Here is a 230,686-nt window from a genome sequence, read left to right as displayed (position 1 = left end):
GCACCAACGGCGCCGCCAGCGCGATGAAAAGGCCGGAAAGCCGTGAGGCGGGCAGGTTGATCAGGTCGTCGAACCGGGCGGCGGCCCAACCGAAATCCAGATAGACCTCGTTCTTGTGTCCGATCATGCTGTCGGCCGTGTTGACGGCCTTGCAGGCGATAAGGCCGGGCAGCCCGAGAATGGCGAACCAGAACACGGGGGCAACGACACCGTCGGAAAAATTCTCCGCGCACGATTCAATCGCCGCACGCGAAACCCCGGCCTCGTCCAACTGCTTCGGGTCGCGCCCGACAATCATCGAGACAGCCTTGCGTCCCTCTTCCAGACCGCCATTCCGCAGGCCGTCGCGCACGGCGGCGACATGGCGGTAAAGGCTGTTCTGGGCGATGAAGACGGCCGCAACGACGACCACGAGGATATCGCCGAACGGCAGAAGGGCCGCCGCCGCGTGGATCAAGCCGCCGATCAGCAGAGCGCCGGCAAGCAGCGCAGACAGGGTCAGCACGCCGCCCAGCTTCCGCACGAAAGGGGAATGACTGGTTCTGTTGAACCATCTGTCGAAAAGGGAAATAACCTTGCCGATCCAAACGACCGGATGGGGCAGGTGGCGCCACAGCCAGTCCGGATCACCAATGAGGGCATCGAGCAGAAGCGCGGCGAGCAGAAGCCACAACGCATGGTCGAAAATCAGCATGGTGACGGGTTAGAGCTCTTTTTGTGCGTCGGCAAGGGCATCGGACAGGCGACGAAGATTATCAGGCCCGCCGGGTAGGCCGACACGGATCCAGGTTGGGGCATAATCGAAAATCCGTGTCCATATCCGCCGGCGCGCCAGGGCCTCATGCAATGCCTTGGCGTTTCTCGTTCCCGCCAGTGCGTAGAGAGGCGTTCCGCCGAACACGCTCAGGCCCTGCTCGGAAAGTGCGATCGTCAGGTCAGCCATTTCCTCGATCAGCTGACGGAGCATCAGGTTCTGCCAATCGGCATCCTTCAGCGCCCTTGTGCCGACCTCCAGCGCAGGCCCGCTAAGGCACCAGCTCTCAAGGACAGCCGCCACCTTGCGCGTGACATGTTTCGATCCGGCAAGAAACCCGATGCGAAGACCCGCAAGACCGAAGAACTTCCCAAACGACCTGAGCACCAGAATATTTTCACCGGTAATATGCGGCAGAATGCTCGCCCCGGGCAGAACTTCAGCAAAAGCTTCGTCCACGACGAGAAATCCGCCCCGGTCCGTCAGCGTCCGGCCGATCTCCAGCAGGCTCTTCACGTCGGCCAGCCGGCCATCCGGATTGTTCGGATTGACCACAAGAACGACTTTCGCATCGGAAGGCAGCGCATAAATGCTGGAAAACTCGACAGGTTCCCTGTTCTCGCGGGTCCACACGGTTCTGTGGCTTGAATATGTCGGTGAAGCCAGCGCGACCGGTCCGTCGGGCAGGGCCGTGGGCAGCAGCGACAGCAGGATCTGCGTGCCGGGACCGGCGACGAGATTCAGGTGATCGGGCACGCGGTAGGCTTGCCGGGCCGCGGCAAGCAGACGCTCCCCGGCGGCTTTGCCCGGCAGGTCGGTCCAGGCGCTCAAAGGAAGATCGTCCGGAACGGGATAGGCGTGAGGATTGATGCCGGTCGACAGATCCAGCCAGTCTTCCCGGGTTCCCCCGAAGCGTTCGATCGCCTGTGTAAGATCCCCGCCATGTTCCATCGACTTGATCCTTTCGCAACCGGTGCGATTGCCAAAAAACACTATTGTTCGGAAAGACCTACACGATTTGCCTAAGACGGTCACTGCTGGATACGACATGGACTTGTCAGAACCGTCGTCCGCCCAAAGGCCGCTAGGCGCGGATGGAGCGCGATAGAAGGCCCGCCGCCCATGTCACAGTTTTCATTTTTTTAAGACAAAACCAGGCGAGGATCGGAAGTGAAAACCACGCTCCGAATTTCAATTAAAGGTGAAAATTTAAGGATTTAGGAAATGGAGGCCCCGACCGGAATCGAACCGGTGTGGACGGATTTGCAATCCGCTGCGTAACCACTCCGCCACAGGGCCCCAACGTGGTATGCCGCGCCTTATCAAACAGTTGCGCGATTTGGTCAAGTCCTGAATCCGGGGCATTGCAGATTTCCACGGCTGTACGGACGAAAAACGCAACCCCGGCGGGCCGGCTCTGGAAAATCCGGCGGGAAACCGTGAACGGCATGGGGTGCGATGATCCTGATACTTGTCAGGCAGCCTTCGCATCGCTAATGAACGTTGCTCAGAAGCGCCGGACCACCGGCTAGTCAAAGTGAGGGCCCTCAATGACGGACTTCAGCCAGTCCCGCCGCAATATGGTCGAGAACCAGCTGCGTACAAGTGATATCACCGATCACCGGATCCTGGATGCCATGGGCGCCATTCCCCGGGAACGTTTCGTGCCCGCGTCGAAGAAGGCCGTGGCCTATATCGACGCGAATCTGCCGATCGGCTCCGAGGACACCGGCAGGGCTCTGATGAAACCGCATGTTCTCGGCAAACTGATTCAGCTTGCCGACATCCGCGGCGAAGACGTCGTGCTGGTGATCGGCGCGGGCACCGGTTACAGCGCCGCTGTGGTTTCCAATCTTGCGGCATCCGTCGTGGCGCTGGAGGAAAACGAGGATCTCGCAAAGGCCGCCACCGACGTTCTGGTCGAGCTTGGCATCGAAAATGCCGTGGTGGTGGAAGGGCCCCTTGCCAAGGGGTATGCCGCCGAAGGTCCCTACGATGTGATCCTGATCGACGGGGCGGTCGAGGTTCTGCCCGAGACGCTGACGGAACAATTGAAGCCCGGCGGACGTCTGACGGTTGTCGAAGGGCGGGGCGGTGCAGGTTCCGCAAAGCTTTACCAGAAGTCCGCGAACGCGGTCAGCAGCCGTTTCGGTTTCAATGCATCGGTAAATGTCCTGCCGGGCTTCGAAAAGGCTGCTGCGTTTGAATTCTAGTAGCTGCGAGACCGGCGGGTGGCGAAAATTCCGCGGAAAACGGCGGTAGTTTGTCGCAACGCTGTCAGAAGTCTGCCGGGGGCAAATGGGCTGTTGCCTTTTGGTCGCACTCGTGGAAATTCCGGATTTTTCATCCTCAAGTGGTTGAAGGATAACACCCGTCAGTTTACTCACATTCAGGGGAAGCTGATCCTAGAAGGAGTGTGGAGTGTCTGGTCGATCAACGCTGAAAGCAGTGGCCGTCGCATTGGGTCTTTTGGCGGGCGTGTCCGCCACAGCACTCACCGGAGCGGCCTATTCGACCGCTCAGGCTGAAACGATCAAGGATTCGCTTGCACTGGCCTATGACAACAATCCGACGCTGAACGCGGCGCGCGCCGAGCTGCGCGGCGTTGACGAAAACGTTCCGCAGGCGCTGTCGGGTTGGCGCCCGACCGTTTCCGGTTCCGCGTCCGGAGGGCGCATCTGGTCGAGCACGGATGGCGCCAGCGACTACAGGAACAATGCGTCCATCTCCCTTTCGATCAGCCAGACGCTTTTCCGCGGCTTCAGAACCGTCAACTCCACTCGCCAGGCCGAAGCCATCGTCCGCGCTCAGCGCGAAAACCTGATGTCCACCGAGCAGGACACGCTCCTGGATGCGGCGACCGCCTATGTGGATGTGATCCGCGACACCGCGCTCGTTTCCCTTCAGCGCAGCGACCTGGCCTTCCTGCAGGAACAAGTGCGTGCGGCGAGAGACCGGTTCGATGTGGGCGAAGGCACCCGCACGGATGTCAGCCAGGCCGAGGCTCGTGCCGCAGAGGCCCGCGCAAGCCTGAACACGGCGCTGGCCAATCTGAACAGCAGCCGCGCCGTTTACAGGCAGGTCGTTGGGATCGAGGCCCGTAACCTTTCCGCGGACACGTCGATAACCAGGTACGTGCCGAAAAACCTGGAGGAAGCGCTGCAGACCAGTGAAGTCCAGCAGCCGCTGATCCGTCAGGCGCAGCACCTGGTCGACGCCGCGATCTTCAACATCAAGACAATCGAAGGTGAACTGCTGCCGACGGTCACTCTGGACGGCAGCGTTTCGCGCAGCTGGAACCCGTCCTCGAACGTGGATGAAAGCAACAGCGCGCAGATCTTCGGCAACGTCAACATTCCGCTCTATCAGGGCGGCAGCGTGTCTTCGCGTGTGAGACAGGCCAAGGAAGAACTCGGTCAGACGCGTCTTCAGCTGGACATCGCCCGCAATCAGGTGCGCGCCAACGTGATTTCCGCCTGGGGAAACTACCAGGCCGCCGAAGCGTCGATCATTGCGGCGCAAGCCGCTGTCGAGGCCCAGCAGCTCGCCCTGGAAGGGGTGATCGAGGAACAGCGCGTGGGGCAGCGGACAACACTGGACGTGCTCGATGCTCAGCGCGAACTCGTGAACCAGCAGTCAAACCTGGTAACCGCACAGCGGAACCGGATCATCGGCGGCTATCAGCTCGTCGCTGCCACTGGCCGTCTCGACGCCGAGTCGCTCGGATTGAACGTGGCACGATACGATCCGACACAGCATTACGAGGCGGTTCGAGACAAGTGGTTCGGTCTGCGCACGCCCGACGGCCGGTAAGCGTCCGGTAACTTCTGTTCTTCACCATGACCGTTGCGGAATGAATGACTGCGGCCCGGTTCTACGTTTGTCGGACTCTGAGCTGATGAATTCAGCGACGAAGATGTCAGGCGTAGCGCCGATGTCTGCCCGGTGCCGATAAATTCCGACTAAAAAGGGGAAAAGGCGAACGTTTGGAGCGCGCTCGCTTTGCGCTCATCCAGTTGACCCTCATAATTTCGGTTAACGAATCATTTTGAGTTGAGTGTTGCGTCGCGTAGCCGATTAGCACGGGGGAATTCATGGCACAGGCGAAAAAGGCTGACGAGCCGTCGATGGAGGAGATCCTCGCATCGATCCGCCGAATTATTTCCGATGAGGACTCCCAGGGTGCCGGCGCCGAAGAGTCCGGTGCTCGTGAGGAAAATGAAACGCCAGTAGCAGAAGAGGCGACTGACGATATGGGTGATGCTTCCGAAATGTCCCAGGACGATCTCGACAAGCTGTTCGATATGGACAGTGATGTCGATGATATTGCCGAAGACGACGAAGCCGACGACATGGCTGCGGCCATGGAAGCCGATGCGGAAGCGGATGATAGCGATGACGACGTCCTGGAACTGACGGAAGAACTCGCGATCCCCGACGACGAAGATTCCATGGAGGCCGCCATGGAGATAGTCGAGGGCCTGGCGGAAGACTTCGACACGCCGGGCGGCGACGTTTCCTTCGCCGAGACCTCGGATTTCGACGAGGAGCCCGAGCCGTCATATATGGCAAGGCCCGTCCCCGAGGATCTGCCGTCCATGGCAGACGACGGACCGCTGACTTCGGACAATACGGGGGAAGCCGTTCACGCCGCCTTCGATAACCTTGCCAATCTGTTCGTGGGCTCGCAGGCCCAGACGGTGGAAGAGCTCGTCAAGGAAATGCTGCGGCCGATGCTGAAGGCCTGGCTTGATCAGAACCTGCCGGGAATGGTCGAACAGATGGTTCAAAAGGAAATTCAGCGCGTCACCCGCCGCCGCTGAGGCAGACCAAGCCGAATGATCTAGTCAGGGGTTGCCAACCGGCAGCCCCTGAATGCGTTTCGTGCAATGCCTGAACAAAGATCCTGCCACTCGCATCCCGCGCAGCCGGACCGGATCGCACCTGTTGCGAAGGCCGTTCGCAGTGCGGCGACCTGTCGGGCGCTGAGCGAGATTCGTTCACCCGGCTCCAGGCCGCGGCCCAGGACCTTTCCGATTTCCGCCGCCGCGAGCCTGTCTCGCTCCCTGACGCTGTCGTTGTGGCAATGACAGTCCGGTTCGCACAGCAGCGGCTGGCAGATGTCGTCGGGCCCGTCGACGAGTTCAATCGGTTCGCGCGCGTTCAACCGCTCGATGATCTTGTCATAGCCGCTGACGAATTCGGCGGTGTAGCCCTTTCCGAGATAGGTCAGCATGCAAAGAAGATGATGCGCTCGCAGGGAAAAAGTCATGCGGCCTTATGACAGGATTTGCACGAACGCCCAAGCCCCGGCTTGCCGCGGGCCGGCTTTCCGGCATGGTTCTTGCGCAGTTTCACCCTTGTAGCGGTTGACTTGGCCGGGCGCTTCCGATTTACACGGTGCTCACGAATTTCGAAAGACATCTTCCCATTGAGTGACCCTGATGCTGGAAAAGACCTACGATGCGGCCAGCGTTGAGCCGCGGATTTACGAAACCTGGGAAAAGGCGGAGGCCTTCAAGGCCGGTGCCGGCGCCAAAGAAGGTGCACCTGCCTATTCCATCGTAATTCCGCCGCCCAACGTGACCGGTTCGCTGCACATGGGCCACGCTCTGAACAACACGCTCCAGGACATTCTGGTCCGCTTTGAGCGCATGCGCGGCAAGGATGTGCTCTGGCAGCCGGGCATGGACCATGCCGGCATCGCCACGCAGATGGTCGTCGAACGGCAGCTCATGGAGCGCCAGGAACCGGGGCGCCGGGATCTGGGCCGTGAGGCCTTTGTGGAGCGCATCTGGGCCTGGAAAGACGAATCCGGCGGCATGATCCTGAACCAGCTGAAACGTCTTGGCGCATCCTGCGACTGGAGCCGCGAACGGTTCACTATGGATGAGGGCCTGTCAAAGGCCGTCCTGAAGGTCTTTATTCAGCTCTACAAGGAAGGGCTGATCTACAAGGACAAGCGCCTGGTCAACTGGGATCCTAAATTGCTGACCGCGATCTCCGATCTGGAAGTTGAGCAGAGGGAGCTGAACGGCAATCTGTGGCATTTCCGTTATCCGCTCGAAGGCGATGCGGCCTATGAAGCGCCGGTCGAATGGGACGACGAAGGCAGGCCCACCGCCTTTGAGCCACGGAAACACATCGTCGTAGCCACGACGCGCCCCGAAACCATGCTCGGCGATACCGCCGTCGCGGTGAACCCGGAAGACCCGAAATACAAGGATCTCATCGGCAAGCATGTCATCCTGCCGCTCGTTGGCCGCCGGATTCCGATCGTCGCGGACGACTATGCTGATCCGGAGGCCGGTTCAGGTGCCGTCAAGATCACCCCGGCTCACGATTTCAACGATTTCGAAGTCGGCAAGCGCCACAACCTGCCGATGATCAGCGTTCTCGACCGTGAGGCCAACGTCAGGCTGAAGGACAATGCGGAGTTCCTGGAGGGCGTTCCGGCTTCCGACATGCTGACGAGAACCATCGAGGCTTTCGAAGGCCAGGAGCGGTTCACCGCACGCAAGCGCCTGGTCGAAATGATGGAAGAAGGCGGCCATCTCGACAAGATCGAGGACCACAAGCACATGGTCCCGCATGGCGACCGCGGCGGCGTTCCGATCGAGCCGCTGCTGACCGACCAATGGTATGTCGACGCCAAGACGCTGGCCAAACCCGCGATTGCCTCCGTTCGCGAAGGCCGCACGAGGTTCGTTCCCGCAAACTGGGAAAAGACCTATTACGAATGGATGGAAAACATCCAGCCGTGGTGCATCTCGCGCCAGCTGTGGTGGGGACACCAGATCCCGGCGTGGTACGGACCGAGAATTGACAGCGAGCGGGATGGCATTCAGTCGGTTGCAGTTTCCTTCAAGCCTGACGTTGTAGACTACGAAAAGACGGAGAATCTAAAGGTTTTCGTTGCGGAAACAGAGGAAGAGGCACTTAATGCGGCGCGCGAATACTACGGTTCTGACGTCCGCATAGCCCAGGATGCACGCGACTGGGCGTCTCGAAGCGATGGTCATGTCAGAATTTGGCGAGACCCAGACGTTCTCGACACCTGGTTCTCTTCGGCTCTGTGGCCGTTCTCTACGATGGGCTGGCCGGACGAAACGCCGGAACTCGGAAAATACTTCCCGACATCCGTCCTGATCACCGGCTTTGACATCATCTTCTTCTGGGTTTCCCGCATGATGATGGCGTCGATGCACTTCATGAAGGAAGAGCCTTTCAAGGATATCTATATCCATGCCCTTGTCCGCGACGAAAAGGGGCAGAAGATGTCCAAGTCAAAGGGCAATGTCATCGATCCGCTTGCGCTGATCGAAGAATTCGGCGCGGATGCGCTGCGCTTCACGCTTGCGGCCATGGCGGCCCAGGGCCGTGACATCAAGCTCGCGACCAGCCGGGTTGCCGGTTACCGCAACTTTGCCACCAAGCTCTGGAACGCGGCTCGCTTCGCGGAAATGAATGGCTGCGTGCGCGTGGAGGGCTTCGACCCGGCATCGGCGAAGCATACGCTCAACCGCTGGATTGCCACGGAGATGGGCCGCTGCATCGCCAACGTGACGTCGGCCATTGAAGGCTACCGGTTCAACGACGCGGCAGGCGCCATTTACCGCTTTGCATGGAACTCGTTCTGCGACTGGTACCTGGAACTCGCCAAACCGGTCTTCAACGGCGACGATGAAGCGGCGAAGGCGGAAACGCGCGCGACCGCGGCCTGGGCGCTCGACGAGATCCTGAAAGTCCTTCATCCCTTCATGCCGTTCCTGACCGAAGAGCTCTGGGAGCGCCTCGGAGACAATGGTGTGAAGGCGGAAAAACTCCTGATGCAGACCGCGTGGCCGGAAGCCAGGGTCTCCGATGAGGCCGCTGCCGGTGAAATCAACTGGCTGGTGTCGCTGATTTCCGAGATCCGGTCTGTTCGCGCGGAAATGAACGTTCCCGCCGGCGCGAAGGTGTCCGTCGTCATCAGCGGCGCCAATGATGTGACCCGAAGCCGGCTCAAGACACACGAGTCCGCGATCCTGCGTCTGGCACGTGCGGAAAACGTCGAGCTTGCCGATGTTGCGCCATCCGGCTCCGCCCAGATTATCGTGGGAGAGGCGACCGTCTGTCTGCCGCTTGCCGGGGTGATCGACCTCAGCGCGGAAAAGACGCGCCTTGAAAAGGAAGCCGGAAAGCTGGACGACGAGATCTCCAGGATCGAGAAGAAGCTCGGCAATCCGAAATTCGTCGAGAAGGCGCCGGAGGACGTCGTCGAAGGCGAACGGGAGAAGGTCTCCGAGGCAAGGGAAAAACTGGAGAAGGTCCGAACGGCCCTCGCAAGGCTGGCGGAAATCGGCTAATCCAGACAAGTCGGTCCGGAAAGAGAATGCGTCTTTTCCGGGCCGCAATTCGGTGCTAGAGCCTCCGTCGGATGACTGCAGCTTGTGCTCCAACACCTTACGATTGATACCTTTTTGCTTTCATGCATCGTTTCGCAGAAAGCAGGTGGACGGTGCGCCCGTTGGGATATCGGGTATGCTGGCATGATGGAATCTGTTCAAAGCTGATGGCCGATTTGATTGACACGATGAAAACAGCAAGAAGCATCCTCAAAGGGCTGGGCCTTACGGCTTTGGCCGTGGTGGCCCTGAACGCGCCCGCCCATGCGGAAAAGATCGAGAATCCCGTCGCTGTCTTTTCCGGTCTCGACAAGATTACCGGCCGCATCATCTCCTTTGACGTCTATATCGGCGAGACGGTGCAGTTCGGGGCCCTGCAGGTAACGCCAAGGGTCTGCCACACCCGTCCGCAAACGGAAACTCCGCTGACCACGGGCTTCGTCCAGGTTGATGAAATCACGCTCAGCAACGAAGTCCGGCGGATTTTTTCCGGCTGGATGTATGCGGCAAGCCCCGGTCTCCACGCGGTCGAGCATCCGGTCTATGACATCTGGCTGACCGACTGCAAACTGGCCTCGAGTGTTCCCCCGCCGGAAGATTACACCGGCCCGCCCATCAAGGGACAGGTGGCGGAGGGAGAGGACCCGCTGGCGGGACCGGATGACGGCGTCGACAGCGGTCCCGGTATTCCGCGGAAAAAGCCGTCCGAGGGCTGATCCGGCACGATGCGGATCCTAGCCGGGCACGGATCCCTTCGCAGGATACTCCTCTGCCCGGATCTCGAATCCGACCTTCGTCCGGGCGAATCCGATCCGCTCATAGAACCGGTGGGCATCTGTGTTTCCCGCGCCTGACATCAGCATGATCTTGTAGCATCCCTCGGCCCGGGCCTGCTCCAGAGCCGCGGAGACGACCTGCCGGCCTATACCCGTGCCGCGCCGGTCGCCGAGGGTCACGACGTTTTCGATAAGCGCATAGGGAGCTCCGCCGCGGGTAAGATTGGGCACGACGATTAGCGTGCAGGTCGATACCGCTCTGCCGCACTTGCAGCCGAGGAGCACGGTAAGGCCGGGATGCTTCAGCATCCTGTCGAACGTCTGCTTGCGAAGAGCCTCCGGTGCCTCAGTATCATCCGGATTCAGATGCCGATAGAGTTCCGCCAGGGCCGCGACGTCGCCGCTGTCTGCGGGGCGTATCTCAAGCTCGTCCGTGAAAGCGCTCATCAAAAATCGTCCGCGCATGGGTAGGTGAATGGTCCGCCGGCTTCGCCGTTACGGCTCGCGCTGCGCCTGACGGAGACGGCGATGCAAGCAAGGCAGGTCTCAAACAAAAAACCCGCCGGATGGGCGGGCTCCTTGTTTCGTGCGATCAGTCGACGTCGAGATAGTCGGCCGGCGTGAGCCCAAGTCTCCCGTCGACGTAGTTGCCGCAACGCTCGATCAGGTCGTCCAGATCGTTCTCGAAGAAATGGTTCGCCCCGGGAATGGTTTCGTGGTCGATCACGATTCCTTTCTGGGTCTTCAGCTTGTCGACCAGCGCCTGGACATCCTTTTGCGGGACCACCTTGTCGTTGTCGCCGTGGACGATCAGCCCGGAAGACGGGCAGGGGGCCAGGAAAGAGAAGTCATGCAGGTTCGCAGGCGGTGCAACCGAGATGAAGCCCTCCACTTCCGGACGGCGCATGAGCAGCTGCATGCCGATCCAGGCACCAAACGAGAAGCCGGCGATCCAGCAGGCGCGGGCATCGGTATGTACCGTCTGCACCCAGTCGAGCGCCGCCGCGGCGTCGGAAAGCTCGCCCTGACCGTGATCGAAAGTGCCTTGGGACCGGCCGACGCCGCGGAAATTGAAGCGAAGCACGGCAAATCCGCGCCGGGCAAACATGTAATACATCTGATAAACAATCTGATTGTTCATCGTGCCGCCGAACTGGGGATGCAGATGCAGAACCAGGGCGATGGGTGCGTTGCGTTTTCTGGCGGGATGGAACCGGCCTTCGAGCCGGCCCGCGGGACCGTTGAAGATCACCTCAGGCATGAAGCGCTATGTCCTTGTCATTTTGTCGCGCCGGGCGTTTTGGCGCGTATTTTTGGGTCTGGCTACGTGGTTTCCCGTAAGTCTAAACTTGACTCTTAGTCTCCAAGTTTTTAGAACCCTGTTTAGAATTATTCGAAAGTTCGCATCGCCGCCCAACGGCTGACAACACTCGGTTCGACCGGTTGGGGGTGTTATCGTCATCGCAGAGAAAAATTTCAAGTTTTTCGAACATGTGGTTGGCAATTCTGCGGATTTTCGACTCGGAACATGTCGCATTTGGCTAATGAGGTGTCATGGCACGCCGCTTCGACCCGATCTATCTCGATTACAACGCAGGAGCACCGCTACGTCCCTGCGCGCGTGATCGCATGATCGAGGTCCTTGGCGACCCCGGCAACGCTTCGTCCGTTCACGCCCATGGTCGCAAGGCCCGGGGCAGGGTCGAAGACGCAAGGGAACAGGTTGCCCGGCTGTGCGGCGCCCGAACGAGGGCGGTGACCTTCGTGTCCGGCGGTACGGAAGCCAATATGACGGCACTGTCGCCCTCCTGGCAGGATCAGGGGGCACCGGTCTATCTCGACAAACTGTTCAGGAGTGCGGTGGAGCATCCCTCCGTTGTCACCGGCGGCCGCTTTGCCGTTGCAGATCAGGTGGTGATCCCGGTCGACCCCCATGGCCGCGTGCAACTGAAGGCGCTGGAAGCAGCAGTCAAGGACACGGAGCCCGGGCTGATCTCGGTCATGGCGGCCAATAACGAGACCGGTGTCGTTCAGCCGGTTGCGGACATTGGCGCGATTGCCGAAGCCCATGGTCACTTCTTCCATGTGGACGCGGTTCAGGCCGCCGGACGGATGGAGATCGACGTGGACGCCTGGCGGGCGGACGTCATCACGCTGTCGGCGCACAAATTCGGCGGTCCGCAAGGGATAGGTGCCGTCGTGGTGCGGTCCACGGCGCGGACTCCATCTCCGCTAATGATAGGCGGCGGGCAGGAAAACTGGCGCCGCGGCGGTACGGAAAACGTTGCCGCGATTGCAGGATTTGGCGCCGCCGCCACGGCAGCCCTTGAAGAAACGGGTTCGAAGCGCCAAATCGAAGCTATGAAGGCCCGGCTCGAAGCCGGCCTGCGGTCCGTGTGTCCTTCCACCGTGATTTTCGGCGAAACGGTGGACCGCCTGGCAAACACGTGTTGCTTTGCTGTTCCAGGCATAGCTGCGGAAACCGCGTTGATCGCATTCGATCTTGAAAACGTTTCCGTGTCGTCGGGTTCAGCCTGTTCTTCCGGCAAGATATCGGTGTCGCATGTTCTGGCGGCCATGGGCGTCGAGGAAGACCTCGCCCGGTGCGCGCTCAGGGTCAGCATGGGATGGAACACGAGCGACGCGGACATCGGCCGTTTCCTGGAGCTTTGGCCGAAGATCGTCGACCGGCTTAATCCGGCGGCTCGTCATCAGGCGGCTTGAACGGGAATTATGGCGGCCAGTCCGCCGGAAACGTGGCAGGAAGGGGCATCCCACCTGCGGAATTGTGAGTAGCGGGCAAGAGGCCCGCCGAATGGAGGCAAAGTATGCCAGCTGTACAGGAAACCATCGATAAGGTGAAAGCCATCGATGTCGACCAGTATAAATACGGCTTTGTGACCGATATCGAATCGGAGCGAGGCGCAAAAGGCCTGTCTGAGGAGACCGTCCGGTTTATTTCCGCCAAGAAGAACGAACCGGAATGGATGACCGAGTGGCGGCTCGAAGCGCTGCGCCGTTTCCAGCAGATGGAGGAGCCGTCCTGGGCGCGCGTTTCCTATCCGAAGATCGATTTCGATGAACTCTACTATTGGGCTTCGCCGAAATCGGTGAGTGGTCCGAAGAGCCTGGACGAGGTCGATCCGGAGCTCCTGGCCACCTACGCGAAACTCGGCATTCCGCTCGCCGAACAGGAAATTCTGGCTGGGGTCGAGCCGAAGAACCGGGTCGCGGTCGACGCCGTATTCGATTCCGTTTCCGTCGTCACCACCTTCAAGGATGAGCTGAAAAAGGCTGGCGTCATCTTCTGCTCGATTTCAGAAGCGGTGCGTGAATATCCGGATCTGGTGAAGAAGTATCTCGGCTCCGTCGTTCCGGTCTCCGACAATTTCTATGCGACCCTGAATTCGGCCGTCTTTTCCGACGGCTCGTTCGTCTATGTGCCGGAAGGCGTCCGCTGCCCGATGGAGCTGTCGACCTATTTCCGCATCAACGAACAGAACACCGGTCAGTTCGAGCGTACGCTGATCATTGCCGAAAAAGGAGCCTACGTCTCCTATCTGGAAGGCTGCACCGCGCCGCAGCGCGACGAAAACCAGCTGCACGCGGCCGTGGTCGAGCTCGTGGCCCTGGAGGACGCGGAGATCAAATACTCCACGGTCCAGAACTGGTTCCCGGGCGACAAGGAAGGCAAGGGCGGCATTTACAATTTTGTCACCAAGCGCGGTGACTGCCGCGGCAGGAATTCCAAGATCTCCTGGACCCAGGTCGAGACCGGATCGGCGATCACCTGGAAATATCCGTCATGCATCCTGCGCGGAGACAACTCACGCGGTGAGTTCTATTCCATCGCCGTTTCCAACGGCCGTCAGCAGATCGACAGCGGCACCAAGATGATCCACCTGGGCAAGAACACGTCCAGCCGGGTCATTTCCAAGGGTATTTCCGCCGGCAAGTCCCAGAATACCTATCGCGGCCTGATATCGGCGCACCGCAAGGCGTCCAACGCACGCAACTTCACCCAGTGTGACTCGCTCCTGATCGGTCAGGACTGCGGTGCGCATACGGTGCCCTACATCGAGAGCAAGAACGCCTCGGCCCAGTTCGAACACGAGGCGACCACTTCGAAGATCTCGGACGACCAGATGTTCTACTGCCTGCAGCGCGGACTGACGGAAGAAGAAGCGGTGGCGCTCATCGTCAACGGCTTCGTGAAGGACGTCATCCAGCAGCTGCCGATGGAATTCGCCGTGGAGGCGCAGAAGCTGATCTCGATCAGCCTGGAAGGATCCGTGGGCTGAGCGGATGGTAGAAACCGTGACTCTTTATCGCCCTGTTGTCCTGGAGGAACTGAAGCTGATTGAGGAAAGCGGTTGGCGACGCTTTCCTCCGCGCTTGCCTGAGCAGCCGATCTTCTATCCTGTGACCAACGAGGGATATGCCGTGCAAATCGCTCGCGACTGGAACACCAAGACCGGATCCAGGCATGGATATGTCACCAAGTTCGAGATTGATGCAGCTTATGCAGCTGGGTTCGATCGGAGAATTGTTGGCGGGCGCGAGCATGAGGAGTTGTGGGTACCTGCAGACGAACTTGAAGAATTCAATCTGAAAATTGTTGGACCAATTACGGTCACACAGCAGTTTACCCCTGCAGAGACCTGAGACACCACCTAGCTTAAGCAGCATGAATTGCTGTCAATGTGAACCGACGAGTAGAAATATGCTTGAGATCAAGAACCTGCATGCCCGCATCGCGGAAGACGAAACCGAAATCCTGCGCGGCATCGACCTGACCGTCAAGCCGGGCGAAATGCACGCCATCATGGGTCCGAACGGCTCCGGCAAGTCGACCTTGTCCTACATTCTGGCAGGCAAGGATGACTACGAGGTCACCGAAGGGGAGATCCTCTTCAACGGCGAGAACATGCTGGAAATGGAACCGGACGAGCGCGCCGCGGCGGGCATGTTCCTGGCGTTCCAGTACCCGATCGAAATTCCGGGTGTCGCCACCATGGAGTTCCTGAAAACGGCGATGAACGCGCAGCGCAAGGCGCGCGGCGAAGCTGCGCTGTCGATTCCCGATTTCATGAAGCGCGTGAAGGAGGCCGCCGGCCATCTGAACGTTTCCATGGATATGCTGAAGCGTCCGCTGAATGTCGGCTTTTCCGGCGGCGAGAAGAAGCGCGCCGAAATCCTGCAGATGTCCCTGCTTGAGCCGAAGCTCTGCGTGCTGGATGAAACGGATTCCGGGCTCGACATCGATGCGCTGCGGATCGTGGCCGACGGCGTCAACAAGCTGCGGTCTCCGGATCGGGCCATGGTGGTGATCACCCACTATCAGCGCCTTCTCGACTATATCGTGCCGGACGTGGTGCACGTTCTGTCCCGGGGCCGGATCGTGAAGACCGGCGGCAAGGAACTGGCGGTCGAACTGGAGAAGAACGGCTACGCTGACTACATCGACACGGCTGCATAAGAGAGCAACGCGATATGAACGCTAACGCACCCATCAAACATACCCAGGCGGAAAGCGATCTGCTCGATCGCTTTGAACGCGCCCGGGATGGCTTGTCCGGTTCCGTGGCGGTTGCAGCTCTTCGGGAAGCTGCCATCGGCCAGATCCGCGACAAGGGCCTGCCGCACCGTCGTGTGGAGGAATACAAATACACCGATCTGCGCGCCTTCATGAAATCCGCCGCCGCGCTGGCAGCTCCCGCGGATGCGGCGGCTGCAAAGACGGTTCTGGATAGCCAGGACGGTTTCGCCGACCTCGACCGTTACAGGATCGTGCTGGCGAACGGCGCTTATGTGCCGGAACTGTCTGACGCGGATGCGCTTGCCGGCGAAGGGGTGACCCTTTCCAGCATGGCGGATGCGCTTGTCGGTGCAAACGGTGCTCAGTTGGTCGGCTCTCCGAAAACCGCACCGAACGACGGTATCCTGGCACTCAACACCGCCTTCGTGCAGGGTGGTGTCATCGTCGAAATCAGGGAAGGCGCCGAGATCTCCAAGCCTGTCGAGCTGGTTCAGGTGGCCGCATCGGCCGGCGCCCAGGTCAACCGCAACAGGATTGTCCTCGGAAAAGGCGCAAAGCTGCGCCTCCTGGAGACGTTCGCGGGCGACACGGAAGAGGGCGAGATCAACACGGTCTTCGACTACGATGTGGCGGATACCGCGTCCCTGGCGACCACGCGTCTGATCATCGGCAAGGCGAAAGCTGCCCGGTTGTTCACCAGCGTCGCAACGCTTGGCGCGAACGCCGAGTTCAAGTCTTTCGGCTTCATTGCCGGTCCGCGCTTCGTGCGCAACCAGCAGTTCGTCAACTTCACCGGCGAGAACTCCAACGCCAAGATCTACGGCGTGAGCATGGCCGGTGGCGAGGACCTGGCGGACCAGACGCTGATCGCCGACCACGCTGTGCCTCACTGCAACAGCCGCGAGTTCTTCAAGACCGTCCTCGATGGTCGTGCGAAAGGCGTTTACCAGGGCCGCATCAACGTCGCGCCCCATGCCCAGAAGACCGACGGCGAGATGATGACCCAGGCTCTGCTTCTGTCCGAGGAAGCGGAAATGGCCAACAAGCCGGAGCTGGAAATTTTCGCGGACGACGTGGTTTGTGCCCATGGCGCGACCAGCGGCCAGATCGACGAGGACTTGTTGTTCTATCTGCGGGCGAGGGGTATTCCGGAAGATGAGGCCAAGACGCTTCTCGTGCTGGCCTTCCTCGCAGAGGCGATTGAAGAATACGGCGAAGACGATGTGACCGAAGGCCTGGAAGAGCGCGTACGAGACTGGCTCGCCGGGCACTGAAGCGTACCCGTCTCATGGATACAAGGAGCAGCGCCGCATGACGGTCGCACCTGCAGAAAAGACGGCACAGGCCCCGGGCTATGATGTCGAGGCGATCCGGAAGGATTTTCCGATCCTTTCGCGAGAGGTCTATGGCAAACCTCTGGTCTATCTGGACAACGGCGCCTCTGCCCAGAAGCCCCAGGCGGTGATCGATGCGGTGACCAGGGCCTATTCCCATGAATATGCCAACGTCCATCGCGGCCTGCACTACCTGTCGAATACGGCAACGGACAATTACGAGGCGGCACGCGAAAAAGTGCGACGCTTCCTGAACGCCAAATCCGTTGACGAGGTGGTCTTCACAAAATCGACGACGGAAGCGATCAACCTCGTCTCCTATGGTCTTGGCCCGGATTATTTCGGCGAAGGCGATGAGATCGTGCTTTCCATCATGGAGCACCATTCCAACATCGTCCCCTGGCATTTCCATCGTGAACGCCAGGGTGCGAAGCTGAAGTGGGTCTATGTCCGCGAAGACGGCTCGTTCGACCTCGACGCCTTTGCGGACACCTTGAGCGATCGTACCAAGCTGGTCGCGATCACGCATATGTCCAACGTCCTGGGCACGGTGGTTCCGGTCAAGGAAGTCTGCCGGATCGCTCACGAGCGCGGCATTCCGGTTCTGGTCGACGGCAGCCAGGCGGCAGTCCATATGCCCGTCGATGTGCAGGATATCGACTGCGACTACTATGTCTTCACCGGTCACAAGGTCTATGGACCTTCGGGGATTGGCGTGCTTTGGGGCAAGCCGGAGAGACTGGAGGCGCTGCGGCCGTTTAACGGCGGCGGTGAGATGATTCTGGATGTCACCGAGGACCTGGTCACCTATAATCATCCTCCACACCGGTTCGAAGCGGGTACGCCGCCCATCGTACAGGCGATCGGCCTGGGGGCGGCACTGGATTACATGGATGGGCTCGGCCGGGAAAACATCGCACGGCACGAGGCGGACCTGAAGGACTACGCCCATCAGAAGCTGAGGGAAATCAACTCGCTGAGGATCTTCGGGGATGCACCGGACAAGGGGGCGATCATCGCCTTTGAAATCGAGGGCGCCCATGCCCATGATGTGGCAACGATTATCGACCGGGCTGGGGTTGCGGTCCGAGCAGGAACGCACTGCGCACAGCCGCTCTTGGCAAGATACGGCGTGACCTCTACATGTCGGGCAAGCTTCGGACTGTATAATACGCGTGCTGAGATCGACGCGCTTCATGAGGCCTTGTTGAAAGCACAGAGCTTTTTCGGGTAAGGACGGACCCAATGGAAAACCCTACCACACTTGACACAAATGCGGCCGGCGAAGAACTGCGGGCCCAGGTGACCGCTGAAAGCGCCATCCCGGCCGATGAACTCGAGCGGCTGACATCTGACATCGTCGGTGCCCTCAAGTCGGTTTACGACCCGGAGATTCCCTGCGATATCTACGAGTTGGGCCTGATCTACAAGGTCGATATCGAGGATGACCGGTCGGTCAATATCGATATGACGCTGACGGCGCCCGGTTGTCCGGTGGCAGGCGAAATGCCCGGCTGGGTGGAAAACGCCGTTTCGGCGGTGGCCGGTGTCGGGCCGGTGAATGTCGACATGGTCTTCGATCCGCCCTGGACGCCGGACCGCATGTCCGACGAAGCCAAGGTGGCTCTCAACTGGTATTGAGGCGACGGCCTTTTATCCGATAGGCTGAATCCCCATATCCGGTATGAAACCACCGGAACCGAATGAGGAATAAATGGCATCTGCCGGAAAATTCCAGGTCATGACCCTGACGGACGCCGCCGCCGAACGCGTGCGCGAACTTGTCGAGAGCTCCGACAAGAACGCCACCGGCTTGCGTGTTGGAATCAAGAAAGGCGGGTGTGCCGGCATGGAATACACCATGGATCTCGTCGACGAGGCGAGGACCGGTGACGACGTCATTGAGGACAAGGGCGCCCGCCTGTATGTGGATCCCTCCGCCGTCCTATTCCTGCTCGGCACGGAGATGGATTTCGAGGTTACGAAATTCCGCTCCGGCTTTGTTTTCAAGAACCCGAACGAAGTGTCGGCCTGCGGTTGCGGCGAATCCGTTTCGCTGAAGGAAGCCGATCTGAGCACATTCGCGCGATAAACGCTCTGCGAGATCTGCGGCCTGATCCTGAGAGATTTTCATGAAGTTTTTTGAACGGCTCAAGGCCGATGCGGCACCGCAATGGGCTGGCTATACGCGCCACGCCTTTGTGAAACAGCTTGGTGACGGGACGTTGCCGCTCGAGTGTTTCAAGCACTATCTCGTACAGGACTATCTGTTTCTGATCCAGTTTGCCCGCGCTTACGCGCTCGCGGTCTACAAGAGCCCCAGCCTCGTCGACATGCGCCGGTCGCTTGAGGGCGTCAAGGCGATCCTGGACGTGGAACTGGACCTGCATGTCGAGCTTTGCTCGCAGTGGGACATGCAACGCTCCGACCTTGAGAACGCGCCCGAGGACACGCCCACGATGGCCTATACGCGGTTCGTGCTGGACGCTGGCATGTCCGGGGACCTGTTGGACCTTCAGGCAGCCCTGGCTCCGTGCATTCTCGGTTATGCGGAAATTGGTGCAAGGCTGAAAGGCGAGGGCGCCAACCGGGGCGACAATCCGTACGGGCGCTGGATTGAGGAATATTCCGGAGAGCAATATCAGGACGTCGCCCAGGGCTTTGCAGACTGGTTCGACGACACGGCGAACCAGGTATTGACCGGCCACCGCTATCCGCGCGTGCTTTCACTGTTTGAAAAGGCCTGCAGGCTGGAAAGCGACTTCTGGCAGATGGGGCTCAACGCAAAAGGCTGACGTGAATCGCTGCCCCGGTTTCGAGCACGAACCTGTCGAAACGCTCTGAGTCAGGCGACGTTTTCGCGGTCAGCGTTTGCGGAGACGTCTCTCTCCGTCTTCACCAGGTTGCGTCCGGCGTTTTTTGCGGCATAGAGCGCTTCGTCGGCACGCGCAACGATGGAATGAGCTGTGTCGGACTTCTTGTAATCGGCAATTCCGACGGATATGGAAACCCGGCCGAGATTCTCGCCGGTCGATCTCTTGATCAGTTCCTTCGACATCACGGCCGTGCGGATGCGCTCACCGATTTCCGCGGCGTTATCAAGGCTTTCGTGCGGAAGAATGATGGCGAATTCCTCGCCGCCGTAGCGACAGGCAATATCCTGAGCCTTGATGTTCTGTTTCACGGCCAGCGCGACGAGGCGCAGAACCTGATCGCCGGTCTGATGGCCGTAAGTGTCGTTGAACTTCTTGAAGTGATCGATGTCGGTCATCAGCAGCGCAAATCCGCGGCCGCTTTCCTTGGAGTGTTCGATGATCCGTTCGATGGAATTTTCGAAATGCTTGCGGTTGTTCAGTGTCGTCAGCTCATCCGTCAGGGATTCATATCGGATTGCTTCCAGCGACGATTGAAGCGTCTCGATGTGCTTCTTTGATTCCAACAGCTGGATTTCCAGCTTGCGATTGGAGGCTACGGCGTTCTGGGTCGATTTCACCAGATGCGCAACGTAGTTGTGAAGTTTTTCAGGATCGCTGACCGCCTTGATCTTCTCGCCGGCCTGCTCCAGAGCCAGGCCGTAGTCTGAGGTGGCGTCGGCGCTCAGCTTGAGCGAGTCCACCAGTTCTTCCACCTCTTTGGATACCTTGCTGCCGACTTCATCCAGCCGGTCTCCCAGACGTGTTGGCGACAGGAAGCGGCCATAGAGCGTCAGCATCTCATCCGTGCTGATCCGGCCATTCGCCTTGATGGTATCGTTGATGGCGCGGTTCAGACCCTGATTGTAGCCCGCAGAATACGTGTACCAGAGCTCATAGGAACGCGGATAAGCCGGTAGCACATTCTTCCTGATATACCCAATCGCGGACTCACCGTACTTGATGGTCCGCTTATGGTCGTTTGAATCCGACATCGAGTTTCTCTCGTCATAGCCTTGATATGCCGCCCCACACGGCTGCAAGATCTATGCTTAGACTCGGACGGAAGTTTTAAGTTCGCGTTAATCCTGTGGAGAATCCTCAAACGAACGCAACGTCATGAGGCCTTTTTCGGTCGGGGTTCACGCAGCAGGAACGCCGGGATGTGGACACCCTGGCTGAATGCGGGTTCCTCTTCCCTGTCGTTCCGTGCCTTCTTGCCACCGGAGCCCTGCGAAATCTCGGAAACGGGAGCAGGGGTGGTGACGGCTTCCGTCTTCTCCTCAACCACGTTGGCCTTGGGCGCGGTATCACGGGGCTTTGATTGAGAACGGCGCCGCGTTGACGGCTTCGCCTGGTCCGCATCGTTATCGTTGCTGGACTTGGCGTTCTTCGCGGCCGGTTTCCCGGTCTTCCGCCGCTCCTTGCGTTCCTTTGTCGCAGCTTCGAAATCTATCGGATCACCGATCCATTCGAGCTTCTTGTTGATCAGCGCCTCGATCGCTTGCAGATATTTCTGGTCTTCGCTGGTTACCAGGGTGTAAGCGACACCCGACCGTCCCGCCCGGCCGGTGCGGCCGATCCGGTGGACGTAGTCTTCGGCATTGATCGGAACGTCATAGTTGAAAACGTGACTGACTTCCGGGATATCCAGGCCACGGGCAGCGACATCGCTGGCGACCAGCAGCTTGATATTACCCTTGCGGAAGTTATCAAGCATCATCATGCGCGTGCGCTGGTCCATGTCTCCGTGCAACGTACCGACGTTGAACTCGTGGCGCTCGAGCGAGCGGAACAGAGTGGTCACGTCCCGCTTGCGGTTGCAGAAGACGATGGCGTTTTGCAGATCTTCCGCATTTTCGAGCAGCTCGCGAAGGACCGCGCGCTTTTCAAAGTCCTTGGAGGGAGTGCCTTTCAGCAGCAGGGTGACATTCTCTGCAGTCGAAGACGTCGGTGCGACCTCGATCCGTGCGGGATTTTGCAGAAATGCTTCGGTCAGCCTCTGGATTTCCGGCGGCATGGTGGCCGAGAAGAACAACGTCTGACGCGTGAACGGGATCAGCTTGCAGATCCGCTCGATATCGGGAATGAAACCCATGTCCAGCATGCGGTCGGCTTCGTCGATGACCAGGATCTCGACGCCCTGCAACAAAAGCTTGCCGCGCTCGAAATGGTCCAGAAGCCGTCCGGGCGTCGCGATCAGGACGTCGGTGCCGCGGTCAAGCTTCTTGTCCTGTTCCGAAAAGGAAACGCCGCCGATCAGCAGGGCAATGTTGAGCTTGTGGTTTATGCCGTAGCGCGCGAAGTTTTCCTCCACCTGCGCCGCAAGCTCGCGGGTCGGTTCGAGGATAAGCGTCCGCGGCATGCGGGCCCGCGCGCGTCCTTTTTCCAGAAGCGTCAGCATCGGCAGGGTGAAACTTGCCGTCTTGCCCGTTCCCGTCTGCGCGATGCCCAGAATATCCCGCCGTTCCAGAACTTGCGGGATCGCGCCCGTCTGGATTGCCGTGGGTTCTTTATAACCTGCTGCTTCAACTGCAGCGAGGACCTTCTCGCTAAGACCGAGAGTATCAAATGTCATGGAGCGTTTTGCCCAAATGTTATGCCAGATGTTGTGATTGCCGTTTGACGGCACCGCGGAGACCGCTGGCGCCAACGTGCGCACACCCTACATTCATGTGCTCAAGTGTCAATGCGTTCATGAGGTAGAATGCAAAGAAAGTCGAGTATTTCTTCGTAACTTTTGCCAGATCAGTTAATAGAGCAACTTCAACACTATGAAGTCAGTTGCGAAAATCAGTGTACGATACTGAGATCCTGCCTCTATTTGACGCATCCGGTTTTTTCAAGAACAGGAAGGGTCAAGCCTGAATTCCCGGCTCGCGAACGTTCATGATTACGAAGGAACAACTGCCTGCCAGTGAATGGTTCACCAACAGCCTTGCGGCGCCCTGCAAAGGAAAGCGGATGCACGTTTGATAGATGTGGGCGCCGAGCGCAAATTCAAGGCAGACGCGGCCGAAAACCCGTCCGGAGCCAATCCGGACCGCTTCGGAGCAGCTCCAAACCGGCGCCATTCGTCCACCTGACAGCTGGCAACAGGATCAACTCGCCGGTCAGAGCGTCAGATATCCAGATCTATGGCGAATTCCGCATTTTCCTGAATGAACCGGAAACGCGCCTCCGGCTTGTTGCCCATGAGGCGTTCGACGGCATCATTCGTTTCCGCGATCGCCGCTTCGGCAACATCGACCTTGAGAAGAGACCTCCGGGTCGGGTCCATGGTGGTCTCTTTCAACTGAGCGGGAAGCATTTCGCCGAGGCCTTTGAACCGGCCGATTTCGACCTTGCCTCTACCCTTGAATTCCGTCTCCATGAGCTCATCCTTGTGGGCGTCATCCCGGGCGTAAAGCGTCTTCCCTCCCTGGCTGAGCCGGTAGAGTGGCGGGACGGCAAGATAGAGGTGCCCCAGGCGGATGAGTTCGGGCATTTCGCGATAAAAGAACGTAATCAGCAGCGATGCGATATGAGCTCCGTCAACGTCGGCATCCGTCATGATGATGATCTTTTCGTATCGCAGATCCGCATCCTTGTAGTGCGAGCGAGTACCGCAGCCGAGGGCCTGAACGAGATCGGACAGTTGCTGGTTCGCGACCAGTTTGTCCCGGCCGGCATTGGCGACGTTGAGGATCTTTCCGCGCAGTGGAAGAACGGCCTGTTTGGCGCGGTTGCGCGCCTGTTTGGCGGAGCCTCCTGCAGAATCGCCCTCGACGATGAAGAGTTCGGTCCCTTCCGACTGGTTTGCGGAACAGTCGGCGAGTTTACCCGGCAGGCGCAGCTTGCGCACGGCCGTCTTGCGGGCGACGTCCTTTTCCTGCCGGCGCCGCAGGCGTTCCTCGGCGCGGTCCAGAACCCACTCCAGAAGCCGGTTGGCCTGGTTGGGCGAGGCTGTCAGCCAGTGGTCGAAGGCATCGCGGACAGCGGTTTCCGTGATCCGGGTCGCCTCGTTGGTGGCAAGCCTGTCCTTGGTCTGACCGACAAACTCCGGTTCCCGAATGAAAACGGACAGCATGCCACCGGCGGATGTCATCACGTCGTCGCCGGTGATGATGGCCGCCTTCTTGTTGTTGGTCAGTTCGCCATAGGCCTTCAGGCCGCGGAGCAGGGCATAGCGGAACCCGGCTTCGTGGGTGCCGCCCTCCGGCGTCGGGACCGTGTTGCAGTAGGAATTGACGAAACCATCGCCGGCAAACCAGCTGACAGCCCATTCCACCGAGCCGTGTTTGCCGGTCTTGTCGGTGCGCCCCGCAAAAACCTCTTCAACGACGCGGCGCTCCTTGGTCAGTTTTTCTGCCAGAAAGTCCCGCAGGCCTCCCGGGAAATGGAAAACGGCTTCCGCCGGTGTCTCGTCCTTTTCCGACAGCATCGCGGGGTCGCAGCGCCAGCGGATTTCCACGCCGCCGAACAGATAGGCCTTTGAGCGCGCCATTTTCAGCAGGCGGGCGGGCTGGAACTTCGCGCCTTTGCCGAAAATCTGCTCATCGGGCTTGAAGCGAACCAGTGTGCCCCGGCGGTTTTGCGTGTCGCCGATCAGTTCCAGAGCGCCCTGCGGCTGACCGCGGCGGAAGGTCTGACGGTAGAGCTTCCTGCTTCGCGCGATTTCGACGACGAGTTCTTCGGAAAGGGCATTGACCACCGAAATGCCCACGCCGTGCAGGCCGCCGGATGTCTCATACACCTTGCTGTCGAATTTGCCGCCCGCATGCAGCGTCGTCATGATGACTTCGAGGGCGGACTTGTCCTTGAACTTGGGGTGCGGGTCGACCGGAATGCCCCGGCCGTTGTCGGTGACGGAAAGAAATCCGTCCGCCGACAGCGCGACATCTATCCAGGTCGCGTGACCGGCCACCGCCTCGTCCATGGAGTTGTCGATGACTTCGGCGAAAAGGTGATGCAGGGCCTTCTCATCGGTGCCGCCGATATACATGCCCGGCCGGCGCCGAACGGGCTCCAGCCCCTCGAGCACTTCGATATCCGCCGCCGAGTAGTCGTCCGGGACGGAAACAGGCGTCACTGAACGCTGCTTTTGCGGGACGGGCGCGGGATTGTCCTGTGTGAGGGGTCTCGCCGCGTTGCCTGCAAATAGATCGTCTTTTGCGCTCATTCCATATCGCCTGAAAGGTGTTGGACTGTCATTTTTCGGATTTCAGCGCTGTTACCTACACCGAATCACGCCTCAGTTTGAAGTACAAACATAGAACGGGAAAGGGGTTTGGTCCAAAGCCCCCGTTTTCAACAAGCGGAGGCGGAAAATGGGCATCCGGAAACACATCATCAACCCGTCTGTGATCAAATGTCGGGCAGTCCGCTCGGAGAAAGGGAGGAAAAATGTGCCAATTCCGCAACAGTTCCCGAAAGAGTCATTCGACGGGCCTGTGATTGAAGCTCGTGCCCATGTTCGGCCATGTTTGCCCGCCACCCGTTACACTAATATCCGGAAAGCCGCCGGATGCGGGCTTGGGGCCCGATCGCAGGATCTGCGTTAAGGATCCTGGAAAAAGGTCTGATTTGGGCGCGGAATGGCCCAACTTAGGCCGAATTGATTGGCCACAGTGATACTTACGGACCCAGCGAGCGTGGTCTCGCGGGTCGAAGAGATACCAAAATGCGCAAGGCGCCAACAGACAACGAGATCGAACAGATCGACCGTCGGAGCGATAGCATGTGGCCGGCGGATAATAGTGCAACTGGGATGGAAACGAAGAACGTTATGCGTCAAGGTCTTGGCAAGGCTGCAACGGTGCTTGGTGTTTTGCTGATGGTTACCGCAGCGGCCCCATCAGCGGCGTTCGACGGCAAGCCGGTTTCAGGCAACCCGATCGGGCTGCCGAACCTTTCCCCGACCGAGGCCCTCAGAGCCGGAGCACGTCAGTATTACGCGGGCGACAAGACAGCAGCGATCAGTTCTCTGAGATACGCTGCCGAAAACGGTCAATCGATGGCCGCCTGGAAACTTGGCGAGATGTATTCCAAGGGCGACGGCGTCAAGGAAGACGATCTCAAGGCGTTCGAGTATTACAGCCAGATCGTGCGCGAACACGGCGAAGACCGGCCGGATGCACCGGATGCGCCGTTTGTCGCCAGCGCATTTGTTGCGCTTGGCTCCTACTACCTTACCGGTATCGAAGGGGCGGTTGACAAGGACGAAGGACGGGCGCGCCAGATCTTTACGCACGCAGCCTCTTATTTCGGCGACGCGGACGCCCAGTACGAACTTGGCCGGATGTATCAGGGCAGCAATACGAGAATGGCTGTCCGCTGGTTCAATCTTGCCTCGCTGAAGGGGCATGTGGGCGCGCAGGCACGGTTGGGCGAGACCCTTTACACGCTTGGAACGTCTGACAAGAAGAAGGCCCGTGGCCTGATGTGGATGACAGTGGCGCAGGATCAGGCGGTTGGCTCGGATGCCGGCTGGATCCGCGACTTGCACGAACAGTATTTCGCGCTGTCGTCCGAACCGATCAGGCAGACGGCCCGTTCGCTGGCCGACGCCTGGCTCCAGAAAAACCGGCCGGACATGCAGACCGCACAACAGTTGACGACCTCCCAGTAGGACCTCGCTTTTCGCTGAACGCCGAACGGGCTGGATCAGGCAACTTCCCGGGGTCTGCGGTTTATTGCGCCGGTCTCAAGAGAGCTGTGTCTCTCCCGGCGGCTGCGCCGGGCGTCACAAGATGCGCGTTGTCGGGATCGGGTCTGTCCTGCGGCTCCGGACTCGTGACTGGGCAGGGCGCATTGCTGAATTGCCAGGACGTGTTGTTCAGGATCATCGAACAGGTGGCCATTCGCAATCCATCCGGACTTCTCAGGCAAATGGAATCCCCGAGACCGTAATCCTCGCCCTTGTATCTGCAGGTGCAGGGCACCGTCTGGCCCATAGCGGCCGCGGCCACGGCCAGCGTTGCTGAAAAAACCAGCAGTCCGGCGCAGTACTTGTGCGTGAGGGTCGACAGTACCTGTCCGGCGAATTGGCTGGTTGCCGGCGTCTCAGGTCCGCATGTCGCCTTGGCGGACATCTTGCGGCGCTCCGTTATCCCATTTCGCTGAAGACTATCACGCAACCCGTGCTGCGCAAATCCTGTATAGCGCGCAGAGCAGTCGGCCCTTGCGTGGTGTAAGCTTTTAGGCCGTCGCTTATGCCGCCAGCTTCACCCAGACCGGAACGTGATCGGAAGGTTTCTCCCAACTGCGGACATGCTTGTCGATGCCGCAACCGGCCAACCGGTCGGTCGCCTGGGGTGACATCAGGATATGGTCGATGCGGATGCCGTTGTTCTTCTGCCAGGCGCCGGCCTGGTAGTCCCAGAACGTGTACATATCTCCAGCCTCCGTGCAGGCGCGCACGGCTTCTGTCAGGCCAAGGTGGGTGAGGGCGCGGAACCTCTCGCGGCTTTCCGACTGGTAGAGCGCATCGTCCAGCCAGTTTTCCGGATTTTTCGCATCGATGGGGTCGGGAATGACATTGTAGTCGCCTAGCAGCACAAACGGCGTTTCCTCACAGAGCCGCCTTTCCGCATGGGCGATCAGCCGCTCCATCCACTTCAGCTTGTAGGAAAACTTTTCCGTCCCGAGCGGATTGCCGTTCGGAAGATAGAGGCAGCCGACGCGGACCGGCCCGGCCGCGGTCGAAACGCCCGCTTCGATGTAGCGGGCCTGATCGTCGCCTTCATTTTCCGGGAGACCACGCTCTACATCCTCCAGCGGCAGCCTGGACAGGAGAGCGACACCGTTGAACCCTTTCTGGCCATGGGTTTCAACATTGTAGCCAAGGTCCTCGAACGGCTGCCGCGGGAAATTCTCGTCGATCGACTTGATTTCCTGAAGGCAGGCTATGTCCGGAGAAGCCTCCTTCAGCCATTCCAGGGCCGTGTCGATCCGGGCCTTGACGCCATTGATGTTCCAGGTAGCGATTTTCATCGAAGAGGTTGCCTCGACTGCTGGGAAGCCGGGGCAGCCGGCTGAGAAGGGAAAATCCCGGTTGTCGGATCAGATGGTGAAGCTGGTTCCGCAGCCACAGCCTGCCACTGCGTTCGGGTTGACGATCTGGAAGGACTGGCCGATCAGATCATCAACGAAATCGATTTCCGCCCCGCCCATATATTGCAGGGAAATGGAATCGATCAGCACCGTTGCGCCCGGCGCTTCGATCACCAGATCGTCGTCTTCGCGGTCGCCGACCACGTCATATTTATATTGCAGCCCCGAGCACCCGCCGCCTTCGACGCTGACCCGCAGCATGCTGCCGGCGGGTTCCCTGGACAATATTGCCGCGATCCGCTTGGCAGCGCGGTCGCTGACTGTTACTCGGTTTTCAAGTGTTTCGGTCATGTCTTGCCGACTCGCATTGCTCTGGCTCAGGTCAAGAGCGCTAAATCTGATTTATTCAGATAAGTATGTTTGCAAGCCGCCCGCGTCAATGCGCGTCGTTCGGCGGCATTATATCAGGCAACGGGGAAGTGCTGTGAGCGAAGGCTGGAATCAGATGAGGCCGGATATCGGGTTTGGAGCCCAATCGCGTGCCGTTTATGCCGAAAACCCCCTTGAATCCCGGGGGCGCCTTTTTCCCGAACCGGAAAGTCCGACGCGAACGCCTTTCCAGAGGGATCGGGACCGGATCATCCACTCCTCGGCATTCCGCCGGCTGAAGCACAAGACCCAGGTCTTCGTCTATCACGAGGGCGATCATTTCCGCACCCGGTTGACCCACACGATCGAGGTTTCCCAGATTGCGCGCTCGCTTGCGCGCGCGCTGCGCCTTGACGAGGATCTCGCCGAATGCCTGGCGCTATCCCACGATCTCGGGCACACGCCGTTCGGACATGAAGGCGAGGATGTGCTGCACGAATGCATGGCTCCTTTCGATGGCTTCGACCACAACGCCCAGTCGCTGCGCGTCGTCACCCATCTCGAACAGCGCTATGCGGAATTCGACGGCCTCAATCTTGCCTGGGAAACGCTTGAGGGACTGGTGAAGCACAATGGACCGCTGGTCGGGCCGGACGGCGCACCTCTCGGTAAATTCAAGGGCAGCCGGTTGCCGTTTGCCATCAGGGAATATGCGCAACGGCAGGATTTGCTGCTGGATACGTGGCCAAGCGCGGAAGCCCAGGCCGCAGCCATTGCAGATGACATTGCCTACGACGCGCACGATCTGGATGACGGTCTCAGGGCCGGGCTGTTCGCGATCGACGATATGCGCGACGTACCGTTCCTGGCCGACATTCTGGCAGACGTCGATAACCGCTATCCCGGGCTGGAAGAAAGCCGGCGCATCCATGAGATCGTCCGCCGGTCGATCACGCACATGGTGGAAGACGTGATTCGCCAGGCGGTCCGCAACCTCACCGACACAAACCCGCAAAGCGCGCAGGATGTGCGGATGGCAGGACGATGCCTGGTGGAGTTCTCGTCGGCGATGGCGGCGGCGGAAAAGGAAGTGAAGCGATTCCTGTTCGCCCGGGTCTATCGGCACGAGGATGTGCTGGCGGTGCGCCGGGTGGTCGCGCGCGTCGTCAGGGAGCTGTTTGAAAAGCTCCGCGCAGAGCCCGGCATGATGCCGGACCCCTGGAACGCCGGACTTGAGACCTTGAGCGACAATGACGTCGCAAGACGTGTCTGCGATTATATCGCGGGAATGACGGACCGGTATGCGATTGAAGAGCATCGCAGATTGTTTGACGACACTCCGGATTTGGGGTAGGCGCTTGATCGACTTTACAAGCCCTGTGGCGCCGAAGATCTGGCCTTCGCTGCGCGCGGGGGCATTCGTGTTTGAAAGACCAGACCTGATCGGTGCTCCATGAATATTTTTGCGGACTTCACGCAACGCGTCAAAAACGCTCTATACAGTCTTGATCTCAAAGACCAAAGTGGAGCTGCTCCGGACCTGTCCCGCGTTGTGGTCGAGATCTCCGCGCGACCCGGCACACGGGGATTTGGCTACCAACGCCGCGATGGTGCTTGCCAAACCGTTGGGATCGAAGCCGCGGGACCTGGCCGAGAAATTGGCCGCAAAGCTGAACGAAGACCCGGACATCATCGAGACCTCGATTGCCGGCCCCGGTTTCATCAATCTGAGGGTCGCACCGGTCGTCTGGCAGCGGGTGCTGGCGGATGTGTTGAAACAGCGGCAGGCGTTCGGCGCAATCGTTCAGACGCCGTCGCCCCGCGTGAACGTCGAATACGTCTCCGCCAATCCGACAGGCCCGATGCATGTGGGGCATATCCGCGGGGCCGTGGTCGGGGATGCTCTGGCAAATCTGCTGGCCTTTGCCGGCAACGAGGTGGTCAAGGAATACTACATCAACGATGCGGGCTCGCAGATCGAGACGCTCGCCCGCAGTGCCTTTCTCCGTTACCGGGAAGCGCTCGGCGAGGACATTGGTGAAATTCCCGCAGGGCTTTATCCGGGCGACTACCTGAAACCGGTTGGCGCTCAGCTCAAAGAGGAATTCGGCGACAGCCTGAAAGCAATGGACGAGAGCGACTGGCTGCCGATCGTGAAGGAACGGGCCATTGCCGCCATGCTGGATCTGATCCGGGAAGATCTGGCCGCGCTTGGCGTCCGGCACGATGTGTTCTTCTCCGAACAGTCCCTTCATGAGCGCAAGGGCGAAAGCGGATCAAAGATAGATCGCATGCTGGAAGGTCTGCGGGAAAAGGGTCTTGTCTATCAGGGCACGCTGCCACCCCCAAAAGGGCAGGTCGCGGAGGACTGGGAAGACCGGGAGCAGACACTCTTCCGCGCAAGCGATTTTGGCGATGATACGGACCGGGCCTTGAAAAAGTCGGATGGCTCCTACACCTATTTTGCGGCGGATGTGGCCTATTTCCAGGACAAATTCGAACGCGGCTTTCAGGAAGCCATCTATGTACTCGGCGCGGACCATGGCGGCTATGCCAAGCGTCTGGAGGCTGTCGGCAAGGCGATTTCGGGTGGGGAAACGGAAGTCATCGTCCGGTTCTGCCAGCTTGTGAAGCTGATGCGGGGCGGCGAGCCGGTGAAGATGTCCAAGCGTTCCGGCGATTTCATCACCCTGCGCGAGGTGGTGGATGAGGTCGGGTCAGACCCGGTCCGGTTCATGATGCTGTTCCGCAAGAACGATGCGCAGCTGGATTTCGACTTCAAGAAGGTGACGGAGCAGTCAAAGGACAATCCGGTCTTCTACGTCCAATACGGTCACGCGCGCTGCTGCTCGGTCCTGCGCCAGGCCGCACTGGAACCTGGTGATGCAAAGCTTGATGACGACGAGCTTGAAAAAGCCGATCTTTCGTTGCTCGCCGACAGCGGCGAGCTGGAACTGATCGCCAAGATGGCGGAATGGCCCAAAGTGGTGGAGGCGGCGGCGGATACACATGAACCGCACAGAATTGCCTTTTATCTCCATGAACTGGCAAGTTCTCTGCACGGCCACTGGAATAGAGGCAAGGAAATGCCGCATTTACGTTTTATTGACGCCGGTAACGCCAAATTAACCCTAGCACGTCTTGCATTGGTTCGTGCAATATCTTTGGTGCTTGCTTCAGGTCTATCGATTCTCGGCGTAAATGCTCCTGAAGAAATGCGCTAAGAGATTATCAATGCCGCGAGGCCGCAATTGGCTTGGGGACGCGGCTCAACGGGACCGGTTTTCGTAAAACTCATGTCGGAAGACTACGAAACAAAGCGAGCTGATTTGCATGCGTCTCGAGAAGATCGGGGCCGTGAGCGGCCAACCGTTGAGGATCCACTGGTTGAACTGGCGCGTATTGTCCACAAGAACAAGCAATCGGGGGCGCATGTGAGCAGGGGACGAGTCGGCAGTACCGATTATTTTGCTGGACTGGACGATGTTGCCGCGCAACCGCGCACGTCGTCAGAACCTTCCCCGAGGCGTACCGAGCCGACCTTCTCAGAGCCGAGATCGGCCCCGGAAAGTCCGGAACAGGAACGATCAGTCCTGGAAACACCAGCACCGGAAGACACGCTTTCCCGCGGAACCTATGGTGAGGCAGCACCGGCCCGAGACGAGCCGTCGCATCCGGCTCCGAGGCCGCAGGCAGGCATCCCGGCTTCCGGCGGCTTTGCCGCGACCAGCGGTGCGAACGTCTCCTCGCTTTGGCCGAGGCAGACGGAAGTCATGCGCTATCAGACACCGGAGGCACAGTCCCGCGAGCGGTCTGTTGAACCGGAAGCTGAAGCGCCTGCCGCAACGCCGTCGGATGACGGTGTCACGAGGCTGGAGCCGTCAGTCGCGATGGATCTGGAGCAAAATCTGACTGCGGAGCTCGAGGATGAGCTTATCGGAGCCATGCGCCAGTCCGTGCACGAGACGGCCGACGACGCCGGATACGCGGAAGAGAACCAGGAAGTCAGCGTCCCCGCAGAACACGGCGATGTTTTCAGCAGCTATCCGCAAACCGGCCATGACGAGCACGGTTATGGATATGACGCTGCAACTCACCGGGCGCAGGACGGCGAACCGGCTGGCGAGGCAACTTCAATCGATACGGCTCCGTCCAGGTCCGAATATCCCGCTCCTCCGGTTGAGCATGGCGTTTGGCGCGCCAGTGTCGGCGCTGTTCCTCAGCAGCCGCGAGCCGATCAAACCGCTGCTCCCACATCGGCCCCGGGACGTCCACGTCCGACCATCGATGAAAACGATTTTCTCGCTGCACTGAATCCCGGCGAGCCTGACACAGGAGCGGACGACGCAGCTGACATTGAGGATGGCAATCTGGACGGAATTGATTCGCTTTTTGCCGACCTTGATTTTCCGGATCCGGCAAATCGCAAGCCTGCACAGGCATCCGCGCAGCCAGCGGTTCGGAATGAGCGCGTTTCGACGCCCGAAATCGATGACATGACCTGGCCCGCCGCCGCGCGATCCGTCCCCCAGACGGAAGAGGACGAAACGCCTCCGCCACCGGAAGGCTACGACCTTGATGCGGTTGCACGGGCAATGCAGGAAAGCGATCCGAGCCTCAGCGGCGCAGGCGTCCTTCCGCCGCATCCGGCCGCGGAAAGAGCCGCGATTCCGCACGCAGGCCAAAGATCCCGGCGTGGCGTATTCGTGGCTGCGGGCGTTCTCGGCGTTGCCGTCCTGGGCGCGGGTGCGTTCCTGCTGCTGGATGGCGGCTCGGTTGAGGTCCCAAGCGGTCCTCCGCCGGTGATCAGCGGATTGGAAGATCCATTGAAGGTCTATCCTGAAAAGACTGCGGCCGCGAACACCGACAGCCAGACGGCAAAACTGATCTACGACCGCGTCGACGGCTCCACTGGTCCCGAACGTCTGGTCGTTCCCGAGTCGCCAGAACCTGCGGAACTGCCGCCGGCGCCGGTTGAGGCGAACGGCGATGCGGGTCTCGTTCCGGGCTCGCCCAGACAGGTGAGGACGCTGGTCGTCCGGCCGGATGGAACGATCATTTCCGGAGGCGAGCAGCCGGTTCCCGCGACAGATACATCGACGGCGGCACCGCTGACTTCGCCCGGTCCTTCAACAACAGAGGAAGCACCTCGCGTTGTTCCCACGACCCCGGTCGTCACGGAAAATGCGCCGGAAGAGCCGATCTTGCCAGAGTCAGAAGCTACCCCGGCAACGTCTGCCGAAGCGCCTCTGGAGGCTCCCGAGCCCACCGTGACGTCGACCCCTGCGATCGTGACACAACAAACGGCAGAGGATGCGGCAGCCGCATCGGAGCCTCAGGTGAGCGAGCCGGCGGCGCCGGTTCCATCCATTCTACCGCGAAAGAAGCCGGAAGCTCCGGTCCAGATCGCGCGCGCGCCTGAGCAGACGGCCACGCCGGCAGCATCGGCCCAGGAAAACGCGCCCCTCAACCTGACCCAACCAGCCAATGCCCCCGCCGAGACGGCCCCTGCCGGCCAGGCAAGTTCCACGGGCAGCATTCCGTCCGGCACGAATATTGTTCAGGTTACCTCCCAACGGACCGCGCAAGCCGCAAGCGACGCCTATTCCGGTCTTCAGCGCCGGTTCCCGGGCATCCTCGGAAACCGCGAGGCCGTGATCGTCTCCGCCGACTTGGGCGACCGGGGCACGTTCTACCGTGCGCGCATCCCGACGGGATCACGTGATGAAGCGATCTCTCTGTGCGAAAGCCTGAAAGGGGCGGGCGGCGACTGTTTTGTCCGCAGGCAGCCCTGATCACCAGCACTAGCCGAATTCGTTGCGGATTTTGAGGAATGGCCGGAAATTCCGGCCATTTTCATTCTGCGGCAATGACGTTGCCCGGACGCTCGCGGCCGTTCAAGAGGCGTGACATATCCCTGTAGACGCCAGCGATCGCTTCAATTGCCCTGCGCACAGCCGGCTCCCGCCGCAGGTCTCTGTGGACGATGATATGTTCCGGATTGGTGAGTTCCGGCAACGGCCCCGTGATGCCGACGAGATCCGGATGCATATCCGCCATGAAGCACGGAAGCAACGCGAGTCCTGCACCGGCAGCGGTCATGTTCATCAGCGTTGTCATGGTGTTGGTGCGCATCCTGGGCCGGGCGATGTTCCTGTCTTCCATCCATTGGACGTGCGACGGATACCAGAGATCGTCGGGCGCGAAACCCAGCCAGTCATGGGCTTGGAATGTATCCTGCGTCAGTATTTCAGGGCGGCTTCTCAGATAGTCCTTCGATGCATAGACGCCATACGCAAGATCTCCGACCTTGCGGGCAATCAGCGTGTCGGTTTCCGGCAGGCAGTTGCGGATCTGCAGCTCGATGCCGCGGGTCTGGTGATTTGCGTGCAGATGGCTGGAAATGATCTCCAGCTCAACGCCCCGCAGCTTGGCCGTCAGATCGGCAAACCGGTCCGTGAGCACTCTGGCGCGCACTTCATCGACGGCAACCCGCACGACCTTCAGCGAAGCTCCGGCAAGATCGGGAAGAACCCTGGCGGCTGCGTCGGCCTTCTGGCGCATTTCCGCCGCCAGGGGGATAAGCCTGGCGCCGGCTTCCGTTGGTTTCAGGCCGGTCGGTGTCCGGTCGAAGAGCCGCGCACCGATGCGCTCCTCAAAGCCTTTCAGGCGCCGGCTCAATTGCGGCTGGCTGAGGTTCAGCGCCTTGGCCGCGCCGGACAAGGATCTGTGGCGCGCCGCTGCATCGATGAGTTTGAGATCATCCCAGTTCATGCGGACGGTTATACCAATGTGCAAAGATCGGGGCAACGGCATGCGAAAACACATACCCGGCATTGGATTTTGCCGTCTGAACAGAGCGCCCGGTTGCTGCTAATGAAAAGCTGCAGCTCTTCCCTGGAGAAAACGCGAATGCCCCCCATCAACGAGCACATGCGTTCGGAAAACACTCTTTTGGCGCTAGGCCTTGCCGTGGCCGGCATGATGGCATTCACGCCGATATTTGCGGCCGGAAAGATTGCCGATGGCCTGTTGCCGGTCGCCGTTCTGGTCTGGCTGCGGTTTCTGGGAGGCGCGGTAACGATCGTCTCGGTTGCGGCGGTCAGACGGGTGTCGCTCCACAGCCGTGTCAGTTCCTTGTGGAAACTGCATTTGCTGCGGGCGTTCTGCGGGGTCGGCGGCCTGGGAAGCTCAATCTATGCCGCGAGCGTCCTGCCGCTTGCGGATGCGACCGCAATCGGTCTCACCAAGGGGATCATAGCAATCGCGCTGGCGGGGCTGATTCTCAAGGAGGTAATCACCGGCCGACATTGGACAGCGGGCGCGCTCTGCGCTTGCGGCGCCTATCTGGTCGTGCAGTCGGCAGATGCCGGCGGCACCTATGGCGACCACGTTGTCGGCGGGATTGCCGCCGCGCTCATGGCGGCTGCTTTCATGGCCTGCGAGGCTCTCATCATACGCTACCTTGCGCAGCGCGAGAGCACTGTCACCATACTTGCCTATGTGAATGTCTTTGCCGCGGTTCTGTTGACGGGTCCGGTTGTGTGGCTGATCGCGGCACAGGGCATTTCCTTGCAATCGCTGATCGCTTTCGCCTGGCTGGGTCCGCTGGCAATCATCGGTCAGGCGCTCAATATCTCGGCCTACCGGCGGGCAGGGGCCGCAACCCTGGCGCCGGTCTATTACGGTTCGGTGATCCTGTCGGCGGTCTTCGGGTTCGTCTTCTGGGGTGAAGTGCCGGCACCCGCCGCGGCCGTTGGCGCACTCCTGATCATTGCCGGCGGCGCCGTATTGACGCTGCCCAAACCCTTCCGAAGGGCCCGGCCGGCCTGATGAGCCGGACTATTCCGCCAGCTTCCCGACCAGGAACGGCAGGCTTTCGTCCAGGCGATAGTCGATCGAGGAGTGGTTGTCGTTGAATTCCTGATAGACATGTCTGACGCCTGCCGCCTTGAGCTTCCGGTGCAGCCGGCGGGCGCCGTAGACAAGATTGTACTGGTCCACGTCACCGCATTCGATCCATAGCCCCTTCATGGTTTTCAGCGCATCCAGGTAGCGATCGACAATGTGGACCGGATCCCATTCCAGCCACGCATTCCAGCGTTCTTCAATGATCTCGCAGGTTTCCGGGTCGGCCGGCAGGCGAATGCCGCAAAAGACGTCCGGATCGGGATCAGGGTCATAGGTCGCCGCCATGGCCAGGGTCATGAGGTCATGGAGCGAATTGCCGGGATATTTCGGACCCTTTTCGAAATCCTTGACAAAGGCTTCGATCGATCCGGCCTTGGTGATTGCCCTGAGAGCGCTCGGCATTTCCGGCAGATAGCAGAGCTCGAAAGCCATATCGCCGGAATGGCAGGCCGCTGCCGACCAGACGTCGGGATATTTCATCGCATGGATGATGGCGCCGTAACCGCCGGAGGACTTGCCGAAAATGCCGCGCTTGCCTTTCCCGCCACACCGGAACCGGCCCTCGACGACTTCGAGCATTTCCGTCGTCAGCCATGTCCCCCAGGGCCCCATGGCGAGGCTGTCGATATACTGGTTGCCGCCGAGGCGTGTGAAACAATCCGGAAAGGCGACGACGACCGGCGGCAATTCGCCGTCGTGGATGAGGCGGTCGAGGCGTTCCGGAACGTTTTCACCAAAGTTCTTCCAGTTGACATGCGAAGGTCCGCCGGCGGTAAAGCCGACGATATCCACCAATAACGGCAGGTCGCTGCCATCATGCCCGTGCGGCGTATAGACGACGATCTCGCGCGTTTCGCTGTCCCCGAGCCGGTTGCGCCCAAGGATCTCTGATCTATGGGAAATCCGGTGCAGCGTACCGGCCGGAATATCGAGACGTGCGCGCATTGATCTCTCCAATCGTGTCAGCGGCTTGGGCGACTAGATTGCAACATTGACGGATGGGCGCAAGGGCCGCGACCGGCGTTTCTTGACGGGTCCCCCGGCTGCGGCTAAGCCGGAAGGATGACGAAAGCCTTTGTTTCCGGATGCTCCGGCCCGACACTCACTTCCGATGAAATCGCGTTTTTTCGGAATGAATCCCCCTGGGGATTGATCCTGTTCGCAAGGAACATCGAGGCGCCGGAACAGGTGAGGGAACTGACGGCTGCGTTCCGAAGGGCTGTAGGCCGTGAAAATGCACCGGTCCTGGTGGATCAGGAAGGCGGCCGCGTCCAGCGGCTCAAGCCGCCGCACTGGCCCGTTTATCCGGCGCCGAAGCTCTATGGTGACCTTTTTGACCAGGACGCGGACAAGGCGTTGCGGGCGGCGTGGCTCGGTGCCCGTCTGATCGCAAGCGATCTGCGGGAGGTCGGCATAACAGTAGATTGTCTGCCGTGCCTCGACATCCGTTTTCCCGACACCGTTGATGCCATCGGCGACCGGGCGTTTTCCTCTGATCCGGAGGTGGTCGCCAAGCTGGGTCAGGCCATGGTCGATGGGGCGGTCGCGGGCGGCGTGCTGCCGGTGATAAAACACATTCCCGGCCACGGCAGGGCCCGTGTCGACAGCCATTTGGAGCTCCCAAGGGTGGACGCGGACAAATCTTCTTTGGAAAGCGTGGATTTCCGGCCGTTCAAGGCCCTTTCCCACGTGTCATTGGGTATGACGGCCCATATTGTATACGCTGACATCGATGCAGAAACTGCGGGAACGCAGAGCAATAGGGTGATAGAGAACATCATCCGAGGCGAGATCGGATTTGACGGGTGCCTGATGAGCGACGATATCTCGATGAAAGCGCTTGGCGGCAGTTTCGAGGAACGCTCGCGGAAGATCATCGAGGCCGGCTGCGATATCGTCCTGCACTGTAACGGCGATATCGGTGAAATGCGCGACGTTGCAAAGGCTGTGCCGGAGCTTCAGGGTGACGCAAGGCGGCGCTGCGAAAACGCCATGAGTGGACTGCAAACTCCGGCGCCGGGGTTTGGACGCAAAGACGCCCGGGACGAGTTTCAAGCCTTGATCGGCTGGCAGGGCGTTTAACCGGAGCAGGAATGACGGAGTTGGAGAACAACAGGCGGGTAGCGGAAGACGGGTCGTTCGATCTTCTGAGCTCCGTCCCATCAAGTGAAGAGCGGGCCACCTCGGATCCGCAGCTTGTGGTGGACGTGGAGGGCTTCGAAGGACCGCTGGATCTGCTGCTGGGTCTTGCGCGGACGCAGAAGGTCGATCTGACCCGGATCTCCATCCTCGAACTCGTCGAGCAATATCTCCGGTTCGTTGCCGAAGCCCGGCGCATGCGTCTTGAGCTGGCGGCGGACTATCTGGTGATGGCTGCCTGGCTTGCGTATCTGAAATCCAAGCTGCTGTTGCCCGAGCAAAAAGGCGAGGACGAGCCGACCGGTGAAGAACTCGCCGCGGCACTTGCATTCCGGCTGCGCCGCCTGGAAGCCATGCGCGAAGCCTCGGAAAAGCTGATGAACCTGAGCCGGCAGGGCATGCATGTGTTCCACCGCGGTGCGCCGGAGACCATGTCGGTCCAGCACCGCAGCATCTGGGACGCGTCCATCTACGATCTTCTGTCCGCCTATGCCACGCAGCGCCAGCGCCAGTCCGTAACGTCGGTACGCGTGCTGCGTCGCACCGTCTGGTCGCTGCAGGAAGCGCGGGAACTGCTGATCAGGCTGGTCGGCCGCATCAGCGAATGGGCGCCTCTCAATTCCTATCTGCGCGACTACCTCTATGACGACAAGGACTGGACGACGGTCGTCGCCAGCACCTTTTCCGCGAGCCTGGAAATGGTTCGCGAAGGTCATGTTGAGATAAAGCAGGGCGAACCGTTTTCCCCGGTCTATATCCGCTCGATTATCAGGGAAGAGGATCATGGCGTCTGAATCCGGGTTCGCTGAACTGGAGCATCGGGAAGAGAGGGCGTCGAAGCCGGCCGGTTCCGACCCTTCCGGCATGCGCATGATCGAAGCGCTGCTATTTGCCTCGTCCGAGCCGCTCTCGCTTGAAGAGCTGACACAGCGCCTGCCGGAAGGCACGGATGTGCTCGGTCTCCTGGAGGAACTTGAAAAAATCTATGCCCCGCGCGGGGTGAACCTCGTCCGCGTGGCGGGGAAATGGTGCTTCCGCACGGCCGAAGACCTTGCCTATCTGATGCACCGGAATGTGGAAGAGCAGCGCAAGCTCTCGCGTGCCGCGCTCGAAACGCTCGCGATCATCGCCTATCACCAGCCGGTGACCCGCGCGGAGATCGAGGAAATCCGCGGCGTCTCCACGTCCCGGGGCACGCTGGACGTTCTCCTGGAAACCAGCTGGATCCGGATGCGCGGGCGGCGGCGGACGCCGGGCCGTCCCGTCACATACGGCACGACGGAGCAGTTTCTGATCCATTTCGGCATGGAAAGCGTCAAGGACCTTCCCGGACTGGAAGAGCTGAAAGGGGCCGGACTTCTGGACAGCGCGGTTCCCGCTTCCTTCATGGTGCCGACACCAAACGACGAGCTGGCGTTGACGGAGGACGAAGATCCTCTAGAAGACGGTTCACTGTTTGATGAAGACGCAGACGAAACCGCCGAAGAGTGATGTCAAAACAACACAAGACGCCTTTTTCCAATGGCAATGGCCATCAGCTGAGCTGGGGCGCACCGGGAACTGCCGGTGCGACCATCGCTGCCGGCCTGGTGTTCGAAAACGTGTCGCACGACTATGACGGCGTCTCCTCCGTGCAGGACATGAGTCTCGCCATCGCGCCCGGGGAAATTCTGTGCCTTCTCGGCCAGTCCGGATGCGGCAAGACCACCCTGATGCGCATCGCCGCGGGCGTCGAACGTCAGAGCCGGGGCAGGGTTCTGATCAACGGGCGTGAAGTTGCCGGCGATGGCGTTTTCCTGCCGCCGGAAAAGCGCGGCGTCGGACTGATGTTTCAGGACTATGCGCTGTTTCCGCATATGAGCATCCTGGACAATGTCATGTTCGGCCTGACCAACATGCCGAAAAAGGCAGCCCAGATGGCGGCCCTCGGCGCGCTGAGACGGGTGGGGCTTGCCGACTATGCAGCGGACTATCCCCATTCGCTTTCGGGCGGCGAACAGCAGCGCGTCGCACTTGCAAGGGCGCTTGTTCCCCGTCCGGGCATTCTCCTGATGGACGAACCGTTTTCGGGCCTCGACAAGCGACTGCGCGACAGCGTGCGGGACGAGACCCTGGCCGTAATCCGTGAGACGCGGGCGACCTGCATTATCGTCACTCACGACCCGGAAGAGGCGATGCGCATGGGCGACAAGATCGCGCTGATGAGGCACGGCCGTCTGGTGCAGCATGGAACCGCCGCGGAACTCTACAGGGAACCGGTCGACCTGTTCGCGGCCCGGTTCTTTTCCGAACTCAATCAGCTGGAAGGCGTCGTGAGCGATGCGGGAATCGAGACGCCCTTGGGCATACTCTCCGGCGAAGGGCTCAGGAAAGGCGGCAAGGTTGACGTCTGCGTGCGCCCGCAAGGCCTGCTGCTGCACAAGGACGGCCTGTGCGGCGTCTCGGGGCGTATCCGCTCAAGGCGATTTGTCGGCGAGGTCGATTTGCTGACGATTGTCGTCGACGGACTGGACTATCCGTTGCAGGCGCGGGTTCGAGCAGGCAGCCTCTGGGAAAACGGAATGGACGTTTGCGTAACGACGGACCCGAAGGACGTGCTTGTATTTGAGCGCGGCGCGCCCCAAATCTAGGGGGTACAGGGGCGGCTAATCATTCTGTCTAAGAACGGCAATTGGTAAGACCGCGCATATTGCAGGGGCAGACTCCATTCTGTACAAGAGCCGTAGGGCTTTAAAGCCAATTATCAGGAGTTTGGCGTATGGGCATTAGTATTTGGCAGATCTTGATCATCGCGGTGGTGGTGGTTCTGCTGTTCGGACGAGGCAAGATTTCCGAACTTATGGGCGATGTCGCCAAGGGAATCAAAAGCTTCAAAAAAGGCATGGCCGAAGACGAAACGGCCGATTCCGGCAAGACGATCGAGCATCAGTCCAGCGAACCGGCGCCGTCTGCAAAAGCTGAAGACCACTCCAAGGCGGGCTGATCTTCATCTGCATCGCGTCTCCTTAACGGACGAAACATCTCATGTTCGATATCGGCTGGACCGAACTCTTGGTGATCGCCTGCGTGGCGATCATCGTTGTGGGGCCAAAGACCTGCCGCGCATGCTGCGCACGCTTGGGCAGACGATGGGAAAGATGCGGCGCATGTCGCGGGAGTTCCAGTCGACGTTCAACGATGCGCTGCGTGAGGCGGAGCAGGCGGCCGATATCGCCGACATGAAGAAGCAGGTCGAGAGCGTCGGCAACTTCAATCCTCTGGGCGATATCAAGAAGTCGATCGAAGAGGATGCGTCCAAGAGGGCGGACAAGCCGAAGACGAGCAAGGCAGAGCCCGCCCCCAATCCGAACAGACGACAGACACAACAGATACTGCGCCTGCAGAAAAACCGGCCGAAGCGAAGCCTGAGCCGGAACCGGTGGCTGAGACCGCAGCTGAACCAAAAGAGAAGCCGGTGACGGAAGACGTAAAGGCATGAGCCAGGACGATATCGAAGCCTCGAAGGCGCCCCTGATCGAGCATCTGATCGAATTGCGGCAGCGGCTGATGTGGTCGATAGCGGCCGTTCTGGTGATGTTCATCATCTGCTTCTATTTCGCCAACGACATTTTCAACATTCTGGTTCTGCCGTATGAGCGTGCCGCCGGCGCGACCCGGGACATCGAGCTGATCTACACCGCTCCGCAGGAATATTTCTTCACGCAGTTGAAGCTGGCCCTGTTCGGGGCCTTGTTTCTGGCTTTTCCGGTCATTGCCAGCCAGGTCTACATGTTCGTTGCGCCGGGGCTCTACAAGCATGAGCGCGGCGCCTTTCTGCCGTTCCTGATGGCTACCCCCATCCTGTTTCTGATCGGTGCCTGCCTGGTTTATTTCCTGGTCATGCCTATGGCGATGGGGTTCTTCCTGTCGATGGAACAGGCGCCCGAGGCCGGCAAAGCCGCCATTTCGCTGCTGCCGAAGGTGAGCGAATATCTCGGCCTTATCATGCTCCTGATCTTCGCGTTCGGGCTCGTGTTCCAGCTTCCCGTCGTACTGACGCTTCTGGGCCGGGCAGGGCTGGTATCGTCCGACACGCTCAAGCAGAAGCGCAAATATGCCGTCGTCGGTGCATTTGCCGCTGCTGCAATTCTGACTCCTCCCGACCCGATCTCGCAGATCGGTCTTGCGCTGCCTACATTGCTTCTCTACGAAGTCTCCATTCTGTCTGTCAGACTGGTGGAGCGCCGGCGCGCCGAGCGTGACGCGAAACGCGAAGCGGAAGACGCTACGGCCTAGCCGTTATCACACTTCACCGTTTGCCTGACGGAGCCCTGGATCCATCTGCTTTCGTGCGAAAAGCACATGAGAGCAGACTGGAACCGGCCAGATTCCGGATGTTCAACCGAGCGCGTTTGAACATCTGCTGATCTTGTCCAATGCACGCCGTTCGGGAAGTTGAGATGTTTGATATCAGGTGGATTCGTGAAAACGCAGACGCATTCGACAGGGCACTGGCAAAGCGGGGCTATGAAGCCTCGGCGGCCAGGCTGATCGCGCTCGACGATTCCCGCCGCTCCCATATCACCAAATTACAGGAAGCGCAGGAACGGCGGAATGCCGCCTCCAAGGAAATCGGCAAGGCCAAAGGCTCGGGCGATGACGCGCGGGCGCAGGAACTGATCGACGAAGTTGCCAAGATCAAGGCCTTCATTCAGGCGGGCGAAGAGGAAGAACGCAAGCTTGTTGCCGATCTGGAAGCGGCGATGGCGGTCATCCCGAACCTGCCCCTGGACGACGTGCCCGTGGGCGAGGACGAGGATGACAACGTCCGCCTGAAAACCCATGGCGAAAAGCCGGTCTTCCAGTTCAATGAAGCTCCTCGGGAACATTACGAGCTCGGAGAGAAGCTCGGCGGAATGGATTTCGCCACGGCCGCAAGGCAGTCCGGTTCGCGATTTGTCATCCTGAAGGGCCAGATCGCGCGACTGGAGCGCGCGCTCGGCCAGTTCATGATCGACCTGCACACCCAGGAGCACGGCTATACGGAGGTGTCGCCGCCGCTGTTGGTGCACGGTGATCCGCTCTACGGAACCGGGCAGCTGCCGAAATTCGGAGAAGACCTCTTCAAGACGACGACGGATCACTATCTGATCCCGACCGCCGAAGTGCCACTGACCAACCTGGTCAGCGGTGAGATCCTCGCCGAAGATCAGCTTCCACTGCGCGTCACGGCGCTGACCTATTGCTTCCGTTCCGAAGCCGGGTCCGCCGGCCGCGACACGCGCGGCATGCTGCGCCAGCACCAGTTCCAGAAATGCGAACTGGTGTCGATCACCAGACCGGAAGAGTCGCTCGACGAACTTGAGCGGATGCTGGGCTGCGCGGAAAAGGTTTTGCAGAAGCTGGGCCTCCACTACCGGGTGATGACCCTGTGCACCGGCGACATGGGCTTTGGTGCCCGCAAGACCTATGACATAGAGGTCTGGCTGCCCGGGCAGGACGCTTACCGGGAAATTTCGTCCTGCTCGGTCTGCGGCGACTTCCAGGCGCGCCGGATGAACGCGCGCTACCGGCCCGCTGATTCGAAGCAGACCGTTCACGTTCATACCCTGAACGGATCGGGCATAGCGGTCGGACGGGCGCTGATTGCCGTGGTGGAGAACTACCAGAACGGCGACGGCACGATCACCGTACCGGAAGTTCTGCGGCCCTATATGGGCGGATTGGAAAAGATCGGCTAAGAAACGGTCAAGCGGGTTCCGCCGCCATAAAATGGATGGTGAGCGGCTTTTGAGCAGGGGGCAGCTGCAGAATCCTGCCTCCCGCACGCGCACCGCAGCGCCCCGGTCCTTCGGGCGGTCGGATAGATACCAGTACGAATTCAGTGGAGCACGTTTCAGATGCGTATTTTGATCACCAATGACGACGGTATTCAGTCGCCGGGTCTTTGGGCGCTGGAACGCATTGCCCGAACCGTATCGGACGACGTCTGGGTGGTCGCACCGGAAACGGACCAGAGCGGTGTCGCCCATTCCCTGACTTTGAGCGATCCGCTGCGGTTGCGCCAGCTGAACGAGCGCCATTTCGCCTTGAAGGGAACGCCAACGGATTGCGTCATCATGGGAGTGCGAAAGGTTCTGCCGGGCATGCCCGATCTGGTTCTGTCGGGCATTAACCGCGGGCAGAATCTTGCCGAGGACGTGACCTATTCCGGAACCGTGGCCGGCGCGATGGAAGCGGCCATTCTCGGGATCCGGTCCATCGCTGTCTCCCAGGCATGTGACTGGGACGTGTCCCTGGAACCGGATTTTGCCACGGCGGAAGCGCATGCACCTGCGCTGTTCCGCAAACTTCTTGGTTTCAATCTGCAGCCCTATACGTTGCTCAACATCAATTTTCCCGCATGCGCCGCCGATGACGTGAAGGGCATAAAGGTTACCGTCCAGGGGCATCACGAACAAAGCGGACTTTCCATCGACGAGCGGAAAGACGGTCGCGGCTATCCCTATTTCTGGCTGCGTTTCCACGACCGGGGCAAATCCGTTCTTGAAAATTCAGATCTTCAGGCGATCGCTGATGGATATGTTTCCATTTCGCCGTTACGCATAGATTTGACAGCTCATGACCTGGTGAGTCGCCTGGCAGGGGCGCTTCAGTAAATCCCGGAAGGGGGCGGCAGATGGCCGGCCAGAAGCCCGGCGCGGAAGAGACACAGCAACATTCGGCCTTACCGGACGAGGCAGAGGCGCGCGCAGCGCTTGTCCTCGGCTTGCGCCGGCGCGGTGTCAGCGCGCGCAATGTCCTGTCCGCGATAGAACATGTTCCCAGGCGGCTGTTTCTGTCGGCCCGCCATCATGGCCTGGCCTATGAGGACGCCGCATTGCCGATTGAATGCGGACAAATCGTCTCCGCACCGTCCCTGATCGCCTTCACGGTCCAGGCGCTGGCGATCGAAGCCGAGCATACGGTTCTCGAAATTGGGACGGGGTCCGGCTACCAGGCTGCGGTCATGGCGCACCTGTCACACCGGGTTGAGACGCTTGACCGATTCGCCACGCTGGTCGACCTGGCCGGCCGCAGGTTCTCTGCCCTCAAACTGCTGAATGTGACGGCCCGGCAGGTCGACGGCATGTACGGCTTCAAACAAAAGGCCCCCTATGACCGGATCGTGGTGACGGCAGCCGTCGAATCGGTTCCCGATGCGTGGGTGGAACAACTCAAACCCGGGGGCGTGCTGATTGCCCCGGTGGGACTACCCAAACAGCCGCAGTCTCTGATCCGGTTTCAGAAAACGGACAATGTCATGACCGCCGAAACCCTGATGAGCGTCCGGACAGTCATGCTGCAACCGGGCCTTGCGAAAAAACTGTAAATTGCAGGAAATATCGCAGATTGCAGGGGCTGTTCCGTGACCTGGATCCCGCCGGAATTTACCTTGATCGTCTCTGTGCAGATCTGCACGGCTGCACGCAATTCAGGCGAACTGGGGCTTCTTCCCGAAAACTCTCCCCGGTCTTTAGCCTTTATAAACCTTACTGGCGTCTACTCTTAACCATAACAGCCATTGTTAGCGGTTAGAGTTGAAGACGATGATGAAGCGGATGCGTACCCTCCGCAGGGATCTGTTGGGCAAAGTGGCGACTGTCTCACTGGTTGCTGTGACTGTCACCGGATGTTCCAGCGCGGTCGAGCGGTTTGGCAGTTCTCCCTACTATACGGGAAGCACTGAGAATCAGCGCGAAATCCTCAGCGGCACGCCAAGGCAGCCGACCTATCAGGATATCGCCCGCGGACCGGGGGGACCGAGGCCGGATTGCCTCAATCTTCCTCTCAGCCGTTGACGACCGGGTCAATCCCCAATCGAAACTCGACGATCGAGTCGGCGCCATTACCTGCGCCAAGCGGTTCATTCGGCAATTCACAGCCAGCGCCGGCAACTTCAACGGTTGCGACCTTGCCGGCACCAGAAGTGAGCCAGGCTCAGGATGTTGCGAGCGCGAAAAGCTGGAAGGGCTGGACGTCTGCCGGCGGGACGAGGGTACAGGTTCGCCAGGGTGACGATCTGAATTCCATCGCACGCCGCTACGGCGTACCGGTACAGGCGCTCACGACTGTCAACGGTATCGACGATCCGAAAGCCGTTCGGCCGGGCCAGAGCATCATCGTCCCTACCTATAGCTATGCAGACAACAGTGGCGCAACGAGGAATGCGGCAGGCAACAGCCAGCCGATTGTCACCGCATCCGTTGGCCGTCCGGGGCGCAAGCCCGGCGAGCAGCCGAGTTTCAACGATGTCGATCGTGGAGCGGTCGCCGAGTCGGATGCCAATCTCGTTCAGGTCAGCGCGTTGCCGAAACGCAAACCGGGCGATGTCGACGGAACCTTCACGACTGCATCGGTCTCTCGGACGGATCCGGCGCCGACCCGCCAGCCTGCCAATCAGTCGACTGGCAACACGCAGTCGGGCACGGTCGACAAGGATTCGCTGCCCGCCCCCGCCCTGACGCAGGAAGCAGCTCCGTCCGAGCCGATCAAGACGCCGGTCGTTGCAAGCATCAAAGAAGACACCGACGTCTCCACCGGGCAGTTCCGCTGGCCCGTCCAGGGGCGCATCATTTCGGAGTTCGGCGCAAAGCCGGGCGGCGGAAAGAACGAGGGTGTCAACCTGGCTGTGCCCGAAGGCACGCCGGTCAAGGCCGCGGATGACGGTACAGTGATCTATTCCGGCAACGAGCTGAAAGGGTACGGCAACCTGATTCTGCTCCGCCACAGCCAGGGCTGGGTGTCCGCTTACGCTCACAACAGCGAACTGAAGGTCAAACGTGGTGACACGGTGCGCCGGGGTGATGTCGTCGGGCTTGCCGGGGCAACCGGGTCGGTGAATCAGCCGCAGCTGCACTTCGAGCTTCGGCAGGGCAACAAACCGGTCGATCCACTCAAATACATGCCCCGGCGCTGAGAGACGGGTCAAACCGCTTACGACTGCAAAACCCGGTTTCCTGCCGGGTTTTCGTATTTCAGACCCACATGTGGTCCTGCTGGCGCATCTGGACCCCGGACGCACCAAGCACTATGAAAGACTTTTCCCGAGCCGCCCCGCCAGATCCTGAATGAACTGGAACGCCACACGTCCGGACCGGCTGCCGCGGGTGGTGGCCCATTCCAATGCCTTTGCCCGCATCTCGTCTTCCGCGATCTCCAGGCCGTAATGGGCCGCATAGCCGCGCACCATCTCCAGGTAATCGTCCTGGCTGCATTTGTGGAACCCGAGCCAGAGACCGAAGCGATCGGAGAGGGAAACCTTTTCTTCGACGGCCTCGGCCGGATTGATCGCGGTCGAGCGCTCGTTTTCAATCATGTCGCGGGGAAGAAGATGCCGGCGGTTCGAGGTCGCATAGAAGATGACGTTGTCCGGACGGCCTTCGATCCCGCCCTCCAGTACGGCCTTGAGCGATTTGTAGGAGGTATCGTCGTTGTCGAAACTGAGATCGTCGCAGAAGACGATGAATCGGTAGGGTGCGGACCGGATCGCGGACATGAGTTTGGGCAGGGATTCGATGTCCTCGCGGTGAATCTCGATGAGTTTCAATCCGGCAGAGCCCGTTTCCTGATTGACGGCCGCGTGCGCCGCCTTGACCAGTGACGATTTCCCCATGCCGCGCGCGCCCCACAGGAGCGCATTATTGGCGGGAAGGCCTTTGGCAAACCTGCGGGTGTTGTCGAGCAGGAGATCCCGCACGTGGGAAACCGCGCAAAGCAGCGTTATGTCGACGCGGTTCACCTTTTCGACGGGATGCAGTTCACCAGGCACCGGCACCCAGACAAAGGCATCCGCAGCGATCCAGTCGGGTTCTTGCGCCGCCGCCGGAACCGCACGGCTGATCAACTCGATCAGGGAATCGAGCTTGGCGTTCAACGCGGCGAGGTCTTTTTGCGCGCTCATTATTCTTGCAACCCCTGTCGAAAAAGCCCATTTGAGGCCCTGATGAAAGCTTCCGGAGGAGTAACACGGCGAATAAATCTCGAAAACGTCTGTTATTCCGATACCGGTACGCCGGAAACCGCTTGCAAAGCTTGAAATGAGATGCGCCGCAGTTATAGTCCGCGCGACCAGAATTAGAGCGTTGATGCAACAGGCTTGAAGCCTAACCCGCAAAGACGCCCCTTAGGAGAATTGAATGTTTATCACCCCAGCATACGCACAGACCGGCGGAATCGCAGGTCCGGATTTCCTGATGTCACTGCTTCCTTTTGTGGCCATCTTCGCGATCATGTATTTCCTGATCATCCGGCCGCAGCGCCAGCGGATGAAGCAACATCAGGAGATGGTTGCCAACGTGCGCCGGGGGGACACGATCGTGACGACGGGTGGTCTGATCGGAAAGGTATCCAAGGTCGTGGATGATGGCGAGCTTCAGGTTGAACTCGCTGAAGGGGTCAAGGTCCGCCTGGTGCGTTCCATGGTGCAGGACGTGCGCTCCAAGTCCGAGCCTGCAAAAGACAACGCGTGAACCTGCCGACGCCGTTTGATGATTCCGCCGGGCCGGTTCCTTCCGGCCTGGCAGCTTTTAAGGCTTGACCATGCTCTATTTCGCTCGCTGGAAAATCGCTCTGATCGTGCTTGTGGTTGCCGCCGGCATCATCACGACGTTGCCGAATTTCTTCTCCGCCAAACAAGTCGAAAGCTGGCCGGACTTTCTGCCCACGAACCAACTGGTTCTGGGGCTTGATCTCCAGGGCGGCGCCTATCTGCTCTATGAAATCGACAAGCAGGATTACATTCAAAAGCGCATGAAGGCGCTGGTGAGCGACATCAGGACGAGATCTTCGCGAAGACCCGCGCATCGGCTATACCGGCCTTGGCGTACAGGGCGATGCGGCACAAGTGCGTATCCGGGATCTCACCCGGCTGGCGGACGCCGAAGAGCGGCTTCAGCCGCTGGTCAATCCCCTGGCGTCCAGTCTCTTTGGCGGGCAGCCGGTCGACGAGTTCGAAATGACGGCGACCGATGACGGGCTTATCCGCTTCACCTATACCGAGCAGGGCCTGGACGATCGCATGGCGTCCATCGTGCAGCAATCGATCGAGGTTATCCGCCGCCGCGTCGACGAACTCGGCACGACGGAACCGAACATTCAGCGCCAGGGCACGGAGCGCATTCTCGTGGAAGCGCCGGGTGAAGATGATCCCGAGCGCCTGAAGGACCTCATCGGCCAGACGGCGCAGCTCACGTTCCACATGGTCGACACATCCATGTCTGCCCAGCAGGCGATGGAAAATCGCCCGCCGGTCGGAACGGTCGTGATGATGTCGCTGGATGAGCCGCCGATCCCGTATCTTCTCGAGGAAACGCCGCTGCTTTCAGGCGAGGATCTCGTCGATGCACAGGTCAGCTTTGACCAGCGCTCCAACGAACCGGTCGTGAATTTCCGCTTCAACCAATCGGGTGCACGCAGGTTTGCCCAGATCACGCAGGAAAACGTCAATCGCGCATTCGCGATCGTGCTCGACGAAGAGGTGATTTCAGCTCCGGTCATCCGCGAGCCGATTACCGGCGGTTCCGGTCAGATTTCCGGCAGCTTCACCGTGAAAGGCGCCAACGACCTGGCCGTGCTTCTGCGCGCGGGTGCCTTGCCGGCCAAGCTTACAGTTATCGAGGAACGCTCCATCGGCCCGGGTCTCGGCGCCGACTCCATCGAGGCGGGCAAACTGGCGTCCCTCATCGGCAGTGCCGCCGTGATCATCTTCATGGTCCTGGCCTACGGCCGCTTCGGGGTCATTGCGGACGTGGCCCTCGCGGCAAACCTCGTGCTGATCTTCGGAGCCCTGACGACCCTTCAGGCGACGCTGACCCTGCCTGGTATTGCCGGTATCGTGCTCACTGTCGGCATGGCCGTTGACGCCAACGTGCTGATCTTCGAAAGGATACGGGAGGAGGCAAGAGCCGGACGATCGCCGATCTCGGCGATCGATGCGGGTTTCAGTCGTGCGCTTGGTACGATCCTGGACGCCAACATCACAACTCTGATTGCTGCGGTCATCCTGTTCCAGCTCGGTTCTGGCCCCGTTCGCGGGTTTGCCGTGACACTGGCGATCGGGATTCTCACGACCGTTTTCTCTGCCTTTACGTTCAGCAGACTGCTGGTGGCTCTTTGGATCCGTCGCCGCCGTCCGTCCACGTTGCCGATCTGATCCGGGAGAATAACCAATGTTGCTGAGACTCGTTCCGGACAACACGAATGTCCAGTTCATGTGGCTGCGCAAGGCGAGCTTTCCGCTGTCCGTCCTGCTGATCATCGCCTCGCTGGCGGGCTTCTTCATGGTTGGGCTGAACTATGGCATCGACTTCAAGGGCGGCACGATCATCGAGATCAAGACCGATGGCCCGGCCGATGTCGGCACTATCCGCTCCGAACTGTCATCACTCAATCTCGGCGATATTCAGGTTCAGGAATTCGGCGAGCCCGATACCATCCTGATCCGCGTGGAAGAACAACCCGGCGGGGAACTGGCACAACAAACCGTCGTCGCCAACGTCAGGACCATATTCGAAGATCAGGATGTGGATTTCCGCAGGGTGGAGGTTGTCGGGCCCCGCGTTTCGGGCGAACTGGCAAGGGCAGGGGCAACGGCCGTTGCGGCAACGCTGATTGCGATCCTGTTCTATATCTGGTTCCGCTTCGAATGGCAGTTTGCCGTCGGCGCAATTCTGACCACGGCAAACGACGTCGTTATAACCGTCGGTCTGTTTGTCCTGCTGCAGCTGGATTTCTCTCTGTCAAGCATCGCCGCGGTTCTGACCATCATCGGCTATTCGCTCAACGACACAGTCGTGGTTTATGATCGCATCCGCGAGAATCTGCGCAAATACAAGAAGCGGCCATTGACCGAGGTATTGGACCTGTCGATCAACCAGACACTGGCACGCACGACAATGACCTCGGTGACCACGCTTCTGGCGCTGATTGCGCTCTACGTTTTCGGCGGCGAGGTCATTCAGTCCTTCACCCTGGCGATGATCTTCGGCATCGTGATCGGTACTTTCTCGTCGATCTTCCTGGCGGCACCGTTCCTGATCCTGTTCAACCTTCGTGCGGAATCCATGTCGAAGGATGGCGACGGCGAAAAGGGCGGTGACGCCAAGGCAACGGTCTGAAGCGTCATGCGTTGACCTGCCAACGGGCGCTTTGGCAGCAAGGAAGTCCTCATGGAAATCAGGGATGCACATTTCCCGGGCCGGGCGCCGGTTGATGCCTATGGCGATGGCGGCTTCCGGTTCGCTCAAATGTCTCACAGAGGCTCGCTTCTGTGCGTTCCGAGCGGGATCTACGGCTGGAATCTCGCCGATCCATCTGAATTCTCCCTGGACGCCTTTGCCACGGTGTTCGAGGAACAGGCGGACATCGAGGTGCTGCTCATCGGCACCGGCACGGACCTGCGGCCGATACCGGCGGAACTGAAAGAAAGATTTCGCGAGGCCGGAATCCTGGCGGATCCGATGGCCACGGGAGCGGCAGTGCGCACGTTCAATGTTCTTCTTTCGGAGAACAGGGCGGTTGCTGCGGCATTGCTGGCTGTAGACTAAGAGCCTGACGCGGGCCATATGGGCGCTTATGACCACCGACTTTGACCATGCCGCCGATGTGGTGCGCCAGTTCGACAGGGACCGCTATCTGAGCGCGCTTCTGTTGCCGGAGAGCCTCCGGCCGGGAGTAATGGCACTCTATGCGTTCAGTGCGGAAATTGCCCGTATCCGGGAGCTCGTGTCCGAACCTCTTCCGGGGGAAGTGCGCCTGCAATGGTGGCGGGACCTCCTGGAGGGCACCGAGCATGGCGCCGCAGCGGCCAATCCGGTTGCCAACGCGCTTCTGCAAACCATCGAGACCTACAGGCTGCCAAGGCAAGGCCTGGTTTCGATGATCGACGCCAGGGTCTTCGATCTCTACAACGACCCGATGCCGAGCCTCAACGATCTGGAGGGCTATGCCGGTGAAACGGCCTCCAGCCTCTTTCAGCTCGTGTGCCTCGTGCTCAACGATGGCAAGGAAGCTGACACAGCGACTGCCGCGGGCCACGCCGGTGTCGCTTATTCTCTGACAGGGCTGATGCGAGCCCTGCCATGGCATGCTTCCCGGCAGCAGATATATGTGCCCGCGGATATCCAGGGCCGCCACAATCTCGATCCGGAAACCGTGTTCCGGGGCCTAACGACGCCGGAACTGAAAGCCGCCCTGGCCGAAATGTGCGGACACGTCCGCCATCACCTAACCCGTGTCAAGAAGGCAGCCACGGACGTGCCGCACAACTGCCAGCCGGCTTTTCTGCCCCTGGTGCTGGTGCGGCCATTCCTGGAAAAGCTGGAAGCCCCCGATTTCGACCCACTGCAGCAGACGGCGGAAATCTCGCAGCTGCGCCGCCAATGGATCCTGTGGCGGGCATCCGGCAGGGTTTTTGACAGGCTCTGAAAAGGACCAGCAGTGGCGAATGCTGCCCAGCCGCCGGCTGGTGGCCCGTTATTCGGCAGCGGCCTTCTGAAGTCCCTGACCTGACAGCCACTTTGAAAAATCGTCCTTGGCCCGGTTGGTCATTGCGAGTTTCTTCGCCCTGGCCTTGTCCTTTCCCTTCAGCCGCTTGCCGTTCTCGTCCTTGTTCGGTGCTTCGACGGGCGGAAACAGGCCGAAATTGACGTTCATCGGCTGGAAGGAGCCGGGCTTGCCCGCACCGTCTTCCCGGGTGATATGCCCGCCGGTAATGTGACCCAGAAGAGCGCCGATCGCGGTAGTCTGGGGAGGCGAGACAATCTCCTGTCCGCGGGCTTCCATCACGGCGAAAAGTCCGGCCATGCAGCCGACACTGGCCGACTCCACATAGCCCTCACAGCCGGTGATCTGACCGGCAAAGCGCAGGCGCGGATCCGCCTTGAGCCGCAAAGTGTCATCGAGGACCTTGGGAGAGTTCAGGAACGTATTGCGGTGCAGGCCGCCAAGCCGCGCGAACTGGGCGTTTTCCAGGCCCGGAATCATACGAAAGATGTCCGCCTGCGCGCCGTATTTCAGTTTCGTCTGAAAACCGACCATGTTGTAGAGCGTTCCGAGCGCATTGTCCTGGCGAAGCTGAACCACCGCATAGGCTTTGACGTCAGGATTGTGAGCGTTGGTCAGGCCCATCGGCTTCATGGGACCATGGCGCAAGGTTTCCCTTCCACGCGCCGCCATCACTTCTATGGGCAGGCAACCGTCGAAATAGGGCGTGTCGGCTTCCCATTCCTTGAAGTCCGCTGTCTCCCCACCAAGCAAAGCATCGATGAATGCCTCATATTGCTCCCTGTCCATGGGGCAATTGAGATAGTCCTTGCCTGTGCCTCCTGGGCCGACCTTGTCATAGCGTGACTGGAACCACGCCTTGGAGAGATCGATCGACTCGAAATGCACGATCGGAGCGATCGCGTCGAAAAAGGCGAGGGCATCCTCTCCGCTCTTTTCCAGAATGGAGTTCGAAAGTGAAGGAGACGTCAGAGGCCCGGTTGCGATAATGACCTTTTCCCAGTCCGCCGGAGGGAAGCCGGCGATTTCCTCGCGTTCAATGCGGATCCGGGGATGGTTTTCCAATGCACGTGTGACAGCCTGGGAAAACCCTTCGCGGTCTACTGCCAGGGCACTGCCCGCGGGCACCTGGTTGGCATCCGCGCTGGACATGATCAAAGAGCCAAGCTGGCGCAATTCGTAATGGATGAGGCCGACCGCGTTCTGTTCGGAATCGTCGGACCGGAACGAGTTGGAGCACACGAGTTCAGCCAGGCCATCGCTCTGGTGGGCATCGGTCTTACGCACGGGGCGCATTTCGTGCAACACAACGTCCAGACCGGCCTGTGCGATTTGCCATGCGGCTTCGGACCCTGCCAGGCCGCCGCCGATTACATGGATGGGGGTCATTTTGCGTCCTTGGAAGCTGTCCGGCGTCTCAAGCGGCGTGCGCGCCGCAAGACCTGACCGGATACTGCGTTTGCCCCTGATTACATCCGATCAGGCGACATCGCAATGTTTTCCCGGATCGGTGCCGTTCGCGCGCCCGGGTCAGGAGGCCGCCTGGACGGGAGGAAGCCCAGCTTACGATTACACAAAAGAAAAACGCCTGCCGGTGGGAGGAGGTACCGGCAAGCGTTTTTGAGGTTCTGCGCTTTTGCGCAGAGATCGCAACCCGAAGGATGGGAGGAGGAGGCCTTCAGGCTGCGAAACCTGTTATTTTGCGGACATACGGGCGTAGCGTGCAATGTCTGCACGGGCAATGCCCAGGTCGTCCAGTTCACGGTTCGTCAGGCCGGACAGTTCGTCATAGGTCTGACGGAAGCGTTTCCAGTTGTTGAATTTGCGAACTACTGTGTCGATCATGGTTGAGGCCTTTCGCTATCTTGTGGCCAAGGCACCGCGGATCGGCGTCTGGCCCGTTCATCTCTTACGATCTGTAGATAGAGGTTTTGTGCAGTGCACGGTAGGGGCAATTTCGCGAAGCTGGTATGCATGAAATGCAGGTCATAGAATGAGTTAAGGCTGCATTAGCCATGCAGATGCGCGCGGTCTGTCGCGCACGTTGATGGCGCCTCTTCGCACATGCACCATTTTCGCTGACAACGGGACTGATCCGCGAAGCGGTACCCCAACAGCGTGCCTTCGAGCATCTCAGACGGTTGCGAGGGGGCGGACACGCCACTGCTCAAAAGCAGCAGGAAGGCCGATTGCCTTGGGATGTTCGTACGGCGCTTGGGGTTTTATTTTCGGGAATGGCGTACGCCGGACAAACGAACGCCCGCCAGTGGGAGGAGGTACTGGCGGGCGTCGTTTCGACGTGACAGGGCTGGGAGGAGGATGCCCTGCGTGTCACACGTCCGTCGGCTGGGAGGAGGATGCCTCGGGACGCGATCTCTGAATTCTGTTAGCCGTTTACGGAACGGCGGGCGACAAACCGGATGTCGCTGCGGCAGATGCCGAGGTCGGACAGTTCGCGGGTGGACAGGCGGGACAATTCGTCAACCGCACGCCGGTAGCTCACCCAGCTGCTGTACTTTTGGCGTACTGTGTCAAACATTTTACTGTTCCTTATTACGAGAAGCGCTCACCGCTCCGCTCTGTTGTTGAACCCAGATATATTTCGCCAACCGAATTAAAAGAAGAGCTATCTCTGCATGCCTGATATGCGTTTGGTGCATTGCAGCAAAAAATGTCGCACCTCAGCTCGAGTGATTCGGAAAATGTATGAGGAATCAGCAAAATAAACTCCAGTGTGCAGCGCACACTGGAGTGGCGGTCTGATCAGGTGAGTCTATTCGGCCGCATGGGAGGCGCGTTGAGGCCGCCGCTGCAGGAGTTCCTGGAGAAACTGGCCGGTGTAGCTCTCCTTCACGTCGGCAACGTCCTCCGGCCGGCCTGTCGCCACGACCATGCCGCCGCCGTCGCCGCCCTCCGGTCCGAGATCGATGATCCAGTCCGCCGTCTTGATGACTTCCAGATTGTGTTCGATCACCAGAACCGTGTTGCCCTGGTCGGCCAGCTCGTGCAGCACGTCGAGCAACTTGGCAACATCGTGGAAATGCAGTCCGGTCGTCGGCTCGTCGAGAATGTACAGCGTGCGTCCGGTCGAGCGCTTGGAAAGCTCCTTGGCAAGCTTCACACGCTGTGCCTCGCCACCGGAAAGCGTGGTTGCCTGCTGGCCGACCTTGATATAGCCAAGACCGACGCGCGCAAGCGTGTCCATCTTGTCGCGAACGGCCGGCACGGCTGAAAAGAATTCCGCGGCTTCTTCAACCGTCATGTCGAGCACATCGGCAATGGACTTGCCCTTGAACTCCACTTCCAGCGTTTCCCGGTTGTAGCGTTTGCCCTTGCAGACGTCGCAGGTGACATAGACATCCGGCAGGAAGTGCATCTCGATCTTGATGACCCCGTCGCCCTGGCAGGCCTCGCAGCGTCCGCCCTTCACGTTGAAGGAGAAGCGCCCGGGCTGATACCCGCGGGCCTTCGCTTCCGGCATGCCGGCGAACCATTCCCGGATCGGCGTGAAGGCGCCGGTATAGGTCGCCGGGTTCGAACGCGGCGTCCGGCCGATCGGCGACTGGTCGATATCGATCACCTTGTCGAGAACTTCCAGGCCTTCGATACGGTCGTGTGGCGCGGGATTGTCGCGCGATCCGTTGAGACGGCGCGCGGCAGCCTTGTAGAGCGTGTCGATCAGGAACGTTGACTTGCCGCCGCCAGAGACGCCGGTGACGCAAGTGAAAGTGCCAAGCGGCACGTCCACATCGATATCCTTCAGATTGTTGCCGCGCGCGCCGCGCACGGAGATCTGACGCTTCTTGTTGATCTTGCGCGGACCTTCGGTCCGGCAAATCATCTTGGCGCCCGAAAGATACTGTCCCGTCAGGGAATTCGGGCTGGCCATGATTTCCGCCGGTGTGCCCTTGGCGATGATCTCGCCGCCATGAATCCCGGCGCCCGGTCCGACATCCACCACATAGTCCGCCGTCATGACCGCATCCTCGTCATGCTCGACGACGATGACCGTGTTGCCGAGATCGCGAAGATGTTTCAGCGTTTCAAGAAGACGGGCGTTGTCGCGCTGGTGCAGGCCGATCGAAGGCTCGTCCAGGACATAGAGCACGCCGGTGAGGCCGGATCCGATCTGCGAGGCCAGGCGAATACGCTGGCTTTCGCCGCCCGAAAGTGTTCCCGATGCACGCGACAGCGTCAGATATTCCAGGCCGACATCATTGAGAAACTTCAGCCTTTCCCGGATTTCCTTCAGGATGCGCCCGGCAATCTCGGTCTGCTTCGTATTCAGCGCCTCGGGAAGCTGCTCGAACCAGTCGCTTGCCTGCCGGATGGAATATTGGGTGATCTCACCGATATGCATGCCGGCGATCTTGACGGCGAGCGCCTCCGGTTTCAGGCGGAAGCCGTTGCAGGCCGGGCAGGCGTGGTCGGACTGGAAGCGCGACAGTTCCTCGCGCACCCAGCTGGATTCGGTTTCCCGCCACCGCCGCTCGACATTGCCGATCACCCCCTCGAATGTCTTTTCGGTACGGTAGCTCCTGACGCCGTCGTCATAGATGAACTCGATTTTCGTGTTGCCGGTCCCGTGGAGAATGGCATCCTGCACGTCCTCTGGCAGATCCTTCCACGGCGTTGCCATGGAAATCCGGAAATGGTTGCTGAGTGCTTCCAGGGTTTGCGTGTAATAGGGCGAGGTCGACCCGGTCTTCGCCCACGGCAGCACGGCGCCTTCGCGAAGGGACAGGGAGTGATCCGGCACGACGAGATCCTCCTCGAACGCGAGCGTGGTTCCCAGGCCGTCACAGGTCGGGCAGGCACCGAAGGGATTGTTGAACGAGAACAGCCGGGGTTCGATTTCCGAAATCGTGAACCCGGAAACCGGACAGGCAAATTTCTCGGAAAAGATCATCCGCTTCGGATCGCCGTTCTCATCGGTCTGATCGGCAAACTCGGCAACTGCGATCCCGTCGGCCAGCTTAAGCGCGGTTTCGAGGGAATCGGCCAGCCGGCCCGCGATATCATCGCGCACGACAATCCGGTCCACGACAACATCGATGTCATGCTTGAACTTCTTGTCGAGGGCAGGGGCGTCGGCGATTTCGTGAAAGGTGCCGTCGATCTTGACGCGCTGGAAGCCCTTCTTCATCAGCTCCGCCAGTTCCTTGCGGTACTCGCCTTTCCGGCCGCGCACCATAGGCGCCAGAAGATATAGGCGCGCACCTTCTTCCAGCTCCAGCACCCTGTCCACCATCTGGCTGATCGTCTGGCTTTCGATCGGCAGGCCTGTTGCCGGCGAATAGGGAATTCCGACCCGCGCGAACAGGAGGCGCATATAGTCGTAGATCTCGGTGACGGTGCCCACCGTGGAGCGTGGATTGCGCGAGGTGGTTTTCTGTTCGATGGAAATGGCCGGCGAAAGACCGTCGATCTGGTCGACATCCGGCTTCTGCATCATCTCCAGGAACTGGCGCGCATAGGCGGACAGGCTTTCCACGTAGCGGCGCTGGCCCTCCGCATAAATCGTATCGAAGGCGAGCGAAGATTTTCCCGATCCCGACAGGCCGGTCATCACGATCAGCTTGTCCCGCGGCAGATCGATATCCACGCCTTTCAGGTTATGTTCCCGGGCGCCGCGGATACTGATCATCTTTGTCGGATCCTTTTTCCAGGCGTCCGTCTGAGAGACCTTGGATGTCGTCATTCTCACTCTTCCTGAGCTCATGCACGGGTGGAAATGCGCGCCGGGTGCATGGTGTTGGATATATCAGCCGCCGCCGCAGGCCGGTTCGGCATACCCCCGATATAGCAGTTTGGAGCTTCGCTTCCAGTGATGCATTTGCCACTATGCCGGGATGCTATCGGATGCGATGTCTGATTGAATTGCTTTTACAGAAATGGTAAGAACAAAACAAGTACATCTTGCCAGTTGATGTCAGGAGAATTGAACTGCTGACGGACGCCGGCTCCGGCCACCGCGAATAATCCGGGCAATAGCATTTGGCAGGGCAGGCCATATGTGGGGTAAACTGCATGGCGATACAACTGTGACCGGGACCGTCGGCGCCGAAAATCGAACCGCGGTTTTCGAAATCGCCAGGGGCCAAGCTCCTGCGCTGTGGAAAATCGGTGCCTGAAGGCGAAAAAGCAGGCGGAGCCGTTGGCGGGCCGTTAGGCTTCTGCTTTCTTGCAGCAACGCTTGCAATGCGGATTGACTGGCCCGCCACGTGCCGCAGAAGCACGGGAAATGCCGGACGAACCGTTAAGAGAACAAACAGGAGTGCAGAATGGCGGGCAGCGTCAATAAAGTCATTTTGGTCGGCAACTTGGGAGCCGATCCGGAAATTCGCCGGACGCAGGACGGTCGTCCGATCGCCAATCTGCGGATCGCAACGTCCGAGAGCTGGCGGGACCGCAACACCGGCGAACGCCGTGAAAAGACCGAATGGCACCGGGTGGTGATCTTCAACGAAGGGCTTTGCAAGGTCTGTGAAAATTACCTGCGCAAGGGCGCCAAGGTCTACATCGAAGGCCAGTTGCAGACCCGCAAGTGGCAGGACCAATCCGGCCAGGAGCGTTATTCGACGGAGGTCGTTCTGCAGGGCTTCAACTCGACCTTGACCATGCTGGATGGCCGGGGCGAGGGCGGTGGCCAGCAGAGCAGTCCTCCAGACTATGGCAACGAACCACAGGGCGGCAGCTTCGGCGGTGGCTCTGGTGGCGGCAGCGGATATGGCGGCGGCGGCGGCTTCGGTGGCCCGTCCGGCGGTGGCGGCGGTGCCGGTCCGATGGACGACGAGATTCCGTTCTAGAACAACCTGCTTTCGGCTTGAACAGGCGAATGCGGCACAGCGGGCCGCGTTCAGAAACCTGTGTCACTTAAAGGGCGGCCCTGCTCACGCAGGGCGGCTTGGCTCCTTTTAGCCTCCGACACTCGGGTCGTAGGGCGTGCTCGGGTCATCTTCGCCGCCGTAGTATTCGTCGCTGGTGCCGAGGCCGCAGTGATAAACGGCCTCTTCAGCGCTCGTGTCGCCGCCGGTTATCGGTGCGCCGTTATGGTGGGCGAATTCGTGAATGATGGTCGCCAGGACCATCCAGCGCCCCATCTTGAAAGCCCGGTCGCCGACGGCAATTTCACCGCTTGCGGCGTGGATCTCGCCGTAAAGGGGGAAATCGTCGGACCGTAATTCACCCAGATGCGGCTGTCTCCGATCATGTCGGACAGGCTGCGCCTGTTGGGCAGCTTCCGGAAATAGGCGTTGCAGCTCGGATTGTTCTTGACCATCCTGAAAAGCTTGCTCCGCGCCCATTTGAGGGTGGCGTATTGAGTGGAATTGAAACGGGTGTACTTTGAAACCGACGAGGTATGATCCCCGACATTGAATTGAAAAGTCGACATTTCCTGTGCTCCGATCGTTTTCACCTATTCGTGAGATCGATATAGGCTGCCTCCCGACCCCCGAGCGTGACAAAGGTCACGTTACGGAGCTTTGCCCGTTTGGCCGGAGATTTCTGCAGTGTCTGCTGGTTCAATGTAGCTGTCCTGAGAGCGCTCGCTCTGCCTGGCTCCTGAAAAGCGGCATATTCGTCACACCGATTTGAATTTAAATCCTCTGAACTGCGGCGTGCCTTAACCACTGAAAAAGCCTGATATAGTATCACCTAACTCTGGGCCCGTGCCCTGAATCGGTCAAGCGCGATTGTCGGCGGTTTTCGCAAAGAGAAGCGGCTGGCGACAGGATTGTGCGGCAATAATGACGGTACGAGCAGCTTATTCTTTGGCAGGGAACGAAACCGTCCGGGTGGACAGGGCGTTGTACCGGATGAAAATGAATTCACGGATTTACAGGTTGAAATAATGCGAGCAGATAAATTGGGGCACGGCGAGCTAACCGACGAGGGTAGCGCAATTGCGTTGAAGAGATGTTCCCGCAATGCCCTGGGAAACTCTATCAAGGCCGGTCTGATGGCGACGGTACTTGCCACGGGGCTGAACGCCGCGGCAATTGAAACGACCTCCGCCCAAGGTTTCTTCCAGCGCCTGTTCAATCCGGAAGCTCACCGCATGCAGCAGCAGCGTGAGCTCCAGGCGGAGCGCCGCGAGCGCATCCCCAACGTGACAGTATCCTCGCCCCGCTATCTCAATTATTCGCCGGATAGCTGGAAGACGGTCTCCCTGGCACCGCTTTCCGAGAAGAAAACGGCAGAAGTCCAACCGGATCCTCAGGGACCGGAAACCGAGGCAGACGCAGGGATCCAGACCGAGGTCGACACCGTCCGGCCGGAACCCGTCATTCTGACGGCCTTTGATGAGGTGCGCCCGGTGCTGAAAGACATGTCGCTGACGGTTCTTCCGGAAGTCGGAGAGGCGCTGCTCGCATATTACCGCGATCACCCGAACTTCGTCTGGGTAAAAGACGGCAAACCGACGGAAAAGTCGGCACAGGCACGCCGCGCCCTTGCCGAGGCAGGCAGATATGCCCTCAACCCGGCAGACTACGTCGTGCAGACGCCGGCGGAAGCTGGCCTTGAGGACGCTGAACGCGATGCCGCGATGATGCGCTTCGAAATGGAAATGAGTGCGGCGGTGCTTACCTATGTGCTGGATGCAAAACGGGGCCGGGTCGATCCGAACCGCATTTCCCAGTACCACGATCTGCCGCGGCACGATGTCGATCTGGTTGCCTCGCTGGAAAAGGTTTCTGCGGCAGACAGTCCCGCCGTGGCGCTGGAAAAGGCTCAGCCGCAAAACGATCATTTCAGAAAACTCACCGCCGAACTGGCGCGCCTGAAAGCCGAAGACGAAGAAACCGATCAGATCGTTATCGCTCCGGGAACATTCCTGAAGGCCGGAGACTCCAGCCCGGAAATGAAAAACATCGTTGCGGCGATCAGGAAGAACGGCTCGCAGGACCTGAAGACCGCCCACGCCGAAACCCTCGAAGCCTATGACGGTTCGGACCTCTATACGCCCGAACTCGTCGAGCTGGTCCGCGCCTTTCAGAAAGAGGCCAAGCTGACGGCGGACGGAATTGTCGGCAAGAACACCATCACCGCGATGGTGGGGGAGACCAATGCGGCCAAGATTGCCAAGGTGGAGCTGGCGATGGAACGCAGTCGCTGGATTCCCGAAGATCTCGGCGAACGCAAGGTGTTCATCAACCAGGCCTCCTTCACCGCGACCTATACATCCCCCGGTGACGTCCCGCTGTCGATGCGCGTGGTCGTTGGGACAAAATCCAATCAGACCAACTTCTTCTACGACAAGATCGAGGTTGTCGAATACAACCCGTATTGGGGCGTTCCATACTCGATCATCGTCAACGAAATGCTGCCGAAGCTTGCGAAGGATCCCAGCTATCTGGATCGCGCCGGCTATGAAGTCACCACGCCCGGCGGGCGTCAGATTTCGTCAGCTGCCGTGGACTGGTATGCGGTCGCAACCAAGCAGCAATCGGTCAATGTTCGCCAGTATCCGGGCAGCTCCAATGCGCTTGGCGAGGTGAAGATCCTCTTTCCGAACAAGCATCACATCTACATGCACGACACGCCGGCCAAGAATCTCTTCGCAAAGGATATGCGCGCCTACAGCCATGGCTGTATCCGTTTGCAGGACCCGAAGGCGATGGCTGCCGCAGTGCTTGGAAAATCGAAGGAATACGTCACATCCCGCATCGGGAACGGACAGAACGAGCAGGAGCAGGTGACCGGCGATATCCCGGTCTATGTCTCCTACTTCACCGCCTGGCCCGAGCTTGACGGCTCAATCGCCTACTACACCGACGTCTACGACCGCGACCGCTACCTTCTGCAGGCGATCGAGAAAACGGAAGAGGCCCGGGCAAAGGCCCGGACCTCCTGACAGATCATGAGCTGAAAAGAAACCGCCGGACACGTTCCGGCGGTTTTTTGATTCAGGACTGGCCGTTGAGGCAGGCGGCAAGCGATCCGGACAGGTTTTCAAGGAGTTGCGGATATAGATCCGGACCGTTGGCAAGGTCGGTGCCGAGAGGGTCGAGCGTTCCCTTGCGGGCATTGCTGCCCTCCAGAACCACGTCCACCAGTTTGGCATCGAATTGCGGTTCCTGGAAAACGCAGACCACGCCCAGTTCCTTGATCCGGTCCTGAATCGCCGCAACCCTGTCGGCGCTCGACAGTGCTTCAGGCGAGACGGTGACCGACCCGCTCGCTTCAATTTCGAAATGATGTTCGAAGTGGTGATAAGCGTCGTGGAAAACAACGAACTTCTTGTCTGAAAGCGGTTCCAGCTCTGCTCTTATCTCCTGCTCCAGAGTTTCGATACGGCTAGTGAACTTAGCGGCATTTTCCCGGTAGGTCGCCGCATTGCCGGGATCGAGTTCCGCGAGCGTCTCGGCCATCACACCGGCGATCGCGATGCCGTTTTCCGGATTCAGCCAGAGATGCGGATCATGCGCCTCGACGTGCTCGTGTCCGGCCTCGTGCGCATCATCCTCGTGATACTCATGGGCGGCATGTTCCTCATGAGTTTCCTCGCCCTCGTGCTCGCCGTGGGCCTCCTCATGCTCATCGCCATGATCGTGATCGTGGCTGTCGAAGCTTGTCCCTTCGCGGATATCGAGATGATGAATTCCGGCCGACTCCATGAACTCCACGACGACGGCATCGTCGGCCATCGATTCGATCGGCTTTGCAAGGGCCGGTGCAAGTTCCGGACCCACCCAGAAAACGGCACTCGCCTCTTGCAACAGGGCGGCCTGGGACGGTTTCAACGCAAAGCCGTGGGGGAAGACGCGCCGTCGATCAGGATATGCGGCGTTCCGACGCCCTCCATGACGGCGGTGGCAATAGAGTGCAGCGGTTTGATCGTGGTCACGACCGAAGGGGTTTCGGCGTTCGCCGTGGCTGTCGCGAGGGTCAGGCACGCCGCAGCCGCCGGGGCAAGGCCGTGGCGGAGGGTTCGGACGGAGGAATTGAGCAAGGAGCGGGAATGCATGTGTTTGACTTCCAATCATGTAACTTTATTACACGTAATTGTATAACGTCTGTTGTTGCCCGGTGCAAGACGTCTTCCAATGCTCGCGCATCGCCTTCGGCCCAGGACCGGAACCCGTAACGCTTGGTTTGTCTCGCGCTCGGAGATAAGGTCGCAAAAAACACCGATGGATCAGATGCTTCATGCAAACCTGTGTCGAACTCCTGGCGAATGACGTTCTAAAGCCCTTTCCCCCAAAGGCCGCCCAGCTGATCGTCACCATCTATGGTGACATCGTCGAGCCGCGTGGAGGCGTGCTCTGGATGGGGGATCTCATCCGCCTGTGCGCCGGATTCGGCGTGAACGAATCCCTGGTTCGCACGGCGGTCTCCCGCCTCGTGTCCAAGGGCCAATTGGCAGGCCAGCGGGACGGGCGTCGCAGCTTCTACGCCCTGACGCCCGATGCCCGCAACGAATACCATATTGCGGCCGAGCTCTTTTACGGACCGGAGGACGGCGAGTGCGACTGGATCATTACGCATTGTCCGGATCCGCAGGACCAGAGCATTCTCATGAGCCATGGTTTTGCATGCCTTGGGGCAGATATTCATGCCAGTGCCGATCGCCCCGGGCGCCCAGTGCTCGGAACCGCCTTCCGGGCCACCGCCCTTCGGCCGGAAGCGCAAGACCTGAAGGCGCTTGTGAGCTCCGCCTTCGATCTTCAGGCACTCTCCGCCGACTATGCAGTGTTCATAAACGGATTTCGCACGATGAAGAGCGTCGTGGCCGAAAACGCGGCGGGTGAGACCGCGTTGCTTCTCAGACTGGCGCTGGTTCATGCCTACCGGGCGATCCGGCTGAGGGACCCCCGCTTGCCCCCGTCCGTTCTCCCGGATGATTGGCCGGGCTTTGGAGCCCACCGCCTTTTCGCTGAACTCTATGTAGGATTGTCGGTTGCCGCCGATGTGCATATCGGCCGGCATCTTCTCGATCAGAACGGCTATTTGCCGGAAAAGCCGCCTGCAGTCGAGGCGAGACTGATCTCGCTGGCCGCCAGACTCTAAAGCCGGAGGGGCCCGGATACGGGCCGCTCCAGAGCCGCCGGGCAGGTTCCATCTGACCCGGCAACAAAACATCACAAAAAAGTTGCAAAACAAACTTTTTCTGTGACGTATTCTGCGTTATCCTGTCGCAAGTTGAATGTGGCGAAAGGAGGCGTCATGTATGCGCAGATGGTGAAAACCGATGCGTCCGGTCTTCGCGACATATCCGAAATGTCTGAAGAAGAGCGCGCGTTTCAGGAGCGGATCGATCGGGGCGACAAAATCGAGCCGAACGACTGGATGCCGGACGGCTATCGAAAGACCTTGATCCGCCAGATCGGTCAGCACGCTCATTCCGAAATCGTCGGACAGCTGCCGGAGGGCAACTGGATCACCCGCGCGCCAACGCTGGAGCGCAAGGCCATCTTGCTGGCTAAGGTTCAGGACGAGGCGGGCCACGGGCTCTATCTGTATTGCGCGGCCGAGACACTTGGGGTGAGCCGGGACGAGCTGATCGAGCTCCTGCATGCGGGCAAGATGAAATATTCGTCCATATTCAATTATCCGACGCTGAACTGGGCCGATATCGGCGCCATCGGCTGGCTGGTGGACGGTGCCGCGATCATGAACCAGGTGCCGCTGCAGCGAACGTCCTTCGGGCCTTACGCCCGCGCCATGGTCCGCATCTGCAAGGAAGAAAGCTTCCACCAGCGTCAGGGCTTCGACATCATGATGAAGATGGCGCGCGGCACGCAGGACCTGCGGCGGATGGCGCAGGATGCGCTTGACCGGTACTGGTATCCGTCGCTGATGATGTTCGGTCCGTCGGACAAGGAGTCGGTCCATTCCGCCCAGTCGATGGCATGGAAAATCAAGATCAACACCAATGACGAGCTGCGTCAGAAATTCGTCGACCAGACGGCGCCGCAGGCAGACTATCTGGGTCTGAAGATCCCCGACGAGAAGCTGAGATGGAACGAGGAGAAGGGCGGCTACGATTTCTCCGAGCCTGACTGGAACGAATTCTTTGAAGTGCTGAAGGGGAACGGTCCGTGCAACAGGGAACGGTTGGGTGCACGGATAAGGGCCTGGGACGACGGGGCATGGGTGCGCGAAGGATTGATGGCACATGCTGAAAAACAGGCCATCCGGCCGGCAGCGGAGTAGGACGCGATGCGTGACCATCACATAGCAGAACTGAATGTTGCCCGTCTGAAGCACGACATCAACGATCCGCGGATAGCCGACTTCGTCAACAATCTGAACCGGGTCAACGCCGCTGCCGAACGCACGCCAGGATTCGTGTGGCGGCTGAAGGATGACACCGGCAATTCCGTCGCCATGGCCGTCGCGAACGATCCGATGGTGATCCCCAATCTTTCGGTCTGGCAAAGCGTCGAAGCGCTTGAAAGTTTCGTTTTTAGAACCGTTCACAAGCGGTTCTACGATCGGCGCTCGGAATGGTTTGAGGTCATGGACCGGATGCACTTCGTCATGTGGCCGGTCCCCGCGGGACATCAGCCGACTCTGGAAGAGGCGTGGCAGCGGCTGGACTATCTCAACACCAACGGGTCGTCAGACCATGCCTTTGGCTGGGACCATGTGGCAACGGCCAGCCTGTGGCGGTCGGCACGTTGCAGCGGTTCGGCGGCGTGAGCATGGAAGGCGGAGAAAAGAGATGAAAAAGGAATGGCCGCTTTGGGAAGTGTTCATCCGGGGGCAGCACGGTCTCAATCACCGGCACGTCGGCTCGCTGCACGCGCCGGATGCTGAGATGGCGATCAAGAATGCCCGGGATGTTTACACACGGCGCAAGGAAGGCGTCTCCATCTGGGTCGTACCCTCCGCTCAGATCACGGCATCTGACCCGGCTGCAAAGGATGCCCTGTTCGAGCCCTCCATGGACAAGATCTACCGGCACCCGAGTTTCTATGACATTCCGGATGACGTCGGGAAAATGTGATGACTGAAGCGAGCGATTTGATCGCAAACGATATTCTGTTCGATTGGCTGCTGCGCCGCGGCGACACGGCGCTCGTTCTCGGGCACCGCGTATCGGAATGGTGCGGCCATGCGCCCGCGCTCGAGGAGGATATCGCGCTCGCCAATGTCGCGCTCGACCTGATCGGACAGGCACGCCTTTGGCTCAGCTACGCAGGGGAGGTGGAAGGCAAGGGGCGCGGAGAGAACGAACTGGCTTTTCTGCGCGATGCCTGGGACTTCCGCAATCTCCTGCTGGCCGAACAGCCCAATGGCGATTTCGGCCAGACCCTGATGCGGCAATTCCTCATCGAGGCCTATGATCTGCCGCTGCTGAGGGCCCTGGAGCGTTCGGCCGATGAAAGGATCGCCGCAATAGCCGCCAAAGCCGGCAAGGAGACCGCATACCACCTCGACCGGTCATCGGATCTTGTGATCAGGCTCGGAGATGGCACGTCGGAAAGCCATGCGCGTATGCAATCGGCCCTCGATACGCTCTGGCCCTTTTCCGGCGAGATGTTTTGCGGCGACGGGGTGGATGATGCGATGTCGGACGCCGGCCTGGCTCCGAAACCCGAAAGCCTCAAGCCGGCCTGGACTGAAACGGTGGAGGCGGTGTTGGCCGAGGCAACGCTGACCCGCCCGCAGTCGGATTTTGCCCATTCGGGCGGCTTGAGCGGCCGGCACACGGAGCATCTGGGCCATCTTCTGGCGCAAATGCAGTTTCTGCAGCGCGCCTATCCGGGCGCTACGTGGTGACTTGATGCAAGTGGCAACCGAGACCGTCTGGCAGTGGCTCTCCGAGGTTTCCGACCCGGAAATCCCGGTTCTGTCGCTGACCGACCTGGGCGTGATCCGCGATGTCAGGTGGGAGGCGGACACTCTCGTGGTCACGGTGACGCCGACCTATACCGGCTGTCCGGCGACCGCGGTGATCAATCTCGATATCGAAACGAAACTGCGGGCCTGCGGCATTGATGAGCTGCGCCTGGAGCAGAAACTCAGCCCGCCCTGGACCACCGACTGGCTGAGTGAGGAGGGGCGGGAAAAACTGCGCCAATACGGCATTGCGCCTCCCGTCGAACGCAAGAGCGGCGATAAAGCCGAGGCCGGAAGGATCTCCAGGCTCACGGGACGTGCCGGTCTCGTGATTGCGTGTCCCCGCTGCGGTTCAGAGAATACGGAAAAAATCAGCCAGTTCGGTTCCACGCCCTGCAAGGCTGCCTACCGCTGCAGGTCCTGCCTGGAACCCTTCGACTATTTCAAGTGTCATTAGCAGACGAATTCGGGAGGAAGGACATGTCGCGGTTTCACGCCCTGACGGTCACGGAAGTGACGGCGGACACGCGCGATGCCGTCGTCGTGACCTTGCGGCCCGGGCCGGGGGACGAGGAGCTTTTCCGCTTCACGCAAGGCCAGTACCTCACCTTCCGGCGGCATTTCGACGACCATGAAGTGCGGCGGTGCTATTCGATCTGCGCGGGCGCCGACGACGGGGCCTTGAAGGTCGGTATCAAACGTGTCGACGGCGGCGCTTTCTCCTGCTGGGCCAATGAGGACCTCAAGGCCGGAGACACGGTGGAAGCCATGCCGCCGCTCGGGAGCTTCTTCGCGCCGCTTGAACCGGAAAAGGCCAAATTCTACGCCGGTTTCGCCGGCGGCTCCGGGATAACGCCCATCTTGTCCATCCTGAAAACGGTGCTGGCGCGTGAGCCGGACGCGCAGTTCACGCTGGTTTATGCCAATCGCCAGGTGTCTTCGATCATGTTCCGTGAAGAACTGGAGGACTTGAAAAACCGATATCTCGGCCGGCTGCAGATCATTCACATCCTGAAAAGCGATGCGCAGGATACGGAACTGTTTTCCGGCCGCATCGATGAGCTCAAGCTGGAAGAGCTGTTCCAGGCGCTTATCGACCCTCAGGACATCGATCAGGCGTTTTTGTGCGGCCCGCACGGCATGATGGAAACCGTGCGCCGCAGCCTGGAAATACACGGGCTGGCGGCAGACCGGATCAAGCAGGAACTCTTCAAATCCGACCAGCCTGGCCGCTTGCCGCAGAGGGAACGATCACCGGCCGCCGACCCGAGGGCCAAGGAAGCCGATCTCAAACTGACCCACGACGGCACGACCCGCGAAATTCACATGGAAGCGGGCGAGACCATCCTGGAGGCCGCCCACAGGCACGATATCGATGCGCCCTATTCCTGCTGCGCGGGCGTTTGTTCCACATGCCGGGGCAGACTGCTGGAGGGCGAGGTGGAAATGGCGGCGAACCATGCGCTGGAAGATGATGAAATCCGCAACGGGTTCATCCTCACATGTCAATCGCGACCGCTGACCAAGCGTCTTGTCGTCACCTACGATGCCTGAACGCCGACCCTTTGCTCTGAACAGGATCTGATCTCATGACTGCGGTACCACAAATGCGGGTTCTCGAAAGCTATCTGGCCGGCGCCTGGAGGGTGGGAAAAGGTGACGGCCAGGAACTTCTGGATGCCTCCACCGGTGCGCCGGTCGCCCGTATCGATGCTTCGGATCTCGATCTCGCAGAAGCCCTGGACCATGGCCGCAGGATCGGCGGCAAGGCCCTGCGCAAGATGAGCTATCACGAGCGCGCGCTGATGCTGAAGGCGCTGGCGCAGGCATTGATGGACAAGAAGGAACTCTTCTACGAGGAAAGTTTCGCCACCGGCGCCACGCGCAAGGACAGCTGGATCGACATTGAGGGCGGCATCGGCACGCTCTTTGCCATGTCGTCGAAGGCGCGTCGTGAAATGCCGAACACCCGTGTCTTCGTCGAAGGCGCAGCGGAGCCGCTTTCCCGGGACGACACGTTTTCAGGGCAGCACGTCCTGACGCCTCTCCAGGGTATCGCCGTCCATATCAACGCATTCAACTTTCCCTGCTGGGGCATGCTGGAAAAGATCGCGCCCGCTCTTATCGCAGGCGTGCCATGCCTGGTGAAGCCTGCCAGCCAGACCGCGTATCTCACCGAACTGATGGTGCGGCAGATCCTTCAAACCGGCATCCTGCCGGAAGGCTCCTTGCAGCTCTTGTGCGGATCCGCCGGCGACCTGGTCGACCACGTCACCGGGCAGGACATCGTGACCTTCACCGGCTCTGCCGCGACCGGTCAGATGCTGCGCCGCCATCCGGCAATCGTTCAGAACTCTGTCCGGTTCACGATGGAGGCCGACAGTCTCAACGCGGCCGTTCTCGGCCCGGATGCGGCTCCCGGAGAGCCGGAATTCGAGCTTTTCGTGAAAGAGGTCGTCCGGGAGATGACCGCAAAGGCCGGTCAGAAATGCACCGCCATCCGGCGCATCATCGTTCCAAGGAAGATGGCGCCAACCGTAGCGGACGCCCTGAACGAGCGGCTTTCACGGCTGGTCATCGGCAACCCGCGCGATGAAAACGTGACGATGGGACCGCTCGCTTCCTTGAACCAGCGGCAAGAGGTTCTCGCCCGGATCGACGAGCTCAGGTCCGATGCTGCAGTGGTGTCCGGGCCGGTCGGAGATCTTCCCGAAAGCGGCGCATTCGGATCGCCGGTCCTGCTCCACTGTGACAGGCCACTGGCCTGCGAAGCGGTGCATACCATCGAGGCCTTCGGTCCCGTTGCGACCCTCATGCCTTACGACGATGTGGACGAAGCAGTCGAGCTGACCCACAAGGGCAAGGGCTCGCTGGTCGCGTCGGTCTTCACCAACGATCCGGGCGTTGCAGAAGAAATGGTTCTCGGCATGGCGCCTTTCCATGGGCGGATCATGATCGGCAATCGCCAGAGCGCCAGGTCCTCGACCGGCCACGGCTCACCGTTGCCCATGCTTGTCCATGGTGGTCCCGGCCGGGCGGGCGGAGGCGAGGAACTCGGCGGCATCCGGGCGATCAAGCATTACATGCAGCGCACGGCGGTGCAGGGTGCACCGGCGCTCCTCGGCGCCGTTACCGGCCGATGGGTCCAGGGAGCGCCCGGCAAGGCAGACAGCCGCCATCCGTTCCGGAAATCGCTGGCCGAGCTCAGGATCGGAGACCAGCTCACGACCCGATCGAGAAATGTTTCCCTGGAGGATATCGAGCATTTTGCACAGTTCACCGGCGACACGTTCTATGCCCATATGGACGAAGACGCGGCCGGTCGGAACCCGTTCTTTGATGGCAGGGTCGCGCATGGCTATCTGATCGTCTCCTTCGCCGCGGGCCTGTTCGTCGATCCCGAGGAAGGGCCGGTTCTTGCCAATTACGGTGTCGACAATCTGCGTTTCATGACGCCGGTCAACGCGGGAGACGCGCTGAAGGTACAACTGACTGCAAAGGAGATTTCGCCGCGCATTTCGGCAGATTACGGCGAAGTCCGATGGGACTGCCTGGTCACCAATCAAAAGGACGAGCCGGTCGCCCGGTATGACGTCCTGACCCTGGTGGCCAAAGAGTGGTCGCAAACCGCGCCCTGACGTCCGTCAGCTGTCGTTGGGGCGATTGTCCACTACGCGCTTTGCCTTGCCGGCGGACCGCTCAACCCCGCCCGGTTCCCTGACGTCGATGATCGCCGATATGCCGACTATGCTCTTGATGTGGTGAGCGAGTTCCTTTGCGGAGGCGCCGCGGTGTTCGCCCGAGGCGGCTTCGGGCAGGGCTTCAACATGAACGGTGATGACATCCAGCCGATTGGCCTTGGTGAGTTCGATCTGGAAATGCGGAGACAGGCCGCCGCATTTGAGGATCTGCTCTTCGATCTGCGTCGGGAACACGTTGACACCGCGCAGGATGATCATGTCGTCGGACCTGCCGGTGACTTTCTCCATTCTCCTCATTGTCCTCGCCGTGCCCGGCAGCAGGCGGGTCAGGTCCCGCGTGCGATAGCGGATCATCGGCAGGCCTTCCTTGGTGAGGGTGGTCAGTACAAGCTCGCCGATGTCTCCGTCCGGAAGAACTTCGCCCGTCTCGGGATCGATGACCTCAGGATAGAAGTGATCCTCCCAGATATGCAGGCCATCCTTCGTTTCGACGCACTCGTTGGCCACGCCGGGACCGAGGATCTCGGAAAGGCCGTAGATGTCGACCGCATGCATGTCGAAGGCGTCTTCGATTTCCCGGCGCATGGCGTTGGTCCACGGCTCGGCGCCAAAGATCCCTGCTGCGAGGGAACTCTCCCGCGGGTCGATGCCCTGACGGTGGAACTCGTCCAGAATCGACAGGAGATAGGACGGCGTCACCATGATGATGCGCGGCTTGAAATCCTGGATGAGGGTCACCTGGCGCTCCGTCATGCCTCCCGAGACAGGCACGACCGTACAGCCCATCCTTTCAGCACCATAATGGGCGCCGAGACCTCCGGTGAAGAGGCCGTATCCATAGGCAACGTGAATGATGTCGCCGCGTCGTCCGCCCGACGCCCGGATGGACCGGGCCACGAGATCCGCCCACATCTCGATGTCATTGGCCGTATATCCGACGACGGTCGGTTTCCCCGTCGTTCCCGAAGACGCATGAATGCGCACGATTTTCTCGCGCGGGACCGCGAAAAGGCCGAAAGGGTAATTTTCCCTAAGATCCGCCTTGGTCGTAAAGGGAAATCTGGAAAGATCCGAAAGCGATCTGAGCTCGGACGGATGACCCCCCATGTCATCGAACCTGGTCCTGAACATAGGCACATTCTCGTAGGCATGGGTGAGGGACCACTTCAACCGCTCCAACTGCAATGCCGAGAGCTCGTCCCGGCTCGCCGTCTCTATAGGTTCCAGGTCACCGGGACGCGGAGCCAGATCTTCCATTAAACCCTCCTTGAAGCGGCTCTATGCGGGCGCTTCGCTTAGTCCGGCAATATCGTGCCTTTTGTCGTCCTTGAATTGCCGCGGAATTCGGCGATCGTGTCGCCGTTCTGGTTGCGGATCGTCACGTCATAAAGCCCCGACCGGCCCTTGCGGGACAGTTCACGGGCTGTTGCCGTCAGCCGGTCTCCGAGATGTGCCGGTGCCAGATAAGTCACCGAACAGTGCTGGGCGACGGTCACCTGGTTATAGGTGTTGCAGGCGAAGGCAAAGGCGCTGTCGGCGAGGGTGAAAATATACCCTCCGTGGCAGATGCCGTGGCCGTTGGTCATGCCGTTCAGGACGGTCATCGAGATAGTCGATCGGCCGGGCTCGATATGGTCGAGATGCATGCCCAACTCGCGCGTGGCGGTATCTTCCGACCACATGCGCCGGGCACAGGCGTTTGCAAGTTCTTCAGGTGTCATGGACAGCTCCGGCAGGGGTTAGGATCCGGAGAACCGGGTAGGGCGCTTTTCCAGAAACGCGGCGACACCTTCGCGGTAATCCGCCGTGCGGCCCGCCTGCCGCTGTGCATCCCGCTCAGCATCCAGATGGGCGTCGAGCGACTGATCTGCAGCATCCTGGATAAGCTGCTTTGTCAGCCCCAGGCCCGTCGTCGCACCCGCAGCAAGTCGCGCGGCAAGCGCGCTCGCGTCACTCATCAGGTCCGCGTCCGGAACCGCCTTCCAGATGAGCCCCCAGTCCGCGGCCGTCTGGGCAGGCAAGGGTTCGCCGGTAAGGGTGAGTGCTTTCGCACGGGCCTCGCCGATGAGACGCGGCAAAAGCCAGCTGCCACCGGAATCGGGCACCAGACCAATCCTGGAAAACGCCTGAATGAATTTGGCCGAGTGCCCGGCCAGAACGATGTCGCAGGCAAAAGCGATATTCGCACCGGCGCCGGCCGCCACTCCGTTGACGGCGCAGACCACGGGTTTCGCCAGGGAACGGATCTGGCGGATAAGCGGGTTGTAGAGCGTTTCGATCGTATGGCCGAGATCCGGAGCCTCGCCTCCGTCCCGCATGTCCCGGTCGGAAAGATCCTGGCCCGCGCAAAAGCCGCGTCCCGCACCCGTCAGCAAGACCGCGCGTATGTCTCGATCTGTTCGTGCATCCGCCAGGAGCTCACGCAAATCGTGATGCATCGCCTCGTTGAAGGCGTTGAGCCGGTCCGGGCGGTTGAGTGTGATTCGCAGAAATCCGTCCTGCCTGTTTGCAAGCACCGTCTCCGTGTCAGCCATTCGCCCCTCCCGAAGCGTCACACATTTTCATGAAAGCACCGGCTTTCTGTGACATTAATGCACGGAGTGGTTTGATGGTCAAAGCCCGAATGCAGCTTCTGACAATCGATTTCAATGGATCGCTGAACCTCCGCTCCGGGCAGCATCGCAAAAGCAAAAGATCCACGCGACGCACCGGCTCTGCTGCAAACGCCTGATTCAGCGGATATTTACCTTGATCGTCGATTGTTGGCGTCAAAGGCTGCAATCAGCGTCGAGGCGTCATGTTCTCTAGAAAAAACTCTGCGGAAGATTACCCGCTGGACATTCCTCTCGAGCTTGAAGAGGGACCGCCGGCGGTGGCCTATCGTCGGATTCTGCAGACCCTTTCCGTCGGCGCCGCCGCCTTTCTAGTCTGGGCGGCCATTGGCCAGGTGCGTGAAGTGGCCAAGGCGACGGGCGAAATCGTCCCGGCGGGAAAAGTCCGCACGGTCGGTCATCTGGAAGGCGGCATCGTCGCGGAGGTGCTGGTCAGGGAAGGCGAACTCGTCGAAGAAGGTGCGCCTCTCATCCGGCTTCAGGAAACCGCTGCTTCAAGCGACCTGGAAAAGGTCCGGACCAGACTGGAATATCTTTCGGGCGAAGAACAACGCTTTCAGGCAGCTACATCTGATTCCAATGGTCTGCGCCTGGGTGTGAGAACCGGTTTCAGCGAGGCGCAACAGGCGGCACTGGACGCTCAGCAAGAGGCTCTCGCTCAGGAACTGGAAGCCATGAGAGCCCGGATCAGCGAGAAACAGGCGGAGCTCGAAAGTATCGTGGAGAGGGTCGCGTTTCAGAAAACGCAGATCGAGATCGAGCGCGAAAAGTTTGAAATTCAGGAGTCTCTCTTCAAACAGGGCTACACCTCCAAACGCCGGCATTTGGAGGCCAGATCGGCGCTGCAGGAAGCGCAAAGCCAGCTGAGCGAATTGAGCGGCATGAAGGGACGCCTCGAGGCGCAGCTGACTGAGGCCAAGGCAGGCCTTGCAAGGTCGATCGCAGTTGCGGAGGAGAAACTTGCCGAAGAGCGGAGCAGGGTCATTCAGGAACGCAACGAGCTCACCTTTGAAGCGACAAAGCAGCGGGACCGCTTCGATCGCCTCTTCGTTAGGGCGCCGGCCAGCGGGCATATCAAGGCGCTTTATCTGAAAGGCGCCGGCAGTGTTCTTGCGCCCGGTGACATCGTCGCCGAAATTGTTCCAAGCGGCAGCGAGCTCGTCGCGGAAGTGCGGATACTGCCACGTGACATTGGGCATGTGGAAGTTGGCGATCCGGCCGAAATCTCCATCACCACATTCGACCCCAATATCCAGGGAACCGTCGAGGGGGAGGTCTCGGTGATTTCGGCGTCAAGTTTCCGGGATGAATACGGAAACTACTTCTTCAAGGCCACAATCCCACTGCCCTCCAACCGGATCGGTCACGGAGATCGGGTGGAGACAATTTCGCCTGGCATGGTTGTCGATGCGAAGATCGTGACGGGCTCGAAATCGGTTCTGCAATATCTGCTGAAACCGGTGACAAGGGCGATCGGCGATCCGCTCAGCGAGCGGTAGTTTCAAAACGCCGCCAGGAATACCGGGATCAGGGCGTTCAATCGCGTCCGGCGCTGAGATCGGCTACCAGCGGATTTCCTCCACGTCGCTGAACGTCATGCGGCTCCCATCCGAAAAGTCGATATAGCCGTCTGCATCCTGGGAGAGTTCCATCACATTGGTGGCGGTGTCGGTGTTCATGATGGAACCATCGGTGATGGTAACGGTCCAATCCGAACCGTAGTCTCCGGCAGAGGCTGTGCCCGAGCTACCCCCCAGGTCGATTGCATCCGTCCAGGCAGTGCCTTCGCCGCCATGGATCATGTCGCTGCCGTCTCCCAGTCCATACATGAACAGATCGGATCCATCCTCACCGTAGAGGGTGTCATTACCCGTACCGCCGATGAGCGTGTCGTCACCCTGGCCCCCGTAAATCCAGTCGGCCGTGGCACCGCCATCGATCGTGTCGTTGCCATCCTCGCCATTGAGCGTGTCATAGCCGTCGCCGCCGACTATGTAGTCGTCGCCGCCGCCGGCGTAAATCCGGTCGTTGCCGGCGCCGCCGTCGATATAGTTGGCCTGCGTGCTGATCTGGGTTCCCGCCTGATCGTCAATGATGTCATCTCCGGCACCACCGTAAACAGTGTCCGCACCTTCACCAAAGAAGATAAGATCGTTCCCCGCGCCGCCATGGATCGTGTCGTCGCCAGCTCCGCTGTAAATCGTGCTGCCGGCGTCATGTGCGGTAATCGTTTCTGCACCGCTGGTTCCGGTGATCGAGCTTTCCGCTACGCCGGTATCTGTGAACGCCCTCTGCCCATCGGACATCTGGTAGGCCTCAGCAACGTCCGAAACGGAAATGGCAAATGCTTCCTGTGCCGTTGAACCGTCACTGGAGGTGGCCGTCACCGTCAGGTCAATCGTCGGCTCGGTTTCGTAGTCAAACGTCGCCCCGGAGGCAACCGTGACGACACCGTCGGCATCGACCGTGAAGCGGTTGTCGGAGACCGTGTAGGACACCGTATCGGCAACATTCGGATCATCCGCGGTGGCGGTAATGCCGACCTGCATGCCAGCCGCTGCATTCTCTGCAACGCTGTTTGCAGCGATGTTTGAGTCGGTGACGGAGGAAACCTCCGCCTGCTCCTGGGAGACACCGACGGTAAAGGTCTGCGACGACGTCGAACCATCCGAGGACGTTGCCGTCACGGCGATATCGATGGAGCCTTCTGTCGCCGCATCGAAGCTTGCACCTGAAGCAACGGTGACCACGCCGTTTGCGTTGACCGTGAAGCGGCTGTCGGAAACCGAATAGGTAACTGAATCAGTCACATCGGCATCCGTGGCCTGGGCGGTGATGCCGACCTGAGTTCCGGCTGCTGCATTCTCGGCAATCGTGTTTGCCGAACTATCGGTATCGCTGACGGCCGAGACGTCATATTCGTCCACGTCGGAGACGGCGATGGTGAAGGTCTCGGACGAAGCCGACCCATCCGTCGAGGTCGCGGTCACCGTGATGTCAATCGACCCTTCGGTCTCTGCATCAAAGCTCGCCCCGGAGGATGAGACGGAAACCACACCATTCGCGTCGACCGTAAACCGGCTATCCGAGACGGAATAGGTAACCGTGTCGGATACGTTGCCGTCCTCGGCAAGGGCGGTAATACCAACGGTGGTCCCGGGTGCGGCGTTTTCTGCGATTGTATTGTCTGCACTGTCCGTATCCGAGACGGCGCTGACATCCTCGGCAATCAGGTCGCCCGCCAGAACGATGCCGTCGGCAAACGCGAACCGTTCCACGTTGGTCACCGTGTCGATGCCTTCCGGAGATCCTGGCCGGTTGTCAACGACGGTATAGACGCCGCCGTTTTCAGTGATCGTGTAATCGGAGCGGTTTGCGTCATAGTAGACGTAGTCACTTCCGTCACCGCCATCGATCGTGTCGTCACCTTCCAATCCGATCAGGAAATCATCTCCCTGGCCGCCGTCCAGCACGTCGTTTCCTGCGCCGCCAACCAGAACATCGTCGTCGGCACCGCCGGACAGGACGTCGTCTCCATCGCCGGACATGAGAAAGTCTTCGCCATCTCCGCCATAAATGGTGTTGTTGCCGCTGCCCCCATAGACTTCATCGTTACCGGCACCGGCATCGATTGAGAGTTCCGTGACGCCCGTATCCTCGAAATAGTCGTCACCGCTCGTCAAAACGATGTTTTCGGCAACATCCGAGACATCGAGCGAGAAGGTCTCCGAAGACGTTGACCCGTCGGAGGAAATGGCCGTCACTGTTAGGGAAATCGTCGGCTCATTCTCGTAGTCAAATGCTGCGCCGGAAGCGACCGTCACAACGCCGTCTGCATCGACCGTAAACCGGCTGTCGGACACCGAATAGGTAACCGTATCGGAGGCATTGCCGTCTTCCGCAAACGCAGTGATGCCGACAGCGGTGCCGGCAGCCGCATTCTCAGCGATGGTGTTCGCCGTGGTGTCCGTATCAGAGACGGCGCTGACATCTTCGGCAATCAGGTCGCCTGCCAGAACGGTCCCGTCAGCAAAGACAAAACTCTCGACATTCGTGACGGTGTCGGTCCCGTCGGGCGATCCGTCGCGGTTGTCGATGATCGTGAAGACGCCGCTGCTTTCAGTGATCGTGTAGTCGGACCAGTTGCCGGTGTAGACCGCATGATCTTGCCCGCTGCCCCCATCGAGACGATCATTGCCCGCACCGCCGATGAGCGTGTCGTCACCGCGATCACCGTAGATCCGGTCGTCGCCCGCGCCGCCGTCTATCAGGTCATTGTCGCCTTCGCCATAAAGAGCGTCATTGCCGTCACCCCCGGCTATGGTGTCATCGCCGCCGCCGCCATAGATCGTATCGTTACCAGCGCCGCCATCGAGGTAGTTCGCATGGTTGCTGATTTGCGCTCCCCGTGCATCATCGATGAAGTCGTTGCCAGCGCCGCCATAAACCGTGTCGGCACCTTCGCCGTAAATGATGGTGTCGTTGCCGTCGCCGCCATGGATCGTATCGTCACCGGACCCGCTGTAGATCGTGCCGCCGTCGTCATGCGCGGTAATGATCTCCGCGCCGCTCGTTCCGCGGATCGTATGTTCGGCAACGCCGTCATCGGTGAACGAACCCTGTCCGTCGGCCATCTGATAGGCTTCGGCAACGTCCGAAACGGAAACCGCAAATGCTTCCTGGGAGGTGGAACCGTCACTGGAGGTGGCCGTCACCGTCAGGGTGATCGTCGGTTCGCTCTCGTAATCGAATGCGGCTCCGGAGGAGACCGTCACCACGCCATCGCCATCCACGGCAAACCGGCTGTCGGAGACGGAGTAGGAGACTAAGTCCGTTACGTCTGCATCCGCCGCCAGGGCGATGATGCCGACCTGTGTTCCGGCCGCCGCGTTTTCAGCGATAATGTTTGCGGACGTGTCCGCATCGGTCACCTCGGAAACGTCATGTTCATTGACGTCGGCCACCGATAGACCGAAAGTCTGTGAAGATTGTGATCCGTCGGTCGATGTCGCGGTGACCGTGAATGAAACGGTTCCCTCGCTCTCCGCGTCAAACTCCGCTCCATCGGCGACGGTCACGATCCCGTTTTCATCAATCTGGAAACGGGCATCGTCAACGGAATAGGTGACACTGTCCGATACGTCCCGATCCTCTGCCGAAACGGCGACCCCCACGGCGCTTCCGCCAGCGATATCCTCCGAAATACCGTCGCCAGTTTCGCCAATCACTTTCAGTGAGCTGACGTCATATTCATCGATATCCCGGATCGATATGGTAAAGCTCTCGGTCTGTGTGGCTCCGTCGGAAGCGGTGGCCAGAACGACGATCTCGTGGCTGCCCGCCGTTTCTGCGTCCAGGTCACCGGCCACGGACACAATCCCTGTTTCCGGATCAATGGAAAAGAGACCGCCTGCATCACCGATCAGGCTATAGGTGACGGTCGCACCTTCGGCCACATCCGCATGGGCCGTTATCCCGGTTTTCGTCCCGAGCGCGGCGTTCTCATCGACCTCATCCTCAGATGTATCGCTGTCGGCAATCGACGTGAGTTCGGAGGCGATAGGCCCGTCATCGACGGAGGCAACGTCCTCCGACAGGAATCCGGAAGCAACGTTAGTTGCGACCGTCCCGGCGCCCGGTTCCCGAGATTCAAGGCCTGACAAGGTCGGATTTTGAACCGTTTCGACCGTTGATTGTTCAGCCGGGGCTGAAGATGAGCTGCCGACCGGTTCCGCGCCGGAATTCGAACCGGGCCTGTCGTCTTCCGGGACTGCGGGGAGAGAGACGGTGCGTTCCAGTCCGTCGTCAGAGACAGAGGCGTCACCGGACTCGTTCTCGGCAAAAGCCAGATCCGTACTCTCGGGGGCAAAACTTCCGGTAGCCGTTTGTTCCAGCAAGTCGTGATCCGGAGTGGCTTGCTCACCGCCGAGATGCAGGTTCGCGTTGACCTGTTCCATGGACTCGCCCATGTCCTGGTCGAGATGGTAATCATGCGCCTTGGCGAGATGCTGATCCTTGGCGTCGAGAAGTCCGGGATGAAGGATATTGTCTGAAGACAGAGTTGTTCTGCTTTCAGAGACTACTTCATCTTTTCCGGTGCTGCCGTTTTCGCTATCGTTTGCCATCGCCCGCTATCCGCATGGTTCCTGTCAGGACAATGAACGACGGCGTCCTTAACAAAGCGAAAAATTGAACGTAGAATCTGAAGGTTAGTTCTAATAAAATTCAGAAAATACACCGTAGGGTAAACGGTTTTTAAACCCGATCGGCACAGTTTAATGCAGCACGCATTAGACTCTGGCACATACATGCTGAACTCGGTTCATTCGTCATTCTTTCTCCCCCGGCTGAGGATCCGTCACTCGCCGTCCGGGACGCGGATTTCCTCCCCGGGTCTGCCGCGTGACGTTATCATAGCCTCCATCTTCGCAAATCTGCTCAGCCTGGCGATGCCGCTGGCGATTCTGCAGGTCTATGACCGGGTTGTGCCCAACACTGCTACGGATACTCTGCTGGTCCTGATGCTTGGCGTTGTGGGCGTTCTGATCGCCGATGCCTTCATCAAGGTTGCAAGAGCCGTCGTCGTCGGCCGCCTTGGTGCAAGTTTCAATCACCAGGCCCATGCCGAACTTTTCCGGCGCGTGCTCGATGCCGATCCCTCCCTGTTCGCCAAGACGCCTGTTTCCGTACAGGTGCATCAGCTCCGCTCCCTTCAGTCGATCGCCGACCATTATGGCGATCAGGCAAGGCTGCTTGCGATTGATTTGCCCGCCGGCGGTATCTTTCTCGCCGTTCTCGCGTTCATTGCCGGGCCTCTGGCGCTCGTCCCGGTCTGCCTGCTCGGCGCATTCATGTTCTTCGCGCTGCGCCGGAACAGGGTTCTTCAGCAGGTCGTTGCAGACCGGGCGGATCAGGACGACCGGAAATCCGACTTCATACTTGAGGTCCTGTCCGGGGCAAAAACCGTAAAGTCCCAGGCGATGGAAGCGCTGATCATGCGTCGCTTCGAGCGCCTTCAGAAGGCAGCCGCCAAACTGAGCGCGAGATATATGCGCCTGTCCGGCCAGGCACGGGACGCGTCGGCGCTGTTCGGTACCCTGACAACGGTCTTTGTGGTGCTGTTCGGGGCGATGATGGTGATCAACGGCGGTTTCAGTATCGGCGGGGTCGCCGCCAGCACACTTTTGTCCGGCCAGTTCGTTCAGCCCTTCCTGCGGGCCATCAACCAGCTCACGGACATGCAGCGTCTGAGGCACGACTATCAGCAGGTCAATGACCTTTTCCAGTTGCCACCGGTCAGGCACCAGGAAGCGCTTCCGTTTGAGACGGATGGTTCGCTCAACCTCGTAAATGTTTCGGTGGAACTTGGGGAAGGGCGCCGGAAAGTGTTTTCGGACGTGAACCTTACCGTAGCATCCGGACGTTTCGTGGGGTTCCGCGGCGCCGATGGCAGCGGCAAGTCCACACTGATGAAACTCCTGACGGGGGAACTGTTACCGACAACCGGCAAGGTCATGATCGGTGGCCAGGATTATGACGGCCCTTACGAGCACGCCTTGCGCAAGACCGTGGCCTACGTGGACAACCAGCCCGCTATATTCAATGGATCGATCCTCGAGAACATCACCATGTTCGGGGCCGTGTCAGATATCGCTCACGCGCGTATGGCGGCGAAACTCATCGGCCTTGAAAAGGAGATTCACCTGTTGCCGAAAGGGTATGAGACCCAGCTCGGGTCCGATCTCGGCGGCAAGGTTCCCTCGGCAACGCTGCAGCGGATCTGCATCGCCCGCGCGCTGGCCGGCGAACCCAGGATACTGATCCTAGATGAGGCAAACGCTCAACTGGACCAGCAGGCCGAGAAGGCACTCACCGACGCGCTGCAGCGTCTGAAGGGTTTTCTGACGGTCGTCATCATCAGTCACCGGCCTTCGATGCTCGCGGTGGCCGACCAGCAGTACGAAATCCGGGACGGAAGAATTCACGCCCTTGCCGGCATGAAGGCTCCGGACAGGTCCGCGAAAGCGGGGGCAACGGCGTGAGCAGAACCCTCTATAACCTCGAAGAACCCGCTGGACAGGACAATGTGGTTCACAGGCAGTGGGAAGAGCTTTCGGCGGAACTGATTGGCAATTCCATGCCGGAAAAAGGCGGCGCCCGACCGGACCGGTCCGCGGCACCTGCCGAAGCCTGCCTGGTGCCGCTGCTTCGGGAGATGCGCTGGCAGGGCAATGACCGTCTTCTCTTTGAAGCTTTGCCCCATTTCGATCACGTGGAAACGTTCCAGGATCTCAGGACCGTCCTGAACCGGCTGAATGTCGCGACGTCGGTCTTCAGGGGCACCGCGAGTGAACTGGCGCCGAACCAGTTTCCCTGCCTGCGCCTCGTCGGCGGCGACGTGCAGGTTCTGGCCAGCCGCACCGAGACCGGTGACATTCGGGCCTATTCGGGAAGGGAAGGTGAGGCGGTCATTCTCTCCTCGGGCGAGATCCTGAAAAACGAGATCTACCTGGTTCGTGAGGAAGAGCAGGACGACAGCCGGGTTCAAAACAACCGAAGCTGGTTTTCCTCGGTCGCCAAGCGCTTCCGCGGCAGCATCGTCGCGATTCTGGCTCTGGGCTTCGTTCTCAACATCATGGCGCTTGGTCCCCCTCTTTTCATAATGGCCATTTACGACAAGGCCATGGGCGCAAAGTCGCTTGACGTGCTCATGACCATGGCTGTCGGAATTGCCATCATTCTCGTTTGTGAACTGGCCCTCAGACGAACGAAGAACCTGCTTCAATCCTATCTTGGCGGCCGGATCGACGCGATTGTCGGTACAAAGACCTTTGAACGCATTCTCCACCTGCCGTATCCGATGTTGTCCGATGCGCCGATCGGAACGCAGGTGATGCGCTTGCGCTATTTCGACAGCGTCCGGGATATCTTTCAGAGCGCGGTTTTCAACGCCATCATCGACGTACCGTTCTCGGTGATTTTCATTCTCGCCATCTTCCTGATCGGTGGTCCCGTCGCGCTTCCGCCGCTTGCACTTCTGATGATCTATGCGTTGCTGGCAGTCTATGTGCTGCCCAAGGTGCAGCGGGAAGTCGCCATGGTCGGCGAGCAGAAGTCGAAGCTGAACAGCTTCATGATCGAGACCTTCCGCAACCAGCGGGCCCTTCGCAACCTTTCGGTGGACGACATTTGGCTGGAGCGGTTTACGGCACTTTCCGCACGTTTCAACAAGCTCAACATCCACGCACGCAGTCTGACCCATATCCTGCAGACCGTCTCCCAGACACTCATGACCATTTGCGGCGTCCTGGTATTGGGGATCGGGGCGATGATGGTGATGGAAGAGGAAATGAGCCTCGGCGCGCTGATCGCGACCATGGCCCTCTCCTGGCGGGTGCTGAACCCGATGAACCAGGCCTTCTTGAGCATCACCCAACTTGCGCAAAGCCGCACGGTCATCGAACAGATCAACAATCTTATGAAGGTGCCGCTGGAGCGGGAGCCCGGACACCTTCCCAAGATCAAGCGCGACATTCACGGCGACCTGAAGATCTCCTCGCTAGTCCTGAGATATCCGGGAGCGACGGAAGCAGCGCTGAAAGGCCTAGAGCTGACCGTCAGGGAGGGCGAACTGGTCGCCATTACAGGTCCGAGCGGGTCAGGGAAAACCGCTCTTTTCCAAGCGATCACCGGGCTGTTTCAGCCTCAGGTCGGCTCCATCCTGTTTGACGGGCTGGATGTCAGGCAGCTGGATGCGGCCGAGTGGAGATCATCGATCGGTTATGCACCGGACGACCTCGATTTCTTCTACGGTACCGTGAAGCAGAACCTGCTTCTGGCAGATCCGGGCGCAAGCGACGAACGGTTGACGGAAGTAACCGACAAACTCGGCCTCTTGCCCTATCTCGTGGAGAATTTTGACGGCCTCGAAACGCGCCTCAACGGCGAACTTCTCAAGCAGGTGCCGGACAACATGAAACAGCGCATCGTGCTGGCCCGGACGCTGGTCAAATCCGTCTCGTTTTACCTGTTCGACAATCCGGGCACGCATCTTGATTTCGAAGGCGACCGGAAATTTATGGAAATGATCCGTGCATTGCACGGCAAGGCAACCATCCTGATCAACACGCAGCGACCCAGTCACATGAAAATGGCGGACCGCGTGGTCGTTTTGAAATCGGGCCAGATCGCCATGATGGGCACGCCTGACCAGGTAGTGCCCGTGCTGATGGGGGAAACGGCGAAGGCCGGCCATCGGTGACGGCCGGCCTTGAAGACTAAAGGACCGAACGCACCGCCTTGCCTGTGGCGGTGACGACCTTGTCGATCTCGCTCCGGGTGATGCAGAGCGGCGGCGCGAAGCCGAGAATGTCGCCCTGCGGCATGGCCCGTCCGATGACGCCTTCCTTCAGAAGGGCTCCCGCGACCTGGGGACCGGTTTTCCGGGCCGGATCGAAGAAGGTTCTGCTGTCCTTGTCTTCGACGAACTCAATGGCGCACAGCAGGCCTTCGCCGCGGATGTCGCCCACATTCGCATGACTGCCAAGTTCCGCCTTCAGGGCTTCCTTGAAATAGGCGCCCGTGGTTCCGGCGTTTTCGATCAGGTTGAGCTTGTCGATCAGCTCGAGATTGGCGACGCCTGCGGCAGCACCGATGGGATGGGCAGAATAGGTCCAGCCATGGCCGATCGGGCCGAATTCATCGGTTCCGTCTTCCAGCACCTTCCAGACCTTCTTCGACACGATCGAGCCGGAGAGCGGTGCATAGGCTGAGGTCAAGCCCTTGGCTATGGTGATGAAATCCGGTTCCATCTGATAATGATCCGAGCCGAACATGCTGCCGAGCCGTCCGAAACCCGATACGACTTCATCGGCAATCAGCAGAATATCGTATTTCTTCAGTACCTTCTGGATCGCTTCCCAATAGCCTGCCGGGGGAGGCACGATGCCGCCGGTTCCAAGGGCCGGTTCGCCGATGAAGGCCGCAATCGTATCGGCGCCTTCACGCTCGATCAGCGCTTCCAGTTCCGCCGCACAATAAGCAACGAAATCGGCTTCCGACATCGAGAGATCCTCACGGCGGAAGTAGTCCGGCGCAACCGTGTGCAGGACCGTGTCGAGCGGCAGGTCGAATTTCTTGTGAAAGAGCTCGAGCCCCGTCAGCGAGCCGGTCATCAGGCCGGAGCCGTGATAGCCGCGCCAGCGCGAGATGATCTTCTTCTTTTCCGGACGGCCGAGAATATTGTTGTAGTACCAGATCAGCTTGATGTTCGTCTCGTTCGCATCGGATCCGCCAAGGCCGAAATAGACCTTGGACATGTGATCCGGCGCCCGGTCCAGGACCATCTTGGCAAGGGTGATGGCGGCCTCGGTGCCGTGGCCGACATAGGCATGGTAATAGGCCAGTTCCTTTGCCTGTTCGGCAATGGCCTCGGCAATTTCGGTGCGGCCGTAGCCGACATTGACGCAGTATAGCCCCGCAAAGGCATCCAGCAGCTTCGTGCCGTCCCTGTCTTCGATGAAGACGCCGCTGCCGCCGGTGACGATGCGGTTGGGGCTTTCTCCGCGCGCATGCTGAGCCAGATGTGTCGACGGGTGAAAGAAGTTTTCCCGGTCCCAGGCGTCCAATTGATCGTTTCTAAGCATGATTTTTCCTCTCTGATTGGGCCGGAATGGCTCAGCTCCAATCGCGGCAGACATATTTGATTTCGGTGAAGGCCTCGAGCCCGTAGCGGGCCCCTTCGCGGCCAAGACCCGACTGCTTCACGCCGCCGAACGGGATCGGATAGCCCGTGACCTTCGTCCGGTTCACGCCAACCATGCCGTATTGCAGGGCGCGGCTGGCGCGGTAGATCCGCCGGGGATCCTGCGTGTGCAGATAGGCAATCAGGCCGTATTCTGTGTCATTGGCCCGGGAAATAGCTTCCTCTTCCGTATCGAACGGCGCGAGCGCCGCGACAGGGCCGAAGGTTTCCTCCCGGAAGATCGCCGCATCGCCGGGAACGTCGGCAAGAACTGTCGGCTGATAGAACAGCGGCCCCGCCGCGTGCCGCTTTCCGCCGGCGAGCAGCTTTGCTCCCCGCTCGAGTGCGTCCCGCACATGGGCTTCCTGCTTTGCCACGGCACGTTCGTGCATCAGCGGCCCGATATCCGGATCATCGATGCCGGCGCCCACCGTGAGCGCCGACGTGCGTTCCGCGAAGGCCTTGCAAAAGGCGTCATAGACCGGGCGCTCGACGAGAAACCGGTTCGCTCCGAGGCAGTCCTGGCCAGACGTCGCAAACTTGGCGGCAATAGCATGCTCCACCGCATGGTCCAGATCCGCATCGGCAAAGACGATGAAGGGCGCGTGACCGCCGAGTTCCAGCACCAGCCGTTTGACCGTCTCCGCGCTCTGCCGGTAGAGCAAGCGGCCGATTTCCGTCGAACCGGTGAAGGACACGGCCCGAACACGCGGATCCTCCATCCAGGGGGCGACGATCTCCGGTGCATTGCCGGGAAGCACGTTGAAAACGCCCGCGGGCAATCCGGCCTTGTCCGCCAGTTCCGCCAGCGCCAGCGCGGAGAAGGGCGTTTCCTCAGAGGGGTGAACCAGGACGGTACAGCCTGCCGCAAGCGCGCCGGCGGCTTTGCGGGTGATCATCGCGGAGGGAAAGTTCCAGGGTGTGATCAGGGCCGCAACACCCACAGGTTCACGCCAAATTTCCATCTCGGCGTCGGAAAGGTGGGAGGTAATGCTCTCGATGTTGGGGCGTTTTGCTTCTTCGGCATAAAATTCGATGAACGAGGCGGCGTAGTCGATTTCCCCCCGCGCTTCCGAAATCGGCTTGCCCTGTTCGCGGGTCATGATCAGCGCCAGATCTTCCTTGTTTTCAAGGATCAGCGCATGCCAGGCCTGCAGGTGGCCGGCCCGCTCCTGCGGCAACAAGGCCGCCCAGGCCTTGAAAGCCGAATCCGCGCGGCTGATAGCATCTTCGGCCTGCTTGCCTGATAGTTTCGAAACGTCGCCCAGCCAGCTGCCGTCCGCGGGATCGGTCACCGTGAAAACGTCGCCGTTTTCCGCATCCAGCCAGCGGCCGTCCACGTAACCGAAACTGCGGAGAAGATGGCGGTTCTTGATCTGGCCGAACAATGATGTCGTCAGTGGCGCGTCGGAACGTGTCAGGTTTTTCATGGCTGAGCCTCATATCAATGACAGGCTCAGCCTAAATCCCGATGGCGGAACGAAACGACCAAAGTTCAGGAAAAATAGGGGCGTTTCGTTCTCATTCGCTGCGGTCGGCGTCGGATTCGGTTCCCAGCAGTCCTGCGTACAGGTCATCGAGCGGAAGCCCGGCGTTCTGCTTCACCGGTTTGGTGACCACGTAGGTGAAGTAGCGTACCACGCTCAGTTCGCGGTCCAGCAGGGCATCCATGAACCGCTGATAGGCATCGATGTCGCGGGCAACGATCTGCATCAGGTAATCGAGACCGCCGCCAATGGCCCAGCAGGCCGTTACCGCCTCATATTCGCGGATCGCCCGTTCGAATTTCTGGAAGTATTCCGCGCGGTGGTGTTCCAGTTCAACTGTCACGAACACGGTGACATGGGGACCGAGGTTCTTGAGCGAGATGTTGGCGGAATAGCCCTCGATGATCCCTGCGCTTTCCAGCCGTTCCAGCCTTTTCCAGCAGGGGCTCGGGCTCAGGTTGATGCGCTTGGCAAGATCGGCTTTCGAAATGCGGCCCTCCCGCGACAGCACCTTGAGGATGTCCAGATCTCTATTGTCCAGTTTGATCATGAAAGCTTTCAGGCGGTTATCGTGGTTCCAGCTTGAGCTTTCGCGACTTTTCCCAGCGTGAATGTGGCGATCGCCGTGTCCTGTACGCCGGTTCCGGTCAGATCGCACACGGTGATCTGGTCTTCGCTGCTCCGTCCGGGCGCGTGTCCCGCGATCACTTCGCCGAGTTCGCGGATACCGGCAGTGGACTCAAGACGGCCGGTTTCCAATGCGGTCCTCAATTCGCCCATCTTTTCACACTGGCTGATCCGGTCACAGACCAGAACGTCCGCGCACGCCAGGAGATCCGGAGACAGTTCGTTCTTGTTTTCCTGGTCGGACCCCATCGCCGTGATGTGCAGACCCGGATGCAGGCAGTCCGCGTCCAGCAGAAACTTCTTTGCCGGCGTGGTGGTGACGACGAGTTGGCTTCTTGCAACGAGCTCATGTCGGTCCGCAACAGCCTTCACATCGACGCCCAGCACCGTTGTCATTTCCGCTGCGAGCCGCTCGGCCTTGTCGCTGTCGCGCCCCCAGATCAGCACGTTCTTGACTGAGCGGACCTTTGCGGCGGCAATCATCTGTAGCCGAGCCTGAACGCCCGTGCCGAGAATGCCGGCGGTGGTCACCTTGTCCGGGGCAAGATGACGTGCGGCAACGGCGCCGGCCGCGGCCGTACGGATGTCGGTCAGGTAGCCGTTGTCGAGAAACACGGCCTGCACCAGTCCCGTTTTGGCGGAGAAGAGGATCATCAGGCCGTTCAGGCTGGGCAGACCGATAGAGGGATTGTTGAAGAATCCCGGGGAGACCTTGATCGCAAAGCCGTCGAGACCCGGCACATAGGCGGTTTTCACGTCCACTTCCGCATTCTCATCGGGAAGCGCCATCGACAGCACGGGCGGCATGACGACCTTTTCGGTGGCGAGTTTGGCAAAGGCGTTTTCAATGTAATTGATGACTTCAAGATCCAGATGAACGGACCTGCGCAGCTCCGTCTCTGTCACAAGCTTTATCTCATGGGGCATAGGCAGCTCCCTTCAGCAGGTAGTCACCGAGCAGGATGTCCTGACCGGAGACGATACTTGTAAACTGATTCATATCGACGTTGCGGCCGGTGATGATGGTGGCTACCGGTCCTTCCAGGTCCGGCAGCTTGCCGGCAAGGCATGCAGCGATGCCGACGGCACAGGCGCCCTCGGCAACATGGCTGTCTTCATAATAGAGCGCCTGCATGCCACGGTAGATTTCCTCTTCACTGACCAGGACGATATCGTCAAGAAGATCCCGGCACATCCTGAAGGAAAGCCGGTTCTCCAGCCCGATGCCGCCCCCGAGAGAATCGGCCAGGCTCGCAACTTCGGGCACTTCCACGGGATGTCCGGCCGCGATCGAGGCATGCATCGCCGCGCCGCGGTCCATGGTGAGACCGATGACCCGGATACCGGGATTTATCGTTTTTGCCGCAAGCGCCACTCCCGCCGCCAGCCCCCTCCGGAGAGGGGAATGAGGAGCGTCCTGAGGTCGGGAAGGTCTTCAAGGACTTCTGCGCCGATGGTGCCTTGGCCGGCGATCACATGCGGATCGTCAAAGGGGGAGATATCCGCCACGCCCGGTTCATTGCCAATCCGCCGGCATTCGGCGAGTGCATCGTCCTGACTGGTGCCGATGATCCTGACCTCTGCGCCCAGGGCCCTGACCCCATCGATCTTGGTTTTCGGGACGAGGGACGACATGCAGATCACCGCCTTCAGCCCCAGCTCTCTTGCCGCATAGGCAACGCTCCGGCCGTGATTGCCGGTCGAGCAGCAGGTAAGGGTGTTCGTGCCCGGATCGACATTCTGCGCGGCGTTGGTCGCCCCGCGCAGCTTGAAAGCCCCGGTCGGCTGCATGGTTTCCATCTTCAGGTGAAATGGAACGCCCGCCGTTTCCGAAAGAAAACGGGAGGGCAGGAGCGGCGTTCGGACAACCTTGCCCGAAATCGCCTTTTGAGCGGCGAGGATATCTACAAATGTCAAATCCATGACGCCCCCTTGACCCGAGAGTATAGCCGAAAAGCCCGCCTTAGGCGGAAATTGCGCTATTTGTGTACAATTAATCAAAAAGCCGCAAGAGGAAGATCTGTAAACGGCAAATTTTCTTGCATTTGAATTCTGTCTTATGGTTATTTGTGTACAAATGCTTTGTCGAGGATGAACACAATGCCTGGTCAGGATCTCCCTTTCAGCCAATCGGAATATCAACGGCGCCTTCAACTGATCCGCAACGACATGAATATGCGCGGCATCGACGTCCTGTTTCTCGAGGATCCGTCGAATATGTCCTGGACCACCGGCTATGACGGCTGGTCCTTCTACGTCCACCAGGGCGTCCTCGTCTTCCTTGACGAAGATCCCATCTGGTGGGGGCGTCGTCAGGACGCCAATGGCGCGCGGCGCACGGTCTGGATGGATGATGAGCGCGTAAGCGCCTATGCGGATCGCTACATCCAGTCCTCCCATTGCCATCCCATGCAGGACCTTTCGAGCCTGTTGAAGTCCAAGGGCTACGAAAACAAGCGCATCGGAGTGGAACTGGAGAATTACTATTTCTCCGCAAAGGCCTACCTGACCATGCGGGAGGACTTGCCGAACGCTGAGTTCGTGGACGCCACGGGCATGGTCAACTGGCTCCGTGCCGTCAAGTCGGATGAAGAGCTGGTGTTCATGCGCAAGGCCGCCAGGATTTCCGAGAAGATCATGGACGGGGTCTTCGAGCGTGTGAAACCCGGCATGCGCAAGGCGGATCTGGTCGCGGAAATCTATGCGGACGCGATCCGAGGCCTTGACGATGCCTGGGGAGACTACCCGGCAATCGTGCCGCTTCTTCCCAGTGGCGCCGATGCATCCGCGCCGCACCTGACGTGGGACGGCCGGTTCATGCAAAAGGGCGAAGCGACCTTCTTCGAACTGTCAGGCTGCTTCCGCCGTTATCATGCACCGCTCTGCCGCACCGTCTTTCTGGGAGATCCGCCGCAATATCTCCTGGATGCGGAACAGGCCCTGATCGAAGGGCTGGAAGCCGGCCTTGAAACCGCACGGGCCGGCAACACGGCCGGTGATGTCGCCCGCGCGCTCGCAAAACCGCTTGAAGCGGCCGGAATCGAACGCTCGGACCGGGCCGGTTATCCGATCGGGCTGTCCTATCCGCCGGATTGGGGCGAGCGCACGATTTCCATCCGCCATGAGGACAATACTGTCCTCAAACCCGGCATGACGTTCCACTTCATGCCGGGACTGTGGATGGACGGCTGGGGTCTTGAGATCACCGAGAGCATCCTCATCAAGGAAGAGGGGCATGCCGAATGCCTTTGCAACCGGCCGCGCAGACTGTTTGTGAAGAACTGAGGTCGGAATGTCCTTAGCTCATCTCACACGCACGATTTCCATCCTCGACCGGCTGATCGGTTTTCCGACTGTTTCGGCGGACAGTAATCTCGGCTTGATCGAGTACGCGGCCGGTCTGCTGGAAGACTGCGGTGCGCGCGTGAAGGTCTATTGGGACAGCACGGGCAGGAAGGCAAATGTCTTTGCAACGTTCGGTCCCGATACGTCCGGCGGTATCGTGCTGTCGGGACACACGGACGTGGTTCCGGTCGATGCTGCGGAATGGACAAGCGACCCGTTCCAGATGCGCCAGGCGGAGGGGCTTCTCTATGGCCGTGGCACCTGCGACATGAAGGGCTTCATCGCCGCGGTTCTTGCAAAAGCGCCCGACTACGCCGCCCTGGACCTGAAGCGTCCCTTGCACATAGCGCTCACCTACGACGAGGAGGTTGGCTGTTTCGGAGCCCGGCATCTGGTCGAGGAACTCCAGGCAGCGGACATCCGGCCCTCCGTCGCCATCATCGGCGAACCGACAGAAATGCGCGTCATCGAGGGCCACAAGGGCTGTTACGAATATACGACCGCCTTTCATGGCACGGATGGACACGGCTCCGAACCGGATAAAGGGGTCAACGCCATCCATGTGGCTGCCGCCTTCATCGGCAAGATGATGGAGGTCGCCGAGAAGATGAAAGATAAGGCCGGACCTGACAGCCAGCGTTACTCGCCTCCGTGGACGACGCTGCAGACGGGCCGGATCGAAGGCGGTTCCGCGCGCAACGTGATCGCCCGCCACTGTGCGGTAGAGTGGGAAATGCGCCCGGTGCGGAACGAAGATGCACGGGAAGTGAAGGCGGTCCTTGAAGCCTATTGCCGAAACGTCCTGCTGCCACAAATGCAGCAGGTCTATCCCGATGCCGATATCGTGACAGAAGTGATCGGCGAAGTCGCGGGCCTGGCGGTTGCAAACGAAAACGAGGCGAGGGACATCGTCACGGCCCTGACGGGGGCAAATCTCTGCGATGTCGTCTCCTTCGGCACGGAAGCGGGACTGTTCCAGGCGCTCGGCATGTCGGTGGTCGTCTGCGGTCCGGGCTCGATCGCCCAGGCCCACCAGCCGGACGAATTCATTTCGCTCGACCAGCTTGAGAAATGCCTCTCCATGCTGTCGGGACTTGAAAAGACCCTGTTGCAACCGGCATGAGCCCGTTCCACGAACTCGAAACGATAGATGTCGCGGCCTGGCTGGAAAGGGCAGCGAACGCTCAGGAGCGGTTCCAGATCATGTATTCGGTCTTGCGGGACCGGATCTGCATGCTTGTCTATCCGCCCGGAACCCAGCTCACCGAGGAAGGCCTGGCCGCCGAATTCGGCGTCAGCCGATCCCCGCTCCGCAAGGCCTTGCAGATCCTCGAAGCTGACGGCCTGCTCCAGTCGCAACAGGGCGTTGGAACAATCGTGAGCGAAGTCGACCTGGAAGAACTCATTCAGGTCTATCAGTTGCGCATGGAACTCAACGAACTGGCGGGAAAGCTGTCGCCAAGCCCCGCTACGGACACGTTGAAGGGCCTTTTTGAAGACATGCGGAAGAAGGCGGCCAGGCTTCGCGAGACGCCGACCTGGGAAGAGTTTGCCCGGCTGAACATCGACTTCTTCCACGCCTTCCAGCAGTTGTCCGACAACGAACCTTTGCGGGATGTCTCGGAGAAGCTTTTTACCAGACCTGCCGGATCTGGCTGACTTACCTGCCCCACATGGCGCTGACGAAGGAAGTCGAGATTTTCAGCCGCGAAATTGAGGAGATAGCCGGTGCCGTCGCCTTGGGCGACATCCACGCGGCCGCATTGACCCGGCGAGCCCATCTGTCCATGGGTCTCATCCGCCTGCGCTCACTTGCACACAAGGGTCTCCTCGATTGACGGCCGGGCTCGTCGGAGGTTTCCGGATCAAGCTGGTTTAGAGCATCGACCGGGTGTGCCGTGGGCGCCGGGATCACCGGCGCCTCCGTCTTTGCACTCACCACGCGGATCACACCGCTCGCTATAGAAACGCCACTTTCCCGGTGGCTATGTCATATATTCCGGCGGAGGATTTGATCTTTCCCGAGGCATGGAAGTCGGACAGGATCGGATCCGCAACGGCCGCCTTTTCCGCGTTGAGCTTGGCGTTCTGCGCGGTTGCAGCGGCCAGAAGATCGGCCGGATTATCGGCCATGGCGTCATAGACCGCGGGACGGATCGCATTGACAAGGCTCGGCAGATGGCCGGGGGGCAGGATCTTGTCCTGGATGGACTCGATCGTGGCACGGACCGCGCCGCAGGATGTATGCCCGAGAACGACAATCGTCTTGATGCCCAGAACGGCAGCGCCGAATTCCAGACTTGCCAGCCCGTCCTCATTGATGAAATTGCCCGCGACGCGGACGACAAAAAGATCGCCCGGTCCCTGATCGAAAATCAGCTCCGGCACGACGCGGGAGTCCGAACAGGTTACGACGGCCGCAAAAGGTTGTTGTCCCGTGGACCGGGCGGACCGGCCGACAGAATGATCCGTGTTGATCGGCGAATTCGCCACATAACGGGCGTTGCCGTCGATCAAACGCTTCAGCGCTTCATCGGGCGTGGCCGGCGGTGCTTCGCTCGATTGCGCGAACGCCATGGAGCCTGACGAGGCCGCCAGGGTCAGTGCCAGGCCGCCTGCAAACAGCCCCCGGCGGCTGATGGTTCCTTTAGTACAATCCTGACACATGCTATTTCCTCCTGAATGGTCTGCCGCGGATCTGACAGATTGCGAGACCGGTCCGACCCCACCCGTCATCTAGCGGGTGTAGGTCGCGTAAAGATGCTGCAAGACGGCGCCCGCCGCCGTATTGGCTGCGGCTCCGGGAAAATTGGTCGTCACGACGATGGCGAGGTCCTGCTCCGGGTCGATGACAATCCGGGCAAGGTTCATTGAATTCGAGCCGTTGTGGGTCAACAGGGGCCTGTCCGCCCAGTCAAAGCTCACGGTACCCCAGCCAAGACCGTAGCCGCCCGTGGCCGGCGTTCCTGGCGGCGGGTTGTCCCGAACGGGCGTTTGGACCTTGACGGACTGGAGGTGGTGCAACGTCTCCGGCGACACGAGCACCGGCCCGCGCCCACCCTTACCGGCATTCCAGCCTGCCCATTTGGCGTAGTCGGAAATCGACATATGTGCATTGCCGGCCGGAGCGATGACCTGCGGCACATCTGCTGCAGGTCCCCAAAGCATTGGTGTCACGCTGCCGTCCGGCTCAATCCGGTGTCCGACCGGCGCGTCGACCCGCCCATAGGTCGCCTGGGGCCCGAGTCCCGCCGTGCGCATCTCCAGGGGCGTGAAAATCCGCTGGCGCATCAGCTGCTCCCAGGGCGTCCCCGTGACCTCCTCAATCATCATCCCGGCAATGACATAGCCCAGGTTGGAGTATTGGAACGGCGACCCATCAGGCACGGAAATCTCGTTGTTCTTCCAAGCGTTCAGCAGGCGAAGGCGCAGATCGGTCAGGTTGTGATCAAAGACATCGGCGCTGAAATAGAGGTCAAGGATCGTCTCGTTGTCGCTGGGAATGCCGCTTGAGTGGGAAAGCAGCTGCTCGAGCGTAGCGTTGGCCAGGCTTGCACTCATTCCCTTCACATCGTCGCCGAGTATCTCACCGACCCGGGAATCCCACCGCAGTTTCCCCTCTTCCACAAGCATTCCGGCCAAGGTCGCGGTCATGGCCTTGGTATTCGAACCGATATGGAAACGGTCATCGATCGTCACAGGAATGTCTTCCCCAAGAATGCGCGTGCCGACGGCGGCGGCCGAGACGATCTCGCCGTTCTTTACCACGGCGGCCGCAATCGCGGGCAAACCGTATTTGATCCGGATACCGGTCAGATAGATATCGAGATCAACGGCCTGGGCAGACACGGGGAAAAGCAGGGACATCGCGACCAGCAAGCCGGCGACAAGGCATCCAGGCATTGGGCGGTTTGTGGGCGTGGCACGTTGGGTCATGACCTCAGGTATCCGAAGCTGTCTCGCAGGTGGGCCGACGGATTGCATTTTCATCCGCATCGCCAGGGGGCGAGCGAAGCAAGCCGATGCAATTCGTCAACAGGATAGCGCGCTTGGTTGGAGAGTGACTATCCGATTTCCGCAATGGTTAAGGGAGCGGACGAACTTGTCGGTCGGCGGGGGTCGACGAATGGCTCAGCAGGCAAGCGTGGCGGACGGTGCTTCGTCAAAAACGCGCTTATAGTCATGGGAAAAACGGCCGAGATGGAAAAACCCGAACCGCATGGCCGCCGCGGTCACGGTCGTCTCCCGGTGAGTCGACCTCAGGAGCATTGTCCTGACGCGGTTGAGCCGCAACAGGCGAAGGTAGGCCATCGGGGACATTCCGGCGTAGGCACCGAAGGCATATTGAAGCGTACGCTCGCTGACACCGACCGCCCTGCAGATGTCGACCATTGTGGGCGGCTCGTCGGTCTCAATGCGGTCTTCGGCAAAGGCACGCGCCTCGCGGCAAATGCGGAACGCACGGAGCCGCGCAGCGGGCGGCACTGCTTCCGCGGGGGCTTGTGTCGTTGACGTCGCGATCTGCAGCACCGTCTGAAACAGAAGGCGGCGCATGATGTCCGCCACCGGCGCACCGCGCTGTCTGGCAGCCATGCCGGCGGCCCTGAACCACACCTCGACCGCATCCTGGAACAGGGCCTTTTGCCTTGAATAGAGCAGCTTGATCCCCTGTGGGGCGATTTCCCATTCGGCAGGGTTCAGCACGCGTGCAGCGTCCAGGAATTCAACCTGGTCGAGACTGACATAAGTGGTCTGCGCTCCGGCCGGAACATGAAGGTCGAACTCGGTCTTCTCCGGCAAAAAGAAGATCGCGTCCGCGTCGCCCGCTCCGTGCTCTGAAAACCGGAAGGCCGGGTCCAGGGTGCAATAGGAGATTGTGCAGAGATTGTCCGGTGTGGCGCCCAGTTTCTGAACCGCAGTTTCCTGACACTCACGAACGAGGCGCTGATTTCCCAGTTCGAGGCTGTGCAACGCTCCCAGACACTTGCCCTGGCCGAGCTGAATGCACTCCATTTCAATCCATGGCTGCATCGCCGCCTGAGCAGCGGCATGGTCGATCAGGCTCGAGCGCAGGCTCACACCATCTACTGCAGCGGTCTGTCTCCGACTGGATTCATGCAACCGGAAGCCCCCCTGCAAACACTCCATGTCTTTCAGGGCTAGAGCAAACTGATCCTTTTGCAAAGGACTATTGCGGCGGCAGGTAGCTCCTGCGTTCTGGTCCGCCAGTGATTGGGGCTTTTCACGCGAAATGGCTGCTTCCGGTCAATGTCTGACGTGGAATTTGAGAGCATTAGGCGAGGGCACCGGTTCCGGGGACCAGTTTTGGGCATCAGTTGGACGCTTCGACTGAAAACACGGAAATCGTGGTCCGCTTTTCTGAAACGTATCAATAACTTACGGAAGAGTTGGCTGGGGAACCTGGATTCGAACCAGGACTAACGGAGTCAGAGTCCGTGGGTCTACCGTTAACCTATTCCCCAACGAGGCCCAAGATATGGACATCTGGCTGCGAACGGATGTGGTTTAAACCGTCCGCTGCGATTTCTTTGCCGGATATACCGTCATCGTATTCCGGATTGCAAGAGCCGTTTTGGAATTTTTTGTGAAATTACGTTCGTTGCCCGGCTCTCGCTGAGGAGCCCCGCTGTCAGACTTAAAGAGAGCTTTTCCATCGGCAGGCAACCTGTTACAGTTTTGACAACGAAAGATACGGCTTCCAGCTGTGCCCCGTGAATGTGGCAGGTGCGCGGGAGGCCTGAAAGGCATAAACGTGACTCAGTCAGGTCAGGAACCGCCCTCGGACGGGCGTCGTACCGCTGATGTGTCCGGAAACAGCGGGGCCCGCTCAGGGTCCAGGGGATCGGCCAAACGGCGCCGCAAGCGCCGCTCCGGCCAGGGTCCGAAAGGCAATGGGTTTGCGCAGGGCAATGCCGCTGCAGCAGCAACAACGCCTCAAGACCCGGGACCAGTCCAGGCCCGAACTGTATCCGGATCCGTCGATCAGATTACCAATCCGCAGGCCCGGCCCGCGGACGCCGAAGGATCTGCACCGGGCTCAGGAAAACGGCGAAAGAAACGCAGGCGCGGACATGGTTCGCCGCCGGCCGGGAGCGAAGGCGCCAACGGCCGTGTCGCGGGTATAGCTGAAGGGCACGGCAATCCGCACAACGCCGAGGCGCCAACCAGCTTCAAGAGCAAGAAGGCCGCGCGCAGACGTGGCCGTCGTCGTCGGCAGGCCGAAAATGGCCCTGCCAACGGACAGCCTGTTCACAACGGCTCTCCGGCAGCCACGCCGTCGCCGGACCTCCGCTCCGATGGCCAGGTCCTGGGGCAAACGCCGCCCGAACGCGCCGCGAAGCAAGCAGACATCCGCGTGCCGAAGGACGGCAGTGAACAGTTTCGCCGCCACCGCCCCGGTTATCAGAACGGCTATGCCAGAAACGCTCAGAACGGCGCGCCGCTCTATGCCGCCCTGGACCTTGGAACCAACAATTGCCGCCTCCTGATTGCCCGCCCCGAGGAACGGGGGTTCCGGGTTGTGGATGCCTATTCCCGCATCGTGCGCCTGGGCGAGGGGGTCGGATCCAACAGGCGGCTGAGCGACGCCGCCATGGACCGCGCCATAGATGCGCTGGCCAATTGTCATCGTAAACTGGCTGACAGAGGCGTTTCGCGTTCGCGTCTGATTGCCACGGAAGCCTGCCGCGCGGCGGAAAACGGTGCCGAATTCATCGACCGCGTCAAATCCGAAACTGGCCTTGCCCTGGAAGTCGTCAACCGCGAGACGGAGGCGCGCCTGGCCGTTGCCGGATGCGCTTCGCTCGTCGATCACGATGCGGACGGCGTTATCCTGTTCGATATCGGCGGCGGATCGTCGGAGATCGTCTGGCTCGACCTGCGCAATCGATGCGGCGCTCGCGGATACGCCCTGACGCGCTTTATCCGGTCCTGGATCTCGCTGCCGGTCGGTGTCGTCAATCTGGCTGAACGCCATGGCGGTGTTCATGTCACGCCCGAGGTCTTCGAGGCAATGATCGAAGACGCGGCCGGACACCTGGCGTCTTTCAGCCTGGCGAGCAGCCTCACCGAGGCCATTTCCTCGGGCAAGGTGCACATGCTCGGCACGTCGGGAACCGTTACCACCCTTGCGGGCGTGCATCTGGGCCTGAAAAGGTACGACCGGCGCCGGGTGGACGGCACATGGCTGGAAGACGGCGATGTCGCCAGGATGATTGATCAACTGCGCGATATGCCCTATGAGGCTCGCGTCGAGAACCCTTGCATCGGCGCGGACCGCGCCGATCTCGTTCTGGCCGGATGCGCCATTCTCGAGGCGATCCGCCGGCGCTGGAGCTGTTCAAGGCTGCGGGTTGCGGACCGTGGCCTGCGCGAGGGCATTTTAACCGAATTGATGGCAGCTGACGGTGTCTGGGCACACAGGAAGTCCGGTAACCGGCACGAACGTGGCCGCCAAAGGAACAGAGCATGAGCGGTGCAAAAAGAAGGGAACGGGCGACCGGGGCCTCCACGTCAAGGTGAAGACGGCCGCGGGGCGCCGCGAATCTTCAACCCGCTGGCTGGCACGGCAGCTCAATGACCCCTATGTGCGCCGGGCGAAGATGGACGGCTACCGGTCTCGAGCCGCCTACAAGCTCATTGAAATCGACGACAAGCACAAATTGCTGAAGCCGGGTTACCGGGTCGTCGACCTGGGCTGTGCACCGGGCGGCTGGATGCAGGTCGCGGTGGAGAGGGTGAAGTCCAGCGCCGAGGCGCCGAAGGTGGTCGGCATCGACTATCTCGACGTGGACCACGTTCCCGGCGCCGTTTTTCTCAAGAAGGATTTTCTCGATGACGACGCGCCGGCAGCCCTGCTGGAGGCGCTCGGCGGTCACAAGCCGGATGTCATCCTGTCGGATATGGCCGCGCCGACCACCGGCCACAAACAGACGGACCACCTGCGGACGACTCACCTGTTTGAAATTGCGATCGATTTCGCCCGCCGGAATCTCGTTCCCGGCGGTTCGTTTCTTGCAAAGGTTTTCCGGGGCGGCACCGAAAACGCCCTGTTGCAGGACCTGAAACGCGAATTCAAGACGGTTTCTCACCTGAAACCGCCCGCAAGCCGCAAGGAAAGTCCGGAGCTGTATGTCATTGCCAAGGGCTTTCGCGGCAGCGATCTCGATCCGGATTGACCGGGCGGACAGGTGCCGCAGCGCACAGGCCGCGGAATGCCGCGGATAGGCTCATAGGCATGGAAAGAAAGGCGATGCCCCTTTTCTTTCTGTCACCTGCATGTTATTGACCCGCGCCAACTTCTCCGGCACAGCCGAAGCGACTCGAAAGATGCAGGCCTTAGCTGGCGTGCGTCTTAATTATCTTTTCAAAAGGGGAATTGGCAATGGCTTCCTTCTTTGTCCCGTCTACCGGTCAACTGGCCCTGACCTTTGACGACGTCCTGCTGATCCCCGGACATTCGGAGGTCATGCCGGGGCAGGTGGACCTGCGGACCAAGGTCACGCGAGAGCTGGAACTCAATATTCCTATCCTGTCGTCGGCGATGGATACGGTTACCGAAGGGCGCCTGGCAATCGCCATGGCGCAGGCGGGTGGCATCGGCGTCATTCATCGCAACCTGTCGCTCGACCGGCAGGCCGAAGAAGTCCGCATGGTCAAGAAATTCGAATCCGGCATGGTGGTCAATCCTCTTGTCATCGGCCCGGATGCCACGCTTCAGGATGCTCTGGACCTGATGAAGCACTTTGGCATCTCCGGCGTGCCGGTGGTCGAAAACGGCGGTACGGGCGGCCAGACGACCGGCAAGCTCGTGGGCATCCTGACCAACCGTGATGTGCGCTTCGCCTCCAATCCGAACCAGAAGATCCACGAACTGATGACCAAGGACAAGCTGGTCACGGTGAGCGACAACGTCAGCCAGCAAGACGCCAAGCGCCTTCTGCACCAGAACCGGATCGAAAAGCTCCTCGTCGTCGATGAGAACCGGAACTGCATCGGCCTCATCACCGTCAAGGACATGGAAAAGGCACAGCTCAATCCGAATTCCTCGAAAGACAGCCAGGGACGCCTGCGCGTCGCCGCGGCCACGAGTGTCGGAGAGGAAGGGTTCGCCCGCGCGGAACGGCTGATCGATGCCGGCGTCGACATGCTGGTCGTCGACACCGCCCACGGCCATTCCCAGAAGGTCCTGGACATGGTGAAACAGGTGAAGACCCTGTCCAATTCCGTCCAGGTGCTGGCGGGCAACGTCGCCACGGCGGATGGTACCAAAGCCCTGATCGATGCGGGGGCCGATGCCGTGAAAGTCGGTATCGGACCGGGCTCCATCTGCACCACGCGGATTGTCGCCGGCGTCGGCGTGCCTCAACTGACCGCGATTCTTGAATCGGTCAATGAAGCCGACAAGCAAGGCGTTCCGGTCGTCGCCGATGGCGGCATCAAGTTCTCCGGCGACCTGGCCAAGGCCATTGCCGCAGGCGCAAGTTCCGTCATGGTCGGTTCGCTGCTGGCGGGCACCGAAGAAAGCCCGGGCGAGGTCTATCTGCACCAGGGTCGGTCCTACAAATCCTATCGCGGCATGGGGTCGGTCGGCGCCATGGCGCGGGGCTCCGCAGACCGGTACTTCCAGGCGGAAGTGCGCGACAGCCTGAAACTGGTACCTGAAGGGATCGAGGGCCAGGTGCCCTACAAGGGCTCTCTCAGCAGCGTTCTTCATCAGCTGGCAGGCGGACTGCGTGCCGCCATGGGTTACGTCGGCGGCAAGAACATCAAGGACTTCCAGGAAAAGGCGCGTTTTGTCCAGATTTCCGGCGCGGGCCTGCGGGAAAGTCATGCACACGACGTGACAATCACCCGGGAAAGCCCGAACTATCCTTCCAACATTTGATAAATAACACGCGGTGCAGGGGAATTAGACCCCGCACCAAAGGATCAGCATGAAAGATGGCGGACGCCTCGCGGCGGCAATTGAAGTTCTGACAGAAGTGGAAACCCGCCACCGACCGGTCCAGATCGCACTGAGGGACTGGGGCGCGGCACACCGCTTCGCCGGCTCCGGCGACCGGACGGTTATCGGCAATCTGGTTTTCGACGCGCTGCGCAACAAGGCCTCCCTTGCCGCGCTGATGCAGGACGAGACGCCGCGCGCGCTCATTCTGGCAACCTATTCATGCACCTGGCAAAAAGGCGTCGAAGCCTTGGCCGAAACGCTTTCGGGGGACCGGCATGCTCCCGAGCCCTTGAGCGAGGCGGAAGCGCGGACGCTGTCCGTTGGGCAGGCGCCGGATCCAGCCCCAGCATCGCAGGCGGATGTCCCCGAATGGCTGTGGCCGTCGTTTCAGGCCGTTTTCGGAGAAAACGCGGTTGAAGAGGGCAGGGCGCTTGCCAGGCGCGCGCCGGTTGATCTGCGGGCCAACACGCTGAAAGCCGACCGGGAAAAACTGCTCAAACGCCTGGCGCACACCGGCGCCGGACCGACTTCCCTGTCTCCGCTGTGTCTCCGGATCGAAGCCAAACCCGGCCTCGGGCGCATGCCCCATATCCAGGCTGAGGAAGGATACCGCAAGGGCTGGTTCGAGCTTCAGGACGAAGGCAGTCAGTTGGCGGCCCTTCTGGCACAGGCAAAACCCGGCGAGCAGGTTCTCGACTATTGCGCCGGCGGGGGTGGCAAGACGCTCGCCCTGGCGGCTGCAATGGAGAACAAGGGGCAGCTTTATGCCTATGATGCGGACCGCCTGCGCCTTGCGCCGATCCATGAGCGGTTGCAGCGGGCGGGTGTCCGCAACATTCAGGTCCGCGATCCGGCCAGCTCGACGCTGGAAGATCTCACCGGGCAGATGGACCTGGTGTTCATCGACGCCCCTTGCACGGGTACAGGCGTGTGGCGTCGCCGGCCGGATTCAAAATGGCGGCTGGCTGAAAAGGCGCTCGCCGACCGTATCGAGGATCAGCGCCATGTCCTTGAAAACGCAGGCCGGTATGTGAAGCCCGGCGGCCGTTTGGCCTATGTCACCTGCTCGGTATTGCCGGAAGAGAACCAGAATCAGGCAGCGTGGTTCCTCGAGAACCACCCCGATTTCAAATCGAGCTCTGCATTGGAAGCCTGGAAAAAGGCGCTGCCTGGCGCAAGTGAGCCGAAATATGTCTCCGAACACGGAGACCTTTTGCTGACACCCGCCTCAACCGGAACCGACGGCTTTTTCGTCGCATTGTTCGAGCGTCAGGCTTGAGTCGGGGCCAGCCAGGTCGAAGCTCATGAGATCAGGACTTGTCCTGACGCTGCAGGCCGAGAACGTTTGGTATCTGGCCCTGTGCGTCTGACGAGGCTTCGGGATCCGGTTGGGGCTTTTTGTCTGCGGATCCGGTTTCCTGCGTGGCCGCCTCGGACCGGTCCTTTTCAGGTTTCTCGACCGGAGCCTTCTCCTGCGGACGCTCTTCGTCGGCGGCTGGTTTCACTTCGGCGGAGACCGGCTCCGTCCTGGGTTTTCCAGCTTCCGCCGAAATCAGGTTTTCCACGAAACGCCTGATCTCCGGATCGAGGCTCTTGCCTGCCGAGAGCGCCGTCAGGACCGAGCGGGCCTGGTTGGCGTGTTTCTGGGCCGCCAGCGCTGCTCCCAGGGCATTCAGCGGTCCCTGTGCCTTGTTGTCCAGGTCATAGCCGGTAAGCGCGAACTTCAGCCCCGCGGCAGGCCTGCCGAGTTTGCGCGCCAGAACGCTGAGCCTTACCAGCACCGGCACCGAACGCGGGTTGCGCTTGAGAGCTTCTTCCGCCGCCTCGTAGGCATCCTCCAGCGCTCCCTTTCCGGAGAGGGCATCCGACATCAGTTCAAGCGGAAGGGGATCTGCCGGAGTAAGCTGGCTTGCTCTCAAGGTGAGTTCGATGATTTCGTCGAAACGCTTGCGGCGTATCAGAATTTCCGACAGGCCGAGAAGAGCGGGAACATAATCCGGCGCAGCCTTGAGCGCTTTCCGGTAGGCGGCAATTGCGGCGGTGCTCTGATCGGACTTCGCCTGGATTTCAGCGAAAAGCGATAGAACCGCAGGCGACTCCGGCAACAGACCCATAAGACGCCTTACCGGCACTTCCGCGTCGGCCGTCATGTCCTCCTTGAGAAGAACACTCGCAAATCCGTAAAGCGCGTTGCGGTTGTCAGGTGTCTGCTCGAGGACTTCCGCGAAATTCTGCTTGGCATTGGCAAGATCGCCGAGGAGGAGCTGGCAATTGCCGAGGCTCGCGCGGGCACTGAGGTGATCGGGTTCTGCGAAGACGATCCGGCGAAGCTGCGACTGCGCTTCTTCCAGGTAGCCCGCCTGCAACAGCGCGCAAGCGGTCCGGTAGGCGATCTCCGTATCCTGGGGCGCAAGTTCCTGCGCCTTGAGATAGGAGACAAGGGCCTTGTCCAGGTCGCCTGATTTTTCCAGGGATACGGCTTCTTCAAAAGCTTTACGGGCAGCTGCGGTCATTTGGTCAAAAGTATCCTCAAGCCCCTGCCTGCAGCCTCAGTTCCTGCCGTCCCGAGACGCGACGGCTTTGGTTAACCTAAGTAGGCCGGGGCTGCGGGTCAAAAGCGAATTTGCTCCGTGCACAGATTGTCCGCTGTTTTATTTGCCTGCCAGGCATATAACGGCTCTCACACAGCCCCGCCGGACCGGCAAAAAATGCTGTGCGGGACCGGTTCAAGTGCGAATTTCATATTCATTTTAACGGAAAGACCGGTTAGAAGCTGCCCATGACCCAGCACGACCGTCTCCTCATCATCGACTTCGGCTCTCAGGTGACCCAGCTCATCGCGCGGCGCCTGCGTGAGCTGAACGTCTATTGCGAAATTCATCCGTTCCAGAACGTCACGGACGCCTTCCTGGCGGACTTCACGCCGAAGGCAGTGATCTTCTCGGGCGGGCCGTCGTCGGTGTTTGCCGAGGGCGCCCCGATGCCGCCCCACAAGGTCTTCGAACTGGGTGTTCCGATCCTCGGCATTTGCTATGGCCAGCAGGTGATGATGCATTGCCTCGGCGGCAAGGTTGAAAGGGGCGATGGCACGGCAGAGTTCGGCCGCGCCTATGTGACACCGACGGAAAAAAGCTGCCGCTGCTCGAGGGCTGGTTCGAGGCCGACCGCGAGCAGGTCTGGATGAGCCACGGCGATCACGTCAGCGAGATTGCCCCGGGCTTTGATGTCTACGGCACGTCGCCGAATGCGCCATTCGCCATCACCGCCGACCCGGTCCGGAATTTCTTTGCCGTTCAGTTCCACCCGGAAGTGCATCACACCCCCAATGGCAAGAAGCTCTACGAGAACTTCGTCCGTCTCGCCGGCTTCACGGGTGACTGGACGATGGGCGCCTACCGGGAAGACGCGATCGCCAAGATCCGCGCGCAGGTGGGCGACAGAAAGGTCATTTGCGGCCTGTCCGGCGGCGTCGACAGCTCGGTCGCCGCTGTCCTGATCCACGAGGCGATCGGCGAACAGCTGACCTGCGTTTTCGTGGATCACGGCCTGCTTCGCTTGAACGAGGCCGACCAGGTTGTCACCATGTTCCGGGATCACTACAACATCCCGCTGATCCACGCGGACGAGGCTGACCTGTTCCTCGGGGAGCTTGAGGGCATTTCCGATCCGGAGCAGAAACGCAAGACGATCGGCAGGCTGTTCATCGACGTCTTTCAGAAGCACGCCAATGACATCGAGGGGGCGGAGTTCCTGGCCCAGGGCACCCTCTATCCGGATGTGATCGAAAGCGTCAGCTTCTCGGGCGGACCATCCGTGACTATCAAATCCCACCACAACGTGGGCGGACTGCCGGAAAAGATGGGCATGAAGCTTGTCGAGCCGCTCAGGGAGCTTTTCAAGGACGAGGTGAGGGAGCTTGGCCGCGAGCTCGGTCTGCCCGAAAGCTTCATCGGGCGCCATCCCTTCCCCGGACCCGGCCTCGCCATCCGCTGCCCGGGAGAAATCACCCGCGAAAAGCTGGATATTCTGCGCAAGGCCGATGCCGTCTATATCGACCAGATCCGCAAGCACGGCCTCTATGACGAAATCTGGCAGGCCTTCGTCGCGATCCTGCCCGTGCGCACGGTCGGCGTGATGGGCGACTACCGCACCTACGACTACGCCTGCGCCCTGCGCGCCGTCACGTCCGTCGACGGCATGACCGCGGACTACTACCCGTTCAGCCACGAGTTCCTCGGCGAAACCGCAACCCGTATCATCAACGAGGTGCAGGGGATCAACCGGGTGACCTACGACATCACCTCCAAACCGCCGGGAACGATCGAGTGGGAGTGAGGGGAATGTAGCGCCCCAAGCTTTTTCGGTGAAAAAAGGTAGTTCCTGAGCTACAACCAAGTTGTTTTTGTTCTCGAAATTTTTTCCAGGCCCTGAATTCTATCCAATGCATTCTTCAAAAAGTTCGACAGGTCAAATCGGTTATCGCGCGGACATTGATGGCCTGCGCGGAATTGCCGTTTCTGCCGTCATCCTCTTCCACGCCAACTTCACCCTGTTTCGCGGTGGCTTCGTCGGCGTCGACATATTCTTCGTGATCAGTGGTTTTCTGATTACCGCGATCAGTCTGCGAGAATGGGAACTTGGCCGGTTCGGAATCCTGAGGTTTTTTGAAAAGCGAGCACGCCGGATTCTGCCGGCGCTGTTTCTCGTCACCGCCGTCAGTGTCCCATTTGCGCTGACGATTCCAAATCCGCTGCAGACAAAGCAGTTTCTCGAAAGCGTGCTCTATGTGCTTTCGTTTTCATCGAACTTCCATTTCTGGGCTCAAACCGGTTATTTCGATACGTCTGCCGAACTGAAACCGTTGCTCCACACGTGGAGCCTTGCGGTCGAAGAGCAATATTACATTCTTTTCCCGTTCCTGCTTCTGGTCCTCGTCCGGCTCAGGGCGTCGCTTGCGACCCTGTTTCTGGTGGTGGCGTTTATCCTCAGTATCGGTCTGGCGCAAATCCTGATTGACCAAGGGCAGAAGCTGACCGCCTTCTATCTGTTGCCAAGCCGTGTCTGGGAAATTCTGGCGGGTGTTCTCTGTGCGCTCGCTTCTCGCAAAGGTCTCGCCGACAGGATCGTCGGGAAGGTGGCGGAGATACTGGCAGGGATTGGACTGGTTCTCGTCATGGTCTCGATTCCAGTGTTCAACGACAACACGGTCACGCCGGGCCCGCATGCACTCATTCCCGTTGTCGGGACTGCCTTGATCCTGATGTTTTCCCGCAGCGGCGGGCGCGTCTATCGAATACTCTCCAACAAACCGCTGGTCTTTATCGGTCTGATCAGTTTCAGCGCCTACCTCTGGCACCAGCCGCTCTTTGCATTTGCTCGCCTTAGTGTGGACGAGCCGCTTTCGCCGGCGATTATGGGCGCGCTGTGCCTGATTGTTGTGCCTCTTTCGTACCTGTCGTGGCGGTTTGTCGAGGTCCCGTTCAGAAACCGCGCGACGGTAACGTTGCCCGGCTTCATTGGCACAGGGCTGCCACTGACTGCTGCGCTTGTATTGGTTTCCGTCGTCGGAATCCGGAATTACGGATATATCTACTACCGGTATCCGGAAGACGTCGCGTCGACCTACGAGACTGTTCTTCGATCAGTAAATTACGACTTCGATGCAGCTATGTATGACAACGGCGACTGTGTGTTTTCAAGTCGCAGCATCAAGGGCAAAACGGAAGAACGGTTTGCCGATTGCGTGCAACGCTACGGACCGGCGACAATCGTCATTGGCGACAGCCATGGCATGAACATCTCCAACATACTGGCAAAAACCGAAGCGTATGACTTCCTGCTGGGCCTGGCCGCTCACGGACACCAGGCTCACAAGTCACATACGTCGAACTGGTACCACCGGCATGTCTTGCCCTTTGTGGAGCAAAACCGACAAAACATTGAAAAGGTCATTTATCACCAGACGGAATCGACATTCTGGCACCCGGCAACCGAACCGGCCACCAGCCCTTCGGAGAGTAATCTGAACCGTGCCGATGTTGAAAAGGTGATGAAACTCATGTCTGATCTTTCAGCTTACGCCCAGACGGTCTGGCTTGGTCCGTTTCCAAACTACGGCGCAGATCCGGTCAGGGCGGTATTCGACCTTTCAATGCGGACCATGGCGAAGAACCAGCAGGAAAGATTGTTTGTTCTCGATAACCATGTCCTCGAAGTGTCAAAACGCCGCAACTTTTTCTACGCCAGGTTCGCTGATCTTTACCCAGTGCCTGAAAGTCCGTTTTTCGACGATTGCACCATGTACAAGGACGCAGATCATTTCAGTTCCTGCGGTGAGGGGATGGTTGCTGCCTGGATTGCGAAAAACGGGACACTGAAGGCATTGGACTCGAATAGGAGCAGGACTTCAGTTCAACTGGATGCTGGTTTGCCCGTCCAGTGACGGGTTGCAGTTCGAAAAGTCCGTAATGTTACCTGCAACCTGTCGGCCGCTCGGATTTCAGTGAGCGAACAGCGCTTGACCGACAGCACCCGCCTGCCAGCGCGGCTCGTTGACACGCTGTTTCGCGCTTCCACTTCAGCCACAAAATCCTAAGCAGCCTTGGCGAGCTTTCCGGCGATCTCCGCAACGTGCCGCCCTTGGAAGCGGGCGCCATCGAGTTCGTTGTTGGTGGGTTGGCGGTCGCCTTCGCCTGCCAGGGTGGATGAGCCGTAGGGCGAACAGCCGGTGATCTCATCCATTCTCATCATGCCCTTGAAGCTGTAGGGCAGGCCCACGATGACCATGCCGAGATGCAAGAGCACGATTTGCGTCGACACGATGGTCGTCTCCTGGCCGCCGTGCTGGGTCGCGGTCGAGGTGAAGACGCTTGCGACCTTGCCGACCAGTTTGTCGTTGGCCCACAGAGAGCCGGTCTGATCGAGGAAGTTCTTCATTTGCGAGGCCATGTTGCCGTAGCGGGTCGGCGTGCCGAAGATGATGGCGTCATATTCCGTCAACTCGTCCGGTTTTGCCACAGGTGCAGGCTGGTCGGTCTTGTAGCCCGATTTCTCGGCGACCTCGTCGGGCACCAGTTCCGGCACCCGCTTGAGGACCACATCGGCACCCGTTTCCCGCGCGCCTTCGGCGACGGCACCTGCCATGGTTTCAGTGTGGCCGTAGCTGGAATAGTAGAGTACGAGAATTTTGGTCATACCGCTGCCTGCTTTTGATTTCAGAGTTCAACTCTGGAACGCAGCGACAAAGCGATAGTTCCCCGCGGTGGTTTCCGGATTTCCAGGAGCATCCGGGCCGCCATGCAATGACAGGGTGAGCCGACAGCCGTCGGCTCTCGCGCAGAACGCACGAGAAACAGTCGAGCCAATCCAATGACCCGTGAAAGACCTGCAGGACACGAGTTGCAGCTGGTGCGCCTTCTGGATGCGCCGATCGCAAATGTGTGGCGTTGCTGGACAGAGCCGAGGCTGCTGGAGCAATGGTTCGGGCCGCAGTCCTGGACGACGGAGGTCAAGAACCTCGAGCCGCGCGCTGGTGGGGCAACCCACATTGTCATGCGCGGTCCGAATGGCGATGTGTCGGATGGTGCCGGCATGTTCCTGGACGCGATTCCCGAACGGCGGTTGGTGTTTACCAACGCCTATACTGCCGGCTGGATACCGGCCGAGGTTCCGGCGGTCGTTCCGTTCATGACCACGATCATCGAAATGTCCTGTGACGGTGACCGGACCCGCCATGTCGTCCGTGCCCGGCACTGGACCGAAGAGGCGCGCAGGCAGCACGAGGAAATGGGTTTCCATGACGGCTGGATTGAATCGACCACGCGACTGGAAACGCTGGCCCGGACGTTCTGACCTGCTTGCGGTCGGAGAAGAAACACATCGGGTGGGAAAATACGGATTTGCAGCCGCAGCGGAGCACCCGCAAATCGACAGCCATGGTACGCTAGCATATGAAACGAGAGAATCTTGAAGCCGACTGTTCGAACTGTGCGGCATTGTGCTGTGTGGTCTTTGCCTTCGACCAGTCCGAATCCTTCGCCATTGACAAGGCGGCCGGCGAAGTCTGCCCGAACCTCGATGATTGCGGCCAGTGTACCGTATTCGCGGACCGGACGACGCTTGGGTTCAAGGGTTGCATCGCCTACGATTGTTACGGGGCAGGCCAGCGTGTCACCCAGGAAGTGTTCCAGGGCAGAAGCTGGCGGCAGGATCCAAGGCTGATGGTGCCCATGGGCGCGGCTCTATCGGTTCTGCGCCGCATTCACGAGCAGCTCATGCTGCTCAGGACGGCGGCCGATCTGCCCCTGGATGCCGCCGAGCATAGCCAAGCAAAGGACCTCACACGGACGTTGACTCCCAGACCGGCTGGACGGAAGCCAGCCTGCAGGTGTTTCCGATAGATGCTGTTGCCAAGGAAGTAACTCACTTCCTGCGCAGTCTGCGCCGCCACATCAAACTCTCTAACGAGCACACTTGATGCACAGAGCCGCTGCAGGATCGACCTGGAGCCGTCGTTCCGCGATTTCCTCGCCGCATTCGGCGCAATATCCGTAATCGCCTTTGTCCAGGCGTTTGAGGGCAGCCTCGATGCGGTGCAAATGCGCCCGCCGCTGACGTTCGGAGGCCTGTGCCATGGCCTGGCCCTGAAGCGCATCCATGCGCGACAGTCTGCCGACGGATTGCTGATCGAGCGCAACCGTTGCCCGGGCCTCCTCGGAGTTTTCACTCAAGGATTCCAGCTCGGCCTTGAGTCTCAGTAATTCTTCGCGGACTGCGTCTTCATCAATCGGCATTGTCATCCTCCGGTGAAGAAGCATGACAATGCCGCGCCGATCTCGCAAGCCGCCGGAAGCAATCGAACTCAAAAACCGGCCAGAACGATCTTGCCTATCGTCTTGTTGCTTTCGATTTTCCTGTGCGCTTCACGAAGGTTTTGCGGGTCAATGGGTTCCATGACATCAGCCATGGTCGTGCGGATCCTGCCCGCATCCACCATCTCGCAAACGCGGTTGAGCAGTTTGCCCTGTTCGCCCATATCCGCGGTCTGAAACATCGACCGGGTAAACATCATTTCCCAATGGATCGAAACGGCTTTCAGCTTGAACGGCATGATGCTGAGGTTTTCCGCCTCATCGATCAGCAGGAAACGCCCCTGAGGCGCGATCAGCTCGGCAAGATCCTCCAGATGCCGCTCCGTATGTGTGGTCGAAAACACATAGCCTGGCGCTTCCAGCCCCAGGTCCTTGATTTGCGCAGCCAACGGTTTCGAATGATCGATCACATGATGCGCACCGAGGTCCAGGCACCAGCTTCGGCTTTCCGGCCGTGAGGCCGTTGCGATGACCGTCAGGTCGGTGAGTTGGCGGGCAAGCTGTATCGCAATGGACCCGACACCGCCCGCGCCGCCGACGATCAACAGGGTGTTGGCACCGGAGACGACCGGATCGTTGACCTTCAGGCGGTCGAACAGAGCTTCCCAGGCCGTGATGGATGTCAGGGGCAGCGCCGCTGCTTCGGCAAAGGTCAGAGACTTTGGCTTCCGGCCGACAATACGCTCGTCAACCAGATGAAACTCGGCATTGGTCCCGGGGCGGGTGATGTCGCCGGCGTAATAGACTTCGTCCCCCACTGCAAAATCGGTCACGTCCGGCCCCGTGGCCGCCACGACCCCGGCAGCGTCATAGCCGAGAACCACCGGCTGGCCGTTCTCGGGCGTTCTCGAAGTCCGGACTTTGGTGTCGACCGGATTGACGGCTACGGCCCTGATTTCAACAAGCAGTTCCCGGCCGGACGGGACGGGCGTGGGTTGTTCGAATGCAATGAGTGCGTTCTGGTTTTCAATGGGAAGAGATTCGAAATATCCGATGGTACGCATGTGCTGTCTCCTGAATTGCGTACCGCTCAATTTGACCATAAAGTCGACGCGCGCAAGAAAGCACATTTTTCGCAGTCACTTACTGAATTAGTATATAGGCACAAAATGGATACCGTAAAACGAGCAGCAGGAAAATCGACCCGCAATACCTACGAGTGCCATCCCGGCTGCTCGGTTGAGGCAGCTTTGAGCCTGATTGACGGCAAGTGGAAGGGCGTCATCCTCTACCTTCTGATGGAACGGCAGGTGTTGCGGTTCAACGAGTTTCAGAAGGCCTTGCCGGACATCACGCAGCGCGTGCTGACGGCTCAGTTGCGCAGTCTGGAGACGGACGGGCTGATCGAACGGACCGTTTACCCGGTCGTCCCGCCGAAGGTCGAGTACAGGCTGACGGAACTGGGCGCATCGCTGGCGCCGGTGATCTCGGCTCTGTCCGCCTGGGGAAATGAGAAGAAATTCCTCTGGCCGAAGGGCTTCAAGCGGGACAGCCATCTGCAGCAGGCGGGGTAAAAGCAATCCGCCCGATCCAGGCAGAACAGGAATCACTTGCTGTCCGGCGCGATCGCCTCCTTTTCCTCTTCCAGCATCTCTTCGTGGTGCTTTCTGGCCTGCACCTCGATGAACAGTCTCGTGACCTGCGGCATCTCCATCTTGATTGTACGCTCCAGGGAATAGATGGTTTCTTCCACGGATCCGGCTTTCACCTGGTCCACGAAATCGACCGACAAAGCCAGCAGAATGTCGCGCGGGCCGCGATGAAGGGTGCGGATCTCGTTGAGGTGACTGATGGCCGGAGTGGCGTTTATGATCGCCGTGATTTTCGAAAGCAACTCGGGCGATGCCCCTTCGCCGATCAGGAGGCCCTTGGTCTCGTAGGCCAGCAGTGTCGCGGTCAGCGCAAGAATGACGCCGATTGCCACCGATGCGGCACCATCGAGCCATTCAAGTCCGAGATACTGCACGCCCAGGAGACCGGCCAGGGCGACGATCAGGCCGAGCATGGCGGCACTGTCCTCGAACAGGACCGTGAAAACCGTCGGGTCCTTGCTGTCGCGCACAGCGGCGAATGTCGAGCGCGTACCGCGCACCCGTGCGAACTCCTTGTAGGCAATCCACCAGGCCACTGCTTCGAAAATCATGGCAAGGCCAAGTACGATATAGGCGATGTATGGATCGGAAACCGGGTGCGGATGCAGGATCTTCTGGATCCCTTCATAGATGGAGACCCCGGCACCAACCGCGAAAATCAGAATCGCAACCACAAACGACCAGAAATACAGCTCGGCTCCATAGCCAAAGGGGTGGCGCTCGTCGGCCACCTGCTTGGATTTCTTGAGACCGTGGAGAAGAAGTCCCTGATTGCCGGTATCGACGAGCGAGTGAATGCCTTCGGAAAGCATTGCTGACGAGCCGGTATAGGCCGCCGCGGCAAATTTCGTGACGGCGATCAGCGCGTTGCCCGCGAGCGCCGCGTAGATGACCTTTTTGGATCCGTGACCGGCCATGGTTGCCCCTTCGGTTGGTGGATTGTCCGTTGAGTTTCAGGCGCCGGAGCGTATGACGCATTCGTGACTTTGATCAAGCTCTTCTGCTTTGCGAAGATGCGTATGTGATCTTCATACAGACTGGGCAGAATCTGATGCAATCGGTTCGAAAAGCGATTTTGGCGCTCGTGGTCCCGGCCACTGTGTTCTCATCGTCCCGAAGCTTCGCTGGTGAGGTGGAAATCGTCGAGGCGAGCGCGAAGCGACACGGCGACAGCTGGACCTTTTCCGTCACGCTCAAACATGACGACAGCGGCTGGGACCACTACGCCGATCTCTGGCAGGTCATGGCGCCGGGCGGCGTGCTCCTGGGAGAGCGCGAACTGTTGCATCCGCACGTGGACGAACAACCCTTCACCCGCTCCTTGTCCGGAGTGCAACTCCCCGAGGATGTCACGGAAGTGATCATCAGGGCCAGGGACAGCGTCCACGATTTCTCACCGCAGGAATACAGGCTGGCGCTACCGGAATAGTTTCCAGGGTTCCGATAGGGGCATTTACGCTCTGACGAAGGTCAGGACGCCGTCAGCAACGAACTGAACGGAGAGGGCGGCCAGAAGGACGCCTAGCAAACGGGTGATGACAAGTTGTGCCGTGTCACCCAGAAGTCGCTCGATCTTGTCGGCAAGCAGGAACGCACCCAGACAGCTCAGCAGGATGATCGCGATGACCCCGCCAAGTCCGGCATAGGTGAGTGTGTCCGGCGCCTGGCTGGAAAGAAGAATGATCGCGGAAATCGCAGCCGGCCCCGATATCAGCGGGATCGCCAGCGGAAAGATGGCCAGTTCGTTGACCGTCCGGCGATGGGTTTCGGGATCGACCGCCTTTTCCACGGTCTCCGATTTTCTTTCCTGACGTTTGCCGAAAATCATCTCGATGGCGATCAGGAACAGAAGGATGCCGCCGGCGACACGGAACGCTGAAACCGATATGCCCAGAACATTCAGGACGGTCTGTCCCGAAACGTAGAACACGAGAAGAATTGCCGCCGCGGTCAGCGTCGCACGGATCGCCACGCGCCGCCTGTCCGCCCGGCTCATTCCCGCCGTGACGGCGAGGAACATCGGGGCCAGACCGACCGGGTCGATGGTAACGAAAAGCGTCGCGAATGCATTGATAAAATAGTCGATCATCTCTCGTCCTTGAGGCGTTTCTTGGCGGACCGATTCCACCTGACTACAGGGGTTTGGAGGCCATATCGACCCGGGTTGCCAAAATCATTTTACCGCCCTGTGCACATTTCCTGTAACGAATTGATAATGAAGACTTATTAGTTAGACGGAAAACCGCTTCTGATTTGGATCCGCGCATTGAATCGGCTATAAAAGACCCAGCAATAACAAGCAAATGAGTGTCTTCCTTGGCTGACCAGGACAACAGCACCCCCAAGGGCGGTTTTCCGTCCGATATCAAAGCGGTCTCCATTGTCGACGAAATGAAGCGCAGCTATCTCGATTACGCCATGAGCGTGATCGTATCGCGTGCGCTTCCCGACGTCCGCGACGGCCTGAAACCGGTTCATCGGCGCATCCTCTATTCGATGCACGAAAACGGTTATGAGTGGAACAAGCCGTACCGCAAATCGGCCCGCGTGGTCGGTGACGTCATGGGTAAATACCACCCGCATGGCGACAGCGCGATCTACGATGCCCTCGTCCGCATGGCGCAGAAATTCTCGCTGCGTCTGCCCCTGATCGACGGGCAGGGGAATTTCGGTTCCGTTGATGGCGACCCGGCTGCAGCGATGCGTTACACCGAGTGCCGCCTGCAAAAGGTCTCGCACGCGATCCTGGACGACATCGACAAGGAAACGGTGGACTTCCAGGACAACTACGACAACTCCGAAAGCGAACCCGTTGTCCTGCCGGCGAAATTCCCGAATCTCCTGGTCAACGGCGCGGGCGGCATTGCAGTTGGCATGGCGACGAATATCCCGCCCCACAATCTGGGCGAAGTGATCGACGCGGCCATCGCCATCATGGAAAACCCGGCAATCACGCTGGAAGAGCTGATTCAGATCGTGCCCGGGCCGGACTTCCCGACAGGCGCCATGATCCTCGGCCGCTCCGGTATCCGCAATGCTTACGAAAGCGGACGCGGTTCCATCGTCATGCGCGCCAGGGTCGAGGTCGAAGAGGTCCGCAAGGAGCGGAACGCACTGATCGTTACCGAGATCCCGTATCAGGTCAACAAGTCGACGATGATCGAGAAGATCGCCGAACTCGTGCGCGACAAGCGGATCGAGGGCATCTCCGACATCCGCGACGAAAGCGACCGCTCGGGCATGCGCGTGGTGATCGAGCTGAAACGCGACGCCGTTCCCGACGTCATACTGAACCAGCTGTACCGGTTCAGCCAGTTGCAGACATCCTTCGGCGCCAACATGGTTGCACTGACGGGCGGCAAGCCGGAACAGATGAACCTTGCGGACATGCTGCGTGCGTTCGTGGCATTCCGTGAGGAAGTCATTCAGCGCCGGACGCGATTCCTGCTGAAAAAGGCCCGCGACCGGGCGCATATATTGGTTGGCCTCGGCATTGCGGTCGCCAATATCGATGAGGTCATCAAGCTGATCCGCGCCGCGCCCGACCCGGCAACGGCGCGCGCCCAGCTTATGGAGCGCAACTGGCCGGCGCAGGACGTTGAAGCCCTGATCCGCCTGATCGACGATCCGCGGCACATGGTGCAGGAAGACGGCACCTACAAGCTGTCCGAAGAGCAGGCCCGCGCCATTCTCGAATTGCGACTGCAGCGCCTGACGGCAATGGGCCGCGACGAAATCGAAGACGAGTTGAACAAGATCGGTGCCGAAATCGCCGACTATCTCGACATTCTGCGTTCGCGTGCCCGCATCCAGGAAATCGTCCGCTCCGAAATGCTCGAGATCAAGAACGAGTTCGCAACGCCGCGACGGACGGAAATCATCGAAGGTGGCGCGGACTTCGAGGACGAGGACCTGATCCAGCGCGAAGACATGGTCGTCACCTTTTCGCATGGCGGTTACATCAAACGCGTTCCGCTTGCGACCTACCGTGCACAGCGGCGGGGCGGCAAGGGCCGCTCGGGCATGGCGACCAAGGACGAGGATTTCGTCACCCGTCTGTTCGTGGCCAACACCCATACGCCGGTCCTGTTCTTCTCCTCGCGCGGGATTTGCTACAAGATGAAGGTCTGGCGCCTGCCGCTTGGCGGCCCGACCGCGCGCGGCAAGGCCCTGGTGAACATGCTGCCCCTGCAACAGGGCGAGCAGATAACCTCCATTCTGCCGCTTCCCGAGGATGAGGACAGCTGGGCCAATCTGGATGTGATGTTCGCAACCGTGCGCGGCACGGTGCGCCGGAACAAGCTTTCCGACTTCGTGACCATCAACCGGAACGGCAAGATCGCCATGAAGCTGGAAGACGGGGACGGCATTGTCGGTGTCGACACCTGTTCCGAACATGACGACGTCATGCTGACCACCAATTTCGGCCAGTGCATCCGCTTCCCTGTGACCGACGTTCGCGTCTTTGCCGGCCGGAATTCGGTCGGTGTGCGCGGGATCAGGCTTGCAGACGACGACCGCGTCATTTCCATGCAGATCCTGCACCATATCGACGTGGATGCCGGCGAGCGCGCCGCCTATCTGAAACTCTCCCGCGCCATGCGCGGCGAAACCGAAGAGAACGGCAACGGCATGGATGAAGAGGAAGCGGTGGCAGGGGACCTGCCGCAGGAGCGCTATGCACAGATGAGTGCGGCCGAGCAGATCATCCTGACCATTTCGGAAAACGGCTACGGCAAGCGTACTTCTTCCTTCGAGTACCGGGTAACGGGACGCGGCGGCAAGGGCATCACGGCCATGGCGGTAAACGACCGCAATGGCGGCCTCGTCGCATCCTTCCCGGTGGAAGACAATCATCAGATCATGCTGGTGACGGATGGCGGCCAATTGATCCGCTGCCCGGTGGAGGGCATCAGGATCGCCGGTCGCGCGACCCAGGGCGTGATCATCTTCAAGACCGCCAAGGATGAAAAGGTGGTTGCGGTCGAGGGCATCTCCGAAGAGGAAGACGAAGAGAGCCTTGCCGATATTTCCGACGTGGGAATTGTTCCCGGCGAAGGAGACGATACACCGGACACGGACGGTTCATCGGACGAGGACGGCGGCGAAACACCGGAAAGCTGATTTCCGGACAACGTCCTCACAAACGACAACAGCGGCCAGGGAAACCTGCGCCGCTGTTTGCCATTTCCGGGGAAGGGGTCTTGATTACCTGGCCGTGGGGTAGCGGGCCAGAATGGTTTCGTTCACGGAGGGCGCAGCCTTCTCGACGGTCACGAAAGAGACCGTGCGCACCTTATTGGCTCCGCCCAGGACGGCGGCACAATCATCGCTCCATGCGCCCCAGGCCTGCGACGCGCAGGTGTTCGTGGATGGTGCGCTTGCGATACGGTCGGATTTGGTTGTTGCCAGGCCCTGAGCCGGCGGGTTTGCCAGGTTCTCCGCCTGGGACGCGCTGCTCGGGTGCATGCTCATCACACCGGCGGCAATCATCGTCAACAGCGCCAGAACAAAGATCGCCGCCATTCTGAGATGGATGGTCGGATCTACAGCCTTGGTCTGGACTGCAAAGGGTTTGACCGTGGCCTTGCGTCCCGTCGGTTCGAAAGTATTGTCGCTCCTCATTGTACCGGCTCCTGCTCACGCCCGTTCGTTTCGATGACGCCACCTTGTCACTTTGCAGTAAAGACCGGTGTGATCACCGTCACAAAAAGTCAGTTGGCACCAAAAGTACTATGGGAACGCGCCTTACCCTTGTTTGGTTGCATCCGGCGGAGTAAGGAAGGGGCCATGACTCGCATTGCGCTTTATCCGGGATCCTTCGACCCCGTCACCAATGGCCACATGGATATTCTGCGGCAGGCGCTCGCGCTCGCGGACAAGGTGGTGGTCGCCATAGGCATCCACCCGGGGAAATCGCCTCTATTCACGTTCGAGGAACGGATGGAGCTCATCCACGAATCCGCCCGCGCGGAGTTTACTGCCGATGAAGCTTCAAGGATCGAGGTCATCGCGTTTTCAAATCTCGTCATTCATACGGCGCGGGCTCACGGCGCTGCCTACCTCGTTCGGGGCCTCAGGGACGGCACCGATCTTGACTACGAAATGCAGATGGCGGGGATGAACGGTACGCTGGCGCCCGACATCAGGACGGTCTTTTTGCCGGCTTCTCCGAAGGTGCGCCACATCACGGCCACCTTGGTACGGCAAATCGCAAAAATGGGCGGGGAAATCTCGGCGTTTGTTCCGCAAGCCGTTGCCGGCCCCCTGCGCCGCCGGGCAGAACCCGGAAACTGATTGCCACGCAATACTCTGACCTCGATCTTAGGAGTCTCCAGTGTCACGCCTTTTCGCAATCCTTGCCGTGTTGGCCTCCCTGTTCATGTTCCCGGCCGTGGCCGGTGCACAGGAAACCGATCCGGAGAACACGCTCTATCTTGACTTGAAGGACGGCCGGGTGGTCATCCAACTGCGCCCGGACCTTGCGCCGGATCACGTGGAGCGGGTCAAGAAACTGGCCCGCGAAGGTTTCTACGACGGCATCGTCTTCCACCGGGTGATCGACGGCTTCATGGCGCAGACCGGCGACCCGACAGGAACGGGCATGGGCGGCTCCGAAGAACCGGACCTTGAAGCCGAGTTCAGCCAGGCGCCGTTCAAGCGCGGCACGCTTGGCATGGCACGCTCAGCCAATCCCAACAGCGCCAATTCGCAGTTTTTCATCATGTTTGCAGACGGCGACTGGCTGAACGGCCAATACACGGTGTTTGGCGAGGTCGTCGAAGGCATGGAGCATGTCGACAACATCGCCAAGGGCGAACCGCCGGCGAACCCCGACAAGATCATCAAGATGCAAGTTGCCGCAGACGCCGAGTAACCGCGACACTTCCAGCCATCACCTTCAGGAGATTTGAAATGGCCGATATTGCAGACACCGAAAACACCCTGCTCATGGAAACGACCCAGGGGCCGGTTGTCATCGAAATGAAACCGGATCTTGCGCCGACCCATGTTGCGCGCATCAAGGAACTCGTCCGGGACGGTTTTTACGACGGCATCGTCTTCCACCGGGTGATCGACGGTTTCATGGCGCAGACAGGCTGTCCGCAGGGCACGGGAACAGGCGGATCCGGCCAGAAGCTGAAAGCGGAATTCAACAACAAGAAGCACGTGCGCGGCACCTGCTCCATGGCCCGTGCCATGGACCCCAACTCCGCAGACAGCCAGTTCTTCATCTGCTTTACCGACGCGCCTTGGCTCGATGGCCAGTACACGGCCTGGGGACAGGTCGTTGAAGGCATGGACAATGTCGACAAGATCAAGCGCGGCGAGCCGGTCGTAAACCCTGACAAGATCGTCTCGATGAAGGTTGCTGCCGACGCTGCCTGATCACGCCGACTATCGAAGTCATAAAGGCGCGGAGGCCGTTTCCGCGCCTTTTCCTTTTCCATGATGAACAGGGCCGAAACCGTGCCTGACTGTTGACCGGTGGTGTCCGGGCGTCTATGAGCGGTGCACCCGGCAGCGGGCCCATCCGCCCCGCCGAACTTTCCCGATTTCCTGAGCAGCAAGGCCGCGATGCGCGTCGATCAGTTCGATTTCGATCTTCCCAACGAGAGGATTGCACTGCGTCCGGCGCGTCCCCGCGACGCCGCCCGCATGCTGATCGTACGGCCGGGCGCGGAGCCGGTGTTGAGCGATCACGGTGTGCGTGACCTGCCGTCGATTCTAGAGCCCGGCGATGCGCTGGTGTTCAACGACACCAAGGTCATCCCGGCTCAACTGGAGGGAAAACGCATCCGCGGCGAGATCACGGCCGGTATCAGTGCGACCCTGCATCTGCGCTCCGGCCCAGACCGATGGCGCGCCTTTGTCAGGCCGGCCAAAAAGCTGCAGATCGAGGACACCATCATTTTCGACGGTCCAGAAACAAGGCTGAGCGCCAAAGTGGCCGAAAAGAGTGAAGGTGGCGAGGTCCTGTTGATCTTCGACCGCTCCGGCCTGGAACTGGATACTGCGATCGCCAAGGTGGGACACATTCCACTTCCGCCCTACATCGCACAAAAGCGCGGAGAGGATGAGCAAGACCGCAGTGATTACCAGACGATCTTTGCTCAAAAGGACGGCGCCGTTGCCGCGCCGACCGCCGGACTGCATTTCACGCCGCAACTGCTGCAGGCTTTGGCTGATCGCGGCATCGAACAGCACCGCGTGACGCTGCATGTCGGCGCCGGAACGTTCCTGCCCGTAAAGGCCGATGATACGGACGACCACAAGATGCATGCCGAGGGGGGCGAAGTGCCGTTCGAAACGGCAGAAGCCCTGAAGGCCGTCAAGGCACGGGGAAACAAAGTCGTCAGCGTCGGAACCACGTCCTTGCGGATACTGGAGAGTTCGGCCCGCGAAACCGGCTCGATCGAGGCCTTTTCCGGAGAAACGGCTATCTTCATCACGCCGGGCTACCGGTTCAAGGCAATCGATGCCTTGATGACCAATTTCCATTTGCCGCGTTCGACCCTGTTCATGCTGGTGAGCGCTTTGTCCGGCCTCGAAACGATGCAGGCAGCCTATGCTCATGCCATCGGCGAGCAATACCGCTTTTACAGCTATGGAGACGCGTCGCTTCTGTTCCCGCAACAGGGCGCGAAATAGGACCTTTGCCATGCCCGAGGACAACAAGACATTCGGCTTCAAGCTGATCACCAGCGATGGCATGGCCCGGCGGGGTGAAATCACGACCCCCCATGGCGTCGTTCGCACGCCTGCCTTCATGCCGGTGGGAACGCAGGCGACGGTCAAGGCCATGTATCCGGACCAGGTGCGCGAAACAGGCGCCGATGTCGTGCTTGGCAATACGTATCATCTGATGCTGCGGCCGACGGCCGAACGGGTCCACAGGCTGGGCGGTCTGCACAAGTTCATGAACTGGCCGCACACGATCCTGACCGACAGCGGCGGTTTTCAGGTCATGTCGCTGGCGCAATTGCGCAAGCTGGACGAAGACGGCGTTCGTTTCCAAAGCCATATCGATGGACAAAAATATCATCTGACGCCGGAGCGCTCCGTCGAAATCCAGGGTCTTCTCGGCTCGGACATCCAGATGCAGCTCGACGAGTGCATCAAGCTGCCGAGCGAAAGGGAAGAAGTTCAGCGCGCCATGGAACTGTCGCTCCGGTGGGCGGAACGATCCCGCAAACAGTTCGAGCGGATGGGCGGCCCGGGCAAAGGGCAGGGGCTTTACGGCATCGTCCAGGGGGCGATCAGCCTGACCTGCGCATCCGGTCGGCGGAAGAACTCGGCCGGCTGCCGTTCGAGGGTTATTCCGTCGGAGGTCTCGCGGTCGGTGAACCGCAGGAGGTCATGCTCAGGATGCTGGACATCACCACACCGGTCATGCCGGCCGGCAAACCGCGATATCTGATGGGGGTCGGGACACCGGACGATCTGCTTGAAAGCGTCAAACGCGGTATTGACCAGTTCGACTGTGTCATGCCGACACGTGCGGGACGCCACGGCCTGGCCTATACGCGCTTTGGCAAGGTGAACCTGAAAAACGCCCGCCACCAGGAAGATCCGCGACCATTGGACGAAGAAAGCGACTGCCCGGCCTCGAGCATCTATAGCCGCGCCTATCTGCATCACCTGGTGCGCGCGGGCGAGGGACTGGCCGGCATGCTGCTGACCTGGAACAATATCGCTTACTATCAGCAGCTCATGCAGGGCATGCGTGACGCCATTGAAGAAGGCCGCTTTGCCGATTTCTACGCAAAGACGAAGGAAGACTGGGCGCGCGGAGACCTTCCGGCGCTCTGATCATGTGGGTTTCGATTTACGCCGAAAAACCGGCTGACTGTGTCAGATAGCACCCGGAAATCCGCCAGGAACCGTCTTCCTGCTGCTCAAAACTGTAAAGCGCCAGCCAGTCCTTGCCCTTCGGCCCCGTCAGGTAGACTTCCTGTGTCGGTCCGTATTTGGTCATCCGCGACCGGCCGAAGGTGACGTTCTGCGGCTGGTAGACCGGCTGGTACCCTTGGCGGACCATCTCCATGAAGAACTCAGGCGTTTGGAAACGCTGCTGCAGGGAATTGGTGGCAAAGGAAAATGCGGCTTTTGCATTGCCGGATGCAAACGCACTCATCTGCTTCTTGATGACCTGCTGAAAGACACCGCTGTCCAGCCCGTCTTCACCATGGGCCGCACCAGTGAACAAAACCGCACTTAAGGCCGCTGCCGCAGCGAACTTCCAGAAATGAGCCTGAGCCATAATCGGTTCTCCTTTTCCGAACACCATCAGTATACGGCTCAGAATCCTTTTTGGTTTCCTAAAGACCGAGTAATCCCCTGCATCAATTTGCATCAGTTTGCATCAACGGCTGCTTTTGCACGGGTCGGAAAGCACTCCGGCACGTTTTGCTTGCAAGTGCAGCAAATCGTGGATGCGAAATCTTACAATGGCGTCAAAGTCGCCAGAGCGTGACACCATCGGGCACGCTGTCGCGGTCCAGCAGGGCGGGAATGTCCGCGACCAATCCCGCGGAGTTTCTCAGAATGTCGGTAATCAACTGCCACACACGGCCTTCTCGCAGGAACTGCTTGTGCGGAACCGCCAGAACGACCGCATCCGCCCCGGAGATCAGGGCATCGTAAGCGGACAAGGTGATCCCGTATTCGCTTGCGACCTCGGCCGGGTCGGCGAGCGGATCATGCACCAGCACATCGGCACCGAAATTCTCCAGCTCCCGGATCAGGTCGACAACCTTGGAATTGCGGGTGTCGGGAACATCGGCTTTGTACGTGATGCCCAGAACGGCAATTCTGGGCGGCATCGGCAAACCGAGCTTCACGCTTTCCTGAATGATCTTGCCGGCGATGAAGGCCGGCATCGCCTCGTTCGTTCCCCGCCCGGCCAGAATCACCTGCGGGGTCAGGCCGATCTCATGCGCCTTGTGCGTGAGATAATAGGGATCGACGCCGATGCAGTGACCGCCGACCAGCCCTGGCTGGAAGGGCAGAAAATTCCATTTGGTGGCTGATCCTTTCAGCACATCGCGCGTGTCGATCCCCAGCTGCTGAAACATCATGGCAAGCTCATTCATCAGAGCGATGTTCAGATCCCGCTGCGTGTTTTCGATCACCTTGGCGGCTTCTGCGACCTTTATCGACGGCGCCACGTGAATGCCGGCCGTTACGACCGCGCCATAGAGGCTGGCCAGCGTTTCGGCCGCGGTTGCGCAGGATGCGGAGACGATCTTGATGATGTCGGCGAACCCGCGCTGGCTGTCGCCGGGATTGATACGCTCCGGCGAGTAGCCGACCTCGAAACCGTCACCCAGGGTTCTACCCGACTCCCGCTCTAAGATGGGCACGGCGACTTCCTCGGTCGCCCCCGGATAGACAGTCGATTCGAAAACAACGATCGCTCCGGACTTCATGTTGCGCCCGGCGGTTGCTGCCGCACTCCTGAAGGGAGCCAGATCGGGCCGCTTTGCCTGATCGACGGGAGTGGGCACGGCAATGATCAGAACGTCCCTGTCCTGCAGGTCTTTCTCGTTTGCCGAAAAGCGGAGCGTTTGCCTGGAAAGTTCCTCCGGCGACACCGACGCGGTGCTGTCCCGCCCATCCCTCAACTCCTCGAGCCGGCGCCGGCTGATGTCGAACCCCAGCACATCGAAGCCCGTGGCCGCAAAGGCGGTTGCAACCGGCAGACCGACATAACCAAGGCCGATCACGGCGATCTTCTTGGACACAATGGGCGTTTCAGACATGAGGGTTCCTGAACAGGGAAGGGCCGGATCACCAGATAGATGGTGCCCGGCCCACTCCTAATCGGTTCTTCTGCCTGATTTCAAGTCTGGCGCGTGCCGTGACGTCTTATTCGGCGGCCAGAGGCCGGCCGATTATCTCCATCATGAACGGCACGAGTTCCTCGGCAAGCTTGGGATCGTCCATGCCGAAGGCAATGTTGGCGCTTAGGAATCCGGGCTTGTTGCCGCAGTCGTAGCTGCGCCCTTCAAACTTGAGCGACGCAAAGGGTTGTTCCTTCATCAGCGCGAGCATGCTGTCGGTCAGCTGGATTTCCCCGCCTGCACCCGCCCCCTGATGGGACAGAAGTTCGAAGATCTCCGGCTGCAGAATATAGCGGCCGGTAATCATCAGATTGGACGGCGCCGTGCCGGGAGCGGGTTTTTCGACCATGTTGGAGATATGGCTGGCATTGCCGTTGATCTCCTTGGCGAGTTCCACAATGCCGTAGTTGTGGGTCTGGTCATCGGGGACCTCTTCCACCGCGATGATATTGCCGCCGACCTGACCGTAAAGATCGACCATCTGCTTCAGGCAGCTCACCTGCGACTTGATGATTACGTCCGGCAGGAGAACGGCAAAGGGTTCGTTGCCGATGATATCGCGCGCGCACCAGATGGCATGCCCCAGGCCGAGCGGGGCCTGTTGCCGGGTGAAACTGGTGGAGCCGGGCTGCGGCCGGTGTTTTTCCAGAAGTTCCAGCGCGGCGGTCTTGTTGCGCGCCTTCAGCGTATCCTCAAGTTCGTATGCCATATCGAAATGATCTTCGATGACATGCTTGTTTCGGCCGGTCACGAAAACGATGTGCTCGATGCCGGCTGCCCGGGCTTCATCGACGACATATTGAATGATCGGCCGGTCAACGATCGTCAGCATCTCCTTCGGAACCGCTTTCGTGGCAGGCAGGAAGCGCGTTCCGAGACCTGCGACGGGCAATACCGCTTTACGAATAGGCTTGTTCATCTGACGCCTTCCAATGTTGATCGTGAACAAATCTGAAACTCATTGGCCAAAATAACCGCCCCAAGTCAGGTTCGCGCATCCTTTTACCGGGTCCAGGTTGGCCCATTGTTAATTTCTGCACATTCAGAAACGCGATGGCCGGCAACTGCGTTCGCCATACTATCGGGATGTGCAATGCAATACGAAGATTATACATATGGCAAAATGATGGTCCCGTGACGACAGCATATTTAAATCGATTTAAACCGAAAACCGCGATTTCAGGACGTGATATTGCAGGCGGGTCAAAAGAACGCTATGGAACACGCAAATCCTTGCCGGCATCAGGTCGGGCGGGTGAAAACCGCACGCCGATCAAATGCCGTTCGAAATCAGCTGGTGGAACATGACCGAGGCAAACCGCGAAGTTTCCGTTGGAAACGTCACCTTCAACAATAAGGCGGCCTTCAGCCTCATCGCCGGCCCCTGCCAGCTCGAAAGCCGTGAACATGCCCTGGAATGCGCGGCGGCAATCAAGGAAATCACCGCAAAACTGGGAATAGGCACTGTTTTCAAGACGTCCTATGACAAGGCAAACCGGACCTCCCTGTCGGGAAGGCGTGGCATCGGCATGGAAGAGGCACTGCCGATCTTTGCCGACATCAGGGAAACCTACGGTATGCCTGTCCTGACCGATGTCCATGGCCCGGATCAGTGCGCTCCGGTCGGGGAAGTTGTCGACATCCTGCAAATTCCGGCCTTTCTTTGCCGCCAGACCGATCTCCTGATCGCAGCCGCGCTCACCGGCAGGGTCGTCAACGTCAAGAAGGGCCAGTTCCTGGCCCCCTGGGACATGAAGAACGTTCTTGCCAAGGTCACCGGGTCGGGAAATCCGAACGTGCTTCTCACCGAACGCGGCGCAAGCTTCGGCTATAACACGCTCGTCAGCGACATGCGCGCGCTGCCGATCATGGCTCAGACCGGCGCTCCCGTGATCTTCGACGCGACACACTCGGTTCAGCAGCCGGGCGGGCAGGGCGCCTCGACGGGCGGCGACAGGGCCATGGTTCCGGTGCTTGCCCGCGCAGCCGTCGCCGTGGGCGTGGCCGGCCTCTTCATCGAGACCCATCCGGATCCGGACAACGCCCCCTCGGACGGACCGAACATGATACCCCTGAAACATCTCGAAGCGCTCTTGAAACAGCTGAAAGCCATCGACGATGTCGTGAAGGATCCGGCCCTGGCAGCCGAGTAGAATTTCTTTAGGCCGCACAACAGTGCGGCTTTCTCATTTGGAGCAATCGCTCCGGAATCAGGGCCGGCTTGTCGGCCTCGGGAAACGCCGGATCACATATCCGGACGATCGTCAGTTCAGGTACATGCGACAAGGGAGTTCTTTCCATGACCGCCATCATCGATATCATCGGCCGTCAGATTTTCGACAGCCGCGGCAACCCGACCGTTGAGGTCGACGTCTTCCTGGAGGACGGTTCGTTCGGCCGGGCGGCAGTTCCCTCCGGTGCCTCCACGGGAGCTCATGAAGCCGTTGAACTGCGCGATGGCGGCGACCGTTTCATGGGCAAGGGTGTCCAGAAGGCCGTCGATTCCGTGAACGGAGAGATATTCGAGACCATCGGCGGTCTCGATGCGGAAGACCAGTTGCAGGTCGACCAGGCCATGATCGACCTTGATGGTACCCATAACAAATCCCGGCTCGGCGCCAACGCCATTCTGGGCGTCTCCCTGGCCGTTGCCCGGGCAGCCGCGCAAGCCTCTGGCCTGCCGCTATATCGCTATGTCGGCGGCACATCCGCCCGCACGCTGCCGGTTCCGATGATGAATATCATCAATGGCGGCGCTCATGCCGACAACCCGATCGACTTCCAGGAATTCATGATCATGCCGGTCGGCGCCGAATCTCTTTCCGACGCCGTCCGCATGGGTTCTGAAATCTTCCATACGCTGAAGAAGGCGTTGAGTGCAGCCGGCCACAACACCAACGTGGGCGACGAAGGCGGCTTTGCACCGAACCTGGAATCGACTGATGCAGCCATTGGTTTCGTCATGAAGTCGATCGAAGCGGCCGGATACAAGCCTGGCGAAGACGTATTCCTGGCGCTGGACGCCGCCTCGACGGAGTTCTTCAAGGACGGCAAATACGTTCTGGAAGGCGAGGGCAAGACCCTGGCTCCGGACGAAATGGCCAGGTATCTGGCGGATCTGGTGTCCCGCTATCCGATCATCTCGATTGAAGACGGTCTTGCGGAAGACGACTGGGATGGCTGGAAGGCCACCACCGACCTGATCGGCAACAAGTGCCAGCTGGTCGGCGACGATCTGTTCGTGACCAACTCCGAACGGCTGCGCAAGGGCATTGACCTGGGTGTGGCAAACTCGATCCTCATCAAGGTCAACCAGATCGGCACCCTGTCCGAAACGCTCGATGCCGTCGAAACCGCGCACAAGGCGGCCTATACGGCAGTCATGTCGCACCGCTCCGGCGAGACCGAAGATTCGACCATTGCGGATCTCGCGGTTGCGACCAATTGCGGCCAGATCAAAACCGGTTCGCTGGCCCGCTCAGACCGGCTCGCGAAATACAATCAGCTGATCCGCATCGAGGAAGAGCTCGGCCCGCAGGCTGTCTATGCCGGCCACTCCATCCTGAAGGGCTGAACCTTCAGACCGGACACACGAAAAGCCCCGCAAACCGCGGGGCTTTTGACGTTTCAGGCAGCAGTGCGGCAACTCAGTTCGGCATCTCCGTTCCCGGATTGGTGCGGGTCTCTTCCGCATGAAGCAGGGCGGCTGCGATTGTTTCCGGCTTCTCCGCACCTGCAAGTACAAACCGGCCGTCGATGATGAAACACGGCACGCCGGTAACTCCGGAATTCTGTGCCGTGGCAATCAGGGCCTCCGTCTGGCCAAGATCCGTGTCCGTTGCCAGCAGTTGTTCCACCAGATCCGATTGCATGCCCGCTTCTTTGGAGATCCGCACGAGCGTCTCTGCTTTCGTCAGGTCCTCGCCCTTGACAAAATATGCCTGAAAGAGGCGCTCCACGACCTCGTCCTGCAAATCGTCGGCCCGCGACCAGAGGATCAGCCTGTGGCAATCGAGCGTGTTCGGCGACAGTTTGATATCTTCAAAGGCAAAGGGAATGCCCTCGGTGCGGCCAGCCGCCCTGATCTGGTCGTAAAACGCATCGGCGCGTGCGAGATCGCCAAACTTGTCGCTGAGATACCGCTGCCTGTCCTTGCCTGCCTTTGGCAGGGTGGCGTCCAGTTGAAAGGGATGCCAGCGTACCGCGACGTCCAGTTCGGGCACCGACCTTAGCGCCGTCTCCAGCCGCCTTTTCCCGATAAAGCACCATGGGCACATGACATCGGAAACTACGTCGACGGTGATGGGAGATACTGCAGTCATGTGGAAACCCGTTCGCAGAGCCGTAATCTTGAAAACTTAAAGGTTTTACGCCGCGATCCAACCCCTTTCTTCACCACGAAGATGGGCAGCTCTTGCGACCGTCGACGCCGAACTGCCAAAAAACTGCACCCAACAATACCGAGCGCACGCAGGAAATTGGCGTCCATGCACAAGTGTGTTTCTATATTCTGGTTGTTTCTAAGCCACTTGCTTGGCTGCAACAGGTGGCGGGCTTTGGCGGGCCTGGAGAAATGCGTCGGATCGGAGCTAAACTGATGGATCGGCAAGCCGGGGCCGAGCGGTCACGATTGAATTCATTCATATTCCGACAGTCAGGCTCTTTCGGCCCGGCCGGTCTGATCATTCGGCTCTCTGTCTTATTCATCGTTTTCGCCTCCGCCGCGATCATCGCGCCAATCGCCATGTCTCAGGAAACCGTCCCGCCTGACGGCGGAATGATCGCGATCGGAGATCAGGATGGTCAGGACCAGGCAATCCAGGAGCGGATTACCCGATTGTTTGGCGAGATCGACGGGCTGGGGTCCGTCGCAGTGTCGGTCCGTTCAGGCGTCGTGACATTGTCGGGACCGGTATTGCAGCAGGAGAGCGCCGCAAGGGCCGAAAGACTGGCCGAACGTGTGCAGGGCGTCGCTGCGGTCGAAAACGAAATTGCCATCGAGACGTCGGTCTCGAATCGCTTCTGGCCGGCGGCCAGCAGGCTGGCAGAGCGTCTGTTCGACCTCAACAGGCTGTTACCCGTGGTTCTGGTCGCGTTGGCAATTGTGGGCGTCTTCGCAGCCGCCGGTTACAGGGTCGCAAGTCTTGCCTGGCCGTGGGACCGGATCGCCCCGAACGGTTTCGTCGCCGACTTGTTGCGGCAGGCGGTTCGCATCTTGAGCATCGCCGCCGGACTGGTCGTTGCTCTTGACTTTCTGGGCGCGACCGCACTGATCGGCACCGTTCTCGGCGCTGCGGGTATTTTCGGGCTGGCGTTGGGGTTTGCAGTACGCGACACGATCGAGAATTACATCTCCTCGATCATGCTGAGCATCAGGCAACCGTTCTTTCCCAATGATCACGTGATCATAGAGGGGTACGAGGGACTGGTGATCAGGCTCACATCGCGGGCAACGATCATCATGACACTTGCGGGGAATCATGTCCGCATTCCCAATGCGGTCGTGTTCAAATCGACCATTACCAATTTCACGCGCAATTCGCAGAGAAGGTTCGATTTCCGGCTTGGGATCAACCCAGATGCGAATATTGCAGAAGCCTTGGAGACCGGCATTTCCGCCCTGAAAGGGCTCCCATTTGTGCTCGACGATCCGGAGACACTGTCGTGGGTCGAGGATGTGGGCGATTCCTCCATCATCATCTGGTATGCCGGCTGGATTGATCAGACCAAGAACGACTTTCATCGCGCGAGAAGCGAAGCCATCCGTCTGGTGAAAAGGGCTCTTGAGGAGAAGGGCTTCGAACTGCCGGAACCGACTTACCGGATTCGCATGGCCCCAGGAGGACTGGAAGCGACAGCAGGGGAACCGGCACCCCGGGCGCGTCGAGACACAGTAGAGAGTTCTGAACTGGGCAATACCGAAAGATTGACCCAGATCGAGGAGAAGGTCAGCGAGGAGCGTCAGGCGGGCGTGCCTGATCTTCTTAATCCGGATGCGCCGCAGGAATGACACCTAAAGCGCAACTGATCACATGCCGTTCATCGCCACGCGCATTGCCCCGCGTTGCCGCAAGACGCTGAATCTCCGAAAACTTCAAATCGTTGGGCCCAATACTGTCAGACATCGCCAAACTCCTGTTCAGGAGTTTGACACACAGGTCAACTGATTTGCAGGGCCAATCTATTAGTATGAAGGCTAACGCACCGTGTGGGTCAGGATTGCTTCGATCCGCTTTTGCAACGGGGTGATCCCAGCCTCGTTCTTCAGTACCGCAACCGGCCCGATATCGCGCACAAGGCACACCAGATCCTCGTCGCGGCTTGTCGCGTCGGCAATGGAAAGCAAGGTCGTATTGATCTCGTCCCGCTCCTCCGGCGAACCAACGGCTATCCCGAAGCTTTCCGGCTCCAGGCGCATTTCCCACAGGTCCAGGCCCCGGACGGCCAAAGCGTCGCTGCAGACCTGAAGGTAGTTCGAGTAAATCTCAATCGCGAGCCCGCCCTTGTTGATCTGCTGGCGCAGCCACATGCGGCTTTCCGCCAGGATCTTGTCGGCCAGTCGGCGCCGCTTGCCGAACCGGATTGCGGACCTCAATCGCTGTGCCAGGGTTTCCTTGCGGTTCTCGCCCACCAGCACGTCCGATGCGCCGTGACGGAACAGGCCGACCAGATCCTCCTCCCGCTCGCAAACGGCCAGTACGGGCAATCCGGCAAAACGCGCATCCCTCCGGATCTGTTGCATGTAATCGACTGCATCTTCATATGGCGCGTCGACCACCACCGCGTCGAAGGCACGCTTTGACATGAACTCGACGGCCAGATTGCCGTCGAAGGCGCCGACGACCTCGGACTTCTGATCGCTGGCGTCCTGCCACTCCAGGAACCTGCCGCTCACTCCCACGACCAGCAGACTGCTTGTCCCGGAGTGATGCGGCGCCGTGCCGAACCCCGGGATCCGGCCGAATACCTGGCGCCGATGCTGTGCTTCCTCGGACCGCAGCAAGGCGCGCTGATGGATGCAGATAAGCATCATGAGCACATCGTCGGGAACCACCCGGTCGATAATGGCGGTCGCCTGCAGCTCTTCGGGGAGAACATCATCGCTGCCGGTCAGCAGATAACTGGGAACTTCCGCGGCAAGAGTATCTATCTGCGCGCGAAGCCAGTCGAAAAAGCCGTCATGCCGGCCCGCTTCGAGTGACTCCACGTCGACGACAATCGCCGCCGGAAGCGCGGTCGGCAGATTGCTGCCGCGCTCGAACATCTTCAAGAGCGCAACATCGAGGTCTTCCGGTGCATCACCAGTGTTGCTTCTCCTGGGACGCCGCCCCGCATACCAATAAGGCCCGCGCCAGGAAAGCGAGGTTTCGACGTCCATTCCTCGTCCCCACCTTATGCGACTGCGGCGGGCTGCCGCTGGGTTCGCATAGTCAACCGTTCACGGCAAATCGTTCCGTCCTGATTCCGCGGCAGCGACTGTAAAATCAGCACGCGATAAGGGATCTTCGCCAGATCCACGCCTGCGGCATCCAGATAAGCAAAAAACGCACCGGCGTCGGGAACGTTCCCGGGTTCCGGCACGAGGGCGGCATACATTCTCGCACCCAGGACCGGAGCTTCCACGATGAATGCAGCCGCCTCCTTGATCCCCTGGTAGCTGGTATAGATGAGGTCGATCGTTTCCAGATTTCCGGTGCCCAAGGCATAAAGACCCGGTATGCCGAAGCCCGCGATGCCGCCCTCGACCAGTTCCACCTTGATGTTGGTGTTGAGGTACCCGGTTCCCTCCCACCGGACACGGCGCTCTTCGCTGCTGATCGTGCGCCAGCCGGTTTCAGGGACCATGGGCCCTTTTACCAGAAGTGTCGGCGCCTGCTCCTCGACTTCGTCGGTGACTGCTATTTCCAGGAGGGCTGGCCCGCTTTCACACCCGTTCGGCCCGCTATACTTTCCCAGCGCGGTCGCCTTCATCTTGGCCGATGGTCCGCGCGCCTTGGCCACCAGTGCGAATTCGTCGGCGATATGCACGTCGACAAGCCGCCGCCGGGCCACAAAGGTGCTCGGGTGAGGGGCCGCAATGTTCCAGGCCGCCAGGATGGTGGTCTTGTTGTCGCTGAGCTTCCGGTCCAGCGTCTGCGCCAGCGGACCCGGCGTTATGACCACATCCGCCTTCACGGAATTGGCATGTGCTGCAAGGTTGGCCAGGGAAGTCGGGTGGTGAAGATGAAGCGTGCCGCCCGTGCAGAGCCAGGGAACCAGCCCGCCGCCCAATCCCGTCAATCCGCTGAGCGAATAAGGCACCAGAATTGCGCTCGCATCTTTGATATGCGCTTCACCGATCACCATCTGCGAAGCGGCGATCCAGTGATTGTGACACCGGGTGACCGGAACGTTTTCCTCGCCGCTGCGGCTCCAGCAGATCGTTGCGGTATGATCGGCAGGATCGGGACGCTCCGCGGGCGTGAACTCGAGGCCTTCGCCCATTTCCGCCAGCATCGGACCGAGCTCGATCAGCCCGTCCGGAATGTCCTTGCCCAGCCCGAAGACGAAGCGGAGCGAAAACAGATCCGCCGCAACATCCCGGGCCGCGGTTGCGACATTGCGTGTCTCCACTCGGTCGGCGGCGATGAACCCTTTCGCACCGATCGAATTCAGCGCTTCCAGAACGTTCTTCTGCCGCCAGTGGAGCGGCAGGGGAGAAACGATCAGATCCGCACGCAACGCCGCCAGGACCGCAATAACCGTGTCGACCGTGTTGGGCGCCTGCACACCGATCACATGATCGGCGGTCAGGCCGACCATTCTGTAAAAGGCAGCCAACCGGTCGATTTCCCGGTCTGCCTGCGCATAGGTCAGTTGCCGGGGCGCGCCGCCGGTCCAGACCTCCCTATCCGGGGCGTCAACAAGCGCGAGCCGCGAAGGGTGTTTGCCAGCCGTCTGCCGGAAGAGTTCATCGAGCGGCAAGTCGGACCAGGCCCCGCTCTCGTGATACTCTTTGGAAAGGCTCTCATCAGTGACTTTCATTTGATCTTTCGTCCATTGGTCCGATCATTCAGCCTCGGCAGACCACCAAGTATCGAATTCATGCCCGTAAAGGGAATGCTGCTCGGGCGGTACCACCTTTTTCCAATGCGCAACCCAGTCGTCCGCAACGTGGTAGAGCGGAACGGAATAGGCGCCCGATATGAGCACGCGGTCGAAAGCTCTGACCGCATCCACGAAATGTTCACGGCTGCGCGCGCCCACGATTTCATCGATCAGCGCATCGATCGCAGGTTCCTTTGCCCCCACGAAATTGAAGGAGCCTTCCGCATCCGCGGCCTCGGACGACCAGCGTCCGTATTGTTCCGCGCCGGGCGAGAGCGACGCAGTCCAGGTGTTGAACACCATATCGAAGTCGCGCTTGGTTCTGCGGTCCTCGAACTGCGCAGGATCGACACTCCGAACCGAGGCCTCGACGCCGACAAGCTCAAGGCTGCGGATGTAGGCCAAGGCCAGCTTCTCTTCGTCCTCGTTCTTGGCGAGTATTTCGAAGGTCAGGCGCCTGCCGGTATCCTCGTGAACGAGCTTTCCGTCCTTCAGACTGTAGCCGGCCTTCGCAAACTCGTCGAGCGCCGCGCGCAGTACCTTGCGGTCGCGGCCGGACCCGTCAGCTTCTGCCGGTCGCCACGTCCCGGCCATGACATCCGGGTCGACCGCATCCGGGAAGGGCGCCAGAAGCTCCTTTTCCCGGTCATTGGCCGGCCGTCCGATCGAGGAGAGTTCGGAATTGTCCCAATACCCGGCGGTGCGCTTGTAGAGGCCGTGATAGAGATTGCGATTGACCCATTCGAAATCGAACAGCATGCGCAGGGCCTTGCGCACGTTCCTGTCCGAAAACTGTTCCCGCCGCGTATTGAAGGCGATGCCCTGCGTAGCAGCGGGGATCCCAAGCGGCACTTCCAGCTTGGCCACATCTCCGCTCTTGACCGCGGGAAAATCCAGGCCGGTGGCCCAACGCCCGGGTTCGCGGAATTGCAGCGCATCGACCAGGCCTTTCTTGAAGGCCTCCTGCAGAGTGGTTTCATCGCGGAAATACTCGATCCGCATCTCGTCGAAATTGTCGAATCCTGCCTTTACCGGGAGGTCCTTCGCCCAATAGTCCGGGTTTTTCTCATAGACCACCACACGTCCGGGCTCGATGGTCTTGAACGTGTAGGGACCAGAGCCGACAGGCGGGTTGAGGGACGACTTGTCGAAATTCTCCGCATCCGTGTGCTTCTTCGAATAGATCGGCGCCAGGGCGATCAGCAGCGGCAATTCCCGGTTTTCGCCATTCTTGAACACCAGTTTCAGACGGCGCTCGCCGGTAATCTCCTTTTCGGCGATTTCCGCATACCAGTTCCGGTAGGGCGGGCGGCCCTTGTCGCGGATCACGTCCAGCGAAAAGATAACGTCCTCGACGGTCACGGGCGAGCCGTCGGAGAACCTGGCATCCGGATTGAGCTCGAATTCAATCCATTCCCGGCTTTCTGGCATTCTCACGCGTTGAGCGAGAAGACCATAGAGGGAAAACGGTTCCGCATAGGAGCGGACCATTAGGCTTTCCAGAATATTGTTGCCGAATTCCCGCTCGCGCATGCCGCGCGCCGATGTCCAGCCCCCCTGGACGATGAAAGAATTCAAACTGTCAAAAGTGCCCTGAACGCCAAGCGTAATCGACCCGCCTTTCGGCGCGTCGGGGTTCGCGTAGGGAAGCGGTTCGCCGGGGCCGAGGGCAGGGGAGCCGTGCATGGAAATTCCATGGGTCCACGGCACGTCCTCATCATTGGCAAAGGCCTGCATCGGAGCGAAAAAGGCGCAAAAAGCGGCCGCAACAACAGCCATGCAACGGGCTTTGCCGCTGCAATAGAGAAAGTCGCTAGTCTTGAGAAAACGCATAACCACAGCCCGGAATTCTGTTGATTCTCACCGTTCACACTACCACATGGTTAACCTGGACGCGCCTGGCACAAGCCAGAAACAAGAAGATATTCAGATTTGATTCCCCCTTTGGGCCTGCGTTGCAAATCGGCCACCCTCTTGCCCAAATTAGGTGCGTTACCATCATTTCACGGTTTGATTGTTCTAACGGGCCTTGCGGTTGGTTCCGGAATGCCTCAGAACAACGCGAAAGTTCGCACACGCACGATTGAGGACGTTTCGATGAAGAGTGTTTTGAAAAGAAGATTGTTCGGATGCGCAACAGGTGCGCTCCTTGCGATGTCTTCTTTCGCAGGTGCTCCCGCAATCGCCCAGGATCAGCAGGAAAAGAGCCCTTGGACGAAGGCGTGCAACACCAATCCGAATACGCAGAAAGAAATCTGCTTCATCTCGATTGAACTGCGCACCAACACCGGTCAGTTCCTGAGCAACATCGCCATTCAGGAAACGGAAGGCGAAGCCCGCAAGAAGCTTCTCGTTGCCGTGCCCACCGGCGTTCTGATCCAGCCGGGCCTGCGCATCCAGATCGACGAAAGCAAGCCGGTTCAGGCCAAGTACAGCATTTGTGCACCGAATGCCTGCTATGCCGAACTCGCGATTGACGACTCCTTCATCAACGCGATGAAGCAGGGCAGCGAAATTCGCGTGGCGCCCTACAACCAGCAGGCCAAGGAAATCGTCTTCAAGATGACTCTCGTCGGCTTCACCAAGGTATACGACGGCGAACCGATGAACCTCGCCGACCTGCAAAAGCGCCAGGAAGAACTGCAAAGCGAACTGCAGAAACGCGCTGACGAAGCCCGCCAGAAACTGATCGACGCACAGAAAGACGCCCAGTAGCAGGCCCTGTGTGACGGAGACGCAAAAGGCCGGAACAAATGTTCCGGCCTTTGTTGTATGAGCAATCATGAACACCACGGGCTGCGCTAGTGGATCTCCACGCTGCGCGGCAGGTACGATCCGTCCGTCTGCTCCTCGAATATTTCTTCCACTTGAGGGTGACGTATCGGCTCTCCGGTCAGATCCGGTTCCAGGTTCTGTTCACTGACATATGCAACGTATTCCGTCTCCTCGTTTTCGGCGAGGAGATGGTAAAAAGGCTGGTCACGCTGCGGGCGCACGTCCTCGGGGATCGCGTCCCACCATTCTTCCGTGTTGCTGAAGGTCGGGTCGACATCAAAGATAACACCCCGGAAAGGGTAGATCCGGTGCCGGACGACCTGGCCTATTCTGAATTTTGCCGTTCGCATGGTTATTCGTCCGCCTACTGCATGCAATGCCGGGATACCGTGTCGGCAACCTGCTTGCAAGCGCTGTAACATTAAACCTTATCCACGGAGCCTTGCGAATTCCTAAAGACCGTAGACCTCCGCCAGTTCCCTGTCCTTGGAGGCAACGAGTTTGGCCAGATCGACAATCACTTTTGCTTGTTTCCAGGTTGCGTCGTCCTGCATTTTCCCGTCGATCATGACGGCACCTGTCCCGTCGGGCATTGCCTCGAGGATCCTTTTGGCAAACGCGACTTCGTCCGGCTCGGGAGAAAAGACCCTTTTGGCGATGTCGATCTGGGTGGGATGCAGGGACCACGCTCCCAGGCACCCCATCAGGAAGGCATTGCGGAACTGACTTTCGCAGGCTGCCGTATCGGAGAAGTCTCCGAAAGGGCCGTAGAACGGCTTCAGACCATATGACAGGCAGGCATCCACCATTTTGCCGACCGTATAGTGCCAAAGGTCCTGCTGATGGGCGGTGCGCACGCCCCCGTCGTTGTTGTCCGACAGAACCGCATAATCGGGATGTCCGCCGCCGACGCGGGTGGTCTTCATGCCTCTGGAAGCCGCCAGATCGGCAGGGCCCAGGCTCATGCCATGCATGCGCGGGCTCGCCGCCGCGATCTCCTCGACATTCTTCACGCCCTGGGCCGTTTCGAGGATCGCATGGATCATGATCGGCCTGGAAAAGCCTGCCCGGGCTTCGAGTTGCGCCAGCAATTGATCGAGATAGTGAATGTCCCAGGGCCCCTCGACCTTGGGAAGCATGATGACGTCGAGCTTGTCGCCGACAGCCGGTACAATCTCCAGAATATCGTCGAAAAACCAGGGGCTGTTCAGGCAATTCACACGGGTCCACAGCCCGGTCGACCCGAACTCGTTTTCCCGCGCCATCTGAATGAAGCCGTTCCGCGCGTCGGTCTTGGCATCGGCTGGAATGGCGTCTTCCAGATTTCCCAGCACCACGTCGACCTTGGTGATCAGCTCCGGCACCTTGGCGCGCATCTTCTCGATATGGGGCGGGACGAAGTGGATCATCCGCTCCAGTGACACGGGCAGCTCGCGGTACGGCTCCGGAGCGCCGATGGCGAGCGGTTTGTAGAATGCGCTTGGGGTTTTCATGAAACAGCTTCCTCCGCCTGTTCGTCCCATAGCTATAGCGTTTATGCTGCGCTGCAACCATCCACCGAAAGGTGAACGCGCCGCTTCTCGTCAGCTCTCGCGATCGACTGCGTTCGTGGCGGAGGCCCGGCGGGCCTGTTTGATCGACGAAGATTTGCCGGGAGAAGCCCATTTCTTGTGGATCCACATCCATTGTTCCGGATGTTCGCGGATCCAGCTTTCAAAGACTTCATGCATCTGGGCTGTGGCCGCCTGAATATCGGCCTGCCGGTCATCGGTAACGGGCACGGAAATTGCGCGGCCCTCGACCCGGAATTTGACGCCCTCCTTCCGGATGACGCGTCCAAGGATAATGGGAACGTTACAGGTTCGTGCGAGCGAAGCCGGGACCGGTGTAGCATACGCCATCCGGCCGAAAAACGGCACCTGGACGCCCCGGGTTTCCCGCAGATCGCCCATCATGGCCACCACGCCCCCGTTTTTCACCGTGCTGACGATTTTCCTTGCGGTCTGGTGGCTCTTTGAAAGCAACCCGCCCTTGTAGAGCGTCTGCCGCAATTGTCTCAGAGCCTTGTCCGCTTCCGGATTGCGAAGCGCCTGGTAGACCCCCGTGATCTCGACACCCTCCCGAACCGCCGGCTGGACGCACAGCTCCCAGTTCGCGCTGTGGAAGGATACGAAAACGCAGGCTCTGCCTTCATAAAGAACCTGAGCCGTGATTTCGTCGGGATCGATCTCGAAGCGGTCATCCTGCTGAAGCAGTCGGTCGATGTGGAATGTCTCGGCGGCGACGCGTCCGAGGTTCTGCCACATGCCCCTGACAATGGCTTCCCGCTCATCGGCGCTCATGTCCGGAAACGCCTGTTTCAGATGCTTGAGCGCCCTTTTATGCCTTGGATTGAACGGAGCCAGCCGTCGCCAGAACGCACCCATCACAAAGGAGGCGACATCGACCGGAATCAACCGGAACAACCAGATAGCCACCTTCAGCGCGATCCCTTCGACCCGATTCTGAACAGCAGTCAGTCTGGGTGATTTGCGCTCTTTTATTTTCCGCGACATCCGGGCCAAATGCTCTAAAACCTTTTGAGCCCTTTCTTCCGGAAAAGGCTATCTCCAACCCTGTCTGCCTGTTTGGGCACTTGCGATGCGGTCTCAGACCTGATTGGAATGCGGGTCGCCGTGCCGACCTGTGAGTCACGGGTCATTACTCCAAGCATGACGCAAGATGCAAGCGCCTTGAAAACTTCGTTCCCCGCCAACCTGTCGTCTAATTAATCTCTGGAACTCGAATGCAGGACGTCATCACACTGGCCCTTCCGTTTTTCGGGCTGATCCTTTTGGGATTTGGTGCGGGAAAACTCCGGCACCTGCCGGAATCCGGTCTCAGCTGGATGAATTTCTTCGTCATCTATCTGGCTCTGCCGGCGCTGTTCTTCAGGTTGCTGTCCGAAACACCGTTTGAGCAACTGGCCAACATCACGTTCGTCGGCGCTACGACATTCACGACCTATATCGTCTTTGCCATTTCCTTCTGCATCGGCGTGGTGGCAACGCGCGGCAGCATCGGCGAATCCACCATACTCGGCATTGCCGGGGCCTATTCGAATGTCGGCTATATGGGTCCGGGTCTGACGCTCGCCGTGCTTGGGGAGCAGGCGACGGTGCCGACCGCCCTGATCCTGGCCTTCGACAACGCTCTTATGTTCATCCTTGCGCCTTTGCTGATGGCGCTGGCGGGCACGGAAAACGAGCCGATTTCAAGTACACTCAAGCAGATCGTGCTGCGGATCTTCACTCATCCGTTCATTCTGGCAACGATTGCAGGCGTTCTGGCCGCGGCCCTGGAACTGCGACCGCCCCAGGCGATCGATACCCTGCTGCGGTATCTCAGCAACGCTGCTGCACCCTGCGCCCTGTTTGCCATGGGGGTAAGCATCGCTCTTCGCCCGATCGGGCGCATCCCGTTGGAACTCCCCCTGGTGCTGGCGGTCAAGCTGCTGCTGCACCCGATCCTGGTATTCCTTCTGCTCACGTGGATTGGCGGTATCGAGCCGAACTGGATCGCGACAGCCGTGCTGATGGCCTGCCTGCCTCCGGCAACCAACGTCTTCGTCATCGCGCAGCAATACGGGACCTATGTTCAGCGCGCGTCCAGTTTCGTACTGATCGGAACGACGGTCTCCATCGTCACCGTCACGGGTTTCATATGGGCCGTGACAAGCGGTATCCTTCCTCTCCAGTGAGAGGCATGATCAAGCAGGTTATGGATACAGGCCGTCCGTCATGACATTCTCGACCAGCGTTTTGGCGGTTCTCGACAGCTATCCCGGTGAGGTGAGGCAGGCGCTACTGCGCCTGCGTGACCTGATCCACGACACGGCTGGCCAGAACCGCGAGATCGGCCAACTTGAAGAGGCCCTGAAATGGGGCCAGCCAAGCTTTCTGACGGTGAAGCCGCAGACGGGTACGGCCATTCGCATCGATCGGGACAATTCCGGCCAGGGCGATTTCGCCCTCTATGTGAATTGCCAAACGTCGCTCGTCTCCGAATGGCAGGCCATGTTTCCGCACCTGACCTATGGCAGCAACCGCAGCGTCCATTTCACGCTTGAAGAGCCATTGCCGGAGGATGAACTTCGTCAAATGATCACGATGGCGCTCACCTATCGCTCAAAGAAGCGAAAGCCGGCAGCGAAAAGGCGCTCTCACCCGTAACCCGTGGCGCGCCGCCGGCAGCGCCACAGACAGTTTGAGAATGGGGCCGGCGGAGATCTACCGGAAAAGCTCGAACCCGGCACCCGGTGCCATTCCTTCGCGCATGAGCAGCCTGCGCAACGGCCCGACTTTGCCCGCGAAATACATGCCTGCACCACGGGCCAACTGTACCGGCAGGAAACCGGTCAGCAGAGACCGGTTGAGCGCATCGACCGCGTTTGTCCTGGAGCGGATATCGCTCCTGCGCCTGGTCTCATAGCCTGCCAGGACGGCACTGCTGCCGATGTCCTGGTTCCTGGCAAGTGCCTTTGAGAGGACATTGCCGAGATCCGAGATATCGCGCAGGGAGAGATTGAGCCCCTGTGCGCCGATCGGCGGAAAGACATGTGCGGTTTCGCCGACGAGCGCCAGGCGGTCTGCCGTGAGCCTGGTTGCCGTGAGACCGGCGAGAGGAAAACTCTGCGCTTTGGACGCAAGCTTGAACCATCCAAGAATGGAATGCGCGCGCCGCTCCAGTTCCAGCTCCAGTTCAGAGGTGCTCATTGTCAGAAGACGTTGAGCGCCCTCGGCGGTTTCGACACAAACGAGCGACGACTGACGGCCGGGCAGGGGCACAAGAGTGAATGGACCAGTGGGGGTATGGAACTCGGTTGACACATTGTGGTGCGGAAGCCGGTGCTCGAGATTGAGCACCACGGCCACCTGAGGATAGGACCACCGCTTTACGTCGATCCCGACTGTCTCGCGGAGCAGGGAATTCCGCCCGTCCGCTGCCACGACGAGCCGGGCCTTGATCGTTTTATCATTGGCGGTCGTCAGAACGGCATGCTCTCTGCCGAACGCGGCCGAACTGACAAGGCCGGGAACAACCGTCAGATTTTTCTGCGCGGCACATCTTTCTTCGAGAACCGCATTAAGATCGTTGTTTAAGATATTGAAACCGAACTCTTCCAACTCAAGCTCGGAACTGTCGAAGACCACTTCCGGGGCATGGATCAGCCGACCGGTATCATCGATCATCCGCATTTTCTTGAGCTGAGCCGCGTTGTCCCTGATGCTCTGCCAGACACCGATTTCGTCTAGCAGCGAGATCGACTTCTGCCACAGCGCGGTCGTCCTGCCGTCCGGGCGCGGGGCCGCCGGAGCGACAAGCACACAGGAAAGTCCCCGTTTGGCCAGCGTCAGTGCGGTGATACGGCCGGACGGACCGCCACCGACAACGGCGACATCAAAGAAGTCGGTCTGTTTTTTCCCTGGCATATTTTCACCCGACTCAACACGCTTGTCAGGCATCTGATTGCCCCTTTGCTGAAAGATTGCAACGGGACGAAAGCACGCATCCCTCACACCGGTACATTAAAATCTATATTTGGTAAGGTCGCGACGATGAGCAAGATCAATTCGCCGTCCCCGCAAATCGGCTATCAGAAGCTTATCGACAATGCGTTGCACAGATACCGGTCCTTCGACATGTCACATGTGACCAGCACAAATTCTCCTTTCCCGGAGAACCCCAATGGCCGGGGATGGCCTCTTGTGGTCGCGTTTGTCCTGATCCTCAGTCTCGGTGGGTGGGCCTACCTTGCCGCAATGGTCGCGGACATGGTCCCGCTCATGGACATGAGCGAAGCCGGGCCCTGGATGGGGATGTTCAACGAGTTCAACCTCTTCAGAGGCTTGTCGGCAGAAGCGCGCGCAGCGCTCGCCGTCATCTGCCTGCCGACCGGCACCACGTTCGGCATGCCGGATCCGGCGATGACCTTCACCGATCTGGGCAAGATATTCCTGATGTGGGCCATGATGGCCATGGCCATGATGCTGCCGACGGCCACACCGATGCTGCGAAGCTATTCGGCCGAAACGGAGCGGCCGGGCGAGGCGGGTTTCTCCTCGGCCCTGCCGGTCGTCTTTGCCGCTCTCGGCTACCTGGCGGTCTGGCTGGGCTATGCGCTTGTCGCAAGCCTTGCGCAATTTCTGCTGACCAAAATCGGCGCCCTGACGGACATGATGGCACCAGCAAGCCTGGCGTTGACCACCACGGTGTTGTTCGCGGCCGGGCTGTATCAGTTTACACCGGCCAAGCGGGCCTGCCTGCAGCGGTGTTGGTATCCCCGCTGGGTCTTTGCCGGTGAGACGAAGGACGGGGCTCTCGCCGCGGGGTTCCGGGAAGGGCTGGTGCAGGGCCGGGTGTGTCTCGGCTGCTGCTGGGCCGTGATGACGGTGATGTTCGCCGTCGGGCTGATGAACATCCTCTGGATCGCTCTGCTCGGCGCGGTCATGGCTCTCGAAAAGACATTTCCAAGCCGCGTCTTTCCAGTAGCGATCGGAATTGTGCTGATTGCCTGGGCCGGACTGCTGGCGGCGACGGTTCTATTGACGGGGTTTTCGACCTGACATTGCTCGTGAAATGCATGCAGGGCTGTTTTTTCGGTTCACACTGTCATACGATTACAATAAAGGGTTGCCCGGCGCCTGTATGATCACTGGGCAAGGACGTTTACATCACCCAATCCAAGCGCTATCGCAGTTTCGCATCGCGCCCAGATTCTTGAGTGAGGAAATCCTGTGACAGACATTACGCCAGGCAAAGAGGCGCCGGAACCTGCTCTGTTTCTGATCCATATCCTGACAGCGTCCGGAGCACCCATTGCCCTGGTTGCCCTTCTGGCGGGCGCCCAGGGAAAATGGGCGGAGATGTTTGCCTGGCTCGGACTGGCATTCGTGGTGGACGGCATCGATGGACCGTTGGCCCGCCGCTTCAATATTGCCGAACGGCTGCCCCGCTGGTCCGGAGCGTCCCTGGATTTTGTCATCGACTACGCGACCTACGTTTTCCTTCCGGCCTTCGCTCTTTCCGGGAGCCTGATGCTCTCGCATCCCTGGAACTGGATCTGCGGCGGGCTCGTCGTCTTTACCGGAGCGCTCTATTTCGCCGACAATGGCATGAAGACCCCGGATGGTTCCTTCAAGGGCTTTCCCGCCGGCTGGAACATGGCCATTTTCGGCCTGATGGTCCTCTCGCCTTCAGAGGGCTTTACCATTGCATTCGTTCTGTTGTGTTGTGCCTTGACGTTCGCACCCGTGCGTTTCGTCCATCCAGTCCGCGTTCGCCGCTGGCGGATCATCACCCTGCCGGTCACCTTGATATGGATCGGACTGGCCGGGCTCGCCATCCTCAACGGCATGTCATTGAACGGTCTTTCGGCGATGATATTCACAGCGGCGAGTTTGTATCTGTTTTCTGTTTCCGCGGTTCAGCAACTCCTCGACCGCGTCGACTAATCCACTGACTTAGCTGAAATCACAGAGGTAGCCATGCTGGCTTGGGTAACGGATCCGCAGATCTGGGCAAGTCTCGTGACCTTGACGGTCATGGAGATCGTGCTCGGGATCGACAATATCGTCTTCATTTCGGTCATCGTCTCGCGCCTTCCGGCCGCCATGGCAAACCGGGCAAGGCAAATCGGGCTGGCGCTGGCTCTGGTGTTCAGAATAATCCTGCTCTCCCTCCTGGCATGGCTGATCGGGCTGACCGCGCCGCTGTTCGCACTTGGGGACCATGCATTCTCCTGGCGCGACGCAATCCTGATCGCCGGCGGTCTGTTTCTGCTCGTCAAGGCAACGCACGAAATCCACAAGGGGATCGAAGGCGACGAGGAAGGCGATCAGAAGGGCGATCTCAGGAAGAGTTTTGCGGCCGTAATCGCCCAGATTATCGTCATCGACCTCGTGTTTTCGGTCGATTCCATCATCACCGCCATCGGCATGGCCGAACATGTCGAGGTCATGGTCGCAGCCGTCGTCATTGCGATGATCGTGATGTATGTCGCCTCCGGCCCGGTCGCGAACTTCATCAAGGAACACCCGACCACCAAGATGCTGGCCTTGTCCTTCCTGCTTCTGATCGGCGTTGCGCTCATTGCGGACGGTCTGGGATTCCATATCCCGCGCGGCTACATCTATTTTGCCATGGCCTTTTCGGCGGGCGTTGAAATCATTAATGTTCTTGCCAAGGGCAAGCGCACAAAGGCAAAGCGCACCTAGGCGTTGAATGGAAACCACAGCTCAAGGCTGGCCGCGGAGGTTAAGATGGTTCAAGCAATCTGTGTTCACGAAACCGGCGGCCCGGATGTCATGCGTTGGGAGCATGTCGAGGTCGGAGAACCCGGCCCCGGCGAAGCCCGGATCCGGCAGACGGCGATCGGCCTGAACTTCATCGACACCTATTTCCGTTCCGGGCTCTATCCGGCTCCCAACGGCACTCCGTTCAGTCCTGGCAATGAAGGGGCAGGAGTGGTCCAGACCGTGGGCGAAGGGGTGACGCACCTGAACCCCGGCGACCGCGTCGCCTATGTCGGCCCGCTCGGTGCCTATGCGCAGGAGCGCATCGTTCCGGCGGACCGGCTGGTGGTGATCCCGGACGGCATCGACGACAAGACTGCCGCCGGCATGATGCTCAAGGGCATGACGGCCCAGTATCTGTTGCGGCAGACGTTTCAGGTTGGACCGGACACGACGCTTCTGTTTCATGCAGCCGCCGGCGGCGTCGGCCTGATCGCGGGCCAGTGGGCCGCCCACCTTGGCGCAACCGTCATCGGGACGGCCGGTTCGGAGGAAAAGATCGAACTTGCCAAGGCCCACGGCTACCGGCACATGATCAACTACCGGACGGAGAACTTCGTCGAGCGGGTCAAGGAGATCACCGGCGGCAAGGGCTGCGACGTGGTCTATGATTCCGTCGGCAAAGACACCTGTCCAGGTTCGCTCGACTGTCTGAAGCCGCGCGGCCTGTGGGTCAGTTTCGGCCAGTCGTCGGGGCCGATTGCGGATTTCAATCTGGCCCTTCTGGCGCAAAAGGGGTCCCTCTATGCGACCCGGCCGACGCTCTTCAATTACGTCGCCAGCCGCGAAGCCCTCGAGGCAACCGCCGGCGAACTGTTCGAAATGGTGCTCAAGGGTATCGTGAAGATCGAGGTCAATCAGGAATACAGGCTCGCCGACGCCACCCAGGCACACCGCGACCTGGAGGGGCGCAAGACGACCGGCACCACCGTGCTGATCCCGTAGGGCGGCATGAAAACGCGTCCAGGCCGGGCTCAGGATCTTTCGCGCAATCTCTACAGCCCGGCCATGCGCTATTTCCTGGCGGCCGCGGAGGCCGGATCGATCCGGGCGGCGTCGCGCCAGCTGAATGTCGCCTCATCGGCGGTCAACCGCCAGATTCTGTGGCTCGAAGAAGCGCTCGGCTTGCAGCTTTTCGACAGGGTCGGGCGCCGCATCAGGCTGTCTCAGGCGGGCGAATTGCTGCTTGCCCATATCCGCCGGACGTATTCGGACTTTGAAGGAACGGTCGCCGAGCTCGATGCGCTCAAGGGCCTGCGCCGCGGAACCGTATCGATCGCCTCCGTGGAGAGCGTCGCGGAAAAACTGCTTCCGGCGGTCATCAGCGGTTTTCGCAAGAGCTATCCCGGCATCCATGTGAACGTGTCGATCTCGTCCTCGCAGGAAGCGGCAAGCAAGGTGGAAGCGGCGGAAGCCGATGTCGGCTTCACCTTTGACCCGCCGGAAACCTCAGCCCTTACGATCGCCTTCGAGCATGAGCTGGTGATCGGTGCGCTGATGGCCCCCGGTCATCCCCTTGCGGGAGCAAAATCGCTCAGCCTGCAGGATTGTCTGAAATACCCGGTCGCATTGCCTTCCGAGGGTCTTTCGATCCGCACACGCCTCGATCAGGTACGTCGCCGGATCCCGGGAGCCTCGCGGACCTATGTCGAGGCCAACTCGCTGCGTCTGATGCGGGCGCTCGCCCGGGAGGAACAGGTAATCGGCTTTCAGACCCTGATCGGCTGCGAAGACGATCTTGCGTCCGGAGTGTTGGTCTTCAAGCCGCTTTCGGACACGCCTCTTCAGGCGGATCGGCTCTGTGTGGTAACATCTTCCTTGCGCGCGCTGGCCCTGGCACCCGGCATGTTTTTCGATCATGCCGTGTACGCCTTAAAGGATCAACTTCCTGCGCTTGATGCCAAATAGGCATCATTAAGCTCTCAAATGAGCGCTTTGGTTCCGCGCTTTTTTAAGGCACAGTTTTTGTGGCGGCTTTGCGGCACGTTGCCGCGCGAGGGAGGAGACTTATGGGGCGTTTGACGACGCACGTTCTGGACACTGCTTTGGGCAGGCCGGCCCGGGGCTTGAGAATCGAACTCTGGTCACAGGGCGATAAGCCAGAAATGATCTCCGCTCACGAGACAAATGATGATGGCCGTGTCGACCGCCCGATCCTCGAGGCAAGCACCTTCGCAACCGGCACTTATGAGCTGCGCTTCTTTGCAGGCGACTACTTGAGGACAACCGGCGAAGCCTTGCCTGAGCCGCTGTTTCTGGATGTCATCCCGATCCGCTTCGGCATTGCCGAGCAGGACGGCCACTACCACGTGCCGCTGCTGCTGTCGCCTTACGGCTATTCGACTTACCGGGGGAGTTGAGCGATGCGCGATACCATCCGCTTTCTCAAGGGCGGCGAAATCATCGAACTGGAAAATGTCGGTCCGACCGAAACGGTTCTCGACTACCTGAGGCTCCGCCGCCACGAAACCGGGACGAAGGAAGGCTGCGGCGAGGGCGATTGCGGCGCCTGTACGGTTGCCGTCGGCCGACTTGTGGAAGGCAGGCTGACCTACAGGCCCGTCAACAGCTGCATCCAGCTTCTGGGCATGATCGACGGTGCTGAACTGGTGAGCGTCGAAGACCTGGCCCAGGACGACAGGCTTCACCCTGTCCAGGCCGCCATGGTGGAATTTCACGGCTCGCAGTGCGGTTTCTGCACGCCGGGTTTCATCATGTCGCTGTTCACGCTCTACCACGCCGAAGACGCGCCGCGCTCGCGCAAGACCGTCACCGACTGGCTGGCGGGCAACCTTTGCCGTTGCACAGGATACCGGTCAATCATCGACGCGGCGCTGGATGCCTGTTTCGACGCTGCCGACGACGTCTTTTCCTGGCGGGCGAACGAGACGCGCGAAAAGCTCAAGGTCCTTGCGGACAGCCGCGACATCTTCATCGGCGACAGCGAAGCTTTCTTTTCCTCGCCGGCCACGCTCGACGGCCTTGCGGCGCTTTACGGCCAGCACCCCGATGCGACCCTCGTGGCAGGAGCCACCGATGTCGGTCTTTGGATCACGAAACAGCTGCGTGAGCTGCCCAAGATGATCTGGCTCGGAAGAATCGAAGGTCTGGACCGGGTGGAAAGCAGTCCGTCAGGCGTCCTGATCGGCGCGACGGCGACTTACCAGGCAACGGAAGAAGCGATGACGGAGATCTCCCCGGACCTCGGAGAGCTTTGGAGACGCATCGGATCCAAACAGGTTCGGGCCCTGGGAACGGTCGGCGGCAATATCGCCAACGGGTCTCCCATCGGAGATACACCTCCCGCGTTGATCGCGCTCGGGGCGACACTGGAGCTGCAATCTGCAGAGGGGTCACGGGCCCTGCCTCTGGAGGAATTCTTCATCGACTACGGCAAGCAGAATCGCCTGCACGGCGAGTTCGTCACGGGGCTCTTCGTCCCGCGCCTGTCAGCCAACCAGGCCTTCCGTTGCTACAAGATCTCCAAACGGTTCGATCAGGACATTTCCGCGGTCATGGGTGCATTCCGGTATACGATCGAGGACGGCGTCATACTCTCGGCCCGGATCGCCTATGGCGGCATGGCGCCCACCCCGAAACGCGCCGGAGGGGCCGAAGCGGCCCTTAAGGGCGCGTTGCTGGACGATCCCTCTACCTGGGGGAGGGAATGCAGGCGCTGCTATCCGATTTCGCGCCGATAACCGACATGCGGGCCGGCGCCGAATACCGGATGGAAACCGCCAGGGCGCTGCTTGCAAAGTCGCTGATGGAGATCAGCGGCACCGCGCCGGAGGAGCTGCGGGTCCTGGCAAAGCGGGAGGCTGACCATGACCGCGCCGCTTGACCGCAAAAACCTGGCAACAAACCTGAAGCACGTGCGCAAGGCGCTGCCGCATGACAGTGCGGAAAAACATGTGCGCGGGACAGCCACCTATATCGATGACATGGTGGAGCCCGCCGACACGCTTCATGTGGTGCCGGGCTGGGCGCGGGACGCGGTACGAGGCAGAATCCAGTCCATCGACCTTGATGAAGTTCGCTCTGTCCCCGGCGTGGTTGCGGTGCTGACGGCGGGCGACATTCCGGGCACGAATGACTGCTCCTCCGCCTTTGGCGACGACCCGGTTCTGGCGAAGGACGAGATCCAGTTTTATGGCCAGGTTGTCTTTGCCGTTGTGGCCGTGACCCGTGAAGCCGCCCGCAAGGCAGCGCTCAAGGCGAAAATAGATGTTTCCCCCATCACCCCGATCCTGACGGCGGACGATGCCGTGGACGCCGACACGACCGTGCTGCCGGACTATCAATTCCGCCGCGGATCACCCGAAACCGGCATGCAGGCGGCAGAAGAAGTCCTCTCGGGCACCATGTATATCGGCGGCCAGGAGCATTTCTATCTGGAAGGCCAGATCGCCATGGCGCAGCCGCAGGAAGATGGCGGCATGCTGGTCTATTCCTCAACCCAGCACCCGAGCGAGATCCAGCACACGGTTGCCAAGGTGCTCGGCGTGCCAGATGCGGCGATAACCGCCGAGGTGCGCCGCATGGGAGGCGGTTTTGGCGGCAAGGAGTCCCAGGCGAACCAGTGGGCGAGCCTGGCAGCGCTCGCGGCCTGCCGGACCGGCAGAACCTGCAAGATCCGCCTTGATCGCGACGACGACATGATCATGACCGGCAAGCGGCATGATTTTAAGGTCGAATGGAAAGTCGGGCACGACGGATCAGGCAGGATCCGTGCCGTGGACATGGAGTTCCTGGCACGTTGCGGTTACTCGGTCGACCTCTCGCTCGGCGTCAACGACCGCACTCTTTTTCACGCTGACTCCAGCTATTTCTATCCGGACGCGGCGATACGGTCCCGGCGCCTGCGCACGGATACCTGTTCCAACACCGCCTTCAGAGGCTTCGGCGGACCTCAGGGCATGCTTGCGGCCGAGCGGATGATCGACGCGATCGCCATCAGGCTCGGCAAGGACCCGCTCGAGATCCGCAAACTGAACTTCTATGACGGCGAGCGCAACCTGACGCCCTACGGTATGCCCGTTGAAGAATACGAGGTCATGCACGACCTTATTTCACAACTGGAAGAGAGCTCGGACTACTGGCTGCGCCGGGAAGAGGTTGCAGCGTTCAACGCCGAAAATGCGGTCCTGAAAAAGGGGCTTGCCCTGACGCCGGTCAAATTCGGCATTTCCTTCACCTTGAAGCATCTCAACCAGGCCGGAGCTCTGGTGCATCTTTATACGGACGGCTCGGTTCACCTGAACCATGGCGGGACGGAGATGGGGCAGGGGCTCTATCAGAAGGTCGCGCAGGTCGTGGCGGAAGAATTCGGCGTCACCCTGAACAAGGTACGGATCACGGCGACCAACACGTCGAAGGTTCCCAACACCGGACCGACGGCGGCATCGTCCGGAACCGACCTCAACGCCATGGCGGCCAGAAACGCCGCGCGGGAAATCAAGGGCCGGCTGATCGATTTCATCTGTGAACGGCATCAGTGTGGACCGAGCGTCATTCATTTCGGCGACAACAAGGTTCTCGTCGGTGACCAGAGCTTCTCTCTGGCCGAGATCGCCAAACACGCGCATATGGCACGTATTCAGATGTCTCATGCCGGGTACTATGCAACCCCGGGCATCACCTGGGACCGCGAAAGCGCCACCGGCAGACCCTTCTTCTATTTCGCCTTCGGCGGAGCCTGCGCCGAAGTGACGATCGACACCATGACCGGCGAAATGACGGTGGACCGGGTGGATATCCTTCATGATGTCGGTCATTCGCTCAATCCGGCCATCGACCTTGGCCAGATCGAAGGCGGCTTCGTGCAGGGCATGGGCTGGCTGACAACCGAGGAACTGGTCTGGGACGACAGAGGGCGCCTGAGAACGCATGCGCCGTCGACCTACAAGATCCCGACGGCTTCCGACCTTCCCGAGCGCTTCAATGTCCGGCTTTATGACGGAAACGGCAATCCTGAGAAGACGGTCTACCGTTCCAAGGCCGTCGGCGAGCCGCCGCTGATGCTGGCCAATGCGGTCTTTTGTGCAATCAACGATGCCGTGGCCAGCCTCAGGCCGGGCGAAGTCCCGACACTCGACGCGCCGGCCACACCGGAAGCGATCATGAAGGCTGTTCAGGACATGCGGCGCAGGAAGGCGGCCCGATGAATGTCTGGACGCATATCGCTGACAGCCTGAAACGCGGCGATGCCTGTGCCCTGGTCACCGTTTCGCGCGCCGATGGCTCCACGCCGCGAGAAACGGGCGCACGGATGGTGGTCACCGCCGATGCCGGATATCACGGCACGGTTGGCGGCGGCACCCTGGAATTTGAAGCCATCCGCCGCGCTGCCAAAGCCGCCCGGACCGGAACGGCGGCATTCATCCGGCAATCGGTCTCTCTCGGTCCGGATCTCGGCCAATGCTGCGGCGGCCGGGCAGAGCTCGCCATTGAGGTCCTGACGGCACAGGCCCTGGAAATGGCGCGAGACCTGGCACGGCTGGAAGCCGAAGGCGTTCCGTTCGCGACCATGGCCCGGCTGCAAGGCGAGAGGGTCTTGAAGAGGCAGCTCACCGACGCTGTGCCGGCACATCCATTCAGCATCGGCACCGATCCGCAGAGCGGCGATCCATTGCTTCTGGAAAGGTTCGGAACGGTCCGCCGTCCCCTCTTTCTGTTCGGAGCAGGCCATGTCGGCAGGGCGCTGGTTCTGGCCCTCGCGCCATTGCCTTTTGCGGTCACCTGGATCGATGCCCGCGCGCACCAGTTTCCCGGACCCGTGCCGGCAAATGTCACGAAAGTGTGCGTCGCCGATCCGGCTGCGGTGGTGGACCAGGCGCCCGATGGAGCCTTCATTCTGGCGATGACCCATTCCCATGCGCTTGATGAAGAAATCATGGCACGATCCTTGCTGCAGCAACGGTTCGCGTATTGCGGGGTCATAGGCTCGAAAACCAAGAGAGCCCGGTTTCACAAGCGTCTCAAGGCAAGGGGAATAAGCGACGCTCTCGTTGCAAAAATGAACTGTCCGGTTGGGGTCACGGCCATAAAATCAAAACATCCGGCAGCGATTGCCGCCGGCATAGCCGTCGACCTGCTTGAACGGGACGAAGCCGGTCATCAACAGGCTGCGGCAGGCAAAGGGCTTGCACAAAATATACCACATGGTCAATAAAGCAGCATACGCGCGGGGGACGGCGTGGCGGAAGTAATCCTTTCAGAGGTGACGGAGAGCATGGTTCAGCAAGGCAGATCCGATAAGGACACACTGCTGGACGCCAGGGGGCTCACCAAACGGTTCGGCGACATTCTCGCCAACGACAAGGTCGACCTCGTCATCAACAAGGGCGAGATCCATGCACTTCTGGGTGAAAACGGTGCCGGCAAATCCACGCTGGTCAAGATGTTCTACGGTTCGCTCGAACCCGATGGCGGCGAAATCCTGTGGCAGGGGCGAAAGGTCGATATCGGCAATCCGGCCGCCGCGCGGGACCTTGGCATCGGAATGGTGTTCCAGCATTTCTCGCTGTTCGAAGCCCTGACGGTCGTTGAGAACATCGCGCTTGCGCTGCCCGACCCGGGCAACATGTCCGATCTCGCAAAGCGGATCGAATCGGTTTCCAGAGACTACGGTTTGCCGCTCAAGCCGTCGGACGTCGTCGCCGATCTTCCCGTCGGCATTCGCCAGAGGATCGAGATTGTCCGCTGCCTGTTGCAGGAGCCTCAGCTCATCATCATGGACGAGCCGACATCGGTCTTGACCCCGCAAGAGGCAGACCAGCTGTTTCTGACGCTGCAACGGCTTGCCGGCGAAGGCTGCGCGGTGCTCTACATCAGTCACCGGCTGGAAGAGGTGAAGCGGATCTGTCATCACGCGACCATTCTGCGTCACGGCCAGGTGGTCCGCGAATGCGATCCGACCCGCGAAACGGCGGCCTCGCTTGCAAGCATGATGGTCGGCGCCGACGTCGCATCGGTCAGCGCCAGCGCTCAAAAACCACAGATCGGTGAAATCCGCTTGGGGCTGCGCAACCTTTCCGCAAAAGCCGCGACACCCTTTGCGACGGCACTGAACAACATTTCCCTCGACATCCGAGCCGGCGAAGTTGTGGCGATCGCCGGCGTGGCCGGCAACGGCCAGGGGGAATTGTTCGATGCCCTTTCCGGCGAAATGCTGGTGGCGCCGGACATGATCCAGATCGACGGCCAGCCGTGCGGGTCCAGGAACATTACCTGGCGGCGCAGGCAAAATGCCGCCTTCGTTCCCGAGGAACGTCTCGGCCACGGGGCCGTGCCGGGTTTGAAGCTCTCGCAGAACATCGTTCTGACCCGTCATGGGACCGGCGACAATCTTGTCAGCGGCAGCTTCCTGTCGAAATCCCGGGCCGGCCTCATCGAACAGCGGATCAAGAAGACCTACGATGTGCGCATGTCTCATGATGATGCGGAAGCGCGCGCCCTTTCGGGCGGAAACCTGCAGAAGTTCGTGGTGGGCCGCGAGCTGGACCGCAGACCCGGCGTCCTGATCGTCAACCAGCCGACCTGGGGCGTCGATGCCGGCGCCGCGGCGCTGATCCGCCAGGCGTTGATCGACCTCGCCCGTTCAGGCTCCGCCGTTCTGGTTATCAGCCAGGACCTCGACGAGATCTTCGAGATTGCCGATCGGGTCGCCGTGATATCGAGGGGCTACCTCTCCGCCGCGGAGCCGGTGCAAGACATGACCCGCGAGCGTGTCGGGCTGCTCATGGCCGGTGGTGCCGAAACGCAAGGGGAGGTGGCCTGATGCGCATCGAACTGGTGAAAAGAAAAGAACACAGCCAGCTCATGGCGCTGCTGTCCCCGCTGATCGCCATCGGCCTGACCGCCGTGGCGGCAGGGATGATTTTTGCCATTTCCGGGCATGACCCGCTGGCAGGGCTCTACAAATTCTTCATTGAACCGCTTACCCAGGAATGGTCTTTGCAGGCAACGATAGACAAGGCGACGCCCCTGATCCTGATCGGCTGCGGCCTTGCCGTGTGTTATCTTTCCAACAACTGGAACATCGGCGCCGAGGGGCAGTTCATTGTCGGCGCACTGCTCGGCTCGGTCCTGCCGGTACTGTTTCCCTCCTTCGAAAACGCCGCAACACTGCCGCTGATGTTGATTTTCGGTGCATTGGGCGGCGCGCTCTGGGCGCTTATCCCGGCCGTATTGAAAACCCGCTTCAACACCAACGAAATCCTCACAAGCCTGATGCTGGTCTATGTGGCCAGCCTGCTTCTGGACTATCTCGTGCGCGGTCCGTGGCGCGATCCGGAGGGTTACAATTTTCCGGAATCGCGGCTCTTTTCCGATGCCGCCACGTTGCCCGACCTCTTCGGCCGCGCGCTAAGCCTGTCGACGCCGATCACGATCGCCATTGCGCTTGTCCTTGCAATTGTCCTTGCCAAGACCCTGAAAGGATTTGAGATCAGGGTGATGGGCGAAAGCCCGCGCGCGGGAAGCTTTGCAGGATTTTCCGCAAAACGGCTGACCTTGTTCGCCTTCGCGCTGGCCGGCGCCTTTGCCGGACTTGCCGGTATCATGGAAGTTTCCGGTGGGTTGAACCAACTACTGCCGTCCATATCGCCGGGCTACGGCTTCACCGCCATTATCGTCGCCTTCCTGGGCCGTTTGAACCCGATCGGCATCATCGTGGCAGGCTTTGTCCTGGCGCTCTCCTATATCGGCGGCGAGGCCGTGCAATCGGCCATGGGCGTTTCCAACAAGATAGCCAGTGTCATCCAGGGCCTGCTCCTGTTCTTCGTGCTCGCCTGCGACACGCTGATCCTGTACCGCATCCGCATTGGCTCGCCCCGCACTACAGCCGGGGAGGCTACCCATGTTTGAAGCCGTCCTTCTTACCGTCATCACGGCCGCGACGCCGCTTCTCATTGCCGCCATCGGTGAACTGGTGGCCGAACGTTCCGGTGTTCTCAATCTTGGTGTCGAAGGCATGATGATCATGGGCGCCGTGGTCGGATTCGCGGTCGCGAACCAGACCGGTTCGGGGTCTATGGGCATCATTGCGGCGATTTGTGCCGGGATGGCCATGGCGGCCTTGTTCGGCTTTCTCGTCCTGTTCATGGTCGCAAATCAGGTCGCCACGGGCCTTGCCCTGACCATACTTGGGATCGGGTTTTCGGGCCTGATCGGCGAAGCCTATATCGGTGTTCCGGGGCTGAAACTGCCGAAACTCGACATCCCGGTGCTTTCGGACATTCCCTTCATCGGCCCCGTACTGTTTCAGCAGGATGTGATCGTTTATCTGAGCTTCGCACTGGTCGCGGTCGTCGCATACATGTTGTTCCGTACACGCTCCGGACTGATCCTGCGCGCCGTCGGCAACAATCATGGCTCCGCCCACGCGCTGGGATATTCGGTCATCAAGATCCGGTTTCTCGCCGTGCTCTTCGGCGGCGCGTGCGCCGGTCTGGCCGGCGCCTACATGTCGCTCGCCTACACGCCTCAATGGGTGGAAAACATGACCGCGGGCCGGGGCTGGATTGCCCTTGCACTCGTTGTGTTCTCGTCGTGGCTGCCGCTGCGGGTCGTCGTCGGTGCCTATCTCTTCGGAGCAGTCAGCGTGCTCAACCTGCACGCCCAGGCCATCGAACTGAATATACCGTCGCAGTTGCTGTCCAGCTTGCCGTACCTGGCGACTATTCTGGTGCTTGTACTCATTTCGGCGAACCGCAGACTGACGCTGGTCAATACGCCAGCGTGTCTCGGCAAGCCGTTTGTTCCGGACCGGTGAACCAGCAACACCGGTCACGCCCGCCACCTCAAAGCGATCAGGGGCAGGGCGGTTCACAAGATCGCTATAGAGAGATCAAAACAGAGGGGAATGACACACATGAAATCTTTTTTGAAAGCCACCGTAGCTGCCGCCGCATTCGCGGCTGCCGGCTCCGCCGCCAATGCGGCTGACGTAAAAGCCTGCTACATCTATGTCGGTCCGGTCGGTGATTTCGGCTGGTCCTACCAGCACGATCAGGGCCGTCTCTCCGTTGAGGAACATTTCGGCGACAAGGTCGAAACCGCTTATCTGGAAAGCGTGCCGGAGGGCCCTGATGCCGAACGCGCGATCGAGCGCTTCGCCCGGGAAGGCTGCGATATCATCTTCACCACCTCTTTCGGCTACATGAACCCGACCATCAAGGTCGCGAAGAAATTCCCGGAAGTGAAGTTCGAGCACGCAACAGGCTACAAGACCGCCGAAAACGTTGCGACCTATAACTCCAAGTTCCATGAAGGCCGCTACATCATCGGCCAGATTGCCGCCAAACAGTCCAAGACGGGCGTGGCAGGCTACATTGCCTCCTTCCCGATTCCGGAAGTGGTCTCGGGCATCAACGCCTTCATGCTCGGCGCTCAGTCCATCGATCCGGACTTCAAAGTGAAAGTGGTCTGGGCCAATACGTGGTTCGATCCGGGCAAGGAAGCTGACGCCGCCAAGGCGCTGATCGACCAGGGCGCCGACATCATCTCGCAGCACACGGATTCCACGGCTCCGCTTCAGGTCGCTCAGGAACGCGGCATACATGGCTTTGGCCAAGCCTCCGACATGATCGAGTTTGCCCCGGACGCGCAATACACGGCGATTGTCGATGAATGGGGGCCATACTACATCGAGCGCATTCAGGCTGTCCTCGACGGCACGTGGGAATCGGAGAGCACCTGGGCCGGTCTGGCCGAAGGCCACGTCGTGATGGCGCCCTACACGAACCTGCCGGACGACGTTGTGGAGATGGCAAAAGCGACCGAAGCCAAGATCTCCGGTGGATGGGAGCCCTTTACCGGCCCCATAATCAAGCAGGATGGCACGGTTGCCGCTGACGAGGGTGTCACCCTCGACGACGGCGAAATCCTCGGCATGAACTGGTATGTCCAGGGCGTCGACGACAAGCTGCCGCAGTAATCCTTGACTGGTCGGTCCGGGATGCGTCTCCCGGACCGACCCTTCCGTCGAAAACTGTCCGGAGCACTCATGCCGTGCCTCGGTCTCGGTCCTTACCCCATGAAATCAAAATATATATTTTTCAGAAACTTGAAGAAGCATGCTTTTGTAACGGTCGAAGTAGCGACACTAACCTACTCTTCAAAATGACTATTCCCTACAGGTGATCTGGCTGCGAGGTGACCAGATGCCGGCGCCTCACCGGTCCTCTCCTTCTGGTTGCACGGCAATTTCCGACCGTCACGCACCATCCGGCTTTCACGCCAAATCCCTGGACGTTGCCGCGCACCCGAAAATCCTTAAAAAATCGCAGATTCCTGCCGCTTTTTGTTGAAAACGCCGCATTTTGCGGGGATTTAGAGGGTATTAACGGTTCTCGTGTCTAATACTCGCTAACGTGGAATTCAGGGATGAATTGCCCCTCTACGGACTCTAAAAAACCAAATCGCAATCCGTCCGCAAGTTACGTGAAAGTTTCCTTCGCTAAAACGTGCACTGGTTGTTAATCGCCGGGGGAGGCCACAAGGAACAGAACCTTGGGCCCTTTCCCAATTCCGACAAACCGGGGGCTCCGGTTGGTCCGAAAACCAAGACATACGACCGGATTGGACTGTTGAAAGGACCCATTTGTGTCGGGCAAAGCTTTCTGTCACCTGGGCGGATCAGCCGATGCAATTTGAAAGACTGTTGCGCGTCGCGATCCCGTCTCTTAGTTGCATTTTTTGGTATTGTTGGGACTGAACAGTTTATTTCTGCTCCAGGCGCAAATCCACTTGCGCGAACAAACACGTCTTGAAACCTCCATCCTGGCCGACAGTCTCCTTTTCAGCACGTCTGAGCTGGAAAAACGCGTGGCGCGTTATGGCGCCTTGAGCGAGCCGGAGGACAAGTCTGCCGCAAAGCGCGCATACCACAGTTTGCTCACCTCGCTGGAGGCCTGGCGGGCCACCGACTATGGCGCGCTAGCCAAAACATCGGGCCCCGACCGTGTGAAACTGACCGGCGCGCTGAAGGAAATCCGCAGTCTGGAAACCGTCCTCGATGATCTCAAGGGCCCCGGGTCTGTCGATCAGGCACTGGGAACGTTGCAGTCCGTCGGCGGGTCGCTTGGACAAGTCGGCGCAACCGTAGCCGCGCGGGCTGCGACACAGTCCGAATCCGCACGCCAAACGCTGCTGCTTCACCAGAAAATCCAGGCCGGGTTGACCCTTGCCCTGCTTTTCATCGTTCTTGCCTGGATCTGGTACCTGCTTCGCCGGAATGCCGATCTTAAAAGGGAAAACCAGGCAGAACAGGAGCGGGGGGAACGGCTGGCAAGAAGGCTCGATCATGACGGCGTGACCGGACTGATCAACCACCGGATCTTTGCCGAACGCGTTTGCGCGGCGCGCCGGGATCTGACCCGGAACCAAACATTGAGCGTCTTCTGTGTCGATCTGGAAAGCCGGCTGCCGACGACCGTCAATTTCGACCAAAGGGCGGAGGACGCGGTCCTGGCTGGCGCGGCGGATCTCCTTCGCCATGCCGTCGATCCGCTTGACACAAGAGGCTGCCTGGCGCGGGCGGGTGGCAAGGGATTTCTCATCCTGACTGTCTCCGACGAAGAACTCGGTCTCACCACCGCCGACATCGCCGACCGGATCCGTGCGCCGTTCCTGAGGCCGATCGCGACGGAACATGGCTCCTTTGTGATCACACCGGCAATCGGTCACGCCGACGCCCATGACGCAGATCGGGAACCGACGGACGTCATTCGCAATGCCGAACTGGCGGCCTGCAACGCCGTGACCAACGGACGCCGCCGCGTGGTCGCGTATCAGACGGTGATGCGTGCCGAGATCGAGCGCCGTGCCGTGGTCGAGGGCGCACTGGCACGGGCCGTTGAAACCAATGAGTGCCTGCCGCATTTCCAACCCCAGTTCAACCTGGAGTCGGGCCGGGTTTTCGGTGTGGAGGCGCTGGCGCGGTGGTATCATGCCGAGCTTGGGTGGATCTCTCCGTCCGAATTCATTCCGATAGCCGAGGGAAACGGTGACATCGTCCCGCTCGGCTGGAAAATCATGGAAACCTCCTGCAACGAAGTGCAGCTTCTGCCGGTCGAACTGACGCTTTCGGTCAATCTTTCCGTTGCCCAGATCCTCAGCGACGATGTGGTCGGCATGCTTGAAGAATGCCTTGCGCGCACGGGGTTTCCAGCCAGAAGGTTGAAGCTGGAAGTCACCGAATCGACCATGATGAACGACCTGAAGCGGATACAGGAGACCCTGTCGCAGCTCCGCGCTCTCGGGATCGGCATCTCCCTCGACGATTTCGGTGTAGGCTATTCGGCCCTGTCCTATCTGACGGACTTCCACTGGGACGAAATCAAGATCGACCGGTCGTTCGCAGCCAAGGCCGTCAGGGATCGGAAGCAGCGCGACGTCCTGAAGCTGGTTCTCGGCATTGCCGAGACGATGGGATCGCGGGTCCTTGTCGAGGGTATCGAAACCATCGAACAGCGTGACGCTCTGGTCGAGATCGGCTGCAAGAACGGCCAAGGCTACCTGTTCGGCGGTCCGATGGCGATTGACGACATCACCACCCTGTTCTTCGCCGAGCACAGCCACCGCAGCCTCTCCGGAATTTGAATGCGGTCATCATGCTGCCGGGGTTTGCCCGCCTTGCGGAGCAACGGTCTCGCATCCGCCGGCAGCATGACCTCGCACGTCTGACATCCTCTATGCTGCAGGAACCTTTTCCGGTGCAAACGCGTTCGTCGTTCTTGTAGGGCCGTATTCGTATTGGTCCTGCCCTTGGAAACGGAAATCCAGTTCGCCGGCGGCAGGAGAGGGGGCATGGAGTTTGATCCGGTAATTCTTGCGCGTATCCAGTTTGCGTTCACGGTTTCGTTTCACATCATCTTTCCCGCCTTCACCATCGGACTCTCTGCCTTTATTGCCGTACTCCTTCTCATGTGGATGGCCACCAGCGAGGAGAGATATCGTCGGTTGGCGCGTTTCTGGACCAAGATCTTCGCCGTCTCGTTCGCCATGGGCGTCGTCTCCGGGATCGTTCTTTCCTACCAGTTCGGCACCAACTGGAGCCGCTTTTCGCAATTCAGCGGCAACGTCATCGGCCCGCTCATCGGCTATGAGGTGCTGACGGCGTTTTATCTGGAGGCCACCTTTCTGGGCATCATGCTGTTCGGCTGGAACCGGTTTCCCGACTGGCTTGTGACGCTGTCGGCAGTGCTGGTTGCAATCGGGACGGCTATCAGCGCCTTCTGGATTCTCGCCGCCAATAGCTGGATGCACACGCCCGCCGGGCACGAGGTACACGATGGCATCGCCTATCCTCTCAATTGGCTCCAGGTGATCTTCAATCCGAGCTTTCCTTATCGGCTTGCCCACATGCTGAATGCGGCCTACCTGACGACGGCCGCAGTCGTTCTGGCCGTCGGCGCACGCTACCTGCTGGCCGGCCGCCATATCGGACAAAGCCGCATCATGCTCCGCATGGCGGTCGGCATGATCGCAGTTTCCGCGCCGTTGCAACTCATTGTCGGCGATCTGCACGGCCTCAACACGCTCGAGCATCAGCCTGCAAAAGTTGCGGCCATGGAGGCTCATTGGCGCGAGGCGGACGACAGCGCCTTCGTGCTGTTCGGATTGCCCGATGAAGAAGCCCGGGAGAACCATTTCGAGATCGCCATACCGGGCCTAGGCGGTCTGATCCTGACCCATGAATGGGGCGGGACGTATGCCGGCCTCGAGCAGTTTCCGGAGGACGAATGGCCACCCGTCGCCAATGTTTTCTTCGCCTTCCGCATCATGATCGGGATCGGCCTGATCCTGATCGCGATGGGTGTGTGGGGAGGATATCTCTGGTGGCGCGGGCGCCTGTTCGACAATCGTCTCTATCTGCGCGCGGCTTCCTACATGTGGCCACTCGGTTTCATCGCCATCCTGGCCGGCTGGATCGTGACGGAGCAGGGCAGGCAGCCGTGGCTCGTTCACGGACTGATGCGCACCGCCGATGGCGTTTCGCCCGTTCCCGGCGCCAGCGTGGCAACCACGCTGGCGCTCTTCGTCTTCATATACGGCATCGTGTTTTCAACGGGCGTCTTCTACATCAACCGGCTGATCAACCGCGGTCCGAAGGAAGAAGCTCCGACGGCGCATGAAGGAATGCCGAACCGGCCGATCTCGGCCGCAGAAGAGGCAACGCGCGATGCGACCGGCCGCGGACCGGCGGGCGCCCCTGGACGGTCGCTCGGCAATCGGGAGGGATGAGAAAGCAATGGAATGGTATCTACCCGTCATCTGGGCCGGACTGATCGGTACGGCCGTGGCCATTTACGTCATCCTCGACGGCTTTGATCTGGGCATCGCCATCCTGTTTCCTTTCACCCGCGAGGAAGAGGATCGCGACCTGATGATGAATTCGGTCGCACCTTTCTGGGATGGTAACGAAACATGGCTGGTACTGGGTGGCGGGGGCCTGTGGGTCGCCTTCCCGATGGCCTATGCGATCATCATGCCGGCGCTCTACCTGCCGGTCCTCGGGATGTTGCTTGCTCTGGTCTTCCGCGGTGTATCCTTTGAATTCCGATGGGTATCCAAGCCGCGTCACCGCAAATGGGATATTGCCTTTGCCGGCGGCTCCATCGTCGCCGCGTTCCTGCAGGGCATTATCCTCGGCGGTCTGCTGCAGGGCATCGACGTGGCGGACGGACAGTTTGCCGGCGGACCGTTCGACTGGTTGACGCCGTTCTCGATTTTTGTCGGCCTTTCGGTTGTCGCCGGCTACGCGTTGCTCGGCGCCACCTGGCTCATCATGCGGACAACGGGTCCTGTCCGCGAGCTTGGCCGGCGCATCGCGCCCTGGTTGCTCCTGGCGGTAATGGCGGCGATGGCGGTCATCAGCCTGTGGACGCCGCTTATCATCGATCGGATTGCAGAGCGATGGTTCTCCGTCCCCAATATCCTGCTGCTGTGGCCAATCCCGTTATCGGCCGCCCTACTCTCTTACGGCGTCTGGCGCTGGATTGAACGCGGCCACAATGTTCTGCCGTTCGCCGGAACCATCGGGCTCTTCCTGCTCGGCTATGCCGGGCTGGTGATTTCCACAATGCCTTACCTGGTTCCGCCGCACCTGACCTTCTGGGACACGGCAGCCGCCCCGGCGTCGCAGATCTTCTTTCTGGTAGGCACAGTCTTCCTGCTGCCCCTTGTGCTGGGCTACACCGCTTTCGTCTATTGGATCTTCCGCGGCAAGATCGCCCCCGGGGAAGGGTATCACTGACCCGTTGTGCCCGGCTCTATCCGCATCGACAGGGCGAAGCGCTAACCATGGCCCGCTTCGCGGAGCTAGTTGGGGACATAAATCACATAAATTCAGGGAGTTAATGGCGGTGAGGGTGGGATTCGAACCCACGGTACGCTCTCACGCACGGCGGTTTTCAAGACCGCTGCCTTAAACCACTCGGCCACCTCACCACGCAGTCTGCGCTCTCATGAAGCGAAGCTGTGTAGTCCCACCGTTTCCTTCGTCTTGAGGCGAAAGTCAAGTGTGAGCAGCGCTGCACCTTTCGCAAGCTGGAAAATTCGTGTGGAAGGCGGCATCCCCGGCATCTGCCGGTCGCACCTGGTTAGTCGGGAAGGCAGGAGATGCGCGGAGGCACCGGAGAGTAGGGGCCGCCGGTCCGTGTCGTGGGCAGGGATTTGGACCGGCGGCCAGTGCTGGAGGTGGGGTCCAGCATTGCGGTGACAGGGCATTCACCGGCAATGAGGTCACCCTAGGCGAAATCGACATGGCCGGATGTGACATGCATCACAGCCTGAGCCCTTTGCGATTTTTTCCAAACTGTGTCCCTCCTGCAACACCACGATTTCGTCACGCAATTGCATAAAGTTTTCTATCATTCCAGATACTTACACGGATCGCGACCTGCTCCTGCCGTGGCGGGACCTCAGAAAACCGTGGGTTGCCGCAAACAGGCATCAATGCGCTCTCGACGGTTGGTTTACTTTGAAGTAATGAATTTGCGCTTGTATGGCGTCGAGTGTGGGATGCACAGCGGGGGCAGTGTGTCTTGCGGGGACTGATCACAGGATCAGCAGAAGCCTGACAAACCGGTGCAGAGCGAACCATGCGCCGGAAAACGATTGCGTGAGCTGCGGGGCCGCCAGCGCGTAAGTGAGTAGGACGGCAATATGCATGGGATAGGCGGGCACGCTTGCCAGCTGGCAGCGAAGTCTTTCGGGGAACCAGCCGAGCCAAGCGAGGAGCGGACACAGACCGCCGAAGGATGGTGGTTGCGGTTTCGCACCGGTGTCATCGTTATCGCGGCCGTTTCCTCAGTTGCAGCCTGCAGTTCCACTCCTCAGGAAAAATCCAAGTTCAGTCCAGAGAAATACGGCGTGAAGGGCAGCCCGCGAATGGTGGCCGAAGGCCAGCCCGTTCCCAAGGGCGGTGGCCGTGCCATCGTCGGCAAGAAATACAAGATTGCCGGCAAGTGGTACTATCCCAAGCACGATCCCGACTATGAGAAGGTCGGTCTCGCCTCCTGGTACGGCCCGACATTTCATGGCCGCAAGACAGCGAATGGCGAAATCTTCGACCGCAACGCACTCACCGCGGCGCACACGACGATGCCCCTGCCGTCCTATGCGCGCGTCACCAACGTTGCCAACGGTCGCTCGATGATCGTTCGTGTCAACGATCGCGGCCCGTTCCACGGCAACCGTGTAATCGACCTTTCCGAGCGCGCGGCAACCATGCTCGACACCAAGTCGGCCGGTATAGGCAAGGTAAAGGTCGAATATGTCGGCAAGGCTCCGCTGCATGGACAGGATGAGGCCTTCCTGATGGCCTCCTACCGTGGCCCGGGAGCGGCCGAGCCGGGGACATCGCGTCCGGGTACGATGATCGCACAGGTTGAACCCGAAAGACTGGAAACGGCACCCCAGGTCACGTTCGGCAGCGTTCCGGCGCCTGCTTCGCGGCCTTATCTTGTGACGGCATCCGCTGCGACGGCATATCAGAGCGAAACCGTTACGGACGTGACAGTTGCGTTCGACCCCGCGATCGCGTTCGAAGCGGGTAAGCCGGCCATTCAGGTCGCATCCAACAACCGCTTTACATCCGCTGAAACGGCCTACACCGCCGAACCTGCACGGGCAGAAGGCACTTTGGGCGTGCTCGTTCTGCCCGCACCTCCAAAAGGCCTCGTGGGCGGAAGTGCCGTTTCTTCCTATACTGCGAATCAGCGCATTTCCGAGGCTCACGCCATAATGGCAGACACTGCCGGGAACGGCCTGTCGATGCGCCAGCTGGCGGCTACCGCTGTTGCCGAGTAAATGGTGATATAGTCAACCGGGCAGGAATCGCGGCGACGGAAGATCCAGGATCCGGATGAATATCGGCGGGCAAGCAAGTTAAATGCATTCAGTGGGCTTTGGACTCTTTCGGCGTCGACATTGGCTCGGATCGCTTCTTTTTGCCTGCTTTTGCCTTGCCGGATCAAACACCGGCCTCGCAGCCGAAACCATTGTCACCAATGCCCCCAAGGCGTTCTTGTATGAACCGTCATCGGGAACGATCCTGTTTGCCAAGGCGCCGGACGAGCCTTTCACCCCGGGATCGCTTGTCAAGGTCATGACGGCCGCCACGGTCTTTGACGCGTTGAAGGCAAATGAAATCCGTTCCGACCAGCTCTGCAAGGTCAGCGAACACGCCTGGCGCACCGGCGGCGCGCCTTCCGGGCGCGGTGCGACAATGTTCGCCGCGATAAAATCGGAAATTGCCGTCGAAGACTTGCTCAAGGGCCTGCTGGTTCACAATGCCAATGATGCAGCCATCGTGCTGGCCGAGTGCATTGACGGCTCCGAAGAGGCCTTTGCCGAGAGAATGACCGAGCTGGCGCATTCGATCGGCATGACAAACACGAAACTCGCGAATCCGACCGGCTATGCGGAAAAGCCAAGCCGCACGACGGTGCGCGATCAGGCTCGGCTGGCACAATACATCCTGGATCAGCACCCGAACTTCTATCCGCTTTTCTCACTGCCGGAATTCACCTGGAACGGGATTTTCCAGCGCAACAAGAATCCGCTCCTTGGAGAAATCAGAGATCTGGACGGCTTGGGCGCCGGCTCCGATCCGTCGGACGGCTATTCCGGCCTTGCATCCGTTGAGCGCAACGGACGCAGGGTCATCGCAGCTATCGCCGGCCTGACATCGGACAAGCACCGGCTTCAGTCCCTCAAGGAGGTCGTCGAAGGTGCCTGGGAGTTCTTCACGGTGAAGAAACTCTATTCCGCCGGTGAAACCGTCGCGCAGGGCTGGGTCTTCGGCGGCAACGCGGGCTACGTGCCGTTGGTGCCCAAGGATGATGTAAACGTTCTGCTCGCCCGCGGCGGCACCCTGGATTATCGCCTTCGGGTGGTCTATGAGGGCCCGCTCAAGGCTCCGGTTGCCAATGGCACCCCGGCGGGAGAACTGCATGTCATCGGCAAGAACGGCATCGTCTACCGGGCACCGCTGGTGACGGGGGGCTCCGTTGACGAAGGAACGCTGTTCAGCCGAGCTGTCGACGGACTTCAGGAGTTGCTGTTTGGATGGATTTCATAGAAGCGCGCCAATCCATCAACATCGGCACGAATATCTGCTAAGAGTTTCCCGCAATCGAGACGGAGCCACGGGTGCCTGGACACTTCATCACTTTCGAGGGCGGCGAGGGGGCCGGGAAATCGACCCAGATTGCGCGGCTGAGAGCTTTTCTGGAAAGCCTTGGCAAATCGGTGCTGGTCACGCGAGAACCCGGCGGATCGCCCGGCGCCGAAAAGATCCGGGCCGTTCTGCTTTCCGGACAGGCAAAGGACCTGGGCCCCAGAGGCGAGGCCATGCTGTTTGCCGCCGCCCGTGCCGACCATGTCGATGCCACGATCAAACCGGCCCTTGACCGCGGAGACTGGGTTCTGTGCGATCGCTATGCCGATTCCACCCGCGTCTACCAGGGCGAGGCCGGCGTGGATCCGGCCTATCTGAAACTGCTGGAAACCGCCGCCGTTGCCGGGGTCCGCCCGGAATTGACGATCCTGATCGACATACCGGCGGAGACGGGCCTCAGAAGGGTCGCCACGCGATCGCAAGGGGACGAAAGCGGGGGCCGGACCGGTTCGAGGGGGAAGAGTTGGATGTCCATGAACGCAGACGCCAGCTCTTCCTCGATCTCGCCAGGGAAGAGGCGTACCGGTTTTCGGTGATCGACGGCAGTCAGGATCCCGATGCCGTCGAAGCTGCGATCCGCAAGGCTGTCACCGAAAGCTTTGCCGATGAACTCCAGCACGAGGGAGCCGCCTGATGGCACGCGGAAACGAACCGGTGGAAATACCGGAAGTGGACGCCCTTGCGGGCTTTCCCCTACCTAACGAGCGCGACCGCCTGATCGGTCACAAGGGCACCGAAAAGGCCTTGCTCGATGCCTACCGATCCGAACGGCTCCATCACGCCTGGATCCTGGGTGGTCCCAAGGGCATTGGCAAAGCCACGCTCGCTTTTCGATTTGCCCGGTTTGTCGTCGCTCATCCGGACAGGTTCGGTCCGGATGTTGCCGCAGCGCAGGATCTCTCCGTGCCCGCCGAGCATCCCGTCGCGCGCCAGATGAAGGCGGGAGGTCACCCCAACGTCCTGCATTTGCGCAGGCCCTGGGACGACAAATCCAAGCGCTTCAAGACGGAGCTCCCGGTCGACGAAATCCGGCGCACGGTCTCGTTCTTCGGCACGACCGCCTCCGCCAAAGCCTGGCGCATCTGCATCGTCGATGCCGCCGACGATATGAACATCAGCTCGGCCAACGCGTTGTTGAAAGTTCTCGAAGAACCTCCGGAACGCTGTCTTTTCCTGGTGCTCAGCCACGCGCCGGGCCGTCTGTTGCCGACCATCCGGTCCAGATGCCGGCGTATCGATCTGGAACCCCTCTCCAGTGATGAAATCTGCGAGGGTCTGCGGGAACTCGCGCCGGATGCAGTGCCGTCTGCGGATGACCTGCGCGAGCTTGCTCACACGTCCGACGGCAGTCTGCGCTCAGCCATTACACTGTTGTCCGGCGATGGACTTGCCATTGCCAAAGGGCTGAAAAGCCTCGCCGAAAACGCTTCCCAGCTCGACCTGGCAGCCACTCACGGCCTTGCGGACCTCGTGGCAGCCCGCGGCCAGTCCGACAACTGGGAGAGTTTTGAGCACATCGTCCAGGTCTGGCTTCACGAACGCATGCGGCGGGATTTGCGCAACGGCGTTACCGGTGCGCACAGATACGTGGAGCTGTGGGACAAAACCAGCCGGGCGATCAGGGACGCCGATTCGCTCAATCTGGATCGCAAGCAGGTCGTCCTCGACTTCTTTTTCGCCCTCAGGGCAGCGTGACCTTTGCGCCCTGCCGCGACCATGCCTACATGTGTCCTTGCCCTGAACTAATCCGAAAGCCCGCTTGGGATTTTTCGCATTACCGGCTATCAAGACGCGCAGACGCACTGCCCGGCGCTGAAATCACATCAACACCGTTCTGGACCCTTCATGCTAGTTGACAGCCATTGCCATCTCGATTTTCCCGATTTTGACGGCGAGCGCCCCGACCTGATTGCCAGAGCCAAGCAAGCGGGCGTCGAACTGATGGTGACGATCTGCACCCATATCAGGAAGTTCGACCAGGTCCGCGCGATCGCCGAAGAATATCCCGACGTCTATTGTTCCGTCGGCACGCATCCGCACAATGCAGGCGCCGAACGCGGCATTCCGGCAGAGGAAATCATCCGCCTGGCCGACCATCCCAAGGTGGTGGCGATCGGGGAAGCCGGCCTGGACTACTATTATGACAAGGCTCCCCGCGATGCTCAGGCGGAAGGGTTGCGCATTCACATCGAAGCAGCACGCCAAACAGGCCTGCCGCTCGTCATTCATGCGCGCGATGCAGATGAGGACATGGCGGCGATTTTGACCGAGGAAATGGGGAAGGGGGCCTTTCCCGCCCTCCTGCACTGCTTTTCCTCCGGCCGCGACCTTGCCCTCACCGGGATCGAGCTCGGTCTTTACGTTTCCTTTTCAGGCATCCTGACCTTCAAACGATCTGACGAAATCCGCGACATCGCCCGCGATCTGCCAGCCGACCGCATTCTGGTGGAAACCGATGCCCCCTATCTCGCCCCGCAGCCAAGACGCGGCAAGCGAAACGAACCGGCCTATACCGCCATGACGGCTGCGGTTCTGGCACAAACGCGCGGCGTGTCGGAGGAGGAAATCGCCCGGCAGACGACGGAGAATTTCTTTCGCCTGTTCACGAAAGTTCCAAGACCGGCGCATCTGGCAAAGGTGGCCGCCCAATGAGCGTCGTTCTGACGATACTCGGTTGCGGGTCGTCCGGCGGCGTCCCGCGCATCGGCAACGATTGGGGCCTTTGCGATCCGAACGAAGTGAAAAACCGGCGCTCGCGCTGTGCACTGCTTGTGGAAAAGTATGGGGATAACGGGTGCACAACGGTGTTGATAGACACCGGTCCGGACATACGCCAGCAACTGCTCGATGCAGAAGTCAGCCATCTCGACGCGGTGCTTTACACGCATGCGCACGCCGATCATCTCCACGGCATCGACGATTTGCGCGCGTTCACGGTTCACTTCGGAAAAAGAACGCCCGTCTATATGGACGCGTCAACGTATCGGCGCGCCTATTCCGCCTTTACCTACTGTTTCGAAACCCCGGAAGGCTCCAATTATCCGCCGATTCTCGTCCACCATCCGATCACACCGGGAAAGCCGGTCGAGATATCAGGCGCCGGCGGCCTGCTGACGTTCGAAACGCTCAAGGTTACCCATGGCGACATAGATGCGCTCGGCTTCAAGATCGGTAACGCGGCCTATCTGCCGGACGTCTCCGACATCCCGGTCGGCAGCATTAAAGCGTTGAAGGATCTGGATGTTCTCATTCTGGACTGCCTTCGCCGCAGACCGCATCCAAGCCATTTCTGCCTGGAGGACTCACTTGCCTGGACACGGCGCCTTGCGCCTGAAAGAACGATTTTCACCAATCTTCACAATGACTTGGATTATAAAACCCTGTGCGAGGAACTGCCGGAAACCATCGAACCGGCCTTTGATGGCATGCGTATCGAACTGACCGAAACACCGGGCAAACCGGCGCTTTCCGCCCATGCCGGGTAATCGACGATACAAGCTTCCGACGGAAGAACGCCTGACCAGATCGGCCATCCATTATCTGGAACGCTACGCGTCATCCTCGGCCAATCTGCGCAAAGTCCTGGAGCGTAAGATCATCAAGGCCTGCATGGCCCATGATCGCGACCCGGCCGAGTTTTCTCCGTTGATTGACGCCGTTCTTGAAAAATGCAGCAAGGCCGGTTTTCTGGACGACCAGGCCTACGCGGAAACCAAAACCCGCAGCCTCAGACGCCGCGGCGGCTCGCAGCGAAAGATCGAAGCGCAACTGACGGCAAAGGGCGTCGACCGGGCCATCATCGAATCCGCGTTGCGGCAGGATGAACAAACAGATCTGAGTGCCGCACACATTTTCGCCAGGCGCCGGCGCCTTGGTCCGTACCGTAGCGCGGACGACAGACACGAACGCCGCGACAAGGATCTGGCCGCAATGTGCCGCGCGGGCTTTTCCTATGAGGTTGCTCGCCAGGTCATCGACGCATCGAACGACGACGGCCGACGAACCAAAGCGAGTGACTGAACCCGCCGGCAGTTCAAGAATGCGGCGGCAGGACAACGCCGGTCTTCCAATGCACCGGCAAGCTGCGGCCAAGCGGCTGAATTCCGCGTCAAAGCCGATACGCATAAAAGTTCCATAATATTGATTATGCGAATTGTGTGTGTATCTGCCGGGCTAGAATGTCACAGTTGGTCTATTCAGGAATGTCACACTTCCCGCATCGTGATGAACGCCGCAAGATAGAACGCTGGCGCCAGGCAAATGTGTCACCTTGTCGAATGGCGAAGATCCTCGGGCGACACCGCTCGACGGTTTTCCGGGAGTTGAAGCGAAATCATTTTCAGGATGATCAGCTGCCGGATATCGTCGGCTATTTTGCTGTGGCTGCCCATCACGAATGTGCAAGACGCCGATCACGCAAGCGCAAGCTCATCAAGGATGTGGATCTGCGTAGCCTCGTGGCAAATCGCATCAAGGAGGGCTGGACGCCGGAACAGATCGCCGGCCGGATGCGATACGAAGGCGCTTCACGCCGGGTCTGCCAGGAAACCATCTACCGCTATATCTATTCGAAGGAATGACTGGCTCAAGAACTGTGGTGGTATCTGCCGACCCATCGAAAATCCCGCAGGCCCAGGCGGGCGAGAAGGCGCCTGCCACCCAAATTCCATCGTGACATCAGCATCTTGTTCCGGCCTGATGCCGTGGCGCATAGGCAGGAGTTCGGGCACTGGGAAGGTGATTTAATGCTGTTCAAACAGCATTTTGGCACCGGCAACGTCACCTCGCTGGTGGAGCGCGTCAGCCGATTCAAGGTGCTTCTGAAGAACGACAACAGGAAAACCCATCTGGTCTTGGGCAAGGTCATCGAGGCCATCCGTCATCTACCAATCCGGTCCCGGAAGTCCATCACTTTCGATCGCGGAACCGAGTTTGTGGCCTGGCCACATCTTCAGGCGGAAATCGGGACACAGACCTGGTTTTGTGATCCGTCTGCACCGTGGCAGAAAGGCACCGTCGAAAACACCAACCGGCGCGCCCGACGATGGCTCCCCCGCAAACTCAACATGAGCCGGGTCACCGATCCTGAATTGAAGGGGATCTGCGACCGGCTCAACGCAACGCCTCGAAAATGCCTCGGCTGGAAGACGCCGGCGGAAGTCTTCCGCGAAAAGATGCTCGCGAGATGACAGGCGATCCCCTACCCTCGGATCCCGCAGAAGTCGCACCTCGAGTATCGCTCACACAGCCATTTAGTAATGCGACACATGGGCCAGTTAGAGATGCGACACTCCTCGCGCTCCTGAAGCTGGTCAAAGTCAACGTATGGAGGAAGACTGGCCTCGACACGCCTGAGCGCTGACGGAACCGCAATGTCTTTGATCACCATGGCGCATGCCCCTCTTGGAGGAATTTGCACTCAAAGGAACCGGAACAAGTGTGAACCTGCTTCGTTCGTTCGGTGAGACACGCGCTATTACCGCCATGGACCGAGTGCGACAGTCGCCGGACCGGCTTTGTTTCTCCTGTTGCTGTTCTGGCTCGGCATCATCGCCATTGTCCAGCCTTGGGTGGCCGTGCCTGTGGTTGTCGATTGACTGATCACGTCGCTACGTCCAGCCGCTCGAAACTCGAAGGGAGGACTCCATGCCCGACATGACCGCCGCCCGCAATCACATGGTGAAAGCCCAGATCGCCCGGCGCGGCGTCCGCGATCCCCACGTGCTGGACGCCATGAAGAAGGTTCCGCGCGAAGCGTTCGTCGCGCCGGGATTTGAGGAGTTCGCCTACGAGGACGGCCCGTTGCCGATCGGGCACAGCCAGACCATCTCGCAAACCTATATCGTCGCTCTGATGATTGAGGCCGCCGAGGTGCGGCCGGGCGACCGCGTACTGGAGATCGGGGCGGGCTCGGGCTACGCCGCCGCCGTCATGGGAGAGATTGCCGAGCATGTGCACGCGGTCGAGCGTCACGAGCCGCTCGCCCGGACGGCGCGCGAGAATCTCACCAAGGCAGGCGCCCGCAGCGTCGAGATTCACGTCGGCGACGGCACGTTGGGCTGGCCGGCGGGCGCTCCCTACGACGTGATCCTGGTCGCGGCGGGTGGGCCTTCGGTGCCTGAGGCGCTGAAACAGCAGCTGAAGCCCGGAGGCCGTCTGGTGATCCCCGTGGGCGACGAGAACAGCATGCAGAACCTCCGCAAGGTGGTCCGGACCGGCCAGGACGCTTGGGACGAAGAGGATATCGGCGCGGTCCGTTTCGTGCCGCTCATCGGCGCACAGGGCTGGACCGAAGACGGGAGCCGCTCGGCCTCAAGTCACGTTCCCGGCCAGAACAGCGGCAAGACCCTGCCTCAAATGGTGGCCGACGCGGCTGAGCCCCTGCCCGACATCGACGATCCCGGTTTCGGCCCCTTTTTCGACCGCTATGGAGATCGCCGCGTGGTGCTGCTCGGCGAAGCGAGCCACGGCACATCGGAGTTCTATCGCGCCCGCGCCGCGATCACCCGTCACCTCGTCGAGAACCACGGCTTCAACATCGTGGCCGTCGAGGCGGACTGGCCCGACGCAGCGGCAGTCAACCGCCATGTCAATCACCATGCCGCCCGCGAATTCGAAGAACCGGCTTTCAGCAGGTTTCCCACATGGATGTGGCGCAATACGGTGATTGAGGCGCTTGCCGACTGGCTGCGTGCGCACAACGACAGCGTCTCCGATCCGGCCCGGCGGGCGGGCTTCTACGGGCTCGACATCTACAATATGCGGGGCTCGATCGCGGCGGTGCTCGAGTATCTTGACAAGATCGATCCCGAGGCCGCCCGCATTGCCCGCGAACGCTACGGATGCCTCACGCCGTGGCAGCGCGACCCGGCGACCTACGGCCGGGCGGTGCTTACCCGTGGCTACCGCAACTGCGAGAGGCAGGTGGTCGCCCAGCTCCGCGAGCTTCTGGAGCGCAGGCTGGACTACGAGGCCAAGGACGGGGCGAGCTTTCTCGACGCCGCCCAGAATGCACGCCTGGTCCGGTCGGCAGAGCGCTACTACCGCATAATGTATTATGGCGGCGCGGAAAGCTGGAACCTGCGCGACACGCACATGCTCGAAACGCTCGAGCACCTGCTTGAGGCGCGCGGACCCGATGCCAAGGCGCTGGTCTGGGCGCACAACAGCCACATCGGTGACGCGCGCGCAACCGAGATGGGCACTGTCCGGGGTGAACTCAACATCGGCCAGCTCTGCCGTGAGCGGTTCGGCGACGAGGCTGCGCTCATCGGCTTCGGCACCCACACCGGGACCGTCGCAGTGGCGAAGGACTGGGGCGGCGAAATGGACGTCAAGCGCGTGCGCCCCTCCCGCGAAGACAGCTACGAACGGGTCTGCCACGATGCAGGCATACCTCACTTCCTGCTGGACATGGCTCGCGACGAGGGCCTGCGCCGTCGGCTGACGGAGCAGAGGCTCGAGCGCTTCATCGGAGTGATCTATCGGCCGGAAACAGAACTGATGAGCCACTACGCCGACGCTGCCCTGCCGCAGCAATTCGACGCGTGGGTCTGGTTCGACGAGACCGAGGCTCTCACGCCTCTCGGTGTCGAACACCGCCGCGAGGGCGTGCCTGACACCTATCCATTCGGATTGTGATCCCGGGGCCTCGGGGCCAAGTTTCCCGCCCCGAGAGGAACTTAAGTACCGCCGCAGTGGTTTGACCGGATGAAGAACATGGACGACGTGGCGAAAGGTTTGGGACAGGCATGGGCGCAGCAAGGGAATTGAGGATGAGTGTCGGTGTGGTCGTGCAGAAAAGGCGCGCCGCCTCGCTCTGGATCGATTACGTCTGGAGCCCGACAGCGGTTGTTGAGGCCCCTGCCCGCATGGCGCCGGGAGCCATAATGCACCAGGGCCAGGCCGAGACGACCTATTTCATGGGGCTTGCGGAAATCTGTTGCCACCGCGCAGAGACGGAAGCCTATCTGCAGAACCTGGAGAGTTCCGCGCCGGGGCTTTACGTGGTGCTGCGCAAGGGCGCAGCGAAGGGCAATTCACTGCCCTGGCATATCCACACCGTGACGGCCTCCCCTTACGAAGCGCAGGCCTGCTGCGACAGCGACGAAGACATCGTCGAACGCGTGGCGATGCCGCCCCGCATCAGCGCCGCGGTTCGGACCTTCATCAAGGCACATCCCGTCAGTCCCCCGCTGACGAAAAGGAAACACCGGGCTGCGAAGGAACAGAGCCATGCCCTGACACATAAACCGCTTGGCAGGGATACGCCCAACAGAAAATCGGCAGGTCAATGATGACTGACAGAGATGTGGAGAAAGCCGGTTTCGTAACCAGATGGTCGCGCCTTAAACGCGAGGCTTCCCACGACGCGCTCTCCGAAACCGAGGAAACGAGCGCATCGGTGCAAGTCTCCTCAGATGACGTCGAAGACGAGGTGATGCGGGCCAATCGGCAAGCCGCCGAGGCCGTCGACCTCGACAGCCTCGGCTTCAAGTCTGACTTTTCGGTCTTCATGAGGACTGGCGTGCCCGCAGCGCTGCGCCGCAAGGCCTTGCGCAAGCTCTGGACTGCGGACCCCGTATTGGCCAATCTTGACGGCCTCAATGACTATGAACAGATCCGTTCCGGCAAGGAGATGAGCGACATCCGCTCTCTGTGGCAGGTGGGGCACGGCTATGCCGTTCAGGCCGAAGCCTTGCATAGCGACGAGAACAGCGATGACGGCGCGCAAGTCGGGGGAAAAGAAGCCGGGATCCCGCGCGACACGGTGGACGATCAGCCAGAGGCCGCGACGGCCGGGAGCAAGACACCGGACAGCGATCGTCCTCGTACAGATATCGAGACGGACGACTAGGCACGGCGCGTATTGCTACGCCGGTGATTTTTTCCGGCCGATCGTGGAACAATTGCAGGAACGGCCGGTTGTTCCTTCGTCTAGGAGGGCAACATGTCTAGATATACAGGTTTGACGACCCGTCGCACCTTTCTCGGCCTGACGGTCACACTCGCCGGCGGGACAGTCGCCGGCAGCGCTTTGAATCCGGTCAATGAGACACCGGACGATCAGCCACCTCAGGCCGCCGATACCTACCGCGAAACGGACCATATTCGAACCGCATACAAACGGATGCGGTTCTAGATCACACTTCGTTCAGGCCAGCGCCTGAATTGGAGCAGTTGTTCGCTTTCAAAGTGCGGGAAGATCGGACCTGCGTTTTTCAGATGCTTCTCCCTCCTGTCCAGAGGAGACCAGCAATGCTGCGAAAAAAACGATCAGCGACCGCCAATCGATCACCTCGTGGCGTCATTGCACAGGCGGGTCAGACGAGAGTCGACCGCAGAACGTTCCTGCGAAATTCCGGGCTGACCGCGGGCGGACTGGCCGCGGTCTCGACGTTCGCCGGCGGGCTGACGCGCAAGGCGCGTGCCCAGGAGACGCAACCATCCGAAGCTGAGTTGCGCAAGACCGTTTGCCCCTTCTGTGCGGTCGGCTGCTCGATCTGGGCGGAGGTCGAGAACGGTGTCTGGATCGGTCAGGAACCCGTCTTCGAAAGCCCGGTCAATATGGGCACCCATTGTGCCAAGGGCGCAGCCGCGCGCGAAATCGTGATCGGGGACCGGCGGCTGAAATACCCCACCAAGCTTGAGAACGGCCGCTGGAAGCGCGTCTCCTGGGAAGAGGCGATCAACGAGATCGGCGAACGGATGCTGCAGATACGCGAGAAAGCCGGGCCGGATTCGGTCTACTGGCTTGGTTCGGCGAAATTCTCCAACGAGGCAGCGTATCTGTTCCGCAAATTCGCAGCCTTGTGGGGCACCAACAACGTCGACCACCAGGCGCGCATCTGTCACTCAACGACCGTCGCCGGCGTCGCCAATTCCTTTGGCTACGGCGCCATGACCAATTCGTTCAACGACATCCATAATTCGAAATCGATTTTCCTGATCGGTGGCAACCCGGCGGAAGCCCATCCTGTCTCGATGCTGCATCTGCTGCACGCAAAGGAGAATGGGGCAAAGCTGATCGTCATCGATCCGCGGTTCACCCGTACTGCTGCCCATGCCGACGAGTTCGTCCGCATCCGCACCGGCTCCGACATCGCCTTTATGTGGGGGGTGCTGTGGCACATCCTGGAAAACGGCTGGGAGGATAAGGAATTCCTCGATCAACGCGTCTACGGCTTCGACGAAATCCGCAAGGAAGTCGCCAAATACACGCCCGAAGAGGCCGAGCGTATCACCGGCGTTCCGCGCGACCAGATCGAGCGCGTGGCACGCACCGTGGCCGAAAACCGTCCCGGTACACTGATCTGGTGCATGGGGCTCACACAATCGACGATCGGCAGCAGCAACACCCGCGCCGCCTCGATCCTTCAGCTCGCACTCGGCAACATCGGAAAGTCCGGCGGCGGAGCGAATATTTTCCGCGGCCACGACAACGTGCAAGGTGCCACCGATTTGGGTGTCCTTTGCCACACCCTGCCCGCCTATTACGGCCTGACGGCGAACGCGTGGAAACACTGGGCGCGCGTCTGGGACCTCGACTACGAGTGGATCAAGGGCCGTTTTGGCTCCCAGGAGTTGATGGAGCAGAACGGCATTCCCGTGTCACGCTGGTTCGATGGCGTGCTGGAGGCAAAGGAGAACCTGGATCAGCCCGACAATATCCGCGCCATGGTGTTCTGGGGGCATGCACCGAATTCGCAGACGCGGGGTCCTGACGTGAAAAAAGGACTGGAGGGTGTGGACCTTCTTGTGGTCGTCGACCCCTACCCCACCCTTTCGGCCGTCATGGGAGACCGTCAGGACGGCGTCTATCTGCTGCCGGCAGGGTCGACCATGGAAATCGCCGGATCTGCGACAAATTCACAGCGTGCCCTGCAATGGCGCGAAAAGGTCGTCGAACCGGCATTCGAATCCAAGGGCGACTACGAAATCATGCATCTGTTCGCCCGCAAGTTCGGCTTCGACAAGCAGCTCTTCAAACATATCCGCGTCGAAAACGACGAACCCGTTGCCGAGGATATCCTTCGCGAGATCAATCGCGGCACCTGGACGATTGGCTATACCGGCCAGTCGCCGGAGCGGCTCAAGTTGCATATGGAGCATCAGGACAAGTTCGACACAACCACGCTCATGGGCATGAGCGGACCGGTGCAGGGCGAATATTACGGCCTGCCCTGGCCGAGCTGGGGACCACCGACAATGGCACACCCTGGCACCCGCAGCCTGTGGGACCAGTCGATTTCCGTGGCCGAAGGCGGTCTGCCTTTCCGCGCCCGCTGGGGCGTTGAGCACAATGGGCAGAACCTGCTGGCCGAGGGCAGCTATCCGCCAGGCTCCGAGATCGAGGACGGCTATCCCGAGTTCACCTTCGCCATGCTGGAGAAGCTCGGCTGGGTGAATGACCTCACCGCACGCGAGAAGCTGGTTATTGCCGCGGTTGCCGCAGATACCTTCACGCCGGACATGCTCACGGCTGATGAAAGCGACGCGCAGAGCCGGTTGCGGCAACTACTGCAGGAGCAGAATGCAATGGATGCCGCCATCCTTCCCGCGCCGGCCGTACCCGACCAGGCAGCTGGAGAGGATGAAGGCGAGGCGGATCTCGGAGGCGGCGGCGAGGGTCTCGACCAGCCACGTCTCGATGACGGCGATTCCTTCTCAGACAAGCTTGCCTCGGTGAACTGGAAGACCGACCTTTCCGGCGGCATCCAGCGCGTGGCGATTGCCCATGGCTGCGCCCCCTTCGGTAACGGCAAGGCGCGGGCCGTGGTGTGGAATTTCACGGACCCTGTACCGGTTCACCGCGAGCCGCTCTATACGCCGCGGCGCGACCTCATTCCCGAATACAGGACGTTCGACGACCGCAGGGATTACCGGTTGCCGGTGCGCTACTGGTCGATCCAGCGGCAGGACTACAGCGACCGTTTCCCGCTCATTCTGACGACGGGACGCCTCGTGGAATATGAGGGCGGCGGCGACGAGACGCGTTCCAACAAATGGCTCGCGGAACTCCAGCAGCAGATGTTCGCCGAAATCAATCCTGCAGACGCCGAAGCCAACGGTGTTGCCGACGGCAGCATGATCTGGCTGCACACGCCGGAGGGCGCACGGGTGCGGGTTGCCGCCATGGTGACGAAGCGCGTCGGCAAGGGCACGGTTTTCATGCCTTTCCATTTCGGCGGCATCTTCCAGGGCGAGGATCTTTCCGGCCGCTATCCGGAGGGTACCGTTCCCTTTGTCGTGGGCGAGGCGTCAAACACTGCTGCAACTTACGGGTACGACATCGAGACCTTCATGCAGGAATCCAAAGGCACGCTCTGCCGCATCGAGAGCGCCTGAGCACAAGCGGGAAGATGACCAATGGCTCGAATGAAATTCCTCTGTGACGCCGAACGGTGCATCGAATGCAACGCCTGTACGACCGTTTGCAAGAACGAGCACGAGGTCCCCTGGGGCATGGTCCGCCGGCGTCTCGTCACCATCAATGATGGCGAACCGGGCGAGAAATCCGTCTCCGTTTCCTGCATGCATTGCACCGACGCACCCTGTATCGCCGTTTGTCCGGTTTCCTGCATCTATCAGACAGATACCGGCATCGTATTGCACGACAAGGACCTGTGCATCGGCTGCGGCTATTGCTTCTACGCCTGTCCCTTCGGAGCACCGCAATACCCGCAGGCCTCAAACTTCGGCTCGCGCGGCAAAATGGACAAATGCACCTTCTGCGCCGGCGGCCCGGAGGAGGACGGCTCGCAGGCGGAATACGAGAAATACGGCCGCAACCGGATCGCCGAAGGCAAGCTGCCCCTGTGCGCCGAGGTCTGTTCGACACGCGCGCTTCTGGGCGGTGAAGGCGAAGTTGTTGCTGAAATCTATCGCGAACGGACCATAAAGCGCGGATACGGCTCGGGAGCCTGGGGCTGGTCTACCGCCTATTACGGCCCAACCACCGAGAGCTGACGAGGCAGTCATGACACGTTCCATTGCAGGTATTTGCGCCGTCCTTCTTCTGGCCTTGTTCGCCTACACGATCTATCTCGCCACCACGTCCAATCAGCTTGTCGTACCGACCAACGGCGTAATCGGAAGCTCCGGCGTTGACGACCCGGCGGAAGGTCAGGCAGGTCTCGAAGCACTCACGGCACGCACCGGCCTGCAGCGCTGGCGCGCTCAGTCCGGCCCCAGCCCCGAGGCCGGGCAGGCGGTGGCACCGACAAAGGCGACGCCGGGAGATGCCGACACGCCGCCCGCTTCAGCCGGCGTCGCGCAGCCTCGGGGAATGGAGCTGACGCAGGAATGGCTCAGCCAGCGCAATCAGCAGGAGGAGATCCTCCAGACCCCACAATTCGTGCAGGGCGTCACCAGCCTCCCCGAAGCGGAAAGAAATGTATTCGTGCAGCCGCAGGGGCGGGACTGGCGCAGCTCCCGCAACGGACCTATCCTGTTTGGCGGCGGTCTTTATATCTTCGGCGTCGCCGCCCTACTTGCCATCTTTCTGGCAGTGCGCGGGCGGGTGCCGCTCAAGGAAGGCTTTAGCGGCCGCACGGTGCCGCGCTTCAACGCGGTCGAACGCGCCAACCATTGGATGACCGCGGGCAGCTTCGTCCTGATGGCATTGACCGGTCTGATAGTGCTCTACGGGAAGTCGGTCATCCGGCCGTGGCTGGGAGCCGAAGCATTCGCCGATCTGACCCGGGGCAGCGTCTGGGTTCACATGGCGATGATCCTCCCCTTCACACTCGGTCTCCTCGTCATGATCGGCGCATGGTTATGGCAGAACCTGCCGAGCCGGCTCGATTGGCAGTGGCTGAAGCATGGTGGCGGCTTCCTGAGCGACCGCAGCAAAAATCCGCCCGCGAGGAGGTTCAACGCCGGCCAGAAACTCGTGTTCTGGGCGGTCATTCTCGGCGGGACGGCACTCATTGTCAGTGGCCTGACCCTGATGTTCCCATTCCTGTGGGCAGGCTACGACGGCATGCAACTGGCCCAGACCATCCATGTCGTGGTGGCTCTTCTCATGATCGGCGTCATCTTCGGCCACATCTATATCGGCACGATCGGTATGGTCGGAGCATTCGACGCCATGTGGAGCGGGCGCGTCGACCGCAATTGGGCAAAGGAACATCACAGCCTGTGGTATCGCCGCCGCTTCGAGGAAGATACTTCGGGCAAGAACCAGCCTGCCGAATGAGGGAGAGCGGACGATGAAGGCATTTTTCGCGGGGCTTGCTGTCCTGATCGTGCTCGGGGTCATGACCGGCGTCGTTTACGACTATGCGGCCATGGACATGGTCCAGGGCTACTGGAACCCCTCAAACATCCATGTCGAGACAGGAGCCGGCCATGAAGCCGGCTGACGCCAGGCTCGCCGGCCAGCCACTGCCCGCACATTCCCTACCTTGCGGTCGAGTACCCGGCCGGTCCGGTATTGGCGGCGGTTGCCGGATCCCGCTTCTGAAGCACCAGCACATCGCTCCTCCACATCGAAATCGCCGAGACCCAGTTCGCACGTATTCCGTCCGGACGAAAAGCGGTCCCGGAAAACCGGTGCGGCGTGGCAGCGGAGACACGAAGAGCAACGAAAGCAACGGCCTCAAAGATGACAGAATCCGGACTGTAATGTTGGGGCGTCGCCGGCGATGAGCCGTGCGCCGGGCACCGGATAACCTGTTGGAGAAAGTTCGTTATCCGTCGTTGTTCCCTGCCGTAACCGTCTCTGGCCGGCGCCTGTAGAAGACACTGTGGTCCCGAGGAACCCGCCAGTTGAGAAGCGGTGCAAACGGCCCCTGATCTCGGCAGCGTTGGCCACATGGGAGGAAACGCGGAGAGGACCAATGGAAAGAACCGGAACTGCTGTTTTCATCGCCATGATTGCGTTTCTCGCATTCGTCGGTGGCGCGATGACGATCCTTGCCCAGGCATTTCCCTACCAATATCTTCGCAATGCCTATCGGGCGGGCGAGTCCCTGGTGGTCCAGCGGCAACTGACCGACGATCCCCTCGGGACAAGCATGTACCAGCCCGCCCGGGACGATGCGCGCGGAGTTACCGTTCACGACCCGGATCGCGCATTTGAAGGATATACGCTCTACACTTCCGGTGACGAGCAGGTCGCGCGGCTCATAGATATGGACGGAAACCTGCTCTACGAATGGCAGCTGCCGTTCAGCAAAGTGTGGAACGACACGGCCGCGGTCAAGAAACCCCAACCTGATCACATGGTCTACAAGGAGCGGGCCAGGCTTTTGCCGAACGGAGACGTGCTGGTCATCTACAACTCGCCCGGAGAAACCCCCTGGGGCTACGGCATGGCCAGGATCGACCGCAACTCCAATCCGTCCTGGAGCTATCTTGAGCAGGTGCATCACGATCTCGACATCGCCCCGGACGGGCGCATCTACACCCTCACCCACGAACTCAGTTCAGACGTGCCGGAGGCGGCGCCTCAGCTCGATGCGCCATATCTGAAGGATTTCCTCGTCGTTCTGTCGGAGGATGGCAGGGAACTTGAGAAAATATCACTGACCGAACCGTTCCTGCGCTCCCGGTATAAATTCCTGTTCACGACCCTGCCCTACTACGCGCTCGCCGACCCACTGCACACCAATTCGGTCGAGTATATCAGCGACGAAAAAGCCCGGAACTTTCCCTTCGCCGATGAAGGCGACGTGCTTCTCTCGTTTCGGGATCTCTCGCTCGTCGCCGTCTTTTCGATGAAAACCCGGGAAATCACCTGGGCCGCGCGCGGCGCATGGCTGCAGCAGCATGGACCGACCCTCCTACCGGACGGCGATATCCTGCTCTTCGACAACTTCGGCGACTTGAGAGATGAGAACAGCTCGAGGGTCGTGCAGTTCGATCCCCGAACAGCCAACGTGACTTGGGAATACGGGGGCGAAGCCGGGCGCCCGCTGCACAGCACGATCCGTTCCATGGTCGAGCGCCTTCCCAACGGCAATACGCTCGTCACTGAGGCGGATGGCGGGCGCATCTTCGAGGTCGCGCCCTCCGGTGACATCGTCTGGGAATATGTGAACCCCGTCCGCAAGGGTGAAAAGGACGAATTCATCCCCTTCCTCAACGATGGCCAGCGCATCGACCCCGCCTCGCTCGATCCGGAGTTCCGCAGGAGACTGGAAGAGCGGCAGACGGCACAGGTCGGCTCGTGACGTCAGCGAGCCTCATTCATCCGGCCGCGCGGATCGTCCACGCAGCTTCTTGACCTGTCCGCGCTGTTTCTTGGCCTCCAGACGGCGCTTCTTTGAACCAAGCGTCGGTCTGGTCGCCTTGCGCGGCTTCGGCCTTTCCGCCGCCTTGCGCAGCAACTCCAGCAAACGTTCCAGGGCATCCGCCCGGTTGCGCTCGCGCGTCCGGAAGCGATCGGCCTGCAGAAGGATCTCGCCATGCTGCGTCAGGCGGCTGCCGGCGAGTTTCGCAGCGCGTGTCTTGAGGTCCTGCGGCAGGGTTTCGTTTCCGGCAAGATCGAACCGTAACTGCACGGCGGTCGAGACCTTGTTGACGTTCTGCCCGCCCGGTCCGGAGGCGCGGACGAAATCTTCCGACAGGTCATCCTTCAGGATAAACAGCCGCTCGCTGACCGGGATCCGCGACGATATATGCTCTTGTGACGGGTCGTCCGTCATCCGCCCTGCTCACCCTCCTGCGGCCATTTCAGGCCGGCGCCGTTCAGGATCAACGTCGTAACGGCCGCTTCCGTTTCCCGCAGAAAGTCCGGATCGCTCAAGTCCTTTCCGGTCAAGGCTCTGATTTGAGTGGAAAAATCCGCGTAGTGCTGCGTCGTTGCCCAGATGGTGAAAATCAGATGCACCGGGTCGAGGCGGCGCATTTTCCCGGCCTGGATCCATTCTTCGATCACCTGACTCTTTTCGTCCACGAGCCGCTTCAGATCCGTCTTCAGAATCGGCAGAATCTGTGGAGCCCCCTGCATCACCTCATTTGCAAAGAGACGCGAAGCTTCCGGAAATTTCGCCGACATTTCGATCTTCTGGCGGATATAGCCGGCAAGCTCCTGCGCCGGATCGCCGAGCGGATTGAGCGTTTTCAGCGGCGCCAGCCAGACCTCCAGAATGTGAGCCAGAGTGGCGCTGTAGATCGCTTCCTTGGAGGAAAAATAATAAAGCAGATTCGACTTCGACATACCGGCTTCGGCCGCAATGCGTTCGACCGTCGCTCCGGAAAAGCCCTTTCTTGAAAACTCGCTCAAGGCCGCTTCCAGAATCAGCGACCTGTTCTTTTCCTGTATCCTGCTCAGTCCGGCCGATTTGACCGATGCCGGGGCTTGCCCGCTAAGACCTGTCATCCAAAAGTCCACCTACGGCCCAAGAGCCGCCCTTCCATTGATGTTCCCTCGTGCCGTTTCCCTTGGGGAATCGGCGGTTTTAGGCCGGTCGCAGGCATCACCGCGCCCGTTTGACCAGAAATTGGTCATGCGGCACGGAATTGCATCTTGACCATTTGGTCAAATCCCTCCTAGGTTAAATTGACCAGATGGTCAGAAGGCTAGACGATCGGAAAAGCCCCTGCAATGGGGGATCTCTTGAATGATCGCCAGTATACGACCATCATGGAAACCGGCAAAAGCCGGTTCCGGCCATTTGGCCGGCCAGAGCTATTCGGCAGTTCAAAAAGAGGCAAAATGCCCGCTTGAAATGCCACGGGAACAGCGCGGGGGAGAGGACCAGAGCTGGCAGTGCTGCTTTTGGCAGGCGGATCTGCAGGCCCATGACGTCCATTCCTCGCAGGAACCATCTGTCGGCCGCTTCCAGGGGCCGCAAGGAGGACGCATGTCAGCACCGGCATCGCCGGCAGTACCGAACCAGGCTGCTACCAACAATCTTGAAGCCTTCTGGATGCCTTTCACGGCCAACCGGCAGTTCAAGCAGGCCCCGCGCATGTTCGTCTCGGCCAAGGACATGCACTACACCACAACGGACGGACGTCAGGTGCTGGACGGAACCGCAGGCTTGTGGTGCTGCAATGCCGGTCACTCGCGCCCCAAAGTCGTTGAAGCGGTGCAAAAGCAGATCGCCGAACTCGACTATGCGCCGGCCTTCCAGATGGGCCATCCCAAGGCGTTTGAACTGGCTGCCCGGCTGGCGGCCATGATGCCGTCCCCGCTGGACCATGTCTTCTTTACCAACTCAGGCTCTGAAAGCGTCGACACGGCGCTGAAGATCGCCCTGGCCTATCAGCGCGCCATCGGCCAGGGAACCCGCACGCGCCTGATCGGCCGTGAACGCGGCTATCACGGTGTCGGTTTCGGCGGCATCTCCGTTGGCGGTATCGTCGCCAACCGCAAGGCCTTCGGTACGCTGTTGACCGGTGTCGACCACATGCGCCACACGCATGATCCGCAGCGCAACGCCTTTTCGCGCGGCATCCCGGAAAATGGCGCCGAATATGCCGAAGACCTGATCCGCATCATCCAGCTGCATGATCCGTCCACGATCGCCGCCGTCATCGTGGAACCGGTGGCCGGGTCTACCGGCGTCCTGATCCCGCCGAAGGGCTATCTGGAACGCCTGCGCGAGATTTGCACCCAGCACGGCATCCTACTGATCTTCGACGAGGTGATCACCGGTTTCGGCCGCCTCGGCTCGCCGTTCGCGACTGATTTCTTCGGTGTGACGCCGGACCTGGTCACCACGGCCAAGGGCCTGACCTCCGGCGTTATCCCCATGGGCGCCGTGTTCTGCACCTCGGATATCTACAATGCCTTCATGACCGGGCCGGAACACCTGATCGAGTTGTTCCACGGCTACACCTATTCCGCCCATCCGGTGGCCTGCGCGGCTGCGCTCGCAACCCTCGACACCTACGACGACGAAGGCCTCCTCACCCGCGCTTCGGACCTGGCTCAATATTGGGAAGAGGGCCTGCACGCGCTCAGGGACTGCCCGCACGTGATCGACTTTCGCAACCTTGGCCTCATCGGCGCCGTCGAACTGGAACCGATTGCCGGCGAGCCGACCAAACGGGCCTTCTCCGCCTTCCTGAAGGCTTATGACGACGGTCTCCTGATCCGCACGACCGGCGACATCATTGCCCTGTCTCCGCCGCTGATCATTTCCAGGGAACAGATCGACGAATTGTTTGAAAAGCTCCGGGCCGTCCTGAACGCCATCGACTGACCCGTTTCGACGCAACAGATATTTGAAGGAGACGAGCACATGGCAGCTCCGGGCGAAAACTTGAGGATCAACCCTGACAGGCTTTGGGACAGCCTGATGGAAATGGCCAGGATCGGCCCCGGCGTTGCCGGCGGCAATAACCGCCAGACCTTGACCGATGCCGATGCCGAGGGCCGCAGGCTGTTTCAGAAATGGTGCGAGGAAGCCGGTCTGACGATGGCCGTCGACACCATGGGGAACATGTTCATGACCCGCCCCGGTACCGATCCTCACGCCCTGCCCGTTTATGTCGGCTCCCACCTCGACACCCAGCCGACCGGCGGCAAATACGACGGCGTCCTGGGGGTTCTCGGCGGTCTTGAGGTCGTGCGCACGATGAACGATCTCGGCATCAGGACCAAGCACCCGATCGTGGTGACGAACTGGACCAACGAGGAAGGCACCCGTTTTGCCCCGGCCATGCTGGCCTCCGGCGTGTTCGCCGGAGTGCACACCCAGAACTGGGCTTACGACCGGGAAGATGCCGAGGGCAAGAAGTTCGGCGACGAACTGAAGCGTATCGGCTGGGTCGGCGACGAGGAAGTCGGTGCCCGCAAGGACAAGATGCACGCCATGTTCGAACTCCATATCGAGCAGGGCCCCATCCTGGAAGCAGAAGGCAAGGATATCGGCGTCGTCACGCACGGCCAGGGCCTTTCCTGGACGCAGGTCACAGTGACCGGCAAGGAAAGCCATACGGGCTCCACGCCGATGCCGATGCGCAAGAATGCGGGACTTGGCATGGCGCGCATCCTTGAACTGGTCGACGAGATCGCCCTGTCACATGCGCCACACGCCGTCGGCGCCGCCGGCCATATCGACGTCTATCCGAACTCGCGCAACGTGATCCCCGGAAAAGCCGTCTTCACCGTCGATTTCCGCTCGCCGGACATCGCCGTAATCAAGGACATGGAGGACCGGCTGAAGATCGGCGGCAAGAAGATCTGCGACGAGATGGGTCTTGAGGTCGAGTTCGAAAAGGTCGGCGGGTTCGATCCCGTTGAATTCGACAAGGACTGCGTCGCGGCTGTCCGCAATGCCGCTGAGCGCCTCGGCTACTCCCACAGAAACCTCATCTCCGGCGCCGGACATGATGCCTGCTGGGTCAACAAGGTCGCCCCGACGGCCATGATCATGTGCCCCTGCGTCGATGGTCTTTCCCACAACGAGGCGGAGGAAATCTCCAGGGACTGGGCGAAGGCCGGGGCGGATGTCCTGTTCCATGCGGTTGTCGAAACGGCGGAGATCGTCGAGTAATGGCCAAACACGGAAAAGCGACAGCCCGTTTCGGCCGCCTGATGGCCGTGCCGGCAAGGGCTGCCGCCTTTCCCGATAAGGACACACGGTGCGGACAGGCGACAGCTCCGTCGCCTCGTCCGTCTCCAGGCAGAAATAGCGGCCGGAAAGCCGGCCCTCGGGGCGCAATGCACCGCAACCACCAGGTCACTAAAATCAGAGGCCCGGGAATGGACCTGCGGGATCGAGATCGGCGGCACCCGTCCTCATGTGTCCTTGATGACCTGAATTGGTCACCGGCCTCCGGGGCCCGGTGAACGAACACGAAAAGAGGGGAACGACAATGGCAAGCAAAGTGATCAAGGGCGGTACGGTTGTCACTGCCGACCTTTCCTACGAAGCCGATGTGAAGATCGAAGGCGGCAAGATCGTCGAAATCGGTCCCGATCTTTCCGGCGACCAAACGCTGGACGCCACCGGCTGTTATGTCATGCCGGGGGGCATCGACCCGCACACGCACCTCGAAATGCCCTTCATGGGTACCTTCTCGTCGGACAATTTCGACAGTGGCACCCGGGCCGCGCTTGCCGGCGGTACCACGATGGTGGTCGACTTCGCCCTGCCCTCGCCCGGTCAGTCGCTGCTTGAGGCCCTGCAGATGTGGGACAACAAGTCCACCATGGCCCATTGCGACTACTCGTTCCACATGGCGATCACATGGTGGGGCGAGCAGGTCTTCAACGACATGCAGACCGTCGTGCAGGAAAGGGGCATCAACACCTTCAAGCACTTCATGGCCTACAAGGGCGCGCTGATGGTGAACGATGACGAGATGTTCGCCTCCTTCCAGCGCTGCGCCGAACTCGGCGCCCTGCCGCTGGTCCATGCGGAGAACGGCGATGTCGTCGCGACACTGCAGCAGAAGCTGCTTGCGGACGGCAACAACGGGCCGGAGGCCCACGCCTATTCCCGCCCGCCGGAAGTGGAAGGCGAAGCCACCAACCGCGCAATCATGATCGCCGATATGGCCGGCGTGCCGATCTACATCGTTCACACGTCTTCGGAACAGGCCCATGAGGCGATCCGCCGGGCCCGGCAGAACGGCATTCGCGCCTATGGCGAGCCGCTGATCCAGCACCTGACCCTCGATGACAGCGAATATAGGCATCCCGATTGGGACCACGCGGCCCGCCGGGTAATGTCGCCCCCGTTCCGCGACAAGAAACATCAGGATTCCCTTTGGGCAGGTCTCGCGTCCGGATCGCTGCAGGTGGTGGCGACCGACCATTGCGCCTTCAGCACGGACCAGAAACGCACCGGGGTCGGCGATTTCACCAAGATCCCGAACGGCACCGGCGGCCTGGAAGACCGCCTGCCCATGCTGTGGACCTATGGCGTCAATACCGGCCGGCTGACACCGAACGAATTCGTCGCCGTGACTTCAACCAATATTGCAAAGATCCTGAATATCTATCCGAAAAAAGGAGCAATTCTCGTTGGCGCGGATGCCGATATCGTCATCTGGGATCCGGATCGGGAAAAGACCATTTCCGCCGCCAGCCAGCAGTCGGCGATCGACTACAATGTCTTCGAGGGCAAGTCGGTGAAGGGCCTGCCGCGCTACACGCTGACGCGTGGCCGCGTCGCGGTGGAGGACGGTACGGTCCACCACAAGCAGGGCCATGGTGAATTCGTTGCCCGCGAACCGTTCCAGGCCGTCAACAAGGCCCTTTCGACATGGAAAGAGCTGACGGCCCCCCGCAAGGTGGAGCGCTCCGGCATTCCGGCCAGCGGCGTGTAACACGAAAATTCCCTCCCAATTTCCGGAGAGGGGTAAAAAGAAGGTGGAGGGGAGTGTTGGAGCGCTTCATACCGCGATATCAGCGGCGCCTGCCACTGTCGAATTGCACGCGACTCGTGTAGCGAGGAAATTCATGACTGCTCTTGCCAGCGCAAAGGACACCGAAATGGTGGAAAACAATAAAAGCGCCAGCCCTAAACGGGTGATCGGTATCGACAACCTGTCCCTCACCTTCGAAACCAATGACGGACCGGTAAACGCCCTCTCCGACATCAACCTCGAAATCGATGAGGGGGACTTCGTCTCCTTCATCGGCCCTTCGGGCTGCGGCAAGACCACGCTCCTGCGCGTGATCGCAGACCTGGAGCAGCCGACAGCAGGCTCGATAACCGTCAACGGAACCTCGGCAGAGGAAGCCCGCCTGAACAGGGCCTATGGCTATGTCTTCCAGGCAGCGGCACTCTACCCTTGGCGCAACATCTCCAAGAACGTCGCCCTGCCCCTTGAAATCATGGGGCTTTCCAGGCAAGAGCAGCGGCAGCGCATTAGCAAGAACCTGGAACTGGTGAACCTTACCGGTTTTGAAAAGAAGTATCCCTGGCAGCTATCCGGCGGCATGCAGCAGCGCGCCTCCATCGCCCGCGCGCTCGCCGTTGAACCCGCTCTTCTGCTGATGGACGAGCCGTTCGGCGCACTCGATGAAATCGTCCGCGATCATCTCAACGAGCAGCTCCTGAAACTCTGGGCGAAAACCAACAAGACCGTCGCCTTCGTCACCCACTCCATTCCCGAAGCCGTATTCCTGTCCACCAAGATCGTCGTGCTGTGCCCGCGTCCGGGCCGGATCTACGACGTCATCGAAAGCGACCTGCCGCGTGACCGGAGCCTCAACATCCGCGAAACACCCGAATTCCTGAAGATCGCCCATCGCGTCCGGGAAGGTCTCAAGGCCGGGCATTCCTATGAGGATTGAGGAAGGCTCAAAGCAATGACCGATACGTCACTCTCCACCGCGCCCCGCAGCCTCAATCCGTTTGCCGGTCTCATGTCGGGTACCATCGGTCCCGTTACCGTTGTCGTGCTGGCGATCCTTGCGCTCTGGTATGTCGGGGCGGTGTTGCTGAACGCCCCCTTTCAGGGCGACATCTATGAGCGCGCGGACCAGACGGATGTTCCCCTCTCCCAACTGATCGCAGATACGCTCGCCCAGGACCGGCCGAAACTGCCGGCCCCGCACCAGGTGGCAGTCGAGCTCTGGAACACCACCGTCGAAAAGAGCATCACCTCGAAACGGTCGCTGATACACCACTCCGGGATCACACTTTCATCGACGCTGCTTGGCTTCTTCATTGGCACGTCGCTCGGTATTCTTCTCGCGATCGGCATCGTTCATTCCCGCGTCCTCGAAAAGTCGATGATGCCCTGGGTGATTGCCTCACAGACAATTCCGATCCTCGCGATTGCACCGATGATCATCGTGGTTCTGGGAAACATGGGCATCACCGGTCTTTTCCCGAAGGCCCTGATCTCGACCTATCTGTCCTTCTTCCCGGTAACGGTCGGCATGGTGAAGGGGCTACGTTCGCCTGAAACGATCCATATGGACCTGATGCACACCTATTCCGCGACCCGCGTTCAGACATTCTGGAAATTACGCCTGCCCTATGCCGTGCCCTATCTCTTCACTTCCATGAAAGTCGGTGTGGCGGCGTCTCTGGTCGGGGCCATCATCGGAGAATTGCCGACAGGTGCGGTGGCGGGTCTTGGCGCGAGGCTTCTGGCGGGATCCTACTATGGCCAGACCATCCAGATCTGGTCGGCGCTGATCATGGCCGCCATTCTGGCAGGCGCCCTCGTCGCGCTGATCGGTGCCATCGAAAATATCACGCTCAATCGGATGGGGATGGCAAAATGAGCACAGCATCGCTCCGCCTGGACCGTCGTTCCAACATGCCCGCCCTGCTCGCCTGGTTCATCGTGGCCATGGTCGTCGTCAGCCTGTTCACCACGATCTTCCAGCCGGACCTGGGTGTGATGGACGTTCCCAGGCTCTCCCTGTGTCTCGTCATCCTGGCGATCGCCGGCGTTCGCTACGAACTCGGGTTCATGCGCAACAAGGTCGGCGACATCGTGCTCGGACTGGTGACGGCCATTGCCGCGTGGCTGCTGATCAGCACCGTATCCGTTCATGTCGGCCAGGCTGGCATCGGCTTCTGGGCCCTGACGGCGGCAACCTGGGCTGCGGCATGGCTGTTTGTCGAACGCCTTGCGCACTGGTCGTTGACCTCGCCCCTCTCCTCGCGTCTGGTAAGTCTGGCCATTCCGGCCATCTTCGGCATCACCTTGCTTGTGCTGTGGGAACTGGTCGTGACCGGCGCCGGGCAACCCGGTCAGGGCATTTCCAACGCGCTCTTGCCGTCGCCCTCCGAAATCTGGGCAAGGCTGATCAATTCGGGGCCGACACTCTGGAAGGATTTCCAGCAGACCTTTCTCAAGGCCGTCCTGATCGGTTACCTGATCGGCTGCGGCAGTGCTTTTGTCATTGCCATCCTGGTCGATCGCGTGCCGTTTCTGCGCCGCGGGCTCCTGCCGATCGGAAACCTTGTTTCAGCCCTGCCCATCATCGGCGTCGCCCCGATCATGGTCATGTGGTTCGGTTTCGATTGGCCGTCCAAAGCCGCCGTCGTCATCATCATGACCTTCTTCCCGATGCTGGTGAACACGGTTTCCGGTCTCGCGGCCTCCGACGCCATGCAGCGCGACCTGATGCGCACCTATGCATCAGGATACTGGCAAACTCTGGTCAAGCTCCGCCTGCCAATGGCAATGCCGTTTATTTTCAATGCCTTGAAGATAAATACGACCCTTGCGCTTATCGGAGCGATCGTCGCGGAATTCTTCGGTTCGCCGACCGCGGGCATGGGATTCAGAATCTCGACGGCCGTCGGCAGCATGGATCTGGATCTGGTCTGGGCGGAAATCACCGTCGCTGCATTGGCCGGGATGCTGTCCTATGGCGCTCTCACGCTTCTGGAGAGAGCCGTAACCTTCTGGCATCCCTCCGTCAGGGGATAGCTTGCCCCTACATCATCAGGTGGGATATGCCGAACAGGTCGACGTCAAACGACGCTGACCTGCGGCGTATTCTCGTCGTGCGACATGCCATCACACAGGACTGCCTGACGGGCCCCTCCATCAACAACGCCAAGGTTCCTCCATGACACCCAGCCGCGATATTTCCCGTCTTATTGAAATCATGGCTGCGCTTCGCACCCCGGTCACCGGGTGCCCCTGGGACCTGGAACAGAATTTCGAGACGATTGCTCCCTACACGCTGGAGGAAGCATATGAGGTCGCCGACGCCATCGCCAAGAACGATCTGGTTGGACTGAGGGAAGAACTCGGCGACCTGTTGCTGCAGGTGATCTATCACGCCCGCATGGCGGAGGAAGAAGATCATTTCGACTTCGGAGACGTGGTCGAGAGCATCACAAGGAAACTGATCCGGCGTCATCCGCACGTCTTTGGCGATGAAAACGGCGACAAGCCGGAGCTGGTCAAGGGGATCTGGGAACGGATCAAGGCGGAGGAACGCGCCGAGAAGCGGGCGGAGCGGCAGGCCCTCGGCCTGGCGGAGCCGGAAAAGGAGTTTCTGGACGACGTGCCGACCGCCTTCCCGGCCTTGCAGGAGGCGGACAAGCTACAGCGCCGCGCCTCCAGGGTCGGCTTCGACTGGAACGACGCACGGCTGGTTCTCGACAAGATCCGCGAAGAAACCCACGAGCTGGACGAGGAACTTGCCAAGAGCGCTCCGGACAAGGACCGGATCACCGACGAACTCGGCGATACCCTGTTCGCGCTCGCCAATCTTGCCCGCCATCTCGACATAGACCCGGAAGAGGCCCTGCGCCGCACCAACCGCAAATTCCGCAAACGCTTCGCGGCCATTGAAGCCCACGCACAAGAAAACGGCACCACTCTCGAGGCAATGACCCTGGATGAGATGGAAGAGGCCTGGCAGGCGGCGAAAACGAAGTGACCTGCCTCCAGCTCTGCCAAATACGGCCACTGCAGGCAACCTCGTGCTTTAATCCTGGATGAAATCGCCGAACGCATCGCGGAACGGCCCGCGCTGCTTGTCGGAAACCCGCGCTTCCGCAACGACAAAATCTTCCGTGTCGGTGCGTTCCAACACTTCCGCCACCTGATAGAGTTTTGCCAGCAATGCTCCCTCGGCAACCGGAATCCTGACCACCAGAATGTCGTCATGCTGCGCCATAAAGGCGTCGATCCGATTGAGCAACTGTGGAATGCCGTCGCCTGTCAGGGCCGACAATGCGATCGGGCCCTGTTCACCGGCTTCGGCGAGCAGTTTGTCCCGGTAGGCCGGGTCGAGGCGGTCGATCTTGTTCCAGATCTCAACGACGGGAGCGCCCGTTTGCGCGTCAACGCCGAGATCGTCCAGCGTCTTCCTGACATCTTCCGCCTGGGCGTCCGTATCCGGATGCGAAATGTCGCGCACATGCAGGATCAGGTCAGCTTCCAGCACCTCCTCCAGTGTCGCCCGGAAGGCAGCCACGAGATGGGTCGGCAGGTCCGAGATGAACCCCACGGTGTCCGACAGGATGACCTCCTTGCCGTGCGGTAGGGCAATCTTGCGAAGCGTCGGATCCAGCGTCGCGAAAAGCAGGTCCTTGGCCATCACATCGGCTTGCGTCAAACGGTTGAACAACGTTGACTTGCCGGCGTTGGTGTAGCCGACCAGAGCCACGACCGGCTGGGGAATCTTCTTGCGTTTCTTCCGGTGCAGGTCCCGGGTCCGGCGCACCTGTTCGAGCTGTTTCTGCAGCACGAGGATCCGTTCCTGGATCTGACGGCGGTCGGCCTCGATCTGGGTTTCACCGGGCCCGCCCATGAACCCTGCGCCGCCGCGCTGGCGTTCAAGGTGCGTCCAGGACCTTACGAGCCGGCTTTTCTGCCAGCTCAAATGAGCCAGGTCGACCTGCAGGCGCCCTTCCTTGGTGCGCGCCCGGTCGCCGAAGATTTCGAGTATGAGCCCCGTCCGGTCGATGACCTTGGTCTTCAGCCGGCGTTCCAGGTTTCGCTGCTGAACAGGCGACAGAGGATGGTCGATGACAACCAGGTCCAGCTCGTCGCTGGCGACGATCCCGGCCAGTTCGGCAACCTTGCCTTCACCGAACAGCGTTGCGGGTTTGGGTTTGTTGATCCGGACAACTCCGGATTGGACGATATCCAGGTTGATGGCGGCGCCGAGACCGACCGCTTCGTCCAACCGGGCTTCCGGGCTCCGGCTCGTACGCACGTCCTGCTGGCCGGCCTCCCCGCGCAATTGCAGCACCGGCTCCAGTATCATCGCGCGGAAACGCTGAGGCAGACGATCCACCCCAGTATCCTTCTGTCTCAGAGATTTCTGATCCGGATCCTCAGGACCCTTTGATTTTGAAAAATCGTCCGCACGAGACTTCGGTTTCAATCAGCTTACCTTTTCCGCGTTTTCCTCAGCCTGGTCGAACAGTTGAACAGGTCCGTTAGGCATAATTGTGGAAATCGCGTGCTTATAAACAAGCTGGGAATGCCCATCACGCCGAAGCAAGACACAGAAATTGTCGAACCATGTCACCACCCCCTGCAATTTCACGCCATTGATGAGAAAAATCGTCAGAGGCGTTTTTTGTTTGCGAACGTGATTAAGGAACGTGTCTTGGAGATTTTGTGCGCGCTCAGCCATCAGTCTTTTTATCCTATTAGTCCCGGATGCGGCCGAGCATCCGGCGTTTCAGCGGCATACCGTCAAAAATCGCTCAATTTCAAACGCTTGGGTCTGACGTGCCGCCCGCTCTTTATGTTGCCCACCGTACAGGGGCCGTCTGCCTCAGCCCCGGATCGTATCGTTCATTCGGCCAGACAAAGTTACTCAGAATCATACCGCCTGCAAATCAGTAGCAGTACGGAACAATTCGCGCAATCGGGTTGCAACGGTCCCCGGGTGGCCATTCCCGATAATCCGTCCGTCCACTCGTGTTACCGGCATCACGACAGTTGACGCAGCTGTAACAAATGCTTCTTTGGCTTCTAGGGCCTCTTCTAAGCTAAACGGCCTTTCTTCAAAGGTCAGCCCCTCTTTTTCAATTAATTCCAGAACCACCGTGCGGGTGATGCCCCGCAAAATGCCGCTTTCGGCCGCACGGGTGACCACCGCGCCGTCCTTGGTAACGATCCAGGCGTTGGTCGACCCGCCTTCGGTTACATATCCGTTGCTGTCCACATACCAGGCTTCCTTGCCGCCCTGCTCTTTCGCGTGCTGTTTGGCAAGAACGTTCGGCAACAGGGCAATGGTCTTGATGTCGACACGCGGCCAGCGGTTTTCCGGATAGCTGACAACCGCAATCCCCTGCTCGGCCTGCGCCCTTGCCGCATCGGGATTGGAAGAGCGTGCGGTCACGACGATCGAGGGCGCGACATCTTCAGGCGGGAAATAGTGATCCCGGCGTGATACGCCGCGTGTCACTTGAATGTACACCAGCCCGTTACGGACCCTGTTGCGGCGGATCACCTGCCGCAGCACGAATTCAACCGCGGCGCGCGACATGGGCCAGTCTATGCGCAACTCGGTCAAGGATCTGTTCAGCCGATCCAGATGGCGCGGCATATCGACGATGTTGCCCTGCCAGACTTCGCAAACCTCGTAGACGCCGTCGGCAAACTGATAGCCGCGATCTTCCACGTGCACCGCAGCATCGCCGTGGCGCACATACTGGCCGTTGACATAGGCAATCCGGCTCATGGTTCCTCCAGGAAAGGTCGAGTCGATCGAACCGATTGGTATTCATGAAAATTTGACTGCTGGGTCAGACAAATGCAAGACCGGAAAGAGCCCGAACGGTTCTAAAAGAAGTCAAGGCTCACACGGAACATCTGCTCGACCTGGCGCACGCGGTTCGCGACTGCGAAAATCACGATCCGGTCCTGCGCCTGGATCTGGACGTCACCGTTCGGCGTCAGGACTTCCCCTCCCCGGAAAACGGCGCCGATCCGGATGCCGGACGGCAGGTCGATGTCCCGCAAGGGCCTGCCGACGAGCGGCGACGTGTCCAGGGCTTCCGCTTCGACGATTTCCGCCGCGCCGTTCTGCAACGAGTGCACACCCCTGATGCGCCCACGGCGCACATGCTGCAGGATCCGCGAGATCGTTACGGCCCGCGGGTTGATGAACGCGTCGATGCCGAGTGCGTTGGCAAAGGCCGGATAGCTTGGATTGTTGAGAAGCGACAGAGAGCGTTTGCAGCCAAGCTTCTTGGCCATCACCGAGGCCAGGATGTTCACCTCGTCCTCGTTGGTCAATGCCACCATCGTGTCGGCTTCGCCGGCATCCGCCTCGTTCAGAATGGTCTGATCAAGAGCGCTGCCGTGCAGGATCACGGAGCGCTTGAGTTCATCGGCGACCGCCATGGCCCGCTCGCGTGACGCCTCGATCAGCTTCACTTTGGTGCCGGTCTGCCGCTGTTCCAGGGCTTTTGCAACGTAAAGGCCGATATTGCCGCCACCGGCGATCACCACCTTGGCCGCTTCCGGCTCCTCGTGACCGAAAATGCTCAGAGTCCTGCGCACCTGGTCGCGCCGCGCCACCACATAGGCAAGATCTCCAGTGAGGATGGAATCGCTGCTCTTGGGAACGAACAGACGGTTGTTCCGGTAGAGCCCGACCACGACGGCGCCGAGATCGGGGAAAAGTTCCGTCAGCTGGCGCAGCGGTGTGTCGACGACCGGACAATCCTCTTCGCACATGATCCCGACGACGACCACGTTATCGTCGGCAAAGCGGACCGTTTCAACGGCTCCGGGCAGGGCGAGCCGGCGCAACACCATTTCGCCAACCTCGATTTCTGGCGAAATGATCACGTCGATCGGCATGTTGTCGCGGGAAAACAGGTTGCGCCAGCGTCCCTGAAGATAGGACTGCGCCCGGATACGGGCGACCTTGGTCGGCACATTGAAGAGCGAATGCGCCACCTGACAGGCCACCATGTTGACCTCGTCATAAAGCGTGACGGCGACGATCATATCCGCTTCTTCCGCGCCGGCCTGTGCCAGAACGTCCGGGTGAGCCCCGTGCCCGACGAAGCCGCGGACATCGAGTTGATCCCCAATCGCATTGATCAGTTGCGGCGATGAATCGATCACCGATACATCGTTCTGCTCTGCAGCAAGGCGCTCCGCAATGCCGTATCCCACCTGCCCGGCACCGCAAATGACGATTTTCATGGGAAGAACCCTTTTCCGCTCAGCAGTTTGTTTCTGTCGCCGTACCGGCCCGATACCAGTCGCAATCGATTCCGCCTCATCCGATGTCTCCCATCGGACCGCCGAACGGTTCGGTCGGGATACGAGAAACGACCGGATCCGTCAAACCTGTATGCAGCCGGTCAGGTCATGCCCAGGGTTTTCAGTTTGCGGTGAAGCGCAGAGCGTTCCATACCGACAAATTCGGCTGTCCGCGAGATGTTGCCGTCAAATCTCTTGATCTGTGCCTGAAGATATTCACGTTCGAAAATCTCGCGCGCTTCGCGCAAAGGCACCGACATCAGATGCTCGCCCGCCCCCGACGTCGGCAAGCTGGGCAGTGTTTCACCGATTTCGGCCGGCAGAAGATCAGCGGTAATCGTACTGTCCGGATCGCCTCGGCTCAGGATCATCAGCCGTTCGACGTTGTTCCGCAGCTGACGGACATTGCCCGGCCAGTCATGCGTCTGCAGAACGGCCATGGCGTCATCGCCGATCGGGCGAAGCGGGATGCCTGAGGCGGCCGAGATCTGGGCCATGAAGTGGTGGACCAGAACCGGAATATCCTCCCGCCGTTCGGCCAGGCCCGGCACCCTTAGTGGCACTACGCTGAGCCGGTGGTAGAGATCCTGCCGGAAGAGGCCCGACGCGATGTGCTCTTCCAGGTTCTTCGAAGTCGAGGACAATATGCGGATGTCGACCTGGACCTTCTGAGTGCCGCCGACGCGGCAAAAACTCTGTTCAACCAGAACCCGCAGGATCTTGCCCTGGGTTTCCGCCGGCATGTCGGCCACTTCATCGAGATAGAGCGTCCCGCCATGGGCTTCCTCCAGGGCGCCGATCTTGCGAAGACTGCCGCTTTCGTCTTCGATGCCGAACAGTTCTTCTTCCATGCGCGCGGGCGTGATCGTGGCCGCGTTCAGCACGACGAACGGGTTTTTGACGCGCGGCGACTGATCATGGATCATCCGCGCCGCCCTCTCCTTGCCCGCCCCTGACGGACCGACGATCATGATCCGGCTGTTGGTGGCCGCGACCTTCTGGATCGTCTGGCGCAGGTTGTGCGCAGCCGAGGAATTGCCGATGATGTCGCTGGTTTCGCCGCTGCGCTGTTTGAGATCGCGGATTTCCCGCTTGAGGCTCGAGGCCTCCAGGGCGCGCTCCACGATGTGCACCAGCCGGTCCGCCTTGAATGGCTTCTCGATATAGTCGTAGGCGCCCCGTTTGATCGCGGAAACGGCCGTCTCGATGTTTCCGTGACCGGAGATGATGACAACGGGCAGATCCGGGTCCATTTCCTTGAAAACATCCAGAAGCGCCAGGCCGTCCAGCCGGCTGCCCTGCAGCCAGATGTCCAGGATGACCAGCGAAGGCTTGCGTTCCTTGACGGCGGCAAGCGCGCTGTCGGAATCATGCGCCGTCCGGGTTCCGTATCCGTCGTCATCAAGGATGCCGGCGATCATTTCACGGATATCGGTTTCGTCGTCTACGACAAGAATATCATACGCCATGGGCAATCACTGCTTGGTCTTGGTCTTCGGTCTCAGGTTCGCTTTCGGCATTTGCTGCCAGTGCCAGGCGAACGAGAGTTCCCGTGTCCTCAGGGGTGGATTTGGGGGCGTCGAGCAATTCGATCCCGCCCCCGTGGTCTTCCAGAATCTTGCGCACGATGGCGAGGCCGAGGCCCGTGCCTTTTTCCCGCGTGGTCATGTAAGGTTCGAGCAGCCGGCTTCTGTTTTCCTCGGGCAGGCCAATGCCATTGTCAATGACATCGATGACGATCCGCCCGCTGCCCTCGTTCACTTCGCCGCGAAGCTGAACCTTGACCCTGCCTTTCGGCAGATCGTCACCGGATCTGGCACTGACCGCCTCGGTTGCATTCTTCACTACGTTGGTCAGGGCCTGACCAACGAGGCGTGCGTCATAGACGGCATGCACCGGCGCGTCGGGAACATCGGCGGTGACTTCGATCTCCGGGTTGGCCACCGATTGCATGAAGGCCGCATCCCGCACGGTTTCCCTCAGGTCCCCGCGGGATTTGGCCGGTTTGCGCATGCGCGCGAAGGAGGAGAATTCGTCGACCATCTGCCCGATATCGCCAACCTGCCGCACGATCGTATCGATGCACTGGTCGAAGACCTCGCGATCTTCCTCGATCCGCTTCCCGTAGCGCCTGCGGATACGTTCGGCTGAAAGCTGAATCGGCGTGAGCGGGTTTTTGATTTCGTGGGCAATGCGGCGCGCAACATCCGCCCAGGCCGAATTGCGCTGAGCGGAGACAAGGTCGGTGATGTCATCAAGTGTTACGACGAACCCGTGTTCCCGGCGCGTCGACTGTTCGCTGGTGATACGGACATTGATCACCCTGAGGCGCCCGCCCCTGGTGAGTTCGATCTGGGTTTCGGGAAGCCGTTCGCCGTTGTTATGCAAGGCCTCCGTGATGCAGTCCTTCAGCTCCGGCACCACTTCGACGAGAGGCTTGTTCAGGATCTGGACTTCATCGAGCTGGAGAAGCTCCAGTGCCGAGGCATTGATCAGCATGATGGAAGCTTCGTCATCGACGCCGATCACACCGGTGGAGACGCCGGCCAGCACCGCTTCGTTGAAACGCCGCCGGCGGTCGATCTGCTCGTTGGCCGCCAGCAGCGCATCCCGCTGGCCGAGCAACTGGCCCGTCATCTTGTTGAAAGTCGCCCCGAGATTGGCCAGGTCGCCACCCGACTTTTCCGTGTGGACCTTGACGCCGAGATTGCCTTTGGCCACCTCGTCTGCGGCCGAAATCAACGTTCGGATCGGCGACACAAGCCGGTTCGCAAAGCCGAATCCGATCCAGATGGCCGAGAGCAGCAGCACCAGCGCAACGCCGAGATAGACAAGCGCGAACGCCACCTGAACACCGAAGCGGCTGCTTTCCATCTGCTGATATTGCGACGCTCCGGTTTCAGTCAGGCGAAGATATTCGACAACGCGCGGGTCGATCGCTCGCACCGCATAGAGATAGAAGTTGTCGTAGGCCGACAGCTTCATGATGCCGCCGACGATGTTCGAACTCCCCGGAGCAATCAGGATCGGGTCGCCGGATTTGGCCTTGAAGAAACTGTCGGCCGGCGGCAGCGGGATCTCCGCGTTGGGGTCCAGGATTACGCGGGTCACCACATCGCCGTCTTCGTCCAGAATGAACGCGCCGAGAATGCCGCGCAGCGACACCTGGGTCGCGAAGAACTGGTCGAAGCGCGTCGGCTCGAACTCATACACCGCCTTTGCCCGGTCTATATCGTTGGTCATGGCGATCAGATCGCCGCGAAGGACGCGGGCGTGCTCATGAAGATAGGCCTGGGCCACCGTCAGGGCGTTGTCAACGATCTGGCGTGTGCGGTCTTCGAACCACCGGTCGAGACCCCGGTCCAGCGTGACGGCCGCCAGTATGGCCATCAGAACCGCAGGCACGGCGGCGACCACGCTGAAGAGAGCAACGACGCGTACGTGAAGCCGCGCAGCGGCGCGTCCCCTGCGCCGGGCCTGCCAGAGCTTTATGATTTCAAAGGCGGTGACGCCGAGGAGAATGGCCGCGAGCGCGCCATTGATCACCATCGCGGTCAGGATGACGTCGCGAGTCGGATCGATCGACGTCAGTCCCGTCAGAATGACGAAGGTCACTCCGATGGAAATCAACGCGAGGACCATGACCGTAAGTCCGGCCCGCCGCCAGAGTCTTCCCGCAGCGCTCGACTGCGCAACGGGCTGTTGTTCCGCTTCCAGTATCATTACGCCTCAAACGCTTGCCACCGCACCGTGACACAGGCTTCATTGACCGTTTGCGGCAAACTTATCACACATTGTTGCGAAATTGCGACAGACTTGGCGGCGTGATGAAAGAATGCGGTGGACGACCGCAATCGGGGAATTATCGGCTGATTGCCAAGCGGTCTCCCATGCCGCGCGCCTTGCGCGGGCCGATTGTTCAAGACAAAAAGCCATCATTGCAGCAGGTGGACGAGCAGAATCGCCATCGCAACGTCAAGACTACCTTGTCGACCGCATGACCTGGATATCGAGATCACGGATCTTCTTGCGTAGCGTGTTGCGGTTGACACCCAGCAATTCCGCCGCCTTGATCTGGTTGCCCCGCGTGGCGGCAAGTGCGGCGCTGATGAGGGGATATTCAACTTCGCGCAAGATGCGGTGATAGAGACCGGGAGGTGGCAGCGCCTCGCCGAACGTGTCGAAATAGCCGGACAGATAACGTTCGACCGACCCGCCGAGATTGACCGTTTCCGGCGCTTCCTCTTCCATCGCGGAAACGGTCGGCTGGCTGAGTTCGTGTTCAAGCAGGCTTTCGCTGATCACGTCCTGCGGGTAGAGCGCGGCCAGTCTCCGGACCAGGTTTTCAAGTTCCCGCACGTTGCCGGGCCAGCGGTAGCGGCGCAGCAGGTTCAGGGCCCCCTGATCGATCTGTTTCGACGGCAGGCCTTCCTTCTCCACAAGTGCAAAGAAGTGCCGGACGAGATCAGGTATATCTTCCACGCGCTCGCGAAGCGGTGGCAAGCGGATCGGGACCACGTTCAGCCGGAAATAGAGATCCTCCCGGAACAGCCCCTGATTGATCAGGTGGCGCAGGTCCTTATTGGTCGCCGCGATGATCCTGACATCTGTCTTGATCGGCGTGCGTCCGCCCACCGTGGTATATTCGCCCTGTTGAAGAACCCTGAGAAGCCGCGTCTGGGCCTCCATCGGCATGTCGCCGATTTCATCCAGAAACAAGGTTCCACCATCAGCCTGCTCAAAGCGGCCGGAACTGCGGTTTTGCGCCCCCGTAAAGGCACCCTTTTCGTGACCGAACAGCTCCGCTTCGATCAGGTCTCGCGGAATTGCCGCCATATTGATTGCCACAAAGGGACCGTTGCGCCGTTTGCCGTAATCGTGCAACGCCCGCGCCACCAATTCCTTGCCGGTCCCCGACTCCCCGTTGATCATGACGGTCAGGTCGGTCTGCATCAGACGCGCGAGAACCCGGTAGATCTCCTGCATGGCCGGGGAACGTCCGACCAGCGGCATGCCCTCACCCGCGTCTTCCAGTTCCACCGCCACCCGCTTCTTCGGCTCTTCCAGGGCGCGCTGGACGATGCTTGTCAGCTCTTTCAGGTCAAACGGTTTGGGCAGATATTCGTAAGCACCCTTTTCGGACGCCTTGATCGCCGTCATGAACGTGTTCTGCGCGCTCATCACCAGAACCGGCAGGTCCGGCCGCATCTTTTTCATGCGCGGCAATACGTCGAAGATATTCTCGTCCGGCATCACCACGTCCGTGATGACGAGATCGCCATCCCCTGAAGACACCCATCGCCACAGCGTCGAGGCGTTGGAAGTCAGGCGGACGGTGTAGCCAGCCCGCGAAAGGGCCTGATTGAGAACGGTGCGGATCGCTGCGTCATCATCTGCAACTAGGATCGTGCCTGTCGGCATGGTCAATCAGTCCCTCTGTGCTATTCGGAATAAACCGGCCCGTCGCCCGAAAAGGCCGGCATCAGGATCCGGAACACGGTTTTATGGCGCTGGCTGTCACACTCGATGACGCCCCCGTGGTCGCCGATGATCTTGGCGACAAGCGCCAGGCCCAGGCCCGATCCGTTGGTCTTCGTAGTGATAAATGGCTCGAACAGGTGCGGCAGCAGGTCTTCCGGAACCCCCGGACCGTTGTCCTGCACGCAAAATTCCAGCGGCAGGCTGACTTTTTCGGCCGTTCCGGGAACGGACAGCCTGACACCGGGCCTGAAAGCGGTTGAAATCCGAGATCTCGCCGTCCGGATCGTTTCCGATCGCCTCACTGGCATTCTTGATCAGGTTCAGGAAAACCTGGATGAGCTGGTCCTTGTTGGCGTAGACCGGCGGCAGGGACGGATCATAGATCTCGACGATCCGCTTGTTCCTGGCAAACCCGCTGTCCGCAAGCCGTTTCACGTGGTCGAGCACCACATGGATGTTCACCGGCTCGCGCTCTATCGGCCGCTCGTCGGAAAAGACTTCCATCCGGTCGACCAGTTTCACGATCCGGTCGGTTTCGTCCATGATGAGCCGGGTGAGCGCGCGATCCTCGCTCGGCACCGACTGTTCGATCAGCTGTGCGGCGCCGCGAATGCCCGAAAGCGGATTCTTGATCTCGTGCGCCAGCATCGCCGCAAGGCCCGTCACGGTACGGGCCGCACCTCGGGAGGTCAGCTGACGATCGATCTTTTCGGCCATCGTGCGTTCCTGAAACATCAGCACAACAGCTCCGGGCCGATCGGCCACGGGCGCGGCGTTGATGTCTACGACCCGGGGTGCACCAATGCGCGGAGAGCCGATATCCACCTTGTACTCGTTGACGGGGGCTCCGCGCTCACGCACCTGCTCGATCAGGGTCAGCAGCGGACTGCCGAACGGAACGAAATCGCTGATCGGGTGGCGCCGCAGGAAAGATATGCTCGAACGCAAGAAGATTTCCGCAGCCATGTTGGCCGACTCGATGACGCCGTCCGGGGCAACCAGCAGGACCGGATGCGGCAGCGCATCAAGAATCGTCGGCCCGTCACTGGCAAGTGCGGCCGTCCGGCCCGTCGCAGACTCAGTTTCCGTCACGCAGCTTTCCGTTCATTCGAGGAGGAGAACCAGTCGCTCGCAAGGCGAATGACCTCCGAGGGCTGACTGGAAGTCATGAGAGTTTTTCTAATCGCACCGGGTGCTTCACCGCCGGCTTCATCCATGTACCAGCCAAGATGTTTGCGCGCGATGCGGATCCCTTGCGCTTGTCCGTACTGGCTCAGAATGGCTTCGTAATGCTCCACCACCAGATCCGACAGTTCCTGGCCCGACGGCGCTTCCAGACGTTCGCCCGTAGCCAGAAAATGGCCGATATGACCCGGCAGCCACGGACGGCCGTAAGCGCCTCTGCCGACCATCACACCGTCGGCCTTCGAGGCTTCCAGCATGTTGATAGCGTCGTCAAAGCCCCTGCAGTCGCCATTGGCGATCAGCGGCACGGAGATCGCCTCCCTGACTTTGGCAATGGCGGCCCAGTCTGCGGCTCCCTTGTAGAACTGGCATCGGGTTCGGCCATGCACCGTCATCAGCCGAACACCGGCGGCCTCGGCGCGCCGCGCCAGCTCAGGTGCGTTGATCGACTTGTCATCCCAGCCAAGCCGCATCTTCAGGGTTACGGGAATACTGACGGCCGCCACGGTCGCTTCGACCAACTCAAGCGCATGATCCAGATCCCGCATCAGCGCAGAGCCGGAATAGCCGGAAGTCACCTTTTTCGCCGGGCAGCCCATGTTGATATCGATGACATCGGCCCCGAGGCCGGCAACGACCCGGGCAGCCTCGCCCATCCACCGGGCCTCCCGGCCCGCTAGCTGAACCACATGCAGGCCCTTGTCCTGGGACTCGGCACGCATCTGCGTCTCCGCGTCTCCCTTTACAAAGGATTCGCTGGCGACCATCTCGCTAACGACCATGCCCGCGCCATACCGGGCCGCAAGCCTGCGGAACGGCAGATCGGTGACCCCGGACATCGGAGCGAGCACGGCCCGATTGGATAATTGATGCTGCCCGACCGGCAGCGGATTCTTCAGCGGCGACACAAGGCTCTCTTCTCTGCTTATTACCTGTGCAATCTTGAAGTTGCCTATATTGTAGACAAATAATGCAATGCAACAAGTCAAAATTTGCAGTCTGAACAAGTTCTTCGTTAAAGACGAACAAAGGCTTCCGAACAACCACCCGCATGGAGACCGTCAATGGCAAAAACAGCGGCAGCCCTCGTTGTTGCTGCCGGGCGTGGAACGCGCCTGGCGGATCCTGGCGCGGTGCCCAAACAATACCGGCTCCTGGTCGGCCGTCCGGTGCTGACCCATACACTGAACGCCCTGGGGATTCACCTCCGGATCACACAGATCGTGACCGTCATCCACCCGGAGGATGTCCGGCTCTACGAACAAGCCGCCTCGTCTGTGGACGGGAGCTGGAAGCATAAGCTGATGGATCCCGTTTTCGGCGGTGACACGCGCCAGAGATCCGTCCACGAGGGCCTCAAGGCGCTCTGCGAGGTGGACTGCGACTATGTTCTGGTCCACGACGCGGCGCGTCCGTTCCTGGCAACCGATGTGATCGACCGGCTTCTGTTTCAGCTCGACGCCGGTGCAGAAGGCGCACTTGCGGCAATCCAGATTGTCGATACGCTCAAGAAGCAGGCGGCTGCCGGCAAAGCTCTTGAGACAGTCGACCGGCGTGGGCTTTGGGCGGCGCAGACACCTCAGGCTTTCCCGCTGCAACGGCTTGCGGAAGCCCATGAAAAGGCAGCTCGTGCCGGACGGCTGGATTTCACCGACGATACGGGTCTTGCGGAGTGGACCGGTATGACAATCTCCCTGAGCGACGGGGACGCTGCGAATTTCAAGATCACGACCGCGGCGGATCTCAAACGCGCTGAGCAACAGGCAAAGCTGTTTTCCATGTCCGACACTGCATCCAGAAGCCGCCCCCTCTCGGAATTGACTGATGTCCGTACAGGGATCGGATATGACGTTCACGCGTTTGAAGATGGAGATGCGGTCATTCTTGGCGGAACGAGCGTTCCTCATACCTGTAAACTCAAGGGCCATTCGGATGCCGATGTCGTGCTGCACGCCATTACAGACGCAACGCTCGGCGCTATCGGCGACGGCGATATCGGCCAGCATTTTCCACCGAGCGATCCGCAGTGGAAAGGGGCCTCCTCTGACAGGTTTCAAACGGAAGCCTTGCGCAGGCTGGAAGAGCTCGGCGGCCGGATTGCCCATATTGATGTGACGATCGTGTGCGAGGAACCGAAGATCGGACCTCACAGGGAGCGCATCCGTGCTTCGATCGCGGCAATATGCTCGCTGCCGGTCTCCCGCGTGTCGGTAAAGGCAACCACGTCCGAAAGACTGGGCTTTACCGGCCGCAAGGAAGGCATCGCCGCCCTTGCCAGCGTAACGGTCCGGCTGCCCTTTGAAGAAGGTGAATGAGGCTTGCTATGAATGACAAGGCACCGAGAAGTCTGGACGATCTCACCGCGCTCACCGTCACGGTGCTGAACGCACTGAAGGCCAAGGGGAAAATGGTGGCAACGGCCGAGTCCTGCACCGGCGGTCTGATTTGCGGGGCCTTGACCGAAATCTCGGGCTCGGCCTCCGCGGTCGATCGCGGATTTGTCACCTATTCCAACGAAGCCAAGACGGAACTGCTGGGCGTGCCCGCAGAGCTGATCCGAAAGGCAGGAGCCGTGAGCAAGGAAGTGGCCGTCGCCATGGCGGAGGGCGCATTGACCCGCTCCAAAGCCGATGTCGCGGTCTCGGTCACGGGCATTGCAGGCCCGGACGGCGGCACTGAAGAAAAGCCCGTCGGCACCGTTCACATCGCCGTCGCCTGCAAGAGCAAACCGACGGAACATGTCCACTGCTGGTTCGCCAATCGCGGCCGCCAGGCAATCCGGCTGGAGACAGTGCAGACTGCCTTGACATCAATTCTAAATGCGATTTCCTGAGTAAACGGTCGTTAAGCCTGCCCCGACTTCCCGCTGTGCTCGCCTTGGGCGTGTGCGTATAGTCTGGCACGAAACGACCGCTTGCAGCCTCCCTCAGGTTCATCCGAACCAAAGGCTGCTCAGAAACGAACGACCTGCCGTTGCCCATTATGCACGACGGATGGCAGGTCCAGAAAAACAGAAGTGCGCAAAAAATATGAAAAAATTCATCGCTACGCTGGGCGCATTCGCGTGTTTCTGCGGCACAGCATTTGCAGGACCGATTTCTCAATCTGGCGATTTTGTCCTGATGTCCCGTGACCGCTTTGGTCTTTTTGTCGGGAGCCACAAACTGTTTCTGCAGGATTCCGATGGTTTGAAGAAGGTTTCCTACTGCAACCGCGACTACTATATCCGTAGCAAAACGGTCGCCTGGACCCAGTTGGAGAGCGAACGCGGCCACGTTGTGCGCATAGAACTGAACTACGGTCGCGGCTGGCGGCCGATTTGCGACAACCCGGAACGCCAGGTCACGCTGCAGGACATCGGTGTCAGCATGAGCGCGCAGGAGGTCCTGCAATCGGCCGATGAAAGCTCAAAGCGGCAGGGCCGCCTGTCCGCCGTAAGCAGGATATTTGGGACCGGCGGTCCCGAGGACGAACCTAGCACCTACCACACACGCTAGATGGAATTGAGTGCCCTGATCGCTTTCGAGCAGACCGTATTCCGCAGGTACACCGACGCATAAAATTCTAATAAAATACTGATTCTGGACGAAATGGCTTTTACAGCATCTGTCCTTATGATCCTGCTCGCCAAGATAGTTCTCGCGAAATGAGTTCGCGTCACAGGATCCGGAATATGTCAGTCCAACGCATGGCTCTTGCGGTCGGAGCCTTCTTTCTTGCCGGGGCAACCTCCTTCGCCGGGGGTGATCTGCCGAAAGACGGCGACACCTATATCATTTCGCGCGACAGCAACCACGGGTTCCGCGGCTCTCATCAAATTTATGACAGGATGTCGGACGGTCTTATCGCAGTTGAATACTGCGGCCGTTCCTACTGGGTCCGTTATGCGACGATTGCATGGACCCAACTGGAGACGGAGCGGGACTATGCTGTGCGCGTCGAATTCAACCGGGGCAAAGGTTGGCGCCCGATCTGCGAAAATCCAGCCCGTCAGGTAAGCCTGCAAAACCTGGGAATTACGGACGATCCGCGGATCGTGGCCCACAGCGATAGCATTTCGAGCCAACGGGTCAATCGCTTCGCCGTCATTCGCAAGGCCTTTGAACCGATCGCGCGCGAACCGGCCATACCGACCTATCATGACGGACAGCCATAGCCCCGGGCGGCAAGGTAAGGCTCAGGTAAGGCCTGTAACGTAAACTTGGATAATTCTGGGGTAGAAGGAACACTGGAGATCCCGCGTTCGCAGGAACGCCCGCAAGCTGCTCAAGAAGGTGATCAACTCCCTGGCAGGTCAGGTCGGCAGACGAGACAGAGGATTGATCCAGAGCGAGGACGTCCGAAATGAAATACGGTTTGGCGTTCCTAATGGTGACAATTGCCGCCGGCTGTTTTCTGGCCGAGACGGCGCACGCTCAGAGCGACTTCTATATCCGTTCCCTTTATTCCAATGGCCGCTTCACCGGCTCACACGAAATCCTGACCGAACCGAAAGACGGCTATTATGCCGCACGGTATTGCGATCAGACTTTCTGGGTCTCTTCAGGCACAGTCGTGTGGACGGAAGAGCAGGCATCCGCCGGGCGGCGCCTCGTTCTGGAAGAAAACACCGGTCCGGAGAGGCGGATCGTCTGCCAGGACTATGCGGCTTTTGCGACGCTCGATGATCTGGGGTTGAAACCGCGGGAAATCGAGCGAATCCGCAATAACAATCAGTCACTTGATATGAAGTCGGGACGTATCCGCACCATCCGGGATGCGTTCAAGCACTTCAAGAATGAGCAGTGAGTGAATTGCAGTTCGGCGGCTTGTCAGCTTCTAGGATATGGTCCCATAGACCTGGTCGGCCCGCGCCTCGAACGCGCTGGAAAACTTCCTGAACGCCTTGTCGAACATCACACCCATGAGGGACCCCAGCGTGCGGCTGCGGAACTCATAGGAGATGTAGAACCCAACCATACAGCTCCCCTCGCCTGCTTCTTCGAACGTCCACGTATTTTCAAGATGTTTGAACGGTCCGTCGAGATATTCAACGTGGATTGTGCGCTCCTCGGGGCGCAGCTCCACGCGGCTGGTGAAGGTTTCCTTGAAAAGCTTGTAGGCAACGGTCATGTCCGCGATGAGAACGGTACGGCCATCATCCAGATCCTTGCGCCCGCGCACATGCAGACCCTGGCACAGCGGCACGAACTCCGGATACCGCTCCACATCAGCGACAAGTCGGAACATCTCGTCCGCTTTGTGATTGACCTTATGGTTGGATGAAAAACTGGGCATGCTCTTCAGCTTATCGCGTTCCGGATTATCCAATCAACCTGCCTGCACACTCGGGATGTTCTAACGGCCGAGCTTGGCCTTGCGGGCTGCGCGCAGGTCGGCGAAATCTTCTCCCGCATGGTGCGACGAGCGCGTGAGCGGGCTGGCCGAGACCTTCAGGAAGCCCTTGGCATAGGCAATCCGCTCATATCCCTTGAACTCTTCCGGGGTCACGAAGGACACCACCGGATGGTGTTTCTTCGACGGCTGCAGGTACTGGCCAACGGTCAGGAAGTCCACCTCGGCGGCCCGAAGATCGTCCATCAGCTGAAGCACTTCGTTGCGCACCTCGCCAAGCCCCACCATGATGCCGGACTTGGTGAACATTTCCGGATCAAGTTCCTTCACCTTCTGGAGAAGGCGGATGGAATGGAAATAACGGGCTCCCGGCCGGACGGTCAGGTATTTCGACGGCACGGTCTCCAGATTGTGGTTGAACACATCCGGCCTGGCGGCAACGACGATTTCCAGCGCGCCGTCCTTGCGCAGGAAGTCCGGGGTCAGGACTTCCACTGTGGTTGACGGCGACGTCTTGCGGATCGCATTGATCACATCCGCAAAATGCCGGGCACCACCGTCGTCGAGATCGTCCCGGTCGACAGATGTGATCACCACATGCTCAAGCCCCATGGCCGCGACGGCATCGGCAACGCCCTGGGCTTCTTTCGGATCGACCGGACCGGGCATGCCCGTACGCACGTTGCAGAAAGCGCAGGCTCGTGTGCAGGTATCGCCCAGAATCATGAAGCTGGCGTGCTTCTTGGACCAGCATTCGCCAATATTCGGGCAGCCGGCCTCTTCGCACACGGTTACGAGGTTGTTCTCGCGCACCACATTCTGGGTTTCGCGATAGACCGGTGACGTCGGCGCCTTGACGCGAATCCATTTCGGTTTGCGCTGAACCGGATTATCCGGGCGATGCGCCTTCTCCGGATGACGAGGACGCGCCTCGGAATTTTCCTGCGGGCGATTGAGCGTGTCGACGATCGTAACCATGGGCCTTAAGTGTCGTTATTCCCGTAAAAGGTCAAGCCATAAACCGGTTGAGCCAGCTATGTGCCTGGTGCAGGCCTGACCAGCTCCAGCAGCCTCTGCCGGGCGTTTTCGGAAAGTGGATGCGATTTGCGGGTTGCTTCGTTCATCTGCACGATGACCGTCACGGCTTGCGCGACGGCCCTGCCATCCTGAAAGACCTTTTGGACCAGCTTGAAGGAACTTCGCCCGACCTCGCTGACCGCCGTACCGATGTCAACGGTCCCCGGCCAGCTCACTTCCGACAGGAAGTCAAGTTCCAGACGGGCGATCACGAACGCCGCCCCCTCATCTGCGAGGGCGTCGCCGGCAATGAGTTCCACCCGGCCGGTTTCCAGAAACGTCGCGAATACCGCATTGTTGACGTGTCCCTGCCGATCCGTGTCGGCGTAGCGGAGTTTGTCGCTTGTTCTGAGAGGGAAATCGGCGACGTCTGTGAAGTTGCTCGCTGCCATCGTCACTTGAACATCTTTTTCCAGACGAACAGGAACAGTATGGAGCCCAGCACCGCAATCACGAGCCGGTCAAGGATACCGCCTGTCACGTTCAGATCGAGCAAAGACGCCAATTCACCGCCGATAAGCGCGCCGACCAGACCGACAACCAGGCTTCCCAGAAACCCGCCCCTGCTACCCAGAACCCTGTGGGCGACGGCACCCGCGACAAGACCGATGATGATTGTAATGATCCATCCCATCGCGGGCTCCTGTCAGACCTCAGGCAATCAGCCGGGCCAACAGCACCACGACGATGGCACCGATCGCCGCCACGACGATCTCATTGATGTAGGGATTGCCGAGGTTGATGTTGATGCCGGCCATCTTGAAGAGGAACCCGCCGACGAACGCACCGATCAGGCCGGTAATCAGGTAGCGTATCAGACCGCCGCCGCCAACGATGACGCTGGCAAGCCAGCCCGCAATGATGCCAATGGCAATCCAGATCAAAATTGCTTTTACATCCATAACTGTAGGCTCCTTTGATGCCCCACACTCGTACAGCCACACGTAAGCGCATTCGCTGTATCGATCCAGTCCTTATAGGTAATTCTGGCTACATGTTCAGCACGCGACCATAAGCGTCCAGCACGGACTCCTTCATCATCTCAGAAAGGGTCGGATGCGGGAACACCGTGTGCATCAGGTCTTCTTCGGTGGTTTCCAGGTTCATGGCAACCACATAGCCCTGAATAAGTTCCGTCACTTCCGCGCCGACCATGTGGGCGCCGAGCAGTTGTCCGGTCTTGGCGTCGAAGATCGTCTTGACGAGACCCTCGGGCTCACCGAGCGCGATTGCCTTGCCATTGCCCATGAACGGGAACCGTCCGACCTTGATCTCGTATCCGGCCTCTTTCGCCTTCGGCTCCGTCAGGCCGACGGAGGCAACCTGCGGCTGACAGTAGGTGCAGCCCGGGATCATGGACTTGTCCATCGGATGGACATCCTTGCCGGCGATCTTCTCCACACAGATCACGCCTTCATGCTCGGCCTTGTGCGCGAGCATGGGAGGACCAGCCACATCGCCGATCGCATAGACGCCCGGAACATTGGTCCGGCCGTATCCATCGATCACGACGCAGCCCCGGTCGGTTTTTACGCCGAGTTCCTCCAGGCCGAGATTCTCGATATTGCCGACCACCCCGACGGCGGAAATCATTTTCTCGGCGGTCAGGTCCTGCTTTTTGCCATCCTTGGTCTCGACCGTTGCGGTCACGCCGCCGGAGCCCTTCTTGACGGCGGAAACCTTGGCCTCCGTCAGGAATTTGAGACCCTGCTTTTCCATCATCTTCTTGGCCATGCCGGAAATTTCCGGGTCTTCGACCGGCATGATGGTCGGCATCATTTCGATGACGGTGACGTCAGCGCCCATTGTCTTGTAGAATGATGCGAACTCGATGCCGATGGCGCCGGAGCCCATCACGATCAGGGATTTCGGCATGGAGGGCGGGACCATGGCTTCGAAATAGGTCCAGATGTCCTTGCCGTCCGGCTCGATGCCCGGAATGACGCGCGGACGTGCGCCGGTTGCCAGGATGATGTGCTTGGCCTTGTAGACGCCCTCTCCCTTGGTGCCTTTCGGCGCCGGGTGCTGGGGCTCCATGGCCTTCTTGGCGGTTTTGGAAACCGTGACTTCACCGGCCTTGGAGATCTTGCCTTCGCCCCAGATGATGTCGACCTTGTTCTTCTTCATCAGGAAGCCGATGCCGCCATTGAGCTGGCCGGAAACACCGCGCGAGCGCGTGACCACGGCGGCCGGATCAAACGAGATCTTTTCCGCCGACAGGCCGTAATCCTTGGCGTGCTGCATGTAGTGGTAGATTTCGGCGGAGCGCAGCAGCGCCTTGGTCGGAATGCAGCCCCAGTTGAGGCAGATGCCGCCCATATGTTCGCGTTCGACGATTGCGGTTTTGAGGCCCAGCTGGGCGGACCGGATGGCGGTCACGTAACCACCCGGACCGGAGCCGATGATGATCACGTCGTAATTGGTGTCGGCCATGGTGTTTTCCCCGGCGAAAGAAGTCATCATTCAAAAACGGCGCGGCGTTGGTACCGCCGCGCCGGAGAGCTGCTTCAGACCAGCATGCTCATCGGATTTTCGATGTAGCCCTTGAAGGCCGCAAGCAGTTCCGCGCCGAGCGCGCCGTCCACACAGCGGTGGTCGGTGGAGAGCGTCAGGGACATGACGGTGGCAACCGCCAGCTCGCCGTCTTTCACGACGGGCCGCTTTTCACCGGCACCGACGGCCAGGATCGTTGCATGGGGCGGGTTCACAACGGCGGCGAAATTCTTCACGCCCATCATGCCCATGTTGGACACCGCGGTGGTGCCGCCCTGGTACTCTTCCGGCTTCAGCTTGCGTTCCTTGGCGCGTTTGCCGAGATCCTTCATTTCGTTGGAAATGACGGACAGCGGCTTTTCTTCCGCCCGGCGTACGATCGGCGTGATCAATCCGCCCGGGATGGAAACAGCCACGCCCACGTCTGCGTGCTTGTGCTTGACCATGGCATCGTCCGTCCAGGAAACATTTGCCTCCGGAACATCCCTGAGCGCCAGCGCCAGTGCCTTGATGGTCATGTCATTGACCGACAGCTTGTAGGCCGGCTTGCCGTCCTTGTCCTTGGCCGCAGCATCGTTGAGCTGGACCCGCAGCGCCAGGAGCGCATCCAGTTCCACGTCCACCGACACGTAGAAATGCGGGATGGTCTGCTTGGATTCGGTGAGACGCTTGGCAATCGTCTTGCGCATGCCGTCATGCGGCACGAGCTCGTAAGACCCTTCCGCGAATAGCTTGAGGACCTGGTCCGCGGACGGGCCGGTCGCCGGAGCTGCCGCCTTCGGTGCTTCCGCAGCAGCTGCGGCCGGAGCCGCCTTGCCTGCACCGGCCGCCAGAGCCGCCTCGATGTCCCGCTTGACAATCCGGCCGTGTGGACCGGACCCGGAAAGCGCTTTCAGATCGAGGCCGTTCAACTGGGCCAGACGGCGTGCCAGAGGCGAGGAAAACACCCGTGACCCGTCGGAGCCTTTCGGCGCCGGGACCGGACCGGTCGAGGCGGCTTTCGCGCCGACTTCAATTGCAGCAGAGCTTTCCGGAACCGCCGGTGTCTTTTCCCCGCCGGACGGAGCGCTGGAAGCTGCGCCGTTGCCGGACGTGCCGATCGCGCTCGCGTCTTCCCCCTCTTCCAGAAGCACGGCGATCAGCTCGTTGACCTTCACGCCCGCGGTTCCCTCGGCCACGACGATCTTGCCGATCGTGCCCTCGTCCACCGCTTCCACTTCCATCGTGGCCTTGTCGGTTTCGATCTCGGCGATCACGTCGCCCGCGGAAACCTGATCGCCCTCCTTGACCAGCCATTTGGCCAGGTTGCCCTCTTCCATGGTCGGAGAAAGGGCCGGCATGGTAATATTGATTGGCATGTCCGCCTCCCTCGCCTCAGGCTGTGTAGGTTACGGCCTTGACCGCATCGATGACTTCCGGAACGCTCGGCAGAGCGAGCTTTTCCAGATTTGCGGCATAAGGCATTGGAACGTCCTTGCCGGTTACGCGCAGGATCGGCGCATCGAGATAGTCGAAGGCTTTTTCCTGAACCTGATAGGCGATTTCCGAAGACACCGAGCACATCGGGAAGGCTTCTTCGACCGTTACGATCCGCCCCGTCTTGCGCACGGAGGCCAGCACGGTATCGATATCGAGCGGCCGGATGGTGCGCAGGTTGATGACTTCGGCGGAGATGCCGATACCTGCCAGCTCTTCGGCTGCCTTCATGGTATAGGTCATGCCGATGCCCCAGGACACCAGCGTGACATCCGTCCCGCCGCGTTCCACCTTGGCCTTGCCGATAGGCAGCACGAAATCGTCCATGTCGGGGATTTCGAAGGAATGCCCGTAGAGGATTTCGTTTTCCAGGAAGATGACCGGGTTCGGATCGCGGATGGCAGCCTTCAGGAGGCCCTTGGCATCGGCCGCAGAATAGGGCTGGACGACCTTCAGGCCCGGCACATGTGCGTACCAGGACGCGAAGTCCTGGGAATGCTGTGCACCCACTCGTGCCGCGGCACCGTTGGGACCGCGGAAGACGATCGGCGCGCCCATCTGTCCGCCCGACATGTAAAGCGTCTTGGCAGCGGAGTTGATGATCTGGTCGACTGCCTGCATGGCGAAGTTGAACGTCATGAATTCGACGATCGGCCTGAGGCCCGCCATTGCGGCGCCGACGCCGAGACCGGCGAACCCGTGCTCGGTGATCGGCGTATCGATGACGCGCTTGGCACTGAATTCGTCCAGCAAGCCTTGGGTGATCTTGTAGGCGCCCTGGTATTCGGCGACTTCCTCACCCATCACGAAGACGTCCGGGTCGCGGCGCATCTCTTCCGCCATGGCATCGCGCAGCGCTTCACGGACGGTGGAGCTCTTCATGGTCGTGCCCGCCGGAATTTCCGGATCTTCGGCGGTTTCGGGAGCAGGCGCCTGCGGCGTCGGAGCGGAGGCGACAGCCGGTGCGCTCGGAGCCTTTGCCTCGGCCGGCGTCGGAGCAGCCGGAGCCGGCGAAGCATCGACAGCGCTGGCATCTTCACCTTCGGCCAGAAGAACGGCTATCTTCTCATTGACCTTGACGTTGTCCGTGCCTTCCGCAATCAGGATCTTGCCGAGCGTGCCTTCATCGACCGCTTCGACTTCCATGGTGGCTTTGTCGGTTTCAATTTCGGCGATTACATCGCCTGCGGATACGGTGTCGCCCTCGGCCTTCAGCCACTTCGCGAGCTTGCCTTCTTCCATCGTCGGCGAGAGCGCCGGCATCAAAATATCGATCGGCATGAAAACCCCCGGCTCAGATCAAAATGTCGGTGTAGAGTTCAGACGTATCCGGCTCCGGATCGTTCTGAGCGAATTCCGCAGCTTCTGCGACACGGGCCCGGACACTCTTGTCCACGGCCTTGAGGTCGTCTTCGGAAGCCCATCCGTTGTCCACGAGACGCTTGCGGACCTGCTCGATCGGATCGTGCTCGGTGCGCATCTTCTGAACTTCGTCCTTGGAGCGGTACTTCGCCGGGTCGGACATGGAGTGGCCGCGATAGCGGTAGGTGATCATTTCCAGGATGTACGGCCCCTTGCCCGCACGGCACCGCTCGAGGGCCGTCTCGGACGCCGCCTTGACGGCGCGCACGTCCATGCCGTCAACCTGTTCGCCAGGAATGCCGAAGGAGGCGCCACGCTGGGAAAGATCGACGTTGGCCGAAGCGCGCGCCACGCTGGTGCCCATGCCGTACTTGTTGTTCTCGATCACGAAAACGACCGGAAGCTTCCAGAGCGCGGCCATGTTGAAGCTCTCGTAGACCTGGCCCTGGTTGGACGCGCCGTCCCCGAAAAACGTCATCGCGACGTTGCCGTTCTCGCGGTACTGGTTGGCAAAGCCGAGACCGGTACCGAGCGACACCTGCGCGCCGACGATGCCGTGGCCGCCATAGAAGTGTTTTTCCTTGGAAAACATGTGCATGGAGCCGCCCTTGCCTTTCGACAGGCCGCCCCGGCGGCCGGTCAGTTCGGCCATGACGCCCTTCGGGTCGAGATCCATTGCCAGCATGTGGCCGTGGTCGCGGTAGCCGGTGATCATCTGGTCACCGTCCTTCTTGGCCATCTGCATACCGACGACGACAGCTTCCTGCCCGATATACAGATGACAGAACCCGCCGATGAGGCCCATGCCGTATAACTGCCCGGCTTTTTCCTCAAATCGGCGGATCAGAAGCATTTCGCGGTAGGCGTGGAGTTCCTGGTCCTTGTCGAACTCTGCGATCGCAGGTTTCGCCTTCTTGGCGGTGCTGCGGGTCCGGCTGGTGCTCTTCGAGCTAGCGGAGGTGGTCTTTGATGCTGCGGCCATAACCCTCATCTCGGCGTGACGTTTCCCCTAAGAAAGGTAGGAGCAACTTATACTGTTGTCCTTGTCAATCCAATCCGTGCGTCTCGCATCGCAAAATCGATGCAACACGTTGAAGTTACGCGCTCATTTAGTTGTTAACCGGATTTTGATTAAGTGGCAATAATGAACTGAAAATCAGTTCACACCGTATTGATGCCCCGGACGCAAAACGACAAGTTCGTCGCCATGCACGAGATTGAGATGGAGCCGCGCGCGCTCATCCAGCATGTCGGGATCGAGGCTTTCCGGACGCAGCAGGCTGACCCGGGAAACGAGCTCCCGGCGCTCCGCACTCACCTGTGCAAGTTCGGCTTCCAGTTCGGAAACCTGGCTCTCGATCAGGGCGCGGCCGACCATGCCCAGCTCGCCGCTCATGGCATGGAAGCCGAAATAACCAAGCGCCGCAATGGCGATTGCAGGCGTGATCAGCCGACGGAGGATGGACTGTTTTCGCTGACGGGTAGCTGCTCGGTGCACGTTCCGGACCTTAACGCTTCACTCTTGGTCTCTTAGTCCCGTCACTATGCGTTGCTAGGCTTAATAGAGTCTTGAGGCGGCCGATCAAATGCACGTTAAATTTGCAGATGACCGGCGATGACCGTAGGAAAACGGGCGGACTTCAGGCGTTTACGAAGCCGACCCGGCGACGGGAGATCCGGGTCCGGTTGCCCGCGTGCCGCTGATCGGCCTGCATAGCCGCTCCGCCCACAACATGCAAAAACCCTACGACGGGCTCTCCGCCTGTGCCGTCAGGCGGCCACGGCCAGTCTCGCCAGCTTCGTCAGAATCGTCGCCGTGCCCTTCAGCCTGTCGTCCGTCTTGTCCCAGTCCCGGCTGAGAACCACCCTCTGGTCCGGACGGATCTTGGCCAGAACGCCCTGCTCGGCAATGTAGGATACGAGAGCCGCCGGATTGGCGAACTCGCTGTTGCGGAAGGATATGACGACACCCTTCGGCCCGGCATCGACTTTCTCCACATTCGCCTTGCGGCACAGCCCTTTGATGTAGACGATCTTCAGAAGATGCTGGACTTCTTCGGGCATCTGCCCGAACCGGTCGATTAGTTCCGCACCGAAGGCATCGATCTCTTCGGCTTCCGTAACATCGCCCAGTCGCCGGTAAAGCTGCAGGCGCAGCTGAAGATCGGCAACATAGTCCTCCGGAATAAGCACCGGTGTTCCGATATTGATCTGCGGGGACCATTGCTCCTGGCCAAGATCGGCACCGCCATCCCTCAGCTGAGCCACGGCTTCTTCCAGCATCTGCTGGTAGAGCTCGAATCCGACTTCCTTGATGTGCCCGGACTGTTCCTCGCCAAGCAGGTTGCCCGCTCCGCGAATGTCCAGATCGTGGCTCGCAAGCTGGAAGCCCGCCCCGAGCGTTTCAAGCGATTGCAGCACCTTCAGCCGGCGCTCCGCCGTAGCCGTCAGTGTCTTGTTGGCGGGTACGGTGAAGAGGGCGTAGGCGCGCACCTTCGACCGGCCGACCCGGCCGCGAAGCTGGTAGAGCTGCGAAAGGCCGAACATGTCCGCGCGGTGAACGATCAGGGTGTTGGCCGTCGGAATGTCCAGGCCCGATTCAACGATCGTCGTCGACAGAAGCACGTTGTATTTGCCTTCGTAAAAGGCATTCATCACGTCTTCCAGCTCACCCGCAGGCATCTGCCCGTGGGCGACGGCGACTTTCAGTTCCGGAAGGTTTTCCTCCAGGAACTCACGCCGTTCCGCCAGATCCGACACGCGCGGACAGACGTAGAAACTCTGACCGCCGCGATAGTGCTCGCGAAGCAGGGCTTCACGGACCACCAGCGGGTCGTAGGGCGACACGAACGTGCGCACGGCGAGCCTGTCCACAGGCGGTGTCGCGATCAGGGAGAGTTCCCGTACACCCGTTAGGGCAAGCTGCAGGGTTCTCGGTATCGGCGTTGCCGAGAGTGTCAGAACATGTACATCCGACTTCAGCTCCTTCAGCCGCTCTTTGTGCTTCACGCCGAAATGCTGTTCCTCATCGATGATCAGCAGGCCCAGATCGCGGAACTGGATCGACTTTCCAAGGAGCGCATGCGTTCCGACGACGATATCGACGGATCCGTCGGTAAGGCCGTTCTTCGTCTGCACCAGTTCACGGGCCGGCACCAGGCGCGAGGCGTGGGCGACATTGATCGGCAGGCCGTGAAACCGTTCGGAAAAGGTCTTGTAGTGCTGGCGCGCCAGCAGCGTCGTCGGCACGACGACAGCCACCTGGCGGCCGGACATTGCCGCTATGAATGCCGCACGAAGCGCGACCTCGGTCTTGCCGAAGCCGACATCGCCGCAAACGAGCCTGTCCATGGGGCGGCCGGACGAGAGATCTTCAAAGACCGAATCGATGGCGCCGAGCTGATCTTCCGTCTCCTCATAGGGGAAACGGGTGGCGAATTCGTCATAGACCCCCTCGGGCGTTTCCACCACCGGTGCGGTCTTCAGCGCGCGTGCGGCGGCCGTCTTGATGAGGCCGTCGGCAATTTCCAGGATGCGCTTCTTGAGCTTGGCCTTCCTTGCCTGCCACGCACCACCGCCCAGCTTGTCGAGCTGGCTTTCCTGGTCTTCCGATCCGTAGCGGGACAGCAGCTCGATGTTTTCGACCGGCAGATAAAGCTTGTCGCCGCCTGCATATTGCAGCTCCAGGCAGTCGTGCGGCGCTCCCACGGCCTCAATGGTCTTGAGGCCGATGAAGCGGCCGATCCCGTGGTCGACGTGAACGACCAGGTCGCCTTCCGAAAGTCCCGTCGCCTCCGTGATGACATTGGCGCCCTTCGCCTTCCGGCGCGTCTTGCGCACCAGCCGGTCGCCGAGAATGTCCTGTTCGCCGATAAACGCGATATCCGTGAGTTCGAAGCCGTGCTCGATGCCCAGGATACAAAGCGCGGACGTCTTGGCCGGCAGCGCCTCCGCGTCCTTCAATGTATCGACTTCCTGTACCGGACCGAGGCCATGGTCGCCCAGGATCTGCCCCAGACGGTCGCGCGATCCCTCGGACCAGCAGGCGATGACCGTGCGCTTTCCGGCCTTTTGCAGGTCACGTACATGGGCCGTCAGAGCGTCGAATATGTTGATGTCGCCTGCAGCCCTTTCCGCCGCGAAACTGCGGCCCTGGCGGCCGCCCAGTTCGATGACGGTCTTGCCGCTGCCCGGCGGCGGCGTAAAGGGATCGAGCGTGGCGCTTGCCCGGTCGGCGATCGTTGCCGACCACTCGTTTTTCGAAAAATAAAGGCTTTCCGGTTCAACCGGCATGTAGGGAACGGTCCCGGCACTCATCCCCGTCTCCCGGGCCTCCTGCCGGGCCCGGTAATAGTCGCTCACCTGTTCGGTACGCTCGCGCACCGCATCCGGCGTGCTTGCATCGAGCACCACCGGCGTGTCGCCGATATAATCGAACAGCGTCTCCAGCCGCTCATGGAACATCGGCAGCCAGTGCTCCATACCGGCATAGCGGCGGCCATCGCTGATCGATTGATACAGCACGTCTTCCCGGCTGGCCGCACCGAAATTCGCCAGATAGGACCGGCGAAAGCGCGAAATCGCGCTTTCCGACAGCACCACTTCGCTCATCGGCACCAGATCCAGCCGCTTGAGCTGCCTGGAGGTCCGCTGCGTTTCGGCGTTGAACGACCGTATCGATTCCAGAGTGTCGCCAAAGAAATCCAGACGCACCGGTTCTTCCGACCCGGGGGCGAACAGGTCGACGATACCGCCGCGAACAGCATATTCGCCCGTCTCCCGCACGGTTGGCGTGCGCGAAAAGCCGTTCATTTCCAGCCAGCCGGCAATGGCGGCCATGTCGACCTGGTTGCCGGGAGCCACGGAAAAGGTCTGGTCAGCCATGAAAGACCGTTCGGGCACCCGTTGAAGAGCGGCGTTGACCGTCGTCAGCAGAACCGTCTTCCGGCCTTCGGGGATACCGCGGGCAAGCTGCCCCAGCGCCAGCAGGCGGCGCGCGCTGATGGCCGGGTTGGGAGAGACGCGGTCATAGGGAAGACAGTCCCAGGCCGGAAGCTGAAGAATGTCGACGCTCGGGTCAAAAAAGCTCAGCGCTTCGCTGATCATCGTCATGCGGGTGGCATCACGGGCAACGAACACGAGCGCCAGGCCCGTCCTCGCGCTTTCGCTCAGCAGCCTGGCAAGCGCATAGCTTTCAGCACCATCGGGCACGCCGGCCAGCGTGACGTTGGCCTGGTCTTTGAGCAGGCTGTCAAACACAGCTACCGTCCTTGTTTTTCTTGTCAGGCGTCCCCGGCCGCGCCGGAGATTTTGTGATAGTCGATGATCCGGCGATAAAGCGGGCCATTCCATTCTTCGGGCAAAGGTTTCCGGCCGGTCATCCAGGCATAGAGATCCTGGTCATTGGCGGTCAGAAGATGTTCCAGTTCCAGGAGTTCCTCTTCGCAAAGCCGGTCGATCTCGGCATTGGCGAAACCGCCCAGCAGCAGATCCATCTCCTTCATGCCCCGGTGCCAGCACCGGAACAGGATCTTCTTGAGCCTCGGATCCCTTGCCTCCTGAGTCTCGATATTCGTGCCGGAAGTTTCGGACATGAGGAACCTATCTGGAGCATTGCCGGAGACGCGCTGGAGACAATCGGAATTCAACAGAACGCGGCCCGGTCGGAAACGTGCCGGATATATAGCGTCAGTCTTCCGGCTTGTCAGCGCCCGAGTTCACAGAATGTTCCGATTGTTGCGCATGTGGCCGGGTTCGTGGCAGAACAAGCTTCCCATTCGCCGAATGTGCTGCCGACATCCAGAGGTTTTTGCCTGAATATGCGCCCGCCGGTCCTCGATCCCCTGTTTGCTCCGGTTTCAACGCTTCCCGGGATCGGACCGAAAATCGCCAAGCTGGTTTCCGGACTGGTCGGCGGCCAGCCGGACAGGGATGCGACGGTTGCCGATCTCCTGTTTCACATTCCGCAGAGCGTGATCGACCGGCGTCACAAGCCCGGCATCGCCTATTCGGAAAATGGCGATATCGTCACACTGGACGTCACCATCGGGAGGCACATGCCTCCACCCCGGCACTCCAAGGCCCCCTACAGGATTCCGGCCCATGACGAGACCGGGCAGATCACCTTCGTCTTCTTTCATCCGCGCCGGGACTGGCTGGAGAAGACGTTTCCGGAAGGGGAAAGGAGAATCGTCTCCGGCAAGGTCGACTGGTTCAACGATCGCCCCCAGATGGTGCACCCGGACTATTCGCTGAAGCCGGAAGAGGCCGCCACGATGCCGGTACTCGAACCGGTTTACCCGCTGACGGCGGGCCTTCCCTCCAAGACGCTGCAAAAGGCCATTCACGCGGCGCTGGAGAAAGTCCCGGACCTGCCGCAATGGCTGAACGAACCCCATTTGCACAAGACCGGCTGGCCGGATTTCGCTGAAAGCCTGCGCACGCTGCATGTGCCGCAGGAGCGAACCGACATCGAGCCTCATTCTCTCTATATGGAGCGGCTCGCCTACGATGAGCTGCTTGCCAGCCAGCTTGCGCTGGCGATGGTCCGGGCGCATATGCGCACGCTCGGCGGCATCGCCCGCGTCCCGAGTGGAAACCTGCAGAAGGCCGTCATCGACGCCCTGCCCTTCCAACTCACGGAAAGCCAGGCGGCAGCTATCAGGGAAATCAACGAGGACCTCGCAAAACCCGTTCGGATGCTGCGTCTTCTTCAAGGGGATGTCGGGGCCGGAAAGACCGTCGTGGCCCTGGCGGCCCTTGCCCAGGTGATCGAAACCGGCGCGCAGGGCGCGATCATGGCACCGACCGAAATTCTTGCCCGCCAGCACTTCGCATCGATGGGGCCGCTTTGCGAAAAGGCGGGCATTCGCATCGCCTTGGTTACCGGCAAGGACAGTCAAAAGGAAAGACGCATCCGCCAGGAGCAGCTGGAGGCCGGCGAGACCGACCTTGTTGTGGGAACTCATGCCCTTTTTCAGGGAACGGTCGGTTTCAAGAATCTCGGCATGGTGGTCGTTGACGAGCAGCATCGTTTCGGTGTCCACCAGCGTCTGGCCTTGTCAGCCAAGGGACAGGGTGTCGATGTCCTGGTGATGACGGCAACGCCCATACCGCGAACCCTCGTCCTGACCTGCTTCGGCGACATGGACGTCTCACGCTTGACCGGCAAACCCGCGGGACGCAAACCCGTCAAGACCGTTTCCGTGTCGCTGGACCGTCTGGATGAGATCATTGCCCGTGTGGGCGCGGCCGTTGCGCAAGGGCAGAAGGTCTACTGGGTCTGTCCGCTCGTCGAAGAATCGGAAAAGATTGACCTGGCCGCGGTTGAAGAACGCCACAGGGTCCTGGAACAGGAGCTCTCACAGCGGATATCGCTCGTCCATGGCAGGATGAGCGCCGCCGACAAAGACGCTGCGATGGCGGATTTCAAATCGGGCGTCACCAAGATCCTGGTCGCGACGACCGTCATCGAAGTCGGTGTCGACGTGCCGGATGCAACCATCATCGTCATAGAACATGCGGAACGCTTCGGCCTTGCGCAGCTTCACCAGCTTCGCGGCCGCGTCGGCCGGGGCGACAAGCCGTCCTCCTGCGTCCTTCTTTACAAGGGCCCGCTGGGGGAAACCGCCGGCGCACGCCTCAACATCATGCGCGAGACCAATGACGGCTTCCTGATTGCGGAGGAAGACCTGAAACTGCGGGGCGGCGGTGAAATCCTGGGCACGCGCCAGTCCGGCACGCCGGGTTTCCGCATTGCCCGGGCGGAGGAGCATGCCGATCTGATGGAAGTCGCCCGGGACGATGCCAGGCTGATCCTGGAAACCGACCCGGAGCTCAAATCAAGGCGCGGCGAGGCGTTGCGCTGCCTGCTCTACCTTTTCGGGCGGGATGCCGCGATCCGGCTGCTGAGAGCCGGCTGATCAGGCATCTTCGGACTTGCGGACCTTTTCCATCTTTTCCGGGTCCGCGATCGCGTCCTCGAGGATTTCCGGGTATTTCGGATTCACCAGACCGGCGGAAATGACCAGCTTGGCGGCATCTTCGATGCTCATTGTGAGTTCGATGATATCTTTCTTGGGCACGAAAAGCAGGAAGCCTGACGTCGGGTTGGGCGTCGTCGGCAGAAACACCGAAACCGTGTCCGCCACATCCTTCAGACGCCTGGATACTTCGCCCTTGGTATCTGTCGAGATGAAAACGATCGCCCAAAGGCCCTTTCTCGGATATTCGATCAGCGCGGCCTTATTGAAATTGGCGCCCCGTTCTTCAAGAATAGTCTCAAAAATCTGCTTCAAGCCATTGTAGATATTGCGAACAAGCGGCATCCGACCGACGATTTTATCGCCGATAGAAATCAGGCTCCGGCCGAGGAAGTTGGCTGCCAGGAACCCGACGATCGTCAAAACGAAAACGGCGACGATCAGCCCGAACCCCGGAACGGCGAACGGCAGATAGGTGTCCGGATTATAGACCTTGGGAACAAACGGCTTCACCCAGCCGTCCACCCATTTGATGAATGTCCAGGTCAGCCAAAGAGTGATGCCGATGGGGCCGGTGATCACCAGGCCTGTCAGAAAATAGTTCCGCAAGCGTGTTGCCGCACCGTGCCGATGGCCGATCTGCGGATTGTCTGATTTCTGCTTATTCCGACTCATAGGCGAGACCCGATCAGATTCCTTTGAGATTTGTCTTTCCACCAGCTCCGCACTTAGATAAGCATCTTTATCGCAGCGCGGTATCCTTCGCGTGGTTTATTTTTCAGCGGTATATCCGAAAAATGCCGATGTCGGAGGCAATTTTGCGGCGAACCACATTCAAACTGCTCGGCATCGGATGTGTTGGCCTTGGTATTGCCGGTGCGTTTTTACCGCTTTTGCCCAGTACGATCTTTTTCATACTGGCCGCCGCCAGTTTCGCCCGCTCCTCACCAGCCCTCGAAGCCAGAATTCTGAAGCATCCCGTCGTCGGACCTCCCGTCCTTGCCTGGCGCAAATATGGCGCGATCCCGCTCAAGGCCAAGGTATTTGCTCTGGTCGGCATGGCAATCGGATATGCCGTCTTTCTGCTGGTGACACAGCCTGTCCTGTGGCTCGCCGTCGTCGTGGCACTCGCCATCATTGCCAGCGCCGTCTATGTCGCCACCCGCCCTTCCGGCCCGAAAGACCCTTCCTTGGATGAATGTTCCAACGAGTCCTGACGTCCGTAATCCCGGCATTCGGACGCAGCGCCCTCAGGTATCCGGAATAAGCCTTTTTCCAAGCGGCACGGCCGCCTCTTCCGAATAGCCGAGCTGTTCGTAAAAGCGCATTACCGCTTCGTTGTCCCGGCGCACGAACAGGTTGATCTTTGGACAGCCGAGTTCGATGAGGAAATCCTCGCAATGCTTCATCAGCATCTGCCCGAGCCCAGCCGACTGGTGGTCCGGATGGATGCTGAGATAATAAACCGATCCGCGATGGCCGTCGTAACCGGTCATGACGGAGCCGACAACGTCACCGGATTTCAGCAGCACGAAAAAGGCGCCATTCCGGTCTGTCAGCTTTCGGTCGATATCCTTGCCGGGATCGTTCCAGGGCCGGATCAGGCCGCAGGTCTCCCACAAGGCGATGATCTCGGCCCGGAAACGCTCCTCGTACCGGACTATTCTGAGGTCCGTTGCCATGGGCTTATTCGACCGTTACGGACTTTGCCAGATTGCGCGGCTGGTCGACATCGGTCCCCATGAAGACGGCCGTGTGATAGGCAATCAACTGGACCGGCAGCGCATAGATGATCGGCGCAACGATGTCCGACATCCCCGGCAGGATGACAACGTGCTCCGCGGCATTGCCGCTCTCCGCGGCTCCGCGTTCGTCGGTAATGAGCACGATCCGGCCGCCGCGGGCGGCCACTTCCTGCATGTTGGAGACGGTCTTTTCGAATATGCCGTCATACGGCGCAATGACGAAGACCGGCATGTTCTCGTCGATCAGCGCGATAGGCCCGTGCTTCAGTTCACCGGCGGCGTAGCCCTCCGCATGGATGTAGGATAGCTCCTTCAGCTTCAAGGCGCCTTCCAGCGCGAGCGGAAAGCTGGTTGCCCGTCCGAGATAAAGCGCATTGCTGGCCTTCGACAGGGGCTGGGACAGCTTTTCGATTTCGCTCTCCGCGGCGAGCGCCTTCAGCGCGAGGCTGGGGACCTCGGTCAGTTCAAGCACCAGTTCCCGTTCCCGCTCGGCCGACAGGACGCCGCGCTCCCGTCCGGCCTGCAAGGCAAGGGCTGCAAGCACCGCAAGCTGACAGGTAAAGGCCTTTGTCGATGCAACGCCGATTTCCGGCCCGGCAATCGTGGGAAAAACCACGTCGGCTTCCCGCGCGATCGTGCTTTCCGGCACGTTCACGATCGCACCGGTCGCGGCGCCGTTGGTCTTGCAATAGCGCAGCGAGGCAAGCGTGTCCGCCGTTTCGCCCGACTGAGAAATGAACAGCGCGGTGTCCCTGCTGCTGACCGGTGTCTCGCGATAGCGGAATTCGCTGGCGATATCGATTTCCACCGGCAGGCGCGCATATTTCTCAAACCAGTATTTGGAAACGAGCCCGGCCAGATACGCCGTGCCGCAGGCCGTGACGATCAGGCGCGAGAGATCCTTGAACTTGAGATGCTCGGCGCCGGCGACCTTCGCCTCGTTCGTAACGTAGTCGAAATAGCGCGACAGCGTGTGGCCGAGAACTTCCGGCTGCTCTTGGATTTCCTTGGCCATGAAGTGCTTGTAATTGCCCTTGTCCATCAGGCTGGACGTGACCGAGGATTTCGCCTCCGGCCTTTCCACCGGCCGGTTGCCCTGATCGAAAATCCTGGCGCCGGACCGCGTGAGCGCCGCCCAGTCCCCCTCTTCCAGATAGGTGATCCGGTCGGTAAAGGGGGAGAGCGCAATTGCGTCGGAGCCGAAGAACATTTCGCCGTCGCCATGTCCAATCGCCAGGGGTGATCCTTTGCGGGCGCCAATCAGCAGATCCTCTTCACCCGCAAACAGGATTGCCAGGGCAAACGCCCCTTTCAGGCGCGGCAGGACCTCGGCAACCGCCTCCTGGGGAGAAAGTCCTCTGGAAATCGCCAGGTCGATCAGGTGTGCGACAACTTCCGTGTCCGTCTCCGTTGCAAGCACGGCGCCGGCAGCCGTCACCTCATCCCGCAGGTCCAGATAGTTTTCAATGATACCATTGTGGACCACCGCCACGGAGCCGGCCTGATGCGGATGAGCATTGGAAACGGTCGGCGCGCCATGGGTCGCCCATCTCGTGTGGCCGATGCCGGACGTGCCCTGCAAGGGCGACTTTTCCAGAACGGCTTCCAGGTTGCGGAGCTTTCCTTCGGCCCTGCGCCGGACAAGGGCCCCGTCGACCAGGGTGGCGACACCTGCGGAGTCATAGCCGCGGTATTCCAGCCGCTTGAGAGAATCCACGATCCTCGGAGCAGCGTCCACCTTGCCCAGAATGCCAACAATCCCACACATGGAAATACCCTTTGACGACGGTCTCAATCAGCCGTCTGCTTTAGACGACAGACCATAGAATGCTGAAATCAATCCCTGTTTCAGAAGATGACAAGGAATGGTTTAAATATCCGATACTATGATTTGGCATCCTTTTTCGCCTGCAGCCGATCACGCAGCTTCTTGGCCCCGCCATCCTTGACGACCTGGCGGGAGCGCCCGAATGTCAGGGCATCCTTCTGCGCGTCCTTGGTGATCACGCTTCCAGCGGCAACGAACACGCCGTTTCCCAGCCTGACCGGGGCGACAAGCGTGGAGTTCGACCCCACGAAGCTGCCCGCCCCGATCTCGGTGCGGTGCTTCAGATAACCATCATAGTTGCAGGTGATGGTTCCCGCGCCGATATTCGATTTGGATCCGACGCTTGCATCGCCGATATAGCTGAGATGGTTTGCCTTGGCGCCCGCGCCGAAAGTGGCGTTCTTGACCTCGACGAAGTTCCCGACGCGCGTATCGGCGCCGAGCACCGCGCCTGGGCGCAGGCGCGCATAGGGCCCAACCACGCTGCCGGTACCGACGCTTGCCCCTTCCAGGTGGCTGAATGCTCGGATCCGGGCGCCCGTTGCCACCTTCACTCCCGGACCGAAGACGACGTTCTGCTCAACCACGACATCCGGCTCCAGCCTGGTATCGTGGGAGAAAAAGACGGTCTGGGGCGCCAGCAGCGTGCAGCCGCCGTCCATTGCGGCCAGGCGCATTCTTTCCTGAAAATCCGCTTCGCAGGCAGCCAGTTGCGCACGCGTGTTGATCCCCTGGGTCTCGACTTCCGAGCCCGTAACGGCAACGACCTTCAGCCCGCGCGCATTCGCGATTTCGACCGCATCGGTCAGATAATATTCGGCTTTTGCGTTGCTGTTGCCGATTGCCTCCATCAGGGACAGCGCGTGCTGGCCGGCAAAGCCCATGATCCCGGAATTGCAGAACGTGACCTGACGCTCCGCCTCGGTCGCATCTTTTTCTTCGCGGATGGCGACAAGCCGGTCGTTTTCCGTCAAAAGCCGCCCGTAGCCGAACGGATTGCCGGTTTCGAACCCGAGCACGACCAGATCCGCTCCGTCTTCCAGGGCCCGGCGGACCCTGCCGACAGTTTCCGGCGTCACCAGCGGCGTATCCCCGAACAGGATCAGGACATCGTCGGTTTCGATTTCAAGAGCAGGTTTTGCAGCAAGGGCGGCATGCGCGGTGCCGAGCCTGTCTTGCTGAACATGGCACTGCGCGGTTGGCGCGAGTTTGTTTACGAGCTGGTCCAGGGTCGGCATATCAGTGCCGGTAACCACGGAAATCCGGTCAGAACCGGCCTCCTTGAGTGCCTTCAGCACATGTCCGACCAGCGGTAATCCCCCGACTTCATGCATCACCTTGGGCAGATCGGACTTCATGCGGGTTCCCAAACCGGCGGCGAGAACGATGGAAAGGCAAGAGCGAGCAGTCATGGAAGTCCCGATGTCGTTAGATCCAGATTGCGCCTATATGCCCCGATCCACAGAACATTGAAAGATCTGACTGATCATCCGTTCCGGTTTGCGTTTCGTTAACCATAATTAACGACGGATACGCTATCGTGCATCAGATTCGCATTCGGAGTCGGGAAAAGGCGCTTGTTGGAGCCGCAGCCTAAAAAGACCTTCCGGGAAATCGTCCGGGACACCTTCACGCCCTCGCGTGTCGGTCTGTTGTCGTGGGCTTTTGCGGCCGTCATCATGGGCACGGTCGGGCTCGCCTCCTATCAGTTCGGCAGCCGGTCAGTTATGCATTCCCCGTCCCGGCTGGCGATTCCCGGTCTGCCTCTGCCATCCGGCGGCGATGTGACGACCACGGCGTCCATCGGTTCTGCCAGCAAATCCTTGCCGGTCGAAATCATGCAGATGCCGCGGTCCGGCAACACGGCGTCCGATAGCGAACTCACCGGAAGCCAGATCGAGGTTCTCCAGCGCGAGATCATCGGCCTGCGCCGCCGGCTGAGCGCCCTGTCCGAACAGAATCTGACCTATTCGCGCCGTATCGCCGCTCTTGAAGAGCAGGTAGCTGCCGCCGGGCTCGCCGGCAACGCCGGTAGCGGCCCTGCTGAAGCAAAGCCCGCGCTGGAGCCGGAGCCCGGCGTTATCATTACCGAGCCGGCGCCCGAAGCCGCAGAGCAAAAGACGAAGGCGCCGGCGCCACCTGTTCCTGTCTCCAAAATGGCGCCCTCGGGCGACGTCCCAACGGACAGCAAACCGGAAATTCCTGCCCCCGGCCACAACGCCCAGACCCAGGCGCAGGAGCCGGTCCGGATTGTGGAACTGCCCGATCCGGATGGTGAACCTTTGGCGACGGGCTCCATTCCTCCCCAGGGAAGCGGAGCTGACCAGGATCCCGAGGCCTTTGCCGCGACGCGGACGAGCACGACCTCAAAGCCGACGATGATCGCCCCCTCCGATGCAGTGGGGCGGCTGCACGGAAGCAGCGGGGAAAATCAGCTGAAGCGCAGCGATTTCGGCGCGGTGATCGGCCGCTACAGCACATCCGCGGCGGCTGCAAAAGCCTGGGCGGATTTCAAGGAACAGAACGAAGAACGCATGGGCGATCTCCGGCCGCTGCTGTTGCAAAGAACGGCGCCCGAAGGCGGGATCGCGCTGATGGTCGGCCCATTCGGAAATGCCGCCGATGCATCTCTTGCCTGTCTGCAGCTTCTCGATGTCACTGAGCTCTGCCATCCCGCGATCTATGCGGGCGACCCGCTGGTTTCAGCGGCCAGGTTCCGGGATTCGGCTTTCTGAGATTTCGGAGATTGCCTTCGGCGGCTTTGGCGGGACTCCCGGTTCGATGAGAGACGCTCCTCAAGACGCGTCAGCCCACCGTCTGCAGCACCGGGAATGTCTCCAGAAGCCAGTAGGACAGGACGGCCATCTGTCCCGTCAGGAACATGATGCCGGTCAGCACGAGCACGCCGCCCATCGCTTTTTCCACGGTTCCCATGTGCCCGCGAAACCGCTTCATGAACTTCAGGAACGGCGCGGCAAAAAGCGCTGCCAGCAGAAAGGGAACGCCGAGACCAAGGGCATATGCGCTCAACAGCAAGGCCCCCTGCCCGACTGTGTCCTTGGCACCGGCGACGAACAGGATTGCAGCCAGGATCGGCCCGACGCATGGGGTCCAGCCGAACCCGAACGCCAGTCCGATGACATAGGCCCCGATCGGTCCGGCCGGTTTCTTTTCAACATGCACCCGGGCCTCCCGATAGAGAATCCCGATCCGGAAAACGCCCAGAAAATGCAGGCCCATCACGATAATCGCCGCACCGGCGATGTAGCCGAGATAGTCCAGATAGTGGCGGATGAACTGACCGAAAAAGCTCGCCGTCGCTCCAAGAAGGACAAACACCGTCGAAAAGCCGAGCACGAAAGCCAGGGCGCTGAAGAACACGCGCCGTGAAGCCGCCCGCCCGTCGCTGCTGTCCTGTCCCGCAAGCTGCTCCAGCGAGACGCCCGCCAGAAAGCCGAGATACGGCGGAACCAACGGCAGGACACAAGGGGAGATGAAGGAAAGAATTCCAGCCAGCACGGCGCCGATAATTGTCACATCCTGAATCATTTGGTTCCCGGCATTGGTAAGCGATATTTCCCGGCTGCCCGGGATGTCAGAACTCTGATTAGTCCGATCAAGACCCTTCGCAAAAACAATTGCCGCTCACCTTTTGGCGAGCGGTCACTGGCCTCGCGATTATTGGGCCTGACTGTTAGCAGGTAAAAGGCCCTGTTCCTGGAAAAACTTCAATGCGCCAGGATGTAGCGGCGCGGGCATTCGATCGGAAACGATGCCGTCCAGCGTCAGCCGGTTGAGGGCCGGGTCCAGGCGTTTGAAACTTTCGAAATGCTCCACCACCGCCTCAACCAGCGTATAGGCGATCGTCTCCGGCATATTTGCCGAGGTCACGATCGTGGCAACAACGCCGAAGGAGGCGACCGGGTCCCGAAAGCCGTACAGCTCCGCGGGTATGGCCGCGTTCACGTAATACGGTGCTTCCCGCAGCAATGCGTCCACCGCCTTGCTTTCAATGCCGATCAGCCGGATTGCGCACTGTGCCTGCGTTTCCTCGATCAGGCTTGCGGGATGGCCGATAAGTTCAAAATAAGCGTCGATCTCACCGGTGCACAGGGCATCCGCCAACTCTGATGTCTTGAGATATGACACATGCTGCAGATCCTTTGTCTCCCAGCCCAGTCGGCTTATCAGCGCCTCCCAGGATGCTTGCGAACCGGATCCCTTGCCGCCGACATTGACCTTCGCGGATTTCAGGCCATCAAATTCGAGGAAGGCGGAATCTGCCCTCACGACAATCGTCGCGACTTCCGAATGCAAGGACGCGACCGAGCGAAGCTGTTCGAACGGTCCATCCTCCTCAAACGCCGACGTGCCGTGATACGCATGATGCTGCCAGTCGGACTGAACGAAGCCGAAATCCAGTATGGCCGAGCGGATTTGTTCGATGTTTGCAACCGATCCAAGCGTCGCTTCCGCCGAACAACGAACGCCGTGGCGCGCCCGCTCCTTGTTCACCATCTGGCACACCGCACGGCCGGACGGATAATAGACGCCCGTAACGCCGCCTGTTCCGATCGTGATGAAGACCTGCTCCTGAGCATGCCCTGCGGTCTGGACGAACGGGAAAGCGCATAGCAAGGCGGCCATGCAACCAAGGACCCTGAGCGCAAACCTGCCGCGCGAATATGAAATGTTCCGATGAGACCGATTGATGCCGTTGAACATGCGCCTGGACAAGCCCCTACCCCCTCTGTCACCTGACACAGTATTTGGCAGGATAGACATGCCGTCGCAACGTTTTCCACAGCGACCGGCATTCAGGTTCACTCACCTGTATGCAGGTCCGGCGGTCGCACGCAGCGCGGCATGCGCCACAGGCAGCGCCCGACAGGACTTGTGCCCGGCTGGTCGCTCCCGAGAATCCGGGAATCAAAAAAGGCGCCAACGCGCCTCACAATCGATCTTCGGTCAGGATATGTTCCGGCCTGCTCCGGCCGGTCATATCCAGGTATTTTCAGCTGTTCCGGCCGCCATTGATGACTTCAAAAAGCTTGCCGTTCAGCTCCTCTTCATCCTCGCCGTTCCGCAAACCCTGCCGCCACTGATCCAGGATCAGCCGCAGTCCCAGGGTTTCGCGATTGTGCGGAAGATCGCCGATGAAAGATGCGAAAAAGGCATCCAGGTGATCCCGGTCGATCAGGCCTTGGTCTATCAACCCGTGAATCAGGGTCATCGTCGCAGCGATATGTCCCTTCACGAAATCGAACTCCACGGAGTTCGTTTCAGTGTCCATCGTCGTAGTGTGCATGTAACCTCTCATGTGCCGGATAACGTTACCCCACAAAGCTTTTCCGCGCTACCTGACAGTTTTTGCAGGAGAATAGACCCTAATTTCTTAAAAATGAACATAGTAAATTAGCACCGTAAAAATATTTTGGGCTGTTCTTTGGATTATTACCATCCGGTATTCTATTCAATGGCACAATACTAGATAAATCTCGGTGCGATCAGGTTGAAAATTTGTGATTTCAAAGCCAACACTTCGAAAATGCTGTTTCCCCGGGCCTGTTGAAAAAATCCAAATTGCCTCTTGCAATGTCCTCTATGTCGGCCTAAACACACGCCACCAACGCGATGGCGCAGCAATCAAGGCGCTCATCTGCACCGGAAATTTGGTGAGAGCCGATAGCTCAGCTGGTAGAGCAACTGACTTTTAATCAGTAGGTCCAGGGTTCGAGCCCCTGTCGGCTCACCAAAAATTCCAGAAAAAACAATCCCTTGCATGACACTTGGAACCCAGAGATTGACACTCTCAACGATTTGGGTTCCGTATTGGGTTCCGGAGGATCTGCCTTGGAAACCCTGAAGATGACTGATCGCTGGCTTCAGTCCCTGAGGCCGGCCGACACCCGACAAGAATTTGCTGACAGTCTATCTCCAGGTCTTCGGTTGCGCGTTGGCTCGCGATCAATGGCGTGGTCCGTCCTGGTCAG

193 protein-coding genes, 4 tRNA genes and 11 pseudogenes (2 of these 208 cut by a window edge) are annotated in these 230,686 nt (G+C 60.1%); 124 read left to right on the top strand and 84 right to left on the bottom strand.

What is annotated here, in order from left to right:
• From cbiB to ON753_RS10620, 3 genes are all read right to left on the bottom strand, one after another.
• A protein-coding gene (gene cbiB / locus ON753_RS10630) for an adenosylcobinamide-phosphate synthase CbiB (RefSeq protein ID WP_265962490.1) crosses the window boundary here: on the bottom strand, positions 1-694 show its 5' portion. 287 nt of this gene lie to the left of the window's left edge; 694 of the gene's 981 nt are visible here — the first part of the coding sequence; the start codon lies at positions 692-694; its stop codon lies off the left edge, out of view.
• Between the two features lie 9 nt (positions 695-703).
• Positions 704-1,705 carry a threonine-phosphate decarboxylase CobD gene (cobD, locus tag ON753_RS10625; protein ID WP_265962489.1) on the bottom strand — a complete coding sequence of 334 codons (1,002 nt, stop codon included), beginning with the start codon at positions 1,703-1,705 and terminating at the stop codon, positions 704-706.
• A gap of 274 nt (positions 1,706-1,979) precedes the next feature.
• A tRNA-Cys gene (locus ON753_RS10620) sits at positions 1,980-2,053 on the bottom strand.
• 251 nt (positions 2,054-2,304) lie between these two features.
• On the opposite strand from ON753_RS10620, the gene ON753_RS10615 reads away from it, so the two are divergent.
• From ON753_RS10615 to ON753_RS10605, 3 genes are all read left to right on the top strand, one after another.
• Entirely contained in the window at positions 2,305-2,967 is a 663-nt protein-coding gene (locus ON753_RS10615) for a protein-L-isoaspartate O-methyltransferase family protein (protein WP_265962488.1), read from the top strand.
• 208 nt (positions 2,968-3,175) lie between these two features.
• A complete protein-coding gene (locus ON753_RS10610; protein WP_265962487.1) occupies positions 3,176-4,567 on the top strand; it encodes a TolC family outer membrane protein in 1,392 nt (463 codons plus the stop codon).
• A 281-nt stretch (positions 4,568-4,848) separates the two neighbouring features.
• Positions 4,849-5,577, top strand: a complete 729-nt coding sequence (locus tag ON753_RS10605) for a PopZ family protein (RefSeq protein WP_265962486.1) — start codon at positions 4,849-4,851, stop codon at positions 5,575-5,577.
• Between the two features lie 20 nt (positions 5,578-5,597).
• On the opposite strand, the gene ON753_RS10600 is transcribed toward ON753_RS10605, so the two are convergent.
• Entirely contained in the window at positions 5,598-6,026 is a 429-nt protein-coding gene (locus tag ON753_RS10600; RefSeq protein ID WP_265962485.1) for a DUF1284 domain-containing protein, read from the bottom strand.
• A gap of 172 nt (positions 6,027-6,198) precedes the next feature.
• On the opposite strand from ON753_RS10600, the gene ON753_RS10595 reads away from it, so the two are divergent.
• Both ON753_RS10595 and ON753_RS10590 read left to right on the top strand, forming a co-directional pair.
• Positions 6,199-9,102 carry a valine--tRNA ligase gene (locus ON753_RS10595; RefSeq protein ID WP_265962484.1) on the top strand — a complete coding sequence of 968 codons (2,904 nt, stop codon included), beginning with the start codon at positions 6,199-6,201 and terminating at the stop codon, positions 9,100-9,102.
• A gap of 227 nt (positions 9,103-9,329) precedes the next feature.
• Positions 9,330-9,857 (top strand): DUF2155 domain-containing protein, encoded by a 528-nt coding sequence (locus ON753_RS10590; protein WP_265962483.1) that lies wholly within the window; start codon positions 9,330-9,332, stop codon positions 9,855-9,857.
• Between the two features lie 18 nt (positions 9,858-9,875).
• On the opposite strand, the gene ON753_RS10585 is transcribed toward ON753_RS10590, so the two are convergent.
• Positions 9,876-10,364, bottom strand: coding sequence for a GNAT family N-acetyltransferase (locus ON753_RS10585; protein WP_265962482.1), 489 nt, complete (start codon positions 10,362-10,364; stop codon positions 9,876-9,878).
• A gap of 145 nt (positions 10,365-10,509) precedes the next feature.
• The gene (locus ON753_RS10580) at positions 10,510-11,178 is read right to left on the bottom strand and encodes an alpha/beta hydrolase (RefSeq protein WP_265962481.1); all 669 of its coding nucleotides are present in this window, start codon (positions 11,176-11,178) and stop codon (positions 10,510-10,512) included.
• A gap of 293 nt (positions 11,179-11,471) precedes the next feature.
• Here ON753_RS10580 and ON753_RS10575 point away from each other — a divergent pair, with 293 nt between their 5' ends.
• The 9 genes from ON753_RS10575 (at position 11,472) to tenA (ending at position 19,585) form a co-directional block, all read left to right on the top strand.
• Entirely contained in the window at positions 11,472-12,641 is a 1,170-nt protein-coding gene (locus ON753_RS10575) for a cysteine desulfurase family protein (RefSeq protein WP_265962479.1), read from the top strand.
• A gap of 104 nt (positions 12,642-12,745) precedes the next feature.
• Positions 12,746-14,218 (top strand): Fe-S cluster assembly protein SufB, encoded by a 1,473-nt coding sequence (gene sufB / locus ON753_RS10570; protein ID WP_265962478.1) that lies wholly within the window; start codon positions 12,746-12,748, stop codon positions 14,216-14,218.
• Positions 14,219-14,222: 4 nt separating this feature from the next.
• On the top strand, positions 14,223-14,582 hold the full coding sequence (locus ON753_RS10565; RefSeq protein ID WP_265962477.1) for an ADP-ribosylation/crystallin J1: 360 nt from the start codon (positions 14,223-14,225) through the stop codon (positions 14,580-14,582).
• Positions 14,583-14,640: 58 nt separating this feature from the next.
• Complete coding sequence (gene sufC / locus ON753_RS10560; RefSeq protein ID WP_265962476.1) at positions 14,641-15,396, top strand: Fe-S cluster assembly ATPase SufC; 756 nt, start codon at positions 14,641-14,643, stop codon at positions 15,394-15,396.
• Positions 15,397-15,410: 14 nt separating this feature from the next.
• Complete coding sequence (gene sufD, locus ON753_RS10555; protein ID WP_265962475.1) at positions 15,411-16,730, top strand: Fe-S cluster assembly protein SufD; 1,320 nt, start codon at positions 15,411-15,413, stop codon at positions 16,728-16,730.
• A gap of 37 nt (positions 16,731-16,767) precedes the next feature.
• Positions 16,768-18,024 (top strand): cysteine desulfurase, encoded by a 1,257-nt coding sequence (locus tag ON753_RS10550; protein WP_265962473.1) that lies wholly within the window; start codon positions 16,768-16,770, stop codon positions 18,022-18,024.
• A gap of 11 nt (positions 18,025-18,035) precedes the next feature.
• Entirely contained in the window at positions 18,036-18,431 is a 396-nt protein-coding gene (locus ON753_RS10545) for an SUF system Fe-S cluster assembly protein (protein ID WP_265962472.1), read from the top strand.
• Positions 18,432-18,504: 73 nt separating this feature from the next.
• Entirely contained in the window at positions 18,505-18,882 is a 378-nt protein-coding gene (sufA, locus tag ON753_RS10540) for a Fe-S cluster assembly scaffold SufA (RefSeq protein WP_265962471.1), read from the top strand.
• Between the two features lie 40 nt (positions 18,883-18,922).
• A complete protein-coding gene (tenA, locus tag ON753_RS10535) occupies positions 18,923-19,585 on the top strand; it encodes a thiaminase II (protein ID WP_265962470.1) in 663 nt (220 codons plus the stop codon).
• A gap of 50 nt (positions 19,586-19,635) precedes the next feature.
• Here the strand turns inward: tenA and ON753_RS10530 are convergent, their stop codons facing one another.
• The 3 genes from ON753_RS10530 to parE form a co-directional block, all read right to left on the bottom strand.
• The gene (locus ON753_RS10530) at positions 19,636-20,697 is read right to left on the bottom strand and encodes a GGDEF domain-containing protein (protein ID WP_265962469.1); all 1,062 of its coding nucleotides are present in this window, start codon (positions 20,695-20,697) and stop codon (positions 19,636-19,638) included.
• Positions 20,698-20,819: 122 nt separating this feature from the next.
• Positions 20,820-22,280 (bottom strand): DEAD/DEAH box helicase, encoded by a 1,461-nt coding sequence (locus ON753_RS10525; protein ID WP_265962468.1) that lies wholly within the window; start codon positions 22,278-22,280, stop codon positions 20,820-20,822.
• Between the two features lie 543 nt (positions 22,281-22,823).
• Positions 22,824-24,863 carry a DNA topoisomerase IV subunit B gene (gene parE, locus ON753_RS10520; RefSeq protein ID WP_265962467.1) on the bottom strand — a complete coding sequence of 680 codons (2,040 nt, stop codon included), beginning with the start codon at positions 24,861-24,863 and terminating at the stop codon, positions 22,824-22,826.
• A gap of 606 nt (positions 24,864-25,469) precedes the next feature.
• On the opposite strand from parE, the gene ON753_RS10515 reads away from it, so the two are divergent.
• Positions 25,470-26,312 carry a tetratricopeptide repeat protein gene (locus ON753_RS10515; RefSeq protein ID WP_265962466.1) on the top strand — a complete coding sequence of 281 codons (843 nt, stop codon included), beginning with the start codon at positions 25,470-25,472 and terminating at the stop codon, positions 26,310-26,312.
• 581 nt (positions 26,313-26,893) lie between these two features.
• On the opposite strand, the gene xth is transcribed toward ON753_RS10515, so the two are convergent.
• Together xth and ON753_RS10505 are read right to left on the bottom strand one after the other, a co-directional pair.
• A complete protein-coding gene (gene xth / locus ON753_RS10510) occupies positions 26,894-27,676 on the bottom strand; it encodes an exodeoxyribonuclease III (RefSeq protein ID WP_265962465.1) in 783 nt (260 codons plus the stop codon).
• A gap of 69 nt (positions 27,677-27,745) precedes the next feature.
• Positions 27,746-28,087, bottom strand: a complete 342-nt coding sequence (locus tag ON753_RS10505; RefSeq protein ID WP_265962464.1) for a HesB/IscA family protein — start codon at positions 28,085-28,087, stop codon at positions 27,746-27,748.
• Between the two features lie 154 nt (positions 28,088-28,241).
• On the opposite strand from ON753_RS10505, the gene ON753_RS10500 reads away from it, so the two are divergent.
• The 3 genes and pseudogenes from ON753_RS10500 to ON753_RS10490 all read left to right on the top strand — a co-directional run bounded on the left by ON753_RS10500 (position 28,242) and on the right by ON753_RS10490 (position 33,900).
• Positions 28,242-29,459, top strand: coding sequence for a deoxyguanosinetriphosphate triphosphohydrolase (locus ON753_RS10500; RefSeq protein ID WP_265967123.1), 1,218 nt, complete (start codon positions 28,242-28,244; stop codon positions 29,457-29,459).
• Positions 29,460-29,558: 99 nt separating this feature from the next.
• Positions 29,559-31,329 (top strand): annotated as a pseudogene (gene argS / locus ON753_RS10495) (arginine--tRNA ligase).
• 549 nt (positions 31,330-31,878) lie between these two features.
• Positions 31,879-33,900, top strand: coding sequence for an SPOR domain-containing protein (locus ON753_RS10490; RefSeq protein ID WP_265962463.1), 2,022 nt, complete (start codon positions 31,879-31,881; stop codon positions 33,898-33,900).
• Between the two features lie 61 nt (positions 33,901-33,961).
• Here ON753_RS10490 and ON753_RS10485 read toward each other — a convergent pair whose 3' ends face one another.
• Positions 33,962-34,879, bottom strand: coding sequence for a LysR family transcriptional regulator (locus tag ON753_RS10485; protein WP_265962462.1), 918 nt, complete (start codon positions 34,877-34,879; stop codon positions 33,962-33,964).
• 138 nt (positions 34,880-35,017) lie between these two features.
• Between ON753_RS10485 and ON753_RS10480 the strand changes: the two genes are divergently transcribed.
• Positions 35,018-35,938, top strand: coding sequence for a DMT family transporter (locus tag ON753_RS10480; RefSeq protein WP_265962461.1), 921 nt, complete (start codon positions 35,018-35,020; stop codon positions 35,936-35,938).
• 9 nt (positions 35,939-35,947) lie between these two features.
• On the opposite strand, the gene ON753_RS10475 is transcribed toward ON753_RS10480, so the two are convergent.
• Complete coding sequence (locus tag ON753_RS10475) at positions 35,948-36,961, bottom strand: alpha/beta hydrolase (protein WP_265962460.1); 1,014 nt, start codon at positions 36,959-36,961, stop codon at positions 35,948-35,950.
• A gap of 117 nt (positions 36,962-37,078) precedes the next feature.
• Here ON753_RS10475 and nagZ point away from each other — a divergent pair, with 117 nt between their 5' ends.
• The 11 genes and pseudogenes from nagZ to ON753_RS10420 all read left to right on the top strand — a co-directional run bounded on the left by nagZ (position 37,079) and on the right by ON753_RS10420 (position 47,093).
• Positions 37,079-38,098 carry a beta-N-acetylhexosaminidase gene (gene nagZ / locus ON753_RS10470; protein ID WP_265962459.1) on the top strand — a complete coding sequence of 340 codons (1,020 nt, stop codon included), beginning with the start codon at positions 37,079-37,081 and terminating at the stop codon, positions 38,096-38,098.
• Positions 38,099-38,109: 11 nt separating this feature from the next.
• Positions 38,110-38,949, top strand: coding sequence for a segregation and condensation protein A (locus tag ON753_RS10465; RefSeq protein ID WP_265962458.1), 840 nt, complete (start codon positions 38,110-38,112; stop codon positions 38,947-38,949).
• A gap of 70 nt (positions 38,950-39,019) precedes the next feature.
• Complete coding sequence (scpB, locus tag ON753_RS10460; RefSeq protein WP_265967122.1) at positions 39,020-39,646, top strand: SMC-Scp complex subunit ScpB; 627 nt, start codon at positions 39,020-39,022, stop codon at positions 39,644-39,646.
• Positions 39,646-40,785 carry an ABC transporter ATP-binding protein gene (locus tag ON753_RS10455; RefSeq protein WP_265962457.1) on the top strand — a complete coding sequence of 380 codons (1,140 nt, stop codon included), beginning with the start codon at positions 39,646-39,648 and terminating at the stop codon, positions 40,783-40,785. The genes scpB and ON753_RS10455 overlap by 1 nt, the downstream gene beginning before the upstream one ends.
• A gap of 128 nt (positions 40,786-40,913) precedes the next feature.
• Positions 40,914-41,138, top strand: a complete 225-nt coding sequence (locus tag ON753_RS10450; protein ID WP_265962456.1) for a twin-arginine translocase TatA/TatE family subunit — start codon at positions 40,914-40,916, stop codon at positions 41,136-41,138.
• Positions 41,139-41,179: 41 nt separating this feature from the next.
• Positions 41,180-41,613 (top strand): annotated as a pseudogene (tatB, locus tag ON753_RS26805) (Sec-independent protein translocase protein TatB).
• 16 nt (positions 41,614-41,629) lie between these two features.
• Positions 41,630-42,430 (top strand): twin-arginine translocase subunit TatC, encoded by an 801-nt coding sequence (gene tatC / locus ON753_RS10440; RefSeq protein WP_265962455.1) that lies wholly within the window; start codon positions 41,630-41,632, stop codon positions 42,428-42,430.
• A gap of 164 nt (positions 42,431-42,594) precedes the next feature.
• The gene (serS, locus tag ON753_RS10435) at positions 42,595-43,875 is read left to right on the top strand and encodes a serine--tRNA ligase (protein ID WP_265962454.1); all 1,281 of its coding nucleotides are present in this window, start codon (positions 42,595-42,597) and stop codon (positions 43,873-43,875) included.
• A gap of 159 nt (positions 43,876-44,034) precedes the next feature.
• The gene (surE, locus tag ON753_RS10430; protein ID WP_265962453.1) at positions 44,035-44,793 is read left to right on the top strand and encodes a 5'/3'-nucleotidase SurE; all 759 of its coding nucleotides are present in this window, start codon (positions 44,035-44,037) and stop codon (positions 44,791-44,793) included.
• Positions 44,794-44,813: 20 nt separating this feature from the next.
• The gene (locus ON753_RS10425) at positions 44,814-45,506 is read left to right on the top strand and encodes a protein-L-isoaspartate(D-aspartate) O-methyltransferase (protein WP_265962452.1); all 693 of its coding nucleotides are present in this window, start codon (positions 44,814-44,816) and stop codon (positions 45,504-45,506) included.
• A gap of 597 nt (positions 45,507-46,103) precedes the next feature.
• Entirely contained in the window at positions 46,104-47,093 is a 990-nt protein-coding gene (locus tag ON753_RS10420) for a M23 family metallopeptidase (protein ID WP_265962451.1), read from the top strand.
• A 111-nt stretch (positions 47,094-47,204) separates the two neighbouring features.
• On the opposite strand, the gene ON753_RS10415 is transcribed toward ON753_RS10420, so the two are convergent.
• Positions 47,205-48,077 carry an ATP-binding protein gene (locus ON753_RS10415; protein WP_265962450.1) on the bottom strand — a complete coding sequence of 291 codons (873 nt, stop codon included), beginning with the start codon at positions 48,075-48,077 and terminating at the stop codon, positions 47,205-47,207.
• Positions 48,078-48,312: 235 nt separating this feature from the next.
• Here ON753_RS10415 and yajC point away from each other — a divergent pair, with 235 nt between their 5' ends.
• The 5 genes and pseudogenes from yajC to ON753_RS10390 all read left to right on the top strand — a co-directional run bounded on the left by yajC (position 48,313) and on the right by ON753_RS10390 (position 52,600).
• On the top strand, positions 48,313-48,645 hold the full coding sequence (yajC, locus tag ON753_RS10410; RefSeq protein ID WP_265962449.1) for a preprotein translocase subunit YajC: 333 nt from the start codon (positions 48,313-48,315) through the stop codon (positions 48,643-48,645).
• A 70-nt stretch (positions 48,646-48,715) separates the two neighbouring features.
• Positions 48,716-50,327: pseudogene (secD, locus tag ON753_RS10405) on the top strand (protein translocase subunit SecD).
• A 16-nt stretch (positions 50,328-50,343) separates the two neighbouring features.
• Positions 50,344-51,291 carry a protein translocase subunit SecF gene (secF, locus tag ON753_RS10400; protein ID WP_265962448.1) on the top strand — a complete coding sequence of 316 codons (948 nt, stop codon included), beginning with the start codon at positions 50,344-50,346 and terminating at the stop codon, positions 51,289-51,291.
• Positions 51,292-51,342: 51 nt separating this feature from the next.
• A complete protein-coding gene (locus tag ON753_RS10395; protein ID WP_265962447.1) occupies positions 51,343-51,720 on the top strand; it encodes an Mth938-like domain-containing protein in 378 nt (125 codons plus the stop codon).
• A 28-nt stretch (positions 51,721-51,748) separates the two neighbouring features.
• The gene (locus tag ON753_RS10390) at positions 51,749-52,600 is read left to right on the top strand and encodes a phytoene/squalene synthase family protein (protein ID WP_265962446.1); all 852 of its coding nucleotides are present in this window, start codon (positions 51,749-51,751) and stop codon (positions 52,598-52,600) included.
• Between the two features lie 48 nt (positions 52,601-52,648).
• Here ON753_RS10390 and trmFO read toward each other — a convergent pair whose 3' ends face one another.
• The 4 genes from trmFO to uvrA form a co-directional block, all read right to left on the bottom strand.
• Positions 52,649-54,067 (bottom strand): methylenetetrahydrofolate--tRNA-(uracil(54)-C(5))-methyltransferase (FADH(2)-oxidizing) TrmFO, encoded by a 1,419-nt coding sequence (trmFO, locus tag ON753_RS10385; RefSeq protein WP_265962445.1) that lies wholly within the window; start codon positions 54,065-54,067, stop codon positions 52,649-52,651.
• 306 nt (positions 54,068-54,373) lie between these two features.
• Positions 54,374-54,523, bottom strand: coding sequence for a DUF1127 domain-containing protein (locus ON753_RS10380; protein WP_265962444.1), 150 nt, complete (start codon positions 54,521-54,523; stop codon positions 54,374-54,376).
• A 541-nt stretch (positions 54,524-55,064) separates the two neighbouring features.
• Complete coding sequence (locus ON753_RS10375; RefSeq protein ID WP_265962443.1) at positions 55,065-55,217, bottom strand: DUF1127 domain-containing protein; 153 nt, start codon at positions 55,215-55,217, stop codon at positions 55,065-55,067.
• A 234-nt stretch (positions 55,218-55,451) separates the two neighbouring features.
• Positions 55,452-58,379, bottom strand: coding sequence for an excinuclease ABC subunit UvrA (gene uvrA / locus ON753_RS10370; RefSeq protein ID WP_265962442.1), 2,928 nt, complete (start codon positions 58,377-58,379; stop codon positions 55,452-55,454).
• Between the two features lie 583 nt (positions 58,380-58,962).
• Between uvrA and ON753_RS10365 the strand changes: the two genes are divergently transcribed.
• Positions 58,963-59,487 (top strand): single-stranded DNA-binding protein, encoded by a 525-nt coding sequence (locus tag ON753_RS10365; RefSeq protein WP_265962441.1) that lies wholly within the window; start codon positions 58,963-58,965, stop codon positions 59,485-59,487.
• Between the two features lie 108 nt (positions 59,488-59,595).
• Here ON753_RS10365 and ON753_RS10360 read toward each other — a convergent pair whose 3' ends face one another.
• Positions 59,596-59,781: a hypothetical protein gene (locus tag ON753_RS10360; protein WP_265962440.1), complete on the bottom strand. Its 186-nt coding sequence runs from the start codon at positions 59,779-59,781 to the stop codon at positions 59,596-59,598.
• Between the two features lie 860 nt (positions 59,782-60,641).
• Here ON753_RS10360 and ON753_RS10355 point away from each other — a divergent pair.
• A complete protein-coding gene (locus tag ON753_RS10355; protein ID WP_265962439.1) occupies positions 60,642-62,537 on the top strand; it encodes a L,D-transpeptidase family protein in 1,896 nt (631 codons plus the stop codon).
• Between the two features lie 52 nt (positions 62,538-62,589).
• Here the strand turns inward: ON753_RS10355 and ON753_RS10350 are convergent, their stop codons facing one another.
• The gene (locus ON753_RS10350; protein WP_265962438.1) at positions 62,590-63,426 is read right to left on the bottom strand and encodes a zinc ABC transporter substrate-binding protein; all 837 of its coding nucleotides are present in this window, start codon (positions 63,424-63,426) and stop codon (positions 62,590-62,592) included.
• Entirely contained in the window at positions 63,423-63,650 is a 228-nt protein-coding gene (locus ON753_RS10345) for a hypothetical protein (RefSeq protein WP_265962437.1), read from the bottom strand. Before ON753_RS10345 ends, ON753_RS10350 begins: the two co-directional genes overlap by 4 nt.
• 182 nt (positions 63,651-63,832) lie before the next feature.
• Here ON753_RS10345 and ON753_RS10340 point away from each other — a divergent pair, with 182 nt between their 5' ends.
• The 8 genes from ON753_RS10340 to paaZ all read left to right on the top strand — a co-directional run bounded on the left by ON753_RS10340 (position 63,833) and on the right by paaZ (position 71,109).
• Positions 63,833-64,693: a PaaX family transcriptional regulator gene (locus ON753_RS10340; RefSeq protein ID WP_265962436.1), complete on the top strand. Its 861-nt coding sequence runs from the start codon at positions 63,833-63,835 to the stop codon at positions 64,691-64,693.
• 156 nt (positions 64,694-64,849) lie between these two features.
• Entirely contained in the window at positions 64,850-65,839 is a 990-nt protein-coding gene (gene paaA, locus ON753_RS10335) for a 1,2-phenylacetyl-CoA epoxidase subunit PaaA (RefSeq protein ID WP_265962435.1), read from the top strand.
• 6 nt (positions 65,840-65,845) lie between these two features.
• Positions 65,846-66,328 (top strand): DUF3291 domain-containing protein, encoded by a 483-nt coding sequence (locus tag ON753_RS10330; protein ID WP_265962434.1) that lies wholly within the window; start codon positions 65,846-65,848, stop codon positions 66,326-66,328.
• Between the two features lie 22 nt (positions 66,329-66,350).
• Entirely contained in the window at positions 66,351-66,635 is a 285-nt protein-coding gene (gene paaB / locus ON753_RS10325) for a 1,2-phenylacetyl-CoA epoxidase subunit PaaB (RefSeq protein WP_265962433.1), read from the top strand.
• Positions 66,635-67,411 (top strand): 1,2-phenylacetyl-CoA epoxidase subunit PaaC, encoded by a 777-nt coding sequence (gene paaC / locus ON753_RS10320; protein WP_265962432.1) that lies wholly within the window; start codon positions 66,635-66,637, stop codon positions 67,409-67,411. Before paaB ends, paaC begins: the two co-directional genes overlap by 1 nt.
• 4 nt (positions 67,412-67,415) lie before the next feature.
• Entirely contained in the window at positions 67,416-67,928 is a 513-nt protein-coding gene (gene paaD / locus ON753_RS10315) for a 1,2-phenylacetyl-CoA epoxidase subunit PaaD (protein WP_265962431.1), read from the top strand.
• Between the two features lie 23 nt (positions 67,929-67,951).
• Positions 67,952-69,025 carry a 2Fe-2S iron-sulfur cluster-binding protein gene (locus tag ON753_RS10310; RefSeq protein WP_265962430.1) on the top strand — a complete coding sequence of 358 codons (1,074 nt, stop codon included), beginning with the start codon at positions 67,952-67,954 and terminating at the stop codon, positions 69,023-69,025.
• 35 nt (positions 69,026-69,060) lie between these two features.
• Entirely contained in the window at positions 69,061-71,109 is a 2,049-nt protein-coding gene (gene paaZ / locus ON753_RS10305) for a phenylacetic acid degradation bifunctional protein PaaZ (protein ID WP_265962428.1), read from the top strand.
• Between the two features lie 6 nt (positions 71,110-71,115).
• On the opposite strand, the gene paaK is transcribed toward paaZ, so the two are convergent.
• Genes paaK through paaG form a run of 3 tightly spaced genes read right to left on the bottom strand, consistent with a single transcriptional unit; the run spans position 71,116 to position 73,706 of the window.
• Complete coding sequence (gene paaK / locus ON753_RS10300; RefSeq protein ID WP_265962427.1) at positions 71,116-72,429, bottom strand: phenylacetate--CoA ligase PaaK; 1,314 nt, start codon at positions 72,427-72,429, stop codon at positions 71,116-71,118.
• Between the two features lie 38 nt (positions 72,430-72,467).
• The gene (paaI, locus tag ON753_RS10295) at positions 72,468-72,893 is read right to left on the bottom strand and encodes a hydroxyphenylacetyl-CoA thioesterase PaaI (RefSeq protein ID WP_265962426.1); all 426 of its coding nucleotides are present in this window, start codon (positions 72,891-72,893) and stop codon (positions 72,468-72,470) included.
• Between the two features lie 18 nt (positions 72,894-72,911).
• Positions 72,912-73,706: a 2-(1,2-epoxy-1,2-dihydrophenyl)acetyl-CoA isomerase PaaG gene (paaG, locus tag ON753_RS10290; protein WP_265962425.1), complete on the bottom strand. Its 795-nt coding sequence runs from the start codon at positions 73,704-73,706 to the stop codon at positions 72,912-72,914.
• Positions 73,707-73,969: 263 nt separating this feature from the next.
• Between paaG and ON753_RS10285 the strand changes: the two genes are divergently transcribed.
• A complete protein-coding gene (locus tag ON753_RS10285) occupies positions 73,970-75,283 on the top strand; it encodes an HlyD family type I secretion periplasmic adaptor subunit (protein WP_265962424.1) in 1,314 nt (437 codons plus the stop codon).
• Between the two features lie 63 nt (positions 75,284-75,346).
• On the opposite strand, the gene ON753_RS10280 is transcribed toward ON753_RS10285, so the two are convergent.
• Positions 75,347-79,909, bottom strand: a complete 4,563-nt coding sequence (locus ON753_RS10280; protein WP_265962422.1) for a beta strand repeat-containing protein — start codon at positions 79,907-79,909, stop codon at positions 75,347-75,349.
• A gap of 153 nt (positions 79,910-80,062) precedes the next feature.
• On the opposite strand from ON753_RS10280, the gene ON753_RS10275 reads away from it, so the two are divergent.
• Positions 80,063-81,826, top strand: a complete 1,764-nt coding sequence (locus ON753_RS10275; protein WP_323054715.1) for a peptidase domain-containing ABC transporter — start codon at positions 80,063-80,065, stop codon at positions 81,824-81,826.
• Positions 81,823-84,045: a peptidase domain-containing ABC transporter gene (locus tag ON753_RS10270; protein WP_265962419.1), complete on the top strand. Its 2,223-nt coding sequence runs from the start codon at positions 81,823-81,825 to the stop codon at positions 84,043-84,045. Before ON753_RS10275 ends, ON753_RS10270 begins: the two co-directional genes overlap by 4 nt.
• A gap of 16 nt (positions 84,046-84,061) precedes the next feature.
• Here the strand turns inward: ON753_RS10270 and ON753_RS10265 are convergent, their stop codons facing one another.
• The 5 genes and pseudogenes from ON753_RS10265 to eutB all read right to left on the bottom strand — a co-directional run bounded on the left by ON753_RS10265 (position 84,062) and on the right by eutB (position 89,564).
• Positions 84,062-85,429, bottom strand: a complete 1,368-nt coding sequence (locus ON753_RS10265; RefSeq protein WP_265962418.1) for an aspartate aminotransferase family protein — start codon at positions 85,427-85,429, stop codon at positions 84,062-84,064.
• A 31-nt stretch (positions 85,430-85,460) separates the two neighbouring features.
• On the bottom strand, positions 85,461-86,957 hold the full coding sequence (locus ON753_RS10260; protein ID WP_265962417.1) for an NAD-dependent succinate-semialdehyde dehydrogenase: 1,497 nt from the start codon (positions 86,955-86,957) through the stop codon (positions 85,461-85,463).
• Positions 86,958-87,048: 91 nt separating this feature from the next.
• The gene (locus ON753_RS10255) at positions 87,049-87,564 is read right to left on the bottom strand and encodes an Lrp/AsnC family transcriptional regulator (protein WP_265962416.1); all 516 of its coding nucleotides are present in this window, start codon (positions 87,562-87,564) and stop codon (positions 87,049-87,051) included.
• A gap of 8 nt (positions 87,565-87,572) precedes the next feature.
• Entirely contained in the window at positions 87,573-88,568 is a 996-nt protein-coding gene (locus ON753_RS10250; protein ID WP_265962415.1) for a cyclodeaminase, read from the bottom strand.
• Positions 88,558-89,564 (bottom strand): annotated as a pseudogene (gene eutB, locus ON753_RS10245) (hydroxyectoine utilization dehydratase EutB). Before eutB ends, ON753_RS10250 begins: the two are co-directional and overlap by 11 nt.
• Positions 89,565-89,741: 177 nt before the next feature.
• Between eutB and ON753_RS10240 the strand changes: the two are divergent.
• Genes ON753_RS10240 through ON753_RS10225 form a run of 4 tightly spaced genes read left to right on the top strand, consistent with a single transcriptional unit; the run spans position 89,742 to position 92,824 of the window.
• Positions 89,742-90,926 carry a M24 family metallopeptidase gene (locus ON753_RS10240; RefSeq protein ID WP_265962414.1) on the top strand — a complete coding sequence of 395 codons (1,185 nt, stop codon included), beginning with the start codon at positions 89,742-89,744 and terminating at the stop codon, positions 90,924-90,926.
• Between the two features lie 7 nt (positions 90,927-90,933).
• Complete coding sequence (gene argE / locus ON753_RS10235) at positions 90,934-92,109, top strand: acetylornithine deacetylase (RefSeq protein WP_265962413.1); 1,176 nt, start codon at positions 90,934-90,936, stop codon at positions 92,107-92,109.
• On the top strand, positions 92,106-92,645 hold the full coding sequence (locus ON753_RS10230) for a GntR family transcriptional regulator (protein WP_265962412.1): 540 nt from the start codon (positions 92,106-92,108) through the stop codon (positions 92,643-92,645). Before argE ends, ON753_RS10230 begins: the two co-directional genes overlap by 4 nt.
• A 14-nt stretch (positions 92,646-92,659) precedes the next feature.
• A complete protein-coding gene (locus ON753_RS10225; protein ID WP_265962411.1) occupies positions 92,660-92,824 on the top strand; it encodes a hypothetical protein in 165 nt (54 codons plus the stop codon).
• 121 nt (positions 92,825-92,945) lie between these two features.
• Here ON753_RS10225 and ON753_RS10220 read toward each other — a convergent pair whose 3' ends face one another.
• The 4 genes from ON753_RS10220 to ON753_RS10205 form a co-directional block, all read right to left on the bottom strand.
• Positions 92,946-93,653 carry a carbonic anhydrase gene (locus ON753_RS10220; RefSeq protein WP_265962410.1) on the bottom strand — a complete coding sequence of 236 codons (708 nt, stop codon included), beginning with the start codon at positions 93,651-93,653 and terminating at the stop codon, positions 92,946-92,948.
• A 69-nt stretch (positions 93,654-93,722) separates the two neighbouring features.
• Positions 93,723-94,922, bottom strand: coding sequence for a serine hydrolase domain-containing protein (locus ON753_RS10215; protein ID WP_265962409.1), 1,200 nt, complete (start codon positions 94,920-94,922; stop codon positions 93,723-93,725).
• Positions 94,923-95,117: 195 nt separating this feature from the next.
• Positions 95,118-96,065: a helix-turn-helix domain-containing protein gene (locus ON753_RS10210; protein ID WP_265962408.1), complete on the bottom strand. Its 948-nt coding sequence runs from the start codon at positions 96,063-96,065 to the stop codon at positions 95,118-95,120.
• Between the two features lie 330 nt (positions 96,066-96,395).
• A tRNA-Gln gene (locus ON753_RS10205) sits at positions 96,396-96,469 on the bottom strand.
• Positions 96,470-96,810: 341 nt separating this feature from the next.
• Here ON753_RS10205 and ON753_RS10200 point away from each other — a divergent pair.
• The 4 genes from ON753_RS10200 (at position 96,811) to ON753_RS10185 (ending at position 102,235) form a co-directional block, all read left to right on the top strand.
• The gene (locus tag ON753_RS10200; RefSeq protein WP_265962407.1) at positions 96,811-98,478 is read left to right on the top strand and encodes a Ppx/GppA phosphatase family protein; all 1,668 of its coding nucleotides are present in this window, start codon (positions 96,811-96,813) and stop codon (positions 98,476-98,478) included.
• Positions 98,453-99,184 (top strand): RlmE family RNA methyltransferase, encoded by a 732-nt coding sequence (locus ON753_RS10195; RefSeq protein ID WP_265962406.1) that lies wholly within the window; start codon positions 98,453-98,455, stop codon positions 99,182-99,184. Before ON753_RS10200 ends, ON753_RS10195 begins: the two co-directional genes overlap by 26 nt.
• A 206-nt stretch (positions 99,185-99,390) precedes the next feature.
• The gene (gene guaB / locus ON753_RS10190) at positions 99,391-100,893 is read left to right on the top strand and encodes an IMP dehydrogenase (protein WP_265962404.1); all 1,503 of its coding nucleotides are present in this window, start codon (positions 99,391-99,393) and stop codon (positions 100,891-100,893) included.
• A gap of 49 nt (positions 100,894-100,942) precedes the next feature.
• A complete protein-coding gene (locus ON753_RS10185) occupies positions 100,943-102,235 on the top strand; it encodes an RsmB/NOP family class I SAM-dependent RNA methyltransferase (protein WP_265962403.1) in 1,293 nt (430 codons plus the stop codon).
• A gap of 31 nt (positions 102,236-102,266) precedes the next feature.
• Here ON753_RS10185 and ON753_RS10180 read toward each other — a convergent pair whose 3' ends face one another.
• The gene (locus tag ON753_RS10180; protein ID WP_265962402.1) at positions 102,267-103,469 is read right to left on the bottom strand and encodes a tetratricopeptide repeat protein; all 1,203 of its coding nucleotides are present in this window, start codon (positions 103,467-103,469) and stop codon (positions 102,267-102,269) included.
• Positions 103,470-103,735: 266 nt separating this feature from the next.
• Here ON753_RS10180 and guaA point away from each other — a divergent pair.
• Positions 103,736-105,291 (top strand): annotated as a pseudogene (gene guaA, locus ON753_RS10175) (glutamine-hydrolyzing GMP synthase).
• Positions 105,292-105,397: 106 nt separating this feature from the next.
• Positions 105,398-107,398, top strand: a complete 2,001-nt coding sequence (locus ON753_RS10170; protein ID WP_265962401.1) for an acyltransferase family protein — start codon at positions 105,398-105,400, stop codon at positions 107,396-107,398.
• A gap of 149 nt (positions 107,399-107,547) precedes the next feature.
• Here the strand turns inward: ON753_RS10170 and wrbA are convergent, their stop codons facing one another.
• Positions 107,548-108,150 carry an NAD(P)H:quinone oxidoreductase gene (gene wrbA / locus ON753_RS10165; protein ID WP_265962400.1) on the bottom strand — a complete coding sequence of 201 codons (603 nt, stop codon included), beginning with the start codon at positions 108,148-108,150 and terminating at the stop codon, positions 107,548-107,550.
• Between the two features lie 174 nt (positions 108,151-108,324).
• On the opposite strand from wrbA, the gene ON753_RS10160 reads away from it, so the two are divergent.
• Together ON753_RS10160 and ON753_RS10155 are read left to right on the top strand one after the other, a co-directional pair.
• Positions 108,325-108,807 (top strand): SRPBCC family protein, encoded by a 483-nt coding sequence (locus ON753_RS10160; protein ID WP_265962399.1) that lies wholly within the window; start codon positions 108,325-108,327, stop codon positions 108,805-108,807.
• A gap of 98 nt (positions 108,808-108,905) precedes the next feature.
• On the top strand, positions 108,906-109,355 hold the full coding sequence (locus ON753_RS10155; RefSeq protein ID WP_265962398.1) for a hypothetical protein: 450 nt from the start codon (positions 108,906-108,908) through the stop codon (positions 109,353-109,355).
• A 60-nt stretch (positions 109,356-109,415) separates the two neighbouring features.
• Here ON753_RS10155 and ON753_RS10150 read toward each other — a convergent pair whose 3' ends face one another.
• Both ON753_RS10150 and ON753_RS10145 read right to left on the bottom strand, forming a co-directional pair.
• A complete protein-coding gene (locus ON753_RS10150; RefSeq protein ID WP_377047030.1) occupies positions 109,416-109,754 on the bottom strand; it encodes a TraR/DksA family transcriptional regulator in 339 nt (112 codons plus the stop codon).
• 62 nt (positions 109,755-109,816) lie between these two features.
• Entirely contained in the window at positions 109,817-110,830 is a 1,014-nt protein-coding gene (locus ON753_RS10145; protein WP_265962396.1) for a zinc-binding alcohol dehydrogenase family protein, read from the bottom strand.
• A 105-nt stretch (positions 110,831-110,935) separates the two neighbouring features.
• Between ON753_RS10145 and ON753_RS10140 the strand changes: the two genes are divergently transcribed.
• Positions 110,936-111,340: a winged helix-turn-helix transcriptional regulator gene (locus tag ON753_RS10140; protein ID WP_265962395.1), complete on the top strand. Its 405-nt coding sequence runs from the start codon at positions 110,936-110,938 to the stop codon at positions 111,338-111,340.
• Between the two features lie 32 nt (positions 111,341-111,372).
• Here ON753_RS10140 and ON753_RS10135 read toward each other — a convergent pair whose 3' ends face one another.
• Positions 111,373-112,335 (bottom strand): cation diffusion facilitator family transporter, encoded by a 963-nt coding sequence (locus ON753_RS10135; protein ID WP_265962394.1) that lies wholly within the window; start codon positions 112,333-112,335, stop codon positions 111,373-111,375.
• Positions 112,336-112,469: 134 nt separating this feature from the next.
• Between ON753_RS10135 and ON753_RS10130 the strand changes: the two genes are divergently transcribed.
• Positions 112,470-112,847 carry a hypothetical protein gene (locus tag ON753_RS10130; protein ID WP_265962393.1) on the top strand — a complete coding sequence of 126 codons (378 nt, stop codon included), beginning with the start codon at positions 112,470-112,472 and terminating at the stop codon, positions 112,845-112,847.
• Between the two features lie 24 nt (positions 112,848-112,871).
• Here the strand turns inward: ON753_RS10130 and ON753_RS10125 are convergent, their stop codons facing one another.
• On the bottom strand, positions 112,872-113,507 hold the full coding sequence (locus tag ON753_RS10125; RefSeq protein WP_265962392.1) for a MarC family protein: 636 nt from the start codon (positions 113,505-113,507) through the stop codon (positions 112,872-112,874).
• 302 nt (positions 113,508-113,809) lie between these two features.
• Here ON753_RS10125 and gyrA point away from each other — a divergent pair, with 302 nt between their 5' ends.
• The gene (gene gyrA, locus ON753_RS10120) at positions 113,810-116,542 is read left to right on the top strand and encodes a DNA gyrase subunit A (RefSeq protein WP_377047053.1); all 2,733 of its coding nucleotides are present in this window, start codon (positions 113,810-113,812) and stop codon (positions 116,540-116,542) included.
• A gap of 84 nt (positions 116,543-116,626) precedes the next feature.
• Here gyrA and ON753_RS10115 read toward each other — a convergent pair whose 3' ends face one another.
• Positions 116,627-117,043: a phosphopantetheine adenylyltransferase gene (locus tag ON753_RS10115; RefSeq protein WP_265962389.1), complete on the bottom strand. Its 417-nt coding sequence runs from the start codon at positions 117,041-117,043 to the stop codon at positions 116,627-116,629.
• A gap of 165 nt (positions 117,044-117,208) precedes the next feature.
• Between ON753_RS10115 and coaD the strand changes: the two genes are divergently transcribed.
• The 5 genes and pseudogenes from coaD to tgt all read left to right on the top strand — a co-directional run bounded on the left by coaD (position 117,209) and on the right by tgt (position 121,231).
• Positions 117,209-117,715, top strand: a complete 507-nt coding sequence (coaD, locus tag ON753_RS10110; protein WP_265962388.1) for a pantetheine-phosphate adenylyltransferase — start codon at positions 117,209-117,211, stop codon at positions 117,713-117,715.
• A gap of 85 nt (positions 117,716-117,800) precedes the next feature.
• Positions 117,801-118,295: a peptidylprolyl isomerase gene (locus ON753_RS10105; protein ID WP_265967121.1), complete on the top strand. Its 495-nt coding sequence runs from the start codon at positions 117,801-117,803 to the stop codon at positions 118,293-118,295.
• A 38-nt stretch (positions 118,296-118,333) separates the two neighbouring features.
• On the top strand, positions 118,334-118,807 hold the full coding sequence (locus ON753_RS10100; protein ID WP_265962387.1) for a peptidylprolyl isomerase: 474 nt from the start codon (positions 118,334-118,336) through the stop codon (positions 118,805-118,807).
• 189 nt (positions 118,808-118,996) lie between these two features.
• Positions 118,997-120,070: a tRNA preQ1(34) S-adenosylmethionine ribosyltransferase-isomerase QueA gene (gene queA / locus ON753_RS10095; RefSeq protein ID WP_265962386.1), complete on the top strand. Its 1,074-nt coding sequence runs from the start codon at positions 118,997-118,999 to the stop codon at positions 120,068-120,070.
• Between the two features lie 10 nt (positions 120,071-120,080).
• A pseudogene (gene tgt, locus ON753_RS10090) lies at positions 120,081-121,231 on the top strand (tRNA guanosine(34) transglycosylase Tgt).
• A gap of 16 nt (positions 121,232-121,247) precedes the next feature.
• Here the strand turns inward: tgt and ON753_RS10085 are convergent.
• The 3 genes and pseudogenes from ON753_RS10085 to galU all read right to left on the bottom strand — a co-directional run bounded on the left by ON753_RS10085 (position 121,248) and on the right by galU (position 124,183).
• A complete protein-coding gene (locus ON753_RS10085; RefSeq protein WP_265962385.1) occupies positions 121,248-121,775 on the bottom strand; it encodes a DUF4864 domain-containing protein in 528 nt (175 codons plus the stop codon).
• 100 nt (positions 121,776-121,875) lie between these two features.
• A pseudogene (locus ON753_RS10080) lies at positions 121,876-123,189 on the bottom strand (nucleotide sugar dehydrogenase); the annotation flags it as partial.
• 100 nt (positions 123,190-123,289) lie between these two features.
• Positions 123,290-124,183, bottom strand: coding sequence for a UTP--glucose-1-phosphate uridylyltransferase GalU (galU, locus tag ON753_RS10075; protein WP_265962383.1), 894 nt, complete (start codon positions 124,181-124,183; stop codon positions 123,290-123,292).
• A gap of 385 nt (positions 124,184-124,568) precedes the next feature.
• On the opposite strand from galU, the gene kdsA reads away from it, so the two are divergent.
• Positions 124,569-125,417: a 3-deoxy-8-phosphooctulonate synthase gene (kdsA, locus tag ON753_RS10070; RefSeq protein WP_265967120.1), complete on the top strand. Its 849-nt coding sequence runs from the start codon at positions 124,569-124,571 to the stop codon at positions 125,415-125,417.
• A 146-nt stretch (positions 125,418-125,563) separates the two neighbouring features.
• The gene (gene eno / locus ON753_RS10065; RefSeq protein ID WP_265962382.1) at positions 125,564-126,838 is read left to right on the top strand and encodes a phosphopyruvate hydratase; all 1,275 of its coding nucleotides are present in this window, start codon (positions 125,564-125,566) and stop codon (positions 126,836-126,838) included.
• A 73-nt stretch (positions 126,839-126,911) separates the two neighbouring features.
• Here eno and ON753_RS10060 read toward each other — a convergent pair whose 3' ends face one another.
• Positions 126,912-127,586 (bottom strand): DsbA family oxidoreductase, encoded by a 675-nt coding sequence (locus ON753_RS10060; protein WP_265962381.1) that lies wholly within the window; start codon positions 127,584-127,586, stop codon positions 126,912-126,914.
• 92 nt (positions 127,587-127,678) lie between these two features.
• On the opposite strand from ON753_RS10060, the gene ON753_RS10055 reads away from it, so the two are divergent.
• The gene (locus tag ON753_RS10055; RefSeq protein WP_265962380.1) at positions 127,679-129,274 is read left to right on the top strand and encodes a mechanosensitive ion channel family protein; all 1,596 of its coding nucleotides are present in this window, start codon (positions 127,679-127,681) and stop codon (positions 129,272-129,274) included.
• Positions 129,275-129,460: 186 nt separating this feature from the next.
• On the opposite strand, the gene ON753_RS10050 is transcribed toward ON753_RS10055, so the two are convergent.
• Genes ON753_RS10050 through ON753_RS10040 form a run of 3 tightly spaced genes read right to left on the bottom strand, consistent with a single transcriptional unit; the run spans position 129,461 to position 134,130 of the window.
• On the bottom strand, positions 129,461-130,642 hold the full coding sequence (locus ON753_RS10050) for a PleD family two-component system response regulator (RefSeq protein ID WP_265962379.1): 1,182 nt from the start codon (positions 130,640-130,642) through the stop codon (positions 129,461-129,463).
• A 14-nt stretch (positions 130,643-130,656) separates the two neighbouring features.
• Positions 130,657-132,288 (bottom strand): class I adenylate-forming enzyme family protein, encoded by a 1,632-nt coding sequence (locus ON753_RS10045; RefSeq protein WP_265962378.1) that lies wholly within the window; start codon positions 132,286-132,288, stop codon positions 130,657-130,659.
• Positions 132,289-132,312: 24 nt separating this feature from the next.
• Complete coding sequence (locus ON753_RS10040) at positions 132,313-134,130, bottom strand: extracellular solute-binding protein (RefSeq protein ID WP_265962377.1); 1,818 nt, start codon at positions 134,128-134,130, stop codon at positions 132,313-132,315.
• Positions 134,131-134,283: 153 nt separating this feature from the next.
• Here ON753_RS10040 and ON753_RS10035 point away from each other — a divergent pair, with 153 nt between their 5' ends.
• Positions 134,284-135,066: an invasion associated locus B family protein gene (locus tag ON753_RS10035; RefSeq protein ID WP_265962376.1), complete on the top strand. Its 783-nt coding sequence runs from the start codon at positions 134,284-134,286 to the stop codon at positions 135,064-135,066.
• Positions 135,067-135,152: 86 nt separating this feature from the next.
• Here the strand turns inward: ON753_RS10035 and hspQ are convergent, their stop codons facing one another.
• From hspQ to ON753_RS10020, 3 genes are all read right to left on the bottom strand, one after another.
• Complete coding sequence (gene hspQ, locus ON753_RS10030; protein ID WP_265962375.1) at positions 135,153-135,476, bottom strand: heat shock protein HspQ; 324 nt, start codon at positions 135,474-135,476, stop codon at positions 135,153-135,155.
• 102 nt (positions 135,477-135,578) lie between these two features.
• Positions 135,579-136,619: an HpcH/HpaI aldolase/citrate lyase family protein gene (locus ON753_RS10025; protein ID WP_265962374.1), complete on the bottom strand. Its 1,041-nt coding sequence runs from the start codon at positions 136,617-136,619 to the stop codon at positions 135,579-135,581.
• Between the two features lie 90 nt (positions 136,620-136,709).
• Complete coding sequence (locus ON753_RS10020) at positions 136,710-137,603, bottom strand: lysophospholipid acyltransferase family protein (RefSeq protein ID WP_265962373.1); 894 nt, start codon at positions 137,601-137,603, stop codon at positions 136,710-136,712.
• A 308-nt stretch (positions 137,604-137,911) separates the two neighbouring features.
• Between ON753_RS10020 and ON753_RS10015 the strand changes: the two genes are divergently transcribed.
• A complete protein-coding gene (locus tag ON753_RS10015) occupies positions 137,912-138,865 on the top strand; it encodes an AEC family transporter (protein WP_265962372.1) in 954 nt (317 codons plus the stop codon).
• A 40-nt stretch (positions 138,866-138,905) separates the two neighbouring features.
• The gene (locus ON753_RS10010; RefSeq protein WP_265962371.1) at positions 138,906-139,337 is read left to right on the top strand and encodes a DUF1801 domain-containing protein; all 432 of its coding nucleotides are present in this window, start codon (positions 138,906-138,908) and stop codon (positions 139,335-139,337) included.
• A 57-nt stretch (positions 139,338-139,394) separates the two neighbouring features.
• On the opposite strand, the gene ON753_RS10005 is transcribed toward ON753_RS10010, so the two are convergent.
• Positions 139,395-140,597, bottom strand: a complete 1,203-nt coding sequence (locus tag ON753_RS10005; protein WP_265962370.1) for a UbiH/UbiF family hydroxylase — start codon at positions 140,595-140,597, stop codon at positions 139,395-139,397.
• 126 nt (positions 140,598-140,723) lie between these two features.
• On the opposite strand from ON753_RS10005, the gene ON753_RS10000 reads away from it, so the two are divergent.
• From ON753_RS10000 to cydB, 16 genes and pseudogenes are all read left to right on the top strand, one after another.
• Positions 140,724-141,731, top strand: coding sequence for a DUF2182 domain-containing protein (locus ON753_RS10000; RefSeq protein ID WP_265962369.1), 1,008 nt, complete (start codon positions 140,724-140,726; stop codon positions 141,729-141,731).
• Between the two features lie 171 nt (positions 141,732-141,902).
• On the top strand, positions 141,903-142,619 hold the full coding sequence (locus tag ON753_RS09995; protein ID WP_265962368.1) for a CDP-alcohol phosphatidyltransferase family protein: 717 nt from the start codon (positions 141,903-141,905) through the stop codon (positions 142,617-142,619).
• Between the two features lie 33 nt (positions 142,620-142,652).
• Positions 142,653-143,381: a TerC family protein gene (locus ON753_RS09990; RefSeq protein WP_265962367.1), complete on the top strand. Its 729-nt coding sequence runs from the start codon at positions 142,653-142,655 to the stop codon at positions 143,379-143,381.
• A gap of 45 nt (positions 143,382-143,426) precedes the next feature.
• The gene (locus ON753_RS09985) at positions 143,427-144,404 is read left to right on the top strand and encodes a quinone oxidoreductase family protein (protein WP_265962366.1); all 978 of its coding nucleotides are present in this window, start codon (positions 143,427-143,429) and stop codon (positions 144,402-144,404) included.
• Between the two features lie 6 nt (positions 144,405-144,410).
• A complete protein-coding gene (locus tag ON753_RS09980; protein ID WP_265962365.1) occupies positions 144,411-145,367 on the top strand; it encodes a LysR family transcriptional regulator in 957 nt (318 codons plus the stop codon).
• A 101-nt stretch (positions 145,368-145,468) separates the two neighbouring features.
• Positions 145,469-145,819 carry a hydroxyisourate hydrolase gene (gene uraH, locus ON753_RS09975; protein WP_265962364.1) on the top strand — a complete coding sequence of 117 codons (351 nt, stop codon included), beginning with the start codon at positions 145,469-145,471 and terminating at the stop codon, positions 145,817-145,819.
• A gap of 3 nt (positions 145,820-145,822) precedes the next feature.
• Positions 145,823-147,303, top strand: a pseudogene (xdhA, locus tag ON753_RS09970) (xanthine dehydrogenase small subunit).
• On the top strand, positions 147,287-149,626 hold the full coding sequence (gene xdhB / locus ON753_RS09965; RefSeq protein WP_265962363.1) for a xanthine dehydrogenase molybdopterin binding subunit: 2,340 nt from the start codon (positions 147,287-147,289) through the stop codon (positions 149,624-149,626). Before xdhA ends, xdhB begins: the two are co-directional and overlap by 17 nt.
• On the top strand, positions 149,623-150,633 hold the full coding sequence (gene xdhC / locus ON753_RS09960; RefSeq protein WP_265962362.1) for a xanthine dehydrogenase accessory protein XdhC: 1,011 nt from the start codon (positions 149,623-149,625) through the stop codon (positions 150,631-150,633). The genes xdhB and xdhC overlap by 4 nt, the downstream gene beginning before the upstream one ends.
• A 60-nt stretch (positions 150,634-150,693) precedes the next feature.
• A complete protein-coding gene (locus tag ON753_RS09955; protein WP_265967119.1) occupies positions 150,694-152,241 on the top strand; it encodes an ABC transporter ATP-binding protein in 1,548 nt (515 codons plus the stop codon).
• Positions 152,241-153,329: an ABC transporter permease gene (locus ON753_RS09950; protein WP_265962361.1), complete on the top strand. Its 1,089-nt coding sequence runs from the start codon at positions 152,241-152,243 to the stop codon at positions 153,327-153,329. The genes ON753_RS09955 and ON753_RS09950 overlap by 1 nt, the downstream gene beginning before the upstream one ends.
• On the top strand, positions 153,322-154,236 hold the full coding sequence (locus tag ON753_RS09945; protein ID WP_265962360.1) for an ABC transporter permease: 915 nt from the start codon (positions 153,322-153,324) through the stop codon (positions 154,234-154,236). The genes ON753_RS09950 and ON753_RS09945 overlap by 8 nt, the downstream gene beginning before the upstream one ends.
• 99 nt (positions 154,237-154,335) lie before the next feature.
• Positions 154,336-155,400, top strand: a complete 1,065-nt coding sequence (locus tag ON753_RS09940) for a BMP family ABC transporter substrate-binding protein (RefSeq protein ID WP_265962359.1) — start codon at positions 154,336-154,338, stop codon at positions 155,398-155,400.
• Between the two features lie 812 nt (positions 155,401-156,212).
• Positions 156,213-158,066, top strand: coding sequence for a putative bifunctional diguanylate cyclase/phosphodiesterase (locus ON753_RS09935; protein WP_265962358.1), 1,854 nt, complete (start codon positions 156,213-156,215; stop codon positions 158,064-158,066).
• Positions 158,067-158,273: 207 nt separating this feature from the next.
• On the top strand, positions 158,274-159,710 hold the full coding sequence (locus tag ON753_RS09930) for a cytochrome ubiquinol oxidase subunit I (RefSeq protein ID WP_265962356.1): 1,437 nt from the start codon (positions 158,274-158,276) through the stop codon (positions 159,708-159,710).
• A gap of 7 nt (positions 159,711-159,717) precedes the next feature.
• Positions 159,718-160,722, top strand: coding sequence for a cytochrome d ubiquinol oxidase subunit II (gene cydB / locus ON753_RS09925; protein ID WP_265962355.1), 1,005 nt, complete (start codon positions 159,718-159,720; stop codon positions 160,720-160,722).
• Positions 160,723-160,826: 104 nt separating this feature from the next.
• Here cydB and ON753_RS09920 read toward each other — a convergent pair.
• Positions 160,827-160,916, bottom strand: a tRNA-Ser gene (locus ON753_RS09920).
• Between the two features lie 819 nt (positions 160,917-161,735).
• Here ON753_RS09920 and ON753_RS09915 point away from each other — a divergent pair.
• The 17 genes and pseudogenes from ON753_RS09915 (at position 161,736) to ON753_RS09835 (ending at position 180,329) form a co-directional block, all read left to right on the top strand.
• Positions 161,736-162,779: a septal ring lytic transglycosylase RlpA family protein gene (locus tag ON753_RS09915; RefSeq protein ID WP_323054712.1), complete on the top strand. Its 1,044-nt coding sequence runs from the start codon at positions 161,736-161,738 to the stop codon at positions 162,777-162,779.
• An 82-nt stretch (positions 162,780-162,861) separates the two neighbouring features.
• Complete coding sequence (locus ON753_RS09910) at positions 162,862-164,052, top strand: D-alanyl-D-alanine carboxypeptidase family protein (protein ID WP_377047033.1); 1,191 nt, start codon at positions 162,862-162,864, stop codon at positions 164,050-164,052.
• Positions 164,053-164,123: 71 nt separating this feature from the next.
• Positions 164,124-164,785, top strand: a pseudogene (gene tmk, locus ON753_RS09905) (dTMP kinase).
• Positions 164,785-165,846, top strand: coding sequence for a DNA polymerase III subunit delta' (locus ON753_RS09900; RefSeq protein WP_265962354.1), 1,062 nt, complete (start codon positions 164,785-164,787; stop codon positions 165,844-165,846). The pseudogene tmk and the gene ON753_RS09900 overlap by 1 nt, the downstream one beginning before the upstream one ends.
• A gap of 150 nt (positions 165,847-165,996) precedes the next feature.
• Positions 165,997-166,803, top strand: a complete 807-nt coding sequence (locus tag ON753_RS09895) for a TatD family hydrolase (RefSeq protein ID WP_265962353.1) — start codon at positions 165,997-165,999, stop codon at positions 166,801-166,803.
• Complete coding sequence (locus tag ON753_RS09890) at positions 166,800-167,636, top strand: MBL fold metallo-hydrolase (protein ID WP_265962352.1); 837 nt, start codon at positions 166,800-166,802, stop codon at positions 167,634-167,636. The genes ON753_RS09895 and ON753_RS09890 overlap by 4 nt, the downstream gene beginning before the upstream one ends.
• Positions 167,626-168,171: a regulatory protein RecX gene (locus ON753_RS09885; RefSeq protein ID WP_265962351.1), complete on the top strand. Its 546-nt coding sequence runs from the start codon at positions 167,626-167,628 to the stop codon at positions 168,169-168,171. Before ON753_RS09890 ends, ON753_RS09885 begins: the two co-directional genes overlap by 11 nt.
• A gap of 182 nt (positions 168,172-168,353) precedes the next feature.
• Positions 168,354-169,340 (top strand): annotated as a pseudogene (locus tag ON753_RS09880) (IS30 family transposase).
• Between the two features lie 457 nt (positions 169,341-169,797).
• Positions 169,798-171,792 (top strand): protein-L-isoaspartate(D-aspartate) O-methyltransferase, encoded by a 1,995-nt coding sequence (locus ON753_RS09875; protein ID WP_265962350.1) that lies wholly within the window; start codon positions 169,798-169,800, stop codon positions 171,790-171,792.
• A gap of 134 nt (positions 171,793-171,926) precedes the next feature.
• A complete protein-coding gene (locus tag ON753_RS09870; RefSeq protein ID WP_265962349.1) occupies positions 171,927-172,448 on the top strand; it encodes a DUF3305 domain-containing protein in 522 nt (173 codons plus the stop codon).
• Positions 172,448-173,008 carry a DUF3306 domain-containing protein gene (locus tag ON753_RS09865; RefSeq protein WP_265962348.1) on the top strand — a complete coding sequence of 187 codons (561 nt, stop codon included), beginning with the start codon at positions 172,448-172,450 and terminating at the stop codon, positions 173,006-173,008. Before ON753_RS09870 ends, ON753_RS09865 begins: the two co-directional genes overlap by 1 nt.
• Before the next feature lie 93 nt (positions 173,009-173,101).
• Complete coding sequence (locus ON753_RS09860; RefSeq protein ID WP_265962347.1) at positions 173,102-173,293, top strand: twin-arginine translocation signal domain-containing protein; 192 nt, start codon at positions 173,102-173,104, stop codon at positions 173,291-173,293.
• A gap of 116 nt (positions 173,294-173,409) precedes the next feature.
• Positions 173,410-176,499 carry a formate dehydrogenase subunit alpha gene (locus ON753_RS09855; RefSeq protein WP_265962346.1) on the top strand — a complete coding sequence of 1,030 codons (3,090 nt, stop codon included), beginning with the start codon at positions 173,410-173,412 and terminating at the stop codon, positions 176,497-176,499.
• Positions 176,500-176,520: 21 nt separating this feature from the next.
• A complete protein-coding gene (gene fdh3B, locus ON753_RS09850) occupies positions 176,521-177,120 on the top strand; it encodes a formate dehydrogenase FDH3 subunit beta (RefSeq protein ID WP_265962345.1) in 600 nt (199 codons plus the stop codon).
• Positions 177,121-177,130: 10 nt separating this feature from the next.
• Positions 177,131-178,351, top strand: coding sequence for a formate dehydrogenase subunit gamma (locus ON753_RS09845; protein WP_265962344.1), 1,221 nt, complete (start codon positions 177,131-177,133; stop codon positions 178,349-178,351).
• A gap of 13 nt (positions 178,352-178,364) precedes the next feature.
• Positions 178,365-178,517 carry a hypothetical protein gene (locus ON753_RS09840; RefSeq protein WP_265962343.1) on the top strand — a complete coding sequence of 51 codons (153 nt, stop codon included), beginning with the start codon at positions 178,365-178,367 and terminating at the stop codon, positions 178,515-178,517.
• 477 nt (positions 178,518-178,994) lie between these two features.
• Positions 178,995-180,329 carry an arylsulfotransferase family protein gene (locus tag ON753_RS09835; RefSeq protein ID WP_265962342.1) on the top strand — a complete coding sequence of 445 codons (1,335 nt, stop codon included), beginning with the start codon at positions 178,995-178,997 and terminating at the stop codon, positions 180,327-180,329.
• Between the two features lie 12 nt (positions 180,330-180,341).
• Here the strand turns inward: ON753_RS09835 and arfB are convergent, their stop codons facing one another.
• From arfB to ON753_RS09820, 3 genes are all read right to left on the bottom strand, one after another.
• Complete coding sequence (gene arfB / locus ON753_RS09830) at positions 180,342-180,803, bottom strand: alternative ribosome rescue aminoacyl-tRNA hydrolase ArfB (protein ID WP_265962341.1); 462 nt, start codon at positions 180,801-180,803, stop codon at positions 180,342-180,344.
• A complete protein-coding gene (locus tag ON753_RS09825; RefSeq protein ID WP_265962340.1) occupies positions 180,800-181,480 on the bottom strand; it encodes a TetR family transcriptional regulator C-terminal domain-containing protein in 681 nt (226 codons plus the stop codon). The genes arfB and ON753_RS09825 overlap by 4 nt, the downstream gene beginning before the upstream one ends.
• Before the next feature lie 262 nt (positions 181,481-181,742).
• Positions 181,743-181,904, bottom strand: a complete 162-nt coding sequence (locus ON753_RS09820; protein ID WP_265962339.1) for a hypothetical protein — start codon at positions 181,902-181,904, stop codon at positions 181,743-181,745.
• A gap of 60 nt (positions 181,905-181,964) precedes the next feature.
• Between ON753_RS09820 and aptA the strand changes: the two genes are divergently transcribed.
• From aptA to mazG, 7 genes are all read left to right on the top strand, one after another.
• Positions 181,965-183,311, top strand: coding sequence for an omega-aminotransferase AptA (aptA, locus tag ON753_RS09815; RefSeq protein WP_265962338.1), 1,347 nt, complete (start codon positions 181,965-181,967; stop codon positions 183,309-183,311).
• 39 nt (positions 183,312-183,350) lie between these two features.
• Positions 183,351-184,607, top strand: coding sequence for a Zn-dependent hydrolase (locus ON753_RS09810; protein ID WP_265962337.1), 1,257 nt, complete (start codon positions 183,351-183,353; stop codon positions 184,605-184,607).
• 322 nt (positions 184,608-184,929) lie between these two features.
• Entirely contained in the window at positions 184,930-186,387 is a 1,458-nt protein-coding gene (hydA, locus tag ON753_RS09805) for a dihydropyrimidinase (protein WP_265962336.1), read from the top strand.
• Positions 186,388-186,553: 166 nt separating this feature from the next.
• Positions 186,554-187,360: an ABC transporter ATP-binding protein gene (locus ON753_RS09800; protein WP_265967116.1), complete on the top strand. Its 807-nt coding sequence runs from the start codon at positions 186,554-186,556 to the stop codon at positions 187,358-187,360.
• Positions 187,361-187,375: 15 nt separating this feature from the next.
• Positions 187,376-188,302: an ABC transporter permease gene (locus ON753_RS09795; RefSeq protein WP_377047035.1), complete on the top strand. Its 927-nt coding sequence runs from the start codon at positions 187,376-187,378 to the stop codon at positions 188,300-188,302.
• Entirely contained in the window at positions 188,299-189,462 is a 1,164-nt protein-coding gene (locus ON753_RS09790) for an ABC transporter permease (protein WP_265962335.1), read from the top strand. Before ON753_RS09795 ends, ON753_RS09790 begins: the two co-directional genes overlap by 4 nt.
• A gap of 142 nt (positions 189,463-189,604) precedes the next feature.
• Positions 189,605-190,426 carry a nucleoside triphosphate pyrophosphohydrolase gene (gene mazG, locus ON753_RS09785; protein ID WP_265962334.1) on the top strand — a complete coding sequence of 274 codons (822 nt, stop codon included), beginning with the start codon at positions 189,605-189,607 and terminating at the stop codon, positions 190,424-190,426.
• Between the two features lie 48 nt (positions 190,427-190,474).
• Here the strand turns inward: mazG and hflX are convergent, their stop codons facing one another.
• The 9 genes and pseudogenes from hflX to dusB form a co-directional block, all read right to left on the bottom strand.
• On the bottom strand, positions 190,475-191,761 hold the full coding sequence (gene hflX, locus ON753_RS09780) for a GTPase HflX (protein ID WP_265967114.1): 1,287 nt from the start codon (positions 191,759-191,761) through the stop codon (positions 190,475-190,477).
• A gap of 120 nt (positions 191,762-191,881) precedes the next feature.
• Positions 191,882-192,139 carry an RNA chaperone Hfq gene (gene hfq / locus ON753_RS09775; protein ID WP_265967113.1) on the bottom strand — a complete coding sequence of 86 codons (258 nt, stop codon included), beginning with the start codon at positions 192,137-192,139 and terminating at the stop codon, positions 191,882-191,884.
• Positions 192,140-192,328: 189 nt separating this feature from the next.
• Positions 192,329-193,192 carry a D-amino-acid transaminase gene (locus ON753_RS09770; protein ID WP_265962333.1) on the bottom strand — a complete coding sequence of 288 codons (864 nt, stop codon included), beginning with the start codon at positions 193,190-193,192 and terminating at the stop codon, positions 192,329-192,331.
• A gap of 101 nt (positions 193,193-193,293) precedes the next feature.
• Positions 193,294-194,670: a Trk system potassium transporter TrkA gene (trkA, locus tag ON753_RS09765; RefSeq protein WP_265962332.1), complete on the bottom strand. Its 1,377-nt coding sequence runs from the start codon at positions 194,668-194,670 to the stop codon at positions 193,294-193,296.
• A gap of 161 nt (positions 194,671-194,831) precedes the next feature.
• The gene (gene ntrX / locus ON753_RS09760) at positions 194,832-196,199 is read right to left on the bottom strand and encodes a nitrogen assimilation response regulator NtrX (protein WP_265962331.1); all 1,368 of its coding nucleotides are present in this window, start codon (positions 196,197-196,199) and stop codon (positions 194,832-194,834) included.
• Positions 196,189-198,453 carry a sensor histidine kinase NtrY-like gene (locus ON753_RS09755; RefSeq protein ID WP_265962330.1) on the bottom strand — a complete coding sequence of 755 codons (2,265 nt, stop codon included), beginning with the start codon at positions 198,451-198,453 and terminating at the stop codon, positions 196,189-196,191. Before ON753_RS09755 ends, ntrX begins: the two co-directional genes overlap by 11 nt.
• Before the next feature lie 258 nt (positions 198,454-198,711).
• Positions 198,712-200,151, bottom strand: a complete 1,440-nt coding sequence (gene ntrC, locus ON753_RS09750) for a nitrogen regulation protein NR(I) (RefSeq protein ID WP_265967112.1) — start codon at positions 200,149-200,151, stop codon at positions 198,712-198,714.
• Positions 200,152-200,171: 20 nt separating this feature from the next.
• A pseudogene (locus ON753_RS09745) lies at positions 200,172-201,303 on the bottom strand (two-component system sensor histidine kinase NtrB).
• Positions 201,300-202,235: a tRNA dihydrouridine synthase DusB gene (gene dusB / locus ON753_RS09740; RefSeq protein WP_265967111.1), complete on the bottom strand. Its 936-nt coding sequence runs from the start codon at positions 202,233-202,235 to the stop codon at positions 201,300-201,302. Before dusB ends, ON753_RS09745 begins: the two are co-directional and overlap by 4 nt.
• Positions 202,236-202,460: 225 nt before the next feature.
• On the opposite strand from dusB, the gene ON753_RS09735 reads away from it, so the two are divergent.
• The 5 genes from ON753_RS09735 (at position 202,461) to ON753_RS09715 (ending at position 206,184) form a co-directional block, all read left to right on the top strand.
• A complete protein-coding gene (locus tag ON753_RS09735; RefSeq protein ID WP_265962329.1) occupies positions 202,461-203,711 on the top strand; it encodes a bifunctional 2-C-methyl-D-erythritol 4-phosphate cytidylyltransferase/2-C-methyl-D-erythritol 2,4-cyclodiphosphate synthase in 1,251 nt (416 codons plus the stop codon).
• Between the two features lie 8 nt (positions 203,712-203,719).
• Positions 203,720-204,229 (top strand): CinA family protein, encoded by a 510-nt coding sequence (locus ON753_RS09730; protein ID WP_265962328.1) that lies wholly within the window; start codon positions 203,720-203,722, stop codon positions 204,227-204,229.
• A 196-nt stretch (positions 204,230-204,425) separates the two neighbouring features.
• Complete coding sequence (locus ON753_RS09725) at positions 204,426-204,893, top strand: hypothetical protein (RefSeq protein ID WP_265962327.1); 468 nt, start codon at positions 204,426-204,428, stop codon at positions 204,891-204,893.
• A 176-nt stretch (positions 204,894-205,069) separates the two neighbouring features.
• Positions 205,070-205,552, top strand: a complete 483-nt coding sequence (locus ON753_RS09720) for a hypothetical protein (protein ID WP_265962326.1) — start codon at positions 205,070-205,072, stop codon at positions 205,550-205,552.
• Between the two features lie 188 nt (positions 205,553-205,740).
• Positions 205,741-206,184 (top strand): hypothetical protein, encoded by a 444-nt coding sequence (locus ON753_RS09715; RefSeq protein ID WP_265962325.1) that lies wholly within the window; start codon positions 205,741-205,743, stop codon positions 206,182-206,184.
• A 30-nt stretch (positions 206,185-206,214) separates the two neighbouring features.
• On the opposite strand, the gene ON753_RS09710 is transcribed toward ON753_RS09715, so the two are convergent.
• The 12 genes from ON753_RS09710 to ON753_RS09655 form a co-directional block, all read right to left on the bottom strand.
• Positions 206,215-206,673: a type II toxin-antitoxin system RatA family toxin gene (locus ON753_RS09710; protein ID WP_265967110.1), complete on the bottom strand. Its 459-nt coding sequence runs from the start codon at positions 206,671-206,673 to the stop codon at positions 206,215-206,217.
• Positions 206,674-206,733: 60 nt separating this feature from the next.
• Positions 206,734-207,708 (bottom strand): lipoyl synthase, encoded by a 975-nt coding sequence (gene lipA, locus ON753_RS09705; RefSeq protein WP_265962324.1) that lies wholly within the window; start codon positions 207,706-207,708, stop codon positions 206,734-206,736.
• Positions 207,709-207,764: 56 nt separating this feature from the next.
• Complete coding sequence (locus ON753_RS09700) at positions 207,765-208,199, bottom strand: acyl-CoA thioesterase (protein WP_265967109.1); 435 nt, start codon at positions 208,197-208,199, stop codon at positions 207,765-207,767.
• A 2-nt stretch (positions 208,200-208,201) separates the two neighbouring features.
• Positions 208,202-208,441: a GlsB/YeaQ/YmgE family stress response membrane protein gene (locus ON753_RS09695; RefSeq protein WP_265962323.1), complete on the bottom strand. Its 240-nt coding sequence runs from the start codon at positions 208,439-208,441 to the stop codon at positions 208,202-208,204.
• Positions 208,442-208,460: 19 nt separating this feature from the next.
• Positions 208,461-208,709, bottom strand: coding sequence for a GlsB/YeaQ/YmgE family stress response membrane protein (locus ON753_RS09690; protein ID WP_265962322.1), 249 nt, complete (start codon positions 208,707-208,709; stop codon positions 208,461-208,463).
• Positions 208,710-208,797: 88 nt separating this feature from the next.
• A complete protein-coding gene (lpdA, locus tag ON753_RS09685; protein ID WP_265962321.1) occupies positions 208,798-210,240 on the bottom strand; it encodes a dihydrolipoyl dehydrogenase in 1,443 nt (480 codons plus the stop codon).
• Positions 210,241-210,314: 74 nt separating this feature from the next.
• Positions 210,315-211,658 carry a pyruvate dehydrogenase complex dihydrolipoamide acetyltransferase gene (locus tag ON753_RS09680; RefSeq protein WP_265962320.1) on the bottom strand — a complete coding sequence of 448 codons (1,344 nt, stop codon included), beginning with the start codon at positions 211,656-211,658 and terminating at the stop codon, positions 210,315-210,317.
• A gap of 16 nt (positions 211,659-211,674) precedes the next feature.
• A complete protein-coding gene (locus ON753_RS09675) occupies positions 211,675-213,057 on the bottom strand; it encodes a pyruvate dehydrogenase complex E1 component subunit beta (RefSeq protein ID WP_265962319.1) in 1,383 nt (460 codons plus the stop codon).
• 13 nt (positions 213,058-213,070) lie between these two features.
• Entirely contained in the window at positions 213,071-214,120 is a 1,050-nt protein-coding gene (gene pdhA, locus ON753_RS09670) for a pyruvate dehydrogenase (acetyl-transferring) E1 component subunit alpha (RefSeq protein WP_265962318.1), read from the bottom strand.
• 174 nt (positions 214,121-214,294) lie between these two features.
• Positions 214,295-214,636 (bottom strand): FtsB family cell division protein, encoded by a 342-nt coding sequence (locus ON753_RS09665; protein WP_265962317.1) that lies wholly within the window; start codon positions 214,634-214,636, stop codon positions 214,295-214,297.
• 272 nt (positions 214,637-214,908) lie between these two features.
• Positions 214,909-218,397: a transcription-repair coupling factor gene (mfd, locus tag ON753_RS09660; RefSeq protein ID WP_265962316.1), complete on the bottom strand. Its 3,489-nt coding sequence runs from the start codon at positions 218,395-218,397 to the stop codon at positions 214,909-214,911.
• A 23-nt stretch (positions 218,398-218,420) separates the two neighbouring features.
• Positions 218,421-218,732 carry an FAD assembly factor SdhE gene (locus ON753_RS09655; protein ID WP_265962315.1) on the bottom strand — a complete coding sequence of 104 codons (312 nt, stop codon included), beginning with the start codon at positions 218,730-218,732 and terminating at the stop codon, positions 218,421-218,423.
• Between the two features lie 225 nt (positions 218,733-218,957).
• On the opposite strand from ON753_RS09655, the gene recG reads away from it, so the two are divergent.
• Complete coding sequence (recG, locus tag ON753_RS09650; protein ID WP_265962314.1) at positions 218,958-221,060, top strand: ATP-dependent DNA helicase RecG; 2,103 nt, start codon at positions 218,958-218,960, stop codon at positions 221,058-221,060.
• On the opposite strand, the gene ON753_RS09645 is transcribed toward recG, so the two are convergent.
• Positions 221,061-221,795, bottom strand: a complete 735-nt coding sequence (locus tag ON753_RS09645) for a DUF502 domain-containing protein (RefSeq protein WP_265962313.1) — start codon at positions 221,793-221,795, stop codon at positions 221,061-221,063.
• A 23-nt stretch (positions 221,796-221,818) separates the two neighbouring features.
• Here ON753_RS09645 and ON753_RS09640 point away from each other — a divergent pair, with 23 nt between their 5' ends.
• Complete coding sequence (locus ON753_RS09640) at positions 221,819-222,337, top strand: YbaN family protein (RefSeq protein ID WP_265962312.1); 519 nt, start codon at positions 221,819-221,821, stop codon at positions 222,335-222,337.
• A gap of 33 nt (positions 222,338-222,370) precedes the next feature.
• Here the strand turns inward: ON753_RS09640 and ON753_RS09635 are convergent, their stop codons facing one another.
• The 3 genes from ON753_RS09635 to glmU all read right to left on the bottom strand — a co-directional run bounded on the left by ON753_RS09635 (position 222,371) and on the right by glmU (position 226,105).
• Positions 222,371-222,802, bottom strand: coding sequence for a GNAT family acetyltransferase (locus ON753_RS09635; RefSeq protein ID WP_265962311.1), 432 nt, complete (start codon positions 222,800-222,802; stop codon positions 222,371-222,373).
• Positions 222,803-222,806: 4 nt separating this feature from the next.
• Positions 222,807-224,633, bottom strand: coding sequence for a glutamine--fructose-6-phosphate transaminase (isomerizing) (gene glmS, locus ON753_RS09630; protein ID WP_265962310.1), 1,827 nt, complete (start codon positions 224,631-224,633; stop codon positions 222,807-222,809).
• A gap of 116 nt (positions 224,634-224,749) precedes the next feature.
• On the bottom strand, positions 224,750-226,105 hold the full coding sequence (glmU, locus tag ON753_RS09625) for a bifunctional UDP-N-acetylglucosamine diphosphorylase/glucosamine-1-phosphate N-acetyltransferase GlmU (protein ID WP_265962309.1): 1,356 nt from the start codon (positions 226,103-226,105) through the stop codon (positions 224,750-224,752).
• Positions 226,106-226,270: 165 nt separating this feature from the next.
• On the opposite strand from glmU, the gene ON753_RS09620 reads away from it, so the two are divergent.
• Entirely contained in the window at positions 226,271-227,428 is a 1,158-nt protein-coding gene (locus ON753_RS09620) for a hypothetical protein (protein WP_265962308.1), read from the top strand.
• A 70-nt stretch (positions 227,429-227,498) separates the two neighbouring features.
• Here ON753_RS09620 and ON753_RS09615 read toward each other — a convergent pair whose 3' ends face one another.
• From ON753_RS09615 to ON753_RS09605, 3 genes are all read right to left on the bottom strand, one after another.
• Positions 227,499-228,242, bottom strand: a complete 744-nt coding sequence (locus ON753_RS09615; protein ID WP_265962307.1) for a cytochrome c biogenesis CcdA family protein — start codon at positions 228,240-228,242, stop codon at positions 227,499-227,501.
• 129 nt (positions 228,243-228,371) lie between these two features.
• A complete protein-coding gene (locus ON753_RS09610) occupies positions 228,372-229,520 on the bottom strand; it encodes a TAXI family TRAP transporter solute-binding subunit (RefSeq protein ID WP_265962306.1) in 1,149 nt (382 codons plus the stop codon).
• A 187-nt stretch (positions 229,521-229,707) separates the two neighbouring features.
• A complete protein-coding gene (locus ON753_RS09605; protein ID WP_265962305.1) occupies positions 229,708-230,001 on the bottom strand; it encodes a hypothetical protein in 294 nt (97 codons plus the stop codon).
• Between the two features lie 371 nt (positions 230,002-230,372).
• On the opposite strand from ON753_RS09605, the gene ON753_RS09600 reads away from it, so the two are divergent.
• Together ON753_RS09600 and ON753_RS09595 are read left to right on the top strand one after the other, a co-directional pair.
• Positions 230,373-230,448, top strand: a tRNA-Lys gene (locus ON753_RS09600).
• A 98-nt stretch (positions 230,449-230,546) separates the two neighbouring features.
• Positions 230,547-230,686, top strand: the start of a protein-coding gene (locus tag ON753_RS09595; RefSeq protein WP_265962304.1) for a site-specific integrase. Its footprint extends 1,114 nt past the window's final position; the window shows 140 of its 1,254 coding nt (coding positions 1-140); the start codon lies at positions 230,547-230,549; its stop codon lies off the right edge, out of view.

The sequence above is a fragment of the Roseibium salinum genome, from assembly GCF_026240905.1.
Classification (GTDB): domain Bacteria; phylum Pseudomonadota; class Alphaproteobacteria; order Rhizobiales; family Stappiaceae; genus Roseibium; species Roseibium salinum.
The sequence above is the reverse complement of the archived record's forward strand: the minus strand, read 5'-3'. Positions and strand labels throughout refer to the sequence as shown.

What these genes read in the sequence shown, in the direction of transcription:
- cobD (WP_265962489.1), bottom strand. Translation starts at nt 1,705, where the DNA reads ATGGAACATGGCGGGGATCTTACACAGGCGATCGAACGCTTCGGGGGA.
- ON753_RS10615 (WP_265962488.1), top strand. Translation starts at nt 2,305, where the DNA reads ATGACGGACTTCAGCCAGTCCCGCCGCAATATGGTCGAGAACCAGCTG.
- ON753_RS10605 (WP_265962486.1), top strand. Translation starts at nt 4,849, where the DNA reads ATGGCACAGGCGAAAAAGGCTGACGAGCCGTCGATGGAGGAGATCCTC.
- ON753_RS10600 (WP_265962485.1), bottom strand. Translation starts at nt 6,026, where the DNA reads ATGACTTTTTCCCTGCGAGCGCATCATCTTCTTTGCATGCTGACCTAT.
- ON753_RS10595 (WP_265962484.1), top strand. Translation starts at nt 6,199, where the DNA reads ATGCTGGAAAAGACCTACGATGCGGCCAGCGTTGAGCCGCGGATTTAC.
- ON753_RS10590 (WP_265962483.1), top strand. Translation starts at nt 9,330, where the DNA reads ATGAAAACAGCAAGAAGCATCCTCAAAGGGCTGGGCCTTACGGCTTTG.
- ON753_RS10585 (WP_265962482.1), bottom strand. Translation starts at nt 10,364, where the DNA reads ATGAGCGCTTTCACGGACGAGCTTGAGATACGCCCCGCAGACAGCGGC.
- ON753_RS10580 (WP_265962481.1), bottom strand. Translation starts at nt 11,178, where the DNA reads ATGCCTGAGGTGATCTTCAACGGTCCCGCGGGCCGGCTCGAAGGCCGG.
- ON753_RS10575 (WP_265962479.1), top strand. Translation starts at nt 11,472, where the DNA reads ATGGCACGCCGCTTCGACCCGATCTATCTCGATTACAACGCAGGAGCA.
- sufB (WP_265962478.1), top strand. Translation starts at nt 12,746, where the DNA reads ATGCCAGCTGTACAGGAAACCATCGATAAGGTGAAAGCCATCGATGTC.
- ON753_RS10565 (WP_265962477.1), top strand. Translation starts at nt 14,223, where the DNA reads ATGGTAGAAACCGTGACTCTTTATCGCCCTGTTGTCCTGGAGGAACTG.
- sufC (WP_265962476.1), top strand. Translation starts at nt 14,641, where the DNA reads ATGCTTGAGATCAAGAACCTGCATGCCCGCATCGCGGAAGACGAAACC.
- sufD (WP_265962475.1), top strand. Translation starts at nt 15,411, where the DNA reads ATGAACGCTAACGCACCCATCAAACATACCCAGGCGGAAAGCGATCTG.
- ON753_RS10550 (WP_265962473.1), top strand. Translation starts at nt 16,768, where the DNA reads ATGACGGTCGCACCTGCAGAAAAGACGGCACAGGCCCCGGGCTATGAT.
- ON753_RS10545 (WP_265962472.1), top strand. Translation starts at nt 18,036, where the DNA reads ATGGAAAACCCTACCACACTTGACACAAATGCGGCCGGCGAAGAACTG.
- sufA (WP_265962471.1), top strand. Translation starts at nt 18,505, where the DNA reads ATGGCATCTGCCGGAAAATTCCAGGTCATGACCCTGACGGACGCCGCC.
- tenA (WP_265962470.1), top strand. Translation starts at nt 18,923, where the DNA reads ATGAAGTTTTTTGAACGGCTCAAGGCCGATGCGGCACCGCAATGGGCT.
- ON753_RS10530 (WP_265962469.1), bottom strand. Translation starts at nt 20,697, where the DNA reads ATGTCGGATTCAAACGACCATAAGCGGACCATCAAGTACGGTGAGTCC.
- ON753_RS10525 (WP_265962468.1), bottom strand. Translation starts at nt 22,280, where the DNA reads ATGACATTTGATACTCTCGGTCTTAGCGAGAAGGTCCTCGCTGCAGTT.
- parE (WP_265962467.1), bottom strand. Translation starts at nt 24,863, where the DNA reads ATGAGCGCAAAAGACGATCTATTTGCAGGCAACGCGGCGAGACCCCTC.
- ON753_RS10515 (WP_265962466.1), top strand. Translation starts at nt 25,470, where the DNA reads ATGCGTCAAGGTCTTGGCAAGGCTGCAACGGTGCTTGGTGTTTTGCTG.
- xth (WP_265962465.1), bottom strand. Translation starts at nt 27,676, where the DNA reads ATGAAAATCGCTACCTGGAACATCAATGGCGTCAAGGCCCGGATCGAC.
- ON753_RS10505 (WP_265962464.1), bottom strand. Translation starts at nt 28,087, where the DNA reads ATGACCGAAACACTTGAAAACCGAGTAACAGTCAGCGACCGCGCTGCC.
- ON753_RS10500 (WP_265967123.1), top strand. Translation starts at nt 28,242, where the DNA reads ATGAGGCCGGATATCGGGTTTGGAGCCCAATCGCGTGCCGTTTATGCC.
- ON753_RS10490 (WP_265962463.1), top strand. Translation starts at nt 31,879, where the DNA reads ATGCGCTATCAGACACCGGAGGCACAGTCCCGCGAGCGGTCTGTTGAA.
- ON753_RS10485 (WP_265962462.1), bottom strand. Translation starts at nt 34,879, where the DNA reads ATGAACTGGGATGATCTCAAACTCATCGATGCAGCGGCGCGCCACAGA.
- ON753_RS10480 (WP_265962461.1), top strand. Translation starts at nt 35,018, where the DNA reads ATGCCCCCCATCAACGAGCACATGCGTTCGGAAAACACTCTTTTGGCG.
- ON753_RS10475 (WP_265962460.1), bottom strand. Translation starts at nt 36,961, where the DNA reads ATGCGCGCACGTCTCGATATTCCGGCCGGTACGCTGCACCGGATTTCC.
- nagZ (WP_265962459.1), top strand. Translation starts at nt 37,079, where the DNA reads ATGACGAAAGCCTTTGTTTCCGGATGCTCCGGCCCGACACTCACTTCC.
- ON753_RS10465 (WP_265962458.1), top strand. Translation starts at nt 38,110, where the DNA reads ATGACGGAGTTGGAGAACAACAGGCGGGTAGCGGAAGACGGGTCGTTC.
- scpB (WP_265967122.1), top strand. Translation starts at nt 39,020, where the DNA reads ATGCGCATGATCGAAGCGCTGCTATTTGCCTCGTCCGAGCCGCTCTCG.
- ON753_RS10455 (WP_265962457.1), top strand. Translation starts at nt 39,646, where the DNA reads ATGTCAAAACAACACAAGACGCCTTTTTCCAATGGCAATGGCCATCAG.
- ON753_RS10450 (WP_265962456.1), top strand. Translation starts at nt 40,914, where the DNA reads ATGGGCATTAGTATTTGGCAGATCTTGATCATCGCGGTGGTGGTGGTT.
- tatC (WP_265962455.1), top strand. Translation starts at nt 41,630, where the DNA reads ATGAGCCAGGACGATATCGAAGCCTCGAAGGCGCCCCTGATCGAGCAT.
- serS (WP_265962454.1), top strand. Translation starts at nt 42,595, where the DNA reads ATGTTTGATATCAGGTGGATTCGTGAAAACGCAGACGCATTCGACAGG.
- surE (WP_265962453.1), top strand. Translation starts at nt 44,035, where the DNA reads ATGCGTATTTTGATCACCAATGACGACGGTATTCAGTCGCCGGGTCTT.
- ON753_RS10425 (WP_265962452.1), top strand. Translation starts at nt 44,814, where the DNA reads ATGGCCGGCCAGAAGCCCGGCGCGGAAGAGACACAGCAACATTCGGCC.
- ON753_RS10415 (WP_265962450.1), bottom strand. Translation starts at nt 48,077, where the DNA reads ATGAGCGCGCAAAAAGACCTCGCCGCGTTGAACGCCAAGCTCGATTCC.
- yajC (WP_265962449.1), top strand. Translation starts at nt 48,313, where the DNA reads ATGTTTATCACCCCAGCATACGCACAGACCGGCGGAATCGCAGGTCCG.
- secF (WP_265962448.1), top strand. Translation starts at nt 50,344, where the DNA reads ATGTTGCTGAGACTCGTTCCGGACAACACGAATGTCCAGTTCATGTGG.
- ON753_RS10395 (WP_265962447.1), top strand. Translation starts at nt 51,343, where the DNA reads ATGGAAATCAGGGATGCACATTTCCCGGGCCGGGCGCCGGTTGATGCC.
- ON753_RS10390 (WP_265962446.1), top strand. Translation starts at nt 51,749, where the DNA reads ATGACCACCGACTTTGACCATGCCGCCGATGTGGTGCGCCAGTTCGAC.
- trmFO (WP_265962445.1), bottom strand. Translation starts at nt 54,067, where the DNA reads ATGACCCCCATCCATGTAATCGGCGGCGGCCTGGCAGGGTCCGAAGCC.
- ON753_RS10380 (WP_265962444.1), bottom strand. Translation starts at nt 54,523, where the DNA reads ATGATCGACACAGTAGTTCGCAAATTCAACAACTGGAAACGCTTCCGT.
- ON753_RS10375 (WP_265962443.1), bottom strand. Translation starts at nt 55,217, where the DNA reads ATGTTTGACACAGTACGCCAAAAGTACAGCAGCTGGGTGAGCTACCGG.
- uvrA (WP_265962442.1), bottom strand. Translation starts at nt 58,379, where the DNA reads ATGACGACATCCAAGGTCTCTCAGACGGACGCCTGGAAAAAGGATCCG.
- ON753_RS10365 (WP_265962441.1), top strand. Translation starts at nt 58,963, where the DNA reads ATGGCGGGCAGCGTCAATAAAGTCATTTTGGTCGGCAACTTGGGAGCC.
- ON753_RS10360 (WP_265962440.1), bottom strand. Translation starts at nt 59,781, where the DNA reads ATGGGGCGCTGGATGGTCCTGGCGACCATCATTCACGAATTCGCCCAC.
- ON753_RS10355 (WP_265962439.1), top strand. Translation starts at nt 60,642, where the DNA reads ATGGCGACGGTACTTGCCACGGGGCTGAACGCCGCGGCAATTGAAACG.
- ON753_RS10345 (WP_265962437.1), bottom strand. Translation starts at nt 63,650, where the DNA reads ATGCATTCCCGCTCCTTGCTCAATTCCTCCGTCCGAACCCTCCGCCAC.
- ON753_RS10340 (WP_265962436.1), top strand. Translation starts at nt 63,833, where the DNA reads ATGCAAACCTGTGTCGAACTCCTGGCGAATGACGTTCTAAAGCCCTTT.
- paaA (WP_265962435.1), top strand. Translation starts at nt 64,850, where the DNA reads ATGTATGCGCAGATGGTGAAAACCGATGCGTCCGGTCTTCGCGACATA.
- ON753_RS10330 (WP_265962434.1), top strand. Translation starts at nt 65,846, where the DNA reads ATGCGTGACCATCACATAGCAGAACTGAATGTTGCCCGTCTGAAGCAC.
- paaB (WP_265962433.1), top strand. Translation starts at nt 66,351, where the DNA reads ATGAAAAAGGAATGGCCGCTTTGGGAAGTGTTCATCCGGGGGCAGCAC.
- paaC (WP_265962432.1), top strand. Translation starts at nt 66,635, where the DNA reads ATGACTGAAGCGAGCGATTTGATCGCAAACGATATTCTGTTCGATTGG.
- paaD (WP_265962431.1), top strand. Translation starts at nt 67,416, where the DNA reads ATGCAAGTGGCAACCGAGACCGTCTGGCAGTGGCTCTCCGAGGTTTCC.
- ON753_RS10310 (WP_265962430.1), top strand. Translation starts at nt 67,952, where the DNA reads ATGTCGCGGTTTCACGCCCTGACGGTCACGGAAGTGACGGCGGACACG.
- paaZ (WP_265962428.1), top strand. Translation starts at nt 69,061, where the DNA reads ATGACTGCGGTACCACAAATGCGGGTTCTCGAAAGCTATCTGGCCGGC.
- paaK (WP_265962427.1), bottom strand. Translation starts at nt 72,429, where the DNA reads ATGGAAGATCTGGCTCCGCGTCCCGGTGACCTGGAACCTATAGAGACG.
- paaI (WP_265962426.1), bottom strand. Translation starts at nt 72,893, where the DNA reads ATGACACCTGAAGAACTTGCAAACGCCTGTGCCCGGCGCATGTGGTCG.
- paaG (WP_265962425.1), bottom strand. Translation starts at nt 73,706, where the DNA reads ATGGCTGACACGGAGACGGTGCTTGCAAACAGGCAGGACGGATTTCTG.
- ON753_RS10285 (WP_265962424.1), top strand. Translation starts at nt 73,970, where the DNA reads ATGTTCTCTAGAAAAAACTCTGCGGAAGATTACCCGCTGGACATTCCT.
- ON753_RS10280 (WP_265962422.1), bottom strand. Translation starts at nt 79,909, where the DNA reads ATGGCAAACGATAGCGAAAACGGCAGCACCGGAAAAGATGAAGTAGTC.
- ON753_RS10275 (WP_323054715.1), top strand. Translation starts at nt 80,063, where the DNA reads ATGCAGCACGCATTAGACTCTGGCACATACATGCTGAACTCGGTTCAT.
- ON753_RS10265 (WP_265962418.1), bottom strand. Translation starts at nt 85,429, where the DNA reads ATGCTTAGAAACGATCAATTGGACGCCTGGGACCGGGAAAACTTCTTT.
- ON753_RS10260 (WP_265962417.1), bottom strand. Translation starts at nt 86,957, where the DNA reads ATGAAAAACCTGACACGTTCCGACGCGCCACTGACGACATCATTGTTC.
- ON753_RS10255 (WP_265962416.1), bottom strand. Translation starts at nt 87,564, where the DNA reads ATGATCAAACTGGACAATAGAGATCTGGACATCCTCAAGGTGCTGTCG.
- ON753_RS10250 (WP_265962415.1), bottom strand. Translation starts at nt 88,568, where the DNA reads ATGCCCCATGAGATAAAGCTTGTGACAGAGACGGAGCTGCGCAGGTCC.
- ON753_RS10240 (WP_265962414.1), top strand. Translation starts at nt 89,742, where the DNA reads ATGCCTGGTCAGGATCTCCCTTTCAGCCAATCGGAATATCAACGGCGC.
- argE (WP_265962413.1), top strand. Translation starts at nt 90,934, where the DNA reads ATGTCCTTAGCTCATCTCACACGCACGATTTCCATCCTCGACCGGCTG.
- ON753_RS10230 (WP_265962412.1), top strand. Translation starts at nt 92,106, where the DNA reads ATGAGCCCGTTCCACGAACTCGAAACGATAGATGTCGCGGCCTGGCTG.
- ON753_RS10225 (WP_265962411.1), top strand. Translation starts at nt 92,660, where the DNA reads ATGGCGCTGACGAAGGAAGTCGAGATTTTCAGCCGCGAAATTGAGGAG.
- ON753_RS10220 (WP_265962410.1), bottom strand. Translation starts at nt 93,653, where the DNA reads ATGTGTCAGGATTGTACTAAAGGAACCATCAGCCGCCGGGGGCTGTTT.
- ON753_RS10215 (WP_265962409.1), bottom strand. Translation starts at nt 94,922, where the DNA reads ATGACCCAACGTGCCACGCCCACAAACCGCCCAATGCCTGGATGCCTT.
- guaB (WP_265962404.1), top strand. Translation starts at nt 99,391, where the DNA reads ATGGCTTCCTTCTTTGTCCCGTCTACCGGTCAACTGGCCCTGACCTTT.
- ON753_RS10185 (WP_265962403.1), top strand. Translation starts at nt 100,943, where the DNA reads ATGAAAGATGGCGGACGCCTCGCGGCGGCAATTGAAGTTCTGACAGAA.
- ON753_RS10180 (WP_265962402.1), bottom strand. Translation starts at nt 103,469, where the DNA reads ATGACCGCAGCTGCCCGTAAAGCTTTTGAAGAAGCCGTATCCCTGGAA.
- ON753_RS10170 (WP_265962401.1), top strand. Translation starts at nt 105,398, where the DNA reads ATGCATTCTTCAAAAAGTTCGACAGGTCAAATCGGTTATCGCGCGGAC.
- wrbA (WP_265962400.1), bottom strand. Translation starts at nt 108,150, where the DNA reads ATGACCAAAATTCTCGTACTCTACTATTCCAGCTACGGCCACACTGAA.
- ON753_RS10160 (WP_265962399.1), top strand. Translation starts at nt 108,325, where the DNA reads ATGACCCGTGAAAGACCTGCAGGACACGAGTTGCAGCTGGTGCGCCTT.
- ON753_RS10155 (WP_265962398.1), top strand. Translation starts at nt 108,906, where the DNA reads ATGAAACGAGAGAATCTTGAAGCCGACTGTTCGAACTGTGCGGCATTG.
- ON753_RS10150 (WP_377047030.1), bottom strand. Translation starts at nt 109,754, where the DNA reads ATGACAATGCCGATTGATGAAGACGCAGTCCGCGAAGAATTACTGAGA.
- ON753_RS10145 (WP_265962396.1), bottom strand. Translation starts at nt 110,830, where the DNA reads ATGCGTACCATCGGATATTTCGAATCTCTTCCCATTGAAAACCAGAAC.
- ON753_RS10140 (WP_265962395.1), top strand. Translation starts at nt 110,936, where the DNA reads ATGGATACCGTAAAACGAGCAGCAGGAAAATCGACCCGCAATACCTAC.
- ON753_RS10135 (WP_265962394.1), bottom strand. Translation starts at nt 112,335, where the DNA reads ATGGCCGGTCACGGATCCAAAAAGGTCATCTACGCGGCGCTCGCGGGC.
- ON753_RS10130 (WP_265962393.1), top strand. Translation starts at nt 112,470, where the DNA reads ATGCAATCGGTTCGAAAAGCGATTTTGGCGCTCGTGGTCCCGGCCACT.
- ON753_RS10125 (WP_265962392.1), bottom strand. Translation starts at nt 113,507, where the DNA reads ATGATCGACTATTTTATCAATGCATTCGCGACGCTTTTCGTTACCATC.
- gyrA (WP_377047053.1), top strand. Translation starts at nt 113,810, where the DNA reads ATGAAGCGCAGCTATCTCGATTACGCCATGAGCGTGATCGTATCGCGT.
- ON753_RS10115 (WP_265962389.1), bottom strand. Translation starts at nt 117,043, where the DNA reads ATGAGGAGCGACAATACTTTCGAACCGACGGGACGCAAGGCCACGGTC.
- coaD (WP_265962388.1), top strand. Translation starts at nt 117,209, where the DNA reads ATGACTCGCATTGCGCTTTATCCGGGATCCTTCGACCCCGTCACCAAT.
- ON753_RS10105 (WP_265967121.1), top strand. Translation starts at nt 117,801, where the DNA reads ATGTTCCCGGCCGTGGCCGGTGCACAGGAAACCGATCCGGAGAACACG.
- ON753_RS10100 (WP_265962387.1), top strand. Translation starts at nt 118,334, where the DNA reads ATGGCCGATATTGCAGACACCGAAAACACCCTGCTCATGGAAACGACC.
- queA (WP_265962386.1), top strand. Translation starts at nt 118,997, where the DNA reads ATGCGCGTCGATCAGTTCGATTTCGATCTTCCCAACGAGAGGATTGCA.
- ON753_RS10085 (WP_265962385.1), bottom strand. Translation starts at nt 121,775, where the DNA reads ATGCAAATTGATGCAGGGGATTACTCGGTCTTTAGGAAACCAAAAAGG.
- galU (WP_265962383.1), bottom strand. Translation starts at nt 124,183, where the DNA reads ATGAACAAGCCTATTCGTAAAGCGGTATTGCCCGTCGCAGGTCTCGGA.
- kdsA (WP_265967120.1), top strand. Translation starts at nt 124,569, where the DNA reads ATGACCGAGGCAAACCGCGAAGTTTCCGTTGGAAACGTCACCTTCAAC.
- eno (WP_265962382.1), top strand. Translation starts at nt 125,564, where the DNA reads ATGACCGCCATCATCGATATCATCGGCCGTCAGATTTTCGACAGCCGC.
- ON753_RS10060 (WP_265962381.1), bottom strand. Translation starts at nt 127,586, where the DNA reads ATGACTGCAGTATCTCCCATCACCGTCGACGTAGTTTCCGATGTCATG.
- ON753_RS10050 (WP_265962379.1), bottom strand. Translation starts at nt 130,642, where the DNA reads ATGGACGTCGAAACCTCGCTTTCCTGGCGCGGGCCTTATTGGTATGCG.
- ON753_RS10045 (WP_265962378.1), bottom strand. Translation starts at nt 132,288, where the DNA reads ATGAAAGTCACTGATGAGAGCCTTTCCAAAGAGTATCACGAGAGCGGG.
- ON753_RS10040 (WP_265962377.1), bottom strand. Translation starts at nt 134,130, where the DNA reads ATGGCTGTTGTTGCGGCCGCTTTTTGCGCCTTTTTCGCTCCGATGCAG.
- hspQ (WP_265962375.1), bottom strand. Translation starts at nt 135,476, where the DNA reads ATGCGAACGGCAAAATTCAGAATAGGCCAGGTCGTCCGGCACCGGATC.
- ON753_RS10025 (WP_265962374.1), bottom strand. Translation starts at nt 136,619, where the DNA reads ATGAAAACCCCAAGCGCATTCTACAAACCGCTCGCCATCGGCGCTCCG.
- ON753_RS10015 (WP_265962372.1), top strand. Translation starts at nt 137,912, where the DNA reads ATGCAGGACGTCATCACACTGGCCCTTCCGTTTTTCGGGCTGATCCTT.
- ON753_RS10010 (WP_265962371.1), top strand. Translation starts at nt 138,906, where the DNA reads ATGACATTCTCGACCAGCGTTTTGGCGGTTCTCGACAGCTATCCCGGT.
- ON753_RS10005 (WP_265962370.1), bottom strand. Translation starts at nt 140,597, where the DNA reads ATGCCAGGGAAAAAACAGACCGACTTCTTTGATGTCGCCGTTGTCGGT.
- ON753_RS10000 (WP_265962369.1), top strand. Translation starts at nt 140,724, where the DNA reads ATGAGCAAGATCAATTCGCCGTCCCCGCAAATCGGCTATCAGAAGCTT.
- ON753_RS09990 (WP_265962367.1), top strand. Translation starts at nt 142,653, where the DNA reads ATGCTGGCTTGGGTAACGGATCCGCAGATCTGGGCAAGTCTCGTGACC.
- ON753_RS09985 (WP_265962366.1), top strand. Translation starts at nt 143,427, where the DNA reads ATGGTTCAAGCAATCTGTGTTCACGAAACCGGCGGCCCGGATGTCATG.
- ON753_RS09980 (WP_265962365.1), top strand. Translation starts at nt 144,411, where the DNA reads ATGAAAACGCGTCCAGGCCGGGCTCAGGATCTTTCGCGCAATCTCTAC.
- uraH (WP_265962364.1), top strand. Translation starts at nt 145,469, where the DNA reads ATGGGGCGTTTGACGACGCACGTTCTGGACACTGCTTTGGGCAGGCCG.
- xdhB (WP_265962363.1), top strand. Translation starts at nt 147,287, where the DNA reads ATGACCGCGCCGCTTGACCGCAAAAACCTGGCAACAAACCTGAAGCAC.
- xdhC (WP_265962362.1), top strand. Translation starts at nt 149,623, where the DNA reads ATGAATGTCTGGACGCATATCGCTGACAGCCTGAAACGCGGCGATGCC.
- ON753_RS09955 (WP_265967119.1), top strand. Translation starts at nt 150,694, where the DNA reads ATGGTTCAGCAAGGCAGATCCGATAAGGACACACTGCTGGACGCCAGG.
- ON753_RS09950 (WP_265962361.1), top strand. Translation starts at nt 152,241, where the DNA reads ATGCGCATCGAACTGGTGAAAAGAAAAGAACACAGCCAGCTCATGGCG.
- ON753_RS09945 (WP_265962360.1), top strand. Translation starts at nt 153,322, where the DNA reads ATGTTTGAAGCCGTCCTTCTTACCGTCATCACGGCCGCGACGCCGCTT.
- ON753_RS09940 (WP_265962359.1), top strand. Translation starts at nt 154,336, where the DNA reads ATGAAATCTTTTTTGAAAGCCACCGTAGCTGCCGCCGCATTCGCGGCT.
- ON753_RS09930 (WP_265962356.1), top strand. Translation starts at nt 158,274, where the DNA reads ATGGAGTTTGATCCGGTAATTCTTGCGCGTATCCAGTTTGCGTTCACG.
- cydB (WP_265962355.1), top strand. Translation starts at nt 159,718, where the DNA reads ATGGAATGGTATCTACCCGTCATCTGGGCCGGACTGATCGGTACGGCC.
- ON753_RS09910 (WP_377047033.1), top strand. Translation starts at nt 162,862, where the DNA reads ATGCATTCAGTGGGCTTTGGACTCTTTCGGCGTCGACATTGGCTCGGA.
- ON753_RS09900 (WP_265962354.1), top strand. Translation starts at nt 164,785, where the DNA reads ATGGCACGCGGAAACGAACCGGTGGAAATACCGGAAGTGGACGCCCTT.
- ON753_RS09895 (WP_265962353.1), top strand. Translation starts at nt 165,997, where the DNA reads ATGCTAGTTGACAGCCATTGCCATCTCGATTTTCCCGATTTTGACGGC.
- ON753_RS09890 (WP_265962352.1), top strand. Translation starts at nt 166,800, where the DNA reads ATGAGCGTCGTTCTGACGATACTCGGTTGCGGGTCGTCCGGCGGCGTC.
- ON753_RS09885 (WP_265962351.1), top strand. Translation starts at nt 167,626, where the DNA reads ATGCCGGGTAATCGACGATACAAGCTTCCGACGGAAGAACGCCTGACC.
- ON753_RS09875 (WP_265962350.1), top strand. Translation starts at nt 169,798, where the DNA reads ATGCCCGACATGACCGCCGCCCGCAATCACATGGTGAAAGCCCAGATC.
- ON753_RS09870 (WP_265962349.1), top strand. Translation starts at nt 171,927, where the DNA reads ATGAGTGTCGGTGTGGTCGTGCAGAAAAGGCGCGCCGCCTCGCTCTGG.
- ON753_RS09865 (WP_265962348.1), top strand. Translation starts at nt 172,448, where the DNA reads ATGACTGACAGAGATGTGGAGAAAGCCGGTTTCGTAACCAGATGGTCG.
- ON753_RS09860 (WP_265962347.1), top strand. Translation starts at nt 173,102, where the DNA reads ATGTCTAGATATACAGGTTTGACGACCCGTCGCACCTTTCTCGGCCTG.
- ON753_RS09855 (WP_265962346.1), top strand. Translation starts at nt 173,410, where the DNA reads ATGCTGCGAAAAAAACGATCAGCGACCGCCAATCGATCACCTCGTGGC.
- fdh3B (WP_265962345.1), top strand. Translation starts at nt 176,521, where the DNA reads ATGGCTCGAATGAAATTCCTCTGTGACGCCGAACGGTGCATCGAATGC.
- ON753_RS09845 (WP_265962344.1), top strand. Translation starts at nt 177,131, where the DNA reads ATGACACGTTCCATTGCAGGTATTTGCGCCGTCCTTCTTCTGGCCTTG.
- ON753_RS09840 (WP_265962343.1), top strand. Translation starts at nt 178,365, where the DNA reads ATGAAGGCATTTTTCGCGGGGCTTGCTGTCCTGATCGTGCTCGGGGTC.
- ON753_RS09835 (WP_265962342.1), top strand. Translation starts at nt 178,995, where the DNA reads ATGGAAAGAACCGGAACTGCTGTTTTCATCGCCATGATTGCGTTTCTC.
- arfB (WP_265962341.1), bottom strand. Translation starts at nt 180,803, where the DNA reads ATGACGGACGACCCGTCACAAGAGCATATATCGTCGCGGATCCCGGTC.
- ON753_RS09825 (WP_265962340.1), bottom strand. Translation starts at nt 181,480, where the DNA reads ATGACAGGTCTTAGCGGGCAAGCCCCGGCATCGGTCAAATCGGCCGGA.
- ON753_RS09820 (WP_265962339.1), bottom strand. Translation starts at nt 181,904, where the DNA reads ATGGGCCTGCAGATCCGCCTGCCAAAAGCAGCACTGCCAGCTCTGGTC.
- aptA (WP_265962338.1), top strand. Translation starts at nt 181,965, where the DNA reads ATGTCAGCACCGGCATCGCCGGCAGTACCGAACCAGGCTGCTACCAAC.
- ON753_RS09810 (WP_265962337.1), top strand. Translation starts at nt 183,351, where the DNA reads ATGGCAGCTCCGGGCGAAAACTTGAGGATCAACCCTGACAGGCTTTGG.
- hydA (WP_265962336.1), top strand. Translation starts at nt 184,930, where the DNA reads ATGGCAAGCAAAGTGATCAAGGGCGGTACGGTTGTCACTGCCGACCTT.
- ON753_RS09800 (WP_265967116.1), top strand. Translation starts at nt 186,554, where the DNA reads ATGGTGGAAAACAATAAAAGCGCCAGCCCTAAACGGGTGATCGGTATC.
- ON753_RS09795 (WP_377047035.1), top strand. Translation starts at nt 187,376, where the DNA reads ATGACCGATACGTCACTCTCCACCGCGCCCCGCAGCCTCAATCCGTTT.
- ON753_RS09790 (WP_265962335.1), top strand. Translation starts at nt 188,299, where the DNA reads ATGAGCACAGCATCGCTCCGCCTGGACCGTCGTTCCAACATGCCCGCC.
- mazG (WP_265962334.1), top strand. Translation starts at nt 189,605, where the DNA reads ATGACACCCAGCCGCGATATTTCCCGTCTTATTGAAATCATGGCTGCG.
- hflX (WP_265967114.1), bottom strand. Translation starts at nt 191,761, where the DNA reads ATGATACTGGAGCCGGTGCTGCAATTGCGCGGGGAGGCCGGCCAGCAG.
- ON753_RS09770 (WP_265962333.1), bottom strand. Translation starts at nt 193,192, where the DNA reads ATGAGCCGGATTGCCTATGTCAACGGCCAGTATGTGCGCCACGGCGAT.
- trkA (WP_265962332.1), bottom strand. Translation starts at nt 194,670, where the DNA reads ATGAAAATCGTCATTTGCGGTGCCGGGCAGGTGGGATACGGCATTGCG.
- ntrX (WP_265962331.1), bottom strand. Translation starts at nt 196,199, where the DNA reads ATGGCGTATGATATTCTTGTCGTAGACGACGAAACCGATATCCGTGAA.
- ON753_RS09755 (WP_265962330.1), bottom strand. Translation starts at nt 198,453, where the DNA reads ATGATACTGGAAGCGGAACAACAGCCCGTTGCGCAGTCGAGCGCTGCG.
- ntrC (WP_265967112.1), bottom strand. Translation starts at nt 200,151, where the DNA reads ATGCCGACAGGCACGATCCTAGTTGCAGATGATGACGCAGCGATCCGC.
- dusB (WP_265967111.1), bottom strand. Translation starts at nt 202,235, where the DNA reads ATGTCCGGGGTCACCGATCTGCCGTTCCGCAGGCTTGCGGCCCGGTAT.
- ON753_RS09735 (WP_265962329.1), top strand. Translation starts at nt 202,461, where the DNA reads ATGGCAAAAACAGCGGCAGCCCTCGTTGTTGCTGCCGGGCGTGGAACG.
- ON753_RS09730 (WP_265962328.1), top strand. Translation starts at nt 203,720, where the DNA reads ATGAATGACAAGGCACCGAGAAGTCTGGACGATCTCACCGCGCTCACC.
- ON753_RS09725 (WP_265962327.1), top strand. Translation starts at nt 204,426, where the DNA reads ATGAAAAAATTCATCGCTACGCTGGGCGCATTCGCGTGTTTCTGCGGC.
- ON753_RS09720 (WP_265962326.1), top strand. Translation starts at nt 205,070, where the DNA reads ATGTCAGTCCAACGCATGGCTCTTGCGGTCGGAGCCTTCTTTCTTGCC.
- ON753_RS09715 (WP_265962325.1), top strand. Translation starts at nt 205,741, where the DNA reads ATGAAATACGGTTTGGCGTTCCTAATGGTGACAATTGCCGCCGGCTGT.
- ON753_RS09710 (WP_265967110.1), bottom strand. Translation starts at nt 206,673, where the DNA reads ATGCCCAGTTTTTCATCCAACCATAAGGTCAATCACAAAGCGGACGAG.
- lipA (WP_265962324.1), bottom strand. Translation starts at nt 207,708, where the DNA reads ATGGTTACGATCGTCGACACGCTCAATCGCCCGCAGGAAAATTCCGAG.
- ON753_RS09700 (WP_265967109.1), bottom strand. Translation starts at nt 208,199, where the DNA reads ATGGCAGCGAGCAACTTCACAGACGTCGCCGATTTCCCTCTCAGAACA.
- ON753_RS09695 (WP_265962323.1), bottom strand. Translation starts at nt 208,441, where the DNA reads ATGGGATGGATCATTACAATCATCATCGGTCTTGTCGCGGGTGCCGTC.
- ON753_RS09690 (WP_265962322.1), bottom strand. Translation starts at nt 208,709, where the DNA reads ATGGATGTAAAAGCAATTTTGATCTGGATTGCCATTGGCATCATTGCG.
- lpdA (WP_265962321.1), bottom strand. Translation starts at nt 210,240, where the DNA reads ATGGCCGACACCAATTACGACGTGATCATCATCGGCTCCGGTCCGGGT.
- ON753_RS09680 (WP_265962320.1), bottom strand. Translation starts at nt 211,658, where the DNA reads ATGCCAATCAATATTACCATGCCGGCCCTTTCTCCGACCATGGAAGAG.
- ON753_RS09675 (WP_265962319.1), bottom strand. Translation starts at nt 213,057, where the DNA reads ATGCCGATCGATATTTTGATGCCGGCGCTCTCGCCGACGATGGAAGAA.
- pdhA (WP_265962318.1), bottom strand. Translation starts at nt 214,120, where the DNA reads ATGGCCGCAGCATCAAAGACCACCTCCGCTAGCTCGAAGAGCACCAGC.
- ON753_RS09655 (WP_265962315.1), bottom strand. Translation starts at nt 218,732, where the DNA reads ATGTCCGAAACTTCCGGCACGAATATCGAGACTCAGGAGGCAAGGGAT.
- recG (WP_265962314.1), top strand. Translation starts at nt 218,958, where the DNA reads ATGCGCCCGCCGGTCCTCGATCCCCTGTTTGCTCCGGTTTCAACGCTT.
- ON753_RS09645 (WP_265962313.1), bottom strand. Translation starts at nt 221,795, where the DNA reads ATGAGTCGGAATAAGCAGAAATCAGACAATCCGCAGATCGGCCATCGG.
- ON753_RS09635 (WP_265962311.1), bottom strand. Translation starts at nt 222,802, where the DNA reads ATGGCAACGGACCTCAGAATAGTCCGGTACGAGGAGCGTTTCCGGGCC.
- glmS (WP_265962310.1), bottom strand. Translation starts at nt 224,633, where the DNA reads ATGTGTGGGATTGTTGGCATTCTGGGCAAGGTGGACGCTGCTCCGAGG.
- glmU (WP_265962309.1), bottom strand. Translation starts at nt 226,105, where the DNA reads ATGACTGCTCGCTCTTGCCTTTCCATCGTTCTCGCCGCCGGTTTGGGA.
- ON753_RS09615 (WP_265962307.1), bottom strand. Translation starts at nt 228,242, where the DNA reads ATGATTCAGGATGTGACAATTATCGGCGCCGTGCTGGCTGGAATTCTT.
- ON753_RS09605 (WP_265962305.1), bottom strand. Translation starts at nt 230,001, where the DNA reads ATGCACACTACGACGATGGACACTGAAACGAACTCCGTGGAGTTCGAT.